Source organism: Arthrobacter sp. 05N33_2, from assembly GCF_056397425.1.
In genome coordinates, this window is sequence record NZ_JBFTNJ010000002.1 from 1 (window position 1) to 172,421 (window position 172,421).

At 67.2% G+C, this 172,421-nt stretch carries 155 protein-coding genes, 1 tRNA gene, 1 other RNA gene, 2 pseudogenes and 1 riboswitch; of the genes and pseudogenes, 81 read left to right on the top strand and 78 right to left on the bottom strand.

Going from position 1 to position 172,421, the window contains the following annotated elements:
• Together AC1DHX_RS02865 and AC1DHX_RS02870 are read left to right on the top strand one after the other, a co-directional pair.
• Positions 1–138 (top strand): annotated as a pseudogene (locus AC1DHX_RS02865) (bifunctional D-altronate/D-mannonate dehydratase); the annotation flags it as partial.
• On the top strand, positions 128–2,461 hold the full coding sequence (locus tag AC1DHX_RS02870; protein ID WP_476899844.1) for a gluconokinase, GntK/IdnK-type: 2,334 nt from the start codon (positions 128–130) through the stop codon (positions 2,459–2,461). The pseudogene AC1DHX_RS02865 and the gene AC1DHX_RS02870, both read left to right, overlap by 11 nt.
• A gap of 26 nt (positions 2,462–2,487) precedes the next feature.
• On the opposite strand, the gene AC1DHX_RS02875 is transcribed toward AC1DHX_RS02870, so the two are convergent.
• Together AC1DHX_RS02875 and AC1DHX_RS02880 are read right to left on the bottom strand one after the other, a co-directional pair.
• Entirely contained in the window at positions 2,488–3,618 is a 1,131-nt protein-coding gene (locus AC1DHX_RS02875; RefSeq protein WP_476860007.1) for a tyrosine-type recombinase/integrase, read from the bottom strand.
• Positions 3,596–4,108: a helix-turn-helix transcriptional regulator gene (locus tag AC1DHX_RS02880; RefSeq protein WP_476860008.1), complete on the bottom strand. Its 513-nt coding sequence runs from the start codon at positions 4,106–4,108 to the stop codon at positions 3,596–3,598. Before AC1DHX_RS02880 ends, AC1DHX_RS02875 begins: the two co-directional genes overlap by 23 nt.
• Positions 4,109–4,213: 105 nt before the next feature.
• Between AC1DHX_RS02880 and AC1DHX_RS02885 the strand changes: the two genes are divergently transcribed.
• From AC1DHX_RS02885 to AC1DHX_RS02930, 10 genes are all read left to right on the top strand, one after another.
• Positions 4,214–4,405: a helix-turn-helix transcriptional regulator gene (locus tag AC1DHX_RS02885; protein WP_476860009.1), complete on the top strand. Its 192-nt coding sequence runs from the start codon at positions 4,214–4,216 to the stop codon at positions 4,403–4,405.
• Positions 4,405–4,650 (top strand): hypothetical protein, encoded by a 246-nt coding sequence (locus tag AC1DHX_RS02890; protein WP_476860010.1) that lies wholly within the window; start codon positions 4,405–4,407, stop codon positions 4,648–4,650. The genes AC1DHX_RS02885 and AC1DHX_RS02890 overlap by 1 nt, the downstream gene beginning before the upstream one ends.
• A 208-nt stretch (positions 4,651–4,858) precedes the next feature.
• Positions 4,859–5,110 (top strand): hypothetical protein, encoded by a 252-nt coding sequence (locus AC1DHX_RS02895; RefSeq protein WP_476860011.1) that lies wholly within the window; start codon positions 4,859–4,861, stop codon positions 5,108–5,110.
• Positions 5,111–5,408: 298 nt separating this feature from the next.
• Positions 5,409–6,512 (top strand): AAA family ATPase, encoded by a 1,104-nt coding sequence (locus AC1DHX_RS02900; RefSeq protein ID WP_476860012.1) that lies wholly within the window; start codon positions 5,409–5,411, stop codon positions 6,510–6,512.
• A complete protein-coding gene (locus AC1DHX_RS02905; RefSeq protein WP_476860013.1) occupies positions 6,509–6,712 on the top strand; it encodes a hypothetical protein in 204 nt (67 codons plus the stop codon). Before AC1DHX_RS02900 ends, AC1DHX_RS02905 begins: the two co-directional genes overlap by 4 nt.
• Entirely contained in the window at positions 6,712–6,906 is a 195-nt protein-coding gene (locus AC1DHX_RS02910) for a hypothetical protein (RefSeq protein ID WP_476860014.1), read from the top strand. Before AC1DHX_RS02905 ends, AC1DHX_RS02910 begins: the two co-directional genes overlap by 1 nt.
• Positions 6,907–6,908: 2 nt before the next feature.
• Complete coding sequence (locus tag AC1DHX_RS02915; RefSeq protein WP_476860015.1) at positions 6,909–7,601, top strand: hypothetical protein; 693 nt, start codon at positions 6,909–6,911, stop codon at positions 7,599–7,601.
• 2 nt (positions 7,602–7,603) lie between these two features.
• Entirely contained in the window at positions 7,604–7,846 is a 243-nt protein-coding gene (locus AC1DHX_RS02920; protein ID WP_476860016.1) for a hypothetical protein, read from the top strand.
• Positions 7,847–7,862: 16 nt separating this feature from the next.
• Positions 7,863–8,285, top strand: coding sequence for a helix-turn-helix domain-containing protein (locus AC1DHX_RS02925; protein ID WP_476860017.1), 423 nt, complete (start codon positions 7,863–7,865; stop codon positions 8,283–8,285).
• Positions 8,286–8,298: 13 nt separating this feature from the next.
• A complete protein-coding gene (locus AC1DHX_RS02930) occupies positions 8,299–8,898 on the top strand; it encodes a hypothetical protein (RefSeq protein WP_476860018.1) in 600 nt (199 codons plus the stop codon).
• 206 nt (positions 8,899–9,104) lie between these two features.
• Here the strand turns inward: AC1DHX_RS02930 and AC1DHX_RS02935 are convergent, their stop codons facing one another.
• Entirely contained in the window at positions 9,105–9,959 is an 855-nt protein-coding gene (locus AC1DHX_RS02935; protein WP_476899845.1) for a hypothetical protein, read from the bottom strand.
• A gap of 1,058 nt (positions 9,960–11,017) precedes the next feature.
• Here AC1DHX_RS02935 and AC1DHX_RS02940 point away from each other — a divergent pair.
• Positions 11,018–12,793, top strand: coding sequence for a right-handed parallel beta-helix repeat-containing protein (locus AC1DHX_RS02940; RefSeq protein ID WP_476863692.1), 1,776 nt, complete (start codon positions 11,018–11,020; stop codon positions 12,791–12,793).
• A gap of 154 nt (positions 12,794–12,947) precedes the next feature.
• Here the strand turns inward: AC1DHX_RS02940 and AC1DHX_RS02945 are convergent, their stop codons facing one another.
• From AC1DHX_RS02945 to AC1DHX_RS02955, 3 genes are all read right to left on the bottom strand, one after another.
• Complete coding sequence (locus AC1DHX_RS02945; protein ID WP_476860021.1) at positions 12,948–14,804, bottom strand: hypothetical protein; 1,857 nt, start codon at positions 14,802–14,804, stop codon at positions 12,948–12,950.
• Between the two features lie 822 nt (positions 14,805–15,626).
• Positions 15,627–16,310 (bottom strand): LGFP repeat-containing protein, encoded by a 684-nt coding sequence (locus tag AC1DHX_RS02950; RefSeq protein WP_476860022.1) that lies wholly within the window; start codon positions 16,308–16,310, stop codon positions 15,627–15,629.
• Between the two features lie 270 nt (positions 16,311–16,580).
• On the bottom strand, positions 16,581–17,876 hold the full coding sequence (locus AC1DHX_RS02955; RefSeq protein WP_476860023.1) for a hypothetical protein: 1,296 nt from the start codon (positions 17,874–17,876) through the stop codon (positions 16,581–16,583).
• 370 nt (positions 17,877–18,246) lie between these two features.
• On the opposite strand from AC1DHX_RS02955, the gene AC1DHX_RS02960 reads away from it, so the two are divergent.
• Positions 18,247–19,494, top strand: coding sequence for an FAD-dependent oxidoreductase (locus AC1DHX_RS02960; protein WP_476860024.1), 1,248 nt, complete (start codon positions 18,247–18,249; stop codon positions 19,492–19,494).
• 9 nt (positions 19,495–19,503) lie between these two features.
• On the opposite strand, the gene AC1DHX_RS02965 is transcribed toward AC1DHX_RS02960, so the two are convergent.
• The 5 genes from AC1DHX_RS02965 to acsA are packed head-to-tail and all read right to left on the bottom strand — an operon-like array spanning position 19,504 to position 25,080.
• Positions 19,504–19,746: an acyl carrier protein gene (locus tag AC1DHX_RS02965; RefSeq protein ID WP_476857639.1), complete on the bottom strand. Its 243-nt coding sequence runs from the start codon at positions 19,744–19,746 to the stop codon at positions 19,504–19,506.
• Between the two features lie 28 nt (positions 19,747–19,774).
• A complete protein-coding gene (locus AC1DHX_RS02970; protein WP_476860025.1) occupies positions 19,775–21,184 on the bottom strand; it encodes a 2-oxo acid dehydrogenase subunit E2 in 1,410 nt (469 codons plus the stop codon).
• Positions 21,177–22,157: an alpha-ketoacid dehydrogenase subunit beta gene (locus tag AC1DHX_RS02975; RefSeq protein ID WP_476850483.1), complete on the bottom strand. Its 981-nt coding sequence runs from the start codon at positions 22,155–22,157 to the stop codon at positions 21,177–21,179. The genes AC1DHX_RS02970 and AC1DHX_RS02975 overlap by 8 nt, the downstream gene beginning before the upstream one ends.
• Entirely contained in the window at positions 22,154–23,224 is a 1,071-nt protein-coding gene (gene pdhA / locus AC1DHX_RS02980; protein WP_476860026.1) for a pyruvate dehydrogenase (acetyl-transferring) E1 component subunit alpha, read from the bottom strand. Before pdhA ends, AC1DHX_RS02975 begins: the two co-directional genes overlap by 4 nt.
• Entirely contained in the window at positions 23,221–25,080 is a 1,860-nt protein-coding gene (acsA, locus tag AC1DHX_RS02985; protein WP_476899846.1) for an acetate--CoA ligase, read from the bottom strand. Before acsA ends, pdhA begins: the two co-directional genes overlap by 4 nt.
• A gap of 110 nt (positions 25,081–25,190) precedes the next feature.
• On the opposite strand from acsA, the gene pyrE reads away from it, so the two are divergent.
• The 4 genes from pyrE to AC1DHX_RS03005 all read left to right on the top strand — a co-directional run bounded on the left by pyrE (position 25,191) and on the right by AC1DHX_RS03005 (position 28,466).
• On the top strand, positions 25,191–25,775 hold the full coding sequence (gene pyrE / locus AC1DHX_RS02990) for an orotate phosphoribosyltransferase (RefSeq protein WP_277528120.1): 585 nt from the start codon (positions 25,191–25,193) through the stop codon (positions 25,773–25,775).
• A gap of 98 nt (positions 25,776–25,873) precedes the next feature.
• Entirely contained in the window at positions 25,874–26,647 is a 774-nt protein-coding gene (locus AC1DHX_RS02995) for a GAF and ANTAR domain-containing protein (RefSeq protein WP_476899847.1), read from the top strand.
• A gap of 95 nt (positions 26,648–26,742) precedes the next feature.
• Positions 26,743–27,288 (top strand): hypothetical protein, encoded by a 546-nt coding sequence (locus AC1DHX_RS03000; RefSeq protein WP_223914539.1) that lies wholly within the window; start codon positions 26,743–26,745, stop codon positions 27,286–27,288.
• 149 nt (positions 27,289–27,437) lie between these two features.
• Complete coding sequence (locus AC1DHX_RS03005; RefSeq protein WP_476899848.1) at positions 27,438–28,466, top strand: thioesterase domain-containing protein; 1,029 nt, start codon at positions 27,438–27,440, stop codon at positions 28,464–28,466.
• A gap of 23 nt (positions 28,467–28,489) precedes the next feature.
• Here the strand turns inward: AC1DHX_RS03005 and AC1DHX_RS03010 are convergent, their stop codons facing one another.
• A complete protein-coding gene (locus AC1DHX_RS03010; protein WP_476860029.1) occupies positions 28,490–29,344 on the bottom strand; it encodes an HAD-IIA family hydrolase in 855 nt (284 codons plus the stop codon).
• Positions 29,345–29,397: 53 nt separating this feature from the next.
• On the opposite strand from AC1DHX_RS03010, the gene AC1DHX_RS03015 reads away from it, so the two are divergent.
• From AC1DHX_RS03015 to AC1DHX_RS03030, 4 genes are all read left to right on the top strand, one after another.
• The gene (locus AC1DHX_RS03015) at positions 29,398–30,072 is read left to right on the top strand and encodes a TrmH family RNA methyltransferase (protein ID WP_476857644.1); all 675 of its coding nucleotides are present in this window, start codon (positions 29,398–29,400) and stop codon (positions 30,070–30,072) included.
• Between the two features lie 187 nt (positions 30,073–30,259).
• Entirely contained in the window at positions 30,260–30,952 is a 693-nt protein-coding gene (locus AC1DHX_RS03020) for a DedA family protein (protein WP_476860030.1), read from the top strand.
• Positions 30,953–31,095: 143 nt separating this feature from the next.
• Entirely contained in the window at positions 31,096–32,115 is a 1,020-nt protein-coding gene (gene fbaA, locus AC1DHX_RS03025) for a class II fructose-bisphosphate aldolase (RefSeq protein ID WP_018776137.1), read from the top strand.
• 2 nt (positions 32,116–32,117) lie between these two features.
• Complete coding sequence (locus AC1DHX_RS03030; protein ID WP_476850490.1) at positions 32,118–32,543, top strand: DUF3151 domain-containing protein; 426 nt, start codon at positions 32,118–32,120, stop codon at positions 32,541–32,543.
• A gap of 176 nt (positions 32,544–32,719) precedes the next feature.
• On the opposite strand, the gene AC1DHX_RS03035 is transcribed toward AC1DHX_RS03030, so the two are convergent.
• A complete protein-coding gene (locus AC1DHX_RS03035; protein WP_028277428.1) occupies positions 32,720–33,352 on the bottom strand; it encodes a uracil-DNA glycosylase family protein in 633 nt (210 codons plus the stop codon).
• Between the two features lie 185 nt (positions 33,353–33,537).
• The gene (locus AC1DHX_RS03040; RefSeq protein WP_476860031.1) at positions 33,538–34,746 is read right to left on the bottom strand and encodes a cobalamin-independent methionine synthase II family protein; all 1,209 of its coding nucleotides are present in this window, start codon (positions 34,744–34,746) and stop codon (positions 33,538–33,540) included.
• Positions 34,747–35,145: 399 nt separating this feature from the next.
• Between AC1DHX_RS03040 and AC1DHX_RS03045 the strand changes: the two genes are divergently transcribed.
• Positions 35,146–36,435: an adenylosuccinate synthase gene (locus AC1DHX_RS03045; RefSeq protein ID WP_018776133.1), complete on the top strand. Its 1,290-nt coding sequence runs from the start codon at positions 35,146–35,148 to the stop codon at positions 36,433–36,435.
• A gap of 151 nt (positions 36,436–36,586) precedes the next feature.
• Here AC1DHX_RS03045 and AC1DHX_RS03050 read toward each other — a convergent pair whose 3' ends face one another.
• Positions 36,587–37,249, bottom strand: coding sequence for a GntR family transcriptional regulator (locus AC1DHX_RS03050; protein WP_476860032.1), 663 nt, complete (start codon positions 37,247–37,249; stop codon positions 36,587–36,589).
• Between the two features lie 105 nt (positions 37,250–37,354).
• Between AC1DHX_RS03050 and AC1DHX_RS03055 the strand changes: the two genes are divergently transcribed.
• From AC1DHX_RS03055 to AC1DHX_RS03070, 4 genes are all read left to right on the top strand, one after another.
• Entirely contained in the window at positions 37,355–38,365 is a 1,011-nt protein-coding gene (locus AC1DHX_RS03055; protein ID WP_476860033.1) for a 1-aminocyclopropane-1-carboxylate deaminase, read from the top strand.
• 333 nt (positions 38,366–38,698) lie between these two features.
• The gene (locus tag AC1DHX_RS03060) at positions 38,699–39,217 is read left to right on the top strand and encodes a hypothetical protein (RefSeq protein ID WP_476860034.1); all 519 of its coding nucleotides are present in this window, start codon (positions 38,699–38,701) and stop codon (positions 39,215–39,217) included.
• A gap of 130 nt (positions 39,218–39,347) precedes the next feature.
• Positions 39,348–39,896 (top strand): RNA polymerase sigma factor, encoded by a 549-nt coding sequence (locus AC1DHX_RS03065; RefSeq protein WP_476850495.1) that lies wholly within the window; start codon positions 39,348–39,350, stop codon positions 39,894–39,896.
• A complete protein-coding gene (locus tag AC1DHX_RS03070) occupies positions 39,893–40,699 on the top strand; it encodes a hypothetical protein (protein ID WP_476860035.1) in 807 nt (268 codons plus the stop codon). Before AC1DHX_RS03065 ends, AC1DHX_RS03070 begins: the two co-directional genes overlap by 4 nt.
• A 144-nt stretch (positions 40,700–40,843) precedes the next feature.
• On the opposite strand, the gene AC1DHX_RS03075 is transcribed toward AC1DHX_RS03070, so the two are convergent.
• From AC1DHX_RS03075 to acs, 4 genes are read right to left on the bottom strand one after another with little or no spacing between them, the layout of a single operon-like run.
• On the bottom strand, positions 40,844–41,338 hold the full coding sequence (locus AC1DHX_RS03075; protein WP_476899849.1) for a CoA-binding protein: 495 nt from the start codon (positions 41,336–41,338) through the stop codon (positions 40,844–40,846).
• On the bottom strand, positions 41,338–42,678 hold the full coding sequence (locus tag AC1DHX_RS03080) for an O-acetylhomoserine aminocarboxypropyltransferase/cysteine synthase family protein (RefSeq protein WP_476860036.1): 1,341 nt from the start codon (positions 42,676–42,678) through the stop codon (positions 41,338–41,340). Before AC1DHX_RS03080 ends, AC1DHX_RS03075 begins: the two co-directional genes overlap by 1 nt.
• Positions 42,678–43,886, bottom strand: coding sequence for a dimethylsulfone monooxygenase SfnG (gene sfnG / locus AC1DHX_RS03085; RefSeq protein ID WP_476857654.1), 1,209 nt, complete (start codon positions 43,884–43,886; stop codon positions 42,678–42,680). The genes AC1DHX_RS03080 and sfnG overlap by 1 nt, the downstream gene beginning before the upstream one ends.
• Before the next feature lie 10 nt (positions 43,887–43,896).
• The gene (gene acs / locus AC1DHX_RS03090) at positions 43,897–46,122 is read right to left on the bottom strand and encodes an acetate--CoA ligase (protein WP_476860037.1); all 2,226 of its coding nucleotides are present in this window, start codon (positions 46,120–46,122) and stop codon (positions 43,897–43,899) included.
• 307 nt (positions 46,123–46,429) lie between these two features.
• Here acs and AC1DHX_RS03095 point away from each other — a divergent pair, with 307 nt between their 5' ends.
• The 11 genes from AC1DHX_RS03095 to AC1DHX_RS03145 all read left to right on the top strand — a co-directional run bounded on the left by AC1DHX_RS03095 (position 46,430) and on the right by AC1DHX_RS03145 (position 54,686).
• Positions 46,430–46,855 carry a CoA-binding protein gene (locus AC1DHX_RS03095; RefSeq protein ID WP_230008123.1) on the top strand — a complete coding sequence of 142 codons (426 nt, stop codon included), beginning with the start codon at positions 46,430–46,432 and terminating at the stop codon, positions 46,853–46,855.
• A 97-nt stretch (positions 46,856–46,952) separates the two neighbouring features.
• Positions 46,953–47,043, top strand: a riboswitch (SAM riboswitch).
• A gap of 139 nt (positions 47,044–47,182) precedes the next feature.
• Positions 47,183–47,992 (top strand): methionine ABC transporter ATP-binding protein, encoded by an 810-nt coding sequence (locus tag AC1DHX_RS03100; protein ID WP_476860038.1) that lies wholly within the window; start codon positions 47,183–47,185, stop codon positions 47,990–47,992.
• On the top strand, positions 47,985–48,650 hold the full coding sequence (locus AC1DHX_RS03105; RefSeq protein WP_018776122.1) for a methionine ABC transporter permease: 666 nt from the start codon (positions 47,985–47,987) through the stop codon (positions 48,648–48,650). Before AC1DHX_RS03100 ends, AC1DHX_RS03105 begins: the two co-directional genes overlap by 8 nt.
• 46 nt (positions 48,651–48,696) lie before the next feature.
• Positions 48,697–50,139 (top strand): LLM class flavin-dependent oxidoreductase, encoded by a 1,443-nt coding sequence (locus AC1DHX_RS03110; RefSeq protein WP_476860039.1) that lies wholly within the window; start codon positions 48,697–48,699, stop codon positions 50,137–50,139.
• A 32-nt stretch (positions 50,140–50,171) separates the two neighbouring features.
• Entirely contained in the window at positions 50,172–51,041 is an 870-nt protein-coding gene (locus AC1DHX_RS03115) for a MetQ/NlpA family ABC transporter substrate-binding protein (RefSeq protein WP_476860040.1), read from the top strand.
• Positions 51,042–51,068: 27 nt separating this feature from the next.
• A complete protein-coding gene (locus AC1DHX_RS03120; protein ID WP_476860041.1) occupies positions 51,069–52,331 on the top strand; it encodes an acyl-CoA dehydrogenase family protein in 1,263 nt (420 codons plus the stop codon).
• Positions 52,332–52,392: 61 nt separating this feature from the next.
• Positions 52,393–52,803: an MmcQ/YjbR family DNA-binding protein gene (locus tag AC1DHX_RS03125; protein WP_476850505.1), complete on the top strand. Its 411-nt coding sequence runs from the start codon at positions 52,393–52,395 to the stop codon at positions 52,801–52,803.
• Complete coding sequence (locus AC1DHX_RS03130; RefSeq protein WP_476860042.1) at positions 52,800–53,354, top strand: DUF1990 family protein; 555 nt, start codon at positions 52,800–52,802, stop codon at positions 53,352–53,354. The genes AC1DHX_RS03125 and AC1DHX_RS03130 overlap by 4 nt, the downstream gene beginning before the upstream one ends.
• 14 nt (positions 53,355–53,368) lie before the next feature.
• Positions 53,369–53,971 (top strand): hypothetical protein, encoded by a 603-nt coding sequence (locus tag AC1DHX_RS03135; protein WP_476857661.1) that lies wholly within the window; start codon positions 53,369–53,371, stop codon positions 53,969–53,971.
• A gap of 80 nt (positions 53,972–54,051) precedes the next feature.
• Entirely contained in the window at positions 54,052–54,369 is a 318-nt protein-coding gene (locus AC1DHX_RS03140) for a putative quinol monooxygenase (RefSeq protein ID WP_079555298.1), read from the top strand.
• A 23-nt stretch (positions 54,370–54,392) separates the two neighbouring features.
• Positions 54,393–54,686: a DUF503 domain-containing protein gene (locus AC1DHX_RS03145; RefSeq protein ID WP_223914525.1), complete on the top strand. Its 294-nt coding sequence runs from the start codon at positions 54,393–54,395 to the stop codon at positions 54,684–54,686.
• An 80-nt stretch (positions 54,687–54,766) separates the two neighbouring features.
• Here the strand turns inward: AC1DHX_RS03145 and purL are convergent, their stop codons facing one another.
• From purL to purS, 3 genes are read right to left on the bottom strand one after another with little or no spacing between them, the layout of a single operon-like run.
• Entirely contained in the window at positions 54,767–57,100 is a 2,334-nt protein-coding gene (gene purL / locus AC1DHX_RS03150; protein ID WP_476857662.1) for a phosphoribosylformylglycinamidine synthase subunit PurL, read from the bottom strand.
• Positions 57,097–57,867, bottom strand: a complete 771-nt coding sequence (gene purQ / locus AC1DHX_RS03155; RefSeq protein WP_476857663.1) for a phosphoribosylformylglycinamidine synthase subunit PurQ — start codon at positions 57,865–57,867, stop codon at positions 57,097–57,099. Before purQ ends, purL begins: the two co-directional genes overlap by 4 nt.
• 1 nt (position 57,868) lies before the next feature.
• Positions 57,869–58,120, bottom strand: coding sequence for a phosphoribosylformylglycinamidine synthase subunit PurS (gene purS, locus AC1DHX_RS03160; RefSeq protein WP_476899850.1), 252 nt, complete (start codon positions 58,118–58,120; stop codon positions 57,869–57,871).
• Between the two features lie 270 nt (positions 58,121–58,390).
• Here purS and AC1DHX_RS03165 point away from each other — a divergent pair, with 270 nt between their 5' ends.
• Positions 58,391–58,576 carry a hypothetical protein gene (locus AC1DHX_RS03165; protein WP_028278002.1) on the top strand — a complete coding sequence of 62 codons (186 nt, stop codon included), beginning with the start codon at positions 58,391–58,393 and terminating at the stop codon, positions 58,574–58,576.
• A 331-nt stretch (positions 58,577–58,907) separates the two neighbouring features.
• Positions 58,908–62,102, top strand: a complete 3,195-nt coding sequence (locus AC1DHX_RS03170) for a S8 family serine peptidase (RefSeq protein WP_476857664.1) — start codon at positions 58,908–58,910, stop codon at positions 62,100–62,102.
• Between the two features lie 197 nt (positions 62,103–62,299).
• Here AC1DHX_RS03170 and AC1DHX_RS03175 read toward each other — a convergent pair whose 3' ends face one another.
• Genes AC1DHX_RS03175 through AC1DHX_RS03190 form a run of 4 tightly spaced genes read right to left on the bottom strand, consistent with a single transcriptional unit; the run spans position 62,300 to position 64,705 of the window.
• Positions 62,300–62,680 (bottom strand): serine protease inhibitor, encoded by a 381-nt coding sequence (locus AC1DHX_RS03175; RefSeq protein ID WP_476860043.1) that lies wholly within the window; start codon positions 62,678–62,680, stop codon positions 62,300–62,302.
• Positions 62,677–63,657: a 3-methyladenine DNA glycosylase gene (locus tag AC1DHX_RS03180; protein ID WP_476857666.1), complete on the bottom strand. Its 981-nt coding sequence runs from the start codon at positions 63,655–63,657 to the stop codon at positions 62,677–62,679. Before AC1DHX_RS03180 ends, AC1DHX_RS03175 begins: the two co-directional genes overlap by 4 nt.
• Complete coding sequence (locus AC1DHX_RS03185; protein ID WP_243181456.1) at positions 63,626–64,207, bottom strand: SSI family serine proteinase inhibitor; 582 nt, start codon at positions 64,205–64,207, stop codon at positions 63,626–63,628. Before AC1DHX_RS03185 ends, AC1DHX_RS03180 begins: the two co-directional genes overlap by 32 nt.
• A 27-nt stretch (positions 64,208–64,234) precedes the next feature.
• Positions 64,235–64,705, bottom strand: coding sequence for a MarR family winged helix-turn-helix transcriptional regulator (locus AC1DHX_RS03190; RefSeq protein WP_476850579.1), 471 nt, complete (start codon positions 64,703–64,705; stop codon positions 64,235–64,237).
• 127 nt (positions 64,706–64,832) lie between these two features.
• Between AC1DHX_RS03190 and AC1DHX_RS03195 the strand changes: the two genes are divergently transcribed.
• Positions 64,833–65,057, top strand: a complete 225-nt coding sequence (locus tag AC1DHX_RS03195) for a hypothetical protein (protein ID WP_028278007.1) — start codon at positions 64,833–64,835, stop codon at positions 65,055–65,057.
• Between the two features lie 143 nt (positions 65,058–65,200).
• Positions 65,201–65,395 carry a hypothetical protein gene (locus tag AC1DHX_RS03200; RefSeq protein ID WP_043436631.1) on the top strand — a complete coding sequence of 65 codons (195 nt, stop codon included), beginning with the start codon at positions 65,201–65,203 and terminating at the stop codon, positions 65,393–65,395.
• A gap of 215 nt (positions 65,396–65,610) precedes the next feature.
• Here AC1DHX_RS03200 and AC1DHX_RS03205 read toward each other — a convergent pair whose 3' ends face one another.
• The 5 genes from AC1DHX_RS03205 to ffs form a co-directional block, all read right to left on the bottom strand.
• Complete coding sequence (locus AC1DHX_RS03205; RefSeq protein WP_018774393.1) at positions 65,611–66,963, bottom strand: aspartate kinase; 1,353 nt, start codon at positions 66,961–66,963, stop codon at positions 65,611–65,613.
• A gap of 461 nt (positions 66,964–67,424) precedes the next feature.
• The gene (locus AC1DHX_RS03210) at positions 67,425–68,003 is read right to left on the bottom strand and encodes a GNAT family N-acetyltransferase (RefSeq protein WP_476850515.1); all 579 of its coding nucleotides are present in this window, start codon (positions 68,001–68,003) and stop codon (positions 67,425–67,427) included.
• A 12-nt stretch (positions 68,004–68,015) separates the two neighbouring features.
• Positions 68,016–68,615 carry a recombination mediator RecR gene (recR, locus tag AC1DHX_RS03215; RefSeq protein WP_018774392.1) on the bottom strand — a complete coding sequence of 200 codons (600 nt, stop codon included), beginning with the start codon at positions 68,613–68,615 and terminating at the stop codon, positions 68,016–68,018.
• A 51-nt stretch (positions 68,616–68,666) separates the two neighbouring features.
• Entirely contained in the window at positions 68,667–71,759 is a 3,093-nt protein-coding gene (locus AC1DHX_RS03220; protein ID WP_476860044.1) for a DNA polymerase III subunit gamma and tau, read from the bottom strand.
• A 27-nt stretch (positions 71,760–71,786) separates the two neighbouring features.
• Positions 71,787–71,883, bottom strand: an RNA gene (gene ffs, locus AC1DHX_RS03225) — signal recognition particle sRNA small type.
• Positions 71,884–72,335: 452 nt separating this feature from the next.
• Here ffs and AC1DHX_RS03230 point away from each other — a divergent pair.
• Positions 72,336–72,420, top strand: a tRNA-Ser gene (locus AC1DHX_RS03230).
• 288 nt (positions 72,421–72,708) lie between these two features.
• Here AC1DHX_RS03230 and AC1DHX_RS03235 read toward each other — a convergent pair.
• The gene (locus AC1DHX_RS03235; RefSeq protein ID WP_476850517.1) at positions 72,709–73,620 is read right to left on the bottom strand and encodes an oxygenase MpaB family protein; all 912 of its coding nucleotides are present in this window, start codon (positions 73,618–73,620) and stop codon (positions 72,709–72,711) included.
• A 216-nt stretch (positions 73,621–73,836) separates the two neighbouring features.
• Between AC1DHX_RS03235 and AC1DHX_RS03240 the strand changes: the two genes are divergently transcribed.
• The 4 genes from AC1DHX_RS03240 to AC1DHX_RS03255 all read left to right on the top strand — a co-directional run bounded on the left by AC1DHX_RS03240 (position 73,837) and on the right by AC1DHX_RS03255 (position 78,606).
• Complete coding sequence (locus AC1DHX_RS03240; RefSeq protein ID WP_476899851.1) at positions 73,837–75,363, top strand: M23 family metallopeptidase; 1,527 nt, start codon at positions 73,837–73,839, stop codon at positions 75,361–75,363.
• Positions 75,364–75,501: 138 nt separating this feature from the next.
• Entirely contained in the window at positions 75,502–75,987 is a 486-nt protein-coding gene (locus AC1DHX_RS03245) for a glutathione peroxidase (protein WP_230007873.1), read from the top strand.
• Between the two features lie 221 nt (positions 75,988–76,208).
• Positions 76,209–77,420: a formaldehyde dehydrogenase, glutathione-independent gene (gene fdhA / locus AC1DHX_RS03250; protein WP_476899852.1), complete on the top strand. Its 1,212-nt coding sequence runs from the start codon at positions 76,209–76,211 to the stop codon at positions 77,418–77,420.
• A 244-nt stretch (positions 77,421–77,664) separates the two neighbouring features.
• Positions 77,665–78,606, top strand: coding sequence for a phosphodiesterase (locus AC1DHX_RS03255; RefSeq protein WP_230007874.1), 942 nt, complete (start codon positions 77,665–77,667; stop codon positions 78,604–78,606).
• Positions 78,607–78,649: 43 nt separating this feature from the next.
• Here AC1DHX_RS03255 and AC1DHX_RS03260 read toward each other — a convergent pair whose 3' ends face one another.
• Positions 78,650–80,188 (bottom strand): stealth family protein, encoded by a 1,539-nt coding sequence (locus AC1DHX_RS03260; protein WP_230007875.1) that lies wholly within the window; start codon positions 80,186–80,188, stop codon positions 78,650–78,652.
• A 202-nt stretch (positions 80,189–80,390) separates the two neighbouring features.
• A complete protein-coding gene (locus AC1DHX_RS03265; RefSeq protein ID WP_476860046.1) occupies positions 80,391–81,305 on the bottom strand; it encodes a Cof-type HAD-IIB family hydrolase in 915 nt (304 codons plus the stop codon).
• 195 nt (positions 81,306–81,500) lie between these two features.
• On the opposite strand from AC1DHX_RS03265, the gene AC1DHX_RS03270 reads away from it, so the two are divergent.
• On the top strand, positions 81,501–81,800 hold the full coding sequence (locus tag AC1DHX_RS03270) for a type II toxin-antitoxin system VapB family antitoxin (RefSeq protein WP_026266597.1): 300 nt from the start codon (positions 81,501–81,503) through the stop codon (positions 81,798–81,800).
• Positions 81,793–82,470: a LytR C-terminal domain-containing protein gene (locus tag AC1DHX_RS03275; RefSeq protein WP_476860047.1), complete on the top strand. Its 678-nt coding sequence runs from the start codon at positions 81,793–81,795 to the stop codon at positions 82,468–82,470. The genes AC1DHX_RS03270 and AC1DHX_RS03275 overlap by 8 nt, the downstream gene beginning before the upstream one ends.
• 41 nt (positions 82,471–82,511) lie before the next feature.
• On the opposite strand, the gene AC1DHX_RS03280 is transcribed toward AC1DHX_RS03275, so the two are convergent.
• A complete protein-coding gene (locus AC1DHX_RS03280) occupies positions 82,512–83,150 on the bottom strand; it encodes a TetR/AcrR family transcriptional regulator (protein WP_476860048.1) in 639 nt (212 codons plus the stop codon).
• Between the two features lie 170 nt (positions 83,151–83,320).
• On the opposite strand from AC1DHX_RS03280, the gene AC1DHX_RS03285 reads away from it, so the two are divergent.
• The 3 genes from AC1DHX_RS03285 to AC1DHX_RS03295 all read left to right on the top strand — a co-directional run bounded on the left by AC1DHX_RS03285 (position 83,321) and on the right by AC1DHX_RS03295 (position 86,301).
• On the top strand, positions 83,321–84,289 hold the full coding sequence (locus tag AC1DHX_RS03285) for a helix-turn-helix transcriptional regulator (RefSeq protein WP_476857672.1): 969 nt from the start codon (positions 83,321–83,323) through the stop codon (positions 84,287–84,289).
• On the top strand, positions 84,282–85,145 hold the full coding sequence (locus AC1DHX_RS03290; protein WP_476899853.1) for an SDR family oxidoreductase: 864 nt from the start codon (positions 84,282–84,284) through the stop codon (positions 85,143–85,145). Before AC1DHX_RS03285 ends, AC1DHX_RS03290 begins: the two co-directional genes overlap by 8 nt.
• A gap of 175 nt (positions 85,146–85,320) precedes the next feature.
• A complete protein-coding gene (locus AC1DHX_RS03295) occupies positions 85,321–86,301 on the top strand; it encodes an aldo/keto reductase (RefSeq protein ID WP_476860050.1) in 981 nt (326 codons plus the stop codon).
• A 58-nt stretch (positions 86,302–86,359) separates the two neighbouring features.
• Here the strand turns inward: AC1DHX_RS03295 and AC1DHX_RS03300 are convergent, their stop codons facing one another.
• Positions 86,360–87,610, bottom strand: coding sequence for an MFS transporter (locus tag AC1DHX_RS03300; protein ID WP_476899854.1), 1,251 nt, complete (start codon positions 87,608–87,610; stop codon positions 86,360–86,362).
• A gap of 74 nt (positions 87,611–87,684) precedes the next feature.
• Here AC1DHX_RS03300 and AC1DHX_RS03305 point away from each other — a divergent pair, with 74 nt between their 5' ends.
• A complete protein-coding gene (locus tag AC1DHX_RS03305; protein ID WP_476860052.1) occupies positions 87,685–88,227 on the top strand; it encodes an ArsR/SmtB family transcription factor in 543 nt (180 codons plus the stop codon).
• Between the two features lie 51 nt (positions 88,228–88,278).
• Here the strand turns inward: AC1DHX_RS03305 and AC1DHX_RS03310 are convergent, their stop codons facing one another.
• From AC1DHX_RS03310 to AC1DHX_RS03345, 8 genes and pseudogenes are all read right to left on the bottom strand, one after another.
• Positions 88,279–89,601, bottom strand: coding sequence for a nicotinate phosphoribosyltransferase (locus AC1DHX_RS03310; RefSeq protein ID WP_476860053.1), 1,323 nt, complete (start codon positions 89,599–89,601; stop codon positions 88,279–88,281).
• 130 nt (positions 89,602–89,731) lie between these two features.
• Positions 89,732–90,466 (bottom strand): DsbA family oxidoreductase, encoded by a 735-nt coding sequence (locus AC1DHX_RS03315; RefSeq protein ID WP_476860054.1) that lies wholly within the window; start codon positions 90,464–90,466, stop codon positions 89,732–89,734.
• Positions 90,467–90,577: 111 nt separating this feature from the next.
• Positions 90,578–91,114 carry an N-acetyltransferase family protein gene (locus AC1DHX_RS03320; protein WP_476860055.1) on the bottom strand — a complete coding sequence of 179 codons (537 nt, stop codon included), beginning with the start codon at positions 91,112–91,114 and terminating at the stop codon, positions 90,578–90,580.
• Between the two features lie 67 nt (positions 91,115–91,181).
• Entirely contained in the window at positions 91,182–92,285 is a 1,104-nt protein-coding gene (locus AC1DHX_RS03325; RefSeq protein ID WP_476850530.1) for a baeRF11 domain-containing protein, read from the bottom strand.
• 470 nt (positions 92,286–92,755) lie between these two features.
• Positions 92,756–93,751: a sugar phosphate isomerase/epimerase family protein gene (locus AC1DHX_RS03330; protein WP_476860056.1), complete on the bottom strand. Its 996-nt coding sequence runs from the start codon at positions 93,749–93,751 to the stop codon at positions 92,756–92,758.
• Between the two features lies 1 nt (position 93,752).
• Positions 93,753–94,768, bottom strand: a pseudogene (locus AC1DHX_RS03335) (Gfo/Idh/MocA family protein).
• 9 nt (positions 94,769–94,777) lie between these two features.
• Positions 94,778–95,920: a Gfo/Idh/MocA family protein gene (locus AC1DHX_RS03340; protein ID WP_476860057.1), complete on the bottom strand. Its 1,143-nt coding sequence runs from the start codon at positions 95,918–95,920 to the stop codon at positions 94,778–94,780.
• Entirely contained in the window at positions 95,917–96,672 is a 756-nt protein-coding gene (locus AC1DHX_RS03345) for a sugar phosphate isomerase/epimerase family protein (RefSeq protein ID WP_476860058.1), read from the bottom strand. The genes AC1DHX_RS03340 and AC1DHX_RS03345 overlap by 4 nt, the downstream gene beginning before the upstream one ends.
• A gap of 254 nt (positions 96,673–96,926) precedes the next feature.
• Between AC1DHX_RS03345 and AC1DHX_RS03350 the strand changes: the two genes are divergently transcribed.
• Together AC1DHX_RS03350 and AC1DHX_RS03355 are read left to right on the top strand one after the other, a co-directional pair.
• A complete protein-coding gene (locus AC1DHX_RS03350) occupies positions 96,927–98,138 on the top strand; it encodes an ROK family transcriptional regulator (RefSeq protein WP_476860059.1) in 1,212 nt (403 codons plus the stop codon).
• 137 nt (positions 98,139–98,275) lie between these two features.
• Positions 98,276–99,460: an MFS transporter gene (locus AC1DHX_RS03355; protein ID WP_476899855.1), complete on the top strand. Its 1,185-nt coding sequence runs from the start codon at positions 98,276–98,278 to the stop codon at positions 99,458–99,460.
• A 219-nt stretch (positions 99,461–99,679) separates the two neighbouring features.
• Here AC1DHX_RS03355 and aceB read toward each other — a convergent pair whose 3' ends face one another.
• Both aceB and aceA read right to left on the bottom strand, forming a co-directional pair.
• Complete coding sequence (aceB, locus tag AC1DHX_RS03360) at positions 99,680–101,344, bottom strand: malate synthase A (protein ID WP_476860060.1); 1,665 nt, start codon at positions 101,342–101,344, stop codon at positions 99,680–99,682.
• 200 nt (positions 101,345–101,544) lie between these two features.
• Complete coding sequence (aceA, locus tag AC1DHX_RS03365) at positions 101,545–102,876, bottom strand: isocitrate lyase (RefSeq protein WP_476850538.1); 1,332 nt, start codon at positions 102,874–102,876, stop codon at positions 101,545–101,547.
• A 142-nt stretch (positions 102,877–103,018) separates the two neighbouring features.
• On the opposite strand from aceA, the gene AC1DHX_RS03370 reads away from it, so the two are divergent.
• The 3 genes from AC1DHX_RS03370 (at position 103,019) to AC1DHX_RS03380 (ending at position 107,895) form a co-directional block, all read left to right on the top strand.
• A complete protein-coding gene (locus AC1DHX_RS03370; protein WP_028278044.1) occupies positions 103,019–104,530 on the top strand; it encodes a helix-turn-helix transcriptional regulator in 1,512 nt (503 codons plus the stop codon).
• 237 nt (positions 104,531–104,767) lie between these two features.
• On the top strand, positions 104,768–106,516 hold the full coding sequence (locus AC1DHX_RS03375; protein ID WP_476860061.1) for a pyruvate dehydrogenase: 1,749 nt from the start codon (positions 104,768–104,770) through the stop codon (positions 106,514–106,516).
• Positions 106,517–106,623: 107 nt separating this feature from the next.
• Complete coding sequence (locus AC1DHX_RS03380; RefSeq protein WP_476860062.1) at positions 106,624–107,895, top strand: serpin family protein; 1,272 nt, start codon at positions 106,624–106,626, stop codon at positions 107,893–107,895.
• 91 nt (positions 107,896–107,986) lie between these two features.
• Here the strand turns inward: AC1DHX_RS03380 and AC1DHX_RS03385 are convergent, their stop codons facing one another.
• Both AC1DHX_RS03385 and AC1DHX_RS03390 read right to left on the bottom strand, forming a co-directional pair.
• On the bottom strand, positions 107,987–108,349 hold the full coding sequence (locus tag AC1DHX_RS03385) for an iron chaperone (RefSeq protein ID WP_476857834.1): 363 nt from the start codon (positions 108,347–108,349) through the stop codon (positions 107,987–107,989).
• A 31-nt stretch (positions 108,350–108,380) separates the two neighbouring features.
• On the bottom strand, positions 108,381–109,277 hold the full coding sequence (locus tag AC1DHX_RS03390) for a hydroxymethylpyrimidine/phosphomethylpyrimidine kinase (protein WP_476899856.1): 897 nt from the start codon (positions 109,275–109,277) through the stop codon (positions 108,381–108,383).
• A gap of 157 nt (positions 109,278–109,434) precedes the next feature.
• Here AC1DHX_RS03390 and AC1DHX_RS03395 point away from each other — a divergent pair, with 157 nt between their 5' ends.
• Positions 109,435–110,889: an MFS transporter gene (locus AC1DHX_RS03395; protein WP_476860063.1), complete on the top strand. Its 1,455-nt coding sequence runs from the start codon at positions 109,435–109,437 to the stop codon at positions 110,887–110,889.
• A 138-nt stretch (positions 110,890–111,027) separates the two neighbouring features.
• On the opposite strand, the gene AC1DHX_RS03400 is transcribed toward AC1DHX_RS03395, so the two are convergent.
• Both AC1DHX_RS03400 and AC1DHX_RS03405 read right to left on the bottom strand, forming a co-directional pair.
• Entirely contained in the window at positions 111,028–111,810 is a 783-nt protein-coding gene (locus tag AC1DHX_RS03400) for an ABC transporter permease (protein WP_476860102.1), read from the bottom strand.
• On the bottom strand, positions 111,810–112,634 hold the full coding sequence (locus AC1DHX_RS03405; protein ID WP_476860064.1) for an ABC transporter ATP-binding protein: 825 nt from the start codon (positions 112,632–112,634) through the stop codon (positions 111,810–111,812). The genes AC1DHX_RS03400 and AC1DHX_RS03405 overlap by 1 nt, the downstream gene beginning before the upstream one ends.
• Positions 112,635–112,849: 215 nt before the next feature.
• Here AC1DHX_RS03405 and AC1DHX_RS03410 point away from each other — a divergent pair, with 215 nt between their 5' ends.
• Positions 112,850–113,545 carry a queuosine precursor transporter gene (locus AC1DHX_RS03410; protein ID WP_476860065.1) on the top strand — a complete coding sequence of 232 codons (696 nt, stop codon included), beginning with the start codon at positions 112,850–112,852 and terminating at the stop codon, positions 113,543–113,545.
• A gap of 184 nt (positions 113,546–113,729) precedes the next feature.
• On the opposite strand, the gene AC1DHX_RS03415 is transcribed toward AC1DHX_RS03410, so the two are convergent.
• Both AC1DHX_RS03415 and AC1DHX_RS03420 read right to left on the bottom strand, forming a co-directional pair.
• Positions 113,730–114,671, bottom strand: coding sequence for a type IV toxin-antitoxin system AbiEi family antitoxin domain-containing protein (locus AC1DHX_RS03415; protein WP_476860066.1), 942 nt, complete (start codon positions 114,669–114,671; stop codon positions 113,730–113,732).
• 270 nt (positions 114,672–114,941) lie between these two features.
• The gene (locus tag AC1DHX_RS03420; protein WP_476860067.1) at positions 114,942–115,955 is read right to left on the bottom strand and encodes a LacI family DNA-binding transcriptional regulator; all 1,014 of its coding nucleotides are present in this window, start codon (positions 115,953–115,955) and stop codon (positions 114,942–114,944) included.
• Between the two features lie 153 nt (positions 115,956–116,108).
• Here AC1DHX_RS03420 and AC1DHX_RS03425 point away from each other — a divergent pair, with 153 nt between their 5' ends.
• Complete coding sequence (locus AC1DHX_RS03425; RefSeq protein WP_476860068.1) at positions 116,109–117,287, top strand: Gfo/Idh/MocA family protein; 1,179 nt, start codon at positions 116,109–116,111, stop codon at positions 117,285–117,287.
• Positions 117,284–118,303, top strand: a complete 1,020-nt coding sequence (locus AC1DHX_RS03430; RefSeq protein WP_476860069.1) for a sugar phosphate isomerase/epimerase family protein — start codon at positions 117,284–117,286, stop codon at positions 118,301–118,303. The genes AC1DHX_RS03425 and AC1DHX_RS03430 overlap by 4 nt, the downstream gene beginning before the upstream one ends.
• Positions 118,304–118,442: 139 nt before the next feature.
• Here the strand turns inward: AC1DHX_RS03430 and tgt are convergent, their stop codons facing one another.
• The 5 genes from tgt to AC1DHX_RS03455 all read right to left on the bottom strand — a co-directional run bounded on the left by tgt (position 118,443) and on the right by AC1DHX_RS03455 (position 123,538).
• On the bottom strand, positions 118,443–119,741 hold the full coding sequence (gene tgt / locus AC1DHX_RS03435) for a tRNA guanosine(34) transglycosylase Tgt (protein WP_476860070.1): 1,299 nt from the start codon (positions 119,739–119,741) through the stop codon (positions 118,443–118,445).
• A gap of 33 nt (positions 119,742–119,774) precedes the next feature.
• On the bottom strand, positions 119,775–120,500 hold the full coding sequence (locus tag AC1DHX_RS03440; protein WP_476860071.1) for an SRPBCC family protein: 726 nt from the start codon (positions 120,498–120,500) through the stop codon (positions 119,775–119,777).
• Between the two features lie 52 nt (positions 120,501–120,552).
• Positions 120,553–121,650 carry a DUF6707 family protein gene (locus AC1DHX_RS03445; protein WP_476860072.1) on the bottom strand — a complete coding sequence of 366 codons (1,098 nt, stop codon included), beginning with the start codon at positions 121,648–121,650 and terminating at the stop codon, positions 120,553–120,555.
• Positions 121,651–121,769: 119 nt separating this feature from the next.
• A complete protein-coding gene (locus AC1DHX_RS03450) occupies positions 121,770–122,309 on the bottom strand; it encodes an NUDIX hydrolase family protein (protein ID WP_079551800.1) in 540 nt (179 codons plus the stop codon).
• A 35-nt stretch (positions 122,310–122,344) separates the two neighbouring features.
• On the bottom strand, positions 122,345–123,538 hold the full coding sequence (locus tag AC1DHX_RS03455) for a PucR family transcriptional regulator (protein WP_476860073.1): 1,194 nt from the start codon (positions 123,536–123,538) through the stop codon (positions 122,345–122,347).
• A gap of 153 nt (positions 123,539–123,691) precedes the next feature.
• Here AC1DHX_RS03455 and AC1DHX_RS03460 point away from each other — a divergent pair, with 153 nt between their 5' ends.
• From AC1DHX_RS03460 to AC1DHX_RS03490, 7 genes are all read left to right on the top strand, one after another.
• A complete protein-coding gene (locus tag AC1DHX_RS03460) occupies positions 123,692–125,029 on the top strand; it encodes an MFS transporter (RefSeq protein ID WP_476857846.1) in 1,338 nt (445 codons plus the stop codon).
• Positions 125,026–126,681: a thiamine pyrophosphate-dependent enzyme gene (locus tag AC1DHX_RS03465; RefSeq protein ID WP_476860074.1), complete on the top strand. Its 1,656-nt coding sequence runs from the start codon at positions 125,026–125,028 to the stop codon at positions 126,679–126,681. The genes AC1DHX_RS03460 and AC1DHX_RS03465 overlap by 4 nt, the downstream gene beginning before the upstream one ends.
• A gap of 12 nt (positions 126,682–126,693) precedes the next feature.
• Positions 126,694–128,121: a gamma-aminobutyraldehyde dehydrogenase gene (locus AC1DHX_RS03470; RefSeq protein WP_476860075.1), complete on the top strand. Its 1,428-nt coding sequence runs from the start codon at positions 126,694–126,696 to the stop codon at positions 128,119–128,121.
• 19 nt (positions 128,122–128,140) lie between these two features.
• Positions 128,141–129,901 (top strand): amidohydrolase, encoded by a 1,761-nt coding sequence (locus tag AC1DHX_RS03475; RefSeq protein ID WP_476899857.1) that lies wholly within the window; start codon positions 128,141–128,143, stop codon positions 129,899–129,901.
• Between the two features lie 9 nt (positions 129,902–129,910).
• Positions 129,911–131,197, top strand: coding sequence for a M20 family metallo-hydrolase (locus AC1DHX_RS03480; protein WP_476860077.1), 1,287 nt, complete (start codon positions 129,911–129,913; stop codon positions 131,195–131,197).
• Positions 131,197–132,459, top strand: a complete 1,263-nt coding sequence (locus tag AC1DHX_RS03485) for an aminotransferase-like domain-containing protein (protein ID WP_476899858.1) — start codon at positions 131,197–131,199, stop codon at positions 132,457–132,459. Before AC1DHX_RS03480 ends, AC1DHX_RS03485 begins: the two co-directional genes overlap by 1 nt.
• 192 nt (positions 132,460–132,651) lie before the next feature.
• Positions 132,652–133,011, top strand: coding sequence for a hypothetical protein (locus AC1DHX_RS03490; RefSeq protein ID WP_476899862.1), 360 nt, complete (start codon positions 132,652–132,654; stop codon positions 133,009–133,011).
• A 79-nt stretch (positions 133,012–133,090) separates the two neighbouring features.
• Here the strand turns inward: AC1DHX_RS03490 and AC1DHX_RS03495 are convergent, their stop codons facing one another.
• The 5 genes from AC1DHX_RS03495 to AC1DHX_RS03515 form a co-directional block, all read right to left on the bottom strand.
• The gene (locus tag AC1DHX_RS03495; RefSeq protein WP_476860079.1) at positions 133,091–133,735 is read right to left on the bottom strand and encodes an RraA family protein; all 645 of its coding nucleotides are present in this window, start codon (positions 133,733–133,735) and stop codon (positions 133,091–133,093) included.
• Positions 133,732–134,118 (bottom strand): RidA family protein, encoded by a 387-nt coding sequence (locus AC1DHX_RS03500; RefSeq protein ID WP_476860080.1) that lies wholly within the window; start codon positions 134,116–134,118, stop codon positions 133,732–133,734. Before AC1DHX_RS03500 ends, AC1DHX_RS03495 begins: the two co-directional genes overlap by 4 nt.
• A complete protein-coding gene (locus tag AC1DHX_RS03505; protein WP_476860081.1) occupies positions 134,115–134,936 on the bottom strand; it encodes a RidA family protein in 822 nt (273 codons plus the stop codon). Before AC1DHX_RS03505 ends, AC1DHX_RS03500 begins: the two co-directional genes overlap by 4 nt.
• Positions 134,933–136,306, bottom strand: coding sequence for an MFS transporter (locus AC1DHX_RS03510; protein ID WP_476860082.1), 1,374 nt, complete (start codon positions 136,304–136,306; stop codon positions 134,933–134,935). The genes AC1DHX_RS03505 and AC1DHX_RS03510 overlap by 4 nt, the downstream gene beginning before the upstream one ends.
• A 184-nt stretch (positions 136,307–136,490) precedes the next feature.
• The gene (locus tag AC1DHX_RS03515; RefSeq protein ID WP_476860083.1) at positions 136,491–137,264 is read right to left on the bottom strand and encodes a VOC family protein; all 774 of its coding nucleotides are present in this window, start codon (positions 137,262–137,264) and stop codon (positions 136,491–136,493) included.
• A 92-nt stretch (positions 137,265–137,356) separates the two neighbouring features.
• On the opposite strand from AC1DHX_RS03515, the gene AC1DHX_RS03520 reads away from it, so the two are divergent.
• A complete protein-coding gene (locus AC1DHX_RS03520; RefSeq protein WP_476850563.1) occupies positions 137,357–137,956 on the top strand; it encodes a YdeI/OmpD-associated family protein in 600 nt (199 codons plus the stop codon).
• A 78-nt stretch (positions 137,957–138,034) separates the two neighbouring features.
• Positions 138,035–138,817 carry a phosphatase PAP2 family protein gene (locus AC1DHX_RS03525; RefSeq protein WP_476860084.1) on the top strand — a complete coding sequence of 261 codons (783 nt, stop codon included), beginning with the start codon at positions 138,035–138,037 and terminating at the stop codon, positions 138,815–138,817.
• Here AC1DHX_RS03525 and AC1DHX_RS03530 read toward each other — a convergent pair.
• Positions 138,770–140,707, bottom strand: coding sequence for a glycogen debranching N-terminal domain-containing protein (locus tag AC1DHX_RS03530; protein WP_476860085.1), 1,938 nt, complete (start codon positions 140,705–140,707; stop codon positions 138,770–138,772). The genes AC1DHX_RS03525 and AC1DHX_RS03530 overlap by 48 nt on opposite strands.
• A gap of 357 nt (positions 140,708–141,064) precedes the next feature.
• Here AC1DHX_RS03530 and AC1DHX_RS03535 point away from each other — a divergent pair, with 357 nt between their 5' ends.
• Both AC1DHX_RS03535 and AC1DHX_RS03540 read left to right on the top strand, forming a co-directional pair.
• Positions 141,065–141,916, top strand: coding sequence for a lysostaphin resistance A-like protein (locus tag AC1DHX_RS03535; protein WP_476860086.1), 852 nt, complete (start codon positions 141,065–141,067; stop codon positions 141,914–141,916).
• 108 nt (positions 141,917–142,024) lie between these two features.
• Positions 142,025–142,300 carry a DNA gyrase subunit A gene (locus AC1DHX_RS03540; RefSeq protein WP_476899859.1) on the top strand — a complete coding sequence of 92 codons (276 nt, stop codon included), beginning with the start codon at positions 142,025–142,027 and terminating at the stop codon, positions 142,298–142,300.
• A 137-nt stretch (positions 142,301–142,437) separates the two neighbouring features.
• Here AC1DHX_RS03540 and AC1DHX_RS03545 read toward each other — a convergent pair whose 3' ends face one another.
• The 5 genes from AC1DHX_RS03545 to AC1DHX_RS03565 all read right to left on the bottom strand — a co-directional run bounded on the left by AC1DHX_RS03545 (position 142,438) and on the right by AC1DHX_RS03565 (position 148,925).
• Complete coding sequence (locus AC1DHX_RS03545) at positions 142,438–143,577, bottom strand: aminopeptidase P family protein (protein ID WP_476860087.1); 1,140 nt, start codon at positions 143,575–143,577, stop codon at positions 142,438–142,440.
• Between the two features lie 130 nt (positions 143,578–143,707).
• Positions 143,708–144,892, bottom strand: a complete 1,185-nt coding sequence (locus AC1DHX_RS03550; protein ID WP_476857856.1) for an ABC transporter ATP-binding protein — start codon at positions 144,890–144,892, stop codon at positions 143,708–143,710.
• On the bottom strand, positions 144,889–146,388 hold the full coding sequence (locus AC1DHX_RS03555; RefSeq protein WP_043436715.1) for an ABC transporter permease: 1,500 nt from the start codon (positions 146,386–146,388) through the stop codon (positions 144,889–144,891). The genes AC1DHX_RS03550 and AC1DHX_RS03555 overlap by 4 nt, the downstream gene beginning before the upstream one ends.
• 110 nt (positions 146,389–146,498) lie before the next feature.
• Positions 146,499–147,554 carry an iron ABC transporter substrate-binding protein gene (locus tag AC1DHX_RS03560; protein ID WP_476850569.1) on the bottom strand — a complete coding sequence of 352 codons (1,056 nt, stop codon included), beginning with the start codon at positions 147,552–147,554 and terminating at the stop codon, positions 146,499–146,501.
• 180 nt (positions 147,555–147,734) lie between these two features.
• The gene (locus AC1DHX_RS03565; protein WP_476899860.1) at positions 147,735–148,925 is read right to left on the bottom strand and encodes a glycoside hydrolase family 76 protein; all 1,191 of its coding nucleotides are present in this window, start codon (positions 148,923–148,925) and stop codon (positions 147,735–147,737) included.
• Between the two features lie 194 nt (positions 148,926–149,119).
• On the opposite strand from AC1DHX_RS03565, the gene AC1DHX_RS03570 reads away from it, so the two are divergent.
• Both AC1DHX_RS03570 and AC1DHX_RS03575 read left to right on the top strand, forming a co-directional pair.
• Entirely contained in the window at positions 149,120–149,941 is an 822-nt protein-coding gene (locus tag AC1DHX_RS03570; RefSeq protein WP_476860089.1) for an SDR family NAD(P)-dependent oxidoreductase, read from the top strand.
• Positions 149,938–151,212, top strand: coding sequence for an acyl-CoA dehydrogenase family protein (locus tag AC1DHX_RS03575; protein WP_476860090.1), 1,275 nt, complete (start codon positions 149,938–149,940; stop codon positions 151,210–151,212). Before AC1DHX_RS03570 ends, AC1DHX_RS03575 begins: the two co-directional genes overlap by 4 nt.
• Before the next feature lie 26 nt (positions 151,213–151,238).
• On the opposite strand, the gene AC1DHX_RS03580 is transcribed toward AC1DHX_RS03575, so the two are convergent.
• From AC1DHX_RS03580 to AC1DHX_RS03595, 4 genes are all read right to left on the bottom strand, one after another.
• Positions 151,239–152,099: a DUF1684 domain-containing protein gene (locus tag AC1DHX_RS03580; protein ID WP_476860091.1), complete on the bottom strand. Its 861-nt coding sequence runs from the start codon at positions 152,097–152,099 to the stop codon at positions 151,239–151,241.
• 18 nt (positions 152,100–152,117) lie between these two features.
• Positions 152,118–152,738, bottom strand: a complete 621-nt coding sequence (locus AC1DHX_RS03585) for a TetR/AcrR family transcriptional regulator (RefSeq protein WP_476860092.1) — start codon at positions 152,736–152,738, stop codon at positions 152,118–152,120.
• Between the two features lie 100 nt (positions 152,739–152,838).
• Complete coding sequence (locus tag AC1DHX_RS03590; protein WP_476850574.1) at positions 152,839–153,432, bottom strand: TetR/AcrR family transcriptional regulator; 594 nt, start codon at positions 153,430–153,432, stop codon at positions 152,839–152,841.
• Entirely contained in the window at positions 153,429–154,445 is a 1,017-nt protein-coding gene (locus AC1DHX_RS03595) for an aldo/keto reductase (RefSeq protein ID WP_476860093.1), read from the bottom strand. Before AC1DHX_RS03595 ends, AC1DHX_RS03590 begins: the two co-directional genes overlap by 4 nt.
• Before the next feature lie 165 nt (positions 154,446–154,610).
• On the opposite strand from AC1DHX_RS03595, the gene AC1DHX_RS03600 reads away from it, so the two are divergent.
• The 3 genes from AC1DHX_RS03600 to AC1DHX_RS03610 all read left to right on the top strand — a co-directional run bounded on the left by AC1DHX_RS03600 (position 154,611) and on the right by AC1DHX_RS03610 (position 158,813).
• Entirely contained in the window at positions 154,611–155,291 is a 681-nt protein-coding gene (locus AC1DHX_RS03600) for an NADPH-dependent F420 reductase (RefSeq protein WP_476860094.1), read from the top strand.
• A 239-nt stretch (positions 155,292–155,530) separates the two neighbouring features.
• Complete coding sequence (ppc, locus tag AC1DHX_RS03605; protein ID WP_476899861.1) at positions 155,531–158,344, top strand: phosphoenolpyruvate carboxylase; 2,814 nt, start codon at positions 155,531–155,533, stop codon at positions 158,342–158,344.
• Between the two features lie 163 nt (positions 158,345–158,507).
• Complete coding sequence (locus tag AC1DHX_RS03610; protein WP_476860095.1) at positions 158,508–158,813, top strand: hypothetical protein; 306 nt, start codon at positions 158,508–158,510, stop codon at positions 158,811–158,813.
• Here AC1DHX_RS03610 and AC1DHX_RS03615 read toward each other — a convergent pair.
• Both AC1DHX_RS03615 and AC1DHX_RS03620 read right to left on the bottom strand, forming a co-directional pair.
• Complete coding sequence (locus AC1DHX_RS03615) at positions 158,810–159,445, bottom strand: DedA family protein (protein WP_476850577.1); 636 nt, start codon at positions 159,443–159,445, stop codon at positions 158,810–158,812. The two genes, AC1DHX_RS03610 and AC1DHX_RS03615, sit on opposite strands and share 4 nt — an antisense overlap.
• A gap of 27 nt (positions 159,446–159,472) precedes the next feature.
• Entirely contained in the window at positions 159,473–160,450 is a 978-nt protein-coding gene (locus tag AC1DHX_RS03620; protein ID WP_476860103.1) for an RluA family pseudouridine synthase, read from the bottom strand.
• 978 nt (positions 160,451–161,428) lie between these two features.
• Between AC1DHX_RS03620 and AC1DHX_RS03625 the strand changes: the two genes are divergently transcribed.
• Both AC1DHX_RS03625 and AC1DHX_RS03630 read left to right on the top strand, forming a co-directional pair.
• Positions 161,429–162,157, top strand: a complete 729-nt coding sequence (locus tag AC1DHX_RS03625) for a helix-turn-helix domain-containing protein (RefSeq protein ID WP_476860096.1) — start codon at positions 161,429–161,431, stop codon at positions 162,155–162,157.
• Positions 162,150–162,842 (top strand): SRPBCC family protein, encoded by a 693-nt coding sequence (locus AC1DHX_RS03630; RefSeq protein ID WP_476860097.1) that lies wholly within the window; start codon positions 162,150–162,152, stop codon positions 162,840–162,842. Before AC1DHX_RS03625 ends, AC1DHX_RS03630 begins: the two co-directional genes overlap by 8 nt.
• Positions 162,843–163,000: 158 nt before the next feature.
• On the opposite strand, the gene yczR is transcribed toward AC1DHX_RS03630, so the two are convergent.
• Positions 163,001–164,566 (bottom strand): MocR-like transcription factor YczR, encoded by a 1,566-nt coding sequence (yczR, locus tag AC1DHX_RS03635; protein WP_476857791.1) that lies wholly within the window; start codon positions 164,564–164,566, stop codon positions 163,001–163,003.
• Between the two features lie 61 nt (positions 164,567–164,627).
• On the opposite strand from yczR, the gene yczE reads away from it, so the two are divergent.
• The gene (yczE, locus tag AC1DHX_RS03640) at positions 164,628–165,326 is read left to right on the top strand and encodes a membrane protein YczE (protein ID WP_476860098.1); all 699 of its coding nucleotides are present in this window, start codon (positions 164,628–164,630) and stop codon (positions 165,324–165,326) included.
• Positions 165,327–165,355: 29 nt separating this feature from the next.
• Here yczE and AC1DHX_RS03645 read toward each other — a convergent pair whose 3' ends face one another.
• The 3 genes from AC1DHX_RS03645 to AC1DHX_RS03655 form a co-directional block, all read right to left on the bottom strand.
• The gene (locus AC1DHX_RS03645; protein ID WP_476860099.1) at positions 165,356–166,222 is read right to left on the bottom strand and encodes a DNA-formamidopyrimidine glycosylase family protein; all 867 of its coding nucleotides are present in this window, start codon (positions 166,220–166,222) and stop codon (positions 165,356–165,358) included.
• Complete coding sequence (locus tag AC1DHX_RS03650; protein ID WP_476860100.1) at positions 166,215–171,359, bottom strand: Lhr family helicase; 5,145 nt, start codon at positions 171,357–171,359, stop codon at positions 166,215–166,217. Before AC1DHX_RS03650 ends, AC1DHX_RS03645 begins: the two co-directional genes overlap by 8 nt.
• 133 nt (positions 171,360–171,492) lie before the next feature.
• Complete coding sequence (locus AC1DHX_RS03655) at positions 171,493–172,110, bottom strand: DUF4232 domain-containing protein (RefSeq protein WP_476850652.1); 618 nt, start codon at positions 172,108–172,110, stop codon at positions 171,493–171,495.
• Positions 172,111–172,421 lie beyond the last annotated feature (311 nt).

Genomic DNA, 172,421 nt, shown 5'->3' on the forward strand with positions numbered 1-172,421 from the left:
GTCGACGGCTACCTGCACCCGGGCGAGGCGCCCGGCATCGGCGTCGAATTCAACGAAGAAGCCGCCGCCGCGTTCCCCTACCAGCAGGCCTACCTGCCCTACAACCGCCTCGTCGACGGCACCGTCCATGACTGGTAACCCGACCACGACCGGTAAACCGTCCACGACCGGCAACCCGGGCAAGACCGGTGAACTGAAGGCCGCGGGTCCCGCCCGCCGCCACATCGTGGTGATGGGCGTGACCAGTTGCGGCAAAAGCACCGTGGGCGCGGCCATCGCCGACCGCCTGGGGGCGGAATTCCTCGACGGCGACGCGCTGCACCCGCAGTCCAACATCGACAAGATGGCCTCGGGTACCCCGCTGGACGACGACGACCGGGCACCCTGGCTGGCCGAGGTCGGCAGGCGCTTCGCGGCGTCGGATTCCGGGCTGGTCATCGCGTGCAGCGCGCTCAAGCGTTCCTACCGCGACATCATCCGCAGCGGGGACTCCTCCGTGGTGTTCGTGCACCTGCACGGGACCCGGGAACTGCTCGGCAGCCGCATGGCAGCGCGTCCGGGCCATTTCATGCCGCTCTCGCTGCTGGATTCGCAGCTCGAAACCCTGGAAGAACTCCAAACCGATGAAGCGAGTGTTGTAGTGGATATCGCCACGCCAGTGAACCAGATCGTTGACGACACTGTTGCGGCCCTTGACGGGCTGCAGGGCGGAGCCACCCGGTTGCTGGTGGACCTGAAGGCCGCGCCGTTCAACCTCGACGATGCCGCGATTGCGTGGGTGGAGTCCACCATCGGCTCCATGTCGGACGAGGAAAAGATCGGGCAGCTGTTCATCAACCACAACAACGACTACTCCCCGGAATACCTCGACGGTGTCCTGGAGCAGTATCACGTGGGCGGCATGCGGTACCGGCCGGGGCCGTCGGCCGAGGTGCAGGAGCACATCCGGTACGCGCAGTCCAAGACACGGGTGCCGCTGCTGATCGCATCGAATCCGGAAATGGGCGGCGCCGGCAGTTGCGACGACGGGACGTTCGTCTCGACCCACCTGCAGGCCGGCTCGCACCCGGACAAGGGCATCGCCCGCCAGATGGGGCGCGTTGCCGGGGTGGAGACCGCCGCGCTGGGCTGCAACTGGGCCTTCGCGCCGATCGTGGACATCCACTACAACTGGCGCAACACCGTCATCTCCACCCGGGCCTTCGGCAACACCCCGGAGATCGTGGTGGAGCGGGCCAAGGAGTACTTCGACGGCATCAGCGAATCGCCCACCGTGTGCGCCATGAAGCACTTCCCCGGTGACGGCCTGGACGAGCGGGACCAGCACGTGGTCACGTCCTACAACACGTTCGGCTACGAGCAGTGGAACGAGACCTACGGGCACGTATACCGGGAGATGATCGGCCACGGCGTGCAGTCCATCATGGTCGGGCACATCGGCGCACCGGACCTGTCACGGCATTTCCGCCCGGGCCTCGCGGCGGGGGACATCCTGCCCGCGACCCTGGCGCCGGAACTCCTCCAGGACCTGCTGCGCGGCGAGCTCGGCTTCAACGGGCTGATCCTCACCGATGCGTCCCAGATGATCGGCCTCACCCAGGCCATGAAGCGCAGCGAGCTCGTCCCGGCCACCATTGCGGCCGGGTGCGACATGTTCCTGTTCTTCCGGAACCCGGCCGAGGACTTCGGGTACATGCTGGACGGCTACAAGTCCGGGGTCATCACCGAAGCGCGGCTGCATGACGCGCTGCGCCGGATCCTGGCCCTCAAAGCCTCGCTCGGACTGCACAAGGCCGCGCGGGAATCCCTCGTCCCGCCGGCGGAGGCGCTGGCAAAGATCGGCAGCGAAGCGCACTTGGCCATCGCCGCCGAAATTGCGGACAAGACCGTGACCCTGGTGAAGGACACTGCGCAAAACCTGCCCATCACACCGCGGACGCACAAGCGGATCCGGCTGTACGGCATTTCCGGCGGCTCGGACTTCACCATGGCGGATCCCCTGGCCTACCTCGATGTGGTGGCCGCGGAACTGGAGCGGGCCGGTTTTGAGGTGCACCTCTTCAAGACGGCGGCGCAGCGCAAGGCGGCAGGGGAGGAAGGCGTGAACTTCATGTCCGTCATCTCCGAGGAAGCCACCGGCGACTACGCGGACAAATATGACGCCGCGTTCGTGTTTGCCAATGTGAAGGGCTTCGCGCAGGAGGCAGCGATCCGGATCAAGTGGTCCACGCCGATGGCCGCCGAGATCCCCTGGTACACCACCGAGGTCCCCACGGTGTTCGTCTCGCTCAACCAGCCCAACCACCTCATTGACGTGCCGATGGTCAAGACCGCCATCCACGCCCACGCGGGCACGCCGGCAGCCATCCGGGCCGCCATCGAGAAGATCCAGGGCAAGTCGGAGTTCCAGGGCACGTTCAACGAGAACGTCTTCTGCGACRCCTTCGACACCCGGCTCTAGATCGTTTCCCCCCGAATCTAGGGGTTTTAGGGCGCGCTCCCCGCGGTCCTGACATCCTCGGTCCGCAGGGAGTCCGCAGGAATCCGCAAAGCCTCATCGAGGAGTCCCGCGGCAGCAGCCCTGGTGCGGTCCTCCGCGGTGGGCCAGAGGTGGGCGTACGTGTCCAGTGTCGTTGTGGCCTTGGCATGCCCGAGCGCCCGCTGGACGGTCACGACGTCACACCCTGCGGCGATGAGACCGGAGGCGTAGAAGTGGCGTAAGTCGTGCAGTCTTACGCCCTCTACACCCGCAGCTTTGACTGTCTTGCGCCACCATCCACCAGCCGTGTTTTGTGCCGGCGGAAGCCCGTTCACCGGGCCAACGAACAACCAATTCTCGGGGCCACGGACGCCGACGTTCTGAACATGGGATGCGAGAATCTGAGCCAGGCCCTCTGGGATGAACACCACACGCTCAGACCCGTATTTCGGGGGAGTGATCGCGACAGTGCCGGGGAGTGAGCGCTGAATCTGCCGCTGGACGCTGAGCGTACGCCGGAGAAAGTCCACGTCTCCGAGCTGTATCCCAGCAGCTTCGCCCAACCGGAGCCCCGCGAACGCGCATAGCGCGATGAACGGCCTGAACCACTCCGGGGCAGCATCCAGGATCCGCCCGACGTCAGCCGGGGCCGGTATCGTCATGGCCGCTTCAGCTTTCCTTACTCGGGGCAGCGTGATGCCATCCGCTGGGTTGGCAGCAAGAAGCCGGTCTTTCACGGCCCCTCGGAGGATTGAGCGGACGTTGCTGTATCGCGTCTTCACCGTCCCGGGCGCAAGCCCGTCAACGCTCATCTTCTTTACCCATGACTCAACGTGTGAGCGCTTCAGGTTGCGGAACTCCACATCCCCAAACGAGCATGAGCGCACAGCCAGGCTCATTGCCTTCGAAGTGCCGGCGGCCCAGAGCTGCCGACGTGCCCATTCCTCGAAGAACGAGTTGAGCGTGGCGCGGCCTGACTTCGGATCAATGTATGAGCCTGTGACCACCGAAGCCGTGACCTCATCGAGCCACTTCTGAGCGTCTATCTTCCGCGTGAAGTGCCTGGCATGCTCTCTGCCTGTATCGTCCCGGTAGCGGGCACGCCAAGAGCCATTGTCACGCTTCTGGATGCTTGCCATGCACCCTCTCCCGCATGCCGTTTTCCGAACTTAGCCTGGCGTCTATATCAATCCGCTCCAGTTCCTCGCGCTCGTCGGGGGACACGTCCGCGACGAAGTTGTCCCATTCGTCAAGCAGTTCCTCCAGCTCAGATTCGGTCGTCTGGGCTAACGCCCGATGAGATTCGAGCGTTCTGATCGTCGCATTGAACTGCATGAGCATGCTGCCAAAATGCGACGCCGTAGCGGAACTTCTATCGAGCGGAAAAAGGGACTGTATGGGGATCCCGAAGATCCCTGCTAGGACCGCAGCCTCGCTGATTGGCGTAGGGCGGTCGCCGCGTTCGATCTTGGCAACCATCGTCTGCGTTGCCTTGACTCCATTGGCAGTCATGAGACGGGCCAAGTCTTCCTGAGTCCAATCCGCAGCGATTCTGAAAGACCGCACGGCGCCACCGAATGCAGTTTTGGCAAGCTCACCTAGGTCGGGCTGTTTCTTCTCATTCTCCACAGAACTAACCGTACATTCTCAACGGGGTTGACGCCACTRCCAATCGTGAGCAACAATAGTCGTAGAGGGACTAGAGAATAAGTTCCCAGAAAACTAGGAGGGGACATGGCCCAAGGAGTCACCAAGCTGCTGACCCTGGCTGAAGCTGCCGAGCGGTTGCGGAAATCGCCGGCACAACTCCGCTGGATGATCCATGCGGGGACGGCGCCAAGGTCGGCGAAGATCTCGAATCGGCGCCTGTTCCGGGAGTCTGACATCGAGGACTACATCAACCAGGCGTTCGAAACGGCGGCCTGATGGCAACCACGGTCCGAAGCATAACGGGCACGGCGCCGATTAGTTTCGATCTAATCGGGCCCGACCAGATGCTTATCGCGCTGGAAGACGGTTCTCAGCAGGTTTACCGACGGGCTGAAATCGTCGCGGCGCTCGGAATCGCCACACCGGCTGCTGCATGGTCCTCGGGCTACTGGCACGGAACCTCACACGCTGGACCGCTGACAGACGAAATCGTAGAAGCGAAGAACCCGTACAACCACTAGGGGAAACGCCAGCCTGGGGGCAAGGCGCGCGCCATACCTAAATCTCATTGCACAAAAAATGGCCCTGAACCTTGCAGTTTGCGCTGCCAAAATTCAGGACCACTAGCAAAACACTACCCACCACAGATAGGTCTTGATCATTTTGTCTTTCACCACCGTACCGAACAATGCCGTAGAAGTCACGCCTGAAGCTGCAAACAGTCTCGCCGTGAACAGCCCGAAGCGTCTCACGATTGAGCAGGCGCAGGCCCTCTACGGACTCATTCAGACTTTCCGGCCCGACTGGGACCGCCCGACCGCACTCCGGCAGATGCAGACCACCGCTCTCTACAGCGAGTTGGCAGCAGCCGACGTCGTGCGCGTGTTCATCGACGCCGCCACAGACGACGCCGGCAGGCCCTTCGAGTCATTCACTTTCCCCGGACACAACCCCTGGCCCGCCAACCCGGAGGCCAACTAGCAGCGAACAGCCGGGATGGCCTGAGCAACCATCCCGGCGCCGCCGCCAGCACGAAACGACACCTGACAAAACACTTAGGACGCACATTGTCTCAGCTCATTGACCCCCGCAAATTCCGCCATGGATGGCCCGATCACGAGTACGACCGATACCTGAACACTGGCGACCCGCTGCGGGCCTACTGCGGCAAGTACCTCCCCGCGGAACGCATCCGGTGCACCAGCGTCTGCGACACGCCCCTACCGGCCTGCCCCGACTGCACGACCGCATGGGCACGTATCAACCAGAAGGCGGCAGTATGACCACTCCTGACTACTTCGCCGCCGAACTCTACGAAGATGAGAACCCATCCAAGCTGAAGTCAGCGTTCACCGGCTCATGGCTGCTGGAACAGGTGTTCCCCCAGCTCGTGTACGTCGTGGATGGCATCATCCCCGAAGGGCTCACGCTCCTTGTCGCGGCTCCGAAAATCGGTAAGTCCTGGCTTGTGCTGGGAATCGCCATTGCCATCAGCACCGGGCAAAAGGTGCTCGGATGCATCACCACCAAATCGGCGCCGGTACTGTACCTGGCGCTCGAAGACGGGCCGCGGCGCCTACAGTCCCGGCTTCTGACCCTCGGTGTCACCAGCCTCAGCGGAAACCTGAACTTCATGACCGATGTTCCCCGCGGCGACATGGTTGCCACCATCCGCGAATTCATGGAGCTGCACCCCGGTAAGAACCCCGTTGTCATCCTCGACACGCTAGGTAAAGCCATGCCGTCCGCATCGGGAGGGGAAACGCAATACGACCGGGATTACCGCGTCATGGGCGCCTTGAAACGACTCTCAGACGACAACCCCGGATCCAGCGTCATCATCGTCCACCACACACGGAAGATGGACGGCGCCGACTTCCTGGACGCCGTCAGCGGCACCCAGGGTATCGCCGGGGCAGCAGACACCATCCTGTTGCTGAAGCGGTCCAGGCATGAAACGCAGGCACAGCTTCAAGTCACGAGCCGGGATGCTGCTGAAGGTGAATACATCCTTGAACAGGCCGGCACCGGCAAGTGGGTACTTGCCGGCGGATCCCGGGCCGAAGCCGCCAAGGCTGCGGTAGACGCTCGGACGACTGACGGGGTGAACGACCGCATGGCCGAGGTCATCGCCCAGGTGAACAAGTACCCCGAGGGAACCAAGGCTAAGGACGTCGCAACCCTGCTGCATCTGGACGACTCACAGACACGCGTGTACCTGCGCAGGGCAGTCGAAGCAGGCCGGATCTCCAACCCATCAAGAGGTGTCTATGCCCCTGTTACAAGTGTTACAAGTGTTACTTCCCTCTTGAGTGAGGACGACGAAAGTTACACAAGTAACACATGTAACACCCCCTCTGAATGGGGAGGGGAAGCGGCATGACCGACGCCGAAAAGATCGCTGCACTCGCCCAGCAAGTCACCTATTGGCGGAACCAAGCAACAGCACTGAATCAACTTCTCCAGGCCACTAGGAATACCCCCGAACGGCACCACGGGCGCACCACCCTCCACCGGGACCCGACCGGCAACCAGGCAGCCGCCGCCGTAGACAAAGAACGCAAAAACAGGAAGGCAACCTAATGGCCTACGAATACACAGAGAAGGTCCTAGAACGCTGGGACTACCCGGCGCAGGCGGCGCTGTATCGGGAGAAGTTCCTCCACCAGCAGCAGGAAGCCAACCACTGGCGAGGCCGCGCAACAGCCGCGGAAACGCAGCTAGCGATGTACCAGGCACGAGAAAAAACAATCCCCTCAATGAAAGCAGGACACTGACCATGGCAGGACTCGACGACCTCTCCCGCGGCGAACTCCCCGGCATCCTCAAGCGTCTCCGGATTCTAGAGACGGCTTCTCCTTTGCAGAATGCGTCCATCGGCGAGGGTGGTCTACGCGTCCACTCCGGTGGTGTGATTACCATCGAGAACGGCGGGCTCAAGGTCACTGGCTCCATTGACGTCATCGGGGAGCTGATCGCATCCGGGATCCTGACCTTCACGGGGACGCTCACCCAGGAGGGCGAGTCCACCTTCACCGGGGCCACTCACTTCGAAGGCGACACTGACGTTACGGGCCAATTGGACGTAGACGGCCCAATGACCACCACCGGCACCCTCTCGGTCGAAAACGTGACCACGCTCAAGTCGGACCTCAACGTCACTACCGGCAAGGTCAAGGTCGGATCCGCAATGACCCTCGACCCGTCCGTTTCATCCGGCGCACTCGTGTTCTCCAATGGCGCCCAGGTGTTCACCGACGCGACGACAGTGCAGATGTTCAAGGGCGGCAGCGTCGTACAGATCGACAGCAGCTCAGCGAAACTCCAGGCCACTGGCGGCTACGTGAACGTTGACAGCGCCGGAGTGCGCATCGACGGCCCGCTACGCAACAGCAGCGGCGCGACGATCAGCGGCGTAACCGCCAACGTCTACATGGACCCCACCACGGGTGCCATCAAGCGGATCGTCTAGAGATGACCCTCCCGGAAAACCGCAGGCCATTCCGCGCCCCCATGCATCTCCACCAAAAGAACCTCGAAGGGTCAGCTGCAACATTCGTCGTTCCCGCCATGCTCACACCAGCGAGTGGACGCGAAAAGGTGGACGGCGTAGCTATCATGCGCGGCGGGTTCTTCACGGGCGTCCTCACCCTCGAAGACGCCCGCCGGATAGCCGATAGCATCCACGACCTCCTCGACGCCGTGGAACCCGCATGACCAACCAGGAGGAAGCATGACAGCTCCACAGAGGCCACCAGCGGCCTACATTCATGGCGTGGGCGCCCCGGTCGTCGTCATCCCCGCAAGGGTCTGTGCGTGGCTGGAACGGCACGCCCGCCTCAATGAGGTAAGGATCCTGGAGCGGGGCGCCGATCCAGAGGTTGATGCAGTCCTGGTCGCTCTCCGACTAGCTGCACTTACCTGGCGTACTACCGCGACCGGAACCCCAGTACCGCCAAAACCGGAAGCCCCCACAGACTCAAATCAATGGCTCAGCACCACACAAGCCGCAGACATCCTCTACATCACCGACCGCGCAGTCCGCCTCGCGATCCAAGAAAACCGCCTCAAAGCAACCAACGTCAACGGACGCTGGCGCATCACCCGAGAAGACATCCAACACTTCAGAGCGGCCAAAGCCGCCACAGCAGCATAAGGACGAACAAATCATGGGAAACCTCACCGGATCCAACACCCCGCAGGCGCTCAAAGCCATGGCCCTCATCGGCGAACACAACCGCAGCATCGACTACATCCGCAACAACAAGGACCTCACCCCCGAGGGCAAGACCAAGCAGATCGCCGCCACCTACCTTCAGTACAAGCGGCAGGTCGCCGCGCTCGAAGCCGAAGACAAAGCCGCGCGTGCCAGCAAGGCCGACTCCCTGCGCCGCTCGCTGTTCGGGCTCGCCGGCAGCAGCGACGCCAACGCGACCATCAGCTACCGTGACGCCCAGGACCGGGTAGCCGCCATCCAGGACGAGAACCAGGCCCTCGAACTGCTCGACCGGGCCGACCTCTCAAACGACGAAATTCTGACGAAGGCCATCGTCGGGAAAGCCGCGGAATTCGGCTGGGGCAACCTGGTCAGCTCGTACACAGCCAAACACCCCTACTACGGGTCCAAACTCCAGGAACTGGCCAACCTCCACGCAGATGAGAACAACATCGAAGGCATCATGAACCACGCCATGAGCTACAACCTCAGCGCGCCGGCAGAAGTTGGACGGTACAGCGACAGCACCATCGAAAACCTTGCAACCGGGTAGGTTCTTCGCTTGGACCGGCCGGCACGTAGAGGCGCGATTCGACCCAGACAGCGCAAATCAACATGAACGGATGGATTGTGACAGTCGTAGAACTGACGGCGCTACTAGCGGAACTGCACCCGGACGCCAACGTATTGCTCTGGGGTGGTTACTCGGGCTACGCACGCCTCGCCGTGCAGCAAGGTGGATCCGACGAAACGGTCCTTCTAGAAGTGATCTGACGTTGGTCGGCCGGGTAAGTCGAGCTTGCCCACTGTCTCGATAATCCGAGAGACACGCGACCCCATCACCCTCAAATGGTTCAAATCGATTGAGTACTCACCGTCGGTTAGCCCAAACGCCAATCTGGGTACGRGTTGCTCTGGAGTTTGCTCCACCTCACTCCGCGAGACAGGGGACATCGTCGGATCCGACATCGCGAGCACGGCGTATTCCACGATGCTGAGCGAGCTGCCGGGATCGAGAGCCTGATTTCCGGAGCTGAAGCTGGGCGCGTACGTGAATCCGGATGGAAGCGATGGCCACGTGAATTCTAATGAACGTTCTGGAGCCAGGACTGTTGCATGCAGAGAGCGGTGCTTCTGCGAATTGGCTAATTTCCACAGCATAAAGAGTGTGTTGTCAGGGTGGGGCTCATGGTCGTCCTGCTCCCGGCGGAGCGCGATTGCCGCTTCTGGCCACGCAGTCGGCAGTTTCCTGTCCAAGAGCTTTTGCCATGCATCATTTCCCGCCTTTTCCCCGGTGTAGGGAAGTATCGGGAAATACACGCCAAGGGCCTTTGGATGCGCACCACTGCCTCCGCCGGCGACAAATATCTGCCAAGCGACATGATCCAAAGCTGACTGCGCATTCGAAAGGAAGTCAGCTACGCAAAGTGAGAATTCGTCGTCCGGAAGGGTCTCGACACGAAGAAACCAGCCATCCAAGGCAAGCTCCGGATCTGACTCCCAAATAAGTTTGTAGCCTTCCTCCTGCTTCCAGATCTGAAGGATGGCCATTGCGTTCGTTAGGTGTGACTTGGCGCGTTCAATCTTCAGCCGCGCGCTGGTGAGGTCGATCATTTCGCCATGTTCTCACGCCGCGCCATCGCGTAGGAGACAGCCACAAGCTACTTGAAGAGCCCACCTTCACCATTGTCGAGTGGTAGGGGCACCCACCCCCACCCCCACCCCGCAGTCGCACCTCCGGCATAGCGACATATTTACCCCCGCGCTCTCAAACGATGAGCCCTTGAACGGCCCTCAGAGGCCCGTATTGCCCTGTCGTGGCGCGATACGGGCCTCTGGCGCACGCGGGTTAATGCGCCCCTTTTGAGGCTCTTAAATACCCGCCTGTGGCCCCGGTTTTGAACCTTTTTCTACTGCCCCGAAACGACGGGCATTATCCGTAACAAGAAAGAAGTGATGTTTATGGCAGTGCCGAGAGGACTAAAAGCGGCAGGTAGAAAGCTGTGGGAGGTTTCCACGGCAGAGTGTGACTTCGCCGTGCATGAGCTGTCGATTCTCGAAGAAGCGTGCCGGGTTCGGGATCGGATTACGGAGCTAGACGCCGCGGTGAAGTCTGACGGGCTGATGATCACCAGCTCCCAGGGCGCCAGGGTCCACCCCGCTGTTGGTGAAGCCCGCCAGCAGCGGCTAGCCCTTGCCCGCTTGCTGGCGACGTTGCAGATTCCCGGCTTGGATGATGAGTTGCCGGCGGCTCGCCCCGTCCGCGGCGTGTACGGAGGCCGCCGTGGTTAGGCGGAAACGGCAGACCGCGGAGGGTTTGCCACCCCCCAGGCATCTTCTACCAGACGCGGTTGGGCCGGATCCGCTCGCGTGGCGTGACGCGCGGTTTGAGTGGGCCCGGCAGCACCAGTGGCCCCCGGGGAAGATCGGCTACCTCGAGTTTTTCCGTGAGACGAGGGACACATACTTGGCCGCGTTAGGGCGCGACTAGCGCCACCCTCCAATCAGCAACTGAGTAGCAACACCACACGCAGCCCGCTCATGGCGGGCTTTTTTGTACCCAAAAACAGAAGGAAAAACTAATGCCTTTTCAACCGGAAACAGCAAAACTAAATATGGTAGACGGGGATCTTATAGCCCCAGAGCCTTCGGGTGGGGATGACACCGTAGCGTTGAACTCTTTGCTTGCCTTCAGCCCCGGCAAGACCATTAGGCTCCGGACAAACCGCACGTACAAGATCAGCGACACCCTTGTCGTTCCTTCCGGGACCACCGTCGAAGGATCTGGCGCGACCATCGACTGCACGCCGATGCCGAACGGAACGTTCTTTGGTGAACGTCCCGCGTTCCTATCGGTGGGCACCACCGACGCCGGAATCAGCATCGCCAACCCAATCGGGCAGTGGACCACCACCGTCACCGGCATTACCAGCACTGCCACGTTTGTTCCTGGCGACCTTGTCGTCATCTTCAACGCCGAACAGCCCGTCCCTGGGATGACGCGCACTGACCGAGATAAGGGTGAGTTGCGGATTGTGAAATCTGTAGACTCCGCAACGCAGCTCACGTTCGCTACCGGATCATTGCAGGGCTACAACGTGGCTTCCACAACCATCCGGCGGATCAACCCCGTCGAAAACATCACGATCCGTAACCTCAAGATCAAGATGAGCGGTACAGGATCCAGGCACAACGGTATCCGTGTGGAATACGGACGAAACATCATGACCGAGAATGTCCTCATCGACGGCGCCGCCGAAACCGCAATCCAGTACACCGCAACATGGAACGGCGCCGTGAAGGGCTGCGACATCCGCAACTCAGACGACGGTTTCGTGGGGTACGGCATCGCCGCGATGGACGGCTCACGTCACCTGAAGCTTTCCAATAACCAGTTCTATAACTGCAAGCACTTCATTGCCGGCGGCGGGCGCTGGCCTACCGTGTTCGTCGATGTCCGGGAGAATCATGGCACGTACTCATTCGGCGCAGCCTATGAGGGTCACGAGTCAACGTTCTACTGGAAGTTCACCGGCAACACGGCAGTGGACGTCTTCTCCGGCATCCTAGCCCGCGGCCAATACATCACCGTTGAGAACAACGAAGTGGTGAACTGTGAAACCCACGCCTACAAGGCCGACACGTGGGACCACGTCACCGAGCAGCGCGGCATCAAGTTCATCAACAACGTAGCCATCCGCGCCACGATGGGCGGGCTATGGGTAGATGGTGGGCCGGACGCGGCGGGTGGCCTTGTTTGGACTGACGCCGGCTACACCACGGACCCCAACGGTGCCTATAAAGACGTCAACGCACCATGCCTCAAGATTGATGTGGAGGTAAAGGGGAACACGTTCACGGACTGTGGGTCAAACCCGCTGCTGGTGCGCCACTTCCAAGGCGCGACGGTTGAGAACAACAACGTCAACGGCAGCACCGGCTCCACCGCCCACGGCATCTACATCCTCGGCCTTTCGGGTACGCAGTCGAACCGGGCCATTGTTGCCGGGAACACCATCCGCGACACCGGGGCGGACGGCATCCGATACGAGTACGTGGACGGCATCACCCATACGGGCGGCGCAATCAACGGGACCACCCAGCACGGCATCAATGTGCAGACCTGCAACCGCACCAACTTCAGCGGCGCCACAGTACGCACGCCAGGATGGGCCGGCATCCAGATAGTCGGCGGTGTCGGGCACGCCATCTCCACCCCCTACATCAGCGGTGGCGGCAACGCATCCTACGACGGTGTGCGGGTATCGGGCGCGGCTCACGCCAGCGTCAACGGAGGCTACATCGCCTCGGCGCGCTGGGCGGTCTACACCACCACGACGGACTACGTCATCGTCAGCGGCGTSGACGCGAAAGACTCCGTGCAGGCCGGAAAGATCAGCGTGGACGCCACCAATAAGGTTGTCGTCGCAGGCAGCAACCTCGTCTAGTCAGAACGTGTGGCCCCGGACTTGCGCTCCAGGGCCACACTAGCGCCCTGCCCGCTTGCGACTTGCAGGGTGCGACAGAAAACCCCGCCAGCTACCCACGCTGGCGGGGTTTCCTAGACCGGCGCCGATTGCTGTCACACGTTCAGTCTGCTCGCTATTTGGTCACCGGTCCAGTGCGGTTACTGGTGACGGTTTTTGTCAGGTAGCCGCTTTTCCGTCCGGTGACAGCGATTGAAAGGCCTGAGCCGAGGTCTGCAGCGACAACTTTGTATGACCTCGCCGTTGCACCCGCGATGCTAATTCCGTTGCGCTTCCACTGGTATGTCCAGAGGTAGACGGTCGGTGTCCAGGCGCCGACTTTTACGTCAAGAGTTTGGCCGATTGCGGCGGTGGCAGCAATGACGGGTCTAGGAGCGGTCAAAACGTTAGTCGCTACCGGGACCGTTGCGGCGCTGGTCTTGTAGGTGTAGTTGTATCCGGTTTTGCTGGCAGCAACTCTGACGGTGATTGTCTTTCCGAGGTCAGCCGTCGTCAAGGTGTAGGTCGAAAGATTCGCACCAGTAATGACCACCCCGGACCGGTACCACTGATAGGACAGAGCTACAGGGGCCGGTGACCACAGCCCCGGGTTTGCGGTGAGTGTTGACCCGACACGGGCAGTGCCTGTGATCGTCGGAGCGACCCCAGCCAATGAGCCCTTAGCGACAACTGCCGTTACGGCAGAGTCCTTGGAAGAAGTTACATAGCCGGTTTTGGAACCAGTGACGCGCACTGCGATGGCCTTGCCGGCCTGCCCCGGGCCCAACACGAGGGTGGAACCGGTCGCCCCGGACACTACGAGACCGCCGGCGAGCCACTGGTAAGCGAACGTGGTGCCGGTTGTCCACGTGCCGGGGTTGGCTGTGAGTGTTTGTCCTACCTTTGCCATTCCGGAGACGGTGGGTATGCTGCCGGTCAATGGAGCGGGGATGTAGGCCACAGGGGCCGAAGCACTGGTCCATTCTCCCCAACCGAGCTGATTCCTGGCCCGCACCCGCGCAGTGTAGGTACCGTCCGGCAGATCGCCAGTGGACGCCTCTGTAGCGGTGGTACGGACCTTACGCGTGATGCCCGCGCCGGTGAACTCGGTCTCGTACTCCAGGATCCCAAGCAAGTCGCTGTGTGCTGCCCAGCTCGCCGTGACGCTGCCGATGCTTGCGCTCAGATTGGGCAGCTTGGCCCTCAGCGGCCGGGTTGCCACAATCACTTCACCTACATAATGCTCGCCGCCTATGACGTTTCCGTTGCCGTCTGCAATACCGCCCCAGGAGAGTCTAAGTTTGCCTCGTGCGTCGTTCAGGGGATCGTATTTCCCAAAAGGAATAGTGGCCCTAAATTTCGCGCGGTGAAGGTCTGTGGACGAGTTCGTGACGTACCGGCCCTGTCCGCTGGTTCCGCTGCGGATCCACATCATGGTCTGTGAATCACTAGGAATGCCAACACCATCATCCTGAGCTTCAGCCGTCACTACTAACTCGGCCGGCCCTGTGGTTATGTCGACAATTTTGGTGCTGAGGGAAGAAGTAACGACTGGCGCGCTTGTATCCGCGTTCGATAGAACGGTTGGGTAAACGCCAATGCCATCGTAATAGGTGCCATTGGTTCCGTGGTTGCCTGCACGGTCGTCGATGCTCGGAAGGAAAGTCCATTGGCCGCCACGGATGCCTTCCGGGAAGGTGAAGGTCGTCTCGTAAGTTCCATGGAAGATGTCTCCGGAGACGAGAGTCATAGCCTGGCCGGGGATAGGATCCGTCGGCTGCCACATAACTATGGGATCCAGCCATGGATATCCGGTCGCGACCCCGGACCCTTCATCCTTAACTTCTAGCCGCACAGTGACGTTGACTGGCCCGTCAACAACGTCAATAGTCTTTTGGGAAACCCAGGCGTTTAGGATGACGGGCGTTTCCGTATCATCGGCAGCTTGGGCCGGCTGGATACCGACGGCGGTAACCAATACTGCGGCGGCCATGGCGGCAGCGATACGCCGTGTCCAACGAGCGCTCGATGTGGTGCGGCAGGGTTTAGACACATGTCCCCCAATATCAAAAATTCGACTTTCAACTGAGAGAACTATGCCACGAAGCCGGGGAATTTCCGACGGTTACCTGATAGGTACAGCCGATTATGACCGGCACGGCATTGGGCATGGATCCGTGCCGTAGCGTGGAGCGCATAACCGATTCGGACTGTGGGATATTGAGGAGTATCGGCGGCGCCCCAAACATCTGCGCGGAATCCGCTGGGGAAACCGCCTGCCGGGATTCCTGCCCGTAAAAGAAGTCCACGCAAGTTGAGCCGCATGGGTTACGATTCCATCGGGCCATCGTGGCCAACTGATATTGGGGGGAATAATCGTGAAATTTGCGTTTCGCAGCGCCGCCGTGGCGGTTGTGCTCGCCGGGTCTTCGCTGATGCTCGTACCGTCGGCCAGTGCAGCAACGGTCGTAGAATCGACGGCCTCCACAAGGTGCGGGGCCGTAGTGTGGGCCGACCAGAGCGGCTGGGCTACTGGCACCAAGCTGAAATACCGCTGGTTTCGTAACGGTGTTCGCATTTCCGATATTTGGATCGGCGGCTACAAGACCCGGTCGGGCGATTGTGGGAAGACGGTAACTGTCACCGTAACCGGCATCAAGGCTGGCAAATCGGTCACCAAGACAGGTGGGACGTTCAACGTTCGGTCTCGAGCATTAAGTAGCCCAAACCAGTAGCGACGACTGGCGAGGGTTTCCGCCTGACGAGAGCGACGCGGATGGACGCAGAAGGGTTAGGCCACCCCTCTGCCTATGCCTTACTTGTTGAATACGACCCATTCGTGCCCTGTAGCACTCTTGTAGACAGAGCCGCCCCTGAACTTCTGGCGAAGTGTGCTGTTGGCTTTGGTCGGGTCAACCTTGACGAGGTCCGACTTCGGGTAGCCGAGGCGGCCGTCCAGTCCGCCGTACTTGGCCCACGAGGAAACGGTCACTAGGTGGGCGCCGTAAAGTTGGTGCCGGTAAATGTACGTGAAGCCGTAGTGCGCGTACCTCGTGACATGAAAGGGCATCCAGGACACCCCATCCGGACGCGTGAATTCAGGGCCCTCGGGGAAACCTAGTACCTGCGGCCCTCCCGCGCGGAAGTAGGCATTGCGGATGGAAGCCCTGAGGGCCACGTTCACATTGCCGTAGAACACCATGACTGAACCGTACTGGTAGTCCTGCATGGCATAGCTTCGCCCCTGCACTCCCGTGCCAAACTTCAGCGCCCCAACCTTGCTTCCCAACCAAGGGGACATGGCGCGCATAGGGGCGATTTGTCCGACATCAATGCCATTGACAATGACGGCTTCAGTACGTGTGGCTACGGGTGTCGGCGTTGAGTCGTCGCCCGCCGCATTCGCGGGGGCAACGAACCCGGAAAGCAGTGCTGCTGTCACGGTCGCCAATAGCAGTGATTTTTGACGGAACTTAGTTGTTTTGATCAATTCAGACATTCCCCCCATAGGTGATCCGCAAAGACTACATGAATGGCCCGACGGCGAAGACCCCTCAACCTGTTACTGGGCCCGGCGCTTATCTGACCGTCAGCCCCCCGCACTAATGTGCCTTCCGTGGTGAAGATAGACGTTGAAGCGGTGGGCGCGATGCTTGATGAGATGCTGGCGGATTCTGGCAGGTCACCTTTAGAGGAACTGGAGCCCGACTACGAGTACATGGAACCAGCACTCTACTGCACATGCCATTGTCACTAGCTCAGACCGTATTTAGGCTCGGATGTAGGCAAGTACCTCTTCACGCGAAGCCATGCCCATGTTGGGTGCGGGCGCCGGTACGACCAACGGATCCATAGCGTCCAGATATTGCGACACCGAGGACAGCCAGGCCGCGTGCGCTTCGCGCTCCTCACCGTCCAGCGTCTGGCTCACCGCCGTCATCCTGTCCAAGAAGGTCCGCATTTGCGCAACGCGGCTCCATGCTTGGAATCGATCTTCAAATTCGGCCCAATATCGCTTGTCTGGCTGGGCTGCGCCAACGATGCGCTGAAGCGCCGGCATATGGTCCTCGATGAGATGGCTGATGCGGAGCTTCTCCGCTTCCCGTTGGCCTCGCAACAGATAATCCACTTCGGTCATTGCGAACAGCCGCGAAAGCTGTTGCTCCACGGTATCTGCGCCTTGATCGCTCACCTCCCTGTAGCCCCACTTCAACTCCAGTTGCCCGGTTCCTTGGAAGTGGACCTGACGGTATTTGATCCAAAGCGGGACCTTGCTGCTGAATTTCTCTTCTCCAGACAGCCGCTTGGCGCCTCGCACTGGCACCTCACGAATCTTGACCTGAATCTCTTCGTTGGGCGGAAACAACTTGAGTTGTCCGCTGCGCAAGTCATGGTAATTTTTGTTGCCGCCGTCGCTTCTCATCTGGGATTTCCAGCCGCGGCGGGTCGCCTCGAGGCGGATCTGTAGGAGTATGCGCGCAACCCGCGTCACGTTCTCCGGAGAAACGTAGTGCCAGTCGCGATCTTTGATGTAGCCGCGGATGCCCGCGTCGTTTTTGATCCCACTAGTTGATGGCAGCGAATGTAGCGGCGTGTCTCGTAGCATATCGGCCGCGATTTCATCCCAGTTGCGTCCCGCAACGATCGCCCAGATGGGGCTTTTGTAGGACCCCACCGGATGGCTTTGCAGTTCCTGACCACGCAGTCGATCGGGGTGGCGATTGGCAGCGTAGACCAGGTTCTTGTACTCCTTGTTGTCGCGCTTGACATCCACAAATAGCACCCCGCCGGCCCGAGACACTGCTTCGATCAAGGCACCTGCGTCCGCGTACAAGCGTTCTGGGGCGAAGATGTTCTCCTCCAACCAGTCGCGACCCGCGTCAGTCAGCGAAACACTCCACGTTGCCCCCTTACCGACGACTGCGACGAGTCCGTGGTCAGCCAGTGCGCGAGATGCCGAGCGATGTGCGTACCCCTTCCAGATCACGTCTTCAGAACAACCGCCGTAGATCCACTTCAAGACCTTGATCTGCACGTCGGACGGTTTGAAAGTTTTCGACACCATGACCGCATTCTCGTTGAAATCGGGCTCTCAGAGTAGTCACCCTCTGGGCTTGCGAGTCCGCAGAAAGTCCGCAAGAGGTCCGCAAAAGCCCAAGATTGGGCAAACGGGCACAACGTCCAAAACCCCTATAACTCAACGAAAACAACACCCGTCAACTCTGCACTAGTACCTGAAATACGTTCAACGAGAACGTCTTCTGCGACTCCTTCGACACCCGGCTCTGAGCCGCGCTGCGTTTTTGACCTGACGCGGCGCAAAATACCCTGCGCTACGAGGATTCCCGTAGCGCAGGGTATTTTGCGCCGCGAAAGCCCGAAACCTGCGCGAAAAACCCCTCCCGCGGCACCCCGCGCAGGCGTAGCGTGGGGCCATGGAGAAGACCGGATGCGCGGTGGTGGGCGGTGGACCTGCGGGGATGATGCTGGGCTTGCTCCTGGCACGGGCCGGGGTGCGGGTGACGGTGTTGGAGAAGCACGCCGATTTTCTGCGCGACTTCCGCGGCGACACGGTGCACCCGTCCACGATCCGGCTCATTGACGAACTCGGACTCGGCCGGGAGTTTCGCCGGTTGCCGCAGAGCCGCCTGAAGAATGTCGTTTTCCCGGTCCCGGGCGGGGCGCCCGTGACCATGGGCGACTTTGACGCCCTGCCGCCGCCGTACAACTACATTGCCATGATGCCGCAATGGGATTTCCTGAGCTTCCTCGCCGAGGCCGCAGCCCAGGAGCCGGGGTTTACGCTGCTCATGAGCCACACCGCCACGGGCTTGGTCCGCAACGGAGGCCGTGTCCGCGGAGTCCGCTTCCGGACCGCCGACGGCACACAGGACGAGCTCCTGGCGGACCTGGTGGTTGCCACGGACGGCCGCCATTCCGTGCTGCGCACCGCGGCCGGGCTGGCGCCAAAGGAGTTCCCGGTGCCCTTCGACACGTGGTGGTTCCGGCTGCCCCGCTATCCCTCCGAAACGGGTGAGGTGGCCGGGCTCGTGCCGGCGTTCGGCCCCGGCGAGGCGCTGCTGGCCCTGTTCCGCAACGACTACTACCAAATGGGCTACCTCGCCGCCAAGGGCGCCGACGCCCGGATCCGCGCGGAAGGCGTCGAGGGCTTCCGAAGGCGGGTGGCGGCCCTCCGCCCGGATCTTGCGGACCGGGTTGACGCCATCGAATCCCTTGATGACCTCCACTGGCTCGACGTGCGGCTGAACCGGCTGCACTCGTGGCACATCAACGGGCTGCTGTTCATCGGGGACGCCGCGCACGCGATGTCCCCGGCCGGCGGCGTCGGAATCAACCTCGCCATCCAGGACGCGGCCGCCGCCGCCGAGTACCTTGCCCCCGCACTGCTCCGGGGCAGGGTGACCACGGCAGACCTGGAGAAAGTCGAGCGGCGGCGCCGGCTGCCCACCGTCATTGTGCAGAGCGTCCAACGGCTCATGCAGAGGGCAGTCTTCGGCCCGATCCTGACCGGGAAGCGGTCGAAGGCTCCGGCCGCGGCGTTGTTCTTTGCCCGGCACGTTCCGGTGTTCCGCACCATCATTCCCCGCTTCATCGCCTTTGGCCCGCGCCCCGAGCACGCACCGGCCTTCGCGCGGCGGGCCGAACCCCAGCCGCAGCCCTAACCGATGCGGTTAGCCGTGCGCCGTGAGGTAGCCGATCAGGCCCTTGACGGTAGCCACCGCCGGGTAGTCGCGCTCCGGAATGTCCACGCCGGTGGCCGTGTCGATCGTTTCCACGAGCCGCAGGAAATCAAGCGAATCGAGTTCCAAATCCTGGCGCAGCCGGGAGTCCTCGTCGACGTCGTCGAGTTCGACGTCAGGGGCCACCGCGCCGATCGCGGCGTGCACCGCCGCGCGGGCGTCCTGTTCGTTCATGGTTCCTCCGGTTTCCTGGCTTTGGGTGTCACAGGTGCTCCGGTTCCTGCAACAGCTCGTTGATCCGGGCGAGGTAACGGGCGCCGCGCAGGCCGTCGCTGACCCGGTGGTCCGCGGACAGCGTAGCGATGGCGGCATGCCGGACCCCAAGGAGCCCGTCCTGGGCCCAGGGCTGTTCCATCACCCGGCCGAAGCCCACCATGGCCACCTGGGGCGGATAGATCACGCCGTAGACACTGTCTACGCCGAGGTCTCCGAGGTTGGTCACGGTCAAGGTTGGATCGGCCATTTCGGCGCGCTGGAGACGCCCCGCACGTGCCCGGCTGACAAGATCCCGCAGCTGCTCCATGAGCACGTCCAGGGGCAGGGTGTCGGCGTCGTGGATTGCCGGGGCCACCAGACCGCCTTGGCGCAGGGCCACCGCGACGCCCAGGTGCACTGCCGCACTGGGACGGAAACCGCCGTCAACGTAGAAGCCGTTGACCTCGGGGACGTCCCGTGCCGCCAGAGCCGCGGCTTTTAGCAGGAGCGCCGACGGCACCAGCCGGCCGGCGACGGGCCGGTGCGCATTGACCGACAGCATCCACCCGACGGCGGTGCGCAGATCCAGCGTGGTGCTGAGGTAGTAGTGCGGGATGGTCTGCTTCGAGCGCGTCATCAGGGCTCCGATGGCCCGACGCAGGCTGGCAACGCGCTCGCGGGCTTCCGACGTCGGCCTCCCTCTAGCTGGTGTCTCCGGCGCTTCCAGTACGGCCGCGACGCGTTCCGGAGCTGGGGGTTCCGTCGCGGATGCAACCCGTCCGGGCTCCGAGGGACCCGGCGTTGGAACTCTGGCTGCTGCGCGCTGCACGTCGGCCACCGTCACGGCGCCGTCCGGGCCGGTGCCGGTCACGGTGGAAAGCCCGATCCCGAGTTCCGCGGCGAGCCGCCGCGCCCGCGGCGACGAACGCACCCTGCCCGTCCCGCCGGTCCGGGCCGCCACCGCGTGTTCGACGTCGGCGCGGGTGATGGCGCCGTCCTTGCCGGTGCCCTGGATCCTGCCAGTGTCCACGCCCAGCCGGTGCGCCAGGTGCCGCACGGGAGGGGCGACCGGGGGACCCGCCGTCGGCCCGACCGGCTCAGGGGGCCGCGGCGCGAGAGCAGCGGGTTTCGACGGCGCCCCCGCCGGGGGAGCCGCACGAACTGGAGCCCCGACCTCGGCAGGGGTCTGGGTGATCACGGCCAGCGGGGTTCCCACCGGAACGGTTTCRCCGATGCCCACCAGGAGGTCCGCCACGACGCCTTCCTGGAAGGACTCCACGTCCATGACCGTCTTGTCCGTGTCCACGACCGCCACGAGATCGCCGCGGCGCACATAGTCACCGCGCTTGACCAGCCATTCGACGATCTTGCCGTGCTCCATGTCGGCCCCGAGCGAGGGCATCAGGAAGTCACCCACCGGCGCCTACTGTTGCTTTGGCCGCGGCCACGATCCGTTCCGCGGACGGCAGGGCGGCGAGTTCCAGGTGCTTGGCATAAGGGATCGGCACCTCGGCGCTGCAGACCCTGGCCACCGGCGCATCGAGGTCGAAGAACGCCTGCTCGGTGATCCGCGCACTCACCTCGGCCGACAGGCTGCCGCTGCGCCAGCCTTCATCGACCACGACGGCCCGGTGCGTCCTGGTCACGGAGGAGAGGATGGCGGCGTCGTCGAGCGGGCGGAGCGTGCGCAGGTCCAGGACCTCGGCGTCGATCCCTTCGGCGGCGAGCTGTTCCGCGGCGTCGAGCACCACGGGCAGGGTCCCGCCGTAGGTGATCAGCGAGATGTCGTTGCCGGTGCGCCGGATGGCTGCCGTGCCGATGTCCACCGGGCCGGCGTCGTCGGCCAGTTCCCCGGGGACGTTGTACAGCGAGCCGTGCTCGAAGATCAGCACGGGGTCCGGGTCCTGCAGCGCCGTCCAGAGCATGCCGCGGGCGTCTTCGAGGGTGGCCGGGGCCAGGATCCGCAGCCCCGGGATGTGCGCGTACCAGCCTTCGAGGCTGTGCGAGTGCTGGGCGCCGAGCTGGCGGCCCGCACCGGTGGTCATACGGATCACGAGCGGGACGTGGAACTGCCCGCCGGACATGTGCAGCAAGGTGGCGGCATTATTCACGATCTGGTCGAGCGCCAGGAGGCTGAAGTTGACGGTCATGATTTCCACGATCGGGCGCATGCCGCCCAGGGCCGCGCCGATCCCGGCACCGACGAACCCGGATTCCGAGAGCGGGGTGTCGCGGATCCGGTCCGGGCCGAACTCCTCCAGCAGGCCCAGGCTGACCGCGAACGAGCCGCCATAGGCGCCCACGTCCTCGCCCATCAGGAATACGCGTTCGTCGCGGATCATGGCGTCGCGGATGCCCGCCCGTAGCGCCTCTCGGTAGCTCGATTTCATGGCGTGTCTGCGGCCTTCCCGGCAGGCTGCCCGGCTGTGCCCGCGCCAGTGGCTGTGCCCGCGCCGTCTTCGGCGCCGCGCTCGCTGTAGACAAAGCGGGTCAGTTCCTCCACCGGTTCCGGGGTTCCGGCCTCGGCGAACTCGACGGCGGCCGCGATCTCCGCCTGCGCGTCCGCCTGCAGCTGCTCCCACTCGGCGGCCGAGAGGTGGCCCGCGGACTCCAGCGCGGTCCGCAGCAGCGTGATCGGGTCCCGTTCCATCCACCGCGCCACCTCCTCCTTCGTCCGGTAGCGTTCGGGATCGAACATCGAGTGGGCCCGGAAACGGTAGGTCCGCAACTCCAGGAAGTGCGGACCGCCTCCTGAGCGGACGGCGTCCACCGCGCGGCGTGCACCCTCCTCGACGGCCAGGACGTCCATGCCGTCCACGGCCCACGCGGGGATCTCGTAGCCGGCAGCTTTGAGGGCGATGTCAGTCTGCGATTCGGAACGGGCCAGGGCGGTACCCATGGCATAGAGGTTGTTCTCGCAGCAGAACAGCACGGGCAGCTGCCACAGGGCCGCCAGATTCAGGCTCTCGTGGAATGCGCCTTCGGCCACCGCGCCTTCGCCGAAGAAGCACACCGTGACATTGGAGCGCCCCGCCATCTTGTCGGCCAGTGCCAGGCCGACGGCGAGAGGTAGGCCCCCGGCGACTATCGCGTTGCCGCCGAAGAAGCGGGTGGGGGCATCGAACAGGTGCATTGACCCGCCCCGGCCACGGCAGCACCCCTCAACGTAGCCGTACATTTCGGCGAGGATCGCCTCGGCCAAGACGCCCCGCAACAGCGCGTGCCCGTGCTCCCGGTACGTCGCGACGACGGCGTCCTCCGGTCCCAATGACGCCAGGACGCCGGCGGCGACAGCCTCCTCGCCAATGTAGACGTGCAGGAAGCCGCGGATCTTGGCTGCACTGTACAGCTCGACGCATTTCTCTTCGAGCTGGCGGACGCGCAACATCTGCAGCAGCAGGTGCTGGCCGTGGGCCGCGTCCAAAGGGCCTCCGCGTGGGCTCGCTGTACCGGTCATTTCGGTGCCTGTTCGGTGCTGGCCGGCTCTATGCGGGCCGGGTTTGGCGGGACCGGGGGCGTCTCGATGGTGGAGGTGTCGCCCTCGGGCAGGCCGAGCTCGCGGGCCTTGAGCAGTCGCCGGAGGATCTTCCCGCTGCGGGTCTTGGGCAGTGCGGCGGTGAAGTCAAGCAGCCGCGGCGCGACGGCGGGGCCCAGCCGCTTGCGGGCGAAGCCGATGATGTCCAGGGCCAGCTCCCCGGACGGTTCCCAGCCGGTCCGGAGTTCAACGAAGGCCTTGACCACCTCGCCGGCCACCGGGTCCGGGACCCCGATCACGCCGGCCTCGGCGACGGCCGGGTGCTCCATGAGGGAACTCTCCACCTCGAACGGGCCGATCAGGTGCCCCGACGACTTGATGACGTCGTCGCCCCGGCCCACAAACCAGTAGTAGCCGTCGGCGTCGCGTTTGGCGAGATCCCCGGTCAGGTACCAGCCCCCGGCGAAGCAGCGGCGGTAGCGCTCCTCTTCGTGCAGATAGCCGCGGAACATGGAGGGCCAGCCGGGCCGGAGGGCCAGTTTCCCCATGGAGTCGGGGTCCGTGACCAGCACCGCTTCGCCGTCGCGGATGACGGGCTTGCCGTCCGCATCCCGGGCCACGACGGCGGCCTCGACGCCGGGCAATGGACGGCCCATCGAGCCGGGCCGGATCTCGGTGGCGGCGTAGTTCGAGATCATGATGCCGCCTGTTTCGGTCTGCCACCAGTTGTCGTGCACCGGCTGGCCGAAGGCCTCCTGCCCCCACACCACAACCTCCGGGTTGAGCGGCTCGCCGACGCTGGCGACGAAGCGCAAGGCAGAGAGGTCGTGTCCTGCGGCGCGGTCGGCTCCGGCCTTCATGAGCATGCGCAAGGCCGTCGGGGCTGTGTACCAGACCGTGACTCCTTGCTCGGCGAGGATCCGGTACCACCGGTCGGCGTCCATTTCCTCCTCGTCCACGATGGCCGTCACGCCGTGGCTCAGGGGTGCGATCACGCCGTACGAGGTGCCCGTGACCCAGCCCGGGTCGGCCGTGCACCGGTAGACGTCTCCGGGTTGCAGGTCCAGGGCGAAGGTTCCGGTCGCGTGGTGGGCGGTCACGGCGTCGTGCACGTGTATCGCGCCCTTGGGAGTGCCGGTGGTGCCGGACGTGAAGTGCAGCAGGGCCATGTCCTCCGGCTGGGTGGCCGCGATCTCCCCGTCCGGCGGGGCGTGGCGCATGAGGRCGGCCAGGTCGAGGGTTCCGGGCTCGGGATCGCCGTCGGCGTCGATGAGCAGGACGTGGCGCAACTCCGGGAGCTGCCCGCGCAGCTGGACGATCTTCCTGCGGTACAGCGCCCGCGTGGTGACCAGCGCCCGGCCGGAGCCCAGCGTGAGGCGCTGCCGCACCGGCTCGGGACCGAAAGCGGAGAACAGCGGGCAGAACACGCTCGCGTTCTTGAACGTGCCGAGCACCGCGATGTACAGGGCGGGGCCGCGGCCGGTGAGGGAGAAGACCCGTTCCCCGCGGCCGACGCCAAGGCTGCGCAGGACGCCGGCGAAGCGGCTGGTCTGTTCGGCGAGTTCGGCGTAGCTCAAGGAGTGGGTGCTGCCATCGGCCCGGACGAACCGCAAGGCCTCATGTCCTGCCGTGCTGCCAGCCGCGTGCCGGTCCACTGCCTCGTAGGCGATGTTGAGGCCGCGGCCACCGGGGAGTCCGGATAGGGCTCGCCGGGCCTCATCCCAGGTGAAGGCCGCGCACGCCGCGTCATAATCCACCAGGTTCGGCCGGACCCGGAAACTGCCGATGTCTTTGGTGATCGCAGGCCAGCGGATGGATGGTTCGGTTCCTGCCGTCATGGTTCCATCCGACTCCCGTGTGCCGGTGCCGCCCAGAGCAAAAGGTCCCGGACCGACGTGCAAGACCCCGGCTGGGAATCCGCGGCGGACCAGCCACTAAACTGGGAGCCATGACTGCCACCCGTGACTTCGCAGCCGACGCTGCCGCTGCCCGTGCCCGACTGCTGGAACTGATCAAGGAACTGGCCGTAGTCCGCGGCAAGGTCATCCTCTCCAGCGGCGCCGAGGCCGACTACTACATCGACCTGCGCCGCATCACCCTGCACCACGAGGCGTCCAAACTCGTCGGGCAGGTCATGCTCTCGCTGATGGAGGACGCCGGGATCGATTTCGAGTGCGCCGGGGGACTCACCATGGGGGCGGACCCGGTGGGCACGGCCGTCATGCATGCCGCCGTCGACGCCGGCCGCCCGGTGGACGCGTTCGTCGTCCGCAAGGCGCAGAAGTCCTACGGCATGGGACGCCAGGTGGAAGGCCCCTCGGTCGAGGGCCGCAAGGTCCTGGTCCTGGAGGACACCTCAACAACCGGCGGGTCCGCGCTGACCGCCGTCGAAGGCGTCCGCAAGGCCGGCGGCAACGTGGTGGCCGTCGCCGTGATCGTGGACCGCGACACCGGAGCCAAGGAAAAGATCGAGGCCGAAGCCGGCGTTCCGTACCTCTTCGCCTTCGGCAAGGACGAACTGGGCCTCAACTAGCGTTTCTCCCTCAGCTGACGCGGGTGGACGGTGCCTAGGGGGTGACTTATCATTTCTTAAATACCCCCCGTCCGTACCCGCATCTGGAGAAACGCGACATGCTCCCGCCCCCTGAAGACTTGACCGCTGACTCCGTCAACACTGTCGACCAGATCCAGAACCTGATCCTGGACAGCGCAGACTTCGAAGCGTTCCTGAACGAACTCGCGCGTTTTTCCGCGCACCAGGTGGCCGGCTCCGGCGACGACGCGCTGTGCGGAATCACCCTGCTCCGGGACCGTAAGGCCGCCACGATCGGGTGGAGCAGCGACTCCGCCCGCGAAGTGGACGAGATCCAGTACTCACTGTCCCAGGGCCCCTGCCTGACCGCCGCCAAGGAGGAACGGGAAGTCTACGTCCCGGACCTCTTCGACGAGGACCGCTGGGGCCCTGACTACGYCTCCGCCGTCGCCTCGCACGGCCTGCGCTCGGTGTTGTCGGTGCCTTTCCACCTCCAGGGCGAAGCCCAGGCGGCCCTGAACCTGTACTCCGATGTCCCGCACAAGTTCGACGGCGACGTCGCGGTCCGGGCCCGCGGGTACACCCGTGAAATCTCCCAGGCGCTGCGGCTGGCAGTCCGCTTCTCGCTGCACACGGACAGCGCCACGAACCTGCGCGCCACGCTCGAATCCCGGACCGTGATCGACATGGCCATCGGGATCGTCATGGCCCAGAACCGTTGCGACCAGGAAACCGCGGTCCGGATCCTCACCGATGCCTCCAGCAACGGCAACGTCAAACTCCGCGACATCGCCGCCTCACTGGTGCAATCTGTCGGCGGAACGGCTACCAGGACGCACTACGAAGAGCCGAACCGGCGGCAGGCTGGCTGAACCGGCAGCGGCCTATGACTTGTGTGCGACCACAAGCGCGGATACGCTGAATGAGGTTGAGCCGTCGGCCGTAGACATCCTTATTTGGAGTACCTATGGACCAAACACTGCAAGCCCACGTCAAACTCGATGTCGTTTCCGACGTCGTCCGGATTAGTGTCCGGGGGAGCCTCACACAAGCCTCCCGCCCCTCCCTGATGCAAATTATCCAGCGCATCCGCCGCATGGGGATCATCTCGCACATCCGCGTCGACCTCGGCCTGGCCGCATTCGTGGAATCAGCGGCGCTGGCCGGCCTGCGCAACGACCTCAACGCAATCGACGGCGGGGCCTCCGGCTCGGAGGTCGCCGGCATGCCGGCTCCCGGTGGAGTCTCCCTGGAACTGACCGCGCACCGCGACGATTCCGCTGCATTGCCACCTCTGGACATGGCCGGGGAATTTACGGCCTCGATCGATCCCTCAGGCACCCGGAAGCTGAACCGGTTCTCCGACGACGAACTCTTCGCCGCGAGCGACTCCGTGTTCGGCCTTCTCGATGATCCCGCTGACATGGCCCGCTCGGAACTCCTGGCGACCTATGACGAGATCGGCATGGAAATCAGCCGCCGCGAGGTCGGCCGCGAGCCCGAACCCGCGTAACCGGCAACGGCGCTTCAACGGCGTGCCAGCGGCCCCAACCGCGCCAGCGGCCCGCCAACCGCGCTTCCACGCTGAGCTTCGGGACCGCTGTATGGTCCGGTTTCTCATCCCCGCCGAAGCGTGGATACGGTAGAGATGTGCCGGCCGAGATGGATCCGAACCATCCGCGAGGCCCCGGTGCTTCCGAGGCCCGCATGCTCCGCCGCGCCGTTGAGCTTAAACGGGTTTCCCGGCGATCGTTCCTGATCGGCGCAGGGTCCGCGTCGCTGCTGGCGGCGGACATGCTGTTCACTCAGCGCGTGCAGGCCGAGCGGCGTGTCAGCCGGATCCTCGAAGTACCTGATGACGTTGCCGAACGGTATTACCCCCACGCCAGCTGGATCCTGTTCCCCGGCTACAAAACGAGCTGGGAAGAAGCCCTGTGGATCCTGAACGCGCTGCGCGGCTCCCTGAACAAGAGGGGCCAGCTCGCCGCCGTCGGGTATTCCAACGAAGGCCTGGACATCGAGGAGGTGGTCATCGCCGTGATCGAGCACGTCCGCGCCCACAATCTCACCACCCTCTACTTCTACGGCCATAGTTTTGGCGGCATGGTGGCAACCCAGGTGGCGGCCCGGCTGCGCGAACTGCACGGCGTCGAAGTGGCGTTCATCCTGCTCGACTCCAGCCCGGCAGGCCGGCACGACGTGCTGGACCAGAGCTGGTTCGAGGGTGTGGTGATGCTCTACGAAAGCGGGTTCCGCTTCCCCACAGTGCTGCGCGGCGGCTATGAGCTCGGCGAGAGGATGCTGCACAAGAATGAACGCAGTTGGGGTCAGGTGGTGGACCAGACACTGGAACAGCTGTCCCCGATCGCGCCGTCCAGCGTGCTGATCCAGTCCGAATCCGCCTATATCTTCCACTTTGAGGCCAGCCGTTTCGTCGGGAAGCTGGGCGAAACGAAGATGGCGTTCATCGGCAACCCCCGGGACAAGACGGTGGATTACGAGACCGCCCGGGACACCTGGTCACTGTCCTTCAAAACCAACATGGTCTCGGATGACCTGCGCACCGACGGGGCGAGGCCGGAGCACGCGAGCCCTGGCTGGAGCCCGTTCATCTACCGGCCCAYCATCGAAAAACTCCAGGACGACCTCTTCCCGCTGCCGGGCGGCGGCGGGAAGAAGACCGCGTTCTGAGGTATCGCGTCCTGGGGTGTTGCTCAGATCTGGTTCTTGAGGTCCGCCACGGAATTCAGGATCTGGTTCGGCCGGAACGGATACGCGGCGATATCGTCCCGGTGGGTGATGCCGCTGAGCACCAGCACCGTGTGCAGGCCCGCCTCCATGCCGGCGATGATGTCGGTGTCCATGCGGTCGCCGATCATGGCCGTGGTTTCCGAGTGCGCGTCGATCTGGTTCATCGCCGACCGGAACATCATCGGGTTGGGCTTGCCCACAATGTACGGTTCGCGCCCCGTGGCCTTGGTGATGAGGGCGGCGATGGCCCCGGTGGCAGGCATGGGTCCGTCCTTCGAGGGCCCGGTGGCGTCCGGGTTGGTGGCGATGAAACGCGCGCCGGCGAGGATCAGGCGGATGGCCATGGTGATGGCTTCAAACGAATAGGTGCGGGTCTCGCCGAGCACCACGAAGTCGGGGTTCTGGTCGGTGAGGATGAAGCCGGCCTCGTGGAGCGCCGTCGTGAGTCCTGCTTCGCCGATCGTGTAGGCGCGGTTCCCCGACTCCGAACCGCGGACCTGGTCCTTGAGGAACTGGGCCGTGGCCAGGGCCGAGGTCCAGATGTTCTCCTCCGGGATTTCCAGCCCGGAAGAGCTCAGCCGGGCCGCGAGGTCCCGGGGCGTGAAGATCGAGTTGTTGGTCAGCACGAGGAACCGCTTGGAGGTGTCCACCCAGCGCTGGATCAGCTCCGCCGCGCCCGGGATGGGCTGGTTCTCGTGGACCAGCACGCCGTCCATGTCCGTGAGCCAGCACTCGATTTCCTGGCCGCTGCGGTACATCGAGGCGTACGAACGGCCCTCGTCTGAATCGGTACCCTGCTCTTCGCGCTGATCTGCCATGCTGTCCTCCGCCTAAGTGTGCCGCTTCCTGTCACCCAGTCTAATGTTGAGGCGTGACTGAACCCGAGATCCCCGCCCCGTCCCTCCCCGCCGCAGAGGAAGGGCCGGAACCGAAGGCGGAGGTCGGCGTCGGACCCTGGGAAGGCGAAGTTCCCCAGGGCGGGCACTGGGACCCGGACCTGCTGGCGGACGGCGACCGGCGCAACGTGGTGGACAAATACCGCTACTGGAAGCACGAGGCGATCGTGGCCGACCTGGACTCCAAGCGGCACAACTTCCACATCGCGATCGAGAACTGGCAGCACGACCTCAACATCGGCACCGTGGTCCGGACCGCCAACGCGTTCCTCGCCAAGGAAGTCCACATCATCGGACGACGCCGGTGGAACCGCCGCGGGGCCATGGTCACCGACCGCTACCAGCACGTCCGCCACCACCCCACCGTTGAGGACTTCGTGGCCTGGGCGCAGGGGGAGGGGCTGGCGATCATCGGGATCGACATCTTCCCGGACTCGGTGCCGCTGGAGACCTACGAACTGCCCAAGGACTGCGTCCTGGTCTTCGGCCAGGAAGGCCCGGGCCTGACCCCTGAAGTCCACGAAGCGGCGCTGGACACCCTGTCGATCGAGCAGTTCGGCTCCACCCGCTCCATCAACGCGGCCTCCGCCGCCGCGATCGCGATGCACGCCTGGATCCGCCGCCACGTGTTCGGCCAGCTCCCGGGCTAAAGCCACTCTTAGGCGTCCGTGGCCCGGGGTTCCGTACCGACAAGCGAGCCGTTGACGTGGATCGCAAACCAGCAGACGCTGTCGGTGCTAGGCGAACGCGCGAGGAGAAGGATGTGGACCGGAACCGAAGACATCACCGTTGCACGTCGGATGAAGCCGTCCCGTTCGGCAGGGGAGCGGAAACCCGGTGAGCGGGTTTGTGGACAGCGTCCTGAATGTAGACCCGCTGCTGGCCCTGATCATCGTGGGCCTGCTGGTCTTCGCCGAGGACGCCCTCTTCGTCGGCTTCGTTGTCCCCGGGGAGACCGCCGCGGTTCTGGGCGGGGTCGTGGCCGGCCGCGGGGTCCTGCCCTTGTGGTCCGTGATGGTCGTGGTCGTGCTGGCCGCGATCATCGGGGACTCGGCCGGATACGAGGTCGGCAAACACCTGGGACCGAGACTTCTGGGTCTGAAAGTCATGAACAGGCGTCTGGCGAGACTTGAAAAGGCCCAGGAATTCCTGCGCCTCCGAGGCGGTTCGGCGGTGTTCCTGGGCCGGTTTGTGGCATTTTTCCGCGCCGTCATGCCCGCACTGGCCGGCAGCTCACGGATGCCCTACCTGAAGTTTCTGGCCTTCAACGCCGCCGGCGGCCTGGTGTGGGGTGCAGGATTTGTCCTGCTCGGTTACCTGGCCGGGAACTCCTACGAAGCGGCAGCCACATCTGCCGGACGCGGCGTCACCGCTGTGGTCGCGGTAGTCGTCGTGGCAGCCGTCATCACGTTGCGGATCCGGAAAGCCCGCGCCACGCGTAAAGCCAGGGCCACGCGCACCGCCAGCGGCCGGCGCAACGCCGGCGGCGGGGCCGGCGCCGGCCAGTCCGCCGGCAGGCCGGAACCATGACCGAAGCGCCCGGCCGCGAGTGTTACAGGGGCCACGTGACCGGAGACACGGCCCCGGCGCAGGAATGGCTAGGATGGTTCCTAGCCGACGAGGTTCCCTCCAGGATCACCAGCCCGTAGACGAAATTCACATTAGGAGTCAGCATGCCCATTGCAACCCCAGAGATCTACTCCGAGATGATCGACCGCGCAAAGACGGGCGGCTTCGCCTTCCCGGCGGTCAACGTCACGTCCTCCCAGACCCTGAACGCCGCCCTGCGCGGCTTCGCCGAGGCCGAGTCCGACGGCATCGTCCAGGTCTCCACCGGTGGTGCAGCTTACTGGTCCGGCGCCGCCACCAAGGACATGGTTGCCGGCTCCCTCGGCTTTGCCGCGTTCGCCCGCGAAGTCGCGAAGAACTACGGCGTGAACATCGCCCTGCACACGGACCACTGCCCCAAGGACAAGCTGGACGGCTTTGTGCTCCCGCTGCTCGCCGCCTCCGAGGCCGAGGTCAAGGCAGGCCGCAACCCCCTCTTCAACTCGCACATGTGGGACGGCTCCGCCGAGACCCTGCAGGAAAACCTGCGGATCGCCCGTGAACTGCTCGAGCGCACCGCCGCCGCCAAGATGATCCTCGAGGTCGAGATCGGCACCGTGGGCGGCGAGGAAGACGGCGTCGAGAACGCCATCAACGACAAGCTCTACACCACGGTCGAGGACGCCCTGGCCACCATCGACGCGCTCGGTTCCGGCGAAAACGGCCGCTACATCACGGCGCTGACCTTCGGCAACGTGCACGGCGTCTACAAGCCGGGCGGCGTCAAGCTCCGCCCCGAGATCCTCAAGGACATCCAGGAACAGGTCGGCGCCAAGATCGGCAAAGCCAACCCGTTCGACCTCGTGTTCCACGGCGGCTCCGGCTCCTCGGACAAGGAAATCGCGGACGCCGTCTCCTACGGCGTCATCAAGATGAACATCGACACCGACACCCAGTACGCCTACACCCGCCCCGTGGTGGACCACATGTTCCGCAACTACGACGGCGTGCTGAAGGTCGACGGCGAGGTCGGCAACAAGAAGCTCTACGATCCCCGCGTCTGGGGCGCTTCGGCTGAGGCCGGCCTGGCCGCCCGCGTGGTCGAGGCCGCCCAGCAGCTGGGCTCCACCGGCAAGACCTTCTAGCCATGTCCGACGAGTTCCGGAAAAACCTGATGGGTCCCGAGCCCACGCTCCTGCCTGCCGAGAGCGAGATCTACCAGCATCTCGCGCTCGGCCAGGAAGCCGTGGACCTCGTGGCGAAGCACCCCACCTCCTCGCTCCTGTGGGCCATCCTCGCCGAGGAGGCCTGGAACGAGGGCCGCACCATCGATTCCTACGCGTACTCGCGGGTCGGCTACCACCGCGGCCTGGATTCGCTGCGCCGCAACGGGTGGCGCGGCGTCGGGCCGATCCCGTGGGAGCACGAACCCAACCGCGGCTTCCTGCGCTCCCTCTACTCGCTTGGCCGTGCGTCCGCGGCGATCGGCGAGCCCGAGGAGCCGGAGCGGATCGAAAAGTTCCTGAAGGATTCCGATCCCGGCGCGAAGGCGGCCATCGAAGCCGAGGGCTGAGGCGCCGCCAAACGACGCAACGCGGGGTCACTTACGGTCCATCCCACCACGGTGGATGGGCCGTAAGTGACCCCGCGTTGCGGTTTAAGCGGCGGATTAACGTGTTAACGCGTTAACGTGCGACGGCGGGCTCCCGCCTTGAGGTGGGAGCCCGCCGTCGTTTGTGCGTGCGTGGGTCAGCTGGCCTTGGCCAGGCCCGTGCGGGCCATGGCGTCCGCGTAGGCGGTGTGCATCTCCGCCAGGTACTCTTCCTGCCGGGCCGGGGTGCCGGCGAACGCCCGGCCGCTGAGCGAGCGGACCTTGTAGGTCTTCAGGCCGCGGCGCCAGATCATGGGCACTTCGGTCTTGAGCAGCAGGTTGGCCAGGCGGTTGGCCTCGGTGCCGTGGGCGACGATCACGGAGGCGCGGGGAACGAGGGCCAGGAACTTCAGCAGCGGCTTCAGGCCCGCGGAAATCTGGTCCGGCGTGAACTTGCCGTTCGGCTCGCCGGGGACGTGCCACGGGTGGACGTTCCAGGGCATGACGAACTCGGGGCGCAGGCCGAGTTTCCACTGGATGCCCAGCATACGGGTGGCGGCCTCGTCGTCGCCGGCGGTGATGAAGCCTGACGCGTCAGCGGTGCCGATGTTGGAGTACAGGCTGATGATCCGGCACTCGTCGACGTCGTGCATGGGGTCCACGTAGGGGACAGCGGTGCCAGCTTTGGTTGCCTGGAGGACGTCAAGGAGCTCGTTGACGGGGGCGACGTTAGGTTCGTACCGGCGGCTCAGAAGCTCTTCGCGGAAATTTTCGGTGGCCAGGGCTGTCATATGTTGCTGGGTCTCCTGCGGGATTGGCAAAGCTGCCACACCGGATGCAGGCACGCCGAATACGGGCATGCGGAGCAATGGTGTGGTTTGAAAATGTGGTGTGGACCGATTCCTGGTCGATCCTTATCAGTCTATCAAGCCCCGCGAAATGCGGCGCCGGGCTGGACCCCGCCGGCCAGGTGCTGCTACCAGAGCCGCTGGGTGGCGCGGCGTCCGCCTTCGCCGAGGGCCTCCAGCTTGGCGTAGGCGATTTGGGGATGCACCCTGCCGCCCAGCCCGCAATCGGTGGACGCAATCACGTTTTCACGTCCCACGAGCTCGGCGAAGCGCACGATCCGGTCGGCCACGAGATCCGGATGCTCCACGACGTTGGTGGCGTGTGAGACGACGCCGGGGATGATGACCTTCCCCTCGGGAAGCTTCGCATCCTCCCAGACGCGCCATTCGTGCTCGTGCCGGACGTTGGCCGCCTCGAAGGAGTAGCCGCCGGCATTGACCTGCAGGACTGAGTCGACGATGTCCGCGAACGGGATGTCCGTGGTGTGCGGGCCGTGCCAGGAACCCCAGCAGACATGCAGCCGGATCTGCTCCTGGGGAAGACCGCGCAGCGCCCAGTTCGTTGCTTCGACCCGGAGTTGGATGAACTTCAGGTAGTCCGCCAGGCTCGGCTCGGGGTTGATCTGGTCCCAGCTCTCGGCCAGGGAGGGGTCGTCGAGCTGGACTGTCAGGCCGGCGTCGATGATGGCCTTGTATTCCTCGCGCATCGCGTCGGCGCAGGCGTAGAGGAGTTCCTCGTCGCTGCCGTAGTAATCGTTGGCCACCCGGGCGCACGAACCGGGCGAGAGGGAGGCGATGAACCCCTCGGCGAGCCCGGCCGCGGCCAGTCCGGTCTTGAGGTTGGCAACGTCCGAGGCCACGAGCTCCTGGCCCGTGTACGTCAGTGGCCCGGCGACCTTGGGCTGCGTGACGGCCTTGCGGTGGGCCAGGATCCCGGAGGAGGGGTCGTTGTAGGCGTCATCGAACTTCTGCCGGTCCCGGCGGTCCGGGAAGGAGGTCAGGACGATGTGGCCGGGCGAGGAGCGGTGCACCGTGGCGTCGGCCCAGCGGTCCACGTCGGTCGGTTCCAGGCCGCCGAGCCGTGAGAAGGAGTAATTCCACCAGGCGCCGTAGTCCACGGAGCTGGACATCGTATGCCCGTACTCGCCGTCATTGGGTATGTCGATGCCCAGCTCCTTCTGGCGCTGGACGACGTCCACTATCGAGGTTTCGAGCAGGTCCAGGAATTCGGGCGTGATGCCGTCGGTTTCCTTGGCCTCGTTTGCGGCGATCAGCTCCGGCGTGCGGGGCAATGAGCCGGCATGGGTCACACGGATGTGGTCAGTGGTCCGGGGCATGGCGCGGTTTCCTTTCGGCCGCTCGGGATTCTCACTCCCACTCAATTCCACCTCGCGCCGTCCCGCAAGTGGTGCCCGCTATGTGTCGGGCCTGAGCTGGTGGATGATGCAGCTACGACGAACGCCAGGAAAAAGAACGGCTCGTCCGCCGCGGCGGACGCGTGGCCCTCCTCGCGGAAGCCGCCCTGGCGTTCACCACCTAGGCGGCGCGTCCAAGCAAGGACCCAAAGCGATGCCGGGCACCGATTTCGGCTAAACTTGGGTGGTAAGAGCCCCGGAACTCTGGCGTTGGATACGAACACAGCGATAGATTCGGGGCATTCTCATGAACGGCGCTGAACTGCGGTGACCGCCTGGTCACTAAACGCAGTTCGGCCCGAACGAATGGGGGAGGATCCCATGCCAGCAATCGTGATCGTCGGAGCCCAATGGGGCGACGAAGGCAAAGGTAAGGCCACTGACCTGCTTGGCGGCCGCGTCGACTATGTCGTCAAGCCCAACGGCGGCAACAACGCCGGGCACACCGTCGTCGTAGGCGGTGAGAAGTATGAGCTCAAGCTCCTTCCGGCCGGCATCCTGAGCCCGAACGCGATTCCGATCATCGGCAACGGCTGCGTGGTGAACCTGGAAGCCCTGTTCCAGGAGATCGACGGACTGGAGGCCCGCGGCGCGGACACCTCCAAGCTGCGCGTCTCCGCCAACGCGCACCTCGTGGCGCCCTACCACCAGGTCTTGGACAAGGTCACCGAGCGGTTCCTCGGCAGCCGCGCCATCGGCACCACCGGCCGCGGGATCGGCCCGGCCTACATGGACAAGGTGGCCCGCCTCGGCATCCGCGTCCAGGACGTCTTTGACGCCTCGATCCTGCGCCAGAAGGTAGAGGGTTCGCTGCGCCAGAAGAACGAGCTCCTGGTCAAGGTCTACAACCGCCGGGACATCGAGGTGGACGAGATCGTGGAGTACTTCCTGTCCTTCGCCGAGCGCCTCCGCCCGCTGGTCATCGACAGCACCTACGTCCTGAACACCGCCCTGGACGAGGGCAAGGTGGTCCTCATGGAGGGCGGCCAGGCCACCTTCCTGGACGTTGACCACGGCACCTACCCCTTCGTGACGTCCTCGAACCCGACCGCGGGCGGCGCCTCCGTGGGCTCCGGCATCGGCCCCACCCGGATCTCGCGTTCCATCGGCATCATCAAGGCCTACACCACCCGCGTGGGCGCAGGGCCGTTCCCGACGGAACTGTTCGATGAGATGGGCATGTACCTGCAGAAGACCGGCGGCGAGTTCGGCGTCAACACCGGCCGTCCCCGCCGCTGCGGCTGGTACGACGCCGTGCTGGCACGCCACGCCTCCCGGGTCAACGGCTTCACGGACTACTTCGTCACGAAGCTGGACGTGCTGACGGGCATCGAACAGATCCCGGTCTGTGTGGCCTACGACGTCGACGGCGTGCGGCACGACGAAATGCCCATGACCCAGACCGAGTTCCACCACGCCAAGCCGATCTTCGAATACTTCGAAGGCTGGACCGAGGACATCACCGGCGCCCGCACCCTGGAGGACCTGCCGGAGAACGCCCGGAACTACGTCCTGGCCCTGGAAAAGCTCTCCGGCACGCGGTTCTCCGCGATCGGCGTCGGCCCGGACCGCGACCAGACGATCGTGGTCAACGACCTCATCAACGACTGACACTGGCCGGCACCGACTGACGTGTCACCAACCGGCGTACGACGGCGGCGGGTCGCCCTTGCAGGGGCGGGCCGCCGCCGTCGCGGTTAAGGCCGCAGCCGTCGCAGTTAAGGCAGCAGTCACGCCTGGCCCAGGCGGGACCACAACGGTCCTAGGCGGGGTCTTCCGCGGACGTGAACCGCAGCGAGAGCCAGTTCTCCCGGCACGCCCTGGCGGCGGCCTCGGCGTCGCCAAGGCGGGCGAGCCGGATGATTTCAGCGTGCTGAGCCACCGATTCCCGGGCGGCAAATGAGCCGAAGCGCATCCGCTCCACCCGGCGCAGGACGGGGGTGGTTTGTTCCAGGATTTCCCGGAGTACCGGGTTGCCGCTGACCGTGACAAAGACGGCGTGGAAATCGTCATCAGCCCGCAGTGCCGACTCGACCTCCGCCGCCTGCAGGGCCTGTTCGAAGCGCGCGTTGGCCCCGGCCATGGCGGCGAGGTGCTCCTCCGCCAGGAGCGGGACCGCCAGGCGTGCGGCCAGCTCGTGCAGTCCCGCCACCACCTGCTGCGTGCTGAGCGTCGACGCCGGGTCGCAGGGGGCCACGATGGTCGCCTTGCCCGGCAGCGCAACCACCAGGCCGGCGCGTTCCAGCCGCAGCAGCGCCTCGCGGATGGGTGTCCGGCTCACGCCGAGCCACGCTTCCAGTTCGGCGTCCTTCAGCCGTTCGCCGGGCTCGAAGGTGCCGTCGACGATCGCGTTACGGATCGATTCAAAGACGTTGTCCCGCAGCAGCGGCCGCTTGTGGACTCCGGCGAGCGAGGGTACGGGCATGCAACATATCGTATATCCCTCTTGCCCTTCCGGAGCCCGTATCCGACAATGCAATATATTGCATATTTGCTGTGACCGTTTCCCACCGCGAGCGAAGGACCGACGATGGCCATCACCGATTTCGAACGCTACCCCCTGATGTTTGGGCCGAGCCCCGTCCATCCGCTGCCGCGGCTCAGCGCACACCTGGGCGGGGCGCAGATCTGGGCGAAACGCGAGGACGTCAACAGTGGCCTCGCGTTTGGCGGCAACAAGACGCGCAAGCTGGAGTACTTCGTCCCGGAGGCCTTGGCGCAGGGTGCGGACACCCTCGTCTCGATTGGCGGCTACCAGTCCAACCACACCCGCCAGGTCGCGGCGGTGGCCGCGAAGCTCGGCCTCAAAGCACGCCTGGTCCAGGAAAACTGGGTCGACTGGCCCGATCCGTTGTCCGACCGGGTAGGCAACATCCTGCTCTCGCGGATCATGGGCGCCGACGTGCGGCTGGACAGTGCGGGCTTCGACATCGGCATCCGCAGCAGCTGGGAGACCGCCATCGAAGAGGTCAAGGCCGCCGGCGGCAAGCCCTACGCGATCCCGGCCGGCGGGTCAGACCACAGGCTGGGCGGTCTGGGCTTCGCCAACTGGGCCTACGAGGTGGAAGAGCAGGAGCGCGAGCTCGGCATCTTTTTCGACACGATTGTCGTCTGCACCGTCACGGGCTCCACCCACGCCGGGATGATCGCGGGTTTTGCCGGCCAGGACAAACCGCGCCGCGTGATCGGCATCGACGCGTCGGCAACCCTGGCGAAGACCCGTGACCAGGTGGAACGCATCGCCCGGAACACCGCCGAGCTGATCGGCCTGGGCAGGGAACTCCGGGACGAGGAAATCAACGTCATGGAGGGCTGGGCCGGGGACCTCTATGGGATTCCCGTCGATTCCACCCTGGAGGCCATCCGGCTGGGCGCCTCGCTCGAGGCCATGATCACCGACCCCGTCTACGAGGGCAAGTCCCTGGCCGGGCTGATCGACCTTGTGAAAAGCCGGGAAATTCCGGCCGGCAGCAATGTCCTCTACGCCCACCTCGGCGGCCAGGTCGCCCTGAATGCCTACAGCGGGCTCTTCCGGTCCTGACGCGGCGTCGTCGTTAAGCTCCTGCGGCGACGGGTTCCCTGGCGGGGGCCCACCGTCGTCGTTAAGCCCCTGCAGCGCCGGCTCAAAAAAGAAATCAAGAAATTTCCGATTGGTGCGTAACCTTTCGGGCCCGCCCAGCGATTACTCCTTTGTAAGCGCCGCCGGAGTCTTGGACCCCCCACCAGACCCCGGCTGGCCTTCCACCGTAAGTGCCGGCCGGCGCCTGCCCCCATGGGCGCCGGCCAGCCTTTTCTGGCGAGAGCGGGCTGTCAACTGCCCCCATGAGGCCTCAGCCCGCCTTCAAACCAAAAAAACAAAGGATGTACGTCTGTAATGAAGAGTGTTAGCAAGACCACCAAGATCGCTGTCGGCGCCGCCATTCTGGCAGTCGGAGGTTTCTCCGGCATCGGACTGGCCAATGCCGCTCAGATGTCCGGCACCGAGCAGGCTGAAGTGAGCCACGCTACGCCCGCCACCCCGGCTATCCCGGCCACGCCTACGCTCCCGGCAAAGCCGGCCGTCCCCGCAGTTCCGGCCGCGCCGTCGACTGACGGCAAGGCCAAGGGCGACGCCGAAGCCGACGTGGACGGCACCGAGGGTGCCGTCGACGGCTCCGCCGACGCAAAGGACGGAGCCACCGTCAAGGGCGACGCCAGCGTCAAGGGTGCTGCCAGCGTCAAGGGTGCTGCCGGCGAGGCACGCGCCAACGCCAACATCCACGCCGCAGTTCCGGCCACCCCGGCGACACCGGCCGTCCCCGGTGCCAAGGGCGTTCCGGCAACCCCCGCTATTCCGGCAACCCCGGCTGTTCCGGCCCAGCCGTCGGTCGAGCTGCCCCAGCACGACAAGTAAATTTCGGCTGTTTAGCCTGGACCCGGCACGGGTCTGAAAGCAAGGAGGGAGCCCTCACTTTGGAGGGCTCCGGGGTGCGGCCGCTAGACTTGCGGGGGCCGCACCCCAGCAGTAACGGAAGGACAGCCTCTTGGCACAGCAGCTAAGCGATGACGAATTGTCAGCCGCCTTAGCTGGTGACCCTTCAGGTTTCAGCGCGGTGTACACGGTTATTTCCCCGGCCGTGCTGGGCTACTTCCGGGCCCGGGGCGTGGACGACGCCGAGGCCCTGACCCAGGATGTGTTCGTAGACGTCCTGCCAAAGCTGGCCGGCGTCAGCGGCGGTCACGCAGGTCTGAGGACCTTCATTTTCTCCGTCGCCCACGCGCGGCTGGTCGACTACAGGAGGCGGGCAGAACGCACTCCGCATTTGGCCGAATACGATCCCCTGAACGACGCCCGGTACTCGGCATCCGCCGAGGACGAAGCGCTCGGATCCCTGGGCGGTATCTCGGACACCCTCGCGAGGCTCAATGAGGAGCAGCGCGAAGTTCTGGTCCTGCGGATCGTCGCGGACCTTTCCATCGAACAGGTGGCCGGCATCATGGACAAGACGCCGGGTGCCATCAAGCAGCTTCAGCGCCGCGGGCTCAGTGCCCTGCGCGAACTCGTAACCGAAAAGGACCACGCAGCATCATGACCGGCACCCGCGACCCCCAGCAGGATGGCAGCATCCAGGCGATGCTGGGCTATTCCGGCCTCGAATCCGCGGCCGAGCTTCGGAGCGCGCTGGAACAGCTCCGCGCCGTGGTCCCGGATGCCGCTCCCGCGCCCCGCGCCGACCTCGCGGCCCTGCTCGCGGCCGGAACAGCCGGAGCAACCGGTCTTGCCGCCGCCCCTGACACAGCCACGACGACGGCGCTGCCAACCGTCGTGTCCGCGAAGAATGATGCCGATGAATCGCTGCCGGTCGGGGTCACCAGCCTGGCCGAGCGCCGCGGCCGGAAGCGCCGGCTGGCAATCGTCGGTGGCGCCGTCGTGGGTGCCATGACCCTTGGTGCCGGCGCCGTGGCGGCATCCAGCGAGGACTTCCGGCACAGCGTCAGCCACACCGTCGGGGTCATCTTCCAGACTCCGGGCCACGGCGGCGCACCGGCCCCCGAGCATGTCCAGCCCTCGCCGTCCACCATCCCCGCCCTTCCCGCGCCTGTCGCCACGCCGGGTCACGGCGCGCCCGGCCCGTCCGGGGCATCGACGCGCACCAGCTCCAGCACCCCGGGCGCCCCGGCGGCCGGACACGCGCCCCCCGCCACGCCTCCCGCCGTCGGCCGCGACGGCATCCTGCCGACCCCCGGGCAGCGGCCCGGGGCGCCGGGGCTGCCCGGATCACCCGATCTTCCGGGCGGCGGCGGAAACGCAGGCAAGGATCTGCCGCGCGTTCCGGGCCACATCACGCCAACCCTGCCGGGCGTCGTTCCGACCAAGGCCCCCGGCCAGCCATAAGCCGCCCTTAAATTCCTTTGTTAACCCGGTTGCGCTATCACTTAGGGCGGTTCTGGGCGCTCAGAACGACCCAAAGTGATAGCGCAACGGGTTGGTTGGCGGGGGGTTGGTTCGCGGCGGCTCGAGTTGGGCTGTTCCTGCTGTTTAGGCCAGGACCTGCCGCTTCGAAGAGATGACGCCGGTGTCGAATCCGGCAAGGTGCAGGCCGCCGTGGAACCGGGCATGCTCAATCTTCACGCAGCGGTCCATCACGACGTCGAGTCCGGCGGCCTCGGCCTCCTTGGCAACGTCCTCGTGCCAGGAGCCCAGTTGCAGCCAGAGGGTCTTGGCGCCGGCGGCAATGGCCTCGTCCAGGACGCCGGGCAAGTCGCCGTGCTTGCGGAACACGTCCACAATGTCCGGGCTTTCCGGCAGGTCCGCGAGCGACGGATACGTCGGCTGACCCAGGATTTCCTTCACCACCGGGTTCACGAAATAGACCTTGTACCGGGTGGAGGACTGCAGATAAGTGGCCACGAAATAGCTCGCGCGCGAGGGCTTGTCCGATGCGCCCACAATCGCGATCGACTTCGCCTGCCGCAGCAGGTTCAGGCGCTCCGGCGCCGAGGRGCCGGTCCAGGTCCGTTCTTCAACACTCATCAGTTCGCTCCGATCGTGCAGGCTTCAGCCTCTGCGGATGCATCCGGGGCTGCTGCTTCCGAGGCGGCGTCCAGTGCCTGGTCCAGGTCCCAGAGGATGTCATCGATGTCCTCGAGGCCCACGGAGATGCGGACCAGGTCCTCGGGGACACCTGCCGCCTCGAGCTGTTCGGGGCTCAGTTGCTGGTGGGTGGTGGACCCGGGGTGGATGACCAGGGTCCGGGAGTCGCCCACATTGGCCAGGTGTGAGGCCAGCTGCAGGGACTCGATGAACTTCTGCCCGGCGGCCCGGCCGCCCTTGACGCCGAAGGAGAACACCGAGCCCGGACCCAGCGGCAGGTACTTCTGCGCCCGCTCGAAGTGCGGGTGCGAGGGCAGGCCGGAGAAGTTCACGTAGGCCACGCGCTCGTCCGCTTCGAGCCATTCGGCCACGGCCTGGGCGTTCTTCAGGTGCTCGTCGAGGCGCTGGGGGAGCGTCTCCACGCCCTGCAGCAGCTGGAACGCCGACTGTGGGGACAGTGCGGGTCCGATGTCGCGCAGCTGTTCGCAGCGCAGCTTGGTGAGGAACCCGTACTCGCCGAAGTTCCCCCACCAGGAGACGTTGCCGTAGGAGGCCACGGGCTCGGTCATGGTCGGGTAGTTGCCGTTGCCCCAGTCGAAGCGGCCGCTTTCGACGATCACGCCGCCGAGGGTGGTGCCGTGGCCGCCGAGGAATTTGGTGGCGGAGTGGATCACGATGTCCGCCCCGTGCTCGATCGGCCGCACGAGGTAGGGCGTGCTCAGGGTGGCGTCGACGACGAGCGGGACGCCGGCGTCGTGCGCCACCTTGGCGAGGGCCGCAAGGTCCTGGACCTCCGAGGACGGGTTGGCCACCACCTCCACGAAGATCGCCTTCGTGTTTTCCCGGACTGCGGCGGCGTAGTCCGCCGGGTCGGTGCCGGCGACGAATGTGGTGTCCACGCCGAAGCGGCGCAGCGTGACGTCCAGCTGGGTCACCGTGCCGCCGTAGAGCTGGGAGGCGGCCACGATGTGGTCCCCGGCCTGGGTCAGCGCGGCAAAGGTGATGAACTCCGCCGCCATGCCCGACGACGTCGCCACGGCGCCGATTCCGCCCTCCAGGGAGGCGATGCGCTCCTCGAACGCGGCCACGGTGGGGTTGCCGATCCGGGAATAGATGTTGCCGTATTTCTGCAGCGCGAAGAGGTTCGCGGCGTCCTGGGTGTCCTTGAACACGAAGGAGGTGGTCTGGTAGATCGGCACGGCGCGGGCGCCGTGCTCGGCGTCGGGGGTGCCGCCGGCGTGCAGCGCGCGGGTGCGGAATCCGAACTTGCGGTCAGCCATTACGCGTTCACCAGCTTGCTGGTAGTGCCGGCGTTTGCCGCCGGGGTCCGGGACAGGTCCAGTTCGGTGCCGTTCTTGCGGGCGAGGTCGGCCTCGAGTTCGCGGACGATCGGCAGGATGTCCTGGCCGAACGCGGCGACTTCCTCCTGGAAGTGCAGGTAGCCGGTCAGGAACAGGTTCACGCCGATCTTCTTGTACTCCACGATCCGCTCGGCGATCTGTTCCGGGGTGCCGATCAGCTGGGTCTTGAAGCCGTCGTTGTACTGGACCAGGTCCTCGAAGCTCGAGTCGGCCCACATGCCCTTGCCGTCCTTGGTGGCCGCCCCGGCTTCCTGGACGGCGGCGCGGAACCCCTCGACGGCGGGCTTGTGCGCCTTCTCGACGATCTCGCGGAGCGTGTCGCGGGCTTCTTTCTCGGAATCCCGGGCGATCACGAAGCCGTTGAGGCCAAACTTGGGAGAGGGGAGCGCACCTTCCGTGCCGCGACCGGCGGCACCTGACGCCGCCACGACGCCGGCGATGTTCTCCTTGAACCCGTCGAGGTCCTTGCCGTTGGAGAAGTACCAGTCAGCCACCCGGCCGGCGGTGGCCTGCGCGGCCGTGGAGTTGCCGCCGAAGAAGATCTCCGGGTGCGCCCGGCCCGGCACGTCCACCGGTGCCGGGTTCAGGGTGAAGTCGGTGATGTTGTAGTACTTGCCGGACTGGCTGTAGTCCTGCTCGGTCCAGAGCCCGCGGAGGACCTTGATGAATTCCTCGGTGCGGACGTAGCGCTCGTCGTGTTCGAGCCATTCGAGGCCGAAGTTGGTGAATTCGTCCTTGAGCCAGCCGGAGACGATGTTCACGGCGGCGCGGCCGTTGGAGATGTGGTCCGCGGTGATGATGTACTTCGCCAGCACGCCGGGGTGCCACATGCCCGGATGGACGGCGGAGATCACCTTGAGGCGCTCGGTGGCGGCCAGCAGCGCCAGGCTGAACGAGGTGGCCTCGTGCTGTTTGTCCGCACCGTAGGAGGCGGCGTACCGGGTCTGGGTCAGGGCGTATTCGAAGCCGGAGTTCTCCGCGATCCTGGCCAGCTTCTTGTTGTATTCGAAGTCCCAGCCGGTGCGCTGTTCGATGGTGGACACCACCAGGCCGCCGGAGACGTTGGGGACCCAGTAGGCGAACTTGAGCGGTTCGGAAAGACGGGCGACGTTGCTGATCTCAGTCATGGGTGTTCCTTTACTTCCGGGTGGGGCTTGCTGTTGCCAGGATTTCCGCGGCGCGGTCGCGCAGCACATCCTGGATGCCCGCGATGGATGGTTCGTTCTGCAGCGAGGTGGTGTCGCCGAGCGTTGTGCCTTCGAACAGCTGGGTCAGCAGCCGGCGCATGATCTTGCCGCTGCGGGTTTTCGGCACGTCGGGAACGACGACGACGTCCCGCGGCTTGGCGATCGGCCCGATCTGCTTCGCGACGTGCGCCTTCAGCACACCCTGGATGTCGGGGGCGGCCGCCGAATCCTTCAGCACCACGAACGCGACGATCGCGTGGCCGGTCTTTGGGTCCTCGACCGGGCAGACGCCGGCCTCCACCACGTCCGGGTGGGCGACGAGCGCCGATTCGACCTCGATGGTGGAGAGCAGGTGTCCGGAGACGTTGAGGGTGTCGTCCACCCGCCCGAGGATCCAGATGTCGCCGTCGTCGTCATACTTGGCGCCGTCACCGGCGAGGAACCAGCCCTGCTCGGCGTATTGGCGCCAGTACGAATCGAAGTAGCGGCGCGGGTTSCCCCAGACCGTCCGGGCGATCGCCGGGCCGGGGGAGTCCACCACGATGAAACCCTGGACGCCGGGCGGCACCGTGTTGCCGGCGTCGTCCACGATGCGCGTGCTGACGCCGGGCAGCGGGCGGGCCGCGCAGCCGGGCTTGAACGCGGCGTCCGTCGGTGCCGGGGAGAGGATGGTGGCGCCGGTTTCGGACTGCCACCACGTGTCCACCACGGGGGCGGTGCCGGCGCCGATGTTGGTCCGGAACCAGCGCCAGGCCTCGGGGTTGATGGCCTCGCCTACCGTGCCGAGAAGACGGATAGAGGAGAGGTCGTACGTGTCCGGGACGCCGTCCGGGAACCAGCCCATGAGGGAGCGGACCAGGGTGGGCGCGGTGTAATACTGCGTGACCGCGTAGCGTTCGATGATCTCAAAGTGCCGGCCCGGGTGCGGGGTGTTGGGCGTGCCCTCGAAGATGACCTGCGTGGCGCCGTTGGAGAGCGGGCCGTAGAGCTCATAGGTGTGCGCGGTGACCCAGGCGAGGTCGGCCGTGCACCAGTGCACGTCCTCCTCCCGCAGCGCGGGGTCGGGGTTGCTGAACAGGTGCTCGAAGCTCCATGACGCCTGTGTGAGGTAGCCGCCGGAGGTGTGGACCAGGCCCTTGGGCTTGCCGGTGGTGCCGGAGGTGTACATGATGAACAGCGGCGTCTCGGCGTCGAACGCCTCGGCTTCGTGAGTCTCGGAGGCGGTGCCGACGGCGTCGTGCCACCACACATCGCGGCCGGCGGTCATCGGGACGGTGTCCAGCTCGTCCGCGGGAGTGGTCCGGTTGACCACCAGGACGTGTTCGATGGCGTTGTCGCCGGAGACGGCGGCGTCCGCGTTGTCCTTGACCGGCACGGCGGTGCCGCGGCGGAACTGGCCGTCGGTGGTGACCAGGAGCTTGGCGCCGGTGTCCTCCACCCGGAACTTCAGGGCCTCGGCGGAGAATCCGCCGAAGACCAGGGAATGGATGGCACCGATCCGGGCCACCGCGAGGGTGATGATCACGGTTTCGGGGATGACGGGGAGGTAGATGACCACCCGGTCGCCCTTGGTGATGCCGAGATCCAGGAGGGCATTGGCGGCTTTGGAGACCTCGCGCTGGAGTTCGGCGTAGGTGACGGCACGGCGGTCGCCGGGCTCGCCCTCAAAGTGCAGGGCCACCTTGTCTCCGCGCCCCGCCGCTACGTGGCGGTCGACGCAGTTGTAGGCGACATTGAGCCTGCCCCCTTCGAACCAGGTGATCTGCGGTCCGGTGCCGGCCTCGACGTCGGCCGGGACCCGGCGGTGCGCGGTGTGCCAGGGCTTGGTTTGCTCCGTCGCGCCGCCGGGCAGGTCCGCCCAGTCGAGGCGGAGAGCCTGGGTTTCCCAGAACGCAACCGTCTCTGCCTGGACAGTTCCCGCGGTCGCGGCGCCGCCGTGCCGGGGAAGGTGGTTTCCGAAGGTGCTGCTGCGGTGACGCGCCGGCCCATCGGCGGGGACGCCGTGCACTGCGCCGTCCGTGGACTCGTTCAGGGACCATCCCGAAGAGCCGCGAGAGGAGCCGGGCGCGTCACGCAGCCCTGCTTCGTTCGCCGTCGCGTCCGAAGTGGTTTGGGGGAATGCCTCGGACGCAGTCCGGGCAAAGGTGGGCAGGGCGGAAGAATTCTCAGGGGTCATTGCTGCACTCCATCGGTCCTGGCAGTAGCACCCTTGGTTGCTCCGGCTCCCTCGAATTTCACCGAAGGAGGGCGGAGCGGTGGCGTGGGAATGGTCGTCCCACGTCACCGGGGGGTTGCTGCGGCGTCATCGATCCAGGTCTCTCGGCCGCTCGGGATGGTCACTACCTACTAGAACTTCAGATGCACGATTCCGCAAAATCGGCGTCCGGGAGCGCCGTAATATTCGTTCACCCGGCGTGGGTCCTGCCCAAATCATTCATTTATTCGGCAATTGCCCGGAAAGGTCGCAGGAGTAAGGTTGATGCATGGCCCATGTTAACGATCCGGCAGTCATTGACCGCCTCATGCGAACCAAAGGCACGTGGGCGGTGGTCGGCCTCACCACCAACGAATGGCGCTCGGCGTATGAGGTCTCCCTCTATGTCCGGGACCGGATGGGCATGACCATCATTCCGGTCAACCTTCCGGGCGACGACGTCCACGGCGAGAAGGGGTACCGTTCCCTGTCTGACATCCCGGCGGAGAAGCACCCGATCGACGTCGTGGACTGCTTCGTCAACTCCCACAGGGTGGGCGCAGTCATAGACGAGGCCATCGCAGTAGGCGCCAAGGCCGTCTGGCTGCAGCTGGGCGTCTTCGACGACGCCGCGACGGACCGGGCCAAGGCCGCCGGGCTGGACGTCGTCGTGAACGCGTGCCCCGCCCGCGAAGGCTGGCGCGTGGGCATCTAACGGCCCGGGAATGACGATCAACAGATCGGGAAGAGTCGGTTACAAAATGTGACCGGCTTTTTCTGTATCCGGCCTCCTGCCGTGTGAGATGGACTCGTAACCATCCCGAGCGGCTGAGAGATCTGGCTCCGTGACGCCGCAGCAACCCCCTCCTTTGAGGACGGTGCTACCGCCAGGACCGATGGAGAACCACTGTGTTCTGAGGCTCCCCGGCTTCGCTCAGCGCTGCCCGGAAGCCCGGACCCAGGGCTTTCCTCGGGCGAGCCCGGAGGAAATCATGAACACGCAGACAGCGGCAGCGCCGCGGCCCCGAGCAGGTGGGGGCCTGTGATCGAGATCCAGAACGTCAGCACGTCATTCGCTTCGGCCGCGGGACCTTTCACGGCCGTCGATGACGTCAGCCTGCACATCAGGCGGGGCACCATCCAGGGCATCATCGGGTTCTCCGGCGCCGGCAAATCCACGCTGCTGCGCAACATCAACCTCCTCGAGCGCCCGACGTCGGGCCGCGTCCTGGTGGACGGCGTCGACCTGGTGACCCTGTCCGACGCCGAGCTCCGGACCAAGCGGCATGACATCGGCATGATTTTCCAGCACTTCAATCTCCTCAACAACCTCACAGCCCAGGAAAATGTGGAGCTGTCCCTGAAGTTCGCCGGCGTCGGGAAGGCGGAACGCCGGCGGCGGGCCGCCGAAACCCTGGAAATCGTGGACCTCGCCGACAAAGCGGGAACGTATCCGGCCAAACTCTCCGGGGGCCAGAAACAGCGGGTGGCGATCGCCCGCGCCCTTGCCACCGGGCCCAAAGTGCTGCTCTGTGACGAGCCGACGTCGGCCGTGGATCCCCGGACGACGTCATCGGTCCTGCAATACCTGGCCGACGTCAACGCCGAATTCGGCATCACAATCGTGGTGGTCACCCACGAGATGAATGTCATCAAGGCCATCGCGGACAACGTCGCGGTCATGGAAGAAGGCCGGGTGGTGGAGCAGCTCGACCTCGCCGAACTCCAGCGCCCCGGTTTCCACCCGGCGACGTCGATCGGCCGCTACCTGGTCTCCGATGAGATCCAGCTGGACCGCTCCGGGAGGGGCACCCACACCACAGCCGCGTCGGAGGGCCTGATCAATGTTTGACCGCATCCTGGAAGTCCTGCCCGAAATCGGCGTCGCCATGGGACAGACCCTCACCATGCTGCTGGTGGCCATCCCGCTGGCGGTGCTGCTCGGGACACCGCTGGGTGTCCTGCTCTACACCATCGGTCCCAACGGGCTCAAGCACAGGCCAAAGCTGCACCGGGTCCTGGACGGGCTGGTCAACCTGCTCCGCTCGTTCCCGTTCCTGATCCTGCTGATCGCGATCATTCCCGTGACCAGGTTCATTGTCGGCACGACCATCGGCACGGCCGCCGTCATTGTCCCGCTGACCCTCAACGCCATTCCGTATTTCGCCCGCTTCGTGGAACAGAACCTGAGCCAGCTCGGCGGCGGAGTGGTCGAAGCGGCACGGTCCATGGGCGCCAGCCGGTCCCAGATCGTCCGGGACGTCCTGATTGTGGAGGCGAAGCCCGGACTCGTCAGCTCCATCACCATCATGACCGTCAGCTTCATCTCCTACTCGGCGATGGCCGGACTGGTGGGCGGCGGCGGAATCGGCGACTTCGCCATCCGGTACGGCTATTACCGCTACGAAACGCCGCTCATGATCACCGCCATTGTCCTGATGATCCTGCTGGTCACCATCGTTCAGCTGGGCGGATCCTATGTTGCCCGGCGCCTGGACAAGCGCCTCTGAGCGCCGGCAGCACCCTCGTCCCACCTCCCACAGCGGAAAGCATCCCATGACTTCAACACCCAGTATCCGTTTCGACGGACCCCGTCCGCGCCTGCTGATCAGCGCCTTCGTGATGAACACGTCCAGCCACATCATGGGCGGCCAGTGGCGGCGCCCGGAAGCCCAGCAGCACCGGTTCAACGAACTCCAGCTCTGGATCGACCTGGCCCGCCAGCTCGAAGACGCCAAGTTTGACGCGATCTTCTTCGCCGACGTCGTCGGTCTCTACGGCGACTACGACGGCGGGTGGGCATCGCTGCTGAAAAAGGGCCTGCAGGTGCCGTCCAACGACCCCCTCATTCTGCTGTCCGCGCTCGCCACGGGAACGCGGGAGATCGGGCTGGCCGCGACGTCGTCGGTGATTCAGAGCCATCCGTTCCAGTTCGCCCGGCAGATGTCCACCCTGGACCATATCAGCGGCGGCCGCGTGGCCTGGAACATCGTCACCAGTGTGCTGGAAAACGCGCACCGGAACTTCAACGCCACCGAGCTGACCAAGCATGACGAACGCTACGACTGGGCGGACGAATACGTCGAGGCCGCCTACAAATTGTGGGAAGGGTCCTGGGAAGACGATGCGCTGCTCCGGGACAAGGCGACCGGAGTCCACGCGGACCCGGAGAAAGTCAGCAAGATCTACCACCGCGGGCCCCGGTACTCGATCGACGGACCCCACCTCGCGGCTCCTTCGCCGCAACGCACCCCGGTGCTTTTCCAGGCCGGGAGCTCCGGCCGCGGCCAGCAGTTCTGCGCCGCCAACGCCGAGGCCACCTTCACCCTCGCGCCGAGCACCGAGGTGGCCGCGAAGTACACCGCGGCCGTCCGGGAACAGGCCGTTGCCGCCGGCCGCCATCCGGATGACGTGAAGTTCCTCCAGGGCATGCACTTCGTGGTGGGCGGCACCGAAGCCGAGGCGCACCGCAAGGCCGACGAGCTCGAGGACAGCCTGGACATTGAGGCCCTGCTGGCCCACGTGGGCGGCGGGTTCGGCGTCGACCTCGGCGGCCTGCCGCTGGACACCCCGCTCGGGGACCTTGAAACGGAAGGCAGCCAGGGACATCTCACGGCTATCCGCGCCTCCGTCCGCGGCGGCAACCCCACCCTCCGCGACATTGCGCTCTACCGCAGCCGGGCCAACCGGGTGGTGGGAACGCCGGACCAGATTGCCGACCGTCTCGAGCAGTGGCAGGACGCCGGAATCGACGGCATCAACATCATCAACCAGACCATCCCCGGCTCCTACACCGACTTCATCGACGGTGTGATGCCGGAACTGCGCAGCCGCGGCCTCGCCCAGACCGGCTACGCGCCGGGAACCCTGCGCGAGAAGCTCTTCGGCGCCGGGCCGCGGCTCAACGGACGCCATCCCGCGGCGGCCTTCCGGGGAGCCTTCACCGAATTCTCCGCGGCGGCCGAAAACCAGCGCGCCAGCGTTACCGCCCAGTCATAGCCCAGCGCGAACCACCACAAAGGACCAAGACCATGCAGCGTAGAAATTTCCTCAAATATGCCCTCGCCGGCGCCGGTGCAGTCTCCGCCGCGGCACTGACCGGCTGCGGCCTCACCAACCCCGGCGGCGCCGGCGCCAGCGGCGGCAAGACGATCAAGATTATCGTCACCGAGTCCGCCCCGTACCAGGAACCGACCAAGCTGGCCCAGAAGCTGCTCGCGGCCCAGGGCTGGACCCTGGAGCCCACGTACGTCACGGACATCATCCAGCCCAACCTGGCCGTGGCCAACGGCGAATTCGACGCCAACTTCTTCCAGCACAACGCCTACCTGAAGCAGTTCAACCAGGACAAGGGCCTGGAGAACGTGGGACTGTTCTACGTCTACAGCGCCCCGGGCGGCATCTGGTCTGACAAGTACAAGTCCCTGAACGAGCTCCCGGACGGCGCCAAGATCGGCATTCCCGTGGACCCGGCGAACAACGGCCGTGCCCTGTTCATGCTGCGCGACGCCGGCCTGCTGGAGCTGTCTGACGCCACCGTGATCCACACCTCGCAAAAGAACATCACGGCCAACCCGAAGAAGCTGCAGTTCGTGGAAGTGGACCAGCAGTCCCTCGCCAACACCCTTCCCGATGTCGACGCCGGCTTCCTGGTCGCCCGGATGGCCGCGGATGCCGGGCACAGCAAGGACGACGCGCTGGCCTTCGAAACGGATGCGGACCTGGTCCCGTTCCGGATCGTGGTTGCCGGGCGGAAGGATTTTGCCGGGTCGGAGAAGGCCGCGGCCCTTAAGGCCGCCTTCCAGTCACCGGAGGTCAAGGCCTGGTTTGCCAGCTACCAGAAGGGCATCCTGCCCACCCCCTGGGACCAGGACCCCGCCGCCGACGCCGCCAAGCTCTAGCCCGGCCACCAGCAACCAAGGGAACGCATGTCCTACGCACCAGAGACCACAGCCCCCGCAGCACATTCAGCACCATCAGCGCCGTCGGCCGAAGCCGCCTACGAGAGGCTGGCGCAGCGTTTCCGGCCCGTGTTTGCCCGGATCGCGGAGGACGCGCTGGCCCGCGAGCAGGACAGGGTCCTGCCCTTCGAACAGGTCCGCTGGCTGAACGAGGAAGGCTTCGGCCGGCTGCGGGTGCCCACGGAACACGGGGGCGACGGCATCGGCTTTGAGCCCTTCTTCCGGCTGCTCATCGAACTCGCCGAGGCGGATTCCTCCGTGGCCCACCTCTACCGCTCGCACTTCGCGTTCGTGGAAACCGTCGGCCTGGAATCCGAGGACTTCCGGAACCGCTGGTACCCGAAAGTGGTGGCCGGCGAGATCTTTGGAAACGCCGCCACGGAGAAATCCGGCAATGTCCTCGGCACCACCGGAACCAAGCTGACCCGCCACGGCGGGGACTGGCTCTTGAACGGCAGGAAGTACTACACCACCGGCACCATCTTCGCCGAGTGGATTGCCGTCATGGCCAGCACCGCGGGCGTGGAGGGCCGGCAGTACGCCGTGGTCAGCACCACCCAGCCCGGAGTGGAAATCCTCGACGACTGGGACGGGTTCGGCCAGCAGCTGACCGGCACCGGCACCACGATTTTCCGTGACGCCGTGGTGCCGGACACCAACATCATCCGGCGCTCGGAATCCACCACGCACGAGCCGGCCTTCTTCCAGCTGGTCCTGCTCGCCGTCCTGGCGGGCATCGGCCGGGCGGCAATGGCCGACGCGAGGGCGCTGGTCCGCGACCGCAAACGCACCTTCAACACCGGCTCCGGCGAACTGTTCCGCCACGACCCGCTGATCCTGCAGCTCATCGGCCAGCTCTCGGCCAAGGTCTTCGCGGCGGAATCCGTGGTGCTGGCCGCCGCCCGGGAGCTCGACGCCGGCGCGGACCAGAACCTGGATCTCACCCCGGAACAACGCTACGTCCGCGGCGAGATCGCGGTGGAAAAGGCGCAGCTTCTGGTGCCCGAACTCGTCCAGTCCGCGGCCCAGCAGCTCTTCGACGTCACCGGGGCGTCCGCCACGTCGAAGTCGAAATCGCTGGACCGGCACTGGCGCAACGCCAGGACCGTTTCCACCCACAACCCCGCCGTGTTCAAGGCCCGCACCGTGGGCGACTACGAAGTCAACGGCACCAGCCCGGAAGGGCTGCACAGCATCGGCGACGCCCGCACCGCCGCGCAGGCAGGGTGAGGCGGGCCGCAGCCGGATAGCCCGCACAGCCGGGCAGGCCGCAGCCGGATAGGCTCGTGCCATGGACGTTGCCACCCTCCGCGAGATCTGCCTGAGCTTCCCCGGTGCGTTTGAGGACTTTCCTTTCGGCCCGGAGACATCGGTTTTCAAGGTGCGGGCGGGGATCGCCGGCGGCACGCGGCAGGACGCCAAGATGTTCGCGGCATCGGCCATGGACCCGGCCGACTGGTCCGTGAGCCTCAAATGCGAGCCGGCCCTTGCCGAACAGCTGCGGGCCATCCACCCGGAAATCACCGGCGCCTGGCATATGAACAAGACGCACTGGAACGGGGTCCGGCTGGACGGATCGTTGCCGGACGGCATGATCCGGGACATGGTGGAGGATTCCTATGACCTGGTGGTCGCCTCGTTCAGCCGGAAGCAGCGGGAACAGCTGGGCTGGGCGGGACTGGCCAGGGGCGAGGACACATGAGCGGTGATCCTGGTGCCGGCGCGCGGGACGGGCTGAACTATCCGGGCATTGGCTCCACTGAGCACGGCCAGGCTCCGGCAGGCTTTCCCTGCCTGGTGTCCCGGGCGTACCTCGGCGACGGCCCGGCACTGTACCGGAGGGTGGCGCAGGGGATTCTGACCTGGCAGCTGCAGAGACGCTCCGGGCTGCGCGTCCGCACCGACTCCGACGCCGTCGTGCCCGGCGCGCGCGTGGTGAGCGGATTCGGCGTCGGACCCTTCCGGATCAACGCGCCCTGCGAGGTGGTGTGGGTGCGCCGGCCGGTGCCCGGCGACGGGCCGCAACGAGCCGGGTTCGGGTACGGCACACTGCCCGGTCATCCCGTGCGGGGCGAGGAGGCCTTCGAAGTGGAGATCGACGCCGCCGGCCGGGTGTTCCTGAAAATCACGGCCTTCAGCCGGCCGTCCAACTGGTTCTACGCGGCCGGCCGCGCCCTCACGGGACGGGCACAAAGGCATGTCACTTCCCGCTACATTGGGAGTGCACACGAACTGGCCGCAGGTGAAAGCTGATCAGGAGCAGATGGATGCTGGAACAGAAAGCCCTTGACCAATTGTGGAACTTCGACGACCCCGCCGGGTCCGAAGCCCGGTTCCGGGCGGCGGCCGCAGATGAACGCTACGACGCCGACGAACGCGCCGAACTCACCACCCAGCTGGGCCGGGCCATCGGGCTGCAGGGCCGCTACGAGGAAGCCGACGCCCTGCTGGATGCGGTCGATGCCGACGAGCCCACAGTCGCGGTGCGGGTGCTGCTGGAACGCGGCCGGGTGCTCAATTCCAGCGGCCACCCCGAGATGGCCGTGCCGCTGTTTGAACAGGCGGCCGAACTGGCTGACTACCTGGTCGAGGAATTCCTGGCCGTGGACGCGCTGCACATGCTCGCCATTGCCGACTCCGCCCACGCCGAGACCTGGACCCGGAGCGCCCTGGAGTACGCGTCCACGGTTCACGATGAGCGGACCAAACGGTGGGTGGTTTCGCTGCACAACAACCTCGGCTGGACGCTGCATGACGCCGGCCGGTGCACCGAGGCSATGGTSGAGTTCCAGCTCGCCGAACAGTGGGCCGACCGGATCGGCACCCCGCGGCAGCAGGAACTGGCCCGCGAGGCCATCAAGGCCTGTTGACCCGCCAACTGGCCATGTGACCCGGCATTGTCATGCTGGAAGAATGGAACCTCCGGAAAACCAATGAAAGGCTTCAGCCCATGATCTTCATCGTCGTCAAATTTAAGGTCAAGCCGGACTGGTCGGAGCGCTGGCTGGGACTCGTTAACGATTTCACCCAGGCCACCCGCCAGGAGCCCGGCAACCTGTGGTTCGACTGGTCCCGCAGTGTGGAGGACCCCAATGAATTCGTCCTGGTTGAGGCCTTCAAGGATGACGCCGCCGGGGCCCACGTGAACAGCGCCCACTTCAAGCAGGCTATGGCGGACATGCCTCAGGCGCTGGCCGAGACACCCCGGATCATCAGCCGGCAGCTCGACGGCGACGGCTGGGACCGGATGGGCGAGCTCACCATCTAACCGGCAATGGATACGCTTATGGCATGTGGATCGGCTGGATTGAATTCGACATCCTTCTGGGCGACGTTCACAGCCTGAAGGAGAAACGTTCCATGGTGCGGCCGCTGCTTGCGGAGCTGAAGCGCCGCTTTGATGTCTCCGTGGCCGAGGTCGGGGACCACGAACAGTACCGGCGCACGCAGTTGGGCGCCGGCCTGGTGGCAGCAGACCGGGCACACGTCGTGGAGGTACTGACCGCCGTCGAACGCTTCGTGGCGGCCCGGCCCGAACTCGAACTCCTCAGCGCACGGCAACGGGAGCTCCGCAGCGACGATTAAACAACGCGGGGTCACTTACCGCCCATCCCGAGGGGATTTATGGGCGGTAAGTGACCCCGCGTTGCTTTGAGCGGTAGGGCTTAGCCGAAGTACTTCGGCAGGGTCGCCTCGTGGGCTTCGCGGAGCGCGTCGAGGCTCATGGTCTCGACACCGTTGATCTCCAGCGTGCCGCCCTCGGCGTCCACCACACCGATCCGGACGTGCGCGAAGCCGCGGGCGGTGCACATGTCCGTGAAGCGGATTTCCTCCGAGCGGGGCACAGCGACGACGGCGCGGCCCTGGGTTTCGGAGAACAGCGCCGTGAACAGGTCCACGCCGTCGCGGTCCAGGACGTCCTGCAGGGCGATCCGGGCGCCCACGCCGTAACGCAGGGACGACTCCACAAGGGCCGCGGCGAGGCCGCCTTCGGAGAGGTCGTGGGCGGAATCCACCATGCCGTCGCGGGAGGCGTTGATCAGAATCTGGCCCAGTTCGCGCTCGGCTTCGAGGTCAACTTTCGGCGGCAGGCCGCCGAGGTGTCCGCGCATGTTCGACCATTCCGAACCGTCCAGCTCTGCCGCCGTCGTGCCGAGGAGGTAGATGGCCTGGCCGTCTTCCTTCCAGCCCGACGGCGTGCGGCGGGCGACGTCGTCGAACTTGCCCAGCACTGCCACCACGGGGGAGGGGTGGATGGGGGTGGTGCCGGTCTGGTTGTACAGCGAGACGTTGCCGCCGGTGACCGGGATGCCGAGGACCATGCAGGCGTCGGACAGGCCGCGGATGGCTTCAGCGAGCTGCCACATGACGTCGGGATCCTCGGGGGAGCCGAAGTTCAGGCAGTCGCTGACGGCCATCGGCACGGCACCTGAGGTGGCGACGTTGCGGTAGGCCTCGGCCAGGGCCAGCTGAGCGCCGTGGTACGGGTCCAGGTAGGTGTAGCGGCCGTTGGCGTCGGTGGCCAGGGCCACGCCGAGGCCGGTTTCCTCGTCCACCCGGACCACGCCGGCGTCGTCCGGGAACGCCATGGCGGTGTTGCCGCCGACATAGCGGTCGTACTGCTTGGTGATCCAGGACTTGTCGCACATGTTCGGGGAGGCGACGAGCTCGGTGATGGCGGCGGCCAGGTCCGCGGGGGCGGAGGGGCGGCCGGCGTCCTGGACGGACCCGGTGAAGGAGTCGGCCTGGACGGCGTCCTGCCATTCGGGGCGGGCATAGGGTCGGTCGTAGACCGGGCCGTCGTGGGCCACGGTGCGCGGGTCGACGTCGACAATGACCTCGCCTTCCCACGTGATGATGAGGCGGCCGGTGTCGGTCACCTCGCCCAGCCAGGAGTACTCCACCGCCCACTTGTCCATGACCGCTTCAAACGCGGCGATGTTTTCCGGGGTGACCACGGCCATCATGCGTTCCTGCGACTCGGACATCAGGATTTCGCCCGGGGTCAGGGTGGGGTCGCGGAGCAGCACGGAGGTCAGCTCGACTTCCATGCCGCCGTCGCCGTTGGAGGCGAGCTCGGAGGTGGCGCAGGAAATGCCGGCGGCGCCGAGGTCCTGGATGCCCTCCACCAGGGATCCCTTGAACAGCTCCAGGCAGCACTCGATCAGGACCTTCTCGGCGAACGGGTCGCCCACCTGGACCGCGGGGCGCTTGGACGGCTTGGTGTCATCGAAGGACTCCGAGGCCAGCACGGAGGCGCCGCCGATGCCGTCGCCGCCGGTGCGGGCACCGAACAGCACCACCTTGTTGCCCTTGCCGGAGGCGTTCGCGAGGCGGATGTCCTCGTGGCGCATCACGCCGACGGCCAGCGCGTTCACCAGCGGGTTGCCCTGGTACACGGAGTCGAAGACCATTTCGCCGCCAATGTTGGGCAGGCCCAGCGAGTTGCCGTAGCCGCCGATCCCTGCCACGGCGCCGTGCATGACGCGGGCGGTGTCCGGGTGGTCAATGGCGCCGAAGCGCAGCGGATCCATCACCGCTACCGGGCGGGCGCCCATGGAGATGATGTCGCGGACAATGCCGCCGATGCCGGTTGCGGCGCCCTGGTAGGGCTCCACGAACGACGGCGAGTTGTGGGACTCAATCTTGAACGTCACGGCCCAGCCGTCGCCCAGGTTGGTGACACCGGCGTTTTCGCCGATACCCACGAGCATGTCCTTCTTCATTTCCTCGGTCACCTTGTCGCCGAACTGGCGCAGGTGGTTCTTCGAGGACTTGTAGGAGCAGTGTTCGCTCCACATCACCGAGTACATGGCCAGTTCCGCGCCGGTGGGGCGGCGGCCCAGGACCTTGACCACCTCGTCGAACTCGTTCTGCTTCAGGCCCAGTTCGGCCCAGGGGAGTTCGGTGTCCGGGGTCTTGGCCGCGTTCTCGACGGTGTCGATGTTGAACTTCCGGGCGGTCTCCGCGGGTGCCGCCACTGCGGGTGTCTCCGTCATTTGTTGTCTCCCACGATCTTGTTCAGGACAGAGGTGAAGAACCCGAGGCCCTCGGTGCCGGAGCCGAGCTCGGGACCGAAGCCGGCCTCCACAGCGTGCTCGGGGTGCGGCATGAGGCCCACCACGTTGCCCGCGGCGTTGGAAATGCCGGCGATGTCGCGCCGGGAGCCGTTCGGGTTGAAGCCGACGTAGCGGAACACAACGCGGCCTTCGGCCTCGAGCGCGTCCAGGGTCTTCTCGTCGGCGATGTACTGGCCGTCCTGGTTCTTCAGCGGCACGGTGATTTCCTGGCCGGCGGCGTAGTCCCCGGTCCAGGCGGTGGTGTTGTTTTCCACGCGCAGGACCTGGTCGCGGCACATGAACTTCAGGTGGTCGTTCTTGATCATGGAACCGGGCAGCAGGTGCGACTCGGTCAGGATCTGGAAGCCGTTGCAGATGCCCAGCACGGGCAGCTTGGCCTCGGAATTGGCGGCGTCGATGATCCTGGACATCAGCGGCGCGAAGCGGGCGATCGCGCCGGCGCGGAGGTAATCGCCGTACGAGAACCCGCCGGGAATCACGACGGCGTCAACGTCACCCAGGGTGGTGCCGGCGTGCCAGAGCTCCACCGGGGTGGCGCCGGCCAGACGGACCGCACGGGCGGCGTCGCGGTCGTCGAGGGTGCCGGGGAAGGTGACGACGCCGATCTTCGCACCAGCGAGCCTGCGAGCACCAGGAGCGTTGGCGGCGACGGCGACGGCCTCGCCGATCAGGGGGAGTTCAGTCATTTCAGGCCTCAACGACCTCGACGTTGACGACGTCCTCGATGACCGGGTTGGACAGCAGGGTCTCCGCGGCGTCGCGGGCCTGGGCCAGGATCTCCTCGGTCACCTCGCCGTCGACCGTGAGTTCAAAGCGCTTGCCCTGGCGGACAGAGCTGAAAGCGGTGAAGCCCAGCCGGGGCAGAGCACCGACGATGGCCTTCCCCTGCGGGTCCAGAAKCTCGKSCTTGGGCATGACGTCGACRACGATCCGGGGCATCCGGTAACTCCTGTGCGTGAGCGTTGGGTAAGGGCGCAGCGGAGTGGTGCCGTCTCACGCCGATCCGCTGTGTGTTGGACTGGTGAATACAGCGTGAAAGGGCGCTCCGCGAGCTTGCATGCCCATTCTACCGGCCACCGTGCGTCCGGCCGTATTCGGGCGGGGAGTGTGAACGCGGCCTCCCCGGCAGGTCCTTGAGCTGGGGAGATGGCGTCGCGGGGGCGGCTGCGCCCTATGGTCGGGGCTGCCGCGGGTCAGTAGGATGTGCGCATGGCTGAGAAACCGAAATCCGTGGTGTTGTCTGTTGTGGCCGTCGCAGTGTTCGCCGGGCTGGGCCGGATGGTTCTGCAGAAGATCAAGGCTGACCGTGCGGCGAAGGCGACCAAGGTGGCCGGCCCCCTGGATGAGAAGACCCGCGCATGGATCAGCGACGTGGTCCGGACTCCCCGAAAATAGGCCGGCGGATCACGAGCGGGCCGGCGGCGGGCCCGAAGATCGTAAGTCGTCGCGGCCTCCGGCGCTGAGCCGGCGCATGCTGGCGTAGGCACTGTGCCCGCGGGAGTCCAATTGACGCAGTTCAGCATCCTCACCATCGCATCGTGTCGTATTGCGTGACAAATTTTAAATACCTCCTTGTGGTCTATGTCATATCTCGCTCTCGGTCTGTACTGTATGAATCGGCTGGTATCCGTGGGGGCGGGCCGGGCGACCGCCCGGTGAGTTCCCGCCAGTCCGTTGGGCCCGGCGTTGGAGTCGGGCCGTTCCTTTACGAAAGGTTCAAACACTCGTGACATCACCAGGAAAGAGCTTCCTTCGAAGCGGGGGACTCCGGAGGGCCGCGGCACTGACCCTGGGCTTGCCGGTTCTTCTGTCCAGCATCGCGATCGCCCCCGCCAATGCGGCCCCGGCGCAAGGCCCGGGCGTAGCCGGCGTCGCACAGAAGAATATTGATCCGAACAACTACAAGGACGGCCGCTACATAGTGGTCATGGCGGAGAAGCCTTCCGCGACTTACGACGGCGGGACGGCCGGCCTGCCGGCCACCAAGCCTGCCTCCGGCAAGAAACTGGATGCCACCAAGGCCGAAGTCAAGCAGTACAAGGCCCACCTGGAACAGAAGCAGGCCCAGGTGGCCGGCCAGCAGGGCGTCAAGATGCAGCGCCAGTTCACCGCAGCCCTCAACGGCTTCAGCGCCAAGCTGACCGCGGACCAGGCCGTGAAACTGGCCCGGGACCCGTCGGTCCTCGTCGTCGCGCCGGACACGGAGAACGCACCCGATTACTCCACCGCCGACTTCCTGAAGCTCAGCGGGCCCAACGGCACGTGGAACACCAAGTTCGGCGGCCAGGACGCGGCCGGCAAGGGCGTCGTGGTCGGCGTCATTGACACCGGCTACACCCCCTCCAGCGCCTACTTTGCCGGCCAGGAGGTCAAGCCCCTCACCGGAAATCCCGTCGTCGGCGTGCCGTACCGCACCCCGGACGGCAAGATCGCGATGCTCAAAGCCGACGGCGAAACCTTCAAGGGCGAATGCCAGGTCGGCACCGACTTCGACGGCACSGCCTGCAACTCCAAGGTCCTGAGCGCMCGCTACTTTGGCGAGGACTTCGCGGCCACTGTCCCGCCGGAAGACTGGGCTCCGGGCGAACGGCTGTCCCCGGTCGACGCCGCCAGCCACGGAACCCACACCGCCAGCACGGCTGCCGGCAACGCCAATGTCGAGGCCATGGTTGACGGCAGGAGCTTCGGGCTGACCAGCGGCATCGCGCCGGCCGCCAAGCTCTCCGTTTACAAGGTCTGCTGGGAAGACAACGATCCCAACTCCGGTGGGTGCTACTCGTCCGCGTCCGTCGAGGCCATCAACAAGGCCATCGAGGACGGCGTGGACGTCCTGAACTACTCCATCTCCGGCGCCACGGATACCACCACCGATCCGGTCTCCCTGGCATTCCTGTCCGCCGCCTCGGCCGGGATCTTCGTCGCGGTCTCCGCCGGCAACTCCGGCCCGACCGCCAGCACCGTCAACCACGGCGCGCCCTGGCTGACCACGGTCGCGGCCACCAGCTTCTCGCAGGAACTGCAGGGCACGGTCGAGTTCTCCGACGGCAGCAAATACCGCGGCGCCAGCATCATGAACGGCCAGGTTTCCAATGCCGGCGTCGTGCTGGCAGCCAACGCAGGAGCCGCCGGGAAAGCCAGCCCGAATCTGTGCGGCCCCGATTCGCTGGACCCGGCCAAAATCACCGGCAAAGTTGTGGTCTGTGACCGCGGCGTCGTGGACCGCGTCGCAAAGAGCGCCGAAGTCAAGCGCGGAGGCGGCGTCGGCATGATCCTCGTCAACCTGTCCGTCTCCTCACTGGACACGGACAAACACTCAGTCCCCACCGTCCACGTGAACCCGCCCGCCACCGAAGCCATCAAGGCCAAGGTCACGGCCAATCCGGCCATCACGGTTTCCCTGGTCAACAAGGACACCACCGGACTGCCCCTCGAGGCGCAGCCGCAGATCGCCGGGTTCTCTTCCCGCGGCCCGCTGCTCGCTGAAGGCTCCGACCTCCTCAAGCCCGACGTCGCGGCGCCCGGCGTGGCCGTGCTGGCCGGCGTTTCGCCGATCGGCACCGGAGGCGACAACTTCGGTTTTCTTTCCGGCACCTCAATGGCCTCCCCCCACGTAGCCGGCTTCGGCGCGCTGATCCTGGCCATGAAGCCCACGTGGTCCCCGGCGGCGGTCAAATCCGCGATGATGACCACCACTAGCGACGTCAAGAACGCCGACGGATCCAAGAACACCGATGTCTTTGCCACCGGCGCAGGCCAGGTGGACCCGGCCCGCGTGCTGGATCCGGGCCTCGTCTACGACGCCAGCGAGGCAGACTACCTGGAGTTCATCCACGGAACCACCAAGGCGCGGGACATGAACCTGCCCTCCTTCGCCCTCGGCAACCTGGCCGGGAAGATCGAGGTCACCCGCACGCTGACCGCCCTGACCCCGGGGGTCTACAAGGCCCAGTTCAACGTTCCCGGCATCAAGGTCAGCGTGACCCCGGCTGTTCTGAACTTCCGCGCCGCCGGCGAGAAGCGCACGTTCAAGGTCTCCTTTGAGAACCAGGGCGCGCCCCTGGGCAAGTTCGCGACCGGTTCGCTGAGCTGGCAGGGCGCCAACAAGAATGTGGCGTCGCCGATCGCGGTCCGTCCGCAGTCCGTCGTGGCCTTGTCCGATGTCGCCTTCACCTCCGAGGGCGGCAGCGGTTCCGGTGCCATCAAGGTGGTCTCCGGCACGAACGCGCCGATCAACATGACCCTCGACGGTCTCTCGAAGGCCGACTCCACGGCCGCCGAGCTCGTCCCGGGCCCGTTCACCGGCGCCCCGGATGCCTCCAACGTGGTCAAGGAGGTCACAGTCGTGGCCGGCTCCCCGCTGGCCAAATTCTCGGTCATTTCCGCGGATCCGAAGGCTGACTTCGACATGTACGTCATGACCCCGAACGGTCCGCTGACGGTCGCGACGTCGTCGGCCAGCGAATCGGTGTCCATCCCCAACCCGACCCCGGGTAAGTACACGATCTACGCCAACCTGTACGCCAGCCCGAACAACCAGGCCACCAAGGCCTCGGTCGACGCCGCCGTGCTCGGCAAGGTCGAGGGCAAGGCCTCGCTGAGCCCGAACCCGCTCCGGCTCGCCAACGGCAAGGCCGGCAAGGTCACGCTGAGCTGGGATGGGCTTCAGGTCGGTTCGTACATCGGCCGGGTCACCTTCGCCGGTGCCAGCGATCCCACGTTCGTCTCAGTCCTGGTGACCCCGGCCGGGACCGTTGTGGTCCCGCCGACCTCCGAGGACCAGGATTCCAATGACGGTCCGGGTGACGACGCCGATGGCGACAACTCCCACAAGGACAAGAAGGACAAGGGCAAGAAGGTGAAGGAGGAGCAGGGCAAGATGCAGAACAGCGATCAGTCCTTCGCCCCGAACTACGCCATCTAGGCGACGCCATTTAGGCAGAAGCAGCACCAAAATACGGCATCGGCCGGCGGCTCACACCGCCGGCCGTTGCCGTTTAATCCGCCGGGGGCGGAGCCGGGAGAGCCGAGCGCGCGGGAAAGGTCGGGGCGGACCCGGTCCCGGGCCGGCCGGCGGAGCCGGGAGAGCCCAGGGGCCGCGGGCGTCCGTGCCGTGAAGGCTCAGATTGCCCCGGTGGATCCCGCAACCCCGCCCAGCAGCGGCGCTATCGCCCGCCAGCGGGCGATCTCGCAGCCATCGGTGCGGCTGAACGTGCTGTGGACTTCCCGGCCCAGGAACCAGCCGGTCACCACGGCGACCTGCGGACCCCCGTACTGCTGCGTGCACATCTTCGGCGGCCCCGGCTTTGGAAAGAAGATCGCCTCGCCGTGCTGCGTGACCGCCGCGAGGGCGGCCGCCGAATCCGGCAGCGTGGACGCCGGGGCGACGCTGCCGCCGTCGACCGCCAGTCGGAAGGTGTACTCCGGCGCTTCCGGGGCCTCCGTCAGCCGGACGGTGAGATCGATCTCGTGGTGGCTGTGACGCTCGTGGGTGGCGGTCATTGCTGTCCTTCCGTGTGTTCGGGGGCAGGGCCGGAACCCATCGACTGGAGCAGGGGAGCGAGCTCCTGCAACAGCCGCTGCCGCAGTACTTGTGATTCGGCTGAAAAAGCCCGCTGGTGCTCAACGTACGCAGCTTTGCCCTCGGGTGTCTCGATCCGGATCGCCGGATACCCCCAGTCGGCGAGGTCGTACGGCGACGCCCGCATGTCCATGGCCCGGATCCGCCACGAGAGTTCGAAACAGTCCATGACGAGCTCGCTGGGCAGCAACGGGGACAGCTTGTAGGCCCACTTGTATAGGTCCATGTTGGCGTGCAGGCAGCCCGGCTGCTCCATGGTGCGCTGGTTCCCCCGGCTGGGAACCATGCTGTTCAGCGGAACGGCGTCCGGGGTGTAGAAGCGGAAGGCGTCGAAGTGCGAGCACCGGATCCGGTTCTCCTCCACCACCTCGTCGGTGCGCCCGGACCCCAGCCGCAGCTGCAGGTACTCGTGCCGGAGATCGAACTTGTCCTGCCGGTAGACCATGGCCCACTCGTGCAGCCCGAAGCAGCCGAACTGGGCCGGCCGCGCGGCAGTCCCGGCCAGGATGATCCCTGCGAACTGCAGTGCCTCCCGGCGCTCCCTCAGGAAGGCGTCGACGTCGACCGTCACCGCCGGCGACTCCGCCGGCAGCCCGGCGGCCGCGAGTTCTGTGGCGTCGGCCGCGCGGTAATACTTCCACCCGGTCCGCGCCTCAGCCTCGGGGCCGGAGAGCACGACGCCGGCGCCCGGGTGCCAGCGCAGCAGCTGACCGGGCTTCTGGGTGTAGTAGGTGAAGAGGAAGTCCTCCACCGGGTGCTTCCGGCCGGCGGAGCGCCGCTCGAGGTAGGGGTCCGCGTAGCGGCGGACATGTTGGACGTGGGCGGTCTGGCGCGGCAGCCATTCTTCCTGCTGGAGGTGCAAGGGCTTAGCTCGCCCCGCCGGATGAGCCCAGAACATCTTTGGCGGCGTTCCAGGCGGCGATTTCACAGCCGTTTGTCAGGCTGAAGCTCGCCTGAACCGCCCTGCCATCCACGACGCCGGTGACTGTGGCCACCTGCGGGCCGCCGTACTGCTGGGTGCAGGTCTGGTTCTTGGCGGGCGGGGCGGGGCTGAGGATGGCCGGGTTGTTCTTGATGGCGATGCACGCGGCGGCGGCGTTGGGGTGCTGGCTTTCGGCCGCCGGAACCCCGTTTTGGCACACCAGCGTGAAGTTGGCCGCGGTGCCGGTTTCGTTCGGCTTGACCATGATGGCGAGTTCGGCGTTGCCCTTGCCCGGTCCGGACGGCAGCGGGACGGCGGAGGGGGACGGTGCCGGCGAGGTCGTCTCCGTCTCCGGCGACGGCGAGCCCGACGGCGCTGTGGGTGACGGGCTGGAGGGGGTGCCCGACGTCGTGCTGGGGGAGGGAGAAGGTGTGGGCCCGCCGTTCGGCGTGCAGGCGGCCAGTCCGGCCACGGCCATCAGGACGGCCGCCAGGACAAGTGCCGGGCGGCCCGATTGCGTGCGCATCAGCAGTCCTCCTCTGTTTTGCCCAGTCTACCGCCGGGGCGCGTCCTCCGGGCCGGGCCGTGTGGCGGCGATCAGGTCCATCATGGTGGCGTGCAGCTGGCCGACCTGTTCACGGGTCAGGCCCAGCCGGGCCATCATGATGCCCGGGACTTCGGTGGCCTGCTCCCGAAGGGCGGCGCCGCGCGGCGTCAGCCGGACATCCAGGGTGCGCTCGTTGCCTTCCATCCGCTGGCGGGTGATGAAGCCGGCCGTCTCGAGCCGGCGCAGCAGCGGCGAGATGGTTGCCGGCTCCTGGGCCAGGGCGTCGCTGATGTCGCGGACCGACCGCGGGCTCGCTTCCCACAGGCACAACATCACGAGGTACTGCGGGTGGGTCAGGCCGAGCCTGTCCAGGACGGGCTTGTAAGCGCCCACGACGCTGCGGGAGGCCACCGTCAGGGCGAAGCAGAGCTGCTGTTCCAGCAGGAGGTCGTCCTGCGCTGCCTGGGCGTCCGGCAGGCCGTTCGTGGCGTGGCCGCCCTGAATTGCTGGGGTTCCTTGGGTCACACCGACTCCTTCGAATGATTAGTGCACTAATGATTAGCGTACACTGGGAGCATTGTCTTGCTCCCAGGAAAGGATAGCCATGGCCAAGGAAAACGCCGTCGAGAGGTTCATGCGGGCCACCGGGAAGTTCCGGGCGGTGTTCGGGCCGGCAAACCGCAGTTCACTCGGCCACGAGATGACCGACCAGAACAGGCGGCTGCTGGCGGCGCGGCAGGCTGAAACTGAACAGTGGGAGACCTTGCACCGGCCCGACGGCAGCACTTATGTGGTGCCCCGAAACCCTGACGACAAATCCCTGCGCTAGGTCCCTTTTAGCGCCACCTCACCCGGGCCATTTCCCGCTGCCGGGCGTAAAATGAGGGCACTGACACACCGCTGTGCAGCATCCTGAACCATCCGGGACGAGGAAAGGGGGTGGGACTAGTGACACGTGCTGTCAGAGCTTTCATGGAAAAGACCGACAAGCTGAGGCTGCTGTTCGGGCCCGCAAATCGAGGCGACACCGCGGCGCCTGTAGTTCACAAGCACGACGACTTCGAGCACGCCTCGGAAGACGACCTGGCAGGTTTCGAAGTCGAGACGGACGACCACGGACACCACTACGCTGTCCGGAAAACGGATCTCGGGAAAGAAGAGGTCTGACGAGGCCCGCTTCGCCGGTTCCGGGTACCGGGGGCGTCCTGGGCGGCCGCGTGGTACGCGGCCGGAAACGTGGGAATTCGGCCGGAAACGTGGGAATTCGGCCGGAGTTGTGGGGAAGCGGCCGACGACGGGCGGAGACGGGGAAGGGAGCGGCAGGTGCCGCTCCCTTCCCCGTCTTTATGCGGTCCGGGGTCCGCCCGGATGCGCAGGTGCGGCTAGCGGCCGGTGCCGCCGTAGACCGTGGCCTCGTCCTCGCTGTCGAGGTCAAAGGCCCTGTGGATGGCGCGGACGGCGTCGTCGAGCAGATCCGCGTGGGTGACCACGGAGATCCGGATCTCCGAGGTGGAGATCATGTTGATGTTGATGCCGGCCTCGGAGAGGGCCGCGAAGAAGCGGGCGGACACACCCGGGTGCGAGCGCATGCCGGCGCCGATCAGCGAAAGCTTGCCGATCTTCTCGTTATATTCGATGCTCTCAAAGCCGATCCGGTCCTGCGCGGCGTGCAGGGCGGCCAGGGCCTCGGCGCCTTCGACGATCGGGAGGGTGAAGGAGATATCGGTCCGGCCCGTGCCGTGGGTGGACACGTTCTGGACGATCATGTCGATGTTCGAGTGGGCGTCCGCGATGACCTGGAAGATCGCCGCTGCCTTGCCGGGGATGTCAGGTACGCCGACAACCGTGACCTTGGCTTCGGACCGATCGTGTGCCACACCGGAGATGATTGGCTGCTCCAAGGCAACTCCCTCTTGAGTCGTGATCTTGTCGTCGGCGCCGGGCAGAACCCAGGTGCCTTCGTTCTGGCTGAATGAGGAACGGACGTGCAGTGGCACCCCAAAGCGGCGGGCGTATTCAACACAGCGCAGGTGCAGAATCTTAGCGCCGGACGCGGCCAGTTCCAGCATTTCCTCGCTGGAGATGCGGTCGATCTTCCGGGCGGACGCGACCACGCGCGGATCGGCCGTGTACACGCCGTCGACGTCGGTGAAGATCTCGCAGACATCGGCGTCGAGCGCCGCGGCGAGGGCCACCGCCGTCGTGTCCGACCCGCCGCGCCCGAGCGTCGTGATCTCGTTCGTCGTGTGGCTCATGCCCTGGAACCCGGCCACGATCGCGATGTGCCCCTTGTCCAGGGCGGTGCGGATGCGGTGCGGGTCGACGTCGATGATCCGGGCCTTGCCGTGGATGCCGTCGGTGATCATGCCGGCCTGGGACCCGGTGAAAGACTGGGCCGAGGCGCCGAACTTGTTGATGGCCATGGCCAGCAGCGCCATGGAGATTCGTTCGCCGGCGGAGAGGAGCATGTCCATTTCGCGGGCGGGCGCGGAATCGGTGACCTGGCCGGCGAGGTCAAGGAGCTCATCGGTGGTGTCGCCCATGGCGGAAACCACCACGACGACCTCGTCGCCGGCGTTTTGGGCATCCACGACCCGCCGGGCGACGCGCTTGATGCCTTCTGCGTCAGCCACCGAGGAACCGCCAAATTTCTTCACGACAAGGTGCTTGGTGGCGGCGGCCGAGACGGGCAACGTCTGCGATCCGGGCTGGACTTCGGTAGTGGGCAAACTCATTCGCGCACCCTCACTGGATCATCGGGGTTCTGGGCCAGGCAACCAAACGGCGCGACGGCGTAACTTCTCACCCCAGTTTATCGCCGTGCCGCCCGCGCCGTTGAATTGTGACCGAATGGCAGACACTCCGGGTTTTGTCTCCACCGGACATGCCCAGTGCTGCGGGCAAGGAGTGGACATGCTCACTGCTGCCGCGGGACATGCTCATTCTTGGCGGGCWGGAGTGGGCRTGAGGGCATTGTGTCCATTCCCGGGCAGGGGCGCTGGACATGTCCGCCGGGGCAGGGTGGGGGAGCTCGGGCCAGGAGTGGACATGCTCAGTGCTGCCGCGGGACATGCTCATTCTTGGCGGGCAGGAGTGGGCGTGAGGGCATTGTGTCCATTGTTGGGTGCGGGCGCGGGGCATGTCCGCTGGGCGTGGGCGTGGGCGTGGGCGTGGGCGTGGGCGCGGGGCATGTCCGCTAGCCGCGGTCCAGCCGGTAGCGCCAGGACGGGAGCTGCTTTCCCGCTGTGTCCTCCGCGACGGGGAAGAAGCGGTCCTTCCGGAAGCCCAGGCCCTCGAGTAGCCTTCGGGACGGGAGATTGGGCTCGTAGACTCCCGCGAAAATGGTCTCGCTGCCGCGGGCGCCGAAAAGCCAGTCGACCAGGGCGCCGGCGGCCTCCCGGCCGAGACCGAGCCCATGGTGCTCCGGGTGAAGAACGTAGCCCAGGCTGGCTGAGTCTGCGGGAATCCGGCCGGGCGCCGGGGGTTCCTGCGTGTTCCAGGTCCGGGCGTCGCCAACGACTTCACCGGTGGCCCGGAGCTCGATCGCCCAGCCGAAGTGAAACCACTCGGCCGTGGAGGATGCCGCCGCGGACAGTGTCTGCTCAAGCCGGGCGCTGTTCTGCGCGGGGGTGAGCGGACCATGGGACAGGTACCGCGTGGCCGCCGGATGGGCCCGGAATCGGAGCAGGGCGCCGGCGTCGTCCGCTGTCAACGGACGCAACAGCAACCGCCCGGTGAGGAGCGGCGCCGGGGTGCCGCTGCCGGTGGTTGCCACGAATCCGTCAGCTCAGCTCAGGGCGTTGCGGCGGCCCTCGAAGGCCCTGCCGAGCGTGACTTCGTCGGCGTATTCCAGGTCCCCGCCCACGGGCAGGCCGGACGCCAGCCGGGTGACGGCGATGCCAATCGACTTGAGCATCCGGGCCAGATACGTCGCCGTGGCCTCGCCCTCGAGGTTGGGGTCGGTGGCGATGATGATTTCCTGAATGGCACCGTCGTTGAGCCGGGTCAGCAGCTCACGGATCCGGAGCTGTTCCGGACCGATCCCGGCGATCGGATTAATCGCGCCGCCCAGGACGTGGTACCTGCCGCGGAAGGACCGCGTGCGCTCCACCGCCAGGACGTCCTTGGATTCTTCGACGACGCAGATCACCGTGGGATCCCGGCGCGGGTCGCGGCAGATGTTGCACAGTTCCTGCTCGGTCACGTTCCCGCAAACCGTGCAGAACTTGACCCGTTCCTTCACTGTGGTGATGGCATCGACAAGCCGCTTCATGTCCTGGGGATCAGCCTCGAGGATGTGGAAGGCCAGCCGCTGGGCTGACTTCGGCCCCACTCCGGGAAGGCGTCCGAGCTCGTCGATCAGCTCTTGAACTGCGCCTTCGTACACAATGTCCTCGTTCTTTTGGAGTGGGGCCGGGGCCAGCCGGCAGGGGGTCTGCTAGAAGCGGGGCGGCAGGGGGCTTCCATCCAGGGAGCGCTCCTCCACCAGTTTCCCGCCCAGAATGCGCTCGACGGCGGCCCGGCCGAAGACGCCCGATTCCTCGATCGTTTCGTCGTCGGCGCTGGGGATGTCCTGTACGTAGACGGTGGTCGCGGCGGCAGCTCGGGTGGGGGCCTTCGCCCGCCCGGCCTCGGCCTCGGGACTGTTCGACAGCCGCTGGTACAGGCTTTGCCGGCCTGCCGGGGCGGCGGCCTCGGGAACGGCAGTGACCGCAACAGCCTCCGCGACGGCAGCTACGGCAGCGGCGGCCACACGCGGCGCAACAGACTCCGCAACCGCCGGCGCCGGAGCCACTTCGGCCCGGGCCGGGTGGTCCGAGGTCAGTCCGGACGGCGCGGACACGACACCCGCGTACTCCGGGATCTGTGCCGCCGCCGGCTCGTAGTGCACAGGCTTCGGCTCGGGCTCGGGCGCAGCGGGCTCGACATCCGGGCTCGTGTACCGGCCGAGGTTCGAATCTGTGCCGACCGTCCAGACGCCGGGTGACTGCTCGACGGCGCGGGCCCACGCGTCATCCGACGCGTCCGGGTCTGCGCCCGGTGTCCGGGCCGGGGAACCGGCGGTTTTGGACGCCGGCGCGGCAGGGGACTTGCGGGCCGGAGCGGTAGCGGCAGCCGCGGGCTCGGGGCGGCGCGGCGTGGCTACGGGCGAGGGGTCCCAATCCATTGGTGGTTCCTCGTCCAGCGGAGGGGCGTCCTCGTCCCGGGGCGGTCCCCAGTCGTCATCGGCGTCGGCGTAGGACCCGGAAGGCTCCGAAGGGCCGTCCGATTCGGCTGCCGGCTCGGCTGCGCGGACCGGCGCCTGGGCTGCGGGGGCGGGTGACTGCGGTTCCGCTGCCGGCGCGGCGGCACGGACCTGAGCCGGGGCCGCGGGGGCCGGAGTGGGTTGCGTCGAAGGCATTGAGGCGGCGGGAACGTGCGCCGGGGCCACCCGCGAGGGGACGGCTTCAGCGGCATCGTTGGCCGGAGATGGCGCCTGCTGGGGAGCCGGGCTCAGGCCCCAGGCGACGTCGGCCGATGTCGCCTGGCTTGCGGACGATGCCGGGGTCTCCAGGCTAGCCGGCGGCGCTTTTGGGTTTGGCTCAGAGCTCGCTGGGCTGTTGCTGCTGCCGGCCACGGCCCGGATCTGGCAATCGATGCCGATGGTCTTGTGGATCGCCTGCCGGAGGTTCTCGGCGTGGTCGGCCCGGCCGAAGGCGCCCGCCAGCCCGGCGGTGGTGAACGCGAGGGTCAGGACGTGGTCTTCGAAATGGCCGACCTGGGCGTTGGGTTCCACCAGCGCCCAAGTGCTGCGTTTGATCTTGGTGAGCGTTTGCAGGATCTCGGGCCAGGCGCGGCGCAAAACCTCCACGTCGGCTCCGGGTCCGGCGGCGGAGCCGGGAGCGGGGCTGGGAACAGCGGCAGGCGCCCGGCCGGGCTCGGCCGGCTCGGGACGCGCGGGGACGGAGGGTGCTGGGGTAGATGCCGCCGGGGCAGACGGTGCAGGGGCGGATGGGGCAACCGTTGGGGCAGTCGCCGACGCGGGCAGGGACGGAGGCGCGGCGGCGGGACCTGCGGCAGGGGCGGGCCGGCTGGCCGCCGCGGGTTCGTCCACAGGCCAGTCGCTGGTGCTGACCCGTGGTGCCGTCAGCGGTTCTCGGACGGGTTCGTCCTGCCGGGCGGGCGCGGAGACTGTGGCCGGCGGCTGCTCGCCCTGACGCGGGGCGGAGGGGGTGGTGGGCGTGGCAGCCGGCGCGGCGTGCGAAGGTGCGGCGGGCACGTGCGCTGCCGGCAACTGTGGCGCGGCTGCCTGCTCCGTGCGTGCAGGCGGAACGGTGGCAGGTGCGGGGGCGCTGGCGAGGGGAGCCCCGACGTCGTTCCCGGCGTAGTTCAACCGCCGCTCGACGCGGTCGATCCGGGCCGCAATGCCGCGCTCGGTCTGCTCGGAGCTGGGCAGCAGGATGCGGGCGCACAGCAGTTCCAGGTGCAGGCGCGGAGAGGTGGCCCCGGTCATGTCCGTGAGCGCGGTATTGGTCACGTCAGCGGCGCGGGAGAGCTCGGCCGCCCCGAGGTTGTGCGCCTGGTTCTGCAGCCGGGCGATCTGGTCCGCCGGCATGCCGCGGAGGATGGACTGGGCGCTTTCGGGCATGGCCTGGACGATGATGAGGTCGCGGAAGCGTTCCAGCAGGTCCTCGACGAAACGCCGGGGATCGTGCCCGGTCTGGATGACGCGGTCCACAGCGCGGAACACCGTGGCGGCATCCGACGCCGCGACGGCTTCGACGACGTCATCGAGCAGGGAGGCGTGCGTGTAGCCCAGGAGGGCGACCGCGAGTTCGTAGTCCAGTCCGTTTGGTCCGGCGCCGGCCATGAGCTGGTCGAGCACGGAGAGGGAGTCGCGGACCGAACCGCCGCCCGCGCGGATGACGAGCGAGAGCACCCCGGGCGCCACGGGGACGTTCTCCTGGGTGCAGAGCAGCTCCAGATACGCCATGAGAGGCTCCGGCGGCACCAGCCGGAAAGGGTAGTGGTGCGTGCGGGAACGGATGGTGCCGATGACCTTGTCCGGCTCCGTGGTGGCGAAGATGAACTTGATGTGTTCCGGCGGTTCTTCGACGATCTTGAGCAGGGCGTTGAACCCGGCCGACGTGACCATGTGGGCTTCGTCGATGATGAAGATCTTGTAGCGGTCCCGGACGGGGGCGTAGGTGGCCCGTTCCCGGAGGTCGCGGGCGTCGTCCACACCGCCGTGGCTGGCGGCGTCGATCTCGATGACGTCCAGGGAGCCGGAGCCGCCGCGGGCGAGTTCCACGCAGCTGGGGCACTTGCCGCAGGGGGTGTCCGTGGGGCCCTCGGCGCAGTTCAGGCAGCGGGCCAGGATGCGGGCGGAGGTGGTTTTGCCACAGCCGCGGGGGCCCGAAAAGAGATAGGCGTGGTTGACGCGGTTCTTGCGCAGGGCCGTCATGAGAGGTTCGGTGACGTGCTCCTGCCCGATAACGTCCGCGAACGAATCGGGGCGGTATCGACGGTAGAGGGCGGTAGTAACAGTCACAGATAAACCCTACCAATCGGCACAGACATAAAAGACCCCTCATGCACCCGCCAGAGCCCGTTTACCCTTGCTACCTTCCGGTCCTGGGGGAGTTCAACAGGATGACGCCACATGAGGGGCCGTCAGCAAGTTTACCTGACGATTGGGTGTGCCCCGAATTGGCCCGGTTTGGCCCTTAATCCTCGGCGGGACATGCCCATTTTTCGCGGCAGCTGCGGGCTGCAGGAGTGGGCGCGGTGGGGCTGTGTCCAGCGGTCGGGCGGGCTGTGGGGTATGTCCAGTGGCGGGAGTGGGCGGTGTGGGGCATGCCCATTCCTGGCGGGAAGGAGTGGGCTATTTGGGACTGTGTCCAGCCCTCGGGCGGGCCGTGGGGCATGTCCAAGTGGCGGGAGTGGGCAGTGTGGGGCATGCCCATTCTTGGCGGGAAGGAGTGGGCTATTTGGGGCTATGTCCAGCTCTCAAGCGGGCCGCGGGGCATGTCCCGCGGAGGAGCCGCAGGCCGGGGCGGGGAGGCTCAATTGGGCGAAGCCGGAAAGTTCAGGTATTCTAGTATCTGCTTTTGATTCAGAAGCAACTGGAGAATTCGCCTAGCGGCCTATGGCGCACGCCTGGAACGCGTGTTGGGTTAACGCCCTCGGGGGTTCAAATCCCCCATTCTCCGCGGTTGGCCCCGGTCCTCGGACCGGGGCCTTTTTGCGTCTACGGGCCTTTCGCGTCTCGGGCATTTCTATCCTCGTGAGCTTCTCGTGAGCTTCTCGTGAGGTTCTGGCCAAGGCTGCGTCCTCCGGCAGTACCGGCACCGATTCATCCGCCAAGTCGGCTCGGAGGCCCGGCCGCCCGTGCCCCAGCCCCCTGTGCCCCAGCCCCCCGTGCCCCAGCCGTGCCCCAGCCGCACTGCGCCCCCGGCCCGCCCCGAACCAGCAAGCCGCCGCCGCCCGCCGGCCCAGACTCAGGCCCGGTATCCCAGCCGGCGCAGCCGGGCCCGGGCAGCTTGCTCGCTCGGGCCCATCCGGCCGAGGGCCACATGCACCACGCCGAGCGTGACCCGGGTGGCCAGGGTTACCGGCAGCGGTATCGGGCCCAGCCGCGCGGTCCGCAGGCCCAGGAGCTCGCGGTACTTAGGTTCAAGACTGACGACTGCGGCCGCGAACAGCACCCGGTAGCCGGGCCTGAGCGCGGGGTGCAGGGGCGGGTCGCGAATGAACGCCACCGTTTCGGTGACCCGTTCGTCACAGCGGAGCTCGCCGGCGTCGTACCAGCGGTCCAGCTGCTGCCGCATTTCCGCTTCGCTCAGCGGCGGTGCCTCGACGCCCATCAGCCGGCCGGCCTGGGCCCACTCACGGACGTAGGCATCAGGTCCTCCAGGAATTGGCCGCCCCCACAGCTTGTGGGCAGAGAGGAAAGCGTCTGTAAAGGCAATGTGAACCCACCGGAGCAGCTCGGGATCGTTGGCCGCGTAACTGCGCCTGATGCCGTGGCCATCCACAAATTCTCCCCGCACCGTCCGGTGCAGCCGAAGAACCCAGTCCGACGCCGCCTTCGCCGTATCCGTGGAGCCATACGTCACGGTGAAGATCCAGCGGATCGTGCCAGCCAGCCGGCCCAGCGGGTCTTCGCGGAAACGGGAGTGATCGTGGACTCCGGCCAACGCGCCGGGATGGAGCGCCTGCATCAGCAGTGCCCGGATGCCCGCCACGATGGTTGGCATGTCCCCGTGCACGGCCCAGACGGCCGAGCCGGGCAAGTGGTAACCGGCGTCGTCCCCCTCGGCCAGGCCCGGCACCCACTCGGGCACCGAATCGCGCGTCCCCGTGAACGTCTGTTTGAGTTCCGCCTGCCATTCCCTGAGGACATTTCGCATCCTTCATTCTTACCCGTCCCGGCGGCGTGCGGCACCTGCAATTGTGCGGAGAACTACTGGGGCGCCGCTGGCAAGCTACTGGGGACATCCGCGGATCTCCGATTGGTCCCGCAAAAGGAACACGCTGACGGTTCACAGACCCGGCCGTCTGTGGTCACATAGGGAGGTAAGTCCGTGAAGATTGGGGTCTGGCGGACATATTGCGGGAGTCATTTCGTGGGAAAACACTGGGGAAACTCATCGAGTGAGCAGTCAGCGAGGGCACGGACCATTGCCGTGCGCTGCGTGTCCGGAGGCCTGTGCCTGTCCCTGGCCGTGCTGGCATTCGGCGGCTTTCAGGGACTGAGCGCCTTTGCGACCTACGGCGCGCCCACCGCCGTCCCGACGGCGGCCATGCCTGCCTCCGGCGACGTGGGACCGGAGGCCCTGGACCCGCTGGCCCACTCCGCCGCGACCGCGCCAGCAGGGACTCCCGGCGCCGGCGCTGTCACCGCCGATGCCCAGGCGCTCGTGGCCTTTAGCCGGAGCACGGTGGACACGGCCACCCGGGCAGGGGTGCGTGGCGAGCTCAATGTGGCCTCGGCGTCCCTGCACCGGCCCGCGGTGGGTTTCCTCATGGCCCCGCTTGAATCACTGGTACCTTCGTCCCCGTTCGGGCTGCGCACCAGCCCCCTGACGGGATTCGCGGGCGAATTCCACTGGGGCCAGGACTTCGCGGCCCCCTGCGGCACCCGGGTCTACTCCGCCGACGCCGGTGTGGTGCGGGCCGTCGGGTGGCACCCGTGGGGCGGCGGAAACCGGGTGGAAATCGACCACGGCAACGGTCTCATCACCACGTACAACCATCTGGAGGCGATCGCGGTCAAGAAGGGCGACTCCGTGCGGGTGGGGGAAATTATTGCCCGGGTAGGTACCACCGGATCCTCTACCGGCTGCCATCTTCACTTCGAAACCATCCTCAACGGCTCCCACACTGATCCGCGCGATTGGACATTTCTCCCCATCAAGCAGGTGGATCAACTCGGCCCGATCGACATGACCAGTTACGCACCCGACGCCGGTAAGGCAACCAATGCGGGGATTGGCTGGGCGATTCCTGTCCGGGAGGACCTGACCCATGTGGTGGGCGACGGCGTTCAGGAGCAGCCTGCCGCGGTGGCCGCCAAGCCGTCGGGGAGTGCCTCGCCTGCGGCTACTGAAGCCGCCGCCGACAAACCGTCCCCAACGCCTTCCGCCACCTCTAAGCCGACACCCACGGGCACTGCTTCCGCGACCCCGACGCCCACCGGCACTGCCACCCCTAAGCCGACACCCACCGGCACCGCTTCCGCGACCCCGACGCCGACCGGCACTGCCACGACGACCGCGCCTGCCGCGCCCACCCCAACCCCGTCGGCAACTGCGACCCCGACGCCGTCGGCGACCGCCACCCCGACGCCGTCGGCGACCGCCACCCCGACGCCGGCGCCAACCCAGACGGGAACAGCCTCAGCCAAGCCATCAGCACCGTTATCGGTCCCGCCGCCGGTGGCACCGCCGTCCTCCGCGCCCGCGTCAGTCTCCGCAACGGCGACGGAGGCTGCCGCCAAGACGGCCACCCCGGTGCCGGCCCCGCTCACTGTGGAGCCGGACCCGGTCACCGCGCCGGCCGATACGCCGAAGCCACGGGCGGTCACGCAGTCGGCCACGACGGCAGTGACAACAGAACCCTCAGCGACGCCCTCAGCGACGCCCGGCGGCTAGCCGCCGCCGCGCCGCAGGGCGTTGTTCCGGCGTCATGTCCGGGAGGCACACCCATACCCGCAGGCCCCGGTGCCGAATAATGGAGTGACCAGTTCAGATTCCCTGCTCCGGACCATCGACATCGCAAGGACGCGCCCCATGACAGCTCTGCACTCCATTCCCCTGACCCTCATCGACGGGACCGAGACCGATTTTGGCCGATTCAAGGGCGAGGTGGTTCTGGTGGTCAACGTGGCGTCCCAGTGCGGTTTCACGCCCCAGTACGCTGGACTCGAGGCGCTGCACAACAAGTTCCGGGGCCAGGGCTTCCAGGTCCTCGGCGTCCCCTGCAACCAGTTCGCCGGGCAGGAGCCCGGCGGCGAGGCCGAGATTGCCGAGTTCTGCGAGCGCAATTTCGGGGTGACCTTCCCGCTGACGGTCAAGGCCAACGTCCGGGGAAAGAACCAGCACCCGCTCTACGCCGAGCTCACCAAATTCAAGACGGGAATCCTGCCCGGCCTGGTGAAGTGGAACTTCGAGAAGTTCCTCGTGAACCGCGACGGCGAGGTCATCGCCCGCTTTGCGCCCACCGTTGAGCCTGACGCGCCGGAGATCATCGAGGCTGTTCAGTCCGCCCTCGACTGACCCGACCGGCCCCGGGGTCCAGAGGAACTCAGCCCTATCCCTAAGCATGCTTAGCGCCTAGACTGGCCGGACCCTCCAACATTCCGGGCTTCCCCGCGGCGCAAGCAACTCTGGCAGCCGTCGGCAGAATGGCCGGGTGTTCCTGTGGAGGGCGCATCAAAGAACTTCGTGAATCACACCAGGGCGCCCACCACGGGGCCCGTGAAAGCAGGAGGAAATAGATGACAGGGAACAAAGCCGTTGCCTACAAGGGGCCTGGCAAGGTCGAACTGATCGACATTGACTACCCCACCTTCGAACTCAMGGACGGCCCGGGGGTCAACCCCGCCAACGTGGGTCGGCAGGTGCGCCACGGCGTAATCCTCAAAACCGTGGCCACGAATATTTGCGGTTCGGACCAGCACATGGTCCGGGGGCGCACCACGGCTCCCGCCGACCTGGTGCTCGGGCACGAGATCACCGGAGAAGTGGTGGAAGTGGGTCCGGATGTTGAATTCATCAAAGTGGGGGACATCTGTTCCGTCCCGTTCAATATCGCCTGCGGGCGCTGCCGGAACTGCAAGGAACGCAAGACGGGCATCTGTCTGAACGTCAACCCCGACCGCCCGGGCAGCGCCTATGGCTATGTGGACATGGGCGGCTGGGTAGGCGGCCAGGCCAACTACGTCCTGGTGCCGTATGCCGATTGGAACCTGTTGAAGTTCCCGGACAAAGACCAGGCCCTCGAAAAGATGATGGACCTGACGATGCTCTCGGACATCTTCCCGACCGGATTCCATGGTGCGGTCACCGCAGGCGTCGGCGTCGGTTCCACCGTCTACGTGGCAGGCGCAGGGCCCGTGGGCCTGGCCGCGGCGACCAGTGCCCAGCTCCTGGGTGCTGCCGTCGTGATTGTGGGTGACATGAACGCGGACCGCCTGGCGCAGGCGCGCAGCTTCGGCTGCGAGACCATCGACCTGAGTAAGGGCGGCCCGGCCGAGCAGATCGAGCAACTCCTGGGCGTCCCGGAAGTCGATTGCGGCGTGGATGCCGTGGGATTTGAGGCCAAGGGGCACGGGGCCGGAGCCCACGAGGCCCCCGCCACCGTCCTGAACTCGCTGATGGAGGTAACGGCCGCCGGCGGTGCCCTGGGCATCCCCGGGCTCTACGTCACCGGGGACCCGGGCGGCGTGGACGAGGCCGCGAAGAAGGGTTCGCTCTCGCTCAGCCTCGGAACGGGCTGGGCAAAGTCACTCAGCTTCACCACGGGACAGTGTCCGGTCATGAAGTACAACCGGCAGCTGATGATGGCCATCCTGCATGACAGGGTGCATATCGCCAAGAACGTCAACGCGAAGGCGATTACCCTGGAGGACGCGCCGAAGGGCTACGCGGAATTCGACGCCGGCGCGGCGACGAAGTTCGTGCTTAACCCGAACGGCTACCTGAGCTAGCGGAAACCGTGAACCCGGCGGCACTGTCCGTCCCGCCCCGAAGCCCCGGGGTTTCGGGAGTGCCGCCGGGCGTCCCCGCCCCCGTATATGCCGGAAAGGGCATGTGAGGGCACGCCACCTGTTAACGCTTATTTTTCCAATATGCCTGTCCCAGTTTTTACATTGTTTGCCCAATGTCTGGTTGGATAGTTCTTACTGAGAGGGACCCTGGAAGCACCGCTTCCACCCAACCAAGAAGGCAGCAATGGAGCGCATCGAGGCCGAACACCCCCGGCCACGTCATTTCCTACTTCACCTGAGCGACCCCCACCTGCTGGGGGGTCCGCAACCCTTGCACGGCGTCGTGGACAGCGAAGCCCTGCTCAGGCAACTCTTCGAGGAGGTCCACGCCTCCGGGGCCCGCCCCGAAGCCGTAATCTTCACGGGCGACCTGGCTGACCTGGGCGAACCCGAGGCGTATGCCAAGCTCCGCGCCATCGTGGATCCGGCGTGCGAGGCCCTGGGGGCCAAGGTCATCTGGGCGATGGGCAACCACGACGACCGGGCGAATTTCCGGGCCGGGCTCCTGGACCAGGCCGACAATGACGCGCCCGTGGACCACAGCTACTTCGTCAACGGGCTGCGCATCATCACCCTGGACACCTCCGTGCCCGGCTTCCACCATGGTGAATTGAGCCACGACCAGCTGGACTGGCTCGCTGCTGAACTGGCCACCCCGGCCCCGGACGGGACCATCCTTGCCCTGCACCACCCGCCGGTACCGTCCGTGCTGGACCTTGCCGTGCTCGTGGAGCTCCGGGGCCAGCCGGCGCTCGCCGGCGTCCTGCGCAACTCCGATGTCCGCGCCATCCTGGGCGGCCACCTGCACTACTCGACCACCGCAACGTTCGCGGGCATCCCTGTGTCCGTGGCTTCAGCCACCTGCTACACGCAGGATCTGAACGTCCCGGTCGGCGGCACCCGAGGCCGCGACGGCGGGCAGGCGTTCAACCTGGTCCACGTCTACGAACACACGATCGTGCACTCCGTGGTGCTGCTCGGCGACACCCCGGCGGTGGGGGAGCTGGTCTCGCCGGAGGAAGTCCAGCGCCGGCTCGCGGCCGCAGGGATCCATATCCCTGGGAAGGCCAAGCTCGAGGCCCCGTCCCGGACGTCGGCGCACCGCAGGTACACCACCCTGAACTGATTCACTCCCCGGCCGACGCGGCGCCCGTTTTGGTCACGGTCCGTTACTTCTCCCAGGGCGCCTTGATGGGGTAGTACTTCTCCAGGAAGTCGGTGACCAGTTCGGCCCGCTCTTCCGCCGGGACCTCGGGGAAGCTGCCGTCGTTGAGGCAGAAGAAGTCCATGTTCCGCTTGGCCAGGAGCTTGGGCAGGTAGTTCAGGCCGGCCCGCGCCGTGGTGTCCACATACCTCACCTTGGCAGCTGTCTGGGTCACGGCCCGGCCCGTCAGCAGCGCGTAGTAGTGGTAGAACGAGTTGGTCACGGAGATGTTGTCCGCTGCCCGGAAGGTACTCGCGGCGGTCTTGGCAAACTCGGCCGGGAACTCCTGCTCCATCTGCTCGACCACGCTGCGCCGCAACGGGGCCGCCGTGTGCTCCAGGTGCCGGGTGGTGATGCGGCCGAAGCGGTTCCAGAGCAGCTTGCGGTTCACGCGGGCGGCGTTCTCAAAGCCGCTGCGTTCGGCGTCGTTGTCGCCCAGGCCGATCCGGGTCTCGGCCTCGATGAACTTCGTGATGCCGCCCGGGGTGAAGAACATGTCCGGGCCCACGGCGCGGCCGAAGAACATGTCGTCGTTCGAATACAGGAAGTGCTCGGAGAGCCCCTCGATGTGGTGCAGCTGACACTCCACGGCCTGCGAATTGTGCGTGGGCAGAACCGACGTGTCGGCGAAAAACTCTTCGCTCCGGACGATCGTCACACTCGGGTGGTCGGCCAGCCATGACGGCGCGGGGGAGTCCGTGGCGATGAAGATCCGGCGGATCCACGGCGCAAACATGTACACCGAGCGCAGGGCGTACTTGAGCTCATCGATCTGGCGGAAGCGGGCCTCGTGGTCATCGCCCTCGCCCACCACCACGCCGGCCATGCGGGCGCGGCGGGCCGCGATGTACTCGGGGGAGCTGCCGTCAACCCATGAGAAGACCAGGTCGACGTCGAAGCTGATGTCGCTGGCGTGGTCCGCGAACATGTTCTCGATGGTGGGCCACGTGTGGCCGTAGCGTTCCACCGTGCCGCGCACTGCATCCTGGGCCAGCATGGTGCGGCGCGTCAGGGAGTTCTCGATCGGCAGGATCAGCTGATCGCCTTCGAAGCTCCACAGCTCCAGCTGGACGCCGGCGGAAGCCCCGAATTCAAAACCGCCTTCGGGTTCGACCCTGGGCCGGTAAAGCCGGAAGATCCGGGCCTGGCGGTTCGGCGACAGCTCGCCGTCGGCCACCAGCACGGACGACTTCTTCTTTGCATCCACGCTCATGGAATACATCGGCTCGTCGCGGCACGCCTCCACGAGGGCGTCGCGGAGTTCCTTGCGGTCTTTCCAGTCGACGGCGACCACAGGGCGGTGGTTGTTGCCGCGGACCAGCAGGTAGCCGATACCGGCGCCGGCCAGGACGGAACGCAGGAACATCAGGTCCTCGACCATGGCCTGGTACGGCGTGCGGTTTTCGTTGATCAGCGCATAGCGGCCGCGGTGGCGGACAACATCGGAGCGGGTCCGGAATCTGGCGACTGCGGCCGCCGACGTGACCTCGGCGTGGGCGTCCACAGATGCCTGGCTGCCATAGTAAATCTCGTCTTGGATCGCTGCTTCGGTAATGTCTGAGCTCCCGCTTCTTTGAGTGCGTTGGTGTCTACTTGCATGATAACGCGGGCCTCAAAATTGCCGCGGAAAACCGGCCGCCGCGCGGCGTGCGTGACGACGAAATGTGACGGACCGTAACGGTGAAGCGTAACGGCGGAGCAGGGCCTCAGCCGGTGACGACGGCCAGCCAGTGGTGCAGGAAGGCGGCACCGGCGTCGTCGTGGATCACGTCTTCGCCGAGCCCCAGATCGGCGGCGGTGAGGACATCGTAGGGTTTGACCGGGATGCCGTCCGCGGGCCGGACGTCGACGTGCTTCACGGCGTGGTCGTTGTGGTGCAGCCAGTCGGCCATGGCGTAGTCCGTGCGGGAATCGCCCACCGTGCGCCAGGCCTGCGGCGTGATCCCCTGCGCGGCCAGGAACTCCACGGCCCGGCTCGCGCCCAGGTCCTTGCCCAGCCGGACCGATTCGATATCGGTGGAGATGATGGTCGGATCGACGCGGAAGTCGACTTGGTCATCGGAATCGGGGACGTGGTGGTCCAGCCGCACCACGCCGAGCCCATGCCGGGCCATGAGGCCCATGGCGTCGGCGTCGAAGAGTTCCTGCTCGGCCCGGTAGTCGGGGTTGGCGACGGCAATGTGCTGCTCCACGGAGACCATGGCCCGCTTGGTTTCGTCGTAGAACATGTGGGCGGAGTAGTCCTCGGCCACCAGGCGGCGCACGTCATCGCCGAAGGCCTGCGGAATGGCGAGCTCGTGGTCCACGTGGACCGGGCCGGGGCCTTCCGCGGTGTAGCTGAACCAGACGGCGCCCTTCTCGCAAATGGCGTGGATGAGGGTGCCGGCGGGCATCCCGGCGGCGATCATCGGTTCCATGACCTGCTCGCGGATGAACGCGTCCGACCGGCCGGTGTTGAAGATGACCGGCACGCCGGCGGCGGCCAGGGCCACCAGATCGGCGATGATGCCGGGCTGCACCTCGCGGGTGACCGGGCTCGCGACCGGACCGTCGACGTCGAGCAGCAGCGCCAGCACGGGAGCCGACGGCGACGGAACAGGGACAGTCTCGGGTGAAGTCATACGGCCATTCTGTCAGCCGCGCGGGACGTTTGGGTGAACCGCGCAGCAGACCGACGGCCCGGCGCTGGATGTGACAGGCGGCAGGCGCTGGTCGTGTCAATGCGTCGTGTGACAAATGGTTACCGTTTGGCCACAACCTCACGCCGCCGGGGGACATTCGTTCCTTCGGGCGTCCAAGTTCCCTAGGCTGGCATGGTGATATTCAAAGCTGTGGGCGAGGGACGCCCGTACCCCGACCATGGTTACACCACGCCCAAGGACTGGGCGGCCCTGCCCCCGCGTCCTGTCCGGCTTGATGAGCTGGTGACCACGAAGCGCACACTGGACCTTGAAGCCCTGTTGGCCGAGGACTCCACGTTTTTCGGCGACCTCTTTCCGCACGTCGTGGAATACCGCGGCGTCCTCTACCTTGAAGACGGCCTGCACCGGGCAGTCCGCACCGCGCTGCACCAGCGCACCGCAATCCACGCGCGGGTCCTCGTGATAAATGGCTAGGAAGCCGCCAGACGTCAGAGTCCTGCACGGGCACCGCGTCATCAGTGGCTCCGAGCTGAGGGCCACGTTCGTGGAGCAGGACGATACGGCAGAGAACCCCCACCGCCTGCGGCGCAGGATCCTGCACGGCGTTGTGCTGGTGATGCTTGTCGGCCTGATCGTGGCCGCGATCGTGGTGGCCCTCGCCATCATGAACGGCCAGATCAAGATCCCCGGGGCGGAGCGGAGCAAGGCGGCAGTGTCGGTGTGCCCGGCGGCCACCTACGACTACGCGACGCCGGAGAAGGTCCACGTCAATATCTACAACTCCACGAGCCGGCCGGGCCTGGCCCGGAGCGTGGCCGACCAGCTTGCCGCCCGGAAGTTCCTGGTGGGTGCCGTGGGGAACACGACGTCGAGCTACCGCGGCGTGGCGCTGGTGGTCTCCGGTGCCGCCGGCCAGTCGGCCGCCTTCAGCGTCCAGCGCCACGTGCCCGGCTCGGACTATGTCCAGGACGGCCGCGCTGACCCGAGCGTGGACGTGATCATTACCGGCGACTTCAAGGAACTGGCCAAGCCGGAACTCGTGGACCAGACGCCGGGCCAGCTCAGCTGCCCCCGCGAGAACCGGCGCATCGTGGATGAGGCCACGCTGCCCGCCGTACCCACGGCGACGCCCGGCACGGGCTAAGGCACGGCCTGCCAGCCTTCCAGCCTTCCCGGCGCCGCGGCCTAGCGGATGGTGCGGACCGGCCGGCCGGCGTCGTCAAACCTCGCCCCGGCCCCCAGCTGGACAAACCGCACCGTCCGGGCGAGCCGTGCCTCGGCCCCGGCGTCCTGGCCCGCCCCGTCGCCCCGCGCAGCGCTTGAGGAGAGCGTGCCGTGGATGAGCTGGGCCAGCTGGGCAATGTCCGACTCGGGCAGGTACCCCTGGGCCATGCCGTCGCGCAGGATGCCCCGCAGGAGCACGCTGAGCTCACCCACGTGGTCGGCAAGTTTGGCAAACGACGACGGCGAGAGCACCGCCGCCATGGCCGGGCCCGGCGGCAGGTGGCGCCGGCTCAGGTCCTCCACCTGGGCGCGGACGTAGACGGCCAGGCGCTCCACCGGGTTCTCCAGCGCATCGAGGGATTCGCGCAGATCGAGCAGGAACCGCTCGGTTTCATCCAGGGCGTAGGCGATGAGGAGCTCTTCGATATCCGCGTAGTAGTTGTAGACGGCGGTCCGGCCGATCTGGGCATGGCGCGCGACGTCCGTCATGGTCAGGCCGGGGAGCCCGTGGGTGAAGAGGAGTTCCCCGAATGCGGTCAGGATGCGACGCTGGGTCTCGGCACGTTGGGCGGCGTTGCTCGCGGCCGAAATCCTAGGCATACGCACACTTTAGCGCGATCTGTCACCAAAGCAGCCGGGCGGCGGACTGTGACACGGCCGGGCTACGAACATCGACCGGTTCTGAGGGGCCACACCTGTATCCACCGCCTCAACTGGGGGTGTCTGATAGACACTGCCACCGCCCGTCCGGGCTGCGTAGCGTGGTGGATGTGGACAGAAAAGACGAAATCCGGGACTTCCTGATCTCGCGCCGGGCGAAGATCACCCCGGATCAGGCCGGGCTCCCCAACTATGGCGAACTGCGCCGCGTTCCGGGGCTGCGTCGGGAGGAAGTGGCACAGCTGGCCGGGGTAAGCACGGACTATTACACGCGGCTGGAACGCGGCAGCATCCGCGGCGTCTCGGACTCGGTCCTCGACGCTGTGGCCTCCGCCCTTCAGCTGGATGAGGCAGAGCGGACACATCTGATGGACTTGGCCAGGACGGCCAACACGCCGTCCTCCCGGAGGCCGGCGCGCCGGCCACCGCAGCAGAGGGTCCGTCCCGGAGTATTGCGTTTGCTGGACGGGATGACCGGAGCGGTCGCCCTGGTGCAGAACGGACGCTCGGACGTGCTGGCCGCCAACTCCTTGGGGCGCGCGCTGTACGGGCCGGTGTTCGAGTCCACAGCAGCCGCTGGTCCGGAGGCTCCGGGCCAGCTGCCGAACCAGGCCCGGTACCTCTTCCTCGATCCGGGGGCAGGGGACTTCTACCCCGATTGGTCCGCAATCGCTGCCACCACGGTGGCGATGCTCCGATCGGAAGCGGGACGGAATCCCCATGACCGCGCATTGAACGAACTGGTCGGCGAGCTGACCACACGCAGCGGGCACTTCGCCGCCTTGTGGGCCGGCCATGACGTAAGGATCCACACCACGGGAACCAAGCGCTTCCACCATCCGGTCGCCGGCGACGTGTCGCTGCAGTTCGAGACGCTCGACCTTCCCGGCGATGAGGGACAAACCCTGTACACCTTCACTGCAGAGCCGGGGTCCGCATCCGAAAACGCGCTGGCGTTCCTTGCCAGCTGGGCGGCATCGCCCCCGGCGAAAACCGCAACCAGCGACCCTTCCATCCCGGATCTGCGCTCCCACGCGCGGCCCGGAACACCCAACCCAGGAAAGACAGAACATGACTGAGCACAACGACGCCAAGACCGGACAGAAAGTCTGGTTCATCACCGGGGCAGGCCGCGGTATGGGCATTGACATCGCCAAGGCCGCCCTGGCCGCCGGCCACGCAGTCGTCGCCACCGGCCGAAACCCCGACAAGGTCGCCCAGGCCGTCGGCGAGAACGAGAACCTGCTGGCCGTAAAACTCGACGTCACCAACCCCGCCGACGCCACCGCCGCCATCGCCGCCGCCGTGGACCGGTTCGGCCGGATCGACGTGCTCGTAAACAATGCCGGCAACTTCTACGCCGGGTTCTTCGAGGAAATCACCCCGGAGGACTTCCGGGCCCAAATCGAAACCACCATGTTCGGACCCATRAACGTCACCCGCGCGGCMCTGCCCGTCCTGCGGGCCCAGCGCTCGGGCCTGCTGGTCACGATCTCCTCCACCGCCGGCATCGCCGGCGGGGAGTTCCTTTCTGCTTACGCCGCCTCGAAGTTCGGTGTGGAGGGCTGGGCCGAATCCCTGGCCCCCGAAGTCGCGCCGTTCGGAATCCGCACCATGATCGTTGAGCCGGGATTCTTCCGCACCGAGCTCCTCACCCCGGAAGCCACCAGCTACGCGGCATCCACTATCGGGGACTATTCCGAGCGGGCCGAGCAGACAGTCACCGCGTGGAAAGGCATGAACGGCCTTCAGGGCGGGGACCCGGCCAAGCTCGCCGTCGCCCTCATTCAACTGGCGGAGCTGGATGAACCGCCGCTGCGCTTCGCCGCGGGAGCGGACGCTGTTGGAGTCTTTGAGGCCCGGGCCAAGGAACTCCAGGTCCAGGCCGACGCCCACCGCGAGCTCTCCAGCAACCTGGCCCACGACGACGCCTGACACCGACGCCTGACACCGAGGCAAACGGATGACGTCGGGAGCCTCCCGCCGTCGTCCACCTAGTCTCGACATACCCGCCGGACGCCAATGGCTACCGGCCGCCCCAAAACCCTCGCCACGCTGTGGGCCATGCCCACATTCCAGGCCGGGAAACCACACCCAAAGGAAATACACCATGAAGAACGCACGCCTCGGAAGCCTGGAAGTCTCCCGCATCGGACTCGGCGCCATGACCATGGCCGGCACCTACACCAGCGAGGGCGCCCTGGATAACGCGGAGTCGATCCGGACGATCCACCGCGCCCTTGACCTCGGGGTCACCCACATCGACACCGCGGAGATCTACGGGCCGTTCCTGAGCGAGGAGATCGTCGGCCAAGCCGTCAAGGGACGCCGCGATCAGGTCAGGATTGCAACGAAGTTCGGCCTGGTCTCCCATTCCGGCGGCGGCCCCGGCGTGGTCGACAGCAGCGCGGCGAACGTGAGGGCCGCCGTCGAGGGCTCCCTCAAGCGCCTCGGCACCGACCACATCGACCTGTACTACCAGCACCGGATCGACCGGAACACCCCGATCGAGGAGACGGCCGGCGCGGTTGCGGACCTGATCACCCAGGGCAAGGTGCTGCACTTCGGGCTGTCCGAGGCCTCCCCGGAGACCATCCGCCGGGCACACGCCGTGCAGCCGGTCTCGGCCCTGCAGACGGAGTACTCGCTGTGGACCCGGGACGTGGAGGCGGAGATCCTGCCGCTGCTGCGCGACCTCGGAATTGGGTTCGTTCCGTATTCGCCGCTCGGACACGGGCTGCTGACCGGCCAGATCCGCTCCGTCGAGGACTTCGCCGACGACGACTGGCGCAAGACCAACCCCCGGTTCACGGGTGAGAACTTCCGCCGCAACCTCGCGATCGTCGACGAGGTGAAGGCCATCGGCGCCGAGATCGGCGCGACCCCCGCGCAGACCGCCCTCGCGTGGCTGCTGACCCGCGGGATCGACATCGCCCCGATCCCCGGCACCCGCAGGGTCTCCCGGGTCGAGGAAAACACCGCGGCCGACGGCATCGAACTCACCCGTGACCAGCTGGATCGGCTGAACTCGCTCCGGCCCGCCGCGGGGGAACGCCACGACGAGGCCAACATGGCCTCGATCGACAGCTGACAGGAACCCGGCACCAAACAAGGGGCGCGGATGCCCGATCCGCGCCCCTGGCAGCAACTTAGGATTCGACGTCGGCCGCGGCMATTGCCTTGTTCGTGAGGACGGGCATCATCCCCAGCAGCGCGAGGGTCAGCACTCCCATGATGCCGAACATGACCTGCAGGCCCAGCCATTGGGCCAGCAGRCCGCCSGCTGCYGCWCCRAGCGGCATGGTGCCCCACGCCAGCAGGCGGTAGGCGCTGTTGACTCTGCCCAGCAAGCGGTTGGGMGYAATGCGCTGGCGCAGGGAYACSGTGATGACGTTCCAAAGCACGATCAGCATGCCGCCCACGAAGAAGATTGGGCCAAGAACATAGGGGTTGTCGGTCAGGGCGGGCGCACCCACGAACAGCGCGGCCCCGAAGATCGTCAGCATCAGGGACGTGGACCGGCCGAGCCTGGCCTCCACCCGCTCGGACATGAACGAGCCAACGAAGGCGCCGAGAGCGGAGGTGGTCAAGAGCAGGCCGAACCCCACTTCGGACAGYCCCATYTSTGAAGCCGGGCCCACGGCAAACAGCACTAAGACCGCGAAGGCCGCGCTGGATGCGAAGTTGAACACCCCGGTCATCACCGCGAGTGTGCGCAGGATCTTCTGGTTCCAGAGGAACCGCAGCCCCTCAGCAATGTCGAATCGCAGTGTCGTCTTCTGCTCACGTTCTGTGCGAAATGCCCCCGGGACCAGGAGCAGGCCGCAGACGGCCGCAAGCCACAGAGCCGCCGGCACGGCAACGCCCGCAACCAGGCCCATGGCCACCAGCAGCCCGCCCAGCGGGGGACCAATGAACTGGTTGGTGGTGAGCTCGACGGCGTAGAGCCGGCCGTTGGCGCGCGAGAGCTGATCCCTGTGCACCAGCTGGGGCATGATCGACTGCGCGGAGGTGTCGTAGAGCGTCTCAGCCACACCCACCATCAGTGCGACAACGTACAGAGCCCAGACGGAGCCCACATCCAGCAACACGACGGCGGCCAGCAGGGCCGGCAGCACCGCCCGGCTGAGGTTGGCCCACAACATGAGCTTGCGCCGGTCCAGCCGGTCGGCCAGCGCGCCGGCAGTGAGGGCGAAGAGGAGCCAGGGAAGCGTCGCTGCGACGCTCAGTCCGGCAACCAGGGTGGGTGACTGGGTGAACTGAATGGCCAGCAGCGGCAGCGCGATCTTGAAGACGCCGTCCGCGAGGTTCGAGAGTCCGGACGAGGTCCACAGCTTCCAGTAGGACGCACCCAGCGGCGCACGATGCCGTTCCTTCACCTGCGCCGCGTGGCTAGTCATAGGTGGACCATTCCACAGTGATTGAAAAAATTCAAGGCGATTGAATCCAGTACATCGGATTGTAGGATTGGGACATGACGGACGCAGAGCAGTCGAGCGCGGACCAAAAAAGACCAGTCGCGAGCGCCCGGGAAATTAAGGCGTTGGCCCATCCGCTGCGCCTGAGGATCCTGCGCCTGTGCGGGCTGCACGAACTGACCAACAAACAACTCGCCGACCGGCTGGGCCAGGACCCGGGAACGGTGCTTTATCACGTGCGGCAGTTGCTCTCAACGGGGTTCCTTGAACCCGCCGGGGTCCGCACGGGCGAGAGTGGCGCGCTGGAGAAGCCGTATCGTTCCACGGGGCGGTCCTGGAAGCTGGACACCGCACTGAGTGAAGCCGGTCCCGCCGGTCCGCTGGCCCCGCTCGAGGCGTTCCGGGAAGAGCTGACGGAAGCAGGACCGGACGCGCTCGCCAGCCTCTCACGCTTCGTTCTGCACCTCTCCGAGGAAGATGCTGAGGACCTCACCACGCGCATCCACGCTGTGCTGAGCGAATACACCGACAGTGACCGGCAGCGCTTGGACCAGCCCGCCTACGGCGGCATCTTTGTCCTGCACCGGACGTCAGACTAGGTCGCCGTCCTCCCGGAACGGGATTTGGGTCTTGCGCCGCCTTGGCGGGCTCTATTCGTAGATGGTGGGGATGGCCGGCTCGCCGGGCTGCAGCCTGTCCACCACCCGGGGCAGCTCCGCCATGGAGGCCGTGTGCCGGTCCCGCGCCCGCCCCACCCCGTCCGGGCCGGTCCAGCCGGGCAGGATTTCGCCGTCTTTCATGAACTGCTGCAGGAGGGGGCGTCCGTTTCTTCCGGCGGCCGGCGGGTGGTCCACGCCGAGGACCTCGTGGGTGGCGGTGCCGCGGTCGTCGAGGCGGCGCACGGCGAACTTGCGCCCGCCCATGTTGATCTTGTCCTTCGAGGTCTTCGCCACGGCAGCCAGCTCACCGGAGTCACCGGCCCGGCTCACCAGCTTGTAGACCATCCCGGCCGTTGGCGCCCCGGATCCGGTCACCAGGGACGTGCCGATGCCATAGGAATCGGCCGGGGCGGAGCGGAGCGCGGCGACGGCGAATTCGTCCAGGTCCGAGGTCACCACGATCCTGGTGTGCACGTTGCCGAGGCTGTCCAGGAGTTCCCGGACCCACCGTGCCTGGGCCACGAGGTCTCCGGAGTCCAGCCGGATGGCCCCAAGTTTGTCTCCGGCGAGGTCGACGGCGGTACGGACCGCCAGTTCGACGTCGTACGTGTCCACGAGCAGCGTGGTGCCGGACCCGAGCGAGGCAAGCTGCGCCGCGAAAGCGTCGCGCTCGGAGTCGTGGAGCAGGGTGAAGGAGTGGGCCGCGGTGCCGATGGTCCGCAGGCCGTAACGCCGCCCGGCGGCCAGGTTGGAGGTGCCGGAAAAGCCCGCGATGACAGCCGCGCGGGCCGCCGCGGCGGCCGCTTCCTCGTGGGTGCGGCGGGAGCCCATCTCAATGCAGGGCCTGCCGCCGGCGGCGCTGGTCATCCGGGATGCGGCCGAGGCGATGGCGCTGTCATGGTTCAGCACCGACAGGACGTAGGTCTCCAGGACGCAGGCCTCGGCGAACGTCGATTCGACGATCAGGACGGGGGAGTGCGGGAAGTAGGCTTCACCTTCCGGATAGCCCCAGATGTCGCCGGAGAACCGGAAGGCGGCCAGGTGCTCCAGGGTGTCCTCATGGACCACGCCGGTGGCGGCCAGGAAGGCGACGTCGTCCTCGTTGAAGCGGAAGTTCGCGATTCCCTCGAGGAGCCGGCCGGTGCCGGCCACGATCCCGTACCGGCGCCCGGCCGGCAGTCCCCGGGCGAAGGCCTGGAAGATGGACCGGCGGTGCGCGGCCCCGGAGTGGAGGGCCGCCTGGAACATGGTCAGCTCATAGTGGTCGGTAAACAGGGAGGTCCGGGGTCCGTCCGGTCCGGCCGAAGTGTCCATGATCCACTCTAGGCCGGGCCGCCCGAAGCCGCAGGATGCCGCCCGTGCCGCGACTTCGCCGGAAACGCCCCGAGTCGCCGGAAACTTCCGGCGAATCCGGGAGTTTCCGGCGACTTCGACGATGCCGGGCTCAGACGGGGCAGCCGTCCGGGCCGCAGGCGCCGAATTCCGCGGGGGAATCGGTGGTGGCGTCCGCAGCCTCCGCGCCGGCGCCCACCATGACCAGCGGGTGGCTGTCCTGCCACGCCTGCTCGAGGGCGGCGGTGAAGGTTTCGGCGGGTTGGGCACCGGAGAGTCCGAACTTCCGGTCGATCACGAAGAACGGGACGCCGCTGATGCCCAGGGCGCGGGCCTCGGCGATGTCGTTGCGGACGGCGTCGGCGTAGGCCTCGGTGCTGAACAGTTCCGCCAGTTCGCCCGCGTCGAGTCCGAGGTCCAGGCCCAGGGCGGTCAGGTAGTCCTGGCTGCCGATGTCCTTGCCATGCTCGAAGTGGTCGCTGAGCAGGCGTTCCTTCGCGACGTCCTGCCGGCCGTGGGCGGCGGCGAGGTGGATCAGCCGGTGGGCCGTGAAGCTGTTGGCGACCACGACGGCGTCGAACCGGTAGTTCAGCCCCTCGCCCTTGGCCTGGGCCGCGACGTGCTCGAACATCTGCGATACCTGCGCCGGCGCCATGCCCTTGCGCGTGCTCAGGTAGTCCAGTTCGGTGCCGTCGTAGTGCTCCGGGAGCGTGGGGTCCAGCTGGTAGCTGCGCCACTGCACCTCCACGGAATCGCGGTGCGGGAAGGCCGCGAGGGCGGTTTCGAAACGGCGTTTGCCGATGTAGCACCAGGGGCAGGCGACGTCGGACCAGATCTCAATCTTCATGCCCGCAACAACCGCGCCGTCGCCGGGTCCATTCCCCGGCGGCCTGTCGGCTGCGTCACGGCCCCACGGCTAAGGGTCCTCCCGGCTGAGGGCCGGCCGGCGCCCGCGGCCTCACGGCGCGACTGGGCGCTCCATCACGAAGTCGTGCTCCACGGTGTTGCCGAGCTGGAAGGACTTGGTGCCGACCTTGCGGAAGCCGGACTTTTCGTAGAACCGGATGGCCCGGGCATTCTGGCTGTTGACGCCGAGCCAGAGCCCGCGGGCGCCGGCCGCCGCGGCCGCGCCGATGCTGGCGTGCATCAGTTCGGCCGAGGCGCCGAGTCCGTGGTGCTCGGGATGGACGTAGCACTTGCTGAGCTCGGTGCACGGCAATTCGCTCAGGACCGCGGCTACGTCCGGATCCCGGGTAGGGCCGGCCACCAGCAGGCTGTAACCGCGGAGGTCGCCGTCGGCGTCGATCACCAGCACCGTGACCCCCGGATCTGCCAGATAGGCCCGGAAATTGGCCTCGCTCAGGGTATTGGCGAGGTGGGCCGCGATGTCCTCCGGCCGGGACTCCGGCGGGCACGCGAGCGGGAAGGTGACGGCCGCGAGTGCGGCCAGCTTCCCGGCGTCGTCCGCGGTTGCTGTCCGGATCCGGTGCGTCATGGCTAAACCCTAGCCCGCGGCGGGGCCCGGGCATCAATAAGAACTGGCGTGGTTGGGGGGCTACATATCAGATGGCGTAGCGGAGGATCCCGACGGCCTCCACATTTTCCGGCATGTCGGATCGGCGCACGGCGAAGACCCGGGCGCCCGAGCCGAGGGCCCGGCGGGCGATTTCCTCGACCACGTCCTGTCCGGTGTCACCGTCAAGGGTGAGCGCGCCGTCGTCTCCGACAGCACCTTTGACACTGGCATCCATGTCCACAGCAAGCGTCGCAATGGCGCCGAAGGCGGCGGCCCGCGCCAAGTCGCTGAGGTCGGCGGTGCCGCGGCCGCTGGGGCGACGCTCTTCAAACGTCGTTTGCAGGGCAACAAGATCGGCCGCATAGATCCGGTCAAGTACGCCACGCGCCGCTTCCGCCAATTGGGCCGGGGTCAGTTCATCGGGGTTCCCCTCGATGCCCTCGGACGCGAGGTGGGCGTATCCTGCGAGGTTGCGGTAGATGCTCGCGAGCGGCTCCGTCGCAGCGATCACCAGCGGCAGGGACTGCCCGTTCAACAATGGACGAAGTACGTGGTCGACGGAACGGGCGTACTGGGCTAGCCGTACCTTTCGTCCCTCGTCGCCATGCAGCCGCCCGAAGTGGGAGCGRCCGCCGATCGATTCGAGCCCGACGGCACTGGCTGCACCCTGTGGCATGCCCGGTACCGTGACCTCTTCGGCCGGTCGGTCCGCCGTGACCTCGATGAGCCGTGCCCCGTTCTGGGAGATGGCGAGCACGAGCGCCGCGTTGGGGAAGGTGAGGGCACGGAGCAGCGGTGTGATGGCGAAACGATCGGCCACGCTTACGTGGTCTTCGAGATCGTTGGGCAAACGGAACTCGAGAATCGAAGTCGGCGTCACGAAGATGGCCAGGCTCCGCCCCATCTCAAACCAGAATTCCGGGGATCCCAGCAGCTCGTCGAGAAACGTTTCTATCGCGACGACCGCGTCGTTGCTTCCCGCTTCGCGGAGCTGTGCGACGGCGGAACTGAACAAGGACCGGGCTCTGGACTGATTGTCCTCCGAATGGGCAGGGACGCTGCTCGTCGAAAGATACACGGTGACGCTGTGTGGATCGCGCGCGGCGGCCAGCCGTTCCACGTCGTCCCGGGTCGGCATGTCGATGTGCATGGGGGTGCTCCTTTTTGCTATCTCTCGGCTGGGTCGCACGAGGAGGGGGAATGTTCCTGCACCTGCTCGATGCGCAAAGCCGCACCGAGGGGGAAGCAATACCGGATCAGCTCAGCATCGGACCGCTCGGAGTCCCATGTCAACAGTCGGCGGAACTTGCACTCGGGAGGTGTTCGGCGCCTCAAGGAGCACATCCACGGTGGGGAACGCCAGCTCGCGCTCACCGGTGACGGACGCGATCCAGACCTCGCAGCGCTGGCCGGGCTGAAGTTCCCGCGGTGCGATGGTGTTTTCCGGGAGTTCCGGCACTCGAAGCTCCCGACGATGACAGCTGTGGACGGATGAGTTTCGCTACGGAATCGGACCAGGGCCACGAAATCGGTCCGGCGCAGCGCGGATCCGCGGTGCGCCGGACCGGTTTCGCCGCGTCTGTCCGGAAACGTAGCGGATCCGCACCCTGCGGCGCCCCGCTACTGCTTGAACGCGGCGTCGAAGGAGGTGTTCGAGGCCGGGAAGTCGAACTTCTTCAGCGCGGCGAGGGCTTCGGGGGCGCCGTGGAGCCGGTCCATGCCCGCGTCCTCCCATTCGATCGAGATGGGGCCTTCGTAGCCGATCGCGGCCAGGGCGCGGAAGGACGATTCCCAGGGCACGTCGCCGCGGCCGGCGGAGACGAAGTCCCAGCCACGGCGCGGGTCGCCCCAGGGCAGGTGCGAGCCCAGCACGGTGTTCCGGCCGGTGGGGCGCAGCTTCGTGTCCTTGCAGTCCACGTGGTAGATCCTGTCCTTGAAGTCCCAGATGAAGGAGACGGGGTCGATGCCCTGCCACATGAAGTGCGACGGGTCCCAGTTCAGGCCGAAGGCCTCCCGGTGCCCGATGGCCTCGAGGGTGCGGACGGTGGTCCAGTAGTCGTAGGCGATCTCGGAGGGGTGGACCTCGTGCGCGAAGCGGACACCGTTTTCGTCGAAGACGTCCAGGATGGGGTTCCAGCGGTCGGCGAAGTCCTGGTAGCCGGCCTCGATGACCTTCTCCGGCACGGGCGGGAACATCGCGACGTACTGCCAGATCGAGGATCCGGTGAACCCGACCACGGTGTCGACGCCGAGGGCCTTGGCGAGCCGGGCGGTGTGTTTCATTTCCTCGGCCGCGCGTTGGCGGACGCCTTCGGGCTCGCCGTCGCCCCAGACCCTGGCCCCGACGATCGCCTCGTGCCGGAAGTCGATCGGGTCATCGCACACCGCCTGGCCCTTGAGGTGGTTGGAGATGGCCCAGACCTTGAGGTTGTACTTCTCCAGCACGGCCAGCTTGGACTCGACGTAGCCGGGTTCGTCCCAGCGCCAGGCGTCCAGGTGGTCGCCGGAGACGGCGATTTCCAGGCCGTCGTAGCCCCAGCCGGAGGCCAGGCGGGCGACTTCCTCAAAGGGCAGATCGGCCCACTGGCCGGTGAACAGGGTGTACGGGCGGGGCATGTCAGGTTCCTTCGGTAATCGTTTGGGTGGTCCGTGCGGACGGGGTGAGCTGGATGAGTGAACTTTTGGCCGCGGCGCTTTCCTCCACGGCGGCGAGGATCCGCTGGACGCTCAGGCCGTCCTCGAACGACGGCGACGGCTGGGTTCCGTTGCCCACCGCGGTGAGGAAGTCGCGGATCTCGTGCGTGAACGTGTGTTCCCAGCCGATCACGTGGCCCTGCGGCCACCATGCTTCAAGGTACGGGTGCTCGGGTTCGTTGACGAGGATCCGGCGGAAGCCCTGTTCGCCGACCGGCAGTGTGGCGTCCAGGAAGCCGAGCTCGTTCAGGTCCTCCAGATCGAAGAGCAGGGCTCCCTTGTCGCCATAGATCTCCAGCGTGAGCGAGTTCTTCCGCCCGGCGGCCACCCGGGAGACCTCCACCGAGGCGATGGCCCCGGAGGCGAGGGTCAGCGTGGCCCAGGCGGCGTCGTCGACCGTCACCTCCTCCAGCCCGGCAGCGCCCGGTCGCCGCGGCGTGAAAGTGTGCAGCCGGCCGGAGACCTCGGTGACCGGCTCGTCCAGGAGGAACAGCACCTGGTCGATCGCGTGGCTGGCAATATCGCCCAGCGCCCCGGACCCGGCGGTKTCCTTGTTCAGCCGCCASGTCATGGGSGMRTCCGGGTCCACGAGCCAGTCCTGCAGGTASGCGGCGCGGACRTGCCGGACGGCGCCGAGCCGGCCCCCCGCGATCAGCTCCCGGGCCAGCGCCAGGGCCGGGACCCGGCGGTAGTTGAAGCCGATCATGGACTGCACGCCTTCCTCCCGGGCTGCCTGCGCTGCCGCGGTCATGGCCTCGGCGAGGGTGTTGGCCAGTGGTTTTCGACCAGGACGCGCCGTTCGAACGCCGGGACGTCGAAGTAGCTGGCAACATTCCGCCAGGCGTTCGAGTGGGCCTTGCCCATGAACGCGTACCCGATCATGGCCACACCCAAACGTGAACCGGCGGCGGGGCCGGGGGTGGTTTCGTGGGAATTCATTGCTGGTCCCTAGAGTGTGGAAGCGGTGGGGTCCCAGTCCTCGGGGAGGGCTGCGGAGGTGGGCGCGGAGCTTTCCACATCGATGAACGTGCCCGAATCGACCGACTCGGAGATCGAGACCATGGTGTCCAGGACGTGGTAGGCGAGGTTGCCGGTGGCGCGGTGCGGAACGCCGGCGCGGATGGAGCGTGCCATGTCCAGCACGCCCATGCCGCGGCCCTGGCTGGGGCCGGTGGCCGGAATAACGGTCCATTCCTCGTCGCCGGCGCGCCAGAGCTTGATGTCGCCGTCGAAGTAGTTTGGATCGGGCAGCGAGATGGTGGCCTCGGTCCCGGTGATCTCCACGAAGCCCATCCGCAGCCGCGGGGACTCGAAGCTGAACACGCTGTGGGAGGACGCGCCGGACTCGAACTGGGCCATGGCGGAGACGTGGGTGGGGACCTCGACCGTGAATTCCTCGCCGGCCTTGGGGCCGGAACCGATGACCCGGACCTCCTTTGCCTTGGAACCGGTCGCGGCCACGCGGCGCACGGAGCCGAACGTCTGCACCAGGGCCGTGAGGTAGTACGGGCCCATGTCGAACAGCGGCCCGGCGCCGTGCTGGAAGAGGAACGCGGGGTTGGGGTGCCACGATTCCGGCCCGGGCGTCTGGAACGTGGTCATGGCCGTCAGCGGGGTGCCGATGTCGCCACGTTCGATCAGCCGCCGGGCAGTCTGCAGCCCGGCGCCCAGGAACGTATCCGGGGCGCAGCCCAGCCGCAGCCCCGCGGCGTCGGCCGTTTTCAGCAGGCCCAGGCCGGAATCGCGGTCCAGCGAGAACGGCTTTTCCGTCCAGACGTGTTTGCCGGCATCGACGGCGGCCGTGGCCACTTCCACGTGCGCGGCCGGGATGGTCAGGTTGACGATGATTTCGACGTCGGGGTGGTTCAGGGCGGCGTCCACCCCGCCCCACTCCGGGATGCCGTATTCCTTGGCCCGCGCCCCGGCCGCCTCCTCGAAGAGGTCGGCGATCACCTGGACCTTAAGGTCGGGGAAGACGGTCAGGTTGTCCAGGTACTGCTTGCTGATGTTGCCGGCGCCGATGACGGCGACGCCCACGGGGCCGCGGCCGGCGGCACGGTTCGTTGCTACACGGTTCGGTGCGGCGCTCATGCGTTCACGCCCTGCGCGCCGGCGGAACCGCTTTGCAGGTAGCCCAGGCTCTGGGCGATGCCGTCGAAGATGTCGCCGGAGTAGTCGTCGAATTCCACGACGCCGACTTCGAGGGACTGCGCCGCGGCGATGACGTCCCGCACGGCGATCTTGCCCTGCCCGGCCGGCTGCTGCGCCTTGGTGTCCGTGGAGACGGGGCCGTCCTTGATGTGGATGAATCTGACCCTGTCGCCGAGGCGCTGCAGCAGCTGCACCGGGTCCTGGCCGCCGACGGCGGCCCAGTAGGTGTCCACTTCCAGGACGAGTTCCGGGTCCAGGAGTCCCTCGAAGTACTCCAGGGCGGTCTGGCCCTCGATGCTGGACTCCAGCTCCCAGGCGTGGTTGTGGTAGCCGATGCGGATGCCGTACCCGGCGCCCTTCTTGGCGGCGGCGTTGAGCTTCGCTGCGGTGGCCTGGATGTCCTCGGCGGACTGCCAGTGCTCGGCCGGGAGGTAGGGGTCGATCACCGTGGTGATGCCCAACTCCTTGGCCGCGGCGAAGATTTCGTCTTGGTCCTGGCTCAGCAGCGGGGCGTGGCCGGACGGGGCGGTCAGGCCGTTCTCCTTCAGGGCAGCGCCGAGCTCGGCGGCCGTGGCGACGAAGTTGTAGGGCTCAACCTGGGTGAAACCGAGTTCGGCGACCTTTTTGATGGTGCCGGGCAAGTCTTCTTGGAGGGCGTTGCGGAGGGTGTACAGCTGGATTGAATAAGACACGGGATTCCTTTGCACGAGTTCGGCTTCGAAGGTGTGAGGGTCAGCCCTGACGGCGGGAAGGGGCGTCCATTCCGTTTGATTCTGCGCGAAGAAGGACTGCACGCCCATGGGCAGCGAGATGATTTGTCTGGAGCGGAGAACACGATGGCTCTAAACTAGGGAGACTTTTGCCGGGCGTCAAGCAAAAGTTGGAAACTACGTGTCAATCTTTGTGAAGCGTGACATGCAGAAGATCTTCGTGCTATCACTTACTCATGAGTACGCCCACCGGCACCGAGCCCGCAACCCCCGAGGCCGGCGGCAGCCTGTCCCGCGCCGGAGACCTCTTCCAGCTCCTGCGCGACGGCAAGGCCCGGACCCGCGCGGAGCTGGCCCTGACCACCGGGCTCGCCCGGTCCACTGTCGCTTCCCGCATCGACGCGCTGATGGTCTCCGGGCTCGTCGGCCCCGCCGGGGAGGCGAGCTCCAGCGGCGGCCGCCCGCCGTCGCGCTTTGCCTTCAACCCGGCGGCCCGCGTCGTCCTGGCGGTGGATGTCGGGGCCACCCACGTGATCATCGCCGTCACGGACCTCGGCGGGACGGTGCTCGCGGAGCGCCAGCTGGCGCAGGATGTCGCCGACGGCCCGGTGGTTGTCTTGGACCGGGTGATCGAGGAAGGGCTGCAGCTGCTCGGCGGGGCCGGCCGGGGAATTGGGGACCTGGCCGGCGCAGGCATCGGGCTCCCGGGGCCCGTGGAACACGCCACAGGCATGCCGGTGAAGCCGCCAATCATGCCCGGCTGGGACGGGTTCGACGTCGTCCGCCACGTCCAGCGGTCCCTTCCGGTGCCGGTCCTGGTGGACAACGACGTGAACATCATGGCGCTGGGGGAGCGCACGGCGCACTGGCCTGACGACGAAAACTTCCTGTTCATCAAGGTGGCCACCGGCATCGGGGCGGGCATCATCAGCAGCGGCCAGCTCCAGCGCGGAGCCAACGGGACGGCCGGCGACCTCGGACACGTCCGGGTTCCGCGTGGCGATGACGTGCTGTGCCGTTGCGGCAACTACGGGTGCCTCGAAGCCCTTGCGTCCGGGCCCGCCGTCGCCAAGGCGCTGACGCGGCAGGGCCCGCCGGCGCACGACGGCGGCGATGTGTTGCGCCTGGTCGCCGAAGGGAACCTGCAGGCCATCCAGGCGCTGCGGCAGGCCGGCAGGGACCTCGGCGACGTCCTCTCCATGGTCGTTAACCTGCTGAACCCCTCGGTGATTGTGATCGGCGGAAGCCTCGGCCAGGCCGGGGAGCATCTGATGGCCGGCGTCCGCGAGGTGGTCTACCGGCGCTCGCTGCCGCTGGCCACGGCGCACCTGCGGATCGGCGTGTCCCGGGCCGGTGACCAGGCCGCGATCCTCGGCGCCAGCCAGATGGTCACGCAGCATGTGCTCTCACCCGCGGTCATTGAGGCGACCCTGCAGGCCACGGGCTAGGGGTGTCCCGGAAAGCGGCGCGCCCGGCAGGGGTGTCCCGGAAAGCGTCACATTCCGAAGGCGCGGCCGGGGCCCGTGATAGCAATGGGACTGATGAAATCATATTTCTGCCCGGCCGCCGGGCTACGGGCCGTCCCATGAGCAGCGTGGCCCGGGCGCCGCGCGGCTGGCTCCTCATGCTCGCGATCGGGCTGATCGCGCTGAACATGCGCGGCCCGTTGGTGGCGGTGGCGCCGGTGATCGCCCAACTGGAGGACGATCTCGGGTTCACCCCGGTGGAATTGGGATTCCTGACCGGCATCCCGGTCCTGTGCTTTGCCCTGGCCGCGCCCCTGGCCTCGCTGGCCGGGCGCAAGTTGGGGCCAGAATTCGCCATCACCCTGACCCTGCTCGGGGTGCTCTTCGGCGTCGTGGTCCGCTCGGCCGGCGGGGGTGCCCTGGTCATGCTGGGCACGGTGATCCTCGGCGTCGCCATTACGATCGGCAACATCGTGGTCCCGCTGATCATCCGCCGTGACTTCACCCCCGCCCGGCAAGGCGCGGCAATGGGCACCTACACCGCGGCACTGAACATCGGCTCGTTCCTGACCTCCATGGTGTCGGCGCCGCTGGCTGAACTCCTGGGCTGGCGGCCCGCGATTGCCGCCAGTGGCCTGTTCGCGGTGGCGGCCGCCGCCGTGTGGGTGATCGCGGTTGGCCGGCGGGCCTTCACTCCTGCCGCCGTCGCCGCGGCGGACCCGCGGCGGCCCGGCAAGCTCACCTCCCGGTGGACCACGGCAGCGCTGACCTTCGGGTTCGCCGGGCAGGCGTTCTCCTACTACGGAGTGACCGCCTGGCTGCCGAGCCTGCTCTCGGACGAACTCGGCATGGCGCCAGCAGCCGCCGGGGCAGGGTCCTCGCTCTTCCAGATCCTGGCCATCGTGGGCGGACTGGGCGTGCCGCTGGCGGCCCGGTTCGCCAGTACGACGGCGGTGGGCCTCGCCCTGGGGCTGCTGTGGCTCACCGTACCCGTGGGCCTGCTGCTCGCACCGGAGCTGTGGTGGCTGTGGTGTTCCTTCGGCGGTGTGGCCCAGGGCGGCGGCATCACGCTGATCTTCCTGGCCATTATCCGGCTGGCGSGGGACCAGACCTCGGCGGCCCGGATGTCCGCCGTCGTCCAGGGGACGGGATACTCCTTCGGGGCAGTGGCGCCGACCCTGCTGGGCTACGTCCACGGGACCACCGGCGCCTGGACCGGACCGCTGCTGATGATCCTGGGCTCGGTGGCCGCGTTCATCCTGGGCACCTCGCTGTCACTGCGGCGGGTGCCGAAGCCCCACTGATTCGCTGTCGCGCGCCGGGGTGATGTCAATCGAGACGACAGGTAAGGCCCATGTTCGCGGGGAACATGGGCCTTACCTGTCGTCTCGACGCCGTTGTCGAGCACGGGGGGATTTTCCGTTGCTGGACTGCCACCCGGATTTCGGGGTGCCTGTTGCGAAGGGCCTGGCAGCCCAGCCAACGGAAATCTGTGCGGACCCGGTTGCCCGGGACGCGGAGTCCTACGCCGGAACCAGTGCGGGGTCCCCGCTGGCGGCGTCGGCGCCGTCGCGCGCTTCATGCAGGAAGCGGTCGTAGGCCGGCAGCGTCAGGAAGGCCGGGAACTCGCTGCTGAGGGTGACTTCCTCGAAGATGTCCCGCGCGTCGGCGAAACGGTCTCCTTCGAAGCGCTCCAGTTTGGCGAATTCCTCGTCCAGCATGTCCTCCACCCACTCCCGGGTGATTACGTCGCCGTGGTCGGTGATGGCCCGGGCGAAGATCCACTGCCACAGCTGCGAGCGGGAGATTTCCGCGGTGGCGGCGTCCTCCATCAGGTTGTGGATGGCCACCGCGCCGTTGCCGCGCAGCCACGACTCGATGTAGCGGATCCCCACTTCGATGTTGTTCCGGATCCCCTGCTCAGTGATGGTTCCGGTGGTCGCGGAGATGTCCAGGAGCGCGCGGTCGTCCGCGGTGACGTCCTCGCGGAGGCGCTCGAGCTGGTTCGGACGCTCGCCGAGGACGGCGTCGAACACCTCGCGGCAGACCGGCACCAGGTCCGGGTGCGCCACCCAGGAACCGTCGAAGCCGTCGTTCGCCTCACGGGTCTTGTCCGCGCGGACCTTCTCGAAGGCGATCGCGTTGGCGTCCGCATCCTTGCGGTTGGGGACGGCGGCGGCCATGCCGCCGATCGCCATGGCGCCACGCTTGTGGCAGGCCCGGACCAGCTGCTCGGTGTAGGCGCGCATGAACGGCTGGGTCATAGTGACCTGGCCGCGGTCCGGGAGCACGAAGCGCGGTCCCCGGGTGCGGAAGTTCTTGATCAGGGAGAAGATGTAGTCCCAGCGGCCGGCGTTCAGGCCCGCGGCGTGGTCCCGGAGTTCGTAGAGGATCTCCTCCATTTCGAACGCCGCGGTGATGGTCTCGATCAGCACGGTCGCGCGGATGGTGCCCTGCGGGATACCCAGCAGGTCCTGCGCCATGATGAAGATGTCGTTCCACAGCCGGGCCTCGAGGTGGCTCTCGATCTTCGGCAGGTAGAAGTACGGACCTTTGCCCTGGGCGATCAGGCGGCGGGCGTTGTGGAAGAAGTACAAGCCAAAATCCACGATCCCGCCGGCAATAGGCGTGCCATCGATGAGCATGTGCTTTTCCGGCAGGTGCCAGCCGCGGGGGCGGACCACGACTGTGGGCAGTTCCCCGGCCGGGCGCAGCTTGTACTCCTTGCCCTCCGGGGAAGTGAAGTCGATCCGGCGCTCCAGCGCATCGGTGAGGTTCAGCTGGCCCTGGATCACGTTGCGCCAGGACGGCGTGGAGGAGTCCTCCATGTCCGCGAGCCACACCTTGGCGCCGGAATTCAGCGCATTGATCGTCATCTTCTTGTCGACCGGCCCGGTGATTTCCACACGGCGGTCCTCCAGGCCCGGGGCCGGGGGAGCCACGCGCCAGTTCGGGTCGTTGCGGACGGACTCGGTCTCGCGCAGGAACCGCGGGTCCTGGCCCTTGGAGATCTGCTGGCGGCGTTCCTGCCGTGCCTGCAGCAGCTCCCGACGGGGCCCTGCCGTGGCCTTGTGCAGCTTGGCAACAAACGCCAGCGCGTCCGGCGTGAGGACCTCGCTCTGCCGGCAAATCGGCTGCGCGGTCAACGTGATCCCGTTGATAGTGAAGTTGTCAGTGAAGCTGTTCATCTCAATCTCTCCTTGGAGAAGCAAAAGTTCGACGGCGGGTGGTGACGTGCGCTGAAGACGGCGGGCCGGATGCTCCGGAAGCGTGCGTAAAAGGGGTCCCATTGCCGCCCCGCCGAGGTGGGCAATGGCGAAGGCGGCAATGGGGAATAGCACGCGGAGGAGCGTTCGGTCCGCTGGCGGAACTGCCGCCGTCGTGAGTTCTAGTGGAACTGGCCTTCTTCGGTGGATCCCACCAGGGCCAGGGTGGATGCGTTCGGGTTGAGCGCGGTGGCGATGTCGTCGAAGTAGCCGGTGCCGACTTCGCGCTGGTGCTTGGTGGCGGTGTAGCCGCGGGACTCGGAGGCGAATTCCTTCTCCTGCAGCTCGACGTACGCGCTCATGCCTTCCCGGGCGTAGCCGTGGGCGAGGTCGAACATCGAGTAGTTCAGGGCGTGGAAGCCGGCCAGGGTGATGAACTGGAAGGTGAAGCCCATGGCGCCGAGTTCGCGCTGGAACTTCGCGATCGTGGCGTCATCGAGGTGCTTGCGCCAGTTGAACGACGGCGAGCAGTTGTAGGAGAGCATCTGGTCCGGGAACTCGGCCTTGACGGATTCCGCGAATTTGCGGGCCAGTTCCAGGTCCGGGGTGCCCGTCTCCATCCAGATGAGGTCGGAGTACGGGGCGTAGGCCTTGGCGCGGGCGATGCAGGGTTCGATCCCGTTGCGGACCTTGTAGAAGCCCTCCGGGGTGCGGACCGGCTGGCCGCCTTCGCGGAGTATGAATTCCTGGTCACGCTCGTCGACGTCGGAGGTGATCAGGGTGGCCGCCTCGGCGTCGGTGCGGGCGATGATGACCGACGGGGTACCGGCGACGTCGGCGGCGAGCCGGGCAGCGTTCAGCGTCCGGACGTGCTGCTGGGTGGGGATCAGGACCTTGCCGCCGAGGTGGCCGCACTTTTTTTCCGAGGCGAGCTGGTCTTCCCAGTGCACGCCCGAGGCGCCGGCCTGGATCATCGACTTCATGAGCTCGTAGGCGTTGAGCGGGCCGCCGAAGCCGGCTTCGGCGTCGGCCACGATCGGGACCATCCAGTCCTCGACGGTCTGGATGCCCTCGGAGAACTCGATCTGGTCCGCGCGGAGCAGGGCGTTGTTGATGCGCCGGACCACCGTGGGGACCGAGTTGGCGGGGTAGAGCGACTGGTCCGGGTAGGTGTGGCCGGAGTTGTTGGCATCCGCGGCGACCTGCCAGCCGGAGAGGTAGATGGCGCGGAGGCCGGCCTTGACCTGCTGCACGGCCTGGTTGCCGGTCAGGGCGCCGAGGGCGTTGGTGTAGCCGCCGGTCTTGTGCTCTTCGGTGAGCTGCTTCCACAGCTTTTCGGAGCCGCGCCGGGCGAGGGTGTGTTCTTCGGAGACGCGGCCGCGGAGGCGGACGACGTCGGAGGCCTTGTAGTCCCGGGTCACACCTTCCCAGCGGGGGTTGGCGGCCCACTCGAGCTCCAGTGCGGCGGCCTGCTGCTCGGGCGTCTGCTGGGTGGGCTCAAATGCTGCAGTCATCTTTGTCTCCTTGGTGGGTCCGGGGCCGGTCAGTCTGCGTCTCTGCAGATCCTGGCTGGTTGTTCCCGGATAGTGAATCTTTCCGTGAGTTCTACTTTTCTGCACTTTCCAAGGGGTTTCTAGACCAAAGCTATGGAAAGAAATGCACTTCTTCGCGTATTCTCAAGAAATGCACTCAACCAGCTGGAACCGCCAAGCCCTTGCGTCGTCCGCGCCCGCAGCGCCGGAGGTGGATGTCATCAGCCTGGGCCGGCGCGTCCGGCATCTGCGCAAGGCGGCAGGGCTCACGCTCGATGACCTGAGTGCCGCCGTCGGGACGGCCCCCAGCCAGCTGAGCCTGATGGAAAACGGCAAACGCGAGCCCAAGCTTGGTCTGCTCCAGCAGCTTGCAGCGGCACTCGGGGTGAGCATCGACGAACTGCTCGGCGCGGAGCCGCCCAACCGGCGTGCGGCGCTGGAGATCGAGCTGGAACGGTACCAGCGCAGCCCCATCTATGAGTCCCTGAATCTGCCCAAGATCCGCATCAGTTCACGGCTTCCGATGGATGTGCTGGAGTCGATGGTGGGCCTGCAGCATGAGCTGGAACGCCGCCTGAACGAACAGGTCGCGACGCCGGAGGAGGCCCGCCGCGCGAACGGTGAACTGCGCGCGATGATGCGCGAGAGGAACAACTATTTCCCCGAGTATGAGGCCGAGGCGCAGAAGGTCCTGGCCTCCGTTGGCCACACGAGCGGTCCGCTGTCCCACCACGTCATTTCGGACATCGCAGGGCATCTCGGATTCAGCCTCCACCATGTGGGTGATCTCCCTCATTCCACGCGTTCGGTGACTGATCTTAAGAACCGCCGAATTTATCTCACGCAGAACGCCCGCAGCGATCACGACCCCCGGTCGGTGCTGCTGCAGGCGCTGGGCCATTACGTCCTGGGCCACCAGACGCCGAACAACTACGGCGATTTCCTGATGCAGCGCGTGGCCACGAATTACTTCGCCGCCGCGCTGCTGCTGCCCGAGCAGGCTACCGTGGCATTCCTGCAGGAGGCCAAGCAGGCCAAGGAAATCGCGGTCGAGGACATCCGGGATGCCTTCGCGGTGTCCTATGAGACCGCTGCGCACCGCTTCACAAACCTGGCCACCCAGCACCTGGGCATCCGCACGCACTTCCAGAAGACGCACAAGAGCGGCATCATCTACAAGGCCTACGAGAACGACGGCGTGACGTTCCCGCAGGACCACACCGGCGCCATCGAGGGTCAGTTCTCGTGCCGGAACTGGACGTCCCGGGTGGTGTTCGACGTCCCGGACAAGTTCAGCGCCTACAACCAGTACACCGACACCCCGGCCGGGACGTACTGGTGCACGGCCCGGACGGAACGCTCCGCGAACGGGGAGTTCTCGCTCTCCGTGGGTGTCCCGTATGCGCACGTGAAGTGGTTCCGCGGCCGCGACACCACCGAGCGGTCCAAGTCCACCTGCCCGGACGAAAGCTGCTGCCGCCGCCCGCCGGCGTCGCTGACCGCCGAATGGGCCGGGAACGCCTGGCCCTCGGCCCGGGCCCACTCCCACCTGCTGGCGGCCATGCCGCCGGGCGCCTTCCCGGGCGTGGACGAGACCGAGGTCTACTCCTTCCTGCAGGCGCACTCGGGGAGCTGACCCTCCGGCAGCTTCTGCAGGATTTTCCCAGACGCTCCCCCAGGTCCTGCGGTTTTTGGCGGGACGCTCCCTCAGATCCGGCCCGAAGCTCCCCGGCGCTCCCTCAGATCAGGTGAGGGAGCGTTCGGCGATCGGTTGCCAAAGCTGAGGGAGCGTTCCGTGGGGGGCGGCTGGCAGGCGGGCGGACTATATTGGCCTGTGTCAGCTCATCGATCCATCTCGCGGGAGCGTGCGCCCATGGCCAAGGAACTTGCCACCCAGCTCATCGAACAACTCCAGGCTGCCGGCGTGCAGCGGATCTACGGGATAGTCGGGGACAGCCTCAACCCGATTGTCGACGCCGTCCGCAAGACTGGCGGCTCGCAACAGGGCGGGATCGACTGGATCCATGTCCGGCATGAGGAGGCGGCCGCCTTCGCCGCGGCGGCGGAAGCCCAGCTGACCGGCCGGCTCGCGGTGTGCGCCGGCTCCTGCGGACCCGGCAACCTGCACCTGATCAACGGCCTGTACGACGCCAACCGTTCCGGGGCGCCGGTGCTGGCCATCGCCTCTCACATCCCCAGCAAGCAGATCGGCAGCAGTTTCTTCCAGGAAACCCACCCCGACCGGCTCTTCAACGAGTGCTCGGTCTACTCCGAGCTGATCAGCACCGCGGAGCAGGCGCCCCGCGTCATGCACAGCGCCATCCAGCACGCCGTCGGCCTCAGGGGCGTCGCCGTCGTGACCCTTCCCGGTGACATCGCCGGCCTGGAGGCGACGGCCGAAACGCCGGCCCCGGCGACCTTCCGGCCGGCGACGCTGATGCCGGACCCCGCGAGTGTGCAGGAACTGGCCGACGCCATCAACGCCGCCGGCAAGGTGGCCATCTTTGCCGGTGCCGGCGTCGAGGGCGCCCACGACGAGGTGATTGCGCTCGCCGGGCTGATCGCGGCGCCGATCGGCCATAGCCTCCGCGGCAAAGACTTCATGCAGTACGACAACGCCTATGACATCGGCATGACCGGGCTGCTGGGTTACGGCGCCGCGGCCGAGGGCATCGAGGACGCGGACCTGCTGATCCTGCTGGGAACGGACTTCCCGTACGACCAGTTCCTTCCCGGAACCCGGACGGCGCAGGTGGACCGGGCCGCGCACAAACTGGGGCGGCGGACCGACGTCGACGTCGCAGTGCACGGCGACGTCCTCCCCACCGTTGCCGCCCTCATGCCGTTGGTCACGGCCAAGAAGAGCCGCCGTTTCCTGGATGCGATGCTGAAGAAGCACGACCGGCTCATGAACAAGGCCGTGGGGGCGTATACCCGCAACGTCGGGACGAAACAGCCGATCCACCCGGAATATGCTGCCTCGCTGCTGGACCAGGTGGCGGCGAGGGACGCGATTTTCACGGCGGACACCGGCATGTGCAATGTCTGGACCGCCCGGTACATCAACCCGCTGGGCACCCGCCGGCTGATCGGCTCGTACCTGCACGGGTCCATGGCCAACGCGCTGCCGCACGCGATCGGCGCCCAGCTGGCATACCCCGGCCGGCAGGTGGTTTCGGTCTCCGGCGACGGCGGCCTGTCGATGCTGCTGGGCGAGCTCATTACGGTCGCCGCGCACCGGCTGCCCGTGAACGTGGTGGTCTTCAACAACTCCACCCTGGGCATGGTGAAACTCGAAATGCTGGTGGACGGGCTCCCGGACTTCGGCGTCGACGTCCCGGACGCCAACTACGCGGACGTTGCCCGGGCCCTGGGCTTCCACGCCGAGCGCGTCACGGATCCGTCCCGCATCGAGGCCGCGTACCGGGAAGCCTTCGCCCACCCCGGCCCGTCGCTGGTGGAGCTCATCACGGACCCCAAGGCGCTGTCCCTCCCGCCGAAGATCAAGGGCGCGCAGGTCCTGGGCTTCGCCACGGCGATGTCCAAAGTGGTCCTGAACCGGGGCGCCGGCGAGGCCGTCAGTATGGCACGGAGCAATCTGCGGAACGTCCCGCGGCGCTAGGGGCGGGCCCGGCGAGTTCGCCGGAAGCTGCCCGGCTCGCCGGACATGTCCGGCGAACTGGAGACATTCCGGCGAACTGCGCACCAATCGAGGCGAAGGGGGTGGCCATGAAAGATCACCGCATGGCGAAAATTGTGGCGGCGGGAACCATCGCGGTGCTCACGGCTTGTGCGCCCCCGGTACCAGGGCTTGTGAAGGCCGACGGCGTCGAACGGGTTCCGGTGGACCGCGCCGCGTACGCTGCCGAATTTCAGGCATTCCGGGCCTCCGCCCTGACGTTGGGAGCCGCGCTGCTGGCCGACGGCGGTGAAGGGGCCGAAGGGAACGTGGTGTCGTCCCCCGGCAGCCTGCTGATCGCGCTCGCCATGCTGCGGGCAGGGGCGTCCGGGGAGACCGCCGTCGAAATGGACCAGATGCTGGGGCTCCCGGACGGCAACCGGGATGAGGCCATGAACGCCCTGCTCGAGTCCCTGGCTGCGTACGACGGTGATCCCGGCTCGGTCGACGAAAAGGACCCGCCCCGGAAGCCGGTCATGCATGCGGCCAACGGTCTGTTTGTGGACAAGGACGTACCAACCGGAAAGAACTACCTGGAAACCCTTGCCCGGCACTACGGCACCGGGGTGTACCCCGTGGACTTCCGGGATGAGGCCGCCACGGGGCCGGCCCTGGATGCCTGGGTGGACCGGAACACGGGCGGCCGGATCAAGAAAGCACCCGCGGAGTACGATCGCGACAACACGTTCAGCCTCCTCAATGCCTTGTACTTCGCCGCGGCATGGCTGTCGCCATTCGATCCCAACGACACCTCGGACAGCCCCTTCACCAAGTCCGGTGGCGAGGAAATCAGCGTGCCGACCATGTACAACTCGCTGCAGCTGGCCTATGCGGAGGGCCCTGGCTGGCGGGCGGTCGAGCTGCCGTACGCAGAAGGTTTTGCCATGCGGCTGGTGCTGCCCGGTCCTGGCGTTGGGCCGGAGAGCCTCACGGCGGCCAAGCTGACGGCAATTGCGGCGGCCCTGGACACGGCCCCGGAGGTCTCCGCACTGATCTCCCTGCCCAAGTGGGACCACAAGAGCACCTTCGACCTGCGGAAGGTATTTGAAGCGCTGGGGCTGGCCAGGACCCTGGTCACCACCGAAGACTTCGACGCCATCCAGCCGAAGCTGACGCTCACGCAGGCCGCCCAGGCGGCCAACATCACCGTTGCCGAGAAGGGAACGGTGGCCGCCGCCGTGACGCAGATCAACGGCGCCGTGACCGGTGTGCCGCCCCTCCGGGACCAGACCATCGACTTCGACCGGCCGTTCCTCTACCAGGTCGTGCACACCGAAACCGGACTCCCGGTCTTCATGGGGAAGGTCGCGGACCCGCGCTGACGGGCGGCCTACCGGGACCCACATCGCCGGAAGCCCTCCAGTTCGCCGCAAACTTCCGGCGAACTGGAGGGACTCCGGCGAACTCGACGGCTTAGGGCGTCCCGCTCCGGCGCTCTTGTGCCAGGGCCGCCGCCACTTTTCCAATCAGCTCGTACGGGACAGGCTTCCGCAACGGGAACTTCAGGGTGCCCTTCGCGGCGCGGTAGGGGGCGAGTTCCGTGCTTAGCGATTCGTCGCCGTCGGGCACGGGGTAGACGGAGATGTGGTGCGCCCAGCCCGCGAAATATACGACGTATCTGCCCCCGAGCGTGATCGTCGGGATGCCGTAACTGATCTTCTCCCCTGATCCGGGTACCGCCGCATGGCAGCATCGCCGGATCTCCTGCAGCGCCTCCTGCACGTCAGCAGGAAACGAGGCGATGTATTCCTCCACGGACTCAAAGTGCTGTGCCATTGCCGTTCCCTCCAACGATCCCAGCAACGAGTTAGCGCGGGCCGCCCTGCCACAAGGCATCGAACGGCGCGCCCGAGGCCACACGGTTCCGGATGCCGGCGGTCACAAACGCCTTCGCCGTCCGGGCGGCGGCCAGCGGCGTCGCACCCTTGGCGAGCTCGGCCGTCACCGCCGCGGCCAAAGAGCACCCGGCGCCGGAGACTGCCACCTCGCCCACCTTCGGGGCGGACAGGACTTCCAGGGTTTCGCCGTCGTAGTAGACGTCGACGGCGTCGGGGCCTTCGAGCCGCACGCCGCCCTTGGCGAGCACCGCGGCGCCGCTGAGCTCATGGATGCGGACCGCGGCGGCCTTGAGGGACTCGACGTCGGTAATCTCCAGCCCGGAGAGCGACTCGGCCTCGAAATGGTTGGGCGTGACGAAGGTGGCCAGCGGCAGGATGTGGGACTTGAGCGCCTGGTCGGTGTCCAGGGCGTGGCCCGGCTCCTGGCCCTTGCAGATCAGCACCGGATCCAGCRCCACGTTGGCGAACTGCCCGGCCGCCAGCGCCGCGGCCACGGTCGAAATCGTCGCCGGGCTGCCCAGCATGCCGATCTTGACGGTGTCCAGMACGGCCGGTGCGCCGGACGCGGCRCCGTASGCCGCCGTCGTSGCYTCCAGCTGGTCCGCGATGACCTGCTGGTCCACYGGGACRAAGCGGTGGTTCCAGTTGTCCTTGGGGTCGAAGGACACGATGCAGGTCAGGTTCGCGATCCCGAAGACGCCGAGTTCCTGGAACGTCTTCAGGTCAGCCTGCGCGCCGGCGCCGCCGGTCGCTTCGGAGCCTGCGATGGTCAGCGCGACGGCGGGGGAGGAGGCGGGCTCGGTAGCTGTATCGGAAGCAGCAGCGCCATCCGCCAGGGCGGTGGAATCGAATGCGGTAGAAGTCATGGTCCCATCCTGCCATCCCGCCAAAACCGCGCGCATTGTGCTCATGAACAAGCGTTCCATGAACAGTATGAACAAAACCTGAGTGTTCCGGATCACGCGGACTAGGGTGGCGGACGGTGTTGCTTACAGGCGGCGCCGGATCCAGGAAGGTTCATTGATGAGCACCCAACTGACCGAAGCGGCCCAGACCCGGAAAGCCGTCGGCAACATCCTCAAAGGCTCGGCCGGCAACCTTGTTGAGTGGTACGACCTCTACGTCTACACCGTGTTCGCGGCCTACTTCCAGGCGCACTTCTTCAACTCCAAGGACGAGCTCCAGGCCGGTCTCGAGGCGATGGCCGTCTTCTCGACGTCGTTCCTGATGCGCCCGATCGGTGCCTGGTTCTTTGGCCGGTACGCCGACCGCAAGGGCCGCAAAGCCGCGTTGACACTGAGCGTGACCATGATGTCCGCGGGCTCTTTCGCGATTGCGGTGCTGCCCACCCAGGACGTGATCGGCCTGTGGGCCCTGATCCTGCTGGTCCTCATCCGCGTGATCCAGGGCTTCTCCGTGGGCGGTGAGTACGGCACCAGCGCCACGTACATGTCCGAGGCTGCGACGTCCAAGCGCCGCGGCTTCTTCTCCAGCTTCCAGTACGTCACCCTGGTCGGCGGCCAGATGCTGGCACTGCTGGTCCTTGTGGTCTTGCAGAACGCCATGCCCAAGGCTGAGCTGACCGAGTGGGGCTGGCGCATCCCGTTCGCGGTGGGCGGCGTGGCCGCGCTGGTGGTCCTCTGGCTGCGGCGCTCCATGGAGGAAACCGTCTCGGCCGAACAGCTTGAGGCCGCAAAGGCCCCTGCCGTGGGAGGCCAGGCGCAGCCCGGGACCATGAAGCTGCTGTTCACCAGCTACTGGAAACCGCTCATGATCTGCATCGGAATCACCCTTGGCGGCACGGTGGCGTTCTACACGTACACCAACTTCATCCTGAAGTTCATGAACGATACCTCCGGCATCGCCAAGACGGACACGTCGGTCATCAACTTCTGGGCACTGTTCATCTTCATGCTGCTCCAGCCGGTTTACGGCATCATCTCGGACAAGGTCGGCCGCAAACCGCTGCTGCTGTGGTTCGGCATCACCGGCGTCCTGTTCACCTGGCCGCTCCTGTCCGCGCTCGCGGGGACCAAGGATCCGATCACCGCGTTCCTGCTGATGATGGGCGGTCTGCTGATCGTGGGCGGCTACACCTCCATCAACGCCCTGGTGAAGGCCGAGCTCTTCCCCGCGTCCATCCGCGCCCTCGGGGTGGGCCTGGGCTACGCGATCGCCAACTCTCTCTTCGGCGGCACCGTCCCGCTCATCGGCGCTGCTCTGCAGAAGACCGGGCAGGAAGAGCTGTTCTTCACCTACGTCACCGTGGCCATCGCCATCTCCCTGCTGGTCTACATCTTCGCGCTGAAGAACAAGAAGTCCACGCACCTGGACCACGAGCAGGGCCACGCCTGGGCGGCCGCTGGTCCGGACGCGGCTGCGGGGACGGCGGCTGCTGGTCCGGACGCGGCTGCTGGTGGTCCGGGCGACGGCGGCAGGGACGAGGACAAGGACCTCATCGACGCCTCGCGCCGCTAGGGCAGGCCGCAAGCCGTCCTCGAGTTCGCCGGAAGCGCGCCGGGTCGCCGTATGTTTACGGCGACTTGGCGCGTTTCCGGCGAACTCGCGGCCTAAGGAGCGAATGGACGGCGACAACGACGGCGGCCCGGTCCCACGCTATTGGGCGTTGTCTGCGAACCGCAGCTGCAGGATCGTTGCGGCGGTGCCCGCCACGAACGTTCCCGCGAGCACAACATAGCTGCCTGGCTGGAGCGAGCCGACAGGATCGGCCACCATGCCGATCAGCAGCGGGACGATCGAATAAGGGAACCACTCCGCCCAGCCGGTCTTGCCGAACAGATTGCCCAGGGCCAGCATAACGAGCGAGAAAGCGATGGGGGCCACTTCGCCTCGGCTCCACACTGCGATCCAGGCGACCACAGGCGCGAGCAGGAACGAGACCGTCGCAGCGAGGAGCACGTGTGCGATTCCCGTCGCGGCCAACTCTGCCGAGAACCCCGGCAGCCCCAACACCAGTCCGATCGCCATGGCCTCGACGAGGACTATGACGATGAGCGCCATCCACCACACGGCCGCGACCGCCAGCTTGGCGGCGGCGAACCAATGACGGGCCACGGGCAGTGCGAGCATGTTCTTGGCGGTGGCATCACCGTACTCCCGACCAAACAGGTAGGCGACGATGAACGTCAGCAGCAGCATCCCGCCGACACCGAAGACCAGCGTGAGCATGTAGAAGTATTGGAGCCACGTCGCCTCAAGCCCGGCAAGGCTCGCTTTGGTACCCAGAAGCCCCAGCTGGGCCGCCCGCCCCGGTTCGCGCACGATCCACATGAAAAGCGCAATACCGAGCGGCATGATCGCGAGCACCGCCAGCGTGGCCCACGTCGCCTTGGCACGGTGGAGCTTCATGAACTCGGTGCCAAGAACCTGACCGAACATCAAACCGCGCCGCCCTCGGACGAAGCGCCGCTCCTCCGGCCATCGGCACCGCGCGCATCGCCCGTCCGCGCCAGGAAGTAGCGCTCCAGATCCAGTGTGAGCAGCGCCTGCTCGCGCTCTTCCGGGGTGTAGGCGCCGGTCGCGAACGCGCGCGCCTTCGCGGCGAGTTCGTCGCGCGACGACTCCTCGATGAGACGGCCGTCGTGGACGATACCGATGCGGTCGGCCAGGTGAGCGACCTCGGCGAGGATGTGGCTCGACATGAAGACGGTGGCGCCGCGCCCGTCGGCGAGCGAACGGAGCAGGTCGCGGATCTCGACAATGCCAGCCGGATCAAGGCCGTTGGCGGGCTCGTCGAGCACGAGCAGTTCGGGGGAGTGCAGCAGCGCGCGGGCGAGAGCGAGACGCTGTTTGTTGCCGAGCGAGAGCTGCCCGGCACGCCGATCGGCATAAGGATCCAAGCGCAGCAGCGTGATCGAGTCGGCGACCGACCGCGGCGGCGAACCGGTGAGCCGGCGCTGGATGTCCAGATTCTCGCGCACGGTGAGGTTGGGGTAGGCGGTCGCGGTCTCGACGAGGAAGCCAACGCGGGCGAACACAGCGGTCTCGCCAGGGATGATGCGCTGGCCCAGGATGGTCACCTCCCCGCTGCTCGGCCGGATCAGGCCGAGCATCATGCGGATGGTGGTCGTTTTGCCCGCCCCGTTCCTGCCGAGGAACCCGTAGATCTCGCCCCGGCGGACGTCGAGGTTGAGCGAGTCGACGGCGGTGACGTCGCGGTACCGCTTGACGAGGGCGCGCGTGGAAACCGCGGAGTCAGGCATGGGGCTCCTCCATGGCCCCATCCTGCCACCATGCCCGGAGCGTTCACAGGGTGAAGCTGCGGCTGCATCAGGCTCCCGCACCGTCGGGTGCGAGAATGGAGGCGGTTCCGGCTGCTTGTGTTACCGGGGCCGTCCAGTGCTAATACAGCCGGCCGCCCAGCGTGTTCCCCTTGCGGGTGCGGGCCGCCGAGCGAACCACTACGAATGGAATACCCATGACTTCCGCCAAGACCTTCCCGGCGTCAGCCGCACCAAGGTTCGCCTCGATCGGCTCCCCACATTTCGGCATCATGCTCGCTGTCATGGCCGTGGTGCTGATCCTGTCCAACATCGGGGCGTCCAAGGGCGTGGCGATCGGCCCCGTGATCACCGACGGCGGCTTCTTCCTCTTCCCGCTGGCGTACATCCTGGGCGATGTCATCAGCGAGGTCTATGGCTTCAAAGTGGCGCGCAAGGCCATCATCACCAGCTTTGCGCTGTCCGTCTTCGCGTCGGTCTGCTACTGGGTCATCATCGCCCTTCCGGGGTTCGACGACGAATACGGTTCCTCCAAGCAGGCAGCCTTGGAAGGCGCACTGGGACCGGTCCCGCAGATTGTGCTGGCATCGCTGCTGGCCTTCCTCGCCGGCCAGACCATCAACTCCTGGATCCTGGTGAAGATGAAGGCGCGGACCGGGGAAAGGTCCCTGTGGGCGCGCATCATGGGCTCCTCCGTGGCGGGTGAGTTCGTGGACACCCTGATATTCTGCAGCATCGCCGCATCTGTGATCGGAATTACCGACGCCGCGATGTTCATGAACTACGTCCTCGTGGGCTTCCTCTACAAGACCCTCGTGGAGTTCGCCTTCGTCCCGCTGACCTCGCTCGCCATCGGCTGGGTCAAGAAGCGCGAACCGAGCTACGGCGCCTAGGACTCCTCCTCATCCTCCGGCCGCCGGCCAGTTGGGAGCTAGCCGGTTCGGAGCCAGCAGCCGCCCAATTCGCCGAAAACCCGCGGTGTCGCCGTAAGTTTCCGACGACGTGGCGGGCTACCGGCGAATTCGAGTCGTTGGGGTGCGGGGTGTGGGGTGCCGGGCGCCGCAACGCATTCGACGCTCAGGGGTGCCGGCGGCCGGCCAGCGCACGAAGCAGACGGTGTTTGAATTCCTGCTCGCGAAAGAGGTCCTTCCACTCCACGCGGACGAACCGCCAGCCCTCTTCAACCAGGGCCTTCTCCCGGCGCCGTTCCTCGAAGAGCACCTCGGCCGTGGGACTGTAGTCGAAGTACTTGATTTTGCCGTCGAACTCGAGGGCGACCTTTTCCTCCTTCCATGCAAAGTCCAGGCGATGGCGCCCGGCGCGGCTCGACACTTCCAGCTGCGGCTCAGGTGGCCGGATCCGCAGCCGCAGGATCAGGTCGCGGGTCAGGGTCTCGCCGGGAGATTCGGAGCGCGGATCGGCCGCGGCCAGGACACGGCGGAAAGTCCGAATGCCCCGGCGGCCGTCCAGGTCATCTGCCATGGCCTGCAGGGCGCCCGGGTCCGCGCCGAGTCGAAGCGCGTGGTCCGTGAGGATCAACGCCTGCCTGTAGGGCAGCAGCATGGCGCAGTCGGCCGTCGTGCGCTCCAGGGACGTGGTCCGGAGGCCGTTCACCACGGCGACGTCGTGGTCGGCGAAGGGGCGCGTGTGGCAGCGGACGTCACTGCCGTGACGCTCGTTCGAGGGCCGTACCTTCTGGAGGACATGGATCATGTCATCCACTTCCCACAGGTGGAGGAGGCGGAGGCGCGCCGCGGAAGTGTGGCTGTAGTGGAAGGCTCCTGTCGACGTCGTACGCGTTCCGTGGGCGTGCGCGTAGATGAGCTGCCGGCTCCGGACAGTATGCGACTGGGCGTTCCAGAGGCTGGCGCGGATGTAGCAGCCGTGCCGAAGCCGGACGAGGGTGCCTGAATCGAGGAGCGAGCGGATGGCGCGCGAGCTGAAGCCGAGATCCAGGAGCTGTTCGGTGCGCCAGAGGTTACCTGTCGGCGGCAGCCCCAGCGCGGGGCTATGCGTCATGCCACCAGCTTCGGCCGATATAGGAGCGGGCAGGAGGCCCCGTCGTCGCTATGTGGAAAACACGAGGCGGCCGCACCTTGGCTACTTTGGGAGACGGCGGCCTTGGACGCCGCTCACTTCGCCGGAACGCGGCGGAGGCGCCGTCAATTTACGGCGAAGTCGGTGGTTTCCCGCGAATTCGACGGCAGGCAGGGAGGCGGGCAGGGCAGGGCAGGCAGGAAGGCGGCCGGGTCGGGCGACGGCGGGCGGCGGGGACTCGCCGGCGGGGCGTCAGCCGGGAACGCGGGCGGTGGTTCCGCGGACGATGAGGTCCGGCTCGATCAGCTGGCGCTCAGGCTCGAGGGTGGGGTCCTGGATCCGTGCCAGCAGGGCGCTTGCGACGCCGGACCCGACAATGTCGCTCCGGTTGTCCACCGAGGTCATGTCCAGATACCGCGACTTGGCCAGCGGGGAGTTGTCGTAGCCGATCACGGAGAGCTCTTCCGGGATGGACAGGCCCCGGGCCTTGGCTGCGGCGAAGGCGCCCAGGGCCATGGTGTCATTGGCGGCGAACAGGGCGGTCGTGTCGGGGTGGTGGTCAAGGACCCAGCAGGCGGCCGCATAGCCGTCCTCCTCAGAGGTGCCGCGGGATTCGCCGGCGATCCGGGCCTCGACGCCGGCCTCCAGGATGCGGCGGCGGAAGCCCTCCCGCCGGTGGGCCGCGGCGCCGCCGGAGCCCGAGAGGTGTCCGATGCGTGTGTGGCCGAGCCCGATCAGGTGCTCCGCCGCCATGCGGCCGCCGCCGTCGTCGTCGTTGGTGATGAGCCCGGCGCCGGCGGGAACGCCGTTCCGCCAGCCAGCGACGACGGCGGGAACCCAAGTGCCGGCCATCATGGACTCGCTCGGCTCGGCGGCGATGACGAGGCCCTCCACATGCATGGACAGCAGGCCGTCCACGGCCTCCGTGATGCGGTTCTCGCCGGGGCGGGAATCGGCGAGGGTGACCTGGTAGCCGTGGGGGGAGAACACGGATTCCATGCCGCGCAGGAGGTCCACGAACCATGGGTTCCGGAAGTCGTCAATGACCAGCCCGATGCTTTTCGTCTGGCTGCTGGCGAGCGTGGTCGCCGCCCGGCTGGGGCGGTAACCGAGCTCCGACATGGCCGCCCGGACGGCCGCCCGACGCTTCTCGCTGACCTTTGACGGGTTTTGAAGCACGAGCGAGACCAGTGACGGGGAGACGCCGGCGCTCTTGGCGACGTCGTAGATCGTCGGGCGGCGGGTTCTGGGGGTATTCAACGACATCTGCAGGGCCTTTCACGTCTCATCCGAGGATAACCGGTCAACCATTGACAGGACATATGCACATAGCTAAGCTTTTGTTCAGCGCCAAATTTTGTAGCGCTCCAATTTTTACCGTCGGGCCGTCGGCCTGACCGAATTTCAAAGGAGAAATCGATGGCTGACAGTTTGGGAGTTGCCGTAGTCGGCGCCGGAATGGCAGGAAAAGCGCATGCGGCCGCGTACCGCACGGCGTCGGCGCTCTACAGCCCGGTTCTTCCTCCTATCCGGCTGGTCTCCATCGGCGACGTCAACGCCGAGTTCGGTTCCCTGGCCGCGAAGCGTTTCGGCTACGATCGCCATGACGCCTCGTGGCAGGCGATCGCCGAGGCCGATGACATCGACGTCGTAAGCGTCGTGATCGCGAACTCCCTCCACCGCGAAGTCGTGGAGGGCCTGCTGGCCGCCGGCAAGCATGTGCTATGCGAGAAGCCGCTGAGCGACTCAATCGAGGACGCCCGCGCCATGGCCGAGGCGGCCCGCAGTGCCAGTTCGATTGCCCGCATCGGGTTCACCTTCCGACGCACGCCGGGCATCGCCTACATCCGGGACCTCATCCGCACCGGCGTGCTGGGGAACGTCCTGCACTTCAGCGGCCGCTACTGGACCGACTACGGGTTCAGCCCGTCGGCGCCCATGAGCTGGCGCTACAAGGGCGGCCCGGGCTCCGGGGCCCTGGCCGACGTCGGCAGCCACCTGACGTACGTCGCTGAGTTCCTCTGCGGCGACATCAAGTCCATCAGCGGCGGACGCCTCAGCACCGTGATCGACAAGCGCCCGCTGCCGCTGGGCGCCGTCATGGGCCACGACCACGCCGCGGTCAGCGACACGTTCGAGCCGGTCGAGAACGACGACTACGCGGTGTTTTCCGCCGAATTCGAGAACGGTGCAGGCGGYTTCGAGGTCTCSCGKGTCGCCGCMGGGCACGCRAACAGCCTCATCTTCGARGTCTTCTGYGARAACGGMGCCGCCMGGTTCGACCAGCGCCGCCCCGCGGAGATCGAGCTGTTCCTCAACGACGGCCCGGCCAACGAAAACGGCTACCGCCAGGTGATCCTCGGCCCCGGACACCCCTACATCGCCGGCGGGCTGGCCATGGACGCGCCCAGCGTCGGCTTCGGCCAGAACGACGCCTTCGGCTACCAGGCCCGGGCCTTCCTCGAGGAGGTCGCCGGCCTCAGCGAGGCGGACTCCCTGCCCCGCTGCGCCACGTTCGACGAGGGCGTGCGCAACATGGAGCTGCTCGGCGCAGTCACCGAATCCGCCCTCAACAACGGAAAGAAAATCACGCTATGAAACTCGGCGTCTACAACGCAATCCTGCACGACCGGCCCCTTCCCGAGGCCCTCAAGGTCATCGCCAACCTCGGACTGACCGGCATCGAAATCAACACGGGCGGGTTCCTGCCGGCCGTCCACGTCCCCACCATGGACCAGATCCTGGAAAGCGATGCGGCCCGCGATGACTACCTCGCGATTTTCGAGGGCACCGGCGTCTCGATTGCCGGCCTGAACTGCAATGGCAACCCGCTGCACCCCAAGCGTGAGATCGGCGGGAAGCATGCCGAGGACATCCGCCGCTCCATCCGGCTGGCGCAGCGGCTGGGACAGGACCGTGTGGTGACCATGTCCGGCCTGCCCGGCGGCGAACCCGGGGCCACCACGGTCAACTGGGTGGTCAACGCCTGGAACTCGGCGGCCCTGGACGTCCTCGACTACCAATGGGGCATCGCGGCCGACTTCTGGAAGGAAACCGACCGCCTGGCTGCCGACCATGGCGTGAAGGTGGCCCTTGAGCTGCACCCGCAGAACATCGTGTTCAACACCGCCGATGTCCACAAGCTCATTGAGCTTACCGGCGCGACCCATGTCGGCGTCGAGCTGGACGCCTCGCACCTGTTCTGGCAGCAGATGGATCCGGTCGCGGTGGTCCGCGAACTCGGCCCGCTGGTCTTCCAGGCCGCGGCGAAGGACGTCCGCATCAATACCGCCAACGCAGCGCTCTACGGTGTCCTCGACAACAGCTTCCGGCGGCTCTCCCCGGACGAAAACCGCACCAACCTCGGCGGCGGCGAGTGGGCCAACGAATGGCCCAAGGACTCCGCCTGGGACTTCGTTGCCCTGGGCCGCGGGCACGACACGGCCTACTGGACCGAGTTCCTGCGCGCGCTCTACGAGGTGGACCCGGACATGCTGGTCAACATCGAGCACGAGGACGTCTCCCTGGGCCGGATCGAGGGCCTTCAGGTGGCGGCAAAGGTCCTGCGGGACGCCGACTCGGCACTCGCGGCGTCGCTGCACCTCACCAACTGACGGCCCGGCACCCGAGTTCTGCCGCCGAGTCGCCGGAACACTGCGGGGTCGCCGGAAACTTCCGGCGATCTCGCAGGGTTCCGGCGACCTCGACGCCGGGGCCGCGCCGACGCCGGGGCCGCACCGACGCCGGGACGGCCTAGGAGTAGTAGTTCGCCAGGGTCTCGGCCTTGAACTCGAAGAAGTTGCCGGCCTCGATGGCGAGCCGGGCGTCGTCGACCATCTTCACAACGAAGCGCTCGTTGTGGATCGAGATCAGGGTGGCCGAGACCATCTCCTTGGCCTTGAACAGGTGATGGATGTAGGCCCGCGAATAGTTCAGGCAGGCGTAGCAGTCGCAGCCTTCCTGCAGCGGGCCGAAGTCGCGTTTGTACTTGGCGCCGGAGAGGTTGTACCGGCCGGTGGGGTGGTAGAACGCCGAGTTGCGGGCCACCCGGGTGGGGGAGACGCAGTCGAAGGTGTCCGCGCCGTTTTCAATGGCCGTGAAGATGTCGTCCGGTTCGGAGATGCCCAGCAGGTGCCGCGGCTTGTTCTCCGGCAGCTCCTCGTTGCACCAGCGCACGATCGTGCCGAGGTTCTCTTTCTCCAGCGCCCCGCCGATCCCGAAGCCGTCGAAGTTCATGGCGCCGAGGTCGCGGCAGGCCTTGCGGCGCAGGTCCTCGTATTGGGCGCCCTGGATCACCCCGAACAGGGCCTGGTAGGGCTTGCCGGCGCGCTCGTCCGTGAGCCGGAAGTGCTCGGTGATGCACCGCTCGGCCCAGCGCCGGGTCCGCTCCAGGGACTCCTCCTGGTAGCCGCGGGAGTTCTGCAGCGTGGTGAGCTCGTCGAACGCGAACATGATGTCCGCGCCGATCTGGTGCTGGACGTTCATGGAGATCTCGGGGCTGAAGCGGTGCCGGTCGCCGTTGAGGTGGCTCTTGAACCACACGCCTTCCTCGTCCACGTGGGCCAGGCGTTCTTTGCCGGGTGCGACTGCGTCGTCCGGCCCCGAATTGTCCACCGATTTCATGTCGATGACCTTCTTGAACCCGGAGCCCAGGCTCATCACCTGGAAACCGCCGGAATCGGTGAACGTCGGACCGCGCCAGTTCATGAACGCCCCCAGGCCACCGGCCTCGTCCAGGATGTCCGCGCCCGGCTGCAGGTATAAGTGGTAGGCGTTGGCCAGCACCGCCTGCGCGCCGAGTTCGGCAATGGATTCCGGCAGCACGGACTTGACAGTGGCCTTGGTGCCGACGGCGATGAACGCCGGGGTCTGGATCTCCCCGTGCGGGGTGGCGATGGTGCCGGTCCGGCCCAGGAACTCACCGCCGTTGGCGGCAACCTGCCCGGCCGACGGCGGGCACGTCTCGCTCAGGCGTTTGCCCACGCGGAAGGAGAACTCGGACTGCCGGGCAGGCGCGGGGGACGAAGACGCGAAGTCAGGATTGGCTGGCACGGTTCAAGTGTGCCAGCTAACGCAGCTCAGGACTCAGTGGACGGGATCCGATGTGGGGTAGTTCTCAGCCCGCCACTTGTCCCAGTAGTCGCGGACCGCCTCCAACTGGTGGGCCCCGAGGTCGTAGGTGGAGACGATTGCGAGGGATCCGCCGTCGGGCCGGACGTCGGCGATGGCGGGCTGGTCCGCCACGATCAGCAGGCCGTCCCCGTGCTCGGCATAGTTGTGGACGGTCAGACCCACCTGGTGGTTGCTGCGGAACCACACTTTGCCGGAGATTTCCTCGCCCGTGGGCAGGGTGAGCGAATACGGGTCCCCCGGCACCGGGACATCGCTCAGCCCCAGCCTTTCGATCGCGGACCCGCCTGAGCCGGGAACGGAGAAGAAGTAGGTCCGGCGCTTACCATGCGGGTGGCGCTCCAGGGCGAAGCGCAACTGGTGGAGGAATGTCAGCCAGCCCTGGGTGATGTCCTCGTCCCAGGCCGCCCACTCGGAATTGTGGTCGATTGCCGCCCGGGTGACGCTGACCTCCGTGCCCGTGGGGACAGGTTTCAAGGTGAAAACGTCGCCGCCGTCGACCACCAGGGAGGTGTGGTCGGCGCCTTCGACCACATTGGGGCCGAAGTAGATTTCGTTGATTTCGGCCTCTTGGTCATCGGCCACCCAGCCGTGCCATTGGGCGATCTTGGCGGGTTCGCGCAGCATGGTCCAAACTTGCTGCGCGTCGGAATTGATCACAACGCTCAGATTGTTCGTCATGGGGTGAATCTACAACTCCGGGCCCGCCACGGGTAGGGCCCAACGCTAGACCTCAGGCGCGGACCGATTCGAGCTCGTTGGCGATCCGGCGTTCCAGCTCAACGGTGCCAATTGTTTCGGAGCCGCCGTGCGCGCGCAGGAACAGGAGCGCCTCGAGCCGCAGCAGGCGCCAGTCGCGTTCCGCATCCTGGTTCGCGTTGTCGATCGAGCGGAAGATTTCCTTGTCGTACAGGTTGGGCTCGTTGAGCGAGCGCTGGCGCACCTTGGCGTTGATCCTGGCCTTGAACGGGTCCGTTTCCATGGCCTCCGGCTCGCGGAGCAGTTTCTCGTAGATCCCGGCGCGCTGGTCCTGACCCAGCTGGCGGCAGATGTAGCTGGAGAGCGCCAGCGATGACTCCACGGAGGCCCAGCGGTCGGGGTTGCCGTCGAACGGCAGGACGTTGAGCAGGTCCGCGACCGCCAGGGCGTTGTCGGGGTCCTTGAGGGTGACGAAGAGCTCGTGCGCGAGGTCGCTGAGATCCTTCAGGCAGCTCCCGGACTTGGTGTTGATGCCCTTGGCGAGCCGTTCACTGAGCAGGAGGACACCGACGGCGCCCGGATGGTCCTCGGCCGCGGCCTCCACGACAGACTCCGGCGTGCCGTCGGGGGCCGGGATGAGTGCCAGGTCCGCTTCGCTGGGTCCGCTCACCGCGGGCGGCGCAACAGGCTGGGGAGGAACGACGACGGCGGCTGCCGCCGTATTGTCGGGCCCGGCAGCGTCGGATTCAGCTGCGTCGGACCCGACAGCGTCGGATTCAGCTGCGTCGGATTCAGCTGCGTCGGGCCCGGGTGCGACCGGCTCAGCCTCTTCCGGCGCAGGGGCGCCGCCATCGGAAGGAGTTGGCGTGCCGGGCGCGCCGCCGTCGGACACGGGGGTGCCGGCCCCGGCGTCGTCCGTGACGCGGACCAGTGATCCCGCCGCGATCCGCAGCACACCGCCGCCGCTGAGGGTCGTCAACACCATGGCGGGAGTCCCAAAATCGTCGGTTTCGACATCCACGCGATGGATCTCGGCGGAGCGGTTTCCGTCGGGCAGAATCAGGTGGTCACCGGCCCGCAGAGATCCAGCCTGCTGTTCACTGTAGTTCCGGGAGGCTGGGGGGTGGGTCATCGGGAGTCCTTAAAGTTCTCTTGCGGTCCGCCCAACAGTCTACAAAATCGGCCGCACGAAGTCGGGGACGCAGGGGAGCCCCCGAGAGTCCCGGCCGGCGCCGGGCCCCAGCGAAGCGGCTAGTTGCCGACTCCCGCGAACGCCAGTGCCTGCCGGATCAGGGCCCCCCGGCCGCCGCTGAATTCGAGCTGCACGTCCGTGCCCATGACCTCCTGCGGGGTCATCCAGGTCAGCTCAAGGGCGTCCTGCCGCGGGGAGCATTCGCCGGTCACAGGAATGATGTACGCCAGGGCAACGGCGTGCTGGCGGTCGTCCGTGAAGCCGGTATGGGACGGGGACGGGAAGTACTCGGCCACGGTGAACGGCACCGGGCTGACCGGAAGCTGCGGGAAGGCGAGGGGGCCCAGGTCCTTCTCCATATGGCGGAGCAGGGCGGCGCGGATGGTCTCGCGGTAGAGAACGCGGCCGGACACCAGGGACCGGACCATGGTGCCGTCCTCGTCGGCCTGCAGGAGGGTGCCGACCTCGTTCACGAACCCGAGGGGGTCCAGCCGGACCGGAACGGCCTCGACGTAGACCATCGGCAGCCTGCCCCGCGCTTCGAACAGGTCGTCGTCGGAGAGCCAGCCGGGATTCGGGTCAGGGGTGCGCACATTCATGGTTAAGTTCTACCCCATCCCTGACCCGCCGGGCGTCACGCCCAAGCGACGACGAGCCGGGCCGTCTGCGCCGGGACCGCCAGGTCCACGCCTGTCAGATCCTGAAAGCGGCTGATCCGGTTGAGGATGGTGTTGCGGTGGCAGAAGAGCTGCTGCGCTGTCGCCGTAATGCTCCCTGTTTCCAAGTAATGCTGGACGGTTTCTTTCAGCCGCTCCCGTTCGCCGCCGCGGCACCCGGACAGGCCGGTCTCAAGGTCGGCCAGGAGGTCCAGGCCGACGTCGAGCATTTGCTGCTTGGCCAGCCGGGCCCAGGCGGCCTCCGCTGACAGGGGCCCGGAATCGGAAGACCGCAGCAGGGAGGCGAGGCTTCCGGCCGTGCGGGCGGCCGCGGGCAGCGCCCGCAGCCCGGCGACGCCCGGAACATAACCGCATGGGATGTCGGTCAACGCGGCGGGGACAGAGTGCCGGGCGCCGTCCCGGTATGGCGGGAGCGGCCAGAACGCGTAGGTGTTCCCGCCGAATTCGTGGACGAAGAACCGGCTGCGTGTCTGTTGCCCGGAGCCCAGGCTGGTCGCGGCCGTTCGGAGACTCACTGCGGCGTCGCCACTGGCCGCCACGAGTCCGAAGCGGGCGGTCGAGTCCATGCCGAGGGCGGCGGCGACCTGGCTGACGGTCTCCGCGGTGGGGCTAGCCTGGTTGAAGAGCCGGGCAATGAATTCGCGGCGGATGCTGGACTCCTCCTGGGCCATCCGCACGCGTTCGGTCAGATAGCTCGTGTGGGTTCGCGTGGCGAATTGGTCCACGACGCGCCACACCCTGTCCACACTGGATGCCAGCAGCGCGGCGTCCTCGGCATCGGCGATCTGCAGCAGGCCTTCCCAGATGATGCTGAAGTCCAGCCGGACGGCCGAGATGAGCGCCTCCGGCGGGATGCCGGCCCGGGCGCGTTTGGCGCCCAGATCGGCAGCAAATTCGAGGAGCGACTCCATGGCCGGACCAAGGGGGGACTGCTGCCGGAGTTCCTGTCCGCGCAGCCCGTCCACCAAACGCCTGAATGTTTCGCGCGCAGTCACTTCGAGATCCCCGGAGCCCACCTGTTTTTCGGCATACTCGGGGATGTCACGGACCCTCGCCGTAAATGTTTCGGCCAGCGTGTCCAGCCGCCCGTGGAGCAGCTCCACCAGTTCGGCCCAGCGCAGGGAATCGCCCGGCGAATGAAAATTGTGCATTCACACATTTTAGGCATGGAAATGCGTGATGCAATGCTAGTTTTTTGGACGAAATGTACTGGCAGAATGGGACAAGAGAAATCGGGTGAGCGCAGTCACACCCCGTCGGCCTTATCGGCCGGTTCCATCCCTTCCGCATTATTTGGAGTAAACATGGCAAGCAGCGCAAGCAACGCCACCACCACCGCCGGCCCGCAGTTACCAGGGGTTGTCGATGAGAGCGTGGCCAAGAAAGTCGCCCTCGCGGCCCTCGTCGGAACGGCGCTGGAGTGGTACGACTTCTTCCTGTTCACCACGGCCGCAGCGCTGGTGTTCAACGCGCAGTACTTCGTGTCCCAGGACCCCTTCGTCTCGGCCATGAGCTCCTTTGCCACCCTGGCCGTGGGCTTCGTGGCCCGCCCGATCGGCGGCTTCATCTTCGGGGCCCTGGGGGACAAGGTGGGGCGCAAGAAGATCCTGATGGTCACCATCGTGGGCATCGGCCTCGTGACCGGGCTCATCGGCCTGCTCCCGAACTACATGACGATCGGCGTCGCGGCCCCCATCCTGCTGGTTGCCCTGCGCATCCTGCAGGGCCTCGCCGTCGGCGGCGAGTGGAGCGGCGCGGTGATCATCGCAGTCGAAAACGCCCCGGTTGCCAAGCGCGCCCGCTACGCTGCCCTCCCGCAGCTCGGCTCGCCTATCGGCACCATCCTGTCCTCCGGCGGCTTCTTCGGAATGCTCTACCTGGTGGGCCAAGCCAACTTCGATGCCTGGGGCTGGCGCATCCCGTTCATCGCGGCGATCCCGCTGCTGGCCATCTCGATGTGGATCCGCAGCAAACTCAGCGAGTCCCCGGAATTCGAAGCCCTCATGGAGTCCGGCGAGACCGAGCACGCCCCCATCCGCGGCGTCCTGACGAAGAGCTGGCGCCAGATCCTGGTGGGCATGTGCTCGGCGCTGCTGGGCATCGGCGGCTTCTACCTCATCACCAGCTTCGTAGTCTTCTACGGCACCAAGGTGCTCAAGATGCCCTACGAAACCTTGCTTCTCGGCTCGCTCCTCGCGGCCGTCTTCGAAATCTTCGCCCTGATCTGGGCCGGCCGCATGGGCGAGAAATACGGCGCCAGCAAGGTCATCCTCTGGGGCGGCATCGCCTCCGCCGTCATCGCCGTGCCGGTCTTCCTGGCCATCGACACCGCCAACCCCGCCCTGGTCATCATCGCCATGATCATCGGCGTGTGCACCCTGTCCATCCCTTACGCGGTGTCCGGAACGGCCCTGACCGCACTCTTCGCCACAAAGGTCCGGTACACCGGCGTCGCCATCACCTCCAACAGCGCCGGCGTCATCTCCGGCTTCGTGCCGCTGATCGCCACCGCCCTCGTGGCCGCCAATGGCAACTCGTTCTGGCCCGGCGCCATCATCTTGCTGGTGGTGTCCGTATTGACCGCGCTGTCCGGCATTTTCCTCCCCGCACTGAGTATCGAAGAAAAGGGAATGAAGCATTGAGTACAACAACCACCGCCGGGCACCTGATTGTTGCCCAGCTGGAACGAGCCGGTATCCAGCGCGTCTACGGTGTTCCCGGGGAGAGTTTCCTGGATGTGCTGGACGGCCTGCACGGATCCTCCATTGAAACCGTGGTGACCCGCCACGAAGGCGGCGCCGGGTTCATGGCCCTCGCCGAAGGCCGGCTCACGGAGCTTCCGGGCGTGGCCATGGTGACCCGTGGCCCCGGTGCAGCCAACGCCTTCATCGCCATCCACACCGCGCACCAGGACGCCACCCCGATGATCCTGTTCGTGGGCCTCATCCCGGTCGCGGACCGCGGCCGGGAGTCGTTCCAGGAATTCGACATCAACGCCTGGTTCGGCAGCACCGCCAAGAAGGTCCTGACGCTCGACGACGCCGCCTCCGCCGCCCGCGTTGTGGACGACGCCATCTTCACGGCCCTCAGCGGCCGGCCGGGTCCCGTGGTGATCGGCCTCCCCGAAGACGTGCTGGTCCACGCCATTGAATCGGGCCCAGCGAAATCGTGCACAGTGGAACCCCGCACTGTCGCCCGGTCCGAACCTTCAGCGGCAGACCTCGCCGGCCTGGAGGCAAAGCTGGCCGCGGCCAAGAAGCCCCTGATCGTGGTGGGCGGCGAAGGCTGGAACCAGGAATCCTCCGACGCGCTGGCCGGCTGGGCCGCACGCCACGGCGTCCCGGTGCTCGCAGACTTCCGCGCCTACGACGCCGTCCCGCACAACAGCGACGCCTACGCCGGCTACCTCGGCTACGCCCGCAGCGACGCCAACGCCCGCCGCCTCGACGAGGCCGACCTGCTGGTCTTCGTCGGCTGCGTCCGCGCCGACGTGCTCTCCGACGGCTACAAGCGCGGACTGGATGCCGTCACCGTCGTCGTCCACCCCGGCGCCGATCTGCTGGGTCACTTCGGCCGGCTGGACCAGCACATTCCGGCCCACGTTTCGTCCTTCGCCACCGCGCTCGCCGCCACGGATTCCGCGGCGGATCCCGAGGCCGGCTGGCTGGCCGGGGCCCGCGCCGACTACGAGAAGTTCTCCACCGCGCAGCCGGACAGCGGGAACGGAGTGGACTCGGAATATGTGGACCTCGACGTCGTCATGGAAATCCTCAAACAGGAAATGGACGACGACGCCGTCATCACCTATGGGGCCGGGAACCACTCGCTGTGGCCGGCCCGCTACCTGAAGCACAACACCGCGAACTCCCTCGCCGCACCCCGCAACGGGGCCATGGGCATGGGGATCCCGGCGGCGGTGGCTGCCTCCCTGGCCTACCCCGGCCGCCAGGTGATTTCCGTGGCCGGTGACGGCTGCTTCATGATGAACGGCCAGGAAATGGCCACGGCCATGGGCCACGGCGGGAAGTTCATCGCCCTCGTGGTGGACAACGGCATCTTCGCCACGATCCGTGAGCACCAGGAAGGCCACTACCCGGGCCGGCCCTCGGGCACGCACATGACCAACCCGGACTTCGCCGCACTGGCCCGGTCCTACGGCGGCTACGGCGAACGGGTCGAGAAGGCAGAGGACTTCGGCGCCGCTTTCCGCCGTGCCGTCGAATCCGGGCTGCCGGCAGTCCTGCACCTCCCGCAGGACCCCACCACCCGCTCACCCAAGACCGCCAGCAACTGACCGGAGCCCGTCATGATCACCCTGCACAACATCATCAATGGTGAGACCGTCCCCGGCAGCGCCGCCGACGGTTCGGACGCGGCCACCCTGCCGTTCTTCGACCCCGCCACCGGAGTCCAGCTCGGCACCGCCCCGGACAGCGACGCCGCCACCGTGGACCGCGCCTTCCAGGCCGCCCACACCGCCTTCCAGAGCTACAAGCGGACCACCCCGGCCGAACGCCAGGCCATGATGCTCAAACTCGCCGACCTCATCGAGGCCAACGTCGACAGGCTCCTGGACGCCGAGGTAGCCTGCACCGGCAAGCCGCGCCAGATCACCCGCGAGATCGAGATCCTCCGCGGCGCCGACCAGCTGCGCTTCTTCGCCGGCGCCTGCCGCGTGGTGTCCGGGACCGCCCAGACCGAATACGTCCGCGGCTTTTCCTCCACCGTCCGGCGKGAACCCCTCGGCGTGGTCGCCCAGATCACCCCRTGGAACTACCCGTTCATGATGGCCATCTGGAARATCGGACCGGCGCTCGCCGCCGGCAACACGCTGGTCCTGAAACCGGCCGACACCACGCCTTGGTCCACCCTGGTGCTGGGCGAACTGGCGCAGGAGGCCTACCCCGCCGGCGTCGTCAACGTCATCTGCGGTGGCCGGGGGACCGGTGCCGCCATGGTGGATCACGAGATCCCGGAAATGGTGTCTATCACCGGCTCCACCCGGGCCGGGGCCCAGGTGATGTCCGCGGCGTCGAAGACCCTCAAGGACGTCCATCTGGAACTCGGCGGCAAGGCACCGGCGATCGTTTTCGCCGACACCGACATTGACGTGGCGGCCAGGGAGATCGCGCTCGGTGCGTTCTTCAACGCCGGGCAGGACTGCACCGCCGTGACCCGTGTGCTCGTCGAGGACTCCATCCACCAGGAGTTCGGTGCCGCGCTCGCCGCGGCAGCCGCAGCGCTGCAGGTGGGCGGCGACGCCGCGGACCTGGGCCCGCTGAACAGCGCCGCCCAGCTGGACCGGGTGGAAGGCTTCATGTCCCGGCTGCCCGCGAACGCCAGGGTCCTGGCCGGCGGCAAGCGGACGGGCGCCGGCTTCCACTTCGAACCCACCGTGATCGACGGGGTGTTCCAGGCCGACGAGGTGGTCTGCGAGGAAATCTTCGGACCCGTCGTCACCATCCAGCCCTTCCGGGACGAGGCCGAAGCCTTGGAGCTGGCCAACGGGACCAAGTACGCGCTGGCCTCCAGCGTCTGGTCCAACAACCACGGAGTGGTCACGCGGGTCTCGAACGAGCTGGACTTCGGCGCCGTCTGGATCAACTGCCACCAGGTGATCTCCGCCGAGGCGCCGCACGGCGGTTTCAAGCACTCCGGGACCGGCAAGGACCTCTCCGTCTTTGGCCTGGAGGACTACACCCGCATCAAGTCAGTCACCACCTCCCACCGCTAAAGAACCGCGTAGGTAACCCTTGAAACTCGATCTGCTGCTGCGCAACGCGGACATCATCACCATGGATGAGCGCCGCCCGCATGCCACCTCGCTGGGCGTCTGGCAGGGCCGGATTGTGGGCCTCGACGACGACCTGGCCGGCCTGGACGCGGCCGAAGTCCTGGACCTCGGCGGCGCCACCGTGACCCCCGGCTTCATCGACGCCCACTGCCACACCACCTGGTTCGGGCTCGGCCTGGGGGAGCTGGACGTCTCCGCCGCGCGCGGCCTGCACCAGCTCTACGCCCTGCTGGAGGCCGGCATGGCGGCAGACAGCGGGCAGCCTGAGGCAGGGCCAGAGACGGACCCTGGGACCGGACCGGCGCCGGACTGGCTGCTGGCCACCGGCTTCAGCCAGCAGCAGCACGGCGGCGAGTTCCCGGACATCACCGTTTTGGACCGGATCACGGGAAACCGGCCGCTGTTCATGCGGCACAACTCCGGGCACATGGCCGTCGTCAACACGGCCGCCCTCCGGCTGGCCGGCGCCGAACCGGCGTCGTTTCCGGACCCCGACGGCGGCGTTATTGTCCGCGACGCCGACGGCCGCCCCACCGGGCTGGTCCAGGAAACCGCGCAGCAGCTGATCCAGCAGCTCATCCTGCCGTACTCGTCCGAGGCGATCGAAGCCGCACTGGACCGGGCTACCACCTACTACGCCGCGGAGGGCATCACGAGCTTCACCGAGGCCGGGATCGGCGGCGGCTGGATCGGCCACAGCCCCGTGGAGCTGGCCGCCTACCAGCGGGCGGCAGCCGCGGGCAGGCTCCACGCCCGGGCGCAGCTGATGCCCGTCCTCGATGTGCTTCACCCGCTCGGTGGAGAGCACCCGCCGGGTCCCACGCCAGCCGGGCTGGACCTGGGCATCACCAGTGGCTTCGGCGGCGACTTCCTGTCCCTGGGCCCGGCGAAGGTGTTCTTGGACGGGTCACTGCTCGGCGAAACGGCCGCGGTCAGCCATGACTACTGCAGCCATGGCGGGACGGACAACACCGGCAACACCGGCTACTTCCAGGCGGAACCGGAGGCGCTCCGGGCAAAGATCGAGGCTGCCTATGCGGCCGGCTGGTCGATCGCGGCGCACGCCATCGGCGACCGTGCCGTTGACCTCGCGATCGAGATCATCACCGGCTGCGCCGCGAAATACGGCCCCCGGGCCGTGCCCAACAGGATCGAACACGCCTCGATGACCCGGCCCGAGCAGCTCCCGCGGCTGGCCGCCGCCGGCATCGCCGTCACCCCGCAGGCCAGCTTCTTCTTCGACGGCGGGGAYGGCATGACGCTTTCGCTCGGGCCGGAACGGCTCGGCTGGGCCTACAGGGCCGCGTCGTTCCTTGCCGCGGGGGTGACGCTCGCCGGCAGCTCCGACCGCCCCGTGGCCGACGGCAACGTGCTCCGCGGAATGCAGGCCTTCGTGGACCGGSGCACCGCCTCCGGGGCCGTTTTCGGGAACCCGGACGAGCGGCTGAGCCCGTTCCAAGCCCTGGCGGCGTACACCACCGGAGCCGCAGTAGCCACGGGCACGTCCGGCATCAAAGGCTCACTGACGACCGGGAAGCTGGCCGACTTCACCGTCCTGTCCGGGTCCCCGCTCACCGCGGGCAGCATCGCCGACCTCGAGGTGCTGGCAACCGCCGTCGGGGGGAGCTTTACGTTCCGGACCCCCGGCCTCACATTCCCGGTTGCGGCCGATTCGGCCGCAACCGGTCCATTCTTCAGCGCAGCTACCAATCGTTCATAGGGGAACACCGTGACTACTGAGACCACTTTCAGCACCCGCGACGCCGCGTTCGTGCGAGACTTCCACAACATGAGTGAATTCGGCGCGACCGAGAACGGCGGCGTGGACCGGCAGGCGGCCAGCGTGCCGGACGGCCAGCAGCGGCAATGGCTTACGGGCCTGCTGGAGGCCAAGGGCTTCACCGTACGGTTCGACCGGGTCGGCAACCAGTGGGGCCTCTATGAGGCCGTGCCGGGTGCCCCCTTCGTGGTGGTGGGATCCCACATGGATTCCCAGCCGACGGCGGGTCGCTACGACGGCGCGTACGGCGTGCTCGCCGCAACCCACGCGGCCTTCCGGCTCGTGGAGCAGTGGGCCGCGGCCGGAGCAGCCGGGCAGCCCCGGTTCAACATCGCTGTGGTCAACTGGTTCAACGAGGAGGGCTCCCGCTTCAAGCCGTCCATGATGGGCTCCTCCGTCTACACCGGAAAGCTCGAACTCGAGACCGCGCTGGCCACCACGGACGCGGCCGGAGTCTCGGTCCGCGAGGCCCTGGACGCGATCGGCTGCCGCGGCAGCTATGAGGGCCCCGAAGCCGCGTACTGCGCCGAGATCCACATTGAGCAGGGCCGGAGCATGGAACGCGAAGGCATCACCATCGGGCTGGTGAACTCCAACTGGGCGGCCAACAAATACGAGTTCGTGGTCCACGGCGAGCAGGCCCACACCGGGTCCACCGTGATTGCCGACCGGAAGGACGCGCTGCTGGGCGCGTCCATGATGGTGGTCGCCGCCCGGGAACTCGCCGACACCTACCCCGGCATGCTGCACACGTCCGTCGGGCAGCTGAATGTCTACCCCAACTCGCCCGTGGTGGTGCCGTCCCGGGTGAGCCTGCTGCTGGACCTGCGCAGCGCCGACGAAGCTGTCCTTGCCGAGGCGGACGCCCTGCTGGACAAGCGGATCGCCGGGATCGAGAAGCTGGCGAACGTCACGGTGGAGCGCAACCACTCCCACACGTGGCCCGTGACCCCCTACCAGCCAGAGGGCGTTGAACTCGCGGCCAAGGTGGCGGCGGACCTGGGCCTGGCGAACAAGCCGGTCATGACCTTGGCCGGGCACGATTCGACCAACATGAAGGACCTTGTCCCGACGGTGATGCTGTTTGTGCCCAGTGTGGACGGGATCTCCCACAACGAGCACGAATACACCACGGACGAGGACATCGTGGCAGGGTTGACGATGCTCACCGAAGTCGTCAACCGGCTCTGCAACGGCGACCTGGCGGACGACGCCGCGGCACCGGTCAGTGCCTGATGGAACCCGGCGTCCTGGAGGCCGGCGTCGTTGAGCCCGCGGCGCTGAAGGCGGACGCAACCCGGGCCCGGCACGAAAGCCTGTGGGCCCTGCGCTCAGCAAACAGCACCTCGACAGAGGTCGGGGATATCTTCGCACTGGCCGCGCGGCCGGGCACGATATCCCTGGCCGGTGGCAACCCCGACGTGGACTCTTTGCCACTGGATCTGCTGGGCCGTAGCGCCGCTCGAATCCTGTCCGGCCAAGGCTCGCGGGCGCTGCAGTATGGCGGCGGCCAGGGAACCGAGGAGCTCCGCCGGCAGATCTGCGCCGTGATGTCGCTTGAAGGCATTTGCGACGCGGACCCGGAGGACGTCGCCGTCACCGTCGGCTCCCAGTCCGGACTCGACACCATCACGAAGATCCTCTGCGACCCCGGCGACACCGTCCTGACGGACGACGCCACCTACATGGGAGCACTGGGAACCTTTRCCACCTACCAGGTCAAAGTCCATCCGGCAGCGACGGACGCGGACGGCCTCATCCCAGAGCTCCTGGAACGTCGAATTTCCGAGTTGCGGGCGGACGGCTACAGGATCAAATTCCTCTACACCATTCCGAACTTCAACAACCCCACGGGTGTGACCCTGGCCAGCCACAGGCGGCAGCGCATCGTGGACATCTGCCAGGAGGCCAACATTCTGGTGGTGGAGGACAACCCCTACGGCCTCCTGCGCTATGAGGGCGGGTTGCTTCCTCCCCTGCGCGCCGGGAATCCGCTGGATGTCCTGTATCTGAGCTCATTTTCGAAGATCTTCGCCCCCGGCCTGCGGCTGGGGTGGGCCCTGATCCCGCGACATTTGAAGCAACGATTCCTCATCGCGGGCGGCTCCAGCACCCTGTGCCCGCCGGCGTTCAACCAGATGTTGACCTCTGCGTACCTGCGGGACTTTGACTGGGAGGGTCAGCTCGACGTGTCCCGAGGCATCTACCGGCAGCGCCGGGACGCCATTCTGGCCGCCCTAGAAAACCAGATGCCGGCAGGGATCACCTGGACCCGGCCAGAAGGTGGTTTCTTCACATGGCTGACTCTCGATCCCGCTGTGGACACTCATGCGCTGGTCCACCGGGCCGCAAGCGCTGGCGTGGTGGCCTTCCACGGAGCTCCCTTCATGCCGCTGAATGAGCGTACCAACCAGCTCCGCCTGGCGTTCAGCGCACTGACCCCGGAGCTCATCGCGGAGGGCATAGGCCGCTTGGCGCCGGTGATCGCGGCCTCCTGAGGCGCAAGACCTAACAAATAAAGCAAAGGGTGGGTCCGGGCTTCTGGGCGGTTCTAGCGGTCGTTGCAACACCCAGAATTTTTGGGAGTTGCAACGACCGTGTCGTCTTTAACGAAAGAATCTGCCGCCCGGAGGAAAYGCACGCCGGAGCAGAAGGATCAGTTCTTTGCTGTTCTGGACCGGCTTGGGAGTGTGAGCGAGGCCGCACGGGATCTCGGATTCAATCAGATGACCTGTTACCAGTGGGACCATAATGCGCGACCGACCGAGCGCGCCTCGCGGAACCGGAAGGCTGGCCAGAGGAAATACACGCGTGAGCAGAAGGACGAGTTCTTCCTCGTGTTCGACCGGCTCAAGAGCACGCGGAAGGCAGCCAGGGAGCTCGGCTTGAACCCCGACACGTGCGCCGGCTGGGTGCGTAAAGCCGGGCTGAAAAGCTACGGGCCGGAAGACCTCGAACACGTCGCCCAGGAGCTCAACGGCCGCCCACGTAAAACGCTCGGCTGGGATACCCCAGCCGAGCGTCTGCGTGATTTACTACTAACCACCTAACCAGCAGGTGTTGCAAGGACCCCTAGAAACCGCCCTGGCCCGGACCCGCCCCTTGCTTTTGCCTCGCGGCTGGTGCCCCCTAGGTGAGCGAGGGCCCTCCGGGAAGAACATCGCTAATCGGTTCCCCGGACCGGAGCCGAGCCAGGATCGCTGGCTCCGCCCGGTCGGCGGCGAGGGCCGCGTCCACGACGGCTGTAGCCTCGTCGGCGGACAGGACCAGGACCCCGTTGTCATCCGCCATCACCACGTCGCCGGGGTTTACCATCACGCCGCCGCACAAGACAGGAACATTGACGGCACTGCGCGGGCTGGCGATCCGCTTCGCGGTCAGGACGCTCGTGCCGCGGGCGAAGACAGGCAGGCCTGCTGCCCGAAGCTCAACGACATCCGTCACGACGCCGTCGACGACAACTCCCACCGCACCCCGACACATCGCTGCGCACCCCGTGACGGCCCCTACCGGCGCATGGGCGAGGTCGCCCCCGGTCTCGATCACCAGGACATCGCCGGGTTCCAGCAGCGCCAGGGCCCGGTTGGTGGCGTAAGCGTCCGCTTCGGCCACCCGCACGGTGACCGCCCGCCCCACAACCCGGACGTCGCGGAGCAGGGCTCGGATGCCCGAGTCGAGGAAGCCCTCTTCCAGGAAATGCCCAATGGTGGGAAAACTGACTGAGCGCAGGCGCCGGACCAGTTCGGCATCCAGCGCCATCTGTGCCGACCTCATGCTCCGACGCCGTCTGTTAGGACTGCGATGCACTGGATTTCGAAAGTGAAGTCCCAGATACCCACGCAGACGGAAGTCCGGGCGGGCAGCTGGGCGCCGAAGACTTCGGCGAAGATGCTGTCGTACTCCTCGAACTGGTCCGGACCGCTGAGGTACGTCGTGATGTTGGCGACGTGCTCCAGGGATGAGCCGGCTCCGAGCAGTACCGTCTCCAGGTTGCTGAGGACCTGCCGGACCGATCCGGCGAAGTCGGCCGGCCTGTCATCCGTGCCGGAAATCAACGGAATCTGTCCGGTAGTGAAAACGAAGCCGCCCGCTACGACTGCCTGCGAGAACGGTCCGATGGCCGGGGCCAGGCCTGGGAAAGAGGCGAGTCTTTTCATGACGTCGCCACCTCGTCCTGGGTACGCCCAGCGCGGGACGGATCCTCCGGCCCCGGATCTGGGGCAACGACCGCAATACATTCGATCTCGAGCGCAATATCCCAGATGTCTACGCAACACGAGGTGCGTGCCGGCAGGCATGAACCAAAGAAGTCCGCATAGATTCCGTTATATTCATCGAGCTGGTCCGGATCCGTCAAGTAGGTGGTGACCTTTGCGACCAGGTCCAGCCCCGAGCCGGCCTCGATGAGGACGGACTCCAGATTGTTCAGGGTCTGGCGGACTTTGCCGCCGAAATCCTCCGGCTGGTCCGCCATGCTGCTGCGCGCGGGGATCTGACCTGAGGTGAAGACGAAGCCGTTAGCAATCACGGCCTGGGAGTACGGGCCCAGGACTGGCGCCATGCCCGGAGCGTTCGCAATTCTGCGAATCCCGCCCGTGTGATCAGGGCCGGGGACCGCGGCGATGCACTGGACTTCGATGGCGAATTCGCCGCCGGCCACCATGACCGTGGTTCGGGCAGGCAGTTCGTCACCGAAGATCTCGGAATAAACCTCGTTGTACTCCGCCAGCCGCGGATCCGTCAGGAACGTCGTGATTTTCACGGCATGCTTCAGGCTTGAGCCGGCGGCCTCCAGAGTCGCGGACAGATTCGAGAGCACTAGTCGCACCTGATCGGCGAAGTCAGCTGGCGGTTCGTTCGTATCCGCGGCCTCGGGGACCTGCCCCGACGCGAATACGAAGCCATTGGCTACGACGGCCGGGGAGGCGGCGCCCTTGGGCGCGGCGACGCCGCGTACGGTATCAAGGCGCCTCATGAACCCACCCGTACTTCTTCGGGGTCAGAGGTCGAAGCGGCCCGGACTGGGGCCTCATGGACGGAATCGAGATTGGAGCGCAGAGTCTCGGAAAGCAGTAGCAGGCCGACGAGGGACACCACCGCGGAACCGATCAGGAACCACGCCACTGACGACCCCTGGCCGGTGGCCTTCAGCAATGCAGTGGTGACAACGGGAGTGATGGCACTGCCCAGCAATCCGGCCAGCATGTAGGCGACGGAGAGACCGGAGTACCTGACCCGGGAACCGAACAGTTCGGCCAGGAAAGTGGCGATGGGGCCATAGTTGGCACAGAATGCGGTCATCATCAGGACATAGGCGCACATGAGGCCTGCGATGGATTTCGTATCCATCAGCCAGAACATGGGGAACGCCAGGACGATCTCCGCGATGATGCCGCCAACAATGATCGGCTTCCGGCCGAAGCGGTCGGACATGCGACCGAAGACCGGGAGCATCACGAGCCCCACGACACATGCAACGAGTACGGCCCAGAGCATCGTGTTAGTGGAATATTTCAGTTCAGTCTTGCCGTAGGTCAGTCCGAAGGCGACAAGGATATTGAAGGAGGTGCCGGTCGATACCGTAGCAAGTGCTCCGAGGATGACTTGCTTCCAGTATTTGCGCAGCAGTTCCGCCAGTGGGATTTTGGCTTTGGCTCCGGCGTCCTTCACCGCCTGGAACGAGGGAGTCTCCTCGAGAGTGAGGCGGATGTAGAGGCCGATGGCAACCAGCAGGACGCTGGCTAGGAACGGCACACGCCAGCCCCATGCCAGGAGTTCCTGTTCCGGCATGACGGCCGCGATCACCAAGAAGACGAGGTTGGCGATCAAGGTCCCACCGGGGACCCCGACCTGGACGAGCGACCCGTAGTATCCACGCTTTTCCTTCGGGGCGTGTTCGACCACCATGAGGACCGCGCCACCCCATTCTCCGCCCAAAGCCAGGCCTTGGATGACTCGAAGGGTCAGCAGCAGGATGGGCGCCGCGATCCCGATCGTGGCGTAGTCCGGCAGAAGACCGATCGCGAACGTGGCGGCACCCATCGTCAGCAGCGAGGTCAGCAGCATTGACTTGCGCCCCATCCGGTCGCCGAAGTGGCCGAACAGTGCGGCGCCGACGATCCGCGCCGCATAGGCGGCAGCGAAAGTGCCGAACGCCAACATCGTCCCCACCAGCGGATCAAAGCTCGGAAAGAAGATCTTGTTGAACACGAGGGCGGAAGCGGTCGCGAAGAGGAAGAGGTCGTACCACTCCACCGTGGTGCCGATGACGCTGGCAACTGCGATTTTTCGCATCTTGCCGATGTCAGAGAAGGCCTTGCGTGGGTCGACGCTGGTTTGGGTCATGAGGGCTCCAGGATGCGAGGGAGGTGATGATCGACGGCGACGGTCGCCGGATCCCTCTCACTCTGACGTGCTGCAGATCACCTTTCAATGGAAGTTTCCACCCGTTTAGGCCCTCCGAATGGGCAGATACCCAATGTCACGGCACTGACAGCGTGGCAACCGGTCACCCCGCCACGCTTCCGCCTCAGGCGCCTTCGGGCTTCTGCGAGATCCAGAGCATCGCCCCGTGGGGGTTCTCCGGCAGGTCAGCGGCGTCCGGGTTGGCCACGTGCAGGGTCCGGCCGAAGGCCTCTTCCGTCAGGCTGACCCGGTGGCCGGCGGCCGCGAGGCGGTCCCGCAGGCCGGCGAGGTCGCCGGTGTATTCAAACCCCAGGCCGGTCCGGGCCGCGCCGCTGGCGGGCCGGACCATAAGCACGCCGCCGTTCTTCGCCGTGAAATCCGCGGTTTCGTCGTCGTCCGGGGCCGGCCGCAGCCGGGCGCCCATGTTCCGCAGGGTTTGCGCGGCGGCGGCCGCGTCCGGCGTGAACCAGACTTCGACGACGGCGAGGGCCGGATCGGCGTCCGCGCACTGTGCGCCGTGGGCTGCCTTGTCCGCGAAGAAGCCGAACCCGTCCGCGCCCGTGATGCGGCAGGTATCGCCGTGGCGGGCGCTGACCAGCGCGGCCGGGGCAGTCCCGTCCTCCGCGGCGGCGTTGGTGCGGCGCGCGAATTCTGCCAGGTCCCCGACCTCGACGCCGAAGTCCGTCTTTCCGTCCAGCACCATTCCGGCACCGGCACCGTCCCCGGCATCAGCCCCGGCGGCGCCCGCCGGGACCCGGTGCAGCGCGAGGCGGCCCGAGCCGGCGTCGAACTCCTGCCAGTCGCCGTCGTCGACTGTGCGCACCATGCCGAGGGCGGACAGCAGGCCCTCCCACTGGTCCATGCGGGAGGTGTAGTGGATCGGGCGGACGCGCAGCATGGGATCTCCTTGCGAGGGACGGTTTTTGGCTCCTCCTGACATGGTGCCACCAAAGCACCCCTCCGGTCAGCACGGCAGGGCACAATGGGGCCATGGCTGTTGAACTGGAGGAACTGCTGGTGAAGGACGCCGCCGAGTGGCGCGCCTGGCTGGAGCAGCACCACGCGCAGAGTCCCGGGGTGTGGCTCGTGCTGCACAAGAAGGGCGGATCGGTGACGGAGCTGGACTACGAGGCCGCGCTGCAGGAGGCGCTGTGTTTCGGCTGGATCGACGGGCAGGGGCGGCGCCGGGACGAGGAAAGCTCGTTCCAGCGGATGACCCGGCGGGGACCCAAGAGCGTGTGGTCGGCCCGGAACGTGGAGCGGATTGACCGCCTGGAGGCGGCAGGGCGGATGGCCCCCGCCGGGCAGGCGGCCGTCGCCGCCGCCAAGGCGGACGGGCGCTGGGAGGCCGCCTATTCGGGCGCGGCGACGGCGGAGGTCCCGGATGACCTCGCCGCCGCCATCGCGGCGGAGCCGCGGGCGCAGGCGATGTTCGAGGTCCTGACGTCCGTGAACCGGTATGCCCTGATCTACCGCACCAACTCGGTCAAGCAGGCCTCGACCCGGGAGCGGAAGATCGCCGGGTTCGTGGAGATGCTGGCCAGGTTCGACACGCCGTACCCGCAGACCAGGCGTCCCCCGGAACCGTAGCGCTCGCCCGCCGCGCATCCCAGAGAATTCCCAGCGGCCTTGCTGGCTGCGGGGAGTTGCCTCTGGCAGGATGGGGCGATGCTCCTTGCCCAGCGTGCCCCGCGACCCCCTGCCAGCCTGCCGCTGCCGTCCCAGCGGCGGCTCTTCTTCGTGGCTGCGGGCCTGTTAATTGCGGGCGAGACGATCTTCTGGACCGTGCTCGCAGCCGTGCAGTCGAACAGCGGCGTGGCCGACCTGGACGCGCCCGTGCACGACGGAATCGTGGCGTCCCGGAACCCCTTGGCTACCGCCATCCTGGCGGCCGTGACCACGGTGACGTCGCCGCTATGGATGACCGTGATCGGCTGCGCCGTGGCACTTGCCTGGGCGGTCTTCAAGCGTGAAGTCTGGCGTCCCGCCCTGCTGGTCAGCGCCATGGCGGCCACCTTCGCGGTGTCCACGCTGGTGAAGCACGACGTCGGCCGGAGCCGGCCCGCCGCCAGCGGCTTCATGCTGGGACCGGACGACGCCCTGTCCTTTCCCTCCGGCCATACCTTCGGGGCCGGCGTCTTCCTGTGCGTCCTCAGTTACCTGCTGCTGGCGGCGCGCGGCACGCGGACGGGCAAACGGACGACGTCGGTGCTCGGCTTCGCGGCAGCGGCTGCCGGGACACTGGTGGTTGCCTTCAGCCGCCTGTACCTGGGGTACCACTGGCTGACGGACGTGCTCGCCTCCATGGGCCTGGCGCTCGCCGTTACCGGGATCGTTATCCTGGCCGACGGGCTGCGCGCCGCCGCGGCCCCGTCCGGGCAACACCCAGTGGAGGCGGGACCGTCAGAGTCCGACGCCCATCGCCTGGGCGATCACCACCGCCGAGGCTGAGGACCACGCCTGCGGGTGGCACGACGCCGGATACGGTACCGCGACGCTCGAGTCCTCGGCCCGCACCCCGGCGAACACCTCCGGCAACCGGTGCCCGAAGGAGGCCGCCGCCGCGATCAGGCCGTCGGCGAGGGTGCGTGCCTCTGCGACGAAACCGTCGGCCAGGAGGCCGCGGATCGCGATGGCGGTGTCGTGGCTCCAGACCGAGCCGCAGTGGTAGCTGAAGGGCCAAAACCCTGCGGCCCGCCGCGAAATCGTGTGCACGCCGTAGCCGGAGAACAGCTCGGGGCTCACCAGCCGGTCCGCGACGATCCGGGCTTCGGCCGCATCCAGGATGCCCGTGCCCAGCAGATGTCCCATGTTCGAGCCCGGGATGTCCAAGGGGACCCCGTGCCCGTCCAGGGCCATTGCCGGGAACGGCCCGCCGTCGTCCTCAACCCAGAAACGCTCCCGGAACCTGAGCCGCAGGGCCGCGGCGAAGTCGCGCAGCGCCTGAGCGCCCGGTTCCCCGAACGCGTCGAACAGTTCCGCCGTCCCCATGGCTGCCTGGTACGCGTAGCCCTGCACCTCGGACAGGGCGATGGGCCCCTCGGCCTGCCGGCCGTCGCGGAACTGCATGGCGTCCCGGGAATCCTTCCAGCCCTGGTTGCTCAGGCCGTGGCCCGTGGAGTCACGGTAGCTGAGGAACCCGCCGTTGCCGGCTGCGCCGTCCGCTGCGCCGTCTACCGGGGAGCCGGCGGCGAGCAGCCACTCCGCGGCGCGTGCCGCGTTCGGCAGCAGCGACCGCACGGCGTCCTCGTCCCGGCCGGTGCGCCAGAGTTCACCGAGCAGGCAAAGCCACAACGGGGTGGAATCCACCGCCCCGAAGTACACCGGCGGCAGGCGCAGGTTCTGGCTCTCAAGAACCAGTTCCTTGGACCGCAGTTCGTGCAGGATCTTGCCGGGTTCCTCGGCGGCCGCCGCGTCCGTCCGGGTGCCCTGGAAAGCAGCCAGCGCGCGCAGGGTGCCCGCCGCCAGCCCGTTGTCCGCGCCGGTGTCCAGAGGCAGCAGCAGCCGCGCAGCCCACAGCGAATCCCGTCCGAACAGCGTGAAGTACCAGGGCGCCCCGGCGGCGATGAACGGGGCGTCCGGCAGCTGGCGGGTGGCCAGGCGGAGCCCGGCCACGTCATCGAGGGAGTTATCCAGGAGCAGGCCCAGGGCCCCGGCAGGTCCGGTCCGCGGCGGCCTGGCCGCGGGCGGGCGGGCAGCCACCACGGCGTCGTCGTCATCGGTGAGGACGGCCTGCCATTCGGCCTCGAACGGCCGGCCCCGGCCCAGGGTTCCGCGCCAGGCGAGGTGGCCTTCCGGGGTGACGGCGCCGGGGGCCGCGACCGCCAGGGTCTTGCCACCCTCCTGCCAGCGCAGCGTGGACCCATCGGCAGAGACCGGCGCGGACGGGTCACGGAAGCGGCTGAGGCGGATCTGGGCCATGTCGGTGAAGTCGGCCGCGAGGGCTACGTCGATTTCGACGTCGAGGGAATCCAGCGAGGTGCGCAGCTGAAGGGTGTGCCGCACCACGCCCGGCGTCACCGTCCAGGTCTGGAGGAGCTCGACGGCGGGATCCTCCGTGGGTCCCGGGATGCCCCGGACCAGGCCCCGGACGCGCAGGACGCCGCCGGGCTCGGCCTCGACGGTGGCCGGTTCGGGTTCCAGTCCGTTGACGCGCACGAGCGCCCGGCAGAGCATCCGGGTGTCGCCGTGGAGCAGCCCGGTGAACCCGGCCGGATCAGCGGAGTCACCGGCTCCGGGCGGTTTGACCTCGCCGGCCAAGCGGCCGTCAGGATCGAGCCACAGCTGGGTGGGGGCGGCAACGGAGCAGAGTTGGCGGTGCAGGCCGGGCTGAACAGTCATCCGCCTACCCTATGCCGGGCACTGGGCGGTCTCAATGCGCCACAGCCCGCTGCCGACCGCCTAAGAGGTCATGGCGTCGGCCGCCGTCGGCCGCCGGCTGCCGGGCTGCCGGGCTGTGGACTGCGGCCGCGTCGAAACGCGTGCGTAGCCGATTAGCTTCGTCGTGTGTCCGACCTACGGGACGCTTCCATCGGGTTCATCAGAACCATCTTGGCGGTCGCTCTTCGTCACGTTGCCATGGTGGCCAAAGATGATTTGCCGAACATCAGAGAGAACTTTTCGCTTCCGCTCGATCGCTTATTCTTAGCGTGGTGGCCCGACTAAGTGGGGGAACGAACGGGGAGGGAAGTTCTAATCATGGAAAATAACAGTTCTACGTGGGTCCGGTTTTGGAACCGGGGGACGTGGTGGAAAGCGCTCCTGATCGTCGCCGTGTATTGGGGCGTGTACGAACTGATCGGGCTGGGAATAGGTGCACTGGTTGGGGGCTCCATCGACCTGGGAAGCCCCCTGAGCGATCCGCTCAGCGCATTCCTAGGTTTAGCACTCCCTATCTTGCTCTCGGGAATACTCCTCTTTCTCTTCGCTCGCTCTCTCGGCTGGGTCAAGGAAATCTTCGGTCCCCAACCCGTCCGCGGGAAGGCCTGGATGTGGGTCGCAGTCCTCCTCGTCGTCATCCCAATCTTCCTACGGCTGATGGCAACCAACTGGTCCGCCTACTCCATCGGGCTTGTTCTGGTTATGGCGTTCTTCGGATTGTGTGTGGGGTTCACTGAAGAACTCGCCACGCGAGGAATAGTAGTGAACATGCTCCGAAACGGCGGCTATGGCGAACGACTGGTCTTTGTCTTGTCATCCCTGTATTTCGCGCTGCTGCACAGCGGAAACCTCCTCACCGGAATGGCCCCCCTGGTTGTTGCCGTTACCGTCGTCTACACCTTTGGATTCGGTGCCATGATGTACCTCTCCATGCGCGCGACGGGCCGGATCACGTGGGCCATCCTGCTGCATGCCGCCACAGACCCCACAACGTTCCTCGCCACCGGTGGGATCGACGCCACCTCMGCCACAGCTGGGGCGGAAGAACTGATATCACTCGCGGGGCTCTTTAACTGGGCCTATATACTCCTGGCGCTCCTTGCCATCTTCCTCGTCAAGGGCCGCGCCAACCGGACACACGACATCCCCCCAGTCCCCGCCGTGGCCTGACCTGAGGGGCCAGCTCAACAACTCGCTCGGTGTCGCACTAGCGCCCGTAAGCCGATCCCCAAACTGGACGGAAATGCTCCAAGACTGCGGTCGTGCAAGAATCGCGGCATGGATGAGCATGACCGGCAGATGAGGGAACAGCAGTTGATGATCGTCGAGGCTCTGGTGCAGGCGATGGATCGGCGGGACGAGGTCTTCCAGGTGATTGAGGATTCAGAGGACTTGGACGAAGCAATCCGTCGCGTGGGTCAACTGTTGGGCGTGGGAGAAGTGCCCAGCCGGGCAGTCCTCGACATGCAGGCCAGAAGATTCACCCGAGACCAGCGYCAGGCCATCGCTTCCYATGCMGAAGAACTYAGATCAAGGTTGCCCGATGGACACTGAACCGCGCCTGACGGCGGCATCGGTGGTCGCATGGGTTCTGACTGGCGCTCAGCCTGGCCAATACGAGATCGCTCCTGAGGACTCTCAAAAGCGGTCTCGTTCCGAGGCCACGCCAGATCGTGGACCAGGTCGGCTGACTAGTGGACGATTCTCATCTCGTGCGAGGTCTGATTGAGTCGCCGTCCGCCGTCGGGAACGACCGTCACAATGTCCTCGATCCGTACGCCGAACCTGCCCGGCAGGTAGATTCCGGGTTCGATCGAGAAGCACATGCCGGGGTGGAGGATCTGGGTTTCGCCCTCGACCATGTACGGCGGCTCGTGAGTCGTCAGCCCGATTCCGTGCCCGACGCGGTGAATGAAGTAGTCGCCGTAGCCGGCTTCAGTGATCACCGCCCGGGACACGCGATCGATCTCCTGGCACTCGACGCCTGGACGCACGGCCTCGAACCCGGCCTGCTGCGCGAGTCTGACGATGTCGTGAACCTCGCGCTCCTCGGCGGTGGGCTCGCCGACGTGCACGGTCCGCGTCGTGTCTGATCCGTAGCCGTGTTTGAGGCCGCCGAAGTCGAGCACCACCATGTCCCCGTCCTCGATGATCCGCGGGCCGATCTCGTGGTGAGGGTTGGCCCCATTCGGACCCGAACCGACGACGGTGAAGTCCACCTGCGAATGACCGAACTGGCGAAGCAGGTCGGCGAGATCAGAACCGACGTCGGTCTCGCTTCGCCCAGCGAACCGCACGGTGACGATCTCCTCATACGCCTGGTCTGCGGCCGCGCCGGCCGCCGCCAGCCGCTCGATCTCGTCGTCATCCTTGATCGCCCGAAGCATCGGCAGGGCGGTCGTCATCGAGACGTAGGACGACGTGGGCAGTCGATCCTGCAGGCCGAGGAGGTGCATGGCCCAGGCCGAGTCAGAGACGGCATAACGTCCGGTGCCGGCCATCAGCGTGGCAGATTCCGTGTAGGGGTCGCTCCCGTCGGTCCAGTCGGTGATCCGCAGATTCGAGGCGCCGGCGGCCGCTTCCGCGTCGGGCCTCTCGAGCCTCGGAACGATCATGGCGGGATCCGCGTCGACGGGGATCACGAGCATGGTGATGCGTTCAGTGATGGCCACGGGTGCATAACCGGTGAGGTACAGCAGGTCCGGTCCGGGAGTGACCAGGATGCCGTCGAGCCCGGCATCCTGGGCGGCGTGGGCTGCTCGCCGCAACCGTTCGGCGAAGTCATCGGCGGTGAACGGAACCGGACCGGAAAGGCCGCGATGATCACTCATGGTTCGCATTCTCGTGCGCGGGGCATCCCCGGTCAACCCATCGCCCGGACAGCCGCTCCAGTAACTCTGGAATCACCCGTCGCGGGTGAGCCTTCGGGGCACAGAGGCTTCAGGACGCCGAATCTCGACGTTACGGCTGCTCATCCATCGGAAAGGCGACCGCCTCGCCCACCACGCGAAGCCGCAGCTCCGTGCCGGGGCGGGCGATCGAGGCGTTCCAGTGCCGGATGGTGATGATCTCCCCGCCGCCGGGGTAGCGGTGGTCCGGGATGGCGCCGGCGGCAAGGACCGGCGGGACGGGGAGTTGGAGCCGCACCGTGGTTTCGGGGCCGAAGTAGTCCGTGTCCACCACCGTGCCGCGGATGGGGCCGTCCTCGGAAATGCGGATCTGCTCGGGCCGCAGCATCAGCTGGACCCGGCCCTGGGCCGGCGGGCGGCGCACGGGGATCCCGCCGAGCGAACACGTGGCCAGGGAGCCTTCCATCCAGGCATCCAGGATCACGGCGTCGCCCAGGAACTCGGCGGTGGCACGATCAGCCGGACGCGTGTAGACGACGAACGGGTTGCCGATCTGGGCCAGCTTGCCGCCGCGCATCACGGCCACCTGGTCGGCGAAGGACAGCGCCTCGGCCTGGTCATGCGTGACGAGGATCGTGGTGACGCCGGCGTCCTTCAGCACCTGGGCCACGGCGCGGCGGGTGGCCACCCGCAGGCCGGCGTCCAGGGCGGAGAAGGGCTCGTCCAGCAGCATGAGCGCGGGCTTGCGGGCCAGCGCCCGGGCGAGGGCAACCCGCTGCTGCTGCCCGCCGGAGAGCTGGTGCGGGCGGCGCTTGGCCATGGCCGGGTCCAGTGAGACCATTTCCAGCAGCTCGCCCACCCGCGCCTTGACGCCGCGGCGGCCGCCGGGAAGCTGGGCGGCGTCCAGGCCGAAGGAGATGTTCTGCCCGACCGTCAGGTGCGGGAACAGGGCGCCGTCCTGGGCGACGTAGCCGACGTGCCGCTTGTGCGCGGGGACCCAGGCGTTCTCCCCGGCCACCTTGCTTCCGTTGAGCGAGATGCTGCCGGTGTCCGGGTGCTCGAAGCCGGCAATCAGGCGAAGGAGCGTGGTCTTGCCGGAGCCGGAGGGTCCCACGATCGCCGTCGTTCCGCCCTTGGCGACGGAGAGGTTGACGCCCTTGAGGACGGCCTGGGGCCCAAAGTTCTTGGTGACGGCGTCGATTTCCAGGTGGCTGTTGGTGCTGGTGGCCACGGAAGCCGCGACCCGCGGCTCGGGGAGGCGCGAGGGGGCCTCACGCGACGGGTAGACATCGGTCACTGTCCGGCTACTTTCTTGGACTGCTGGAAGAGGAGATAGGTCATGGGCGCCGAGATCAGGATCATCAGCAGCGCATAGGGGGCGGCGCCAGCGTAGTCGATCTCGCTGCTCTTGCTCCAGAACTCGGTGGCGAGGGTGCGGGTCCCGTTGGGCGAGAGCAGGAGGGTGGCGGTGAGCTCGTTGACAATCCCCAGGAACACCAGGGCGGCGCCGCCAGCCGCGGCGGGGGCCGTGAGCCGCAGCGTCACGCGCAGGAAGGCCAGCAGCGGCGGCTTGCCGAGCACCTGGGCGGCCTCGTCGAGTTCCTTCGGTGCCTGGGACAGCCCCGAGCGGATGTTCACGAGGGCCCGGGGGAGGAACAGCAGCACATAGGCCGCGATGAGCAGCGCTGAGGTCTGGTACATGCTGGGAACCATCCGGATGCTCACGGTCACGAAGGCCAGGCCCACCACAATCCCTGGCATGGAGCTGGTGATGTAGTTGGACAGCTCCAGGGACTTGCTGAACCAGCCGGGACGCCGCACTGCCAGATAAGCCATGGGGAACGCGACCACGGTGGTGGCGACGGCCGCCGCGAGGCCGTAGGCCAAGGTCTGCAGGAGGGCCGGCATGAATTCCTCGGCGGCCCAGATTTCCGGCCCGCCGGCGACGATCCAGCGCAGCACAAACGTTAGCGGCAGCCCGAACGCCAGCCCGGTGAGGGCGATCAGGGACAGCTGGGCGGGGAGCTGGTAGGCGTGCAGGGGCAGCCGCAAGGCGCGCGCCTGGGCCCCGGAGCCGATCCTGGCGTACCGGGCGCTGCCGCGGCTGCGGACCTCCACGAGCAGCAGGATCAGGCAGAGGAACACCAGGACGCTGGCCAGCATGTTCCCGGCGGTGCCGTTGAACGTGGACTGGTACTGGACCATGATCGCGGTGGTGAAGGTGTCGAAGCGGATCATCGCGAAGGCCCCGTATTCGGCCAGCAGGTGGAGCGCGACCAGCAGCCCGCCGCCGGTCATGGCGATGCGCAGCTGCGGGAGCACCACGCGGAAGAAGGCGCGCCAGGCGCCGAGGCCGAGGGAGGCGGCGGACTGTTCGATCGCCGGGTCCAGGCGGCTGAGCGTCGCGGCGGCCGGGATGTACACGAGCGGGAAATAGGACAGGGTGGCGATCAGGACCCCGGACCACAGCCCGCCAAGGGACGGCACCGCGGAAACCCACGCGTAGCTGTTGACGAAGGCGGGGATGGCCAGCGGGGCGGCGAGCAGAACGGCCCACCACTTGCGGCCCACAAGGCTGGTGCGTTCGACGAGCCACGCGCCGCCGACGCCCAGGACGAGGCACAGCGGCACCGTCACCACGGTCAGCAGCACCGTGTTAAGCAGGAGTTCGCCCACGCGCGGGCGGAAGATCAGGGCCATTGCGGTGTCCCAGCCGGTGGAGGCTGTCATGAAGACCACGTAGGCCAGGGGCACCAGGGAAAACAGGGCGATCAGGACCGCGATGATGGACACGACAGAGACGCCGAAAGGCGGGCGGGGGCGTTTACCCCTGCCCGCCGTCGTCGTGTCAGTCGTCAAATCCACAGAGGGACCGGGGACCGCCAGCTTGTTAGTCACTGCGGCTACAGCAGTCCTGCCTGGGTCATCAGCTCGGTGACCTTGGCGGAATTGAGTTTGGCGGGATCCACGGTGGGGGCCTGCAACTCCTTGAGCGGAACCAGCTTGTCGTTGGACGGGACGTCCGAGCCGACAGCGTATTCGAAGGAGGTGCCCTTCTGGAGCACTTCCTGGCCCTTCTTGCCGGTGATGAACTTCAGGAAGGACTGGGCCGCTGCGGCGTTCTTGGAAGACTTCAGCACGCCGCCGCCGGAGATGGAGACGAAGGCGCCCGGGTCCTGGTTCTTGAAGTAGAACGGCGTGACGTTGTTGGAGTTCTCGCCGGTCTTGGCCTGGTCGCCGTAGTAGTAGTAGTGGTAGATCAGGGCGGCGTCGACTTCACCGGCGTTGACGGCCTTCATGGCCGTGCTGTTGCCCTTGTACGGCTTGGAGTTTTCCTTCATGCCCTTGAGCCAGGCCTCAGTGGCGGCTTCGCCCTTGAGTTCCAGCAGGGCCGAGACGATCGCCTGGAAGTCGGCGCCCGACGGCGAGGCAGCCCACTTGCCCTTCCACTCGGGGTTGGCCAGGTCCAGCATGGACTTGGGCAGCTTGTCGGCGCTGATCTTGTTCTTGTCGTAGACCAGCACGGTGGAGCGGGCCGCGATGCCGGTCCACTTGTTGGTGGAGGGGCGGAATTCGGCGGGGACCTGGTCCACGGTGGCCTTGTCCACATCCGCGAAGAGGCCGGCGTTTTCCACCTGGGCCATGGCGGGGGAGTTCTCGGTGAGGAAGACGTCCGCCGGTGAGGCCTGGCCTTCCTGCACGATCTGGTTGGACATCTCGGTGTCGTCGCCCTGGCGCACGGTCACCTTGATGCCGGTCTCGGCGGTGAAGGCGTCGATCCACTCTTTGGTCAGGGATTCGTGCTGGGCGTTATAGACCGTGATCTCGCCRGCGGCGGAGCCGTTGGCGGCTGCGCTGCTGCCGGCCGTGGCGGAGGAACCGGAGCCGCAGGCGGCCAGGCCCAGGGCGGCAGTGGCGGCCAGGGCGATGCCCGCCAGCGCGTTGGTGCGGATCTTCATGGGGCTACTTTCTACAAGGAAGTCGTCGTAGTGCCCTGCCCCCCGTGAGCGGGGAAGTTAGGGCATGCTCACTAAGAAAGACTGTAGGTTAGCCAAACCTAAGCGACCAACCTGAGGCTGGTTTAAGTGATGAGGATCACATCAATTACGATACTATTGCGTGACGTAATTGTCGCCGGGTTATCGGGCGGGCGCCTGCGCGATCGAGGCGGCCGCCTCCAGCACCATCCAGGCCTGCAGCTGCGTGGAGAGCTCGACGGCGGCGCCTTCCGGGTAGCTGCGGCGTGCCGGCGCGTCGGTGCGGTCGGAGAAGACCAGATGGCTGCCGCGGCGCGCGAGGCGGTCGTTCGGACGGAGGATCCGGCGGCCCTCCCAGAGGGCCTCCGCCGTATCGTTCACGAGCGCCGCCGCCGTGGCCCGGGTTTCGGCTGGGAGGCGTTCGTCGACGGCGGCGAGGGCCAGGTAGCGGACGAGGATCCCCGTGAAGAGCCCGCCGTCGCCCGTTCCCTCGCAGCGCAGCACCGCGGCGGTGCGGCCCAGCAGCGGGGCCGGCTGCGTGAGGTTGGCCGCCACGGCGTCCACCAGTGCGGCCGCACGCCCGAGGTTGGGCTCGCCCCCGAGTTCCAGCAGGGCGCCGAGGACGGGCCCCTGGTTGTAGGTGTAGATGGTCTCTTCCAGCACCGCCTCGCCCGTTCCCGAAATCCGGAGGCCGTCGCGGTACAGGCCCTGTCCGGGCTCGTAGAGTCTGGCGTCCAGCCAGTCCAGCAGGGACTGCGCCTTGGTCCGGTTGCCGGTCCGCGCGTAGTAGAGGGCCACGGGTGCGGTGGCGGGGGTGTTCTTGAAGTCGCGCTTCGTGCTCCAGAATGTACCGCCGCCGAGGTCGTCCGTGGAAGCGGAGTCGAACTGCAGGGTCAGGCTTTGCAGGACCTTGGCGTTGCGCTCCCGGCCGGTGTGTTTGCGGGTGTCCTCGGCGAGCTTGTCCAGCCGGAGCGTGGCAAGGGCCAGCCAGGCCATGTCGTCGTAGTAGTTGTTGACCACCGTGAGGAAATTGCGCAGCCGGATGCCTGTGACGAGCCGGGAGGCGAGCCGGCCGGCGCTGGGCCGGTTCTCGCCGTCGAACTTGGCTCCCGGATGCCCGGGGGGCCCCAGTTCCCGGCGGCCGGCGTCCACGAGGCAGTCCAGGTAGTGTGCCTGCCACCAGTAGTGCCAGGGCCGGGACAGGTTCTTCAGCCGGCCCGAGGGCCGGAGGATCGCGGCGATGTGGGTCCCGGGGAGGAAAAAGAGCCGCTGCCCGAAGAGCCTGGTCACTGAGCGGGCGGCCTCGTCCGCACGGAAGGACCAGTTGGGGGCGGAGGCGTCGGMTCGGGTCATGGCTCAAGCGTAATCGCGGGAGCCCGTCCGGCCCGCGACTGTGACTGCGCGCTCGGCGTGTGCGGCCCAAAGGTGCGCATTGGCCGCATTCCAGTTAACATTCACTAACTAATGTTCCCCGCGGGCCGCCTCTGCAGGCGCCGCCCGCGTCGAGGCTTCGCCGCCGGGGTTCGGTTCCACATCAAGGAGGATGGATGGACATCAAGGGTACTGTCGCGCTGATCACGGGCGGGGCCTCCGGTCTCGGAGCGGCCACGGCCAGGCGCCTGTTCGACGCCGGCGCGTCGGTGGTCCTCGTGGACCTGCCGGGTTCCGCCGGGGACGCCTTTGCCGCCGAACTGACYGCATCCGCCGCTGCCGGCGCCGGAGAAGCTGCTGCCGGAGGCGGCCGCAGGGCCGTCTTTGTCCCGGCCGACGTCACGGACGAGGCGCAGGTGCAGGCCGCCGTCGACGCCGCCTCAGCATTGGGCCCGCTGCGCATCGTGGTCAACTGCGCGGGGATCGCCACCCCCGGCAAGGTCCTGGGCCGCGGCGGCGTCCTCCCGCTGGAGGCCTTCAACCGCGTCATCCAGATCAACCTCGTGGGCACCTTCAACGTGATCCGCCTCGCCGCGGCCGCCATGGCAGCCACCGAGCCCGCCGCCACGGAACTCGGCGGCCCCGAACGTGGCGTCATCATCAACACCGCCTCCGTTGCCGCGTTCGACGGGCAGATCGGCCAGCCCGCCTACGCYGCCTCCAAGGGCGCCGTCGCCGCTATGACGCTGCCGATTGCCCGCGAACTCGCGCGCTCGCTGATCCGGGTGGTCACCATCGCGCCGGGCATCTTCGAGACTCCCATGATGGCCGGCCTGCCCCAGGAGGCGCAGGACTCCCTGGGCCAGCAGGTGCCGCACCCCTCACGGCTGGGCCGCCCGGCCGAATACGCGAACCTCGCCGCGCACATTGTGGAGAACGCCATGCTCAACGGCGAGACAATCCGCCTCGACGGTGCCATCCGCATGGGCCCGAAATGACCGGGTCTGAGATGGCCGCTGCCGAAGTGACCGCGACAGGGCCGGCCGCCACGGCGGCCCCGGCCGCACCGACAGTGGCCGCACCCTCTGTGGCGGGGCTGCCCACGGCGGACTTCTTCGACTACGAAGCCCTGCTCAGCACGGCGGAGCGGGCCAAGCTGGCGCAGCTGCGCGAGTTCCTGGCCGTCGAGGTTGCCCCGTTCGCCACGGACTGGTGGAACAAGGCCGAATTCCCGGCCCACATCCTGCCCAAGCTGGCCGCCTTGGAGCTCAGCGCCCCGGCCCAGCGCGGCTACAGCAACCTGTTCGCCGGGATCGTCATCGCCGAGATGACCCGGGTGGACACCTCGCTCGCCACCTTCTTCCTGGTCCACCATGACCTCTTCGTGGAGTCTCTCTACGGCTTCGGCTCCGAGGGGCAGAAGGCGCGCCTGCTCGAGGACGCGGCAAGCCTGCGCACCACCGGTGCCTTTGCCCTCACCGAACCGGACCACGGCTCGGACGTTGCCGGCGGCATGGAAACCCGGGCCCGCCGGGTCCCCGGCGGCGCGGCCGGCGGCGGCGACATCTGGGTCCTCAACGGCGCCAAGCGCTGGATCGGCAACGGCACGTTTTGCGACTACATGCTGGTCTGGGCCCGGGACGAGGCCGACGGCGGCATCCGCGGCTTCATCGTCGACGCCACCTTGCCGGGCGTGAGCCGGAGCCGGATCGAGAACAAGATTGCCCTGCGCACGGTGCAGAACGCGGACATCGTCTTCACCGACGTCCGGGTGGCCGAAACGGACCGCTTCGCCGGAATCAGCAGCTTCGAGGACACCAATGAGCTCCTGCGCGGTTCCCGGATCATGGTGGCCTGGCAGGGTGTGGGGCAGCAGCTCGCGGCGTTCGACGTCGCCCGGCAGTACGCCGTCGAACGCCAGCAGTTCGGCCGCCCGCTGGCAAAGTTCCAGCTGGTCCAGCAGCAGCTGGTCACCATGCTCGGCAACGCCGTGGCCAGCATGGGCATGATGGTCCGGATCGCCCAGCTGCAGGACGCCGGCGCCGCGGACATGCCGCAGGTGGCCCTCGCCAAGTCCTATGTCAGCGCCCGGATGCGCGAAACCGTCGCGATGGGCCGGTCCCTGCTGGGCGGCAACGGGATCGTCACCGACTACCGGATGGCCAAGATCTTCTCCGACGCCGAGGCGATCTACACCTACGAGGGCTCGTTCGAGATCAACACCCTGATCACGGGCCGCGCCGTCACCGGGGTGTCCGCGATCGTCTAGAAGACGGCTTGACCGTTTAGACCCGTTTAGAAGAGGCCGGGTTCCTTCTCGCCGGCCTCAATCTTCACATCAAGGCTGTTGTTCCGCACCGGCATGGGGCAGGTGCCGTACGGGGTGAAGGCGCTGGGGTAGTTGATGGCCCGGTTGAAGTCCAGGATCACGGTATTGTCCGGGCGGGGTTTTGCGGTGGACACCTTCCGCCACTCGTCCGTACTTTCCCCATTGGTCTCGTCGTGGAACGTCACCGTCAGGGCACCGAGCTTCTCCTCCTCGGCCTGCAGGTGGATCTCGTGGTCCGCGCCGGGAAGCCGGAAGACCAGCTCGCCGACCGAGCGGTGGACCCCGTCCACGAGCGGGTTGGCCGTGCCGATCGGGACATCCACAGGCTCGGGGTAGGGCACGAACCGGGCCTCGATGACCAGGTCCGGGCGGAAGCCGAAGGTGGGCACGCCATCGAACTCCGTGAACACCGGCGACTGGGAGTCGCGGGTGCGGATGGCGTACTTGTCCGCCCGCATGGCGAGCTCCACCACCACCTGGCGGCCGTCGTCGCCGCCGTACCGGACCCACATCAGTGATTCCTCGTCGGCGAGCACGGCGCTGATGGTCCCGTCCACGGGTTCGCCGGTTTCGACGAGGGTCAGACCGTCGGACGCGACGGCCGTGAGGAACGCCGCGGTGCCGTCCGTGGACCAGAGGCCGGGGGCGAGCTCGACGGCGGCCGGCTCGCCTTCCAGCCACTGGAAGGAGGTCAGCGTGAGCCAGCCGTGCTCGCTGGCGAGGGCCGTGTTGCGGCTGTTCCGGAAGCGTTGCCAGCGGGCCAGCTGCGGGTTCTGCACTGCATCAGGCGTGGGCTTCGAGCCAGTCCCGGGTTCAGGGGCGGTCATGGGCACCTCCAAGGGGTTTCAGCTGGTGGCGGGTGGGGTGTTGAGGCTGGCCGCAACGAGCTGGGCGGCAGTAGTTCCGGCTGCGGCGGCCGCGGCCGGGTCGCCGTCGAGCACCCCGCTTGCCAGGCCGCCGTCGAGTACCAGGGTCAGGCTGCGGGCGAGCTGGTCCGGGTCCCGGGCGCCCGCGCGCGCGGCGAGGTCCCGGATCCAGGCGCGGATCTGCCGCTTGTGGGCCACGGTCCGGTCGTGGACCCGGGTACCGGCGGCCGACTCGGCGGCCGCGTTGATGAAAGCGCAGCCGCGGTAGCCGTCGCGCCGGCAGGCGGCTGTCAGGGCATCGAACAGGCCCACGAGCTGCGCGGCCGGGTCCTCGCCGGCGGCCTCGGCGGCGGCGTGCAGCTGCCCGGTCCAGGCGCTGTCCACCTTCTCCAGGTAGGCCAGCATGAGGTCGTCCTTGGCCGGAAAGTACTTATAGAACGTGGCTTTCGCGACGCCGGACTCGGCGATGATGGTGTCGATGCCGGCGGCCCGGAAACCCTGCGCGTAGAAGAGCCGGAAGGCAGTCGCCAGGATCTTCTCCCTGGCATGCCCGGCGGGGGTGCGGGCAGCCGGGGCGGCAGTGGCTGCTGGCGAGGTCATGGCTCAATCGTACACAGACAAGTCTGTCTACGCCGCAATGTCATTCGCGTTGTACCTCGTCAATGACGTCCCGCCGGCCCGCCCCCGCCTGATCCGGCGGCTACGGGCGGGCGGCCAGACCCCGCACGAGCAGCCGCCAGACCTCGCGCAGCTCGGCCCCGATGGCGGGGTCCGACCATTCCGAAGCGTGCAGCGGGTGGTGGAACCGCGCCGTGGCGTGCAGGACGGCGCGGCCGGCCGGCACCGGATCCGGGACGGCGAATTCGCCGCTGCTGACGCCGTCGGCAATGATCTCGGTGAGCGCTGCGGCCAGGTGGTCAACGTGGGCCGCCACCACTTCCCGCGCCTCGGCGGTCAGCTGGCCGAACGTGGCAAACAGCTCCGGATCGTTCAGCGCCATACCCTGCTTGATGGCCGCGAGGCGTTCGAGCCAGCGGAGCAGGCGTTCCGCGGCAGGGCCGTCCGTATCGCGGGCGGGATCCAGCGGCTCCGCGAGGCGGTCCAGCCAGCGCCGGGCCACCGCGTCCCGCAGCGCCACCTTTGTGGGGAAGTGCCGGTACACGCTGCCGTGGCTGACGCCCAGGGCCTTCGCGACGTCAACCACCGTGGCCTTGGCCGGCCCAAAGCGCCGCAGCACGTCTTCCGCGGCGTCGAGGATGCGCTCTTCCGTCAGGACGACGGCGGCAGGGGTCACCGGCGTTCGCTGTCGAGCATGGCCATCTGGCCTGCGTCGTAGCGCGTGCCCGCGGCGGCGTCGGCCGGGACGGCGGCCTCGATCTCCGCGAGGTCCGCGCCGGAGAGGACCAGTTCGGCTGCTCCCAGCGATTCGGTGAGCCGCTCGCGGCGGCGCGCGCCGACGAGGGGCACGATGTCCTCGCCGCGGGAGAGGACCCAGGCGATGGCGAGCTGGGCGACGGTCGCGCCCTTGCGGTCCGCGATGCCGCGGAGCCGTTCGACGAGCTCGAGGTTCCGCTGCAGGTTCTCGCCGGAGAACCGGGGCAGGTGGGCCCGGAAGTCGCGCCGGTTCCCAGTTCCGGCGGCCGGCCAGTGGCCGGAAACCAGGCCGCGGGACAGCACGCCGTATGCCGTGATGCCGATGGCCAGCTCCCGGGCCACCGGCAGGATGTCCTGCTCGATGCCACGGGAGAGGAGGGAGTACTCGATCTGGAGGTCGGAGACCGGGTGGACGGCGTTGGCGCGGCGCAGGGTGTCGGCGCCGACCTCCGAGAGGCCGATGTGGCGGATCAGGCCCTGTTGCACGAGCTCGGCCAGTGCTCCCACGGTTTCTTCCACCGGAACGGACGGATCCAGGCGGGCCGGCCGGTAGATGTCCACGTAGTCGGTGCCGAGGCGCCGGAGGGTGTAGGCCAGGAAGTTCTTGATGGCCACCGGACGGGTGTCCACGCCGTTCCATCCGCCCCGGGCATCGCGCAGGACGCCGAACTTCACGCTGATCTGGGCGTTCTCGCGCCGGCGGCCGCGGATCGCCTCGCGCAGCAGCATTTCGTTGTGGCCCATGCCGTAGAAGTCGCCGGTGTCCAGCAGGGTCACGCCGGCGTCGAGGGCGGCCTGGATCGTGGCGACGCTCTCGGCGTCGTCGGCGGGGCCGTAAAGATCGGACATGCCCATCAGGCCGAGGCCGATGGCGGCGGTGCTGGGGCCGGTGGAGCCCAGGGTGCGGGGGGTGCCGAGAGTGGAAGTTGTCATGCGATGACCATACAACAATCAGCTGACAGATTTCAATCTTTGTCAGCTGAGATGGGGTGGACGGGGCGTCGGCATGCTCTTATTGCCGTAGACAGGTCTGTCTGATAGCGTCATGCCCACACGTAGACGAACCTGTCTACTACACGACTTCAGAATGAGGACGCCATGAAGATTGCAGTACTGGGAACCGGCATGGTGGGGCGCACGATTGCCGGCGCACTGGCAGGGCTGGGGCACGACGTCGTGATCGGCACCCGCGACCCGCAGGCGACGCTCGCCCGGACCGAGCCGGACATGATGGGCACCGCGCCGTTCGCCGAGTGGCACGCCGCAAACGCCGGAGTCGACGTCGCCGCCTTTGCTGACGCGGCATCCGGCGCCGAGCTGATCGTCAATGCCACCAACGGCGCCGGCTCGCTGGCCGCGCTGGCCGCAGCGGGGACCCCGAACCTCGCCGGCAAGATCATCATGGACATCGCCAACCCGCTGGACTTCTCGCAGGGCATGCCGCCGTCGCTGAACCCGGTGAACACGGACAGCCTCGGCGAAGAGATCCAGCGGTCCTTCCCGGAGGCCAAGGTGGTGAAGACGCTGAACACCATGACCGCGTCCGTGATGGTCGATCCGGCCCGGGTGGCCGGCGGTGACCACACGGTGTTCGTCTCCGGGGACGACGCCGGCGCCAAGGCGGCCGTGACGGAACTCCTCAAGGGCTTCGGCCACCGCGACGTGATCGATCTCGGCGACATCGCGAGTGCCCGCGGGGCGGAAATGATCCTGCCGATCTGGCTGCGGATCTGGGGCGCGCTGGGAACCGGAGAGTTCAACTTCAAGATCGCGCGCTAACCCCCTCACCCGCCAAGCCCGCAGCAGGGGCCGTTCTGGGCGCTCAGAACGGCTCCTGCTGCGAACTGGTTGGGGTCCCGGGGGAGGGACGTCGGGGCGGCGCGGCGGGGCCTGACACTATCTGAGACGGAATTCCAGCAGGGAGTGCCTGCGGGTAACATCCCATGGGAAGAAGTAATCGGGCTCACAGTATCCAGCGCAGTGTACGAGCCAAGTCGACCCCTCGAAAGATAGTTTCCATGGCTGACACTGCAATGCATTCCGACACCGATCTTGCCGCCGAACTCCGGGCTGATGTCCGCCGGGTCTCCACCCTCCTCGGCGAATCCCTGGTCCGCCAGCACGGCCCCGAGCTCCTGGACCTGGTGGAGCAGGTGCGCCTGCTGACCAAGGAATCCAAGGAAGCCGCCCGCGGCGGCGCCGACGCTACAGGGCCGTGGAGCTCGTACGACGTCGTCGCCCAGGTCCGTGAACTGCTCGGTTCCCTGCCGCTGGAGCAGGCCACCGACCTGGTCCGCGCCTTCGCGTTCTACTTCCACCTGGCGAACGCCGCCGAGCAGGTCCACCGGGTCCGCGGGCTGCGCACCCGGCAGGAGAAGGACGGCTGGCTCGCCAAGGCCGTGGAGGAGATCGCGGACCAGGCCGGCAACTCCGTGCTGCAGGAAGTCGTCAATGAACTCGACGTCCGCCCCATCTTCACCGCACACCCCACCGAGGCCTCCCGCCGCTCCGTGCTGGACAAAATCCGCCGGCTCTCGGACATCCTGTCCGAATCCACGGCGGAGGGCACCTCCGCGCGCCGCCGCCAGGACCGCCACCTGTCCGAAGTGATCGACCAGATGTGGCAGACGGACGAGCTCCGCCAGGTCCGGCCCACCCCCGTGGACGAGGCCCGGAACGCCATCTATTACCTCACCGGCATCCTTAGCGACGCCATGCCGGAAATGCTCTCGGACCTCTCCGAGCTGCTTGCCGAGCACGGCGTCACGCTGCCGCCACAGAAGGCCCCGATCCGCTTCGGCTCCTGGATCGGCGGGGACCGCGACGGCAACCCCAACGTCACCGCCGCCGTCACCCGCGAAATCCTCCAGATCCAGAACCAGCACGCCGTTCGGATCAGCATCGGCCTGATCGACGGGCTCATCTCCATCCTGTCCAACTCGACTGCGCTGGCCGGGGCGGACCAGGAGCTCCTGGACTCGATCGACGTCGACCTGGGGAACCTGCCTGGCCTGGACCGCCGCGTCCTCGAGCTGAACGCTCAGGAGCCCTACCGGCTCAAACTCACCTGCATCAAGGCCAAGCTGATCAACACCGGCCGCCGGGTCGCGGCCGGATCCGCGCACGAGCCCGGCCGCGACTACACCGCCACCGCGGAGCTCCTCGCCGAGCTCGGCCTGCTCGAACGGTCGCTGCGGAACCACCACGCGGCCCTCGCCGCCGACGGCGCACYGTCCCGGGTCCGCCGCGCCATCGCCTCCTTCGGCCTGCACCTGGCCACCCTCGACATCCGCGAGCACGCCGACCACCACCACGACGCCGTCGGGCAGCTCATGGACCGCCTTGGCGGGCCCGGTGTCCGGTACGCGGAACTCAGCCGCGCCGAGCGGCTCGAGGTGCTGGGCTCCGAACTTGCGTCCCGGCGCCCGCTCTCCGGCCACCCGATCAAGCTCGACGGCGTCGCCGACGGCACCTACGACGTCTTCCGGGAGATCCGGCGGGCCCTGCGCACCTACGGCCCCGACGTGATCGAGACCTACATCATCTCCATGACCCGCGGCGCGGACGACGTCCTGGCCGCGGCCGTGCTGGCCCGCGAGGCCGGCCTGGTCAGCCTGTTCGGCGAGGCGCCCTACGCCAAGATCGGCTTCGCGCCGCTGCTGGAGACAGTCGACGAACTCCGCGCCTCGGCCGAGATCGTGGACCGGCTGCTCTCCGATGCCTCCTACCGCGAGCTCGTCCGGCTCCGCGGCGACGTGCAGGAAATCATGCTCGGCTACTCGGACTCCAACAAGGAATCCGGCGTCATGACGAGCCAGTGGGAAATCTACAAGACCCAGCGCAAGCTCCGCGACGTGGCCGCCAAGCACGGCGTCCGTGTGCGCCTCTTCCACGGCCGCGGTGGCTCGGTGGGCCGCGGCGGCGGGCCGACCTACGATGCCATCATGGCCCAGCCCAACGGCGTGCTCGAGGGCGAGATCAAGTTCACCGAGCAGGGCGAGGTCATCTCGGACAAGTACTCCCTGCCGGAGCTGGCCCGCGAAAACCTCGAACTCTCCCTGGCCGCGGTACTGCAGGGCTCGGCCCTGCACCGCACCCCGCGCACCTCGGAGGACCAGCGCGTGCGCTACGGCCACGTCATGGAAACCGTCTCCGACGCCGCGTTTGCGCGCTACCGCACGCTGATTGATGACCCGGATCTGCCCGCCTACTTCATGGCTTCCACCCCGGTGGAGCAGCTGGGTTCCCTCAACATCGGATCCCGTCCGTCCAAGCGCCCCGACTCCGGCGCCGGGCTCGAAGGGCTCCGCGCCATCCCGTGGGTGTTCGGCTGGACACAGTCGCGGCAGATCGTGCCGGGCTGGTTCGGCGTGGGCTCCGGCCTCAAAGCCGCGCGCGAGGCCGGTAACTCGGCCCAGCTCAAGGAGATGATCGAGGGCTGGCACTTCTTCCGCTCGGTGCTCTCCAATGTTGAGATGACCCTGGCGAAGACGGACATGGACATTGCCGGCTACTACGTCTCCACCCTGGTGCCGGCGGAACTGCACCACCTGTTCCGTGCCATCCGGGCCGAATATGATCTCACGGTCGAGGAGATCCAGAACCTCACCGGCGAGCACGTGATCCTCGATGCCCAGCCCACCTTGAAGCGCTCCCTCGAGATCCGGGACCAGTACCTCGACCCCATCAGCTACCTGCAGGTGGAACTGCTGCGCCGCGTCCGGGCCGAGGCCGCGGCGGGCATGACGGGGGCCGAGATCGACGAACGGCTCCAGCGGGCCATGCTGATCACGGTCAACGGAGTCGCCGCCGGGCTGCGCAACACCGGGTAGCCTGCACCTCGGCCCAGACGCTCCCTCAGATCCTGCGGTTCTTCCCCGGACGCTCCCTCTCCCGGTGAGGGAGCGTTGGGGTTTTGGGTGCGGAAGGTGAGGGAGCGTTGGGGTTTTGGGTGCGGAAGGTGAGGGAGCGTGGCGGCGCGGCTAGGGTTGTTCCATGCCGTCGTTCCAGACCAGACTGAAGATCACCGGGCTCAAGCCGGGCACCGCTCCCGAAACCGTCATGGCCGCGGCCATCGATGCGCTTGGGACGCGGCACCACGTCGAATCGCACCAGCTTGAGCTCGCCGGCGGCGTACCGCAGCTGAACCTGCGCTTCCTGGTCGAGGCCACCGCCTACAGCGCCGAAAACAGCCAGGCGCTGGAGTCGGCAGCCATGATGCGCGACGCCGTCGAACGCGTTGCGCTCACCGGCGCGCTGACCGTGCTGCGCCGCAGCCGCGGCCGCTGGGCGCCCGTCTAAAAGTCCAGTTCCTCGTCCGGGTCGATCACGGCGGACTCCACGGGGGAGGGGTTGCCCCGGCGCCGCGTCACGATCACGCCCACGACCGCTCCGACCAGCAGCCCGACGCCGACGCCGATCAGGGAGCTCGCCCAGAAGGGCAGCCCGGTGGCGGAGCCCATGAAATAGCCCAGTGCCACGGACCAGGTTGCCCAGAGCAGGCCGCCGAGGGCCGCGCAGAGGCTGAACCCGCGGGTGGAGACGTTGGCGATGCCCGCCGCGGCCGTCGTGGCAAGCCGCCCGCCGGGGATGAAGCGGAGGCCGATGATCGCGCCGTAGGTGGAGGACCGGCCGGCTTTCGCGATCGCCGAATGCACCGCCGCGTGGAACCCCAGGCCCCATTTCCAGCGGTCGAGCACGTGGCTCAGCCGGCGCTTGAACAGCTGGAAGACGAGAAGGTCACCCAGCCATGAGGACGCGGCGGCGAGGAGCACGACGAGGAAGCCGTTGATGCGGCCCTCGGCTGACAGTGCGCCGCCGGTGATGACCAGCATTTCCGAGGGGACGGGCGGGAAAATCGCATCGCCGATCACGAAGGGGAAGATCCAGAAATAGATCGCGGCGCCCCAGCTGTCCGCATTTCCGAAGTCCATGGGCACAAGGTACCGCACTTCCAGCCGCTAGCGTGCCTCGCTGAGTTCCAGTCTGCTGCGGTATTCCACCGGGCTCCCGGAGATGGGGTCCACGAAGCGGATCCCGCGGGCCAGGAGCTGCAGCGGCTTGGCGTAATTGTCCGGAGCCTTGTCCAGCAGTTCCGGGTAGAACGCATCGTTGACGATCCCGAGGCCCAGCGAGGCCATGTGCACGCGGAGCTGGTGGGTCTTCCCGGAGTGCGGCTCCAGCCGGTACAGCGCGCGGCGGTGCGGGCCGCCGTCGACGTCGGGTGCGCTGTCGGGTGCGTCACCGTCGGGTGCGCCGGAAGCGTCAAACGTGCGCAGACGCTCGATCCGGGTTTCCGCGTTGGGTTCGCCGTCGACGACCTCGGCCAGCAGGTAGCTGCGGGACTTGGTCATCCGGTTCCGCACCACCACAGGGAAGTCCACCGGGGGATGGCCCGGAGCGGGCTCCGCGGCGGACACACACTCGTATTCCTTCTGGACCTGGCGCTTTTCGAAGAGCACCTGGTATTTGCCCCGGGTCTCGGGGTTCGTGGAGAGCAGCAGGATGCCGGCGGTCATGCGGTCCAGACGGTGCATGGGAATCAGGTCCGGGAGGCCGAGCTGGTTCCGGAGCCGAACCAAGGCCGATTCCTGGATGTAGGTCCCGCCGGGGGTGGTGGGCAGGAAGTGCGGCTTGTCCACCACCAGCAGGTGATCGTCCTGGTGCAGAATGTTCAGCTCCACCGGGATCCGGGTCTCCGGCGGCAGGGTCCGGTAGTACCAGATGAACGTGTGGTCCTGCATCGGCGTGGTGCGGTCCAGGGCGATCCCTGCCTCGCCGACGATCTCGCCGGCGTCGAACCGGTCCTCGATGCCCTGCGGATCGATGTGCCCCCAGCGGTGCATCATGTAGTCCAGCGCGGTCTCCCAGGGACCCTCGTCCGGCAGGCGCAGACGCGTCGCGTTGACGCCGTCGCGCACGGGAAGGGGGGATTGCATCACCCGACCATTCTACGGGCCCGGCCTCCAGCGCCCCTGCGCAGTGCTGCCGCGACCGCCGCCGCGATCCCGCCCCCGCGACCCGCCCCCGCGACCCGGCCCTGCACCGCCCCGCGCCCCCGCCGCCGCGACCCGCCCCCGCGACCCGCCCCGCGAGTTCCAGTTCGCCGGACCCGTGCCAGGTCGCCGGAAACGTACGGCGACCGCGGACGCTTCCGGCGAACTCGCCATGCGTCGCCGAGCTGTGCCCGTCACGCCCCGCGCGCTGCCGGCGTCCGTGTCCCTCGCCTACCCGCCGTCCCCTCCCGCGGGGGCCCGTGCGCGAGTTCGCCGGACCCGTGCCAGGTCGCCGGACCCGTGCCAGGTCGCCGGAAACATGCGGCGACCTCGGACGCTTCCGGCGAATTCGCGATGCCGCCGCCACCCCTCCCTTGCGCCCGTCCAACCCCAGCCCCGACCCGCGGCGGCCGCCCTGAGCTCCAGTTCGCTGGACCCGTGTCAGGTCGCCGGAAACATACGGCGACCTCGGACGCTTCCGGCGAACTCGCGATGCCACCCCCGCCCTGCGCCCGTTACACCCCCGCCGTGCGGGTCCCTCGCCTTCCCGCAGCCACCGCCCGCAGTCCTCTCCCGCCGCGGGCCCGAGCTCCAGTTCGCCGGACCCGTGCCAAGTCGCCGGAAACATACGGCGACCTCGGAGGCTTCCGGCGACCTCGCGATGCGCCGCCGACCTGTGCCCGTCACGCCCCGCGCGCTGCCGCCGCCCGACTCCCTCGCCTACTCGCCGTCCCCTCCCGCCCGCCGTCCTCTCCCGCCGCGGGCCCGAGCTTCAGTTCGCTGGAGTCGTGCCAGGTCGCCGGAAACATCCGGCGACCTCGGACGCTTCCGGCGACCTCGCCATGCGCCGCCGCCCGCATACGAGCGCCGACGAGAAAAAAGTTCTTGACAAATAAAATTGTCGGCGGTCAGACTGGAAGCATGTTGGACATCGGAGTGATTGAGGATCCGGCCGCGGCGGAGGCCTCGCTGGACCCGATCCGGACGCGGATCCTGCGCGAACTGGCCGAGCCCGGATCTGCGACGCAGCTCGCCGCGAGGGTGGGCCTGCCGCGGCAGAAGGTGAACTACCATCTCAAAGCGCTCGAGCGGCATGGGCTCGTCGAGCTCGTCGAGGAGCGGCGGCGCGGCAACGTGACCGAACGCATTCTGCGGGCGACGGCGGCGTCGTACCTGATTTCGCCGGCGGCGCTGGCCTCGGTGGCGCCGGACCCGCACCGGTTCTCGGACCGCTCTTCTGCCTTCTGGCTGCTGGCACTCGCTGCCCGCATGGTCCAGGAGATGGGGCAGCTGATCGCCGGAGCGGCCGCGGCCCGGCAGAAACTCGCCACCTTTGCCATCGACGGCGAGATCACCTTCCGTTCGGCGGCGGACCGGGCGGCCTTCGCCGAGGAGCTCGGCGTCGCCGTGACCAGGCTCGTGGACAAATTCCACGACGGCGGTGACCTCCCCTCAGGTTCCCCATCAGGTTCCCCGGCAGATCCGCAGGCAGGTTCCCAGGCAGGTCGCCGGCCGGAGGGACGCAAGCACCGCCTGGTCGTCGCGCTGCACCCGGCGCTCAAGGCGCCGCAGCTGAAGGCAGCGCACCCAGACCCACAAACAGCAACCCCACAAACAACCCCACAAGCCAAGGAGCAGGACAATGACTGACCAACGGAAATTCGAAATCGTCTACGACACTGAACTGCCCGGTACCCCGGAACGGGTGTGGGAGGCCGTCACCAAGGACACCCCGGCCTGGATGTTCCCCACGGACCAATGGCCGGCGGTCCGGACCGTGGACGAATACCCCACCCGTCTGGTGTCCCGGATGGACGGTCCGGATGGCTGGTTCAACCAGCTGGAGCACGTCCTGGAAGCGCTCGACGGTGGCCGGGCACGGCTGCACTATGTGCACAGCGGCATCTTTGCGGACAACTGGGATGAGCAGTACGACGGCGCCAGCAAGCACACGGCGTTCTATCTGAACACCCTGGGCCAGTACCTGAAGTACTTCGACGGCAAGCCCGTGGTCTTCGCGGACATCCAGGCACCCGCGGCTTCGCAGACCCCGGACGGCTTCGACCGGCTCAAGCGGGCCCTGGGCGTCGACACTGCCGCTCCGGGGGAGACGGTGGAACTGGAGCTCGACGGCGTCGGGCCGCTGGCCGGCGAAGTGGACTTCGCCAACGAGAACTTCCTCGGCCTGCGGACCGCGGACACGATGTACCGCTTCTTCGGGCGCAACGCCTTCGGCGCGCCGGTGGGCATGACCGTGCACGACTTCAGCGGCAGCGGGGACGCCGGGGCGACGGCGAAGGCCTGGGCCGGGTTCCTGACGAAGGTCTACGCCTGATCCCGCGACGCGCATCCTGCCTGGCGATGCCCTGAACGTTCGAGTTCGCCGGAACGGGCCGAAGTCGCCGGAATGGTCCGGCGACTTCGGACGTTTCCGGCGACCTCGAGGCGCGGGAAAGAAAGGGCGTCGCGGGACGGGCCTGTGCGCGACTCGGTTCAGGCGATGGCCGCGGCCGGCGGGGACGACAGGTTGCGCCGCAGCTGCGGGGAGGCCTCCAGCCGGTCCTGCGCCGAACGCAATGCCAGCACGGCCGTCTCCAGCTGCTCCGGTGGCAGCGTGAACGGCAACCGCAAGTACTGCTCAAACGCGCCGCCGACGCCGAACCGGGGGCCGGCGGCGAGCCGGATCCCGACGTCGGGGGCCAGCACCGCCAGTGCCGTGCTGATCGGCGCCGGGAGTCGGCACCAGACGGACAGGCCGCCGACGGGCCATTCGGGCTCCCAACCGGGCAGGTGCTCCCGAATCAGTTCCACCAGTTTGTGCCGGTTCCCGCGCAGCGCGGCCAGCCTGTCGGGGAGCGGCTCCGTCATGGCATTGACCAGATGCGCCCCGGCGAGCTGCTCCACCACCGGCCCGCCCAGGTCCAGGGTGGTGCGGGCAGCGGCGAAACGCTGAATGAGGGGCTCGCTGGCGCGGATCCAGCCGGTGCGCAGCCCTGCCCAGTGCGACTTGCTGAGGGAACCGAGGGAGACCACCGCCGGGCTGAAAGCGGCCATGGGGGTCGAGGCGGCGCCGTCGAGGTTCAACTCGCGCAGCGTCTCGTCCACCACCAGCACAGTGCCCGACGCCGCGGCCGCCTTCACGAGCCGGCGCCGCTGGGAATCGGGCATGAGCCGGCCGGTGGGGTTGTGGAAGTCCGGCACCACGTATGCCATCGCGGGCCGCTGCTGGAGCAGCGCCGTTTCCATGGCCTCGAGGTCCCAGCCGCCTGCGCCGTTGTGGGCAAGGCCGTTACCGCCTGGGCTGTGGAGACGGCCGCCGTGGACTGCGCCGTTATGGCCTGTGCCGCCGGGTGTTGCGGCAGGCATGGCCACCGGGACCGGTCGGCAGCCCGCAGCCCGGATCGCGTCGAGGGCGTTCGGGTAGCTCGGATGCTCCACCAGCACCTTGGTCCCGGACCGCCCGGCCAATGTGCGGAGCACAATGTTCAGCGCGTGCTGGGCGCCGGAGGTGACCAGGACCTGCGCGGCCGTTGTCGGGACCCCGGCGGCGGTGTACCGGGCCGCAATGGCTTCCCGGAGCGGGCCCACGCCCAGGGCGTCGTAGCCGAAGCCAGGCAGCAGGGCCGGCAATTCGGTCAGGGCCGCGGCAAACGCCCGGTGCACCACTTCGCCGCTCGCGGGCAGGGAGGCGTAAGCCAGGTCCAGGATCCCGTCCGGCACCGCCAGGCCGGGCGCGCCACTTAGCCGCAGGGCTCCGTCGTGGCCGCCGGCATGCAAGGGCCCCTGGCTTGGGATGCAGCTCCGGCTCCGACTGCCCTGGCCGCTGCTGAGGAAACCCTGCTCTCGCAGCAGGGCGTAGGCCGCCGTCACCGTGGTGCGGCTGATGCCAAGGGCCGCTGCCAGCGAGCGCTCGCTCGGCAGGGCGACGTCCAGGGCTACGCGGCCGTCGAGGATGAGCAGGCGGACGACGTCGGCCAGCTCGCGGTAAGCGGGGGCGGCACCGACGTTCCACTCGCCCAGCAGGCGGGCCAGCGACCCCGGAGTCAAAGAGACGGACATAGAGCCAGTATTTCAAACTGGCTATGGATTGCAAGGCCAGTTTTCGTGGAGGATGGAGACCATGTTGACCCGCAGACTCCTCCAGCTCCTGATCGGCCTCGCTCTTTACGGCATTTCCCTCGCCATGGTCATCCGCGCCAGCCTCGGCACGGCGCCGTGGGACGTGCTCCACCAGGGGCTGGCGGCCAGGACCGGGCTCAGCCTCGGCACGGTGGTGGTTGTTGTCAGCTTCCTGGTGCTGCTGCTGTGGATCCCGCTCCGGCAATGGCCCGGCGTCGGAACCCTGTGCAACGCGGTGCTGGTGGGGGTCTTCGCGGACATCGGGCTGGCCCTGATTCCACAGTTTTCGCATCTGGGCGGCCAGATCTGCCTGCTCGTCGGGGCCGTGCTGCTCAACGGCGTCGCCTCCGCCTGCTACATCGGCGCCCGCCTGGGCCCGGGCGCACGGGACGGGCTCATGACGGGCCTCGCCCGGCGAACGGGCTGGCCGGTCCGGGTATGCCGCACCGGCATTGAAGTGGTGGTCCTTGGCGCGGGCTGGCTGCTGGGCGGCTCGATCGGTGTGGGCACGGTGCTGTACGCGTTGGCCATTGGCCCCCTGGTGCAGTTGCTGCTGCCGCGGTTCACCGTTCCGGAAGCGCGTCCGGTACCTGAGGCCGGAACTGAAGCCGCAGGAACTGAAACGTCCGGTTCTGAAACGGAAGCCGCCGCTGCCGTGGCGGCGGTACCGGTGGCGGCGGGCAGCGGCCCGGCCGATTGATTTCCGCGGGTTAATTCCCGCGGGCGCCGTCAGCCGGCGCCTTCTGTCCCGGGGCCCGGCAGGGGCTGGCAGGTGGGGCAGTAGTAGATGTCCCGTTCCTCGGTGAAAGTGCCGGCGCCGTTCTCCTTGCCCAGGACGCCGCGGCGGATCGGAGTACCGCATTTGAGGCACGGCTGGTGCTCGCGCCGGTAAACCCAGTAACCGGGACGCCCGGCGGTGCGGCCCACCGGCACGCCCCGCGCGTTCAGCACGGTGGTCCGCCGGCCCGGCCCGAGGTTGGCGGAGAGCAGGACCTGGGCGTCGGTAATGATGGCGGCCAGATCCGGCACTGCCGAGACGGGCAACGCCGGATGGACTCCCGCGAGGAAGCAGGCCTCGCACCGGTAGATGTTTCCGATCCCCGCGAGCTTGCTCTGGTCCAGCAGGGCGACGCCTATCGGAACGTCCGGAGCCGCGAGCAGCCGGTGTTCGGCCTCGGCCGCGTCCCAGTCAGGGCCCAGCAGGTCCGGGCCGAGGTGCCCCACGATGGTGTCCTCCTGGTCGGTCCGTACCACCTCAAGGATGCCCAGGGAGAACCCGACGGCGTCGGCCGTGGCAGTCCGCAGCACGCAGCGGGCCGTGAAGCCGGGCTTCCGCCAGCGGCCCCCGGGCGGGTAGACCTGCCAGCTGCCATCCATCTTCAGGTGCGAATGGATGGTGAGCCGGTCGCTGGGCGTCGGGCCCTGGACGCGCATCAGCAGGTGCTTGCCGCGGGGCACCACCTCGGCCACGGTCCAGCCGCCGAGTTTCAGGGTGGCGAAGCGCGGGACCCTGAAGTCGGAGGAGACCAGTTCCTTCCCGGCCAGGGCTGCGTGCAGCTGTGCGGCGGCGCGGAAGACCGAATCGCCCTCAGGCACGGATCCTCAGTCCCTTGGGGGTGGAATAGGCCCCGGCCTGGGCGAGGGCGGCCGCCACCGGGGTGTCCAGGATGCCGTGGCCGTTGACCTTTTCCATGATCAGCTTGTCCACCGCGCCGCGGGTCACCACACCCACCAGGGCCGTGCCGGCCGCGGCCAGGACGTCGGGGTCGTCGATGAACGCGAGCAGGGTCTTGCCGCCGCGCTCGACATAAAGCGCCAGGGCGCCGTCGACCAGGACCACGAGGGCGCCGGCCTTCCGGCCCGGGCGGTGGCCGGTGCCGGCGTCGACGTTGAGCGCAGGCCACGGCAGTGCGGCGCCGTACGGGTTGGCGGGGTCTGTCGCGGCGAGGGCCAGGGCCACCGGTTCTGCCTTGTGCAACTCGGCGTCCTCGACGTAGGACCGCAGCCGGTCCACCGTGGCCGGGACGGCGAACTGCGCCGCGCCGAGGTGTTCGATGAAGTAGCCGCGGCGGCAGCGTCCGGCTTCCTCGAGCCGGGCCAGGACCTTGTACATCAGGCCGAAGCCGCCGAGGATGTTTTCTGCCATGACCGAGCCGCGGGTGACCACGCCATAGCGGTCCAGGAGCAGCTCCGCAGTGGCCCGGGCATGGATGGTGGGATCGAGCTCCGGGGAGGGCAGCGCGGACCAGCGTCCCGCGGCGAGCGGGGGAGCGGGCGCGGTGCCGGTCACGGATCCGTACCGGCCGCCGGTGAGTCCCGGTGATCCGAGCAGGCCGGTGCCGTGCGCCCGTCCGAGCCGGCTGAGCCGCGGCGCGCGGGCCCGCGGGGCGCGCCCCACCTGCCGGTGCGCGGTGTGCCCGCCGGCGATCAGGGCCCTGACGGGGGCGAACGTGTCGCCGGTAATCCGGCCCGCCCAGGCGAGATCCCAGAGTGCTGCCACCACGTCCTGGTCGCTGAGCACCGAATCCATGCCGCCGGCAACCTCGGTCAGCTGCCGGAAGAAGTAGCCGCCGCCGTTGTTCTGCAGGTGCTCGAGGAGCCGTCGCTGCGCGTCGCCGGGTTCGAAGTCGATGGACGGGTTCAGCGTCAGTTCGGCCGAATCGGCGAGGTGCAGGCTCACCCAGCCGTCGTTGCCCGGCAGCGAGCCGGCACCGGACCAAAGGACCTCGCCCGCGGCCATGAGCTCGTCCAGCATGGCCGGCTGGTAGTTGGAGACGCGGCTGGCCAGGACAAGCGGCTCCCATGCCGAGGCCGGAATGGGCACGCCGGAGAGCTGGTCGATGGCCGTGACAATGCCGTCCAGGCCGCGGAGCGCGGACTGCCCGCGGCCGCCCGGGGTCCGCACGTTCTGCCAGGCGGGAAGGAATCGGCCGTAGGCGGCGGCGTCCACCGGTTCGACTTCGGCGCGGAGCGCGGCGAGGGAACGGCGGCGCAGTCTGCGGAGGACTTCGGCGTCGCACCATTCGCTCACGCTGGCCGGAGGCAAAACAGTGGGCAAAACGGCGGGCTGGAACGCCTCCTCGCCGGATCCCTCCACCCCGGATTCTTCACCGCCGGCTGCCGTGCTGGCTGACGTGCCCGCCGGTGGCGCAGCGTGCGGGCGGAACTCTCCTTCCACCACGCGCCCGTCCGCGGCCAGCCGCTTCAGTGCCGTGCCGACGACGGCGACGCCCAGTCCCAGCCGCGCCGCGGCCTCGGCGGCGGTGAAGGGCCCGTGCGTGCGGGCGTAGCGCGAGACGAGGTCGCCGAGGGGGTCCGCGACCGGTTCGATGAAGGCCAGCGGCACACCCATGGGCAGCGGCACGCCGAGGGCATCCCGGAGCCGGGCGGCATCCTCGACGGCCGCGAAGCGTTCGATGCCGCCGATGTTGACCTTGATCGCCCGGTTGGCCCGCTGCAGTGCGGTGAGGTGGGTGGCGGCGTCGGCCTCCGTTGCCGGGGTCTCGACAGGCAGGCCCCCCTGGCCGGTCTGGTCAGTCCCGGCGGTCCCGGCAGCCTCGCTTCCCTGGGCTGGGGCCGCCACCGGCTCCAGTCGGGCGGCGACCTCGTCCGGCGAGAGCGGACCGAGGAGGCGCAGGAGGTCCGCGACGCCCTCCAGCCCGCGCACCTGTCGGTCGCGGGCCAGCCGCTGCAGTTCGCGCTCGGTGGCCTCGATGACCTTCGCATCCAGCAGTTCGCGCAGCTCAACGCGGCCCATGAGCTCGTTGAGCAGGGTGGAATCGAGGGCCAGGGCGGCGGCCCGGCGCTCCGCCAGCGGGGAGTCGCCTTCGTAGAGGAACTGGGCCACGTAGCCAAAGAGCAAGGACTTCGCGAACGGGGAGGGCTGCTGGGTGGTGGTCTGGACGATCCTGAGCTCGCGGCGCTCGACGGACGCGGCGATGTCCTTCAGCGCCGGAAGGTCGTAGACATCCTGCAGGCACTCGCGGACCGTCTCGAGGACAATCGGGAACGTCGGGTACTTCCGGGCAACATCCAGCAGCTGCGCAGAACGCTGCCGCTGCTGCCACAAGGGTTGCCGCTTGCCGGGATTCTGCCGGGGCAGGAGCAACGCGCGGGCCGCGCACTCGCGGAACCGGGAGGCGAACAGGGCGCTCCCGCCGACCTCCGCCGTCACGATCTGCTCGATTTCCTCCGGGTCGAACAGAAACAACTCGGCGCCCGGCGGCTCATCCTCCATCATGGGCACGCGCAGCACGATGCCGTCGTCGGCGGCCATGGCCGAGCCGTCCATCCCGTAGCGCTGCTGCAGGCGCTGGCCCACGGCCAGGGCCCACGGTGCGTGCACGGGCATGCCGAAGGGGCTGTGCAGCACCACGCGCCAGTCGCCAAGCTCGTCATGGAAGCGTTCCACCACGAGGGTCGTGTCGCTCGGGACCACCTCGGTGGCGAGCCGTTGTTCGGCGAGGTACTGGATCAGGTTGTTCGCGGCGTAATCGTCCAGTCCGCTGGCCTTGCACCGCTCGGTGGCCGGCCCGACGTCGGACGCCGCCAGTTCGCGCATAAACGCGCCGAGGGCGCGGCCCAGGTCCACCGGCCGGCCCAGGGAGTCGCCCTTCCAGAAGGGGAGCTTGCCGGGCTGGCCGAACGCCGGCGAGACCAGGACACGGTCGTGCGTGATGTCCTCGATCTTCCAGCTGGTGGCGCCGAGCGCGAAGATGTCGCCAACCCGGGATTCATAGACCATTTCCTCATCGAGTTCGCCCACCCGGCGCCCGCCCTTGGCCGCGGCGGCGGCCGGGCTGGCTGCCCTGCCGTCCGCACTGGCGCCGCCGGAGGAGCCGCTACCGCCGGTGCCCTCGACTTCGGTGCCGATGATGTAGACGCCGAACAGCCCGCGGTCCGGGATGGTGCCGCCGGAAGTGACGGCGAGCCGCTGCGCGCCGGGCCTGCCCTCGATGGTCCCGGCGTTCCGGTCCCAGATGACCCGGGGGCGCAGTTCGGCGAATTCGTCCGAGGGGTAGCGCCCGGCAAGGAGGTCCAGGGTGGCTTCGAACGCGGAGCGGGGGAGCGAGGCGAACGGCGCCGACCGCCGGACCGTGTTGAACCAGTCCTCCACGTCGATGGCACCGAGGGCAGTGGCGGCGACCGTCTGCTGGGCCAGGATGTCCAGCGGGTTGGCCGGTACGCTCAGCCGCTCGATCTTGCCCGCGAGCATCCGCTCCACGGTGATGGCCGTGTGGACCAGGTCTGCCCGGTGCTTCGGGAACAGGACGCCCTGGGAGACTTCGCCGACCTGGTGGCCGGCGCGGCCCACCCGCTGCAGGCCGCTGGCCACGGAGGGCGGCGACTCGACCTGCACCACCAGGTCCACGGCACCCATGTCGATGCCGAGCTCGAGTGAGGACGTGGCCACGACGCAGCGCAGCCGCCCGGATTTCAGGTCATCTTCGATCAGGGCGCGCTGGTCCTTGGACACGGAGCCGTGGTGGGCGCGGGCCAGCACGGGATCGGCGCCGGCGGTGCTCCCGGCCTGGGCCATCATGTGGGCCGGTGTGGCGGTGGATGTGGGCTGCGCGGCGGCGCGGCCGGACGGCATGCCCCCGCGGCCGGACGGCACCGGACTCGGCACGTCATTCGGTCCGGCGTCGAAGTCCGGGGCGCCGGCGCCAAAGTCCGTCCAGCCGCCGCCGGCTGCCAGGAGCTGGCGTTCGGCGTAGATCTCGTTGAGCCGGGCGGTGAGCCGTTCGGCGAGGCGGCGGGAGTTCGCAAACACGATGGTGGACTGGTTGGCGAGCACCAGGTCCACGATCTTTTCCTCCACATGCGGCCAGATGGAGGCCTGGGGCTGCAGCCCGGAGGCCGGACCGGAGTCGAAGGCCCCGGCGGCGCCCTGGAGATCGGACATGTCCTCCACCGGGACGGAGACAGTCAGGTCCCAGTTCTTCCGTGACGGAGGGGCGACAATTTCCACCGGCGCCGAGCCGGCGAGGAACTGCGCCACCAGCTCCTTGGGTTCCACGGTGGCCGACAGCCCGATCCGCTGGGCGGGCTTGGGCAGCAGCGCGTCCAGCCGTTCCAGCGATACTGCCAGATGCGCCCCGCGCTTGGTGCCGGCGACGGCGTGGACCTCGTCGACGATGATCGTGTCCACTTCGCTGAGGGTTTCGCGGGCCTTCGACGTCAGCATCAGGAAGAGCGATTCCGGGGTGGTGATGAGGATATCGGGCGGGTGGCTGAGCAGCGAGCGGCGGTCCGACGCCGTCGTGTCCCCGGACCGGACGCCCACGGTAATGAGCGGGGCCGGCAGGTCCAGGCGTTTGGCGGTCTGCGTGATGCCGATCAGCGGCGCGCGGAGGTTGCGTTCGACGTCGACGCCGAGAGCCTTGAGCGGGGATATGTACAGCACACGGGTCTTGCGCTGGGGTGCCTTGCCTCGAGCAGGCTTCCGGCGCCCGCCCTTGGCCGCCGGGTCCAGGCCGGGCAGGGCGTCGGGCTCTGCGGGCGCGGAGACAAGCAACCGGTCCAGCGCCCAGAGGAACGCGGCGAGCGTCTTGCCGGAGCCGGTGGGTGCGACGACGAGGGCGTGCGCACCGGAGGAGATGGCATTCCAGGCGCCGTTCTGGGCCGGTGTGGGCGCGGAAAAAGCGCCCAGGAACCAGTCCCGGGTCGGCCGGCTGAACCGGTCCATGGCGTCGGCCGCGAGTGTGCCGCCGGCGAGCTCCTGCCCCTTCATTCCTCCATCATGCCCTACCCCGCCGACACTATTGGCCGGGCCACATCATGGGGCGGCGGGTCCCGCGGGGGCCAGGTGCCCCGGGACGGGTGGGAGCGCAGACGCGCTGGATCAGAGACGCGGGGGACGGGTGTTACTTGGGCTGGAAGGCACCGATGGTCAGCAGGTTGATCTCCGTGTTGGTGCAGGCGTCCAGTTGCTGCGGAATGAACAGCGACGCGGTGTCGTTGGGCGGGTAGACCCGGAATCCTGCCGCCGGTGTCTTGGTGCAGTCCGGGTAGTTGGCGGCCTGGGTGTAGCGCAGGGTGGCTGTGCCGGCCTTGCCCGGGGCAAGCGTGACGTCGGTGACCGGGCCCGAGTCGTCGCGGGTGGCGGCGGCGCCGATCGGCTCACCGTCGGCCCCTGCCGTGAGGGAGACGCCCGCGAAGCCCTTCAGCAGGCACGGTTCGGTGCCGGAGTTGGTCAGGATCAGCTGCATGTAGATGCTGCCGGCCGCGCCGCCGCCCGTGGCGTCGGTGGTGCCGGTCAGGCTTGCGGCCTTGCACAGCTGGGGGCCGCCCTTGGCGGTGGACGGTGCGGCGGCCGCGGAGGATTCCGGCGCGGCAGCGGACGTCGCGGGCGGCTGGCTGGTTTCCGTGGCAGACGGGCTGGGCGGGGACGTGGCCGACTGGGCCTGCGTCGAGCTGCCCCCGCAGCCGCTGAATAGGAGGGCCGCCGCGGCAGCCGTTGTCACAACCAGTGCGTGCTTCATTCGCTGAGACCTCATGGCTCAACCATTATCCCCGCCGTTGCCTTAGTCAACGATGCCACTGCGACGGAGCCCGATTGATGTCCGGATTGTGATTTCCCGGCATAGGCCGAGGTCAACTGCGCCGCGTGCTCTATTCCGCAGCCGGCGAGCAGCTGCCCTAGTTGTACTGCCCAGGGACGTTGGTTCGGTGAATGTGATGACTCGCTGGAGTCGTTGACCTAAAGGTGAGGACCTCCGGTTGCACAGTGGAGTTGCTTAGACAACCGCTGCAGCGACCAGGAGGTCCTCAATGTCTCACGCTAATGCCGCTT

Excerpts from the sequence above, each read along its gene's own strand:
- AC1DHX_RS03140 (WP_079555298.1), top strand. The coding sequence starts at position 54,052 with ATGATCTTCATCGTCGTCAAATTTAAGGTCAAGCCGGACTGGTCGGAG.
- AC1DHX_RS03000 (WP_223914539.1), top strand. The coding sequence starts at position 26,743 with ATGGACCAAACACTGCAAGCCCACGTCAAACTCGATGTCGTTTCCGAC.
- AC1DHX_RS03315 (WP_476860054.1), bottom strand. The coding sequence starts at position 90,466 with ATGAAGATTGAGATCTGGTCCGACGTCGCCTGCCCCTGGTGCTACATC.
- AC1DHX_RS03450 (WP_079551800.1), bottom strand. The coding sequence starts at position 122,309 with ATGAATGTGCGCACCCCTGACCCGAATCCCGGCTGGCTCTCCGACGAC.
- AC1DHX_RS03415 (WP_476860066.1), bottom strand. The coding sequence starts at position 114,671 with ATGACGCATAGCCCCGCGCTGGGGCTGCCGCCGACAGGTAACCTCTGG.
- AC1DHX_RS03505 (WP_476860081.1), bottom strand. The coding sequence starts at position 134,936 with ATGAGGCGCCTTGATACCGTACGCGGCGTCGCCGCGCCCAAGGGCGCC.
- AC1DHX_RS03420 (WP_476860067.1), bottom strand. The coding sequence starts at position 115,955 with ATGTCGTTGAATACCCCCAGAACCCGCCGCCCGACGATCTACGACGTC.
- AC1DHX_RS03175 (WP_476860043.1), bottom strand. The coding sequence starts at position 62,680 with ATGACCGCCACCCACGAGCGTCACAGCCACCACGAGATCGATCTCACC.
- AC1DHX_RS03410 (WP_476860065.1), top strand. The coding sequence starts at position 112,850 with ATGACTTCCGCCAAGACCTTCCCGGCGTCAGCCGCACCAAGGTTCGCC.
- AC1DHX_RS03030 (WP_476850490.1), top strand. The coding sequence starts at position 32,118 with ATGTCCGACGAGTTCCGGAAAAACCTGATGGGTCCCGAGCCCACGCTC.
- AC1DHX_RS03245 (WP_230007873.1), top strand. The coding sequence starts at position 75,502 with ATGACAGCTCTGCACTCCATTCCCCTGACCCTCATCGACGGGACCGAG.
- AC1DHX_RS03575 (WP_476860090.1), top strand. The coding sequence starts at position 149,938 with ATGACCGGGTCTGAGATGGCCGCTGCCGAAGTGACCGCGACAGGGCCG.
- AC1DHX_RS03455 (WP_476860073.1), bottom strand. The coding sequence starts at position 123,538 with ATGCACAATTTTCATTCGCCGGGCGATTCCCTGCGCTGGGCCGAACTG.
- AC1DHX_RS03115 (WP_476860040.1), top strand. The coding sequence starts at position 50,172 with ATGCAGCGTAGAAATTTCCTCAAATATGCCCTCGCCGGCGCCGGTGCA.
- AC1DHX_RS03440 (WP_476860071.1), bottom strand. The coding sequence starts at position 120,500 with ATGACGAACAATCTGAGCGTTGTGATCAATTCCGACGCGCAGCAAGTT.
- AC1DHX_RS03615 (WP_476850577.1), bottom strand. The coding sequence starts at position 159,445 with ATGGACTTCGGAAATGCGGACAGCTGGGGCGCCGCGATCTATTTCTGG.
- AC1DHX_RS03235 (WP_476850517.1), bottom strand. The coding sequence starts at position 73,620 with ATGCGAAATGTCCTCAGGGAATGGCAGGCGGAACTCAAACAGACGTTC.
- aceB (WP_476860060.1), bottom strand. The coding sequence starts at position 101,344 with ATGAACAGCTTCACTGACAACTTCACTATCAACGGGATCACGTTGACC.
- AC1DHX_RS03630 (WP_476860097.1), top strand. The coding sequence starts at position 162,150 with ATGACTGACCAACGGAAATTCGAAATCGTCTACGACACTGAACTGCCC.
- AC1DHX_RS03035 (WP_028277428.1), bottom strand. The coding sequence starts at position 33,352 with ATGACAGCCCTGGCCACCGAAAATTTCCGCGAAGAGCTTCTGAGCCGC.
- AC1DHX_RS03400 (WP_476860102.1), bottom strand. The coding sequence starts at position 111,810 with ATGTTCGGTCAGGTTCTTGGCACCGAGTTCATGAAGCTCCACCGTGCC.
- AC1DHX_RS03350 (WP_476860059.1), top strand. The coding sequence starts at position 96,927 with ATGAGTACGCCCACCGGCACCGAGCCCGCAACCCCCGAGGCCGGCGGC.
- AC1DHX_RS03080 (WP_476860036.1), bottom strand. The coding sequence starts at position 42,678 with ATGGCTGACCGCAAGTTCGGATTCCGCACCCGCGCGCTGCACGCCGGC.
- AC1DHX_RS03265 (WP_476860046.1), bottom strand. The coding sequence starts at position 81,305 with ATGACTTCACCCGAGACTGTCCCTGTTCCGTCGCCGTCGGCTCCCGTG.
- AC1DHX_RS03255 (WP_230007874.1), top strand. The coding sequence starts at position 77,665 with ATGGAGCGCATCGAGGCCGAACACCCCCGGCCACGTCATTTCCTACTT.
- AC1DHX_RS03070 (WP_476860035.1), top strand. The coding sequence starts at position 39,893 with ATGACCGGCACCCGCGACCCCCAGCAGGATGGCAGCATCCAGGCGATG.
- AC1DHX_RS03600 (WP_476860094.1), top strand. The coding sequence starts at position 154,611 with ATGAAGATTGCAGTACTGGGAACCGGCATGGTGGGGCGCACGATTGCC.
- AC1DHX_RS03180 (WP_476857666.1), bottom strand. The coding sequence starts at position 63,657 with ATGTTCTGGGCTCATCCGGCGGGGCGAGCTAAGCCCTTGCACCTCCAG.
- AC1DHX_RS03625 (WP_476860096.1), top strand. The coding sequence starts at position 161,429 with ATGTTGGACATCGGAGTGATTGAGGATCCGGCCGCGGCGGAGGCCTCG.
- AC1DHX_RS02890 (WP_476860010.1), top strand. The coding sequence starts at position 4,405 with ATGGCAACCACGGTCCGAAGCATAACGGGCACGGCGCCGATTAGTTTC.
- AC1DHX_RS02945 (WP_476860021.1), bottom strand. The coding sequence starts at position 14,804 with ATGGCCGCCGCAGTATTGGTTACCGCCGTCGGTATCCAGCCGGCCCAA.
- AC1DHX_RS02960 (WP_476860024.1), top strand. The coding sequence starts at position 18,247 with ATGGAGAAGACCGGATGCGCGGTGGTGGGCGGTGGACCTGCGGGGATG.
- AC1DHX_RS03585 (WP_476860092.1), bottom strand. The coding sequence starts at position 152,738 with ATGACCTCGCCAGCAGCCACTGCCGCCCCGGCTGCCCGCACCCCCGCC.
- AC1DHX_RS02930 (WP_476860018.1), top strand. The coding sequence starts at position 8,299 with ATGGGAAACCTCACCGGATCCAACACCCCGCAGGCGCTCAAAGCCATG.
- AC1DHX_RS03610 (WP_476860095.1), top strand. The coding sequence starts at position 158,508 with ATGCCGTCGTTCCAGACCAGACTGAAGATCACCGGGCTCAAGCCGGGC.
- AC1DHX_RS03105 (WP_018776122.1), top strand. The coding sequence starts at position 47,985 with ATGTTTGACCGCATCCTGGAAGTCCTGCCCGAAATCGGCGTCGCCATG.
- purQ (WP_476857663.1), bottom strand. The coding sequence starts at position 57,867 with ATGACTGAACTCCCCCTGATCGGCGAGGCCGTCGCCGTCGCCGCCAAC.
- AC1DHX_RS03125 (WP_476850505.1), top strand. The coding sequence starts at position 52,393 with ATGGACGTTGCCACCCTCCGCGAGATCTGCCTGAGCTTCCCCGGTGCG.
- AC1DHX_RS02915 (WP_476860015.1), top strand. The coding sequence starts at position 6,909 with ATGGCAGGACTCGACGACCTCTCCCGCGGCGAACTCCCCGGCATCCTC.
- fbaA (WP_018776137.1), top strand. The coding sequence starts at position 31,096 with ATGCCCATTGCAACCCCAGAGATCTACTCCGAGATGATCGACCGCGCA.
- AC1DHX_RS03395 (WP_476860063.1), top strand. The coding sequence starts at position 109,435 with ATGAGCACCCAACTGACCGAAGCGGCCCAGACCCGGAAAGCCGTCGGC.
- AC1DHX_RS02920 (WP_476860016.1), top strand. The coding sequence starts at position 7,604 with ATGACCCTCCCGGAAAACCGCAGGCCATTCCGCGCCCCCATGCATCTC.
- AC1DHX_RS02955 (WP_476860023.1), bottom strand. The coding sequence starts at position 17,876 with ATGGTGTCGAAAACTTTCAAACCGTCCGACGTGCAGATCAAGGTCTTG.
- AC1DHX_RS03495 (WP_476860079.1), bottom strand. The coding sequence starts at position 133,735 with ATGAGGTCGGCACAGATGGCGCTGGATGCCGAACTGGTCCGGCGCCTG.
- AC1DHX_RS03195 (WP_028278007.1), top strand. The coding sequence starts at position 64,833 with ATGGCCAAGGAAAACGCCGTCGAGAGGTTCATGCGGGCCACCGGGAAG.
- AC1DHX_RS03280 (WP_476860048.1), bottom strand. The coding sequence starts at position 83,150 with ATGCCTAGGATTTCGGCCGCGAGCAACGCCGCCCAACGTGCCGAGACC.
- AC1DHX_RS03580 (WP_476860091.1), bottom strand. The coding sequence starts at position 152,099 with ATGACCGCCCCTGAACCCGGGACTGGCTCGAAGCCCACGCCTGATGCA.
- yczE (WP_476860098.1), top strand. The coding sequence starts at position 164,628 with ATGTTGACCCGCAGACTCCTCCAGCTCCTGATCGGCCTCGCTCTTTAC.
- AC1DHX_RS03095 (WP_230008123.1), top strand. The coding sequence starts at position 46,430 with ATGGCCCATGTTAACGATCCGGCAGTCATTGACCGCCTCATGCGAACC.
- AC1DHX_RS03385 (WP_476857834.1), bottom strand. The coding sequence starts at position 108,349 with ATGGCACAGCACTTTGAGTCCGTGGAGGAATACATCGCCTCGTTTCCT.
- AC1DHX_RS03380 (WP_476860062.1), top strand. The coding sequence starts at position 106,624 with ATGAAAGATCACCGCATGGCGAAAATTGTGGCGGCGGGAACCATCGCG.
- AC1DHX_RS03510 (WP_476860082.1), bottom strand. The coding sequence starts at position 136,306 with ATGACCCAAACCAGCGTCGACCCACGCAAGGCCTTCTCTGACATCGGC.
- AC1DHX_RS03655 (WP_476850652.1), bottom strand. The coding sequence starts at position 172,110 with ATGAAGCACGCACTGGTTGTGACAACGGCTGCCGCGGCGGCCCTCCTA.
- AC1DHX_RS03340 (WP_476860057.1), bottom strand. The coding sequence starts at position 95,920 with ATGAGCGCCGCACCGAACCGTGTAGCAACGAACCGTGCCGCCGGCCGC.
- AC1DHX_RS03010 (WP_476860029.1), bottom strand. The coding sequence starts at position 29,344 with ATGGCAGATCAGCGCGAAGAGCAGGGTACCGATTCAGACGAGGGCCGT.
- AC1DHX_RS03320 (WP_476860055.1), bottom strand. The coding sequence starts at position 91,114 with ATGACGCACCGGATCCGGACAGCAACCGCGGACGACGCCGGGAAGCTG.
- AC1DHX_RS03055 (WP_476860033.1), top strand. The coding sequence starts at position 37,355 with ATGGCCATCACCGATTTCGAACGCTACCCCCTGATGTTTGGGCCGAGC.
- AC1DHX_RS03520 (WP_476850563.1), top strand. The coding sequence starts at position 137,357 with ATGGCTGTTGAACTGGAGGAACTGCTGGTGAAGGACGCCGCCGAGTGG.
- AC1DHX_RS03525 (WP_476860084.1), top strand. The coding sequence starts at position 138,035 with ATGCTCCTTGCCCAGCGTGCCCCGCGACCCCCTGCCAGCCTGCCGCTG.
- AC1DHX_RS03445 (WP_476860072.1), bottom strand. The coding sequence starts at position 121,650 with ATGACCCACCCCCCAGCCTCCCGGAACTACAGTGAACAGCAGGCTGGA.
- AC1DHX_RS02905 (WP_476860013.1), top strand. The coding sequence starts at position 6,509 with ATGACCGACGCCGAAAAGATCGCTGCACTCGCCCAGCAAGTCACCTAT.
- AC1DHX_RS03500 (WP_476860080.1), bottom strand. The coding sequence starts at position 134,118 with ATGAAAAGACTCGCCTCTTTCCCAGGCCTGGCCCCGGCCATCGGACCG.
- AC1DHX_RS03310 (WP_476860053.1), bottom strand. The coding sequence starts at position 89,601 with ATGGACACTTCGGCCGGACCGGACGGACCCCGGACCTCCCTGTTTACC.
- AC1DHX_RS03185 (WP_243181456.1), bottom strand. The coding sequence starts at position 64,207 with ATGCGCACGCAATCGGGCCGCCCGGCACTTGTCCTGGCGGCCGTCCTG.
- yczR (WP_476857791.1), bottom strand. The coding sequence starts at position 164,566 with ATGTCCGTCTCTTTGACTCCGGGGTCGCTGGCCCGCCTGCTGGGCGAG.
- AC1DHX_RS03050 (WP_476860032.1), bottom strand. The coding sequence starts at position 37,249 with ATGCCCGTACCCTCGCTCGCCGGAGTCCACAAGCGGCCGCTGCTGCGG.
- AC1DHX_RS03650 (WP_476860100.1), bottom strand. The coding sequence starts at position 171,359 with ATGAAGGGGCAGGAGCTCGCCGGCGGCACACTCGCGGCCGACGCCATG.
- AC1DHX_RS02900 (WP_476860012.1), top strand. The coding sequence starts at position 5,409 with ATGACCACTCCTGACTACTTCGCCGCCGAACTCTACGAAGATGAGAAC.
- purL (WP_476857662.1), bottom strand. The coding sequence starts at position 57,100 with ATGACGGAGACACCCGCAGTGGCGGCACCCGCGGAGACCGCCCGGAAG.
- AC1DHX_RS02975 (WP_476850483.1), bottom strand. The coding sequence starts at position 22,157 with ATGAAATCGAGCTACCGAGAGGCGCTACGGGCGGGCATCCGCGACGCC.
- AC1DHX_RS03120 (WP_476860041.1), top strand. The coding sequence starts at position 51,069 with ATGTCCTACGCACCAGAGACCACAGCCCCCGCAGCACATTCAGCACCA.
- pyrE (WP_277528120.1), top strand. The coding sequence starts at position 25,191 with ATGACTGCCACCCGTGACTTCGCAGCCGACGCTGCCGCTGCCCGTGCC.
- AC1DHX_RS03145 (WP_223914525.1), top strand. The coding sequence starts at position 54,393 with ATGTGGATCGGCTGGATTGAATTCGACATCCTTCTGGGCGACGTTCAC.
- AC1DHX_RS03515 (WP_476860083.1), bottom strand. The coding sequence starts at position 137,264 with ATGCTGCGCGTCCGCCCGATCCACTACACCTCCCGCATGGACCAGTGG.
- AC1DHX_RS03330 (WP_476860056.1), bottom strand. The coding sequence starts at position 93,751 with ATGCCCCGCCCGTACACCCTGTTCACCGGCCAGTGGGCCGATCTGCCC.
- AC1DHX_RS03370 (WP_028278044.1), top strand. The coding sequence starts at position 103,019 with ATGCACTTCTTCGCGTATTCTCAAGAAATGCACTCAACCAGCTGGAAC.
- AC1DHX_RS03375 (WP_476860061.1), top strand. The coding sequence starts at position 104,768 with ATGGCCAAGGAACTTGCCACCCAGCTCATCGAACAACTCCAGGCTGCC.
- AC1DHX_RS03620 (WP_476860103.1), bottom strand. The coding sequence starts at position 160,450 with ATGCAATCCCCCCTTCCCGTGCGCGACGGCGTCAACGCGACGCGTCTG.
- AC1DHX_RS03200 (WP_043436631.1), top strand. The coding sequence starts at position 65,201 with ATGGAAAAGACCGACAAGCTGAGGCTGCTGTTCGGGCCCGCAAATCGA.
- AC1DHX_RS03045 (WP_018776133.1), top strand. The coding sequence starts at position 35,146 with ATGCCAGCAATCGTGATCGTCGGAGCCCAATGGGGCGACGAAGGCAAA.
- AC1DHX_RS03405 (WP_476860064.1), bottom strand. The coding sequence starts at position 112,634 with ATGCCTGACTCCGCGGTTTCCACGCGCGCCCTCGTCAAGCGGTACCGC.
- AC1DHX_RS03430 (WP_476860069.1), top strand. The coding sequence starts at position 117,284 with ATGAAACTCGGCGTCTACAACGCAATCCTGCACGACCGGCCCCTTCCC.
- AC1DHX_RS02950 (WP_476860022.1), bottom strand. The coding sequence starts at position 16,310 with ATGTCTGAATTGATCAAAACAACTAAGTTCCGTCAAAAATCACTGCTA.
- AC1DHX_RS02910 (WP_476860014.1), top strand. The coding sequence starts at position 6,712 with ATGGCCTACGAATACACAGAGAAGGTCCTAGAACGCTGGGACTACCCG.
- AC1DHX_RS03110 (WP_476860039.1), top strand. The coding sequence starts at position 48,697 with ATGACTTCAACACCCAGTATCCGTTTCGACGGACCCCGTCCGCGCCTG.
- AC1DHX_RS03275 (WP_476860047.1), top strand. The coding sequence starts at position 81,793 with ATGGCTAGGAAGCCGCCAGACGTCAGAGTCCTGCACGGGCACCGCGTC.
- pdhA (WP_476860026.1), bottom strand. The coding sequence starts at position 23,224 with ATGACCGGTACAGCGAGCCCACGCGGAGGCCCTTTGGACGCGGCCCAC.
- AC1DHX_RS03205 (WP_018774393.1), bottom strand. The coding sequence starts at position 66,963 with ATGAGTTTGCCCACTACCGAAGTCCAGCCCGGATCGCAGACGTTGCCC.
- AC1DHX_RS03530 (WP_476860085.1), bottom strand. The coding sequence starts at position 140,707 with ATGACTGTTCAGCCCGGCCTGCACCGCCAACTCTGCTCCGTTGCCGCC.
- sfnG (WP_476857654.1), bottom strand. The coding sequence starts at position 43,886 with ATGACTGAGATCAGCAACGTCGCCCGTCTTTCCGAACCGCTCAAGTTC.
- AC1DHX_RS03060 (WP_476860034.1), top strand. The coding sequence starts at position 38,699 with ATGAAGAGTGTTAGCAAGACCACCAAGATCGCTGTCGGCGCCGCCATT.
- AC1DHX_RS03305 (WP_476860052.1), top strand. The coding sequence starts at position 87,685 with ATGACGGACGCAGAGCAGTCGAGCGCGGACCAAAAAAGACCAGTCGCG.
- AC1DHX_RS03595 (WP_476860093.1), bottom strand. The coding sequence starts at position 154,445 with ATGACAACTTCCACTCTCGGCACCCCCCGCACCCTGGGCTCCACCGGC.
- AC1DHX_RS03295 (WP_476860050.1), top strand. The coding sequence starts at position 85,321 with ATGAAGAACGCACGCCTCGGAAGCCTGGAAGTCTCCCGCATCGGACTC.
- AC1DHX_RS03130 (WP_476860042.1), top strand. The coding sequence starts at position 52,800 with ATGAGCGGTGATCCTGGTGCCGGCGCGCGGGACGGGCTGAACTATCCG.
- AC1DHX_RS03040 (WP_476860031.1), bottom strand. The coding sequence starts at position 34,746 with ATGCCCCGGACCACTGACCACATCCGTGTGACCCATGCCGGCTCATTG.
- AC1DHX_RS02875 (WP_476860007.1), bottom strand. The coding sequence starts at position 3,618 with ATGGCAAGCATCCAGAAGCGTGACAATGGCTCTTGGCGTGCCCGCTAC.
- AC1DHX_RS02965 (WP_476857639.1), bottom strand. The coding sequence starts at position 19,746 with ATGAACGAACAGGACGCCCGCGCGGCGGTGCACGCCGCGATCGGCGCG.
- AC1DHX_RS03545 (WP_476860087.1), bottom strand. The coding sequence starts at position 143,577 with ATGAGTGATCATCGCGGCCTTTCCGGTCCGGTTCCGTTCACCGCCGAT.
- AC1DHX_RS02925 (WP_476860017.1), top strand. The coding sequence starts at position 7,863 with ATGACAGCTCCACAGAGGCCACCAGCGGCCTACATTCATGGCGTGGGC.
- aceA (WP_476850538.1), bottom strand. The coding sequence starts at position 102,876 with ATGACTGCAGCATTTGAGCCCACCCAGCAGACGCCCGAGCAGCAGGCC.
- AC1DHX_RS03165 (WP_028278002.1), top strand. The coding sequence starts at position 58,391 with ATGGCTGAGAAACCGAAATCCGTGGTGTTGTCTGTTGTGGCCGTCGCA.
- AC1DHX_RS02885 (WP_476860009.1), top strand. The coding sequence starts at position 4,214 with ATGGCCCAAGGAGTCACCAAGCTGCTGACCCTGGCTGAAGCTGCCGAG.
- AC1DHX_RS03460 (WP_476857846.1), top strand. The coding sequence starts at position 123,692 with ATGGCAAGCAGCGCAAGCAACGCCACCACCACCGCCGGCCCGCAGTTA.